This is a genomic window from Bradyrhizobium sp. CCBAU 11434 (genome assembly GCF_028128895.1).
In the GTDB taxonomy this organism is placed as follows: Bacteria; Pseudomonadota; Alphaproteobacteria; order Rhizobiales; family Xanthobacteraceae; genus Bradyrhizobium; species Bradyrhizobium zhengyangense.
This window is the reverse complement of sequence record NZ_LBJX01000011.1, coordinates 857376-1082926: the sequence shown is the minus strand read 5'-3', so window position 1 is coordinate 1082926 and position 225551 is coordinate 857376. Positions and strand designations below refer to the sequence as shown.

General features: G+C 64.1%; 234 protein-coding genes (2 of these 234 cut by a window edge). 133 read left to right on the top strand and 101 right to left on the bottom strand.

Annotation, left to right across the window (positions count from 1 at the left end):
* The 3 genes from XI06_RS12690 to XI06_RS12680 form a co-directional block, all read left to right on the top strand.
* A protein-coding gene (locus tag XI06_RS12690) for an amidase (protein ID WP_271605429.1) crosses the window boundary here: on the top strand, positions 1–934 show its 3' portion. The gene continues 563 nt to the left of window position 1, outside the view; the window shows 934 of its 1497 coding nt (coding positions 564–1497); the start codon falls outside the window, past its left edge; its stop codon occupies positions 932–934.
* Between the two features lie 61 nt (positions 935–995).
* On the top strand, positions 996–2210 hold the full coding sequence (locus XI06_RS12685; protein ID WP_271605428.1) for an MFS transporter: 1215 nt from the start codon (positions 996–998) through the stop codon (positions 2208–2210).
* A gap of 13 nt (positions 2211–2223) precedes the next feature.
* On the top strand, positions 2224–3456 hold the full coding sequence (locus XI06_RS12680) for an NAD(P)/FAD-dependent oxidoreductase (protein ID WP_271605427.1): 1233 nt from the start codon (positions 2224–2226) through the stop codon (positions 3454–3456).
* Here the strand turns inward: XI06_RS12680 and XI06_RS12675 are convergent.
* Positions 3453–4289: a helix-turn-helix transcriptional regulator gene (locus tag XI06_RS12675; RefSeq protein ID WP_271605426.1), complete on the bottom strand. Its 837-nt coding sequence runs from the start codon at positions 4287–4289 to the stop codon at positions 3453–3455. The two genes, XI06_RS12680 and XI06_RS12675, sit on opposite strands and share 4 nt — an antisense overlap.
* 89 nt (positions 4290–4378) lie before the next feature.
* On the opposite strand from XI06_RS12675, the gene XI06_RS12670 reads away from it, so the two are divergent.
* Positions 4379–5263, top strand: a complete 885-nt coding sequence (locus XI06_RS12670) for an SDR family oxidoreductase (RefSeq protein ID WP_271605425.1) — start codon at positions 4379–4381, stop codon at positions 5261–5263.
* A 23-nt stretch (positions 5264–5286) separates the two neighbouring features.
* Here the strand turns inward: XI06_RS12670 and XI06_RS12665 are convergent, their stop codons facing one another.
* The 3 genes from XI06_RS12665 to XI06_RS12655 all read right to left on the bottom strand — a co-directional run bounded on the left by XI06_RS12665 (position 5287) and on the right by XI06_RS12655 (position 8541).
* On the bottom strand, positions 5287–6621 hold the full coding sequence (locus tag XI06_RS12665) for a dicarboxylate/amino acid:cation symporter (protein WP_237858042.1): 1335 nt from the start codon (positions 6619–6621) through the stop codon (positions 5287–5289).
* Between the two features lie 84 nt (positions 6622–6705).
* Positions 6706–7263 (bottom strand): biotin transporter BioY, encoded by a 558-nt coding sequence (locus tag XI06_RS12660; protein WP_271605465.1) that lies wholly within the window; start codon positions 7261–7263, stop codon positions 6706–6708.
* A gap of 90 nt (positions 7264–7353) precedes the next feature.
* Positions 7354–8541, bottom strand: coding sequence for a pyridoxal phosphate-dependent aminotransferase (locus tag XI06_RS12655; protein ID WP_271605424.1), 1188 nt, complete (start codon positions 8539–8541; stop codon positions 7354–7356).
* A 173-nt stretch (positions 8542–8714) separates the two neighbouring features.
* On the opposite strand from XI06_RS12655, the gene XI06_RS12650 reads away from it, so the two are divergent.
* The 10 genes from XI06_RS12650 (at position 8715) to aat (ending at position 18567) form a co-directional block, all read left to right on the top strand.
* Complete coding sequence (locus XI06_RS12650; protein ID WP_271605423.1) at positions 8715–10118, top strand: M48 family metalloprotease; 1404 nt, start codon at positions 8715–8717, stop codon at positions 10116–10118.
* Between the two features lie 103 nt (positions 10119–10221).
* Entirely contained in the window at positions 10222–10989 is a 768-nt protein-coding gene (locus XI06_RS12645) for a DsbA family protein (RefSeq protein ID WP_237858052.1), read from the top strand.
* A gap of 235 nt (positions 10990–11224) precedes the next feature.
* Entirely contained in the window at positions 11225–12031 is an 807-nt protein-coding gene (locus XI06_RS12640) for a DUF1236 domain-containing protein (RefSeq protein WP_237869246.1), read from the top strand.
* Positions 12032–12288: 257 nt separating this feature from the next.
* Entirely contained in the window at positions 12289–12756 is a 468-nt protein-coding gene (gene aroQ / locus XI06_RS12635) for a type II 3-dehydroquinate dehydratase (RefSeq protein ID WP_237858053.1), read from the top strand.
* Between the two features lie 37 nt (positions 12757–12793).
* Positions 12794–13285: an acetyl-CoA carboxylase biotin carboxyl carrier protein gene (gene accB, locus XI06_RS12630; protein ID WP_237858055.1), complete on the top strand. Its 492-nt coding sequence runs from the start codon at positions 12794–12796 to the stop codon at positions 13283–13285.
* Positions 13286–13316: 31 nt separating this feature from the next.
* Positions 13317–14675 carry an acetyl-CoA carboxylase biotin carboxylase subunit gene (gene accC, locus XI06_RS12625; RefSeq protein WP_237858057.1) on the top strand — a complete coding sequence of 453 codons (1359 nt, stop codon included), beginning with the start codon at positions 13317–13319 and terminating at the stop codon, positions 14673–14675.
* 102 nt (positions 14676–14777) lie between these two features.
* The gene (locus tag XI06_RS12620) at positions 14778–16295 is read left to right on the top strand and encodes a sensor histidine kinase (protein ID WP_237858060.1); all 1518 of its coding nucleotides are present in this window, start codon (positions 14778–14780) and stop codon (positions 16293–16295) included.
* Positions 16292–16732 carry a response regulator gene (locus XI06_RS12615; protein ID WP_237858063.1) on the top strand — a complete coding sequence of 147 codons (441 nt, stop codon included), beginning with the start codon at positions 16292–16294 and terminating at the stop codon, positions 16730–16732. The genes XI06_RS12620 and XI06_RS12615 overlap by 4 nt, the downstream gene beginning before the upstream one ends.
* Positions 16729–17832 (top strand): sensor histidine kinase, encoded by a 1104-nt coding sequence (locus XI06_RS12610; RefSeq protein WP_271605422.1) that lies wholly within the window; start codon positions 16729–16731, stop codon positions 17830–17832. Before XI06_RS12615 ends, XI06_RS12610 begins: the two co-directional genes overlap by 4 nt.
* A 54-nt stretch (positions 17833–17886) precedes the next feature.
* Positions 17887–18567: a leucyl/phenylalanyl-tRNA--protein transferase gene (gene aat / locus XI06_RS12605; RefSeq protein WP_271605421.1), complete on the top strand. Its 681-nt coding sequence runs from the start codon at positions 17887–17889 to the stop codon at positions 18565–18567.
* A gap of 37 nt (positions 18568–18604) precedes the next feature.
* On the opposite strand, the gene XI06_RS12600 is transcribed toward aat, so the two are convergent.
* A complete protein-coding gene (locus XI06_RS12600; protein ID WP_237891835.1) occupies positions 18605–19645 on the bottom strand; it encodes a DUF2155 domain-containing protein in 1041 nt (346 codons plus the stop codon).
* A 201-nt stretch (positions 19646–19846) separates the two neighbouring features.
* Between XI06_RS12600 and XI06_RS12595 the strand changes: the two genes are divergently transcribed.
* Together XI06_RS12595 and XI06_RS12590 are read left to right on the top strand one after the other, a co-directional pair.
* The gene (locus XI06_RS12595; protein ID WP_271605420.1) at positions 19847–20794 is read left to right on the top strand and encodes an alpha/beta hydrolase; all 948 of its coding nucleotides are present in this window, start codon (positions 19847–19849) and stop codon (positions 20792–20794) included.
* 16 nt (positions 20795–20810) lie between these two features.
* Positions 20811–21818 carry a Na+-dependent transporter gene (locus XI06_RS12590; RefSeq protein ID WP_271605419.1) on the top strand — a complete coding sequence of 336 codons (1008 nt, stop codon included), beginning with the start codon at positions 20811–20813 and terminating at the stop codon, positions 21816–21818.
* Between the two features lie 36 nt (positions 21819–21854).
* On the opposite strand, the gene XI06_RS12585 is transcribed toward XI06_RS12590, so the two are convergent.
* Both XI06_RS12585 and XI06_RS12580 read right to left on the bottom strand, forming a co-directional pair.
* Positions 21855–22172 (bottom strand): barstar family protein, encoded by a 318-nt coding sequence (locus tag XI06_RS12585; protein ID WP_271605418.1) that lies wholly within the window; start codon positions 22170–22172, stop codon positions 21855–21857.
* 31 nt (positions 22173–22203) lie between these two features.
* Complete coding sequence (locus XI06_RS12580; protein WP_237858081.1) at positions 22204–23142, bottom strand: GlxA family transcriptional regulator; 939 nt, start codon at positions 23140–23142, stop codon at positions 22204–22206.
* Between the two features lie 91 nt (positions 23143–23233).
* On the opposite strand from XI06_RS12580, the gene XI06_RS12575 reads away from it, so the two are divergent.
* Complete coding sequence (locus tag XI06_RS12575) at positions 23234–23920, top strand: DJ-1/PfpI family protein (protein ID WP_271605417.1); 687 nt, start codon at positions 23234–23236, stop codon at positions 23918–23920.
* 484 nt (positions 23921–24404) lie between these two features.
* Here XI06_RS12575 and XI06_RS12570 read toward each other — a convergent pair whose 3' ends face one another.
* Positions 24405–24812, bottom strand: coding sequence for an NADH:ubiquinone oxidoreductase subunit NDUFA12 (locus XI06_RS12570; RefSeq protein WP_271605416.1), 408 nt, complete (start codon positions 24810–24812; stop codon positions 24405–24407).
* 247 nt (positions 24813–25059) lie between these two features.
* Between XI06_RS12570 and XI06_RS12565 the strand changes: the two genes are divergently transcribed.
* The 3 genes from XI06_RS12565 to XI06_RS12555 all read left to right on the top strand — a co-directional run bounded on the left by XI06_RS12565 (position 25060) and on the right by XI06_RS12555 (position 28646).
* Positions 25060–25644, top strand: a complete 585-nt coding sequence (locus tag XI06_RS12565; protein ID WP_271605415.1) for a BA14K family protein — start codon at positions 25060–25062, stop codon at positions 25642–25644.
* Positions 25645–25974: 330 nt separating this feature from the next.
* Entirely contained in the window at positions 25975–26388 is a 414-nt protein-coding gene (locus XI06_RS12560) for a response regulator (RefSeq protein ID WP_237858092.1), read from the top strand.
* Complete coding sequence (locus XI06_RS12555; protein ID WP_237858093.1) at positions 26385–28646, top strand: CHASE3 domain-containing protein; 2262 nt, start codon at positions 26385–26387, stop codon at positions 28644–28646. Before XI06_RS12560 ends, XI06_RS12555 begins: the two co-directional genes overlap by 4 nt.
* Here the strand turns inward: XI06_RS12555 and XI06_RS12550 are convergent.
* The gene (locus tag XI06_RS12550) at positions 28643–29539 is read right to left on the bottom strand and encodes a DMT family transporter (protein ID WP_237891836.1); all 897 of its coding nucleotides are present in this window, start codon (positions 29537–29539) and stop codon (positions 28643–28645) included. The genes XI06_RS12555 and XI06_RS12550 overlap by 4 nt on opposite strands.
* Before the next feature lie 771 nt (positions 29540–30310).
* On the opposite strand from XI06_RS12550, the gene XI06_RS12545 reads away from it, so the two are divergent.
* From XI06_RS12545 to XI06_RS12525, 5 genes are all read left to right on the top strand, one after another.
* Positions 30311–34084, top strand: coding sequence for a vitamin B12-dependent ribonucleotide reductase (locus tag XI06_RS12545; RefSeq protein ID WP_271605414.1), 3774 nt, complete (start codon positions 30311–30313; stop codon positions 34082–34084).
* A 31-nt stretch (positions 34085–34115) separates the two neighbouring features.
* Positions 34116–34361 carry a DUF4160 domain-containing protein gene (locus XI06_RS12540; RefSeq protein ID WP_237858097.1) on the top strand — a complete coding sequence of 82 codons (246 nt, stop codon included), beginning with the start codon at positions 34116–34118 and terminating at the stop codon, positions 34359–34361.
* Entirely contained in the window at positions 34342–34590 is a 249-nt protein-coding gene (locus XI06_RS12535) for a DUF2442 domain-containing protein (protein WP_237858099.1), read from the top strand. The genes XI06_RS12540 and XI06_RS12535 overlap by 20 nt, the downstream gene beginning before the upstream one ends.
* Positions 34591–35563: 973 nt before the next feature.
* Positions 35564–37813 (top strand): hybrid sensor histidine kinase/response regulator, encoded by a 2250-nt coding sequence (locus tag XI06_RS12530; RefSeq protein ID WP_271605413.1) that lies wholly within the window; start codon positions 35564–35566, stop codon positions 37811–37813.
* A gap of 107 nt (positions 37814–37920) precedes the next feature.
* Positions 37921–38436 carry a ParB N-terminal domain-containing protein gene (locus tag XI06_RS12525; protein ID WP_271605412.1) on the top strand — a complete coding sequence of 172 codons (516 nt, stop codon included), beginning with the start codon at positions 37921–37923 and terminating at the stop codon, positions 38434–38436.
* A 15-nt stretch (positions 38437–38451) separates the two neighbouring features.
* Here XI06_RS12525 and XI06_RS12520 read toward each other — a convergent pair whose 3' ends face one another.
* On the bottom strand, positions 38452–39423 hold the full coding sequence (locus XI06_RS12520) for an acyl-CoA desaturase (RefSeq protein ID WP_271605411.1): 972 nt from the start codon (positions 39421–39423) through the stop codon (positions 38452–38454).
* Between the two features lie 261 nt (positions 39424–39684).
* On the bottom strand, positions 39685–39900 hold the full coding sequence (locus tag XI06_RS12515; RefSeq protein ID WP_237891840.1) for a hypothetical protein: 216 nt from the start codon (positions 39898–39900) through the stop codon (positions 39685–39687).
* Positions 39901–40014: 114 nt separating this feature from the next.
* On the opposite strand from XI06_RS12515, the gene XI06_RS12510 reads away from it, so the two are divergent.
* Positions 40015–40290 (top strand): hypothetical protein, encoded by a 276-nt coding sequence (locus tag XI06_RS12510; RefSeq protein ID WP_237869257.1) that lies wholly within the window; start codon positions 40015–40017, stop codon positions 40288–40290.
* A gap of 108 nt (positions 40291–40398) precedes the next feature.
* Here XI06_RS12510 and XI06_RS12505 read toward each other — a convergent pair whose 3' ends face one another.
* Positions 40399–41223 (bottom strand): FkbM family methyltransferase, encoded by an 825-nt coding sequence (locus tag XI06_RS12505; protein ID WP_237869258.1) that lies wholly within the window; start codon positions 41221–41223, stop codon positions 40399–40401.
* Positions 41224–41591: 368 nt separating this feature from the next.
* On the opposite strand from XI06_RS12505, the gene XI06_RS12500 reads away from it, so the two are divergent.
* From XI06_RS12500 to XI06_RS12490, 3 genes are all read left to right on the top strand, one after another.
* Entirely contained in the window at positions 41592–42044 is a 453-nt protein-coding gene (locus XI06_RS12500) for a hypothetical protein (RefSeq protein WP_237869259.1), read from the top strand.
* Positions 42045–42103: 59 nt separating this feature from the next.
* The gene (locus XI06_RS12495) at positions 42104–42760 is read left to right on the top strand and encodes a hypothetical protein (RefSeq protein WP_271605410.1); all 657 of its coding nucleotides are present in this window, start codon (positions 42104–42106) and stop codon (positions 42758–42760) included.
* A 70-nt stretch (positions 42761–42830) separates the two neighbouring features.
* Positions 42831–43667, top strand: coding sequence for a PhzF family phenazine biosynthesis protein (locus XI06_RS12490; RefSeq protein WP_271605409.1), 837 nt, complete (start codon positions 42831–42833; stop codon positions 43665–43667).
* 178 nt (positions 43668–43845) lie between these two features.
* On the opposite strand, the gene XI06_RS12485 is transcribed toward XI06_RS12490, so the two are convergent.
* On the bottom strand, positions 43846–44205 hold the full coding sequence (locus XI06_RS12485) for a c-type cytochrome (protein ID WP_237858117.1): 360 nt from the start codon (positions 44203–44205) through the stop codon (positions 43846–43848).
* A 137-nt stretch (positions 44206–44342) separates the two neighbouring features.
* Between XI06_RS12485 and XI06_RS12480 the strand changes: the two genes are divergently transcribed.
* From XI06_RS12480 to XI06_RS12465, 4 genes are all read left to right on the top strand, one after another.
* Positions 44343–44516 carry a hypothetical protein gene (locus XI06_RS12480; RefSeq protein WP_018644642.1) on the top strand — a complete coding sequence of 58 codons (174 nt, stop codon included), beginning with the start codon at positions 44343–44345 and terminating at the stop codon, positions 44514–44516.
* Positions 44517–44560: 44 nt separating this feature from the next.
* The gene (locus XI06_RS12475) at positions 44561–44911 is read left to right on the top strand and encodes a zinc ribbon domain-containing protein YjdM (RefSeq protein WP_237858119.1); all 351 of its coding nucleotides are present in this window, start codon (positions 44561–44563) and stop codon (positions 44909–44911) included.
* Positions 44912–45001: 90 nt separating this feature from the next.
* A complete protein-coding gene (locus XI06_RS12470) occupies positions 45002–45271 on the top strand; it encodes a hypothetical protein (RefSeq protein WP_271605408.1) in 270 nt (89 codons plus the stop codon).
* Positions 45272–45370: 99 nt separating this feature from the next.
* Positions 45371–45655 (top strand): hypothetical protein, encoded by a 285-nt coding sequence (locus XI06_RS12465; protein WP_237858123.1) that lies wholly within the window; start codon positions 45371–45373, stop codon positions 45653–45655.
* Between the two features lie 12 nt (positions 45656–45667).
* Here XI06_RS12465 and XI06_RS12460 read toward each other — a convergent pair whose 3' ends face one another.
* Together XI06_RS12460 and XI06_RS12455 are read right to left on the bottom strand one after the other, a co-directional pair.
* Entirely contained in the window at positions 45668–46588 is a 921-nt protein-coding gene (locus XI06_RS12460; RefSeq protein ID WP_237858125.1) for a DMT family transporter, read from the bottom strand.
* A 71-nt stretch (positions 46589–46659) separates the two neighbouring features.
* A complete protein-coding gene (locus XI06_RS12455; protein ID WP_237869264.1) occupies positions 46660–47079 on the bottom strand; it encodes a nuclear transport factor 2 family protein in 420 nt (139 codons plus the stop codon).
* 130 nt (positions 47080–47209) lie between these two features.
* On the opposite strand from XI06_RS12455, the gene XI06_RS12450 reads away from it, so the two are divergent.
* On the top strand, positions 47210–47803 hold the full coding sequence (locus XI06_RS12450) for a bifunctional transcriptional activator/DNA repair enzyme AdaA (protein WP_271605407.1): 594 nt from the start codon (positions 47210–47212) through the stop codon (positions 47801–47803).
* Here the strand turns inward: XI06_RS12450 and XI06_RS12445 are convergent.
* From XI06_RS12445 to XI06_RS12430, 4 genes are all read right to left on the bottom strand, one after another.
* Entirely contained in the window at positions 47784–47930 is a 147-nt protein-coding gene (locus tag XI06_RS12445) for a hypothetical protein (RefSeq protein ID WP_237858130.1), read from the bottom strand. The two genes, XI06_RS12450 and XI06_RS12445, sit on opposite strands and share 20 nt — an antisense overlap.
* A gap of 320 nt (positions 47931–48250) precedes the next feature.
* On the bottom strand, positions 48251–48505 hold the full coding sequence (locus XI06_RS12440; RefSeq protein ID WP_237869267.1) for a hypothetical protein: 255 nt from the start codon (positions 48503–48505) through the stop codon (positions 48251–48253).
* Positions 48506–48623: 118 nt separating this feature from the next.
* Positions 48624–48788, bottom strand: a complete 165-nt coding sequence (locus XI06_RS12435; protein ID WP_212328575.1) for a Flp family type IVb pilin — start codon at positions 48786–48788, stop codon at positions 48624–48626.
* Entirely contained in the window at positions 48769–49026 is a 258-nt protein-coding gene (locus XI06_RS12430) for a hypothetical protein (protein WP_271605467.1), read from the bottom strand. The genes XI06_RS12435 and XI06_RS12430 overlap by 20 nt, the downstream gene beginning before the upstream one ends.
* Before the next feature lie 73 nt (positions 49027–49099).
* On the opposite strand from XI06_RS12430, the gene XI06_RS12425 reads away from it, so the two are divergent.
* Complete coding sequence (locus XI06_RS12425) at positions 49100–50461, top strand: hypothetical protein (protein ID WP_271605406.1); 1362 nt, start codon at positions 49100–49102, stop codon at positions 50459–50461.
* A gap of 8 nt (positions 50462–50469) precedes the next feature.
* On the opposite strand, the gene pdxY is transcribed toward XI06_RS12425, so the two are convergent.
* Both pdxY and XI06_RS12415 read right to left on the bottom strand, forming a co-directional pair.
* A complete protein-coding gene (gene pdxY / locus XI06_RS12420) occupies positions 50470–51282 on the bottom strand; it encodes a pyridoxal kinase (RefSeq protein WP_271605405.1) in 813 nt (270 codons plus the stop codon).
* A 128-nt stretch (positions 51283–51410) separates the two neighbouring features.
* Positions 51411–52055 (bottom strand): TetR family transcriptional regulator, encoded by a 645-nt coding sequence (locus tag XI06_RS12415; RefSeq protein ID WP_237858136.1) that lies wholly within the window; start codon positions 52053–52055, stop codon positions 51411–51413.
* Positions 52056–52152: 97 nt separating this feature from the next.
* Between XI06_RS12415 and XI06_RS12410 the strand changes: the two genes are divergently transcribed.
* The 3 genes from XI06_RS12410 (at position 52153) to XI06_RS12400 (ending at position 53936) form a co-directional block, all read left to right on the top strand.
* Positions 52153–52818, top strand: a complete 666-nt coding sequence (locus XI06_RS12410) for an O-methyltransferase (RefSeq protein ID WP_271605404.1) — start codon at positions 52153–52155, stop codon at positions 52816–52818.
* Positions 52819–53022: 204 nt separating this feature from the next.
* On the top strand, positions 53023–53367 hold the full coding sequence (locus XI06_RS12405) for a DMT family transporter (RefSeq protein WP_237869275.1): 345 nt from the start codon (positions 53023–53025) through the stop codon (positions 53365–53367).
* Positions 53367–53936, top strand: coding sequence for a TetR/AcrR family transcriptional regulator (locus XI06_RS12400; RefSeq protein WP_237858139.1), 570 nt, complete (start codon positions 53367–53369; stop codon positions 53934–53936). Before XI06_RS12405 ends, XI06_RS12400 begins: the two co-directional genes overlap by 1 nt.
* 8 nt (positions 53937–53944) lie before the next feature.
* Here the strand turns inward: XI06_RS12400 and XI06_RS12395 are convergent, their stop codons facing one another.
* The 5 genes from XI06_RS12395 to XI06_RS12375 form a co-directional block, all read right to left on the bottom strand.
* Positions 53945–54325, bottom strand: coding sequence for a hypothetical protein (locus tag XI06_RS12395; protein ID WP_271605403.1), 381 nt, complete (start codon positions 54323–54325; stop codon positions 53945–53947).
* Between the two features lie 25 nt (positions 54326–54350).
* A complete protein-coding gene (locus tag XI06_RS12390) occupies positions 54351–54557 on the bottom strand; it encodes a hypothetical protein (RefSeq protein WP_271605402.1) in 207 nt (68 codons plus the stop codon).
* 225 nt (positions 54558–54782) lie between these two features.
* Positions 54783–55061 (bottom strand): hypothetical protein, encoded by a 279-nt coding sequence (locus XI06_RS12385; RefSeq protein WP_164934154.1) that lies wholly within the window; start codon positions 55059–55061, stop codon positions 54783–54785.
* Between the two features lie 174 nt (positions 55062–55235).
* Positions 55236–56216, bottom strand: a complete 981-nt coding sequence (locus XI06_RS12380; RefSeq protein ID WP_237869279.1) for an SH3 domain-containing protein — start codon at positions 56214–56216, stop codon at positions 55236–55238.
* 140 nt (positions 56217–56356) lie between these two features.
* Positions 56357–58279 carry an FAD-binding monooxygenase gene (locus tag XI06_RS12375; protein ID WP_271605401.1) on the bottom strand — a complete coding sequence of 641 codons (1923 nt, stop codon included), beginning with the start codon at positions 58277–58279 and terminating at the stop codon, positions 56357–56359.
* 103 nt (positions 58280–58382) lie between these two features.
* Between XI06_RS12375 and XI06_RS12370 the strand changes: the two genes are divergently transcribed.
* On the top strand, positions 58383–58847 hold the full coding sequence (locus tag XI06_RS12370) for a MarR family winged helix-turn-helix transcriptional regulator (protein WP_271605400.1): 465 nt from the start codon (positions 58383–58385) through the stop codon (positions 58845–58847).
* 120 nt (positions 58848–58967) lie between these two features.
* Positions 58968–59402, top strand: a complete 435-nt coding sequence (locus XI06_RS12365; protein ID WP_237858147.1) for a COG4315 family predicted lipoprotein — start codon at positions 58968–58970, stop codon at positions 59400–59402.
* On the opposite strand, the gene XI06_RS12360 is transcribed toward XI06_RS12365, so the two are convergent.
* Together XI06_RS12360 and XI06_RS12355 are read right to left on the bottom strand one after the other, a co-directional pair.
* Positions 59399–59620: a hypothetical protein gene (locus tag XI06_RS12360; RefSeq protein ID WP_237858148.1), complete on the bottom strand. Its 222-nt coding sequence runs from the start codon at positions 59618–59620 to the stop codon at positions 59399–59401. The genes XI06_RS12365 and XI06_RS12360 overlap by 4 nt on opposite strands.
* Positions 59621–59767: 147 nt before the next feature.
* On the bottom strand, positions 59768–60364 hold the full coding sequence (locus tag XI06_RS12355; protein ID WP_271605399.1) for a L,D-transpeptidase: 597 nt from the start codon (positions 60362–60364) through the stop codon (positions 59768–59770).
* A 328-nt stretch (positions 60365–60692) separates the two neighbouring features.
* On the opposite strand from XI06_RS12355, the gene XI06_RS12350 reads away from it, so the two are divergent.
* The 5 genes from XI06_RS12350 (at position 60693) to XI06_RS12330 (ending at position 65407) form a co-directional block, all read left to right on the top strand.
* On the top strand, positions 60693–61721 hold the full coding sequence (locus XI06_RS12350; RefSeq protein WP_271605398.1) for a hypothetical protein: 1029 nt from the start codon (positions 60693–60695) through the stop codon (positions 61719–61721).
* 367 nt (positions 61722–62088) lie between these two features.
* The gene (locus tag XI06_RS12345; RefSeq protein ID WP_057757659.1) at positions 62089–62319 is read left to right on the top strand and encodes a DUF6894 family protein; all 231 of its coding nucleotides are present in this window, start codon (positions 62089–62091) and stop codon (positions 62317–62319) included.
* A gap of 99 nt (positions 62320–62418) precedes the next feature.
* The gene (locus XI06_RS12340) at positions 62419–62811 is read left to right on the top strand and encodes a hypothetical protein (RefSeq protein WP_237858151.1); all 393 of its coding nucleotides are present in this window, start codon (positions 62419–62421) and stop codon (positions 62809–62811) included.
* A gap of 103 nt (positions 62812–62914) precedes the next feature.
* Positions 62915–63163 carry a hypothetical protein gene (locus XI06_RS12335; protein ID WP_237858152.1) on the top strand — a complete coding sequence of 83 codons (249 nt, stop codon included), beginning with the start codon at positions 62915–62917 and terminating at the stop codon, positions 63161–63163.
* Between the two features lie 132 nt (positions 63164–63295).
* Positions 63296–65407, top strand: coding sequence for a PAS domain-containing protein (locus XI06_RS12330; protein WP_271605397.1), 2112 nt, complete (start codon positions 63296–63298; stop codon positions 65405–65407).
* Between the two features lie 6 nt (positions 65408–65413).
* On the opposite strand, the gene XI06_RS12325 is transcribed toward XI06_RS12330, so the two are convergent.
* The 5 genes from XI06_RS12325 to XI06_RS12305 all read right to left on the bottom strand — a co-directional run bounded on the left by XI06_RS12325 (position 65414) and on the right by XI06_RS12305 (position 68829).
* Entirely contained in the window at positions 65414–65599 is a 186-nt protein-coding gene (locus tag XI06_RS12325) for a hypothetical protein (RefSeq protein ID WP_094974415.1), read from the bottom strand.
* Between the two features lie 178 nt (positions 65600–65777).
* Positions 65778–66059 carry a cell division topological specificity factor MinE gene (gene minE, locus XI06_RS12320; RefSeq protein WP_128952114.1) on the bottom strand — a complete coding sequence of 94 codons (282 nt, stop codon included), beginning with the start codon at positions 66057–66059 and terminating at the stop codon, positions 65778–65780.
* Entirely contained in the window at positions 66056–66871 is an 816-nt protein-coding gene (gene minD, locus XI06_RS12315; protein ID WP_237858153.1) for a septum site-determining protein MinD, read from the bottom strand. The genes minE and minD overlap by 4 nt, the downstream gene beginning before the upstream one ends.
* Positions 66872–66890: 19 nt before the next feature.
* Positions 66891–67589 (bottom strand): septum site-determining protein MinC, encoded by a 699-nt coding sequence (gene minC / locus XI06_RS12310; RefSeq protein ID WP_237858154.1) that lies wholly within the window; start codon positions 67587–67589, stop codon positions 66891–66893.
* A 235-nt stretch (positions 67590–67824) separates the two neighbouring features.
* Entirely contained in the window at positions 67825–68829 is a 1005-nt protein-coding gene (locus XI06_RS12305; protein WP_237858156.1) for an ABC transporter substrate-binding protein, read from the bottom strand.
* Positions 68830–68928: 99 nt separating this feature from the next.
* Here XI06_RS12305 and XI06_RS12300 point away from each other — a divergent pair, with 99 nt between their 5' ends.
* The 6 genes from XI06_RS12300 (at position 68929) to XI06_RS12275 (ending at position 74134) form a co-directional block, all read left to right on the top strand.
* Entirely contained in the window at positions 68929–69576 is a 648-nt protein-coding gene (locus XI06_RS12300) for a TetR/AcrR family transcriptional regulator (protein WP_237858157.1), read from the top strand.
* Between the two features lie 81 nt (positions 69577–69657).
* Positions 69658–70428 carry an ABC transporter permease gene (locus tag XI06_RS12295; RefSeq protein WP_271605464.1) on the top strand — a complete coding sequence of 257 codons (771 nt, stop codon included), beginning with the start codon at positions 69658–69660 and terminating at the stop codon, positions 70426–70428.
* A gap of 28 nt (positions 70429–70456) precedes the next feature.
* Positions 70457–71494 (top strand): NAD-dependent epimerase/dehydratase family protein, encoded by a 1038-nt coding sequence (locus XI06_RS12290; RefSeq protein WP_271605396.1) that lies wholly within the window; start codon positions 70457–70459, stop codon positions 71492–71494.
* Entirely contained in the window at positions 71481–72302 is an 822-nt protein-coding gene (locus XI06_RS12285; protein WP_237869292.1) for a GNAT family N-acetyltransferase, read from the top strand. The genes XI06_RS12290 and XI06_RS12285 overlap by 14 nt, the downstream gene beginning before the upstream one ends.
* Positions 72303–72308: 6 nt before the next feature.
* Entirely contained in the window at positions 72309–73364 is a 1056-nt protein-coding gene (locus XI06_RS12280; protein ID WP_271605395.1) for a dihydrodipicolinate synthase family protein, read from the top strand.
* Positions 73352–74134, top strand: coding sequence for an ABC transporter ATP-binding protein (locus XI06_RS12275; RefSeq protein WP_271605394.1), 783 nt, complete (start codon positions 73352–73354; stop codon positions 74132–74134). Before XI06_RS12280 ends, XI06_RS12275 begins: the two co-directional genes overlap by 13 nt.
* Before the next feature lie 150 nt (positions 74135–74284).
* On the opposite strand, the gene XI06_RS12270 is transcribed toward XI06_RS12275, so the two are convergent.
* Both XI06_RS12270 and XI06_RS12265 read right to left on the bottom strand, forming a co-directional pair.
* Positions 74285–75376 (bottom strand): TRAP transporter substrate-binding protein, encoded by a 1092-nt coding sequence (locus XI06_RS12270; RefSeq protein WP_237869298.1) that lies wholly within the window; start codon positions 75374–75376, stop codon positions 74285–74287.
* 141 nt (positions 75377–75517) lie between these two features.
* Positions 75518–76009 carry a MarR family winged helix-turn-helix transcriptional regulator gene (locus tag XI06_RS12265; protein ID WP_237858169.1) on the bottom strand — a complete coding sequence of 164 codons (492 nt, stop codon included), beginning with the start codon at positions 76007–76009 and terminating at the stop codon, positions 75518–75520.
* A 536-nt stretch (positions 76010–76545) separates the two neighbouring features.
* Between XI06_RS12265 and XI06_RS12260 the strand changes: the two genes are divergently transcribed.
* Positions 76546–78402, top strand: coding sequence for a tannase/feruloyl esterase family alpha/beta hydrolase (locus XI06_RS12260; RefSeq protein ID WP_237858171.1), 1857 nt, complete (start codon positions 76546–76548; stop codon positions 78400–78402).
* Positions 78403–78578: 176 nt separating this feature from the next.
* Here the strand turns inward: XI06_RS12260 and XI06_RS12255 are convergent, their stop codons facing one another.
* From XI06_RS12255 to XI06_RS12245, 3 genes are all read right to left on the bottom strand, one after another.
* Positions 78579–79076 carry an SMI1/KNR4 family protein gene (locus tag XI06_RS12255; protein ID WP_237858173.1) on the bottom strand — a complete coding sequence of 166 codons (498 nt, stop codon included), beginning with the start codon at positions 79074–79076 and terminating at the stop codon, positions 78579–78581.
* An 81-nt stretch (positions 79077–79157) separates the two neighbouring features.
* The gene (locus tag XI06_RS12250) at positions 79158–79415 is read right to left on the bottom strand and encodes a hypothetical protein (RefSeq protein WP_237858175.1); all 258 of its coding nucleotides are present in this window, start codon (positions 79413–79415) and stop codon (positions 79158–79160) included.
* A 66-nt stretch (positions 79416–79481) separates the two neighbouring features.
* Positions 79482–80516 (bottom strand): DUF2778 domain-containing protein, encoded by a 1035-nt coding sequence (locus XI06_RS12245; protein ID WP_442869420.1) that lies wholly within the window; start codon positions 80514–80516, stop codon positions 79482–79484.
* A 122-nt stretch (positions 80517–80638) separates the two neighbouring features.
* On the opposite strand from XI06_RS12245, the gene XI06_RS12240 reads away from it, so the two are divergent.
* Together XI06_RS12240 and XI06_RS12235 are read left to right on the top strand one after the other, a co-directional pair.
* Positions 80639–81076, top strand: coding sequence for a DUF1810 domain-containing protein (locus tag XI06_RS12240; RefSeq protein WP_271605393.1), 438 nt, complete (start codon positions 80639–80641; stop codon positions 81074–81076).
* Between the two features lie 103 nt (positions 81077–81179).
* Positions 81180–83261 (top strand): methyl-accepting chemotaxis protein, encoded by a 2082-nt coding sequence (locus XI06_RS12235; protein WP_237891224.1) that lies wholly within the window; start codon positions 81180–81182, stop codon positions 83259–83261.
* Between the two features lie 23 nt (positions 83262–83284).
* Here the strand turns inward: XI06_RS12235 and XI06_RS12230 are convergent, their stop codons facing one another.
* Both XI06_RS12230 and XI06_RS12225 read right to left on the bottom strand, forming a co-directional pair.
* Complete coding sequence (locus tag XI06_RS12230) at positions 83285–83875, bottom strand: NADPH-dependent FMN reductase (RefSeq protein ID WP_271605392.1); 591 nt, start codon at positions 83873–83875, stop codon at positions 83285–83287.
* A gap of 50 nt (positions 83876–83925) precedes the next feature.
* Positions 83926–84873, bottom strand: a complete 948-nt coding sequence (locus tag XI06_RS12225; RefSeq protein ID WP_237859382.1) for an AraC family transcriptional regulator — start codon at positions 84871–84873, stop codon at positions 83926–83928.
* Between the two features lie 299 nt (positions 84874–85172).
* Between XI06_RS12225 and XI06_RS12220 the strand changes: the two genes are divergently transcribed.
* From XI06_RS12220 to XI06_RS12210, 3 genes are read left to right on the top strand one after another with little or no spacing between them, the layout of a single operon-like run.
* Entirely contained in the window at positions 85173–86261 is a 1089-nt protein-coding gene (locus tag XI06_RS12220) for a DUF2336 domain-containing protein (RefSeq protein ID WP_237891227.1), read from the top strand.
* Positions 86262–86264: 3 nt separating this feature from the next.
* Complete coding sequence (locus XI06_RS12215) at positions 86265–86585, top strand: PilZ domain-containing protein (RefSeq protein ID WP_237858185.1); 321 nt, start codon at positions 86265–86267, stop codon at positions 86583–86585.
* Positions 86586–86643: 58 nt separating this feature from the next.
* Complete coding sequence (locus XI06_RS12210) at positions 86644–87765, top strand: HD-GYP domain-containing protein (RefSeq protein ID WP_237858186.1); 1122 nt, start codon at positions 86644–86646, stop codon at positions 87763–87765.
* 47 nt (positions 87766–87812) lie between these two features.
* On the opposite strand, the gene XI06_RS12205 is transcribed toward XI06_RS12210, so the two are convergent.
* Both XI06_RS12205 and XI06_RS12200 read right to left on the bottom strand, forming a co-directional pair.
* The gene (locus XI06_RS12205; RefSeq protein WP_271605391.1) at positions 87813–88016 is read right to left on the bottom strand and encodes a hypothetical protein; all 204 of its coding nucleotides are present in this window, start codon (positions 88014–88016) and stop codon (positions 87813–87815) included.
* A 129-nt stretch (positions 88017–88145) separates the two neighbouring features.
* The gene (locus tag XI06_RS12200) at positions 88146–88469 is read right to left on the bottom strand and encodes a hypothetical protein (protein ID WP_271605390.1); all 324 of its coding nucleotides are present in this window, start codon (positions 88467–88469) and stop codon (positions 88146–88148) included.
* 22 nt (positions 88470–88491) lie between these two features.
* Here XI06_RS12200 and XI06_RS12195 point away from each other — a divergent pair, with 22 nt between their 5' ends.
* On the top strand, positions 88492–88740 hold the full coding sequence (locus XI06_RS12195; protein ID WP_237858188.1) for a hypothetical protein: 249 nt from the start codon (positions 88492–88494) through the stop codon (positions 88738–88740).
* 344 nt (positions 88741–89084) lie between these two features.
* On the top strand, positions 89085–90137 hold the full coding sequence (locus tag XI06_RS12190) for a type II asparaginase (RefSeq protein WP_237858189.1): 1053 nt from the start codon (positions 89085–89087) through the stop codon (positions 90135–90137).
* Positions 90138–90262: 125 nt separating this feature from the next.
* Here XI06_RS12190 and XI06_RS12185 read toward each other — a convergent pair whose 3' ends face one another.
* Entirely contained in the window at positions 90263–91138 is an 876-nt protein-coding gene (locus XI06_RS12185; protein ID WP_271605389.1) for an MBL fold metallo-hydrolase, read from the bottom strand.
* Between the two features lie 167 nt (positions 91139–91305).
* Between XI06_RS12185 and XI06_RS12180 the strand changes: the two genes are divergently transcribed.
* Positions 91306–91716 carry a hypothetical protein gene (locus tag XI06_RS12180; RefSeq protein ID WP_237891230.1) on the top strand — a complete coding sequence of 137 codons (411 nt, stop codon included), beginning with the start codon at positions 91306–91308 and terminating at the stop codon, positions 91714–91716.
* Between the two features lie 69 nt (positions 91717–91785).
* On the opposite strand, the gene XI06_RS12175 is transcribed toward XI06_RS12180, so the two are convergent.
* Positions 91786–93408, bottom strand: a complete 1623-nt coding sequence (locus XI06_RS12175; protein WP_271605388.1) for an ABC-F family ATP-binding cassette domain-containing protein — start codon at positions 93406–93408, stop codon at positions 91786–91788.
* A 336-nt stretch (positions 93409–93744) separates the two neighbouring features.
* Here XI06_RS12175 and XI06_RS12170 point away from each other — a divergent pair, with 336 nt between their 5' ends.
* The 5 genes from XI06_RS12170 to XI06_RS12150 all read left to right on the top strand — a co-directional run bounded on the left by XI06_RS12170 (position 93745) and on the right by XI06_RS12150 (position 98099).
* Positions 93745–94713, top strand: coding sequence for a phosphate acetyltransferase (locus XI06_RS12170; RefSeq protein WP_237858193.1), 969 nt, complete (start codon positions 93745–93747; stop codon positions 94711–94713).
* A gap of 190 nt (positions 94714–94903) precedes the next feature.
* Positions 94904–96184: a lipoprotein-releasing ABC transporter permease subunit gene (locus tag XI06_RS12165; RefSeq protein WP_271605387.1), complete on the top strand. Its 1281-nt coding sequence runs from the start codon at positions 94904–94906 to the stop codon at positions 96182–96184.
* Between the two features lie 350 nt (positions 96185–96534).
* Entirely contained in the window at positions 96535–97002 is a 468-nt protein-coding gene (locus tag XI06_RS12160; protein WP_237869317.1) for an SRPBCC family protein, read from the top strand.
* Between the two features lie 30 nt (positions 97003–97032).
* Positions 97033–97374: an ArsR/SmtB family transcription factor gene (locus XI06_RS12155; RefSeq protein WP_237858199.1), complete on the top strand. Its 342-nt coding sequence runs from the start codon at positions 97033–97035 to the stop codon at positions 97372–97374.
* Entirely contained in the window at positions 97371–98099 is a 729-nt protein-coding gene (locus XI06_RS12150; protein ID WP_271605386.1) for an alpha/beta fold hydrolase, read from the top strand. The genes XI06_RS12155 and XI06_RS12150 overlap by 4 nt, the downstream gene beginning before the upstream one ends.
* Before the next feature lie 290 nt (positions 98100–98389).
* Here the strand turns inward: XI06_RS12150 and XI06_RS12145 are convergent, their stop codons facing one another.
* The 6 genes from XI06_RS12145 to XI06_RS12120 form a co-directional block, all read right to left on the bottom strand.
* Complete coding sequence (locus XI06_RS12145) at positions 98390–98539, bottom strand: hypothetical protein (RefSeq protein ID WP_084292415.1); 150 nt, start codon at positions 98537–98539, stop codon at positions 98390–98392.
* A 58-nt stretch (positions 98540–98597) separates the two neighbouring features.
* Positions 98598–99065: a hypothetical protein gene (locus XI06_RS12140; RefSeq protein ID WP_271605385.1), complete on the bottom strand. Its 468-nt coding sequence runs from the start codon at positions 99063–99065 to the stop codon at positions 98598–98600.
* Positions 99066–99167: 102 nt separating this feature from the next.
* Positions 99168–99989 (bottom strand): tetratricopeptide repeat protein, encoded by an 822-nt coding sequence (locus XI06_RS12135; RefSeq protein WP_271605462.1) that lies wholly within the window; start codon positions 99987–99989, stop codon positions 99168–99170.
* 32 nt (positions 99990–100021) lie between these two features.
* Entirely contained in the window at positions 100022–100705 is a 684-nt protein-coding gene (locus XI06_RS12130; protein ID WP_271605384.1) for a substrate-binding domain-containing protein, read from the bottom strand.
* 18 nt (positions 100706–100723) lie between these two features.
* Positions 100724–101425, bottom strand: a complete 702-nt coding sequence (locus XI06_RS12125) for a GrlR family regulatory protein (protein WP_271605383.1) — start codon at positions 101423–101425, stop codon at positions 100724–100726.
* Between the two features lie 200 nt (positions 101426–101625).
* Entirely contained in the window at positions 101626–102660 is a 1035-nt protein-coding gene (locus tag XI06_RS12120; RefSeq protein ID WP_237858206.1) for a glutamine synthetase beta-grasp domain-containing protein, read from the bottom strand.
* Between the two features lie 534 nt (positions 102661–103194).
* Here XI06_RS12120 and XI06_RS12115 point away from each other — a divergent pair.
* Entirely contained in the window at positions 103195–103398 is a 204-nt protein-coding gene (locus tag XI06_RS12115; RefSeq protein WP_237858208.1) for a DUF2735 domain-containing protein, read from the top strand.
* Between the two features lie 111 nt (positions 103399–103509).
* Here the strand turns inward: XI06_RS12115 and XI06_RS12110 are convergent, their stop codons facing one another.
* Positions 103510–103836 carry an MliC family protein gene (locus XI06_RS12110; RefSeq protein WP_237858209.1) on the bottom strand — a complete coding sequence of 109 codons (327 nt, stop codon included), beginning with the start codon at positions 103834–103836 and terminating at the stop codon, positions 103510–103512.
* Between the two features lie 48 nt (positions 103837–103884).
* Between XI06_RS12110 and XI06_RS12105 the strand changes: the two genes are divergently transcribed.
* Positions 103885–104628, top strand: a complete 744-nt coding sequence (locus tag XI06_RS12105; protein ID WP_237869324.1) for a tyrosine-protein phosphatase — start codon at positions 103885–103887, stop codon at positions 104626–104628.
* A gap of 16 nt (positions 104629–104644) precedes the next feature.
* On the opposite strand, the gene XI06_RS12100 is transcribed toward XI06_RS12105, so the two are convergent.
* The gene (locus XI06_RS12100) at positions 104645–105364 is read right to left on the bottom strand and encodes an SGNH/GDSL hydrolase family protein (RefSeq protein ID WP_271605382.1); all 720 of its coding nucleotides are present in this window, start codon (positions 105362–105364) and stop codon (positions 104645–104647) included.
* A gap of 120 nt (positions 105365–105484) precedes the next feature.
* On the opposite strand from XI06_RS12100, the gene XI06_RS12095 reads away from it, so the two are divergent.
* The 3 genes from XI06_RS12095 to XI06_RS12085 are packed head-to-tail and all read left to right on the top strand — an operon-like array spanning position 105485 to position 106651.
* Positions 105485–106165 (top strand): SDR family oxidoreductase, encoded by a 681-nt coding sequence (locus XI06_RS12095; RefSeq protein ID WP_271605381.1) that lies wholly within the window; start codon positions 105485–105487, stop codon positions 106163–106165.
* A gap of 37 nt (positions 106166–106202) precedes the next feature.
* Positions 106203–106400: a hypothetical protein gene (locus tag XI06_RS12090; RefSeq protein ID WP_237858213.1), complete on the top strand. Its 198-nt coding sequence runs from the start codon at positions 106203–106205 to the stop codon at positions 106398–106400.
* Positions 106397–106651, top strand: a complete 255-nt coding sequence (locus XI06_RS12085; RefSeq protein WP_237858214.1) for a ParE family toxin-like protein — start codon at positions 106397–106399, stop codon at positions 106649–106651. The genes XI06_RS12090 and XI06_RS12085 overlap by 4 nt, the downstream gene beginning before the upstream one ends.
* 6 nt (positions 106652–106657) lie before the next feature.
* On the opposite strand, the gene XI06_RS12080 is transcribed toward XI06_RS12085, so the two are convergent.
* Complete coding sequence (locus tag XI06_RS12080) at positions 106658–107005, bottom strand: GrlR family regulatory protein (RefSeq protein WP_271605380.1); 348 nt, start codon at positions 107003–107005, stop codon at positions 106658–106660.
* 108 nt (positions 107006–107113) lie between these two features.
* Here XI06_RS12080 and XI06_RS12075 point away from each other — a divergent pair, with 108 nt between their 5' ends.
* Both XI06_RS12075 and XI06_RS12070 read left to right on the top strand, forming a co-directional pair.
* Positions 107114–107794, top strand: coding sequence for a DUF2161 domain-containing phosphodiesterase (locus XI06_RS12075; RefSeq protein WP_237858217.1), 681 nt, complete (start codon positions 107114–107116; stop codon positions 107792–107794).
* A 95-nt stretch (positions 107795–107889) separates the two neighbouring features.
* Entirely contained in the window at positions 107890–108195 is a 306-nt protein-coding gene (locus XI06_RS12070; protein WP_148779049.1) for a hypothetical protein, read from the top strand.
* A 76-nt stretch (positions 108196–108271) separates the two neighbouring features.
* On the opposite strand, the gene XI06_RS12065 is transcribed toward XI06_RS12070, so the two are convergent.
* From XI06_RS12065 to XI06_RS12035, 7 genes are all read right to left on the bottom strand, one after another.
* Positions 108272–108883 carry a GNAT family N-acetyltransferase gene (locus tag XI06_RS12065; RefSeq protein WP_237891239.1) on the bottom strand — a complete coding sequence of 204 codons (612 nt, stop codon included), beginning with the start codon at positions 108881–108883 and terminating at the stop codon, positions 108272–108274.
* 151 nt (positions 108884–109034) lie between these two features.
* Positions 109035–109433, bottom strand: coding sequence for a PaaI family thioesterase (locus XI06_RS12060; protein WP_271605379.1), 399 nt, complete (start codon positions 109431–109433; stop codon positions 109035–109037).
* Between the two features lie 118 nt (positions 109434–109551).
* Entirely contained in the window at positions 109552–110754 is a 1203-nt protein-coding gene (gene kynU / locus XI06_RS12055; protein WP_271605378.1) for a kynureninase, read from the bottom strand.
* Between the two features lie 8 nt (positions 110755–110762).
* Positions 110763–111602, bottom strand: coding sequence for a tryptophan 2,3-dioxygenase (kynA, locus tag XI06_RS12050; RefSeq protein WP_237869331.1), 840 nt, complete (start codon positions 111600–111602; stop codon positions 110763–110765).
* 32 nt (positions 111603–111634) lie between these two features.
* Positions 111635–112444: an alpha/beta hydrolase gene (locus tag XI06_RS12045; RefSeq protein ID WP_271605377.1), complete on the bottom strand. Its 810-nt coding sequence runs from the start codon at positions 112442–112444 to the stop codon at positions 111635–111637.
* A 225-nt stretch (positions 112445–112669) separates the two neighbouring features.
* On the bottom strand, positions 112670–113947 hold the full coding sequence (locus XI06_RS12040; RefSeq protein WP_271605376.1) for an ArgE/DapE family deacylase: 1278 nt from the start codon (positions 113945–113947) through the stop codon (positions 112670–112672).
* A gap of 51 nt (positions 113948–113998) precedes the next feature.
* Entirely contained in the window at positions 113999–114727 is a 729-nt protein-coding gene (locus XI06_RS12035; RefSeq protein ID WP_237859388.1) for a pyridoxamine 5'-phosphate oxidase family protein, read from the bottom strand.
* Between the two features lie 84 nt (positions 114728–114811).
* On the opposite strand from XI06_RS12035, the gene pdxR reads away from it, so the two are divergent.
* Together pdxR and XI06_RS12025 are read left to right on the top strand one after the other, a co-directional pair.
* The gene (gene pdxR / locus XI06_RS12030; protein WP_271605375.1) at positions 114812–116275 is read left to right on the top strand and encodes a MocR-like pyridoxine biosynthesis transcription factor PdxR; all 1464 of its coding nucleotides are present in this window, start codon (positions 114812–114814) and stop codon (positions 116273–116275) included.
* A 68-nt stretch (positions 116276–116343) separates the two neighbouring features.
* Entirely contained in the window at positions 116344–116601 is a 258-nt protein-coding gene (locus tag XI06_RS12025; RefSeq protein ID WP_237858229.1) for a DUF6719 family protein, read from the top strand.
* An 84-nt stretch (positions 116602–116685) separates the two neighbouring features.
* Here the strand turns inward: XI06_RS12025 and XI06_RS12020 are convergent, their stop codons facing one another.
* The gene (locus XI06_RS12020) at positions 116686–117051 is read right to left on the bottom strand and encodes a hypothetical protein (RefSeq protein ID WP_237858230.1); all 366 of its coding nucleotides are present in this window, start codon (positions 117049–117051) and stop codon (positions 116686–116688) included.
* 37 nt (positions 117052–117088) lie between these two features.
* Positions 117089–117253, bottom strand: a complete 165-nt coding sequence (locus XI06_RS12015) for a hypothetical protein (RefSeq protein ID WP_237869340.1) — start codon at positions 117251–117253, stop codon at positions 117089–117091.
* Here XI06_RS12015 and XI06_RS12010 point away from each other — a divergent pair.
* Entirely contained in the window at positions 117252–117443 is a 192-nt protein-coding gene (locus tag XI06_RS12010; protein WP_271605374.1) for a hypothetical protein, read from the top strand. The genes XI06_RS12015 and XI06_RS12010 overlap by 2 nt on opposite strands.
* A gap of 220 nt (positions 117444–117663) precedes the next feature.
* The gene (locus XI06_RS12005; protein WP_271605373.1) at positions 117664–117861 is read left to right on the top strand and encodes a hypothetical protein; all 198 of its coding nucleotides are present in this window, start codon (positions 117664–117666) and stop codon (positions 117859–117861) included.
* A gap of 11 nt (positions 117862–117872) precedes the next feature.
* Here XI06_RS12005 and XI06_RS12000 read toward each other — a convergent pair whose 3' ends face one another.
* Positions 117873–118421, bottom strand: a complete 549-nt coding sequence (locus tag XI06_RS12000) for a CreA family protein (protein WP_237858236.1) — start codon at positions 118419–118421, stop codon at positions 117873–117875.
* A 208-nt stretch (positions 118422–118629) separates the two neighbouring features.
* On the opposite strand from XI06_RS12000, the gene XI06_RS11995 reads away from it, so the two are divergent.
* From XI06_RS11995 to XI06_RS11980, 4 genes are all read left to right on the top strand, one after another.
* Positions 118630–120378: a L,D-transpeptidase gene (locus XI06_RS11995; RefSeq protein ID WP_271605372.1), complete on the top strand. Its 1749-nt coding sequence runs from the start codon at positions 118630–118632 to the stop codon at positions 120376–120378.
* Positions 120379–120465: 87 nt separating this feature from the next.
* Positions 120466–121035 (top strand): glutathione peroxidase, encoded by a 570-nt coding sequence (locus XI06_RS11990; RefSeq protein ID WP_271605371.1) that lies wholly within the window; start codon positions 120466–120468, stop codon positions 121033–121035.
* A 164-nt stretch (positions 121036–121199) separates the two neighbouring features.
* Positions 121200–122219: a polysaccharide deacetylase family protein gene (locus XI06_RS11985; RefSeq protein ID WP_237858240.1), complete on the top strand. Its 1020-nt coding sequence runs from the start codon at positions 121200–121202 to the stop codon at positions 122217–122219.
* Positions 122220–122226: 7 nt separating this feature from the next.
* A complete protein-coding gene (locus XI06_RS11980; protein WP_271605370.1) occupies positions 122227–122784 on the top strand; it encodes a dihydrofolate reductase in 558 nt (185 codons plus the stop codon).
* Between the two features lie 124 nt (positions 122785–122908).
* On the opposite strand, the gene XI06_RS11975 is transcribed toward XI06_RS11980, so the two are convergent.
* Both XI06_RS11975 and XI06_RS11970 read right to left on the bottom strand, forming a co-directional pair.
* Complete coding sequence (locus XI06_RS11975) at positions 122909–123361, bottom strand: DoxX family protein (protein WP_237858244.1); 453 nt, start codon at positions 123359–123361, stop codon at positions 122909–122911.
* Between the two features lie 305 nt (positions 123362–123666).
* A complete protein-coding gene (locus XI06_RS11970; RefSeq protein ID WP_237858246.1) occupies positions 123667–125979 on the bottom strand; it encodes an NADP-dependent malic enzyme in 2313 nt (770 codons plus the stop codon).
* Between the two features lie 246 nt (positions 125980–126225).
* Between XI06_RS11970 and XI06_RS11965 the strand changes: the two genes are divergently transcribed.
* Positions 126226–128202 (top strand): hypothetical protein, encoded by a 1977-nt coding sequence (locus XI06_RS11965; protein ID WP_271605369.1) that lies wholly within the window; start codon positions 126226–126228, stop codon positions 128200–128202.
* A 192-nt stretch (positions 128203–128394) separates the two neighbouring features.
* Here XI06_RS11965 and aspS read toward each other — a convergent pair whose 3' ends face one another.
* A complete protein-coding gene (gene aspS / locus XI06_RS11960) occupies positions 128395–130164 on the bottom strand; it encodes an aspartate--tRNA ligase (RefSeq protein ID WP_271605368.1) in 1770 nt (589 codons plus the stop codon).
* A 196-nt stretch (positions 130165–130360) separates the two neighbouring features.
* Between aspS and XI06_RS11955 the strand changes: the two genes are divergently transcribed.
* The 7 genes from XI06_RS11955 (at position 130361) to rnd (ending at position 137779) form a co-directional block, all read left to right on the top strand.
* Positions 130361–131833 (top strand): protein adenylyltransferase SelO, encoded by a 1473-nt coding sequence (locus XI06_RS11955; protein ID WP_271605367.1) that lies wholly within the window; start codon positions 130361–130363, stop codon positions 131831–131833.
* A 368-nt stretch (positions 131834–132201) separates the two neighbouring features.
* On the top strand, positions 132202–133053 hold the full coding sequence (locus XI06_RS11950) for a phosphodiesterase (protein WP_271605366.1): 852 nt from the start codon (positions 132202–132204) through the stop codon (positions 133051–133053).
* 1 nt (position 133054) lies between these two features.
* Complete coding sequence (locus tag XI06_RS11945; RefSeq protein WP_237891249.1) at positions 133055–134005, top strand: carbohydrate ABC transporter permease; 951 nt, start codon at positions 133055–133057, stop codon at positions 134003–134005.
* Positions 134002–134871, top strand: coding sequence for a carbohydrate ABC transporter permease (locus XI06_RS11940; protein WP_237858258.1), 870 nt, complete (start codon positions 134002–134004; stop codon positions 134869–134871). Before XI06_RS11945 ends, XI06_RS11940 begins: the two co-directional genes overlap by 4 nt.
* Positions 134872–134882: 11 nt before the next feature.
* Positions 134883–136217 carry an ABC transporter substrate-binding protein gene (locus XI06_RS11935; RefSeq protein ID WP_237869362.1) on the top strand — a complete coding sequence of 445 codons (1335 nt, stop codon included), beginning with the start codon at positions 134883–134885 and terminating at the stop codon, positions 136215–136217.
* 164 nt (positions 136218–136381) lie between these two features.
* Positions 136382–136513, top strand: a complete 132-nt coding sequence (locus XI06_RS11930; RefSeq protein ID WP_256439977.1) for a hypothetical protein — start codon at positions 136382–136384, stop codon at positions 136511–136513.
* 117 nt (positions 136514–136630) lie between these two features.
* Positions 136631–137779 (top strand): ribonuclease D, encoded by a 1149-nt coding sequence (gene rnd, locus XI06_RS11925; protein ID WP_237858262.1) that lies wholly within the window; start codon positions 136631–136633, stop codon positions 137777–137779.
* A gap of 133 nt (positions 137780–137912) precedes the next feature.
* On the opposite strand, the gene XI06_RS11920 is transcribed toward rnd, so the two are convergent.
* Both XI06_RS11920 and XI06_RS11915 read right to left on the bottom strand, forming a co-directional pair.
* A complete protein-coding gene (locus tag XI06_RS11920; RefSeq protein ID WP_237869364.1) occupies positions 137913–139295 on the bottom strand; it encodes an aspartate aminotransferase family protein in 1383 nt (460 codons plus the stop codon).
* A 201-nt stretch (positions 139296–139496) separates the two neighbouring features.
* Positions 139497–140828, bottom strand: a complete 1332-nt coding sequence (locus XI06_RS11915) for an MFS transporter (RefSeq protein WP_237869366.1) — start codon at positions 140826–140828, stop codon at positions 139497–139499.
* Between the two features lie 152 nt (positions 140829–140980).
* Here XI06_RS11915 and XI06_RS11910 point away from each other — a divergent pair, with 152 nt between their 5' ends.
* Positions 140981–141736: an IclR family transcriptional regulator gene (locus XI06_RS11910; RefSeq protein WP_237858266.1), complete on the top strand. Its 756-nt coding sequence runs from the start codon at positions 140981–140983 to the stop codon at positions 141734–141736.
* 95 nt (positions 141737–141831) lie between these two features.
* A complete protein-coding gene (locus XI06_RS11905; protein WP_271605365.1) occupies positions 141832–143427 on the top strand; it encodes an FAD-dependent monooxygenase in 1596 nt (531 codons plus the stop codon).
* 30 nt (positions 143428–143457) lie between these two features.
* On the opposite strand, the gene XI06_RS11900 is transcribed toward XI06_RS11905, so the two are convergent.
* From XI06_RS11900 to XI06_RS11885, 4 genes are read right to left on the bottom strand one after another with little or no spacing between them, the layout of a single operon-like run.
* The gene (locus tag XI06_RS11900) at positions 143458–143625 is read right to left on the bottom strand and encodes a hypothetical protein (protein ID WP_237858267.1); all 168 of its coding nucleotides are present in this window, start codon (positions 143623–143625) and stop codon (positions 143458–143460) included.
* 33 nt (positions 143626–143658) lie between these two features.
* Positions 143659–144219, bottom strand: a complete 561-nt coding sequence (locus XI06_RS11895; RefSeq protein WP_237869368.1) for an isochorismatase family protein — start codon at positions 144217–144219, stop codon at positions 143659–143661.
* Positions 144220–144244: 25 nt separating this feature from the next.
* On the bottom strand, positions 144245–144865 hold the full coding sequence (locus tag XI06_RS11890) for a GNAT family N-acetyltransferase (RefSeq protein ID WP_237858269.1): 621 nt from the start codon (positions 144863–144865) through the stop codon (positions 144245–144247).
* Positions 144852–145469, bottom strand: coding sequence for a hypothetical protein (locus XI06_RS11885; protein ID WP_237869370.1), 618 nt, complete (start codon positions 145467–145469; stop codon positions 144852–144854). Before XI06_RS11885 ends, XI06_RS11890 begins: the two co-directional genes overlap by 14 nt.
* A 71-nt stretch (positions 145470–145540) precedes the next feature.
* Here XI06_RS11885 and XI06_RS11880 point away from each other — a divergent pair, with 71 nt between their 5' ends.
* Positions 145541–146581 carry a LysR family transcriptional regulator gene (locus XI06_RS11880; protein ID WP_237869372.1) on the top strand — a complete coding sequence of 347 codons (1041 nt, stop codon included), beginning with the start codon at positions 145541–145543 and terminating at the stop codon, positions 146579–146581.
* 19 nt (positions 146582–146600) lie between these two features.
* Here the strand turns inward: XI06_RS11880 and XI06_RS11875 are convergent, their stop codons facing one another.
* Positions 146601–147785, bottom strand: a complete 1185-nt coding sequence (locus tag XI06_RS11875) for an autotransporter outer membrane beta-barrel domain-containing protein (RefSeq protein WP_237869374.1) — start codon at positions 147783–147785, stop codon at positions 146601–146603.
* Between the two features lie 374 nt (positions 147786–148159).
* On the opposite strand from XI06_RS11875, the gene XI06_RS11870 reads away from it, so the two are divergent.
* Positions 148160–148366, top strand: coding sequence for a cold-shock protein (locus XI06_RS11870; RefSeq protein ID WP_008551638.1), 207 nt, complete (start codon positions 148160–148162; stop codon positions 148364–148366).
* A 90-nt stretch (positions 148367–148456) separates the two neighbouring features.
* Here XI06_RS11870 and purN read toward each other — a convergent pair whose 3' ends face one another.
* Positions 148457–149110: a phosphoribosylglycinamide formyltransferase gene (gene purN, locus XI06_RS11865; protein WP_237858274.1), complete on the bottom strand. Its 654-nt coding sequence runs from the start codon at positions 149108–149110 to the stop codon at positions 148457–148459.
* A 14-nt stretch (positions 149111–149124) separates the two neighbouring features.
* Complete coding sequence (purM, locus tag XI06_RS11860) at positions 149125–150198, bottom strand: phosphoribosylformylglycinamidine cyclo-ligase (RefSeq protein WP_237858275.1); 1074 nt, start codon at positions 150196–150198, stop codon at positions 149125–149127.
* Between the two features lie 155 nt (positions 150199–150353).
* Here purM and XI06_RS11855 point away from each other — a divergent pair, with 155 nt between their 5' ends.
* The 7 genes from XI06_RS11855 (at position 150354) to XI06_RS11825 (ending at position 160144) form a co-directional block, all read left to right on the top strand.
* Positions 150354–150896, top strand: coding sequence for a CDP-alcohol phosphatidyltransferase family protein (locus XI06_RS11855; protein WP_237858276.1), 543 nt, complete (start codon positions 150354–150356; stop codon positions 150894–150896).
* A 93-nt stretch (positions 150897–150989) separates the two neighbouring features.
* Positions 150990–151679 (top strand): DnaA ATPase domain-containing protein, encoded by a 690-nt coding sequence (locus XI06_RS11850; protein ID WP_237891254.1) that lies wholly within the window; start codon positions 150990–150992, stop codon positions 151677–151679.
* Between the two features lie 135 nt (positions 151680–151814).
* Complete coding sequence (locus XI06_RS11845) at positions 151815–154004, top strand: RNA degradosome polyphosphate kinase (protein ID WP_237858279.1); 2190 nt, start codon at positions 151815–151817, stop codon at positions 154002–154004.
* A gap of 15 nt (positions 154005–154019) precedes the next feature.
* Positions 154020–155522 carry an exopolyphosphatase gene (ppx, locus tag XI06_RS11840; RefSeq protein WP_237858280.1) on the top strand — a complete coding sequence of 501 codons (1503 nt, stop codon included), beginning with the start codon at positions 154020–154022 and terminating at the stop codon, positions 155520–155522.
* 150 nt (positions 155523–155672) lie between these two features.
* Complete coding sequence (locus XI06_RS11835; RefSeq protein ID WP_271605364.1) at positions 155673–156761, top strand: efflux RND transporter periplasmic adaptor subunit; 1089 nt, start codon at positions 155673–155675, stop codon at positions 156759–156761.
* The gene (locus tag XI06_RS11830; protein WP_271605363.1) at positions 156762–159836 is read left to right on the top strand and encodes an efflux RND transporter permease subunit; all 3075 of its coding nucleotides are present in this window, start codon (positions 156762–156764) and stop codon (positions 159834–159836) included.
* On the top strand, positions 159833–160144 hold the full coding sequence (locus XI06_RS11825) for a DUF3240 family protein (RefSeq protein WP_237858285.1): 312 nt from the start codon (positions 159833–159835) through the stop codon (positions 160142–160144). The genes XI06_RS11830 and XI06_RS11825 overlap by 4 nt, the downstream gene beginning before the upstream one ends.
* Before the next feature lie 4 nt (positions 160145–160148).
* Here the strand turns inward: XI06_RS11825 and XI06_RS11820 are convergent, their stop codons facing one another.
* Both XI06_RS11820 and ndk read right to left on the bottom strand, forming a co-directional pair.
* Positions 160149–161009, bottom strand: a complete 861-nt coding sequence (locus XI06_RS11820; RefSeq protein WP_237858288.1) for a TerC family protein — start codon at positions 161007–161009, stop codon at positions 160149–160151.
* Positions 161010–161043: 34 nt separating this feature from the next.
* Positions 161044–161466, bottom strand: a complete 423-nt coding sequence (ndk, locus tag XI06_RS11815) for a nucleoside-diphosphate kinase (protein WP_018645406.1) — start codon at positions 161464–161466, stop codon at positions 161044–161046.
* Positions 161467–161788: 322 nt separating this feature from the next.
* Here ndk and XI06_RS11810 point away from each other — a divergent pair, with 322 nt between their 5' ends.
* The 3 genes from XI06_RS11810 to XI06_RS11800 all read left to right on the top strand — a co-directional run bounded on the left by XI06_RS11810 (position 161789) and on the right by XI06_RS11800 (position 164356).
* On the top strand, positions 161789–162046 hold the full coding sequence (locus tag XI06_RS11810; protein WP_237858290.1) for a sulfur globule protein precursor: 258 nt from the start codon (positions 161789–161791) through the stop codon (positions 162044–162046).
* 224 nt (positions 162047–162270) lie between these two features.
* Positions 162271–162444 carry a hypothetical protein gene (locus XI06_RS11805; protein ID WP_237858292.1) on the top strand — a complete coding sequence of 58 codons (174 nt, stop codon included), beginning with the start codon at positions 162271–162273 and terminating at the stop codon, positions 162442–162444.
* A 46-nt stretch (positions 162445–162490) separates the two neighbouring features.
* Positions 162491–164356 carry an ABC-F family ATP-binding cassette domain-containing protein gene (locus XI06_RS11800; RefSeq protein WP_237858294.1) on the top strand — a complete coding sequence of 622 codons (1866 nt, stop codon included), beginning with the start codon at positions 162491–162493 and terminating at the stop codon, positions 164354–164356.
* A 159-nt stretch (positions 164357–164515) separates the two neighbouring features.
* On the opposite strand, the gene XI06_RS11795 is transcribed toward XI06_RS11800, so the two are convergent.
* The 4 genes from XI06_RS11795 to XI06_RS11780 all read right to left on the bottom strand — a co-directional run bounded on the left by XI06_RS11795 (position 164516) and on the right by XI06_RS11780 (position 174851).
* On the bottom strand, positions 164516–167668 hold the full coding sequence (locus tag XI06_RS11795; RefSeq protein ID WP_271605362.1) for a hypothetical protein: 3153 nt from the start codon (positions 167666–167668) through the stop codon (positions 164516–164518).
* Between the two features lie 471 nt (positions 167669–168139).
* Complete coding sequence (locus tag XI06_RS11790) at positions 168140–169591, bottom strand: HlyD family type I secretion periplasmic adaptor subunit (protein ID WP_271605361.1); 1452 nt, start codon at positions 169589–169591, stop codon at positions 168140–168142.
* Complete coding sequence (locus XI06_RS11785; RefSeq protein ID WP_237891259.1) at positions 169578–171710, bottom strand: type I secretion system permease/ATPase; 2133 nt, start codon at positions 171708–171710, stop codon at positions 169578–169580. Before XI06_RS11785 ends, XI06_RS11790 begins: the two co-directional genes overlap by 14 nt.
* Before the next feature lie 291 nt (positions 171711–172001).
* Entirely contained in the window at positions 172002–174851 is a 2850-nt protein-coding gene (locus XI06_RS11780; protein ID WP_271605360.1) for a beta strand repeat-containing protein, read from the bottom strand.
* A 327-nt stretch (positions 174852–175178) separates the two neighbouring features.
* Here XI06_RS11780 and XI06_RS11775 point away from each other — a divergent pair, with 327 nt between their 5' ends.
* Both XI06_RS11775 and XI06_RS11770 read left to right on the top strand, forming a co-directional pair.
* The gene (locus XI06_RS11775; protein ID WP_271605359.1) at positions 175179–175967 is read left to right on the top strand and encodes a class I SAM-dependent methyltransferase; all 789 of its coding nucleotides are present in this window, start codon (positions 175179–175181) and stop codon (positions 175965–175967) included.
* A 3-nt stretch (positions 175968–175970) separates the two neighbouring features.
* Positions 175971–176981, top strand: a complete 1011-nt coding sequence (locus XI06_RS11770; RefSeq protein WP_271605358.1) for a hypothetical protein — start codon at positions 175971–175973, stop codon at positions 176979–176981.
* 16 nt (positions 176982–176997) lie between these two features.
* Here the strand turns inward: XI06_RS11770 and XI06_RS11765 are convergent, their stop codons facing one another.
* The 3 genes from XI06_RS11765 to XI06_RS11755 form a co-directional block, all read right to left on the bottom strand.
* Complete coding sequence (locus XI06_RS11765) at positions 176998–177498, bottom strand: hypothetical protein (protein ID WP_237859393.1); 501 nt, start codon at positions 177496–177498, stop codon at positions 176998–177000.
* A gap of 163 nt (positions 177499–177661) precedes the next feature.
* Positions 177662–178114 carry a DNA polymerase III subunit chi gene (locus XI06_RS11760; protein ID WP_237858308.1) on the bottom strand — a complete coding sequence of 151 codons (453 nt, stop codon included), beginning with the start codon at positions 178112–178114 and terminating at the stop codon, positions 177662–177664.
* The gene (locus tag XI06_RS11755; RefSeq protein ID WP_271605357.1) at positions 178111–179610 is read right to left on the bottom strand and encodes a leucyl aminopeptidase; all 1500 of its coding nucleotides are present in this window, start codon (positions 179608–179610) and stop codon (positions 178111–178113) included. The genes XI06_RS11760 and XI06_RS11755 overlap by 4 nt, the downstream gene beginning before the upstream one ends.
* Before the next feature lie 342 nt (positions 179611–179952).
* Between XI06_RS11755 and lptF the strand changes: the two genes are divergently transcribed.
* The 14 genes from lptF to XI06_RS11685 all read left to right on the top strand — a co-directional run bounded on the left by lptF (position 179953) and on the right by XI06_RS11685 (position 193424).
* Complete coding sequence (lptF, locus tag XI06_RS11750; RefSeq protein WP_237858311.1) at positions 179953–181122, top strand: LPS export ABC transporter permease LptF; 1170 nt, start codon at positions 179953–179955, stop codon at positions 181120–181122.
* The gene (lptG, locus tag XI06_RS11745) at positions 181119–182216 is read left to right on the top strand and encodes an LPS export ABC transporter permease LptG (RefSeq protein ID WP_271605356.1); all 1098 of its coding nucleotides are present in this window, start codon (positions 181119–181121) and stop codon (positions 182214–182216) included. The genes lptF and lptG overlap by 4 nt, the downstream gene beginning before the upstream one ends.
* Positions 182216–184699: an LPS-assembly protein LptD gene (locus XI06_RS11740; protein WP_237858315.1), complete on the top strand. Its 2484-nt coding sequence runs from the start codon at positions 182216–182218 to the stop codon at positions 184697–184699. The genes lptG and XI06_RS11740 overlap by 1 nt, the downstream gene beginning before the upstream one ends.
* A 69-nt stretch (positions 184700–184768) precedes the next feature.
* A complete protein-coding gene (locus tag XI06_RS11735) occupies positions 184769–185713 on the top strand; it encodes a SurA N-terminal domain-containing protein (RefSeq protein WP_237858317.1) in 945 nt (314 codons plus the stop codon).
* Positions 185713–186735, top strand: a complete 1023-nt coding sequence (gene pdxA, locus XI06_RS11730) for a 4-hydroxythreonine-4-phosphate dehydrogenase PdxA (RefSeq protein WP_271605355.1) — start codon at positions 185713–185715, stop codon at positions 186733–186735. The genes XI06_RS11735 and pdxA overlap by 1 nt, the downstream gene beginning before the upstream one ends.
* The gene (gene rsmA / locus XI06_RS11725) at positions 186735–187592 is read left to right on the top strand and encodes a 16S rRNA (adenine(1518)-N(6)/adenine(1519)-N(6))-dimethyltransferase RsmA (protein ID WP_237869391.1); all 858 of its coding nucleotides are present in this window, start codon (positions 186735–186737) and stop codon (positions 187590–187592) included. Before pdxA ends, rsmA begins: the two co-directional genes overlap by 1 nt.
* Positions 187593–187614: 22 nt before the next feature.
* Positions 187615–188673, top strand: a complete 1059-nt coding sequence (locus XI06_RS11720) for an alcohol dehydrogenase (RefSeq protein ID WP_271605354.1) — start codon at positions 187615–187617, stop codon at positions 188671–188673.
* A 74-nt stretch (positions 188674–188747) separates the two neighbouring features.
* Positions 188748–188975 carry a hypothetical protein gene (locus XI06_RS11715; protein ID WP_237858325.1) on the top strand — a complete coding sequence of 76 codons (228 nt, stop codon included), beginning with the start codon at positions 188748–188750 and terminating at the stop codon, positions 188973–188975.
* A gap of 280 nt (positions 188976–189255) precedes the next feature.
* Entirely contained in the window at positions 189256–189447 is a 192-nt protein-coding gene (locus XI06_RS11710) for a hypothetical protein (protein ID WP_237891264.1), read from the top strand.
* 40 nt (positions 189448–189487) lie between these two features.
* Positions 189488–189661 (top strand): hypothetical protein, encoded by a 174-nt coding sequence (locus XI06_RS11705; protein WP_237858329.1) that lies wholly within the window; start codon positions 189488–189490, stop codon positions 189659–189661.
* A gap of 61 nt (positions 189662–189722) precedes the next feature.
* Positions 189723–189956 carry a hypothetical protein gene (locus XI06_RS11700; RefSeq protein WP_237891265.1) on the top strand — a complete coding sequence of 78 codons (234 nt, stop codon included), beginning with the start codon at positions 189723–189725 and terminating at the stop codon, positions 189954–189956.
* A gap of 225 nt (positions 189957–190181) precedes the next feature.
* Complete coding sequence (locus XI06_RS11695) at positions 190182–191525, top strand: caspase family protein (RefSeq protein WP_271605353.1); 1344 nt, start codon at positions 190182–190184, stop codon at positions 191523–191525.
* 25 nt (positions 191526–191550) lie between these two features.
* Positions 191551–192057 carry a hypothetical protein gene (locus tag XI06_RS11690; protein WP_237858333.1) on the top strand — a complete coding sequence of 169 codons (507 nt, stop codon included), beginning with the start codon at positions 191551–191553 and terminating at the stop codon, positions 192055–192057.
* A 152-nt stretch (positions 192058–192209) separates the two neighbouring features.
* Positions 192210–193424: a hypothetical protein gene (locus XI06_RS11685; RefSeq protein WP_271605352.1), complete on the top strand. Its 1215-nt coding sequence runs from the start codon at positions 192210–192212 to the stop codon at positions 193422–193424.
* Here the strand turns inward: XI06_RS11685 and gmk are convergent.
* The 9 genes from gmk to XI06_RS11640 form a co-directional block, all read right to left on the bottom strand.
* Positions 193357–194013 (bottom strand): guanylate kinase, encoded by a 657-nt coding sequence (gmk, locus tag XI06_RS11680; RefSeq protein WP_237891267.1) that lies wholly within the window; start codon positions 194011–194013, stop codon positions 193357–193359. The two genes, XI06_RS11685 and gmk, sit on opposite strands and share 68 nt — an antisense overlap.
* A 3-nt stretch (positions 194014–194016) precedes the next feature.
* On the bottom strand, positions 194017–194904 hold the full coding sequence (locus tag XI06_RS11675) for a YicC/YloC family endoribonuclease (RefSeq protein WP_237858339.1): 888 nt from the start codon (positions 194902–194904) through the stop codon (positions 194017–194019).
* A 130-nt stretch (positions 194905–195034) separates the two neighbouring features.
* Positions 195035–196303: an endolytic transglycosylase MltG gene (mltG, locus tag XI06_RS11670; RefSeq protein ID WP_237858340.1), complete on the bottom strand. Its 1269-nt coding sequence runs from the start codon at positions 196301–196303 to the stop codon at positions 195035–195037.
* Between the two features lie 125 nt (positions 196304–196428).
* Positions 196429–197694, bottom strand: coding sequence for a beta-ketoacyl-ACP synthase II (gene fabF / locus XI06_RS11665; RefSeq protein ID WP_271605351.1), 1266 nt, complete (start codon positions 197692–197694; stop codon positions 196429–196431).
* A 108-nt stretch (positions 197695–197802) separates the two neighbouring features.
* Entirely contained in the window at positions 197803–198042 is a 240-nt protein-coding gene (locus XI06_RS11660; RefSeq protein WP_008130699.1) for an acyl carrier protein, read from the bottom strand.
* Positions 198043–198351: 309 nt separating this feature from the next.
* On the bottom strand, positions 198352–199089 hold the full coding sequence (gene fabG / locus XI06_RS11655) for a 3-oxoacyl-[acyl-carrier-protein] reductase (protein ID WP_271605350.1): 738 nt from the start codon (positions 199087–199089) through the stop codon (positions 198352–198354).
* A 64-nt stretch (positions 199090–199153) separates the two neighbouring features.
* Entirely contained in the window at positions 199154–200113 is a 960-nt protein-coding gene (fabD, locus tag XI06_RS11650; RefSeq protein WP_271605349.1) for an ACP S-malonyltransferase, read from the bottom strand.
* A gap of 176 nt (positions 200114–200289) precedes the next feature.
* The gene (locus XI06_RS11645; RefSeq protein WP_237891270.1) at positions 200290–201315 is read right to left on the bottom strand and encodes a fatty acid desaturase family protein; all 1026 of its coding nucleotides are present in this window, start codon (positions 201313–201315) and stop codon (positions 200290–200292) included.
* A 3-nt stretch (positions 201316–201318) separates the two neighbouring features.
* A complete protein-coding gene (locus tag XI06_RS11640; RefSeq protein WP_271605348.1) occupies positions 201319–202023 on the bottom strand; it encodes a TetR/AcrR family transcriptional regulator C-terminal domain-containing protein in 705 nt (234 codons plus the stop codon).
* A 344-nt stretch (positions 202024–202367) separates the two neighbouring features.
* On the opposite strand from XI06_RS11640, the gene rpsF reads away from it, so the two are divergent.
* From rpsF to rplI, 4 genes are all read left to right on the top strand, one after another.
* Positions 202368–202865 carry a 30S ribosomal protein S6 gene (rpsF, locus tag XI06_RS11635; RefSeq protein WP_128952215.1) on the top strand — a complete coding sequence of 166 codons (498 nt, stop codon included), beginning with the start codon at positions 202368–202370 and terminating at the stop codon, positions 202863–202865.
* Between the two features lie 5 nt (positions 202866–202870).
* Complete coding sequence (gene rpsR / locus XI06_RS11630; protein WP_007592020.1) at positions 202871–203110, top strand: 30S ribosomal protein S18; 240 nt, start codon at positions 202871–202873, stop codon at positions 203108–203110.
* Between the two features lie 216 nt (positions 203111–203326).
* A complete protein-coding gene (locus XI06_RS11625) occupies positions 203327–204304 on the top strand; it encodes a DUF2232 domain-containing protein (RefSeq protein WP_271605347.1) in 978 nt (325 codons plus the stop codon).
* Between the two features lie 46 nt (positions 204305–204350).
* A complete protein-coding gene (rplI, locus tag XI06_RS11620; RefSeq protein WP_237858357.1) occupies positions 204351–204950 on the top strand; it encodes a 50S ribosomal protein L9 in 600 nt (199 codons plus the stop codon).
* A gap of 160 nt (positions 204951–205110) precedes the next feature.
* Here rplI and XI06_RS11615 read toward each other — a convergent pair whose 3' ends face one another.
* Positions 205111–206133, bottom strand: coding sequence for a hypothetical protein (locus tag XI06_RS11615; protein ID WP_271605346.1), 1023 nt, complete (start codon positions 206131–206133; stop codon positions 205111–205113).
* Positions 206134–206414: 281 nt separating this feature from the next.
* Between XI06_RS11615 and XI06_RS11610 the strand changes: the two genes are divergently transcribed.
* A complete protein-coding gene (locus XI06_RS11610) occupies positions 206415–207665 on the top strand; it encodes an SAM-dependent methyltransferase (RefSeq protein WP_237858359.1) in 1251 nt (416 codons plus the stop codon).
* Positions 207666–207668: 3 nt separating this feature from the next.
* On the opposite strand, the gene XI06_RS11605 is transcribed toward XI06_RS11610, so the two are convergent.
* Positions 207669–207875: a transcriptional regulator gene (locus XI06_RS11605; RefSeq protein ID WP_271605345.1), complete on the bottom strand. Its 207-nt coding sequence runs from the start codon at positions 207873–207875 to the stop codon at positions 207669–207671.
* Positions 207876–208424: 549 nt separating this feature from the next.
* Here XI06_RS11605 and XI06_RS11600 point away from each other — a divergent pair.
* Positions 208425–209936: a replicative DNA helicase gene (locus XI06_RS11600; protein ID WP_237858363.1), complete on the top strand. Its 1512-nt coding sequence runs from the start codon at positions 208425–208427 to the stop codon at positions 209934–209936.
* 47 nt (positions 209937–209983) lie between these two features.
* Complete coding sequence (gene alr, locus XI06_RS11595) at positions 209984–211261, top strand: alanine racemase (RefSeq protein ID WP_237859396.1); 1278 nt, start codon at positions 209984–209986, stop codon at positions 211259–211261.
* Between the two features lie 12 nt (positions 211262–211273).
* Here alr and XI06_RS11590 read toward each other — a convergent pair whose 3' ends face one another.
* The gene (locus XI06_RS11590; RefSeq protein WP_237858365.1) at positions 211274–211492 is read right to left on the bottom strand and encodes a cysteine rich repeat-containing protein; all 219 of its coding nucleotides are present in this window, start codon (positions 211490–211492) and stop codon (positions 211274–211276) included.
* A gap of 41 nt (positions 211493–211533) precedes the next feature.
* Here XI06_RS11590 and XI06_RS11585 point away from each other — a divergent pair, with 41 nt between their 5' ends.
* On the top strand, positions 211534–212304 hold the full coding sequence (locus XI06_RS11585) for an exodeoxyribonuclease III (RefSeq protein ID WP_237858369.1): 771 nt from the start codon (positions 211534–211536) through the stop codon (positions 212302–212304).
* Between the two features lie 7 nt (positions 212305–212311).
* On the opposite strand, the gene XI06_RS11580 is transcribed toward XI06_RS11585, so the two are convergent.
* The gene (locus XI06_RS11580) at positions 212312–212680 is read right to left on the bottom strand and encodes a GFA family protein (RefSeq protein ID WP_237858372.1); all 369 of its coding nucleotides are present in this window, start codon (positions 212678–212680) and stop codon (positions 212312–212314) included.
* Positions 212681–212952: 272 nt separating this feature from the next.
* Between XI06_RS11580 and XI06_RS11575 the strand changes: the two genes are divergently transcribed.
* Positions 212953–213678 (top strand): sulfite exporter TauE/SafE family protein, encoded by a 726-nt coding sequence (locus XI06_RS11575; protein WP_237858373.1) that lies wholly within the window; start codon positions 212953–212955, stop codon positions 213676–213678.
* A 102-nt stretch (positions 213679–213780) separates the two neighbouring features.
* Here the strand turns inward: XI06_RS11575 and XI06_RS11570 are convergent, their stop codons facing one another.
* Complete coding sequence (locus XI06_RS11570; protein WP_271605344.1) at positions 213781–215817, bottom strand: putative bifunctional diguanylate cyclase/phosphodiesterase; 2037 nt, start codon at positions 215815–215817, stop codon at positions 213781–213783.
* 17 nt (positions 215818–215834) lie between these two features.
* Positions 215835–216992 (bottom strand): ABC transporter substrate-binding protein, encoded by a 1158-nt coding sequence (locus tag XI06_RS11565; protein WP_237890197.1) that lies wholly within the window; start codon positions 216990–216992, stop codon positions 215835–215837.
* 202 nt (positions 216993–217194) lie between these two features.
* On the opposite strand from XI06_RS11565, the gene radA reads away from it, so the two are divergent.
* From radA to XI06_RS11535, 6 genes are all read left to right on the top strand, one after another.
* Positions 217195–218643 (top strand): DNA repair protein RadA, encoded by a 1449-nt coding sequence (radA, locus tag XI06_RS11560; RefSeq protein WP_237858379.1) that lies wholly within the window; start codon positions 217195–217197, stop codon positions 218641–218643.
* A 168-nt stretch (positions 218644–218811) separates the two neighbouring features.
* Positions 218812–219441, top strand: coding sequence for a CvpA family protein (locus XI06_RS11555; protein ID WP_092234672.1), 630 nt, complete (start codon positions 218812–218814; stop codon positions 219439–219441).
* A 29-nt stretch (positions 219442–219470) separates the two neighbouring features.
* On the top strand, positions 219471–220982 hold the full coding sequence (gene purF / locus XI06_RS11550) for an amidophosphoribosyltransferase (RefSeq protein WP_237869410.1): 1512 nt from the start codon (positions 219471–219473) through the stop codon (positions 220980–220982).
* Between the two features lie 16 nt (positions 220983–220998).
* The gene (locus XI06_RS11545; protein WP_237858383.1) at positions 220999–221142 is read left to right on the top strand and encodes a hypothetical protein; all 144 of its coding nucleotides are present in this window, start codon (positions 220999–221001) and stop codon (positions 221140–221142) included.
* An 87-nt stretch (positions 221143–221229) separates the two neighbouring features.
* Positions 221230–221970: an SDR family NAD(P)-dependent oxidoreductase gene (locus XI06_RS11540; protein WP_237858385.1), complete on the top strand. Its 741-nt coding sequence runs from the start codon at positions 221230–221232 to the stop codon at positions 221968–221970.
* Positions 221971–222185: 215 nt separating this feature from the next.
* Positions 222186–223412 (top strand): ABC transporter substrate-binding protein, encoded by a 1227-nt coding sequence (locus tag XI06_RS11535; RefSeq protein ID WP_442869418.1) that lies wholly within the window; start codon positions 222186–222188, stop codon positions 223410–223412.
* Between the two features lie 167 nt (positions 223413–223579).
* On the opposite strand, the gene XI06_RS11530 is transcribed toward XI06_RS11535, so the two are convergent.
* A complete protein-coding gene (locus tag XI06_RS11530; protein ID WP_271605343.1) occupies positions 223580–224836 on the bottom strand; it encodes a TCR/Tet family MFS transporter in 1257 nt (418 codons plus the stop codon).
* Positions 224833–225551, bottom strand: partial view of a ribosome biogenesis GTPase Der gene (gene der / locus XI06_RS11525; protein ID WP_271605342.1) — the 3' portion only. It continues 664 nt past the right edge of the window; 719 of the gene's 1383 nt are visible here — the last part of the coding sequence; its start codon lies off the right edge, out of view; its stop codon occupies positions 224833–224835. Before der ends, XI06_RS11530 begins: the two co-directional genes overlap by 4 nt.

Genomic DNA, 225551 nt, shown 5'->3' with positions numbered 1-225551 from the left:
CATTGTCGGGATGCGCCCCTCCTACGGTCTCGTGGCAAGCGAGAAGCGCGCCTTCGGCTGGTCCAACCTGTCGACCGACGGACCGATGGCGCGCAATGTCGCCGATACCGCGCTGATGCTGTCGGTGATGGCGAGCGACGACGCACGTGATCCGCTCGCCTACACGCTGCCTGGCGAACGCGTGCGCGGACGCGCTGAGCGCTGGGCCGCGCCGCGCCCTGCAGAACTCGGCAAGCTGCGCCTCGCCTTCACCGAGGATTTCGGCTTTGCGCCGACCGAGCAAGCCATCCGCCGCGTTTTCCACGATCGCGTCAACAAGCTCGCGCCGTTGTTCGCCGGGAGCCGCGAGGCGACGCCCGACTGCACCGGCGCCGACGATGCCTTCGCGGTGCTGCGCGCCGGCCTGTTCCTGGCGATGCATGGCAAGAACTACAAAGAGCGGCCCGAGATGCTCGGCCCGAATGTCCGCGCCAATGTCGAGGAAGGCCTGGGCTACACGCTCGAGGACCACGGGCGCGCCGCGACGACCCAGACGCGGATCTATCGCGCCTATCAAAGCTTCTTCGAAACCTGCGACGTGCTGATCAGCCCGACCATCACCCTCAGTCCGCGGCCATGGTCGGAGCTCTATCCCGCCGAGATCGACGGCGTGGCGACGAAGTCCTACTTCCACTGGCTCGCGCTCGCCTACGCCGTCACACTCCCCGGCCACCCCGCGATCAGCGTTCCGCTCGGCCTTGATGAAGCCGGCCTGCCGTTCGGCCTCCAGATCGTCGGTCCGCGCGGCGGCGACGCCGTCGTGCTTTCGGTCGCCGCCAGCATCGAGGCTGCATTCGCGAACGATCCGCAAATGTGCCGGCCCCTGCCCAACCTCGCACGGCTCGCCGCAGCGCCGCCGCTATCGGCCGCGCCCGGCTTCCTCGCCTGGGAATAGCCCGGGAATAGATCAAACAAGCAGGCATCAACGCCGGCTCGCCGGCATCTCGGAGATCAGCATGGACGAATTGTCGAACCGCAAGACCGGCATCGTCGCCTTCGTCCTGCTCTATCTCGCTTATTGCATCTCCTACATCGACCGCGCCGCGATTTCGCTGGCGCTGGCGCAGATCGGCAAGGACTTCAATCTCCAGGCTGCCGATCTCGGTATTGTCATCAGCGCGTTCTTCTTGGGTTACGCGGCGATGCAGGTGCCCGGCGGATGGCTCTCCGACCGCTTCGGCTCGAAATACGTCGTCATTGTCACCATCGTCATGTGGTCGCTGTTCACGTCGTTCACGAGCCTTGCCTGGTCGCTGACCTCGCTGATCGCGATCCGCTTCATCTTCGGCATCGCCGAGGGCGGCTTTCCGCCGGCGAGCATCCGCGCCATCGCGGAGCTGTTCAAGAAGGACAGCCGGCCCAAAATGTCGGCGCTGCTGCTGTCGTCGAATTATGCCGGCAGCATGGTCGCACCGCTGATCATGGCGCCGCTGATCGTCTGGCTGGGCTGGCGTCACGCCTTCAATACGATCGGCATCGCCGGCATCGTCTTCGCGGTGATCTATTTCGTCTTCGTTCCGCACCTTGCGCGTATCGGCGTCGGACCGGTGACGGCAAAGCCCCGCGCACCGATGCGCGAGCTCATGGCGAATCCGCTGCTGTGGCAGCTCATGGTGGTGTGGTTCGGCCTGAGCTGCGTCAACAAGGGCCTGGATTCCTGGATGCCGCTCTATCTGCTCCAGCAGCGCGGGCTCGACCTCAAGACCGTCGGCGTCGTGGCGCCGATCCCGTTCGTGATGGCGACATTCGCGACCGCAATCGGCGGCTGGGTGATGACCACGTTCTTCGCCGAGCGCGAAAAATATCTCTTGATCGGCAGCTCCGCGTTAACAGGCATCTTCCTCTACGCCATGTACAAGGCGGAGACGATCACCGCCTTGATCGTCTATCAATCGGTGGTCTATTTCTTCAAATCCTTCGTCCTGGCCTCCGTGATTGCGCTTCCGACCAAGCTGCTGCGTGACGACCAGATCGGATCGGGCATCGGCATGGTCAATCTCGGCGGCCAGAGCGCGGGCTTCGTTGCCCCCGCCATCATGGGCTTCATCGTGACGGGCACCGGATCATTCGACGCGGCCTTCGGCTTCCTGGTCGCGATGACGGCGATGTCGGTCGTCGTCGCCGCGACCATCAACACGGCGCAGTCCAAATTCACGCCGAAGCCGGCCTGACAGGAGTTTGCCGATGCAAAGCGCAATCATTCTCGGCGGCGGCATGGTGGGGGTCGGTGCTGCCGTGCATCTGCGCCAGCGCGGCTGGACGGTTACGCTGGTTGACCGCAGGGAGCCCGGCCGCGAAACCAGCTACGGCAATGCTGGCATGATCCAGGCCGAAGCCGTGCGGCCCTATCCAATGCCGCGCGACCTCACGTCACTGCTGAACATCGCGACCGGCCGCACCAACGACGTGCGCTACAGCCTTTCCTCGCTGCATCGTCACGTCGAGCCGCTGCTTCGCTATTGGTGGCATTCGGCGCCGAAGCGGCATCGCGAAGCGATCGCGGCCTGGGCTCGCCTGATCGCCTATGCGACACCCGAGCACGATGTCCTCATCCGCGAGGCCCATGCCGATAATCTGATCCGCCGCGCCGGGTATCGCGCAGTGTTCCGCGATGCCGCGGCGCTCGACCACTCGATCAAGGAGGCGGAAGCAGACCACCGCGAGTTCGGTGTCAATTTTCGCGTGCTCTCGGGCAGCGAATTGACAAAAGCCGAGCCGATCCTGCGCAACGATCTTCCCGGCGCGATCCACTGGCTTGATACCTGGACCGTGTCCGATCCCGGCGCCCTGGTGACCGCCTATGCCGAGCTGTTCGAGCGCCTTGGCGGTCAGATCGTGCTCGGCGATGCGCAGTCGCTTCAGCAGACCGCGACCGGATGGTCCGTCAACACCGACGATGGCCGCATCGACGCCGCCAACGCCGTCGTCACGCTCGGGCCATGGTCGCCGGATCTCTTGCACAAGTTCGGCTACCGGATTCCGCTGGTGCGCAAGCGCGGCTATCACATGCACTACACCGGCGGCGCCACGCTCGATCTGCCGCTGGTCGACAAGGGCCAGGGCTACGCCATGGGACCGATGGCCAAGGGCATCCGCATCACCACAGGCGCGGAACTGACGGGCCCGGATGCGCAGGCAACGCCGGTGCAGCTTGCCAGTGCCGAAGCCTCCGCGCGCGAGCTGATCGATCTCGGCAAGCGCGCCGAACCGGAGCCGTGGTTCGGCACCCGCCCCTGCACGCCTGACATGGTGCCGGTGCTCGGGCGCGCCCCGCGACATCCCGGCCTCTGGATGAATTTTGGCCACGGCCACCAGGGCTTTACGCTGGGACCCGCCACCGGACGCCTGCTCGCGGAGATGATGAACGGCGAGACGCCGTCGATCGATCCGACGCCGTACCGGCCGGAGCGGTTCTAGCCGTCCGACCTCGCGGCCAAAACGGCCTTGATGCGCCGGGTGTCTTCCGGCGTCGCCGGGTTGTAGACCACCATGCCGAGATCGGGCCGGCCGTCGACCGCAAAAGCCGAATATTCGAACGCGATCGGGCCGAGCACGGGATGGCGCAGATGCTTAACGCCCTCGCCATGAGAGCGGACGTCATTGTCGGCCCATAGCTTTGCGAATTCGGGGCTCTCGCGGCACATCTCGTCGACGAATTCGGCGACATGTGAGACCGCGCCCGCGCGCGCCGCATCCGCGCGGAACGCAGCGACCACGAAGCGCGCGACCTTGTCCCAATCATATTGGGCAGCGCGCACCCGCGGCTCGCAGAAGATCAGGCGCAGGATGTTGCGCTGTTTGGGCAACAGCGAGGAATAGTCGGTCAGCACGATGGTCGCCGCGCGATTCCAGGCGACGACGTCCCAGATCATCGTCCTGATGATGGCGGGGCTCGTCTCCAGCGCATCGAGCACGCGCTGGAGACGTGGCGAGACGCCTTCGCTTGCCTGGTAGCGCACCTCTGGCGGGTGGCCGAGCCCGATCAGGGACAGGTGCTCGCGCTCGACGTCGGTCAGCATCAGCGCACGCGCGATCCGGTCGAGCACATCGGCTGACGGCGCGCCGCCCCGGCCCTGCTCCAGCCAGGTGTACCAGGTCGGGCTGATATTGGCCCGCAGCGCCACCTCCTCGCGCCGCAGCCCCGGGGTACGCCTTCGGCTGCCGCCAAAGCCGAAAGCGGCCGCGTCGAGCCTGATACGGCGGTCCTTCAGATAGGTCCCGAGCAGATTGTCGCTGGTGGTCTCGCTCATCCCGTTAGCTATTATACCCTGATAACATCACTACTTTACCCGGATAATCCTAACGCAGATGCTGGCTCCAACCAACTGGAGACCTGCTCATGCATGTATTCGTCACTGGCGCCACCGGCTTCGTCGGCTCCGCCGTCGCTGCCGACCTGATCGCGGCCGGTCACAGCGTCACTGGCCTCGCCCGCTCCGACGCGGGCGCCGCCGCCCTCACTGCAATGGGTGCCAAGGTCCGTCGCGGCTCGTTGGAGGACCTCGCGTCCTTGCGCAGCGGCGCGGCCGCCTCAGACGGCGTGCTGCACCTCGGCTTCAACCACGACTTCTCCAAATTCGCCGAGAATTGCGAGCTCGACCGCCGCGCCATTCTGGCGCTCGGCGAAGAGCTCAAGGGCTCCGAGCGCCCGCTCATCGTCACCTCAGGCGTTGCGCTGCTCGCACCCGGGCGGCTCGCGACCGAGGACGATGCAGCAGCTCGCCACTTTCCGCGCGTCTCGGAAGCAACTGCCGAGGACCTGATGAAGCAAGGCGTGCGCGCCGGCATCGTCCGGCTGCCGCCCACCACCCATGGCGAAGGCGACCACGGTTTCGTCCCTCGCTTGATTGCGATCGCGCGCGAGAAAGGCGTGGCCGCCTATATCGGCGAGGGCAACAACTGCTGGCCCGCCGCGCATCGCATCGATGCCGCGCGCGTCTACCGCCTAGCGCTCGAGCAAGGCGCAACCGCGCGTCGCTATCACGCCATCGCCGAGGAAGGCGTGCCCTTCAAGCTGATTGCCGAGGTGATCGGCAAGAGGCTCGGCGTGCCCATAGTCTCGAAATCCCCTGATGAAGCTGAGGCGCATTTCGGCTGGTTCGCACGCTTTGCGGCCGTCGACGTGCCGACGTCCAGCGCGAAGACGCGCGCGGCTCTCGGCTGGGAGCCGAAAGAAAAAGGGCTGATCGAGGATCTCGACCAGCCCTATTACTTCAAGGTTTAACGGCGCAGCGCCGTTAAATCCGGCTAGTCCGTCGTGACGGCGGTTTCCATGTCGGTCGGATCGATCTGCTGGGCCAGCCGCGCGTTGAGCTTGTCGCGATCGAGCTCGCCCTCCCACCAGGCGACGATCACGCAGGCGACGCCATTGCCGCAGAGATTGGTCAGCGCACGGCACTCGCTCATGAACTTGTCGATGCCGAGCACGATCGCCATGCCCGGCACGAGGCGCGGATCGACCACCGCCAGCGTCGCCGCCAGCGTGATGAAGCCCGCGCCGGTAATGCCGGACGCGCCCTTCGAGGTCAGCATCGCCACGACCAGGATCGTGAGCTGCTGGCTGAAGGTGAGGTCGTAGCCAAGCGCCTGCGCAATGAACAGCGTCGCCAGCGTCATGTAGATGTTGGTGCCGTCGAGATTGAACGAATAGCCCGTGGGTACCACGAGGCCGACCACCGACTTCGAGCAGCCGAGCCGCTCCAGCTTCTCCATCAAGGTCGGCAGCGCGCTTTCGGAGGACGAGGTACCGAGCACGACCAACAATTCGTCCTTGATGTAGGCCAGGAACTTGAAGATCGAGAAGCCCGCGATCCGCGCGATGATGCCGAGCACGACGAACACGAACAACGCGGCGGTCAGGTAGAACGTCGCGATCAGGCCCATCAGGTTGAGGATCGCACCGGTACCGAACTTGCCGATGGTGAAGGCCATCGCGCCGAAGGCACCGAGCGGCGCTGCGCGCATCACGATGGAGATGACGCCGAACACCGCGTGCGCGGCGTCGTCGATGAAGCTGCGGATCACGTGGCCGCGGTCACCGAGGCCCATGATGGCGAAGCCGAACAGCACCGAGAACAACAGCACTTGCAGGATCTCGCCTTGCGCGAAGGCGCCGACCACGGTGTCGGGAATGATATGGAGGATGAAGTCGACCGACTTCTGGGCTTCCGCCTGCTTGGCAAAGTTGGCAACGGCATTTGCATTGGCCGCCGCACTGCCGAAGCCCGCGCCCGGTTTGATAACGTTGCCAATGATGAGGCCGATGATCAGCGCGAATGTCGACACGACCTCGAAATAGACCAGTGCCTTGACACCGATGCGCCCGACCTTCTTGGCATCCTGAATGTGCGCGATACCGGAGACCACTGTGCAGAAGATGATCGGAGCGATCACCATCTTGATCAGCTTGATGAAGCCGTCGCCGAGCGCCTTGATCCAGTCATTGGTGGCGACGGACGGCCACAGCCAGCCGACGATGGCGCCGAGCACGATGGCGATCAGCACCTGGACATAGAGAACTTTATACCATGGCTTGGCGGCAACAGGTGCAGCCGGCGCGCCAGCCATCGTTGTCGTTGTCATTGTTTCACTCCCCCTCAAAAGCTCAGAGCCAGCCAAGATCAACTTGGCCGGCCCTGTCAATTGGAACATTCCGTGACGCGAAATCTAGCCGCGACGGTCGACGATCCGACGCGCCGCCGGCACCAGCGCAGCGCCGAGCGCGTTCTTGATGATTGAGGCCGCGATGAACGGCGCGACACCGACCACCCAGGCCTTGGTTCCGCCGAGGCCAATGCCATAGGCGAGCCAACCGAAGCCGGCGATGAAGATGACGACATGGCCGACCGCCATTGCCGCGAACAGCAGCACGACATTGCGATCCCAGCCGCGTTCGGCGAGCCAGCCCGTAATGAAGGCGGCAGCCACGAAGCCATAGAGATAGCCGGCGGTCGGGCCGACCAGCGGTGCAATTCCACCGACAGGGCCAGCGAACACCGGCAGCCCCATCGCGCCTTCAGCGAGGTAAGCGATCATGGTTGCGCTGCCAAGGCGCCAGCCATACGTCGCGCCGATTGTCAGCACGACCAGCGTCTGCAGCGTCATGGGCACATAAGGCAGCGGCAGGTTCACCTTGGCTGATAGCGCCATCAATGCGGAGCCGAGCGCAACAAGCACGAAAGCGCGCAAATGCCCGACGGCTTCGCCGGGCCGGGCGGGCCACATCACTGCGGCAAGAGGAGAACGCGACGTGGCGGCGGGCTGGACAGTTCGGTCAGACAAGATGCACTCCGGAAGGCTAGCAAAAACTGGCGGCTATTTAAGCCAGTGAGCGATCCGGTCAACTGCCTCCTGCATCTCCTGACGCGAGCGCGCATAAGAGAATCGGATGAACGAGCGGCCGTGAACGGGATCGAAATCGACGCCCGGTGTGGCCGCAACATGGGCCTTCTCCAGCATCTGCTTGGCGAAGTCGAAACTGTCGGAGGTGAAATCCGAGACATCGGCATAGAGGTAGAACGCGCCATCCGCCGGCAGGAACTTGGCGAGGCCCGCCTTGGGCAATCCCTCGATCAGGATGCGCCGGTTCTCCTGATAGCCATGCTTGATCTCCTCCATCTCGGCCGCGCCGTCGAAGGCGGCCTCTGCCGCGATCTGCGACAGCGAGGGCACCGAGATCGAAAGGTTCTGCTGCAGCCGCTCGATCGGGCGCACCAGAATGTCCGGCACGACCATCCAGCCGACGCGCCAGCCCGTCATGCAAAAATACTTCGAGAACGAGTTGATCACGAGCGCATGGTCGGACAGCGCCGCCGCCGTCACTGCAGGAAACGCGTAATCGAGCCCGTGATAGATCTCATCGGAGATGAAGCGAATGCCGGCATCTTCCGCGGCGGCGATCAGACCGGTCAGCGCCTCGCGGGACATCATCGTTCCCGTCGGATTGGCGGGGCTTCCGACCAGCACGCCCTTCAACGGCGCCTTGCGATGGGCGGCGAGCAGCGCCTCGCCGGTGAGCGCGTGGCGCGTCTCGTTGGTGGTCTCGATCAACACCGGCTCGCAGCCGAGCGCGGTGAGGATGTGCCGATACGGCGGATAGCCCGGCACCGTGACGGCGACGCGATCGCCGGGCTCGAACATCGACAGGAAAGCCAGAATGAAACCGCCGGAGGAGCCGGTGGTCACCACGATCCTGTCCGGGCTGATGGTACAGCCATAGGCGTCGCGATAATGACGCGCGATGCGCTCACGAAGACTGGGAATGCCGAGCGCCGAGGTGTAATCGATCCGCCCCGTCGCAAGCGCGGCCTGAGCGGCCGCAATCGCGGTCTTCGGCGCGCCGGTTGCGGGCTGGCCGACCTCCATGTGAATGACATGGCCGCCGGCAGCCTCCATGCGGGCCGCCGCGGCCATCACGTCCATCACCATGAACGGGGGAACATCGCTGCGGCGGGAGGGCTCGAGCCATTGCCCCACCCGGTTCCTTAATGTCGCATCGTGCATTGAATTCTGCTATTTCGCTGGCGAACCGGTCCGTTCGGGCCGGAAAACAGGGCGCTTGCGCCCCAGACTGGCCGCATTATACGGCTCATAAGGGCATATCGCGTATCCGGTCCGCCGCCAATCGCCAAAACCAATCACAAAACTGCATCCAAGTCCGCTTGCAAGCCCGTTTGATGTTGCTCCAGATCGCAATGCGCAAGAAGGCCTCCGCCCTCACCGCCCTCATTACGGCGACTGCAATCGCGTTGCTGCCGATCCCGGCGGCGCACGCGCAGGAAGGCCGCGGGCCGCCGACCCTGCGCGACTCGGAAACCGAGCAGCTGCTGCGCGAATATACGCGCCCGATCCTGCGCGTTGCCGGTCTGGAGAGGCAGAACATCCAGATGGTGATCATCAACGACAACTCGTTCAACGCGTTCGTCGCCGATGGCCGCCGCATCTTCGTCAATTACGGCGCCATCCTGCAGTCGGAGACGCCGAACCAGCTCATCGGCGTGCTTGCGCACGAAACCGGGCATCTGGCCGGCGGCCATCTGGCCAAGATGCGCGAGCAGCTCGCCAGCGCGCAGACGCAGATGATCATCGCCATGCTGCTCGGCGCAGGCGCCATGGCGGCGGGCGCCAGCCGCGGCGGCAACAACGGCAATAACGGCCTGGCCAATGCCGGCGCGGCTGCGGTTGCCGGACCGCAGGAGATGATCCGCCGCTCGCTACTGTCCTATCAGCGCCAGCAGGAAGAGAACGCCGACCGCGCCGGCGTGAAATTCCTGACCGCGACGCAGCAATCGCCGAAGGGCATGTACGAGACCTTCAAGCGCTTCACCAGCGAAAGCCTGTTCGCAGCGCGCGGCGCCGATCCCTATCTGCAGTCGCACCCGATGCCCGCAGAGCGCGTCGCATCGCTCCAGGAATTCGCCAGTACCAGTCCCTATTGGGACAAGAAGGACGATCCCGCGCTCCAGCTCCGCCATGATATGGTGCGCGCCAAGATCTCCGCCTTCATGGAGCGGCCGGAAGTGGTCTATCGCCGCTACCCCCTGACCAATGACAGCCTGCCAGCGCGCTATGCCCGCGCCATCAGCACCTATCTGCATGGCGACTTGCGCAGCGCCCTCGCCCAGATCGATGCCCTGATCGCGGTCCAGCCCAACAACCCGTATTTCTACGAGGTGCGCGGCCAGGCCCTTCTGGAGAGCGGCAAACCCGCCGATGCGATTGCGCCCCTGCGCAAGGCCGTCGCGCTTTCCAACAATTCGGCCCTCATCGAGATGTTACTTGGGCAGGCTCTGGTTGGAACCGATAATAAGGCCTACACGGACGACGCCATCAAGATTCTCCGTGCAGCGGTGGCGCGCGAGCCCGAGGCGCCGATTGGCTTCACCCAGCTCGCGATGGCCTATGGCCGGAAGGGAGACTATGCCGAGGCGGATCTCGCCTCCGCCCAGGCCGCTTATCTGCGCGGCGACAACAAGACCGCTCGCGAACTCGCCACGCGCGCGAAAACCCGTTTCGCCGTCGGCACGCCCGGATGGGTCAAGGCCGACGACATCGTGGCATCGAAGCCGCCACGGAACTAGAACGACGCCTGATCACGCGATTGACCGCTTTGACGTCACGACACCACCATTAAGTCCGCCGGGACGTTATTTCGAAACCTGCTCTGGATAAGAGGATTTGCCAATGCCTTCGCTGCGCCTGCTTGCTCCCGCACTGTTTGCGCTCGCCATCTTCGGCGCAACGGGACCGGCTTCGGCCGAGAGCTTCTCGGATGCCCAGCGCACCGACATAGAGGCGATCATCAAGAACTACCTCGTCACCCACCCCGAGGTGCTCGAGGAGGCCATGACCGAGCTCAGCAAGCGGCAGGCCGCGGCAGAGAGCGAGAAGCACGAAGCCAGCATCGCCCAGAACTCGGATGCGATCTTCAACTCGCCGCGCCAGGTCGTGCTCGGCAACAAGGACGGCGACGTCACCTTCGTCGAGTTCTTCGATTACAATTGCGGCTACTGCAAGCGCGCGATGAGCGACATGCTCGACCTGATGAAGTCCGATCCCAAGCTGAAGGTCGTGCTCAAGGAATTTCCGGTCCTGAGCCAGGGTTCGGTCGAAGCCGCGCAGGTCGCGGTTGCAGTGCGCATGCAGGATCCCTCCGGCAAGAAGTATCTCGATTTCCACCAGAAGCTGCTCGGCGGTCGCGGTGCGGCCGACAAGGCGCGCGCCATGCAGGCGGCCAAGGAAGCCGGCCTCGACACCGCGAGGATCGAGAAGGACATCCAAAGCCCCGAGGTGCGCGCCACCATCGAGGAGAACTTCAAGCTGGCCGAAGCGATGGGCATGAACGGCACGCCGAGCTACGTGATCGGCAAGCAGATCGTGGTCGGCGCCGTCGGCCTCGACGGCCTCAAGGAAAAGATCGGCGTCGCCCGCTGCGGCAAAGCGACTTGCTGAGAGGCGACCTGCTGATCACGTATTCTACAATTCACGCGCGCAACGAGGCCGGCTGAGAAGCCGGCCTTTTTCGTTGGCCAAGCTCAGCACGAATCCTGGCGTGAATCCGGCGCGAACGTTCATCCCGCATTTAGGAAACAAATGCCGGGGAACAGCAGATGTTCCGGAACAAGTGACACCTCCTCCCGTTGTCGGCGCGGGCAATGACGCAAAGAAACACGTGAGGAGAAATTCGATGTCGAACCGCTTTATGATCTCGGTTGCCGCACTCGCGCTGATCGCAGGCACGGGTCTGGCGAACGCACAAGGCACGATGAAGAACGACACCGGCGCCGGCGCGCAGCCGACGCAGCACTCGCAGCCATCGGGCGGCGCTGAGCACGGCACCATGGGCAAGGAATCCGCAAGCCCGCAGAAGGGCACGGTGGGTCAGGCCGGCGGCTCCATGAAGCAAGGCGAAGAGAAGTCGTCTGGTGCGATGGAGAAATCCGGCACCGCGGAGAAATCCGGCGGGATGGAAAAGTCCGGCGCAATGAACAAGAACGCGGCTGAAGAAAAGGCCGGCGCGGCGAAGGGTGAACACGCCCAGAGCGCACAGGACAAGTCGACGCAGGACAAGTCCAAGAGCATGAGCTCTGACTCGACCACCAAGTCCGACAGCAAGAACATGAAGGCTGAGGACAACAAGGCCGGCACTGCCGCCAAGAGCAACAATGCCGAGAACCGTCCGGCTACGACCGACAGCAAGTCGCAGACGACGACCGGCAACGCCGCCACCTCGGCGACCGCTGCGCCGCCGGCGGAGAAGCGCACCCAGATCGTCTCGGCGATCAAGTCCGAGAAGATTGAAGAGACGACGAACGTCAACTTCAATATTGCGGTCGGCACGACGATTCCGGCGTCCGTCCACTTCCACCCGCTCCCGCAGCGGATTGTCGAAATCTACCCGGAATGGCGCGGCTATGACGTGATCTTCGTGCACGGCCAGTACATTATTGTCCGTCCGCAGACGCGCGAGATCGTCTACATCATCGAAGGCTAACCAGCTTCGCCGATGCCCAAATGAGCCCCTGCCGAGCCATCGGCAGGGGCTTTTGGCCTATGGGGCATCCGTCCCCACCCGCCTGGGACCGCAGCCACGATTGGAACTGGTTAACAAGCAATTTCCGTAGTTTCCGCACAGATTTTTGCACGCTGGATGAGGTGCCTGAAGCCCTCGCCAAGGCCCTTCAAGGCTTCCCCTAGGTCACTTTGTTACCTATAACCCCCGCCACGCCGAAACACCTTTCCGGGATTGGAATGGCCGAACCAGCAACCGACACGATCCTCGTTCTCAACGGACCGAACCTCAACATGTTGGGGACACGGGAGCCGGAGAAGTATGGCCATGCCACGCTGGCCGACGTCGAGAAACTGTGCCGTGAGACCGCGGCGAGCTTCGGCCTCAAGGCCGACTGCCGGCAGTCCAACCGCGAAGGCGAGCTGATCGACTTCATCCACGAGGCACATGGGCGCAAGATGAAGGGCATCATCATCAACGCCGGCGGCTATTCGCACACCTCGATCGCGCTGCACGACGCGCTGCTCGCGGTACAGATCCCGACGGTCGAAGTGCACGTGACCAACATCCACGCCCGCGAGAGCTTCCGTCACCACTCCTACACCGCGCGCGCGGCCTTCGCCTCGCTCTGCGGCTTCGGCATCGAGGGCTACCGCCTCGCCATCCAGGGCCTTGCCGCCAAGCTCGGCATCAAGCCCAAAGCCTGACGCCCCCTCTTCACCCAGAACATTCGGATCAAAGAACATGGCGCGCCAGCCAGACGACAAAGCAGCCGCAAAGTTTTCCAGTGACGATTCCGCGCTCGTCCGCGAGCTCGCTTTGCTGCTCGACGAGACCAGCCTCACCGAGATCGAGATCGAGCGCGCCGGCCTGCGCCTGCGCGTTGCCCGCAACATCAGCGTCGCCGCGACCATGCCGATGCCGGTCGCAGCCGCTGCGCCCGCGATTGTCGCAGCACCGGCCGCTGCGCCTGCTCCTTCTGGCGCGGACATGTCGAAACATCCGGGCGCCGTGACTTCTCCGATGGTCGGGACTGCCTATTGGGCGCCGGAGCCAGGCGCCAAGCCGTTCGTCGAGGTCGGCTCCAAGGTCTCGGTCGGCCAGACCCTGCTGATCATCGAAGCGATGAAGACCATGAATCAGATCCCCTCGACCCGAGCCGGCACCGTGACGCAGATCCTGGTCGAAGACGGCCAGCCGGTCGAGTTCGGCGAGCCGCTGGTCATCATTGAATAAGCGAGTGGCGACTTTCGCCCGCTGAGGCACCATGTTCGACAAGATCCTCATAGCCAATCGCGGCGAGATCGCCCTTCGCATCCTGCGGGCCTGCAAGGAGCTCGGGATTGCAACCGTCGCCGTGCACTCCACCGCCGACGCCGACGCCATGCATGTGCGCCTGTCGGACGAGAGCGTCTGCATCGGGCCGCCGCCGTCAAAGGACAGCTATCTCAACGTTCCCGCGCTGCTTGCGGCCTGCGAGATAACAGGCGCGGACGCCGTGCATCCCGGCTACGGCTTCCTGTCGGAGAACGCGCGCTTCGCCGAGATTCTCGGCGAGCACAATCTGCAATTCATCGGCCCCAAGGCCGAGCACATTCGCCTGATGGGCGACAAGATCGAGGCCAAGAAGACCGCCAAGCGGCTTGGCATCCCCGTGGTGCCCGGCTCCGACGGTGCGGTCGGTCCCAACGACGACGCGATGGCGATCGCGAAGAAGATCGGCTTTCCCGTGCTGGTGAAGGCGGCCGCCGGCGGCGGTGGCCGCGGCATGAAGGTCGCACAGAGCGAGGCGGATCTGCAGATTGCGCTCTCGACGGCGGCCAACGAGGCGAAATCCGCCTTCGGCGACGCCTCCGTCTACCTGGAAAAGTACCTGCAGAAGCCGCGTCACATCGAGATTCAGATCCTCGGCGACGGCCGCGGCGGCGCGATCCATCTCGGCGAGCGCGACTGCTCGCTGCAGCGCCGTCACCAGAAGGTCTGGGAGGAAGGCCCCTCGCCCGTGCTGGCTGCGGCCGCGCGCGCCAAGATCGGCGAGACCTGCGCCAAGGCGATGCGTGAGATGAAATATCTCGGCGTCGGCACCATCGAGTTCCTCTACGAGGACGGGGAGTTCTATTTCATCGAGATGAACACGCGCATCCAGGTCGAGCATCCCGTCACCGAGAGCATCACCGACATCGACCTCGTGCTGGAGCAGATCCGCATCGCCGCAGGCGGCGAGCTGCCGGCCAGGCAGGACGAGATCCAGATCATCGGCCACGCCATCGAGTGCCGCATCAACGCCGAGAACCCGGAGACTTTCCGTCCCTCGCCGGGCCGCATCACGCAATATCACCCGCCCGGGGGGCTGGGCGTCCGCATCGATTCGGCGGTCTATCAGGGCTACACGATCCCGCCCTATTACGACTCGCTGGTCGGCAAGCTGATCGTCCACGGCAAGACCCGCGCCGAATGCCTGATGCGCCTGCGCCGGGCGCTGGACGAGATGGTGGTGGAAGGGATCGAGACCACGCTGCCGCTATTCCGCGACCTGGTCCGCCAGGACGACATCATCAACGGCGACTACCACATCCACTGGCTGGAACAGTACCTCGCCGGCAAGACGGAACCGGCCGGGAAATAATCGTTGGCCTTCAGGGAACCCCTTGGCCCCCATCGCGTTTTGGACGGTGGGCTAGTTCCAAGGGGGCGTTTTGATTTCCAGATATGATCGAGCGAGATTGTCGTGACCGCCGAGGGGCAGCGACGTCGCGCATTTTGGCAGATCCTGCTGTTCGCAGCCGGCCTCGTCGTGCTGACCGCGATCAGTGCAGGGTCGGTCTATCTCGTCAACAAGGCCCGCGGCGACAATAAATGGGTCGTTCATACCTTGGAGGTGGAGAACCAGCTGAACGCGCTGCTGCTCGAATTGCGGCGGGCCGAGAGCGGCGCGCGCGGCTATCTCCTGACTCAGGGCGAGAACTTCAAGGCCGACCACGAAAAGGCTGTCGCGGAAATCGTGCCCGCGCTGGACAGGATCACGCGCTTGACCGGAGACAATCCGGCTCAGCGCGAGAGCATCGAGAAGCTCAGCGCGGCAATCGAGACCCGGCTTGGTCAGTTCGCTCAGGAGATGGAGTTCGTCCGGCAGGGCCAGCTCGACAAAGCCGCCGCGCTGGTGCGCGAGGCCGCCGCTGCCAATACCACGAGCACGATCAGCCGCGAGGCAAACGCGATGATCCGCGAGGAGGAGCGCCTGTTCCGCCTCCGCTCGGTCAACGCCGACAACAGCCAGACGCTCGCTGCATCGCTCACCGGCATCGGCTCCGGCCTCGTCGTCGTCCTGGCATTGGTCTCGATCTGGCTGGTGCGGCGTTCGGCGCGCAGCCGCGACGAGGCCGAGGCACGGCTGCGCGATTCCAACGTCAACCTGGAAGCCACTGTCGACGAGCGCACCGCAGACCTGCGTGAAGCCAACGACGAGATCCAGCGCTTTGCCTATATCGTCAGCCATGACCTGCGCTCGCCGCTGGTCAACATCATGGGCTTCACCAGCGAGCTCGAGGAATTGGGCAAGGACATCTTCCGACGGATCGGAGGGCTCACGGGCGTGCCGGCAGGCGGCCCGCCGCTCGATGTTGCAGAGGTCCCCCTTGAGGACGCTGACAAGCAGATGTCGGCGGACTTTTCCGAAGCGCTCGGCTTCATCAAATCCTCGATCGCCCGGATGGATCGGCTGATCTCGGCGATCCTCAACCTCACCCGCGAGGGCCGGCGCGAGTTTCAGCCGGAACGCATCGACACGCGCGATTTCATCGAGGCCATCGTCTCCTCGCTGGCGCACCAGGCGGCCGAAGCCCAGGCCGAGATCCACATCGAGCCGCTGCCGAATATTGTCAGTGACCGCCTTGCGCTGGAACAGATCTTCTCCAATCTGATCGATAACGCGATCAAGTACCTCAAGAACGGGGTTCCCGGCGAGATCAGAATTCGCGGGCGGACCAAACTCGGCTACGCTATCTTCGAAATCAGCGATAACGGCCGCGGTATCGATCCTAGGGATCATCAGCGGATTTTCGACCTGTTCCGGCGGGCGGGAACCCAGGACAAGCCCGGTCAGGGCATCGGTCTTGCCCATGTACGTGCACTTGTGCGCCGCCTCGGCGGCACCATGTCGGTATCGTCGGAACTGAACGCGGGCAGCACGTTCACGATCACGCTGCCCATCAATTGGAATGCGAGCAACCGGAACGCGGATCGATGACATTGCCAGTCACCATCATCATGATCGAGGACGACGAGGGCCACGCCAGGCTGATCGAGCGCAATATCCGCCGCTCCGGCGTCAACAACGAGATCCTCTCCTTCACCAACGGCACCTCGGCGATGAAGCATCTGTTCGGCCCCGACGGCACCGGGCTCGCCCAGAAGGGCAACGCGCTCCTGATCCTGCTCGACCTCAACCTTCCCGACATGAGCGGCATCGATATCCTGAAGCAGATCAAGGAAAACAAATATCTCAAGGCCTCGCCCGTGGTGGTGCTCACCACCACCGACGACAGCCAGGAGATCAAGCGCTGCTACGAGCTCGGCTGCAACGTCTACATCACCAAACCCGTCAACTACGAGAATTTCGCCAACGCCATCCGGCAGCTCGGCCTGTTCTTCTCGGTCATCCAGGTCCCGCCCGCCGCCACATGACCCAGCGCACGCCAACCCTGCTTTACATCGACGACGACGACGCGCTGGCGCGCCTGGTCGACCGCGGCCTGACGCGGCGCGGCTACAAGGTCGTTCATGCCGCGAGCGGCGAGGAAGGCCTCGAGCGCATCCGCAACGCGGCAGTACAGGGCTGCATCGATGTCGTGGCGCTCGACCAGTACATGCCGGGTCTCGACGGGCTCGATACGCTCGAGCAGATCATGGCGATCCCGGACGCCCCGCCCGTGGTCTTCGTCACGGCCTCGCAGGATTCCAGCATCGCCGTCACCGCGCTGAAAGCGGGCGCGGCGGACTATCTGGTCAAGGACGTCAAGGGCGACTTCATTCCGCTGCTGCATGTCGCGGCCGAAGGCGCGCTGCGCCAGGCCGAGTTGCAACGCGCACGTGAGGAAGCCGAGGCCGAGATCCACGCCTCGCGCGACCGCTACGCCGCGCTTGCCGCCGAACGCGAGCTGCTCTTGCGCGAGGTCAATCACCGCGTCGGCAATTCGCTCCAGATCATCGCTTCGCTGCTGCACCTTCAGGCCAGCTCCGCCGCGCAGGACGAGGTCAAGGCCGCGCTCACCAACGCGATGGGCCGCGTCGCCGCCGTCGCCCAGGTGCACCGCCGCCTGTACACCTCGCAGGATCTGAAGAGCGTGATGCTCAACCAGTATCTGGACTCTCTGCTCGAGGACCTCCGCCGCTCCGCCGAAGGCAACCGGATGTCGCGCCTGACGGTGAAGGCCGAGCCGATCGAGATCGACCCCGACCGCGCCGTCGCCGTCGGCATCATCGTCAACGAGCTGGTGATGAACGCGGTGAAATACGCCTATCCCGATGGCGCAGGCCCCATCCATGTCGAGCTGACCTCGACGGGCGAGGATCTGGTGCTGTCGATCAGCGACGACGGCGTCGGCGATGCCGTCAAGGCCGATCCGCGCTCCACCGGCATGGGCCAGCGCATCGTCGCGGCCATGGCTTCCAAGCTCGATGCCACCGTCGAGCGCGATCCCAACCATTCCGGAACCCGCATCATCCTGCGGTTCCGCCGCACGCCCGAAGCTCCCGGCAAAGCGAACACCGCTGCGGCGGGGTGATGCGCCCGTTCGCGCCCGTCGCACCGGCGTTGCGATCCTGCTATTGTCGTGATCATGACTTCGCGCGACTCCGCCTCGTCTGAAATCACGCCGGCCGTGCTGCTGCGGGCCTATGCCTGCGGCATCTTTCCGATGGCCGAGAGCGCCGAGGATCCGACCCTGTTCTGGGTCGAGCCGGAAATGCGCGGCGTGATCCCGCTCGATGGGTTTCGCGTCGCCTCGCGCCTGGCGCGCACCGTGCGCTCGGATGTGTTCCGCGTCACCGTCAACACCGCGTTCAAGGCGACCATCGCCGGCTGCGCCGCGCCGCAAGCGGGCCGCGAGGACACCTGGATCAACAAGCGCATCCGCGACCTCTACGGCGGCCTCTACGAGCTCGGCCATTGCCACAGCGTCGAGGCCTGGCAGGGCGACGATCTCGTCGGCGGTCTCTACGGCGTGAGCCTGGGGCGCGCCTTCTTCGGCGAGAGCATGTTCCACACAGCGCGCGATGCCTCCAAGGTCGCGCTGGTGCATCTGGTCGCGCGGCTGATCCATGGCGGCTTCGAACTGCTCGACACGCAATATGTCACCGAGCATCTGAAGAGTTTTGGTGCGGCCGAGATCTCGCGGCGGCGCTACACCGCGCTGCTCGACAAGGCGCTCGCCGGCGAGCCTGGCGATTTCCTGAGACTGTCTGGCGGTGCTGCCATCCCGGGCGCACGCGCGCTCGAGATCATCGCCTCGCAGCAGTAAGCCAGATTTACCCGCTACCGAAGCCGGGGGATTTGGCCTAGCGGCCAAACCCGGGAATACCGAACAGGCCAGGCCGCTGCTCCGGCGGCGGAGGTGGCGGCGGGGCTGGCTGCGGCGGTGGCGGCAGAGGCTGCGGTGGACGCTGCTGCACGGCCTGCTTGGGCGCGGCCCTCTTCTGCGCGGCAGGCGGAGGCGGCGGCGCGGCCGGCTTGGTCGCGGGATCAGGCGCCGCGGTCGCAATGGTCTGCTGAGGCTCTTTGCAGTCGGTCAGCCAGATGTCGTAGATCGGGTGCTCGACGCCGTGCAGGCCGGGGCTCGCGGCATACATCCAACCGGAGAAAATTCGCTTCACCTCGCCCTGCAAGGTGATCTCGTCGACCTCGACGAACGCATCGGTGTTGGCGGCTTCGGTCGCGGGCCGTGTGTAGCAGGCATCCGTCTTCACCCGCAGCGCGCCGAACTGCACGGTCTCGCCGATATCCTCGTCGAAATTGATGATGCGCCCGGTGATCTTGTCGAGGCCGGAGAAGGTCGCCTTCTTGTTCACGATCTTCTGGGCCGGCGGCTCGGTGACGACCTCGTCGCCCGGCTGCAGGCTCGCCGGCGCCTGCGGCACGGCGCCCTGCTGGGTCGCGCCCTTCTGCTGCGGCTGGCGCTGGCCGGGAGCCGCGCCCGGCTGGGCAGGTCCACCCGGGGGAGCGACCGCCACGGCCGGCGGCTGGTTCTGGGGCGCAACGGTCGTGCCCGGCGGCGGCGCCAGCGGCTGGGTCTCGACTGGTCCGGGCATGGCATTGCCCTGGCGCGGCATCGGGCGCGACGGCAGCACGCGGCCCTGCGGCGGCAGCTCGGGCACCTCTTCGTCGTCGTCGGGGGTCGGCGCCGGTTGCGGCTGCCCGCCACGGGGAATGGTCCCCGGCGGCCGCAGCGGCGGCGGATCGGAGAAGATCGTGCCGATCTGCGCCTGCACCGGCGTTGCAACCGTCAGCGCGGTGGCAGCCAGCAGCGCCGCAAGGCCTGTCAGGGTAAAGGTTTTGAACATCTCGCGCGGCTTCAACAGCGAATCGGGCTTGTTGGACATTCTACAGGGGATACCGCCGCTCGCAGGCCAACCGGTTAACACGGCGAATACGGCGGGGAAAGGGCGGCATTCCTGCCCCGCCCGCCGCCGGCTGGCCATCCCGGTCCACCGATGGGATAGTTGGAGGCCTCTCCCCGGGGCCCAAGCGGGCATCGTCCTGAAAACGACGTCCAACGATAACCAGAAACCTCAGGTTCCCCCATGCCCGTCGTGCTCGATCCCGATGCTGCCGCCGTCTACAAAGCGTTCCAGGACGCCGGCCGCCCCGCCTACGAGACGCTGACCGCAGCAGAGGCGCGCGCCTATTACCTCCAGGCCCGCCTGGTCACCAATCCCGAGCCGCCCGAGCTGGCCCGCGTCGCGCCGCTGTCGATCCCGGCTCCCCATGGCACGATCCCCGCACGCATCTACGTCCCGAAGCAGCCGCGGCTCCAGAACGGCCTGGCGCCCGCGCTGGTTTTCTTCCATGGCGGCGGCTGGGTGATCGGCGACCTCGACAGCCACGACGTGGCCTGCCGGCAGCTTGCTGATGCAGGCGCCCTGATCGTAATCGCGATCGACTACCGCCTCGCGCCCGAGCACAAATTTCCGGCCGCCGCCGATGATGCGGTTGCCGCGACCAAATGGATCGCCGCGAATGCGCGCGAGCTCGACATCGACCCAGCACGGCTTTCGATCGGCGGCGACAGCGCCGGCGGCAATCTCGCAGCCGTCGTCGCGCTGGCCGCGCGCGACGGCAACGGCCCCAAGCTCGCGGGCCAGGTGCTGATCTATCCCGCCGTCGATTTCGCCATGACGCACGGCTCGCACAGCGAGCCCGAGACCAGCGTGCTGCTGACGCATTCGGTGATCCGCTGGTTCCGCGACCATTATCTCAACGGGGCCGCCGACATCCACGACTGGCGCGCCTCGCCTGCGCGCGCCGAAAACCTTGCCGGCCTGCCGCCGGCCTATGTGCTCACCGCCGGTGCCGATCCCCTGCGCGACGAAGGCGATGAATACGCCGCACGCCTGAAGCAGGCCGGCGTGCCCGTCACCTACAAACATTTCCCGGGCCAGTTCCATGGCTTCTTCACCATGGGCAAATTGCTGCAACAGGCCAATGTTGCCGTGAGCGAGATCGGCGCATGGTTGAAGACATTGGGCTGACAACGCCATCATCCTGATGTCTTCAGCGCTTCGATCCATCTTCACCCTTCCGCTGCGCGGCCTGAGCTGGCTCGGCAGTCAGGGTACGCGCGCCGTCGCTGCAATCGTGTTCATCGCCGCAGCCGTGCCGCCGCTCGGCGCGTTGCTGCGTCCCTACGTCACCGAGGCAATCCTCGTCCTGCTCTGCATTTCCTTCATGCGGGTCGATCTCACGGCGCTCTATGGCCATCTGCGCCGGCCGGCGCTGGTGGCGACGGCCACCGCCTGGACCACGATCGGCGTGCCTGTCATCGTTGGCCTCGTCGCACACGCAACCGGTCTCACCGACCGCGCGCCCGGCCTGTCGCTGGCGCTGATGCTGCAGAGCATGGCCTCGCCGATGATGGCCTCTCCGGCGCTCGCAGCCCTGATGGGCCTCGACGCGACGCTGGTGCTGGTCACGCTGGTGACCGCAACCGCGATCGTGCCGTTCACCGCCTCGCTGTTTGCAAGCCTGTTTCTCGGCGGCATGCTCAGCATCTCCCCGCTCACGCTCGGACTGAAATTACTCGGCATCCTCGCAGCATCGCTGCTGGCAGCGACGATCATCCGCCGGCTGTTCGGCGCGGAGGCGATCCAGCGTCACAAGCAGCCGATCGACGGCTTCAACATCATCATCCTCTTCGTCTTCGCGTCAGCGATCATGGGCGACGTCGTCGGCGATCTGATGGCACAACCGGTCTTCACCATCAGCCTCGCAGCCCTGTCCTTCGCGATCTATTTCACGCTGCTCGCCATCACGACCCTGCTGTTCCGCCGCATCGGCACTGAGCGCGCGTTGGCGCTCGGCCTGATGGTGTCACAGCGCAATCTCGGCCTGATGCTGGCCGCGACATCAGGCGCGCTGCCACCCACCACCTGGCTCTATTTCGCGATGACGCAGTTTCCGATCCACCTGTCGCCGTACATACTGACGCCGATCGCGCGGCGGCTGACGGCGCGGACGGATGCGACGAGCGCGGTGGCTGGCGGCTCGGCCTCATAGGCGGCCGGGACTGGGGAAGCTGAGAATGGCCTCACCTCACGTATGCCCACTCGCAATCTCAAGACGAACCGCCACGTCCTCGCCGGTTCTCGTACGTCTACGAGCTCGCGTCTCTTCAATCGCTTTCGAGAAGTCGTTGATCAAGTCTCTGATCTCGGGTGCAAGGTCGGCTGCATTCACGATCCGTATCAAATAGGGAGGCTTGAGCGCGTTCATCCGTCCTCCAAAAATGGAATCCAAGAAAGCACCTACGATGTCGCCGTGCCATGCCGGCGTCCCCAACGCAGCCTTGAGCGCTGAACGAAAATCGTGAGGACTTGCCCAATTGCGGGCATCAAGTTCGATCGTCTTCATACGCGTCCACCGAAGCTCGACCAGCCCGCTCCTACCCCGCCCGCGCCGCGCGCCGCAGCGCCTGCGGCGGCTGGCCGAAGGCGCGGATGAAGGCGCGGCGCATGCGCTCGGGATCGCCGAAGCCGGTCGTCTCCGCCACGCGCTCGATCGCCTCGCGCGAGGACTGCACGCGCTCGCGCGCGACCTCGATCCGCAACCGCTCGATCGCCTTGGACGGCGTCGTGCCGGTCTCCGCGGCAAAGGCGCGGGCGAAATGCCGCGCGCTCATGCCGGCGCGGTCGGCGAGGTTCTCCACCGTCAGCGGCGCATCGAGATTTTCGCGGGCCCAGGAGAGCAATGCGCCGAAACGGCCGTTCGGCGTCTTCAATTCCAGGAGCGATGAGAACTGCGACTGGCCGCCGCTGCGGCGATGATAGAGTACGAGCTGGCGCGCGGTCGCCTGCGCGATCTCCTCGCCATGATCCTCGGTGACCATCGCCAGCGCGAGATCGATGCCGGCGCTGATGCCCGCCGACGTCCAGACATTGCCGTCACGGGTGAAGATCTGGTCCGGCTCGAACTTCACCTTGGGATAGCGCGCGACGAATTCGCGGGTGCGGCCCCAATGCGTGGTGGCGCGGCGGCCGTCGAGCAGGCCGGCTTCCGCCAGCACATAGGCGCCCGAGCAGACGCTGGCGATCCGCACGCCGCGCCTCGCCAGCCGCTGCACGAAAGCGAGGGTCACAGGACATCGCGCCGGCGCCGACACGCCGGCGCCGCCGGCCACGACCAGCGTCGTGATCGCGTTCGCCGATTTGAAGTCGCGCGCCATCATCTCGACGCCGGAGGACGAGCGCACGGCGCCTGCGTTCAGCGCCAGCACCCGCAGCGCCAGCGGCTTGCCACTGGCGCGCGCCGCGATCTCGAACACCGAGATGGGACCTGCCGCATCGAGCAGCTGGAAATCCGGGAAGATCAGGATGCCGATCATGGTCATGTCCGAAAGTGAGGGAAATATGCCATTTTGGACAGGAGGGCAGCATGCCATCTTGCGCCCGTCAAGCTCTTCTTCGGAGGCTCTCATGTCGGTATCGCTCCAGATCGGTCTTCTGGTGTTTCCGCGCGTCACCCAGCTCGACTTCACCGGGCCGCTGCAGGTGTTTTCATCTGTCCCCGGCGCGACCGTGCACCTGATCTGGAAGACGCTGGATCCGGTGCCGAGCGATTCCGTGCTGATGCTGACGCCGACCATCACCTTCGCCGACTGCCCGCAACTGGATGTGATCTGCATCCCCGGCGGCTTCGGGACCGATGCTCTCCTCAACGACGAGGAAACTCTCGACTTCGTGCGCAGGCAGGCTTCCAGCGCCAAATTCGTCACCTCGGTGTGCACGGGATCGCTGGTGCTGGGTGCGGCCGGGCTTCTCAAAGGCTACAACGCCGCCACGCATTGGAGCGCGATGGAGATGCTGGCGCTGTTCGGCGCGACACCCACGAAGACGCGCGTCTGCGTCGATCGCAACCGCGTCACCGGCGGCGGCGTCACCGCGGGAATCGATTTCGCGCTCACGCTGGTGTCCCTGCTGGTCGACCGCACCACCGCCGAGGCCATCCAGCTCCGCCTCGAATACAATCCCGCTCCGCCCTTCAATGCCGGCTCGCCGGATACGGCCCCGGCCGAGGTCCTTGCGCTGATGAAGGAGCGCGTCGCGCCGTTCCAGGCGCGCCGCCTCGATGCCGCCAAGCGGGCGGCTGAGCGGTTGGTGTAAACGCGGCTCTCGTGTCACGGACGCGGTGCGGCGTGCAACGCTGCACCGCTGAAGAAGCGCTGCGCTGCGTCCGGGGCACGCGATTGGAGTTTCGGCGCACAGCTGCATCACGTCGGCAATGACGGAGCCTGCGGCTCTGCTCTTCTCCTCAAGCGCCCAACAGAAAAAGGCCGCCTGGTTTCCCAAGCGGCCTTTCCTGTCTCACGGCGGCGCACATTCTCATCGGGCGATGTCGGAGCTTCCAGACCGGGGGCCTATCTCCCGATCGAGTCCTTCCTCGGCGGCCGCTGCATTTCGGGACAGTCGCGAACTGTTGCCCGAACCGAACGCGATGGTCTCCCATCTCCGTAAGATGGGTTCATTGAGCCGCATCGCACCTGCGGACGCAACGGCCCGTCAGCCGGCATCCCCGCTGATCCCGTTGTCCACAGCGACGTCGTCAGGATGCGAGTGCATCCAATCCGCAAGATGGAGAAAGCGAGAGCTAGCCGGGCGTCCAGGGCTGGTAGTCGCCGGTCGCCTTGGGGCGCTTGCCGCTGGCGAGCGTCGAACCGGCCGGACGATAGGCGTTCGGCGTGCCGGTCGGATTCGGCTGGTGCGGCTTCTGCCATTCACGCGGCTGGTAATTCTCCTCAGTCGGCGGGGTGTCGACGACGTGATGCATCCAGCCATGCCAGCCTGTCGGGATCCGGCTCGCCTCGGCATAGCCGTTGTAGATCACCCAGCGCCGCTCGAAACCGAGTGTCGGGTCGATCTTGCCGCCGGCGGTGCGGTAGTAGCGATTGCCCTGCTCGTCCTGGCCGACCAACTCCCCGAACCTGGAAGTCCAGAGTTGGGTGCCAAAGGTCTGGCCGTTCCACCAGGTGAAGAGCTTCAGAAAGAATTGTTTCATGCGGCAAGGGCCCTGCTTCGTGGGGTCCTGATGCCATCCGGACGGCCAAATGTCCAGTTCGCCCAGTGCGGTCATGCTCTACGCCACGCGCGGTGCCCCCGGCGCGCACCGCCGCCGCAGAGCGAGCACAGTCGGTTCATGCCGGGTACAGCCGCCGCGTGACAATCTGGACATTACGCGCACAGCGGCGTGAACCCAGGAACAACGGCCCTTTCCGCGGGTTTGCTTGCTGGAAAAGGAGTTGAACATGAGAAGTCTGAGAGTTTTGAGCGCTGCCGCAGCACTGGCGCTGGTCCTTCCGATGGCGACACCGAGCTTCGCCCAAGGCCATGGTGGCCACGGTGGTGGAGGCGGTCATTTTGCCGGCGGCGGCGGTGGAGCACATTTCGGTGGCGGCGGTGCCCGCATGGGCGGCTTCTCCGGCGGCGCCCACTTCGGTGGGGGCGGCGGTGGCTTCGCAGCGGCCGCGCGCCCGAACGGCGGAGTCGCGTTCAACGGCGGTGGCCGCAACTTCGCGGCATCAGGCGGACATTGGAATGGCGGCGGCGGCAACTGGCATGGCAACGGCTGGCACCACCGTGGCGGCTTCTGGCCGGGCTTCGCGGCAGGCGCAGCGATCGGCGGCCTCGGCTCCTACGCCTATTATGGCGGCGGCCCCTATTACGGCGATAACTACTATGACGACGGCTATTATGACGACAGCGCGTCCGTCGCCGTGGTGCCCGATACAGGAGGCGATTCGTCGGCCTATTGCGCCCAGCGCTATCGGTCCTATGACCCGGCCTCGGGCACCTATCTCGGCTATGACGGCCTACGCCATCCCTGCCCGTAAGGCGACCTGACGCTCATCATTCAAGGGCGGCGCCGATCATCGGTGCCGCCCTTGATTTGCTGGGCAACAGGGCGACCACCATCGATCGCGTAGGCTGGGCGAATGACGATCTCACGGGACAGCCTTCGCCGATTGCGCGCATTTGCCTCAACCTGTCATTGAAATCCGACGGAATTCGCCTGCCTCACCGACCGCGGATAATCAGGAACTCGCAAAGGCGCTATGCATTGCTCCGTGCATATCCATTCCGGCCCAATCCAAAATTGACCCGGCACACGATTCGCCTATATCACCAATCGCTGTGGGGACTTCGATCTACTGGGAAAGGTCATGCCGCGTATTCTCGTGGTCGATGACGATCCGATGGTCGGCGCGACCATCGAGGTCCTCCTTCTGCGCCAGGGCTTCGACGTCACGCTGACTGACGGCGGCGAAACCGGGCTTGCTGCGCTGGAAGCGCAGCCGTTTGACGTAATGCTGGTCGATATCTTCATGCCGCACATGCGCGGCTTTGAATCGATCCGCATCTTTCACGAACGCGCGCCGGCGATTCCGCTGATCGCCATGTCGGGCTACGCCTTCGCCTCGTCCGCCTCGCCCTCCCCGGACTTCCTGCGCATGGCGCTGGAGCTCGGCGCGGCGCGCTGCCTGCGCAAGCCCTTCACGCCCGAAACGCTGCTGACCACGATCCGGGAATGCCTCGGCGAGAGCGCGCCGCCGAAGGACCAGAAAGAGGCCCCTTGATCCCCTCGCAGCGCGTCATTCTCGGTGCTGGACTTGCCGTTCTCCTGCTCATCACCGCGGCCTCGATCGGTCTCGACGTCAAGTCGCGGTCGGACACCGCCTGGGTCAGCCACACCGTCCAGGTGCTGAAGAAGATCTCGGATCTCCGCGCCCTGATCCGCCACGCCGAAAGCGCCGCGCGCGGGTACGAGATCTACCGCAGCTCGAGCTTCAATGACGAATTCCAGGCGGCGCACGCCCAGATCGCGCCCGCCCTCGCCGACCTCAAGCGCGGCTTGCGCGACAATCCCGATCAGATCGCGCTGCTCGATGCCACCGAGCCGCTGGTGCTGCGCCGGGTCGAAGTCGCCGCCGAAGCGATGCGCATGCGCGCGGCGAACGATGAGGCGGCCATTGCCGCGCTCAATGGCAAAGGCGAAGGCCGCAGCCTGATGGACACGGTGATAGGTAACCTCGACCGTCTGAGCTCGGGGGAAGAACGGTTGCTCAGCGCGCGATCGCAAGATTCCCGCCGCACCAGCATCGTGCTGCTCGGCATCGACGTCGCCGGCGCCCTGGTGATCCTGTTGCTGGTCGTGATGGTGATGCGCGAGAGCCAGCGTGCCACCGTGCAGCTTCAAAGCTCCCTCGAGCAGACGCAGGCGGCCAAGGTGGCGCTCGAGGCCGCCGTTGCCGAACGCACCGAGCACCTCGTCACCGCCCATGACGAACTGCGCCTGTCGGTCAACGTGCTGCAGAGCACGTTCCGCAGCATGGCGGAGGCCGTGCTGGTGATCGACAAGGAAGGCACCGTGCTGCTGTCCAATCCGGCGGCCGAGCGCATGCTGCTGCATCGGGCTGGCATGAGCCTTGGCAATCTGCGCGTGCTGTCCGACGTCTTCCACGGCGACGGCGTCACGCCGCTCAAATCCGACGAGCTGCCTTCCGCGCGCGTGCTGCGCGGCGACGAGTTCGAAGCGCTCGAGATGATCGTCCGCCCGCACAGCGGCAACGGCACGCGCCATCTGATGATCAGCGGCCGGCCGATGCGCGACGGGCAAGGCAACGTTTCCGGCGCGGTGCTGGTCTATCACGACGCGACCGCCTCGCGTGAAACCGAGCGGCAGCTGTATCAGTCGCAGAAGCTCGACTCGATCGGCAAGCTGACCGGCGGCGTCGCGCACGACTTCAACAACATGCTGACCGTGATCTCGGGCAATACCGAGACGCTGGTGGCGGGGCTGAAGGATCAGCCCGAGCTGCAGCGCACCGCGCGCCTGATCGACGATGCCGCCGCGCGCTGCGCCGACCTGATCCAGCACTTGCTGGCCTTCGCGCGCAAGCAGCCGCTGCAGCCGCGCGACGTCGAGATCAACGCCGCCATCGCCGACATCGCAAAACTGCTGCGCCCGACGCTCGGCGAGCAGATCCAGATCGAGACCGTGCTCGAAAAGGGACCGATGACCTCGCACATCGATCCGTCCCGCCTCACCAATGCCGTGCTGAACATGGCGATCAACGCCCGCGATGCCATGCCGAACGGCGGCAAGCTGCTGCTCGAGACCCATCACGTCGTGCTGGACGAGGCTTATGCGCAGGCCAATGCGGACGTCACGCCCGGCCCCTACGTCATGCTCGCCGTCAGCGACACCGGCACCGGCATGCCGCAGAGCGTGCAGGACAACGCGTTCGAGCCGTTCTTCACCACCAAGGAGGTCGGCAAAGGCTCCGGTCTCGGCCTCTCCATGGTCTACGGCTTCGTCAAGCAGTCAGGCGGCCACATCAAGATCTACAGTGAGGAAGGCCACGGCACCACGATCAAGCTCTATCTGCCGCCGGGCCAGGGCGTAGTGGAAGCAACAAGCCCGATTGGGCCGCAGGCCGAAGGCGGCGCCGAGACCATCTTTGTCGTCGAGGACGACAATCTGGTGCGCACCTTCGTCACCGCCCAGCTCCAGAGCCTCGGCTACAAGACCGTCGCCGCCGCCGACAGCAAGACGGCGCTGCAGTTGATCGACGCCGGCCAGGCCTTCGACCTGCTCTTCACCGACGTCGTCATTCCCGGCGGCATGAGCGGCCGCGAGCTCGCCGACGAAGTGGCAAAACGCCGGCCGGGTGTGCGGGTGCTCTACACCTCCGGCTACACCGATAACGCCATCGTCCATCACGGCAAGCTCGATGACGGCGTGATGCTGCTGACCAAGCCGTATCGTCGCAACCAGCTCGCCGAGATGATCCGGAAGGCGCTGGGCGGCGGCAGCGGGATGCCGGCGGGCTAGCGCGTCGCCAGCACCACGGCCGCCAGCGTGAAGATCAGCGAAGCGATCTGGCCCGGTCCGAGCGGCTCGTGCAGCGCGATCGCGGATGCGACGACGCCGATAACAGGCACCGCCATCGTCCCGATCGCCGCCACCGAAGCCGGCAGGCGGGCGAGTGCTGCGAACCAGCTGACATAGGCGATGCAGAACTGCACCACGGTCGAATAGATCAGCAGCCACCAGCCTGTCGGCGTCACCTTGTCCAGATGCGAGGTCTCGACCAGAAGGCCCACGATCGAGATCGGCAGGCAGCCGATGCCGATCTGCCAGGCGGCGGCCGTGACCGGCGGCAGGTGGATCGGGTATTTCTTCGAGAATACCGTGCCGACGGCAAAGCCGAGCGCGCCGCACAGCGCCATGATGATACCAGGGGCCTTCTCGGCGCTGGCGGCAATGCCGTTGCCGCCCATGATCGAGGCCAGGCCCGCAAAGGCCATCACCAGGCCCAGCGTGCGCAGCACGGTCGGCCGCTCGCCGAGCACGGGCCAGGCGATCAGCGAGGCCCAGACCGGCATGGTGTAGGCGATCAGCGCCGCCTCGCTGGCCGGCAGCCAGAGCAGCGCCAGCCCCATCAGCACCATCCAGCCGGTGACGTTGAGGACGGCGGCCGTCAGCAGCCGCGGCCAGATCGCGCTTGCGACCTTCAGGCTGTCGCCGCGCACCAGCGCGAGCAGCGCCAGCAGCACGGCGCCGAGCACGCCGGTGACGCCACGTAGCGTCAGCGGCGGCAGCTCTCCGATCAGGAATTTGGTGACCGGCCAATTGAATCCCCAGCCGATCGAGGTGATGGCGAGGAACATCAGGCCGGCCGGAGCGATGCGTGGCCGCATCACCGGGCGAGTCGAATCAAGCATGGGGGCAGTCCGGCAAAATCAGAGGTCAGCTTGGCGCGGATTCGTGCGGCCGACCACCACCTCGGGGGGCATGCCTGCCCTCAGCTTCCGTACCATTACGTGAGTCTGCCTGACGCAATCCCATCGGCCAAAAATATACCTGCCCTGTGAACAGCGGGATGAAGGGTCCGGATCATCACGGGATGCAAATTTTTTCGGTTGGGAATCCCTGAGGACTCACTGATACTTGGGTCCAGACAGGTGCGGGCATTGCCCCCTGTTATCCCCCGCAATCCACCATATTTAGTATTTGATTCAGGAACTCGCACTAGTTCTTGACGGACGCTTTGGAGAGTCCTAGCTTTCGGACCGTTCGGCGCGAGTGAGTTTGCGTCCCGCCGGCACTCCCCCAAAGGGTCCGCATAACTGCACTCCGCCAGGCCAGACGAAGGCAGCGGGATGAGGGCTTGTCTGCCCTCGGCAGGCGGATTTTTCGGGCGCCAGAACGGGCCGGCAACAGGCTCGGATGGCATCTAGTGGCGTTGTGACGTTGTGGGGCGTTTGAACGCATGTCGGGCTCATCCCCTTGGGGGCGGATGTGTCTGGACATGCCGGCGGATGATCGGTGCGCGCATCGATCAATCACGTCGGGAGAAACTGGGCCGGATCCACCGGCTGAACTGCGGTGCTCAAGGGCCTGACAAGGCCCTGAAGGAAACGCGAAACGAAATGTCGACCCGGACGCCTTCAACGAGGGGCGTATCCGGTCAAAGATAAGGACGGGGCAAGACCATGCGGATTGAGCGGCGCCACACCACTTCGGGACAGTCACCTTATGCGGGAATCGAATTCCGCCTGACCACGTCGGAGATCAGGAATCCCGACGGCTCGGTCGTGTTCAAAATGGACGGCGTCGAGGTCCCGGCCGAATGGTCGCAGGTCGCCTCCGACGTGCTCGCCCAGAAGTACTTTCGCAAGGCCGGCGTTGCCGCGCGCCTGAAGAAGGTCGAGGAGGAATCCGTCCCCTCCTTCCTGTGGCGCTCCGTGCCCGACACCGAGGCGCTGGCCGCTCTGCCTGAGAAGGAGCGCTATGTCAGCGAGCTCTCGTCAAAGCAGGTGTTCGACCGCCTTGCCGGCTGCTGGACCTATTGGGGCTGGAAGGGCAAGTATTTCTCCTCCGACGAGGACGCGCAGGCGTTCTATGACGAGCTCCGCTACATGCTCGCCATGCAGATGGTCGCGCCGAACTCGCCGCAATGGTTCAACACCGGTCTTCATTGGGCCTATGGCATCGACGGCCCCGGCCAGGGCCACTATTACGTCGACCCCTTCACCGGCAAGCTGACCAAGTCCAAGTCGGCCTATGAGCATCCGCAGCCGCACGCCTGCTTCATCCAGGGCGTCGGTGACGACCTCGTCAACGAGGGCGGCATCATGGATCTCTGGGTCCGCGAAGCCCGCCTGTTCAAATATGGCTCCGGCACCGGCTCCAATTTCTCCCGCCTGCGTGGCGAAGGCGAGAAGCTGTCCGGCGGCGGCCGCTCGTCCGGCCTGATGAGCTTCCTCAAGATCGGCGACCGCGCTGCCGGCGCGATCAAGTCGGGCGGCACCACGCGCCGCGCGGCCAAGATGGTCGTCGTCGACGTCGATCACCCCGATATCGAGACCTATATCGACTGGAAGGTGAAGGAGGAGCAGAAGGTCGCCGCCCTCGTCACCGGCTCCAAGATCAACCAGAAGCATCTGAAAGCGGTGCTGAAGGCCTGCGTGAACTGCGAAGGCTCGGGCGACGATTGCTTCGACCCCGAGAAGAACCCAGCGCTCCGCCGCGAGATCAAGCTCGCGCGCCGCAGCCTCGTGCCTGACAACTACATCAAGCGTGTGATCCAGTTTGCGAAGCAAGGCTACAAGGACATCCAGTTCGACACCTACGACACCGACTGGGACAGCGAAGCCTATCTCACGGTCTCCGGCCAGAACTCCAACAACTCGGTCTCGCTCCGGGACGACTTCCTCCGCGCTGTCGAGACCGACGGCGACTGGAATCTGAACGCCCGCACCTCCAAGAAGGTGACGAAGACGCTGAAGGCGCGCGACCTCTGGGAGAAGATCGGCTACGCCGCCTGGGCGTCGGCCGACCCGGGCCTGCACTTCAACACCACCATGAACGACTGGCACACCTGCAAGGCGTCCGGCGACATCCGCGCGTCGAACCCGTGCTCCGAGTACATGTTCCTGGATGACACCGCCTGCAACCTGGCCTCGGCCAACCTGCTGACCTTCTACAACACCGAGACCAAGCAGTTCGACGTTGGGGGTTACGAGCACCTCTGCCAGCTCTGGACCATCGTGCTCGAAATCTCCGTGATGATGGCGCAGTTCCCGTCGAAGGCGATCGCCGAGCTCTCCTACGAGTTCCGCACGCTCGGCCTCGGCTACGCCAATATCGGCGGCCTCTTGATGACCATGGGCCTGTCCTATGACAGCAAGGAAGGCCGTGCGCTCTGCGGCGCGCTGACCGCTGTGATGACCGGCATCACCTACAAGACCTCGGCCGAGATCGCGGCCGAGCTCGGCACCTTCCCCGGCTACAAGAAGAACGCCGCGCACATGCTGCGCGTCATCCGCAACCACCGCCGCGCCGCGCATGGTGAGTCCTCCGGCTACGAGGCGCTCAGCGTCAACCCTGTGCCGCTCGACCACGCCTCGTGCCCGCAACAAGACATCGTCGCCCATGCCAAGGCGGCCTGGGATGCGGCGCTCGAGCTTGGCGAAAAGCATGGCTATCGCAACGCCCAGACCACGGTCATCGCGCCCACGGGCACGATCGGCCTCGTCATGGATTGCGACACCACCGGCATCGAGCCTGATTTCGCGCTGGTGAAATTCAAGAAGCTCGCCGGCGGCGGCTACTTCAAGATCATCAACCGCGCGGTCCCCGCGGCGCTGCGCGCGCTCGGCTATCGCGAGAGCGAGATCGCGGAGATCGAAGCCTACGCCGTCGGCCACGGCTCGCTCTCCAACGCGCCCGGCATCAACGCCTCGACCCTCAAGGCCAAAGGCTTTACCGATGAAGCCATCGCCAAGGTCGAGAAGGCGCTGCCGACCGCCTTCGACATCAAGTTCGCCTTCAACAAGTGGACCTTTGGCGAAGATTTCATCCGCGACCAGCTCGGCATCGGCGCTGAAGCCATTGCGGCTCCGGGCTTCGACCTGCTCCAGGCCGTCGGCTTCACCAAGCGCGAGATCGAGGCGGCCAACGTCCACATCTGCGGCGCGATGACGGTGGAAGGTGCCCCCCACCTCAAGGCCGAGCACTATCCGGTGTTCGACTGCGCCAATCCCTGCGGCAAGATCGGCAAGCGTTACCTGTCGGTCGAGAGCCACATCCGCATGATGGCCGCTGCCCAGCCCTTCATCTCGGGTGCGATCTCCAAGACCATCAACATGCCGAACGACGCCACGGTGGAGGACTGCAAGTCCGCCTACATGCTGTCGTGGAAGCTCGCGCTGAAGGCCAACGCGCTCTATCGCGACGGCTCCAAGCTCAGCCAGCCGCTCAACTCGCAGCTCATCAGCGATGACGAGGACGAGGACGATGCAGTCGAGATGCTGCACGAGAAGCCGATGGCGGCGCGCACCGCGCAAGTTGCGGAGAAGGTCGTCGAGAAGCTGGTCGAGCGCATCATCGTGATGCGCGAGCGCGAGAAGATGCCGGATCGTCGCAAGGGCTACACCCAGAAGGCGGTCGTCGGCGGCCACAAGGTGTATTTGCGCACCGGCGAATATGACGACGGCCGTCTCGGCGAGATCTTCATTGACATGCACAAGGAAGGCGCAGCGCTCCGCTCCTTCATCAACAATTTTGCGATCGCGGTCTCCCTCGGTCTGCAATACGGCGTGCCGCTGGACGAATATGTCGACGCCTTCACCTTCACCCGCTTCGAGCCGGCGGGCCCCGTGCAGGGCAACGACAGCATCAAGTACGCGACCTCGATCCTCGACTACGTCTTCCGCGAACTGGCGGTGAGCTACATGTCGCGCTTCGATCTCGCCCATGTCGATCCGACCGAGTCGAATTTCGACGCGCTCGGCAAGGGCGTCGAGGAAGGCAAGGAGCCTGATGAGAACACGGGCCACCACGCCTCCAAGCTGGTGTCGCGCGGCCTCACCCGCTCCCGCACCGACAATCTTGTGGTGATGCGCGGCGGCTCGGCTGCGGTCGTCTCCGGCAGCGACAACGCTCCGTCAGGCGGCAGCAAGGTCACGGCGCTGGCCTCACACGGCGCGAGCGCGCGGGTCGGCGATGTCCTCGAAGGCGCAGTCGCGCTGAAGCAGGAAGTGGCCCACGACCTCTCGCCAACCGAGAAGCTCGAGGCGCTCCAGTGGAGCAAGGCCGGCAGCGCCGCAACGGTCGCGGCTCCCAGCAAGGCCGAGCGCCGCGCGGAAGCCAAGGCCAAGGGCTACGAGGGCGAGATGTGCTCAGAGTGCGGCAACTTCACGCTGGTGCGGAATGGCACCTGCATGAAGTGCGATACGTGCGGCAGCACGACGGGGTGCAGCTAAGACCAATAGCGCAAGCCGCCCGGAGGCCAAGATGCCAGTTGCATTGCGCCAGGGCGGCTTGCGCTACTACTTCTTCTCCAACGAAGGCCAGCCACCCGAGCCGCCGCATGTCCACGTCAAAGGCGGCGGCCGGGACGCCAAGATCTGGCTTGAGCCCGCCATATCAATCGCCGACAGTTATGGCTTCAATCCGCGGGAACTTTCGAATATCCTGCGCGTGGTAGAAGACAACCGCGATCTTCTTCTGAAGGCTTGGCATGACCATTTCGGCAACTAGCGTTCGCTTCGACGAGCACACGATGTGGGTCGAACTGTCCGACGGCCGGACACTCGGCATACCGCTCGCATGGTTTCCGCGTCTGCTGCATGCGACGCCCGCCGAACGCGAGCAGGTCGAACTCAGCCGCGTCGGTTTGCATTGGGAAGCGCTTGACGAGGACATATCCGTTGCAGGCCTCCTTGCCGGACGCGGCGACGTGACGCGATCCCCGGAACATGCAGCATAGGTGAACCTCTCTCGGGCAAAAGCCCGAAGGATGGCTTGAGCCATTGCGAAACCCATCACGCCACCCCGACTGTTGATGGGATTCGCTACGCCCAACTCACCCTACGCGCTCCATCCGGACCATCAGCCCCTCACCGCTCGTCATCCGCCACCGCATCTCGACGCGCCTGTCTCGCAGCCTGCCTCGCCGCCCTCCTCGCAACCCAGCGCGCGCGAAACTGCTTTGCGGCACGAAAGGTGCGCGGCGCCACGACCTGAAAGGCCATTGAGGCTATTCCGGCGACCATTCCTTTCACCACGTCGAAAGCGAAATCGGATCCAACATACTTCCACATGACCCTGCCTCCTTCTCGCGAAGGCGCCGCCGATCCGGAATGGGCAGATTGCGAACATGAAAAAGCCCCGTCCGTCACCGGCGGGGCCTCGGGAAACTCTCTGTGCGCTTGTTCAGCGCACGCGAAATCTCTCGGTACACCCGCTCATGGTGGACTCGATGAACCAGCTGCAAAGCATGGCTGTGCGATGAAAAACGCCCATAGCGATCACCCAACAGTTTCGAAATGCGATGGCGCCCGATGCGCAATGCCAAGCGCGCGCATGAGAGGCGTGATGGCGACAGAAAAGCAGACTGGATGGCCGCCGTCTGTGGCGTAATTCACATCTGCGGTCTGACTTTTGGGGGCGTGGGCGAGAGATGATGGGTTTCGCAAAGAGCTCAATCCACGCTGCGCGCTGCGATCTATCGCAATGGTTGTGTCGCGCACGGTTGATCCCCCGAGGATTGCCGCGCGCGGACGCTGGCGCTCGTAGCACTCTTTCCGACCGATCGGACATATCTTGCGCTGGATCAAGACCCAGTGAGTCGCTAACGGTCATGACAACTCTGTTTCGATCGTCAGTGACGGTCGAATCTCCCAAGTGGGACCACCGGCGCGCAACGACGTTGCATCGTTGCGAGCCAGCGCGAGAGCGTCATGTGGCATCAGAGGACCATTCGCTTCTGGCTGATCTGCCTGGTCATCGCCTGCGTTCTGCCAGTGACGCTGGCGGCGGGCTTCATGATCGTGCATTCCTACCGGCAAAATACCGCTTCTGTCGGTCAGAGCACGGTTGCCACCACCCGCGCGCTGATCCAGGCCGTCGATGCCGAGTTGTACGGGGTGCAATCCGCGCTGCAGGCGCTCGCAACATCGCCTCATCTCTCCTCCGGCAACCTCGAGGGCTTCTATGGCCAGGCGCGCGAGGCGCTGACCGTTCTGACCGGCACCAACATCGTCCTCACCGATCCCGCGGCGCAGCAGGTCCTCAATACGCTGCGGCCGTTTGGCGCTCCCCTGCCCCGGCATGGACAGCCCGACGTCGTGCGGCGGATCCTCGAAACCGGCGAACCCGTCGTTTCCGATCTTTTCCTCGGTCCCGTCGTCGACAATTGGGTGTTCGTGGTCGAGGTGCCGGTGCTCGCGAACGGCAAGATCATCTACACGCTGGCCATGGGCATCACCCCCGATCGCCTGAGCGGGATCCTGCGCAGGCAGAATATTCCGCCGAGCTGGGTCGCTGCGATTTTCGATGGCACCGGCATCATCGTCGCGCGCACGCATGCCCCGGACCAGTTCATCGGCAAGAAGGGCGCGGCTGAATTCGTCCGGCGCTTCACGGAAGTCGCCGAGGCCAGCATCGAAACCACGACGGTCGAAGGCATCCCGATTTTCAGCAGCTTCAGCCGCTCCCCCCGATCCGGCTGGACGGTCGGCATGGGCATTCCGCTCGCCGATCTGACTGCGGATGCCCGGCAATCGATCGCGTTCAACGCTGCAATTGCCGGCACCATGCTTGCGATGGGCTGCCTCGCGGCCGCGATCTTCGGTGCCCGCATCAGCCGTTCGATCAGGAGGCTCAGCGCCCCGGCCCTTGCACTGGGGTCACCGGGACTGCCGTCGATTCCGGTCACCGACATCATCGAGATCGACGAGGTCGGCCAGGCGCTGGTCAGAGCCTCGCACCTGATTGCGCTGCGCGAGCGCGAACGCCTCCAGAGAGAAGCGGAGACGCGCGAGGCAGTGGTCGCAAAGCAGGTGGCCGAACAAGCCAATCGCGCGAAATCGGAATTTCTGGCGTCGATGAGCCACGAGTTGCGAACGCCACTCGGCGCCATTTCCGGCTTCGCCCAATTGCTGCACGGGGCGGGAGATGCGCTCGCGCGCGATCGCCAGATTCGTTACACGGAGAACATCATGACGGCGAGCGAGCACCTCGAAAATGTCATCAATGATATATTGGACATGGCCCGCCTCGAGGCCGGACACGTCAAGCTCGACCTCGAGACGCTCGATTGCCTGGAAATCATGACCGAAGCGAGCCGCACGCTGGAGCTCCAGGCCCGCAAGCGCGGCATTGTCTTCACGGTGGACACCTCGGCAAACCTTCCGCTCGTCACCGCCGACCGGACCCGTCTGATCCAGGTCCTGCTCAATCTCGGAAGCAACGCCATCAAGTACAACATCCCGGGCGGCTGGGTTCAGCTGTCGGCGATCCCGGTCGGCAGCATGGTCCGCTTCATCGTCCGGGATACCGGACCGGGCATCCGTCCGGCGCTTCGCGACCAGATTTTCCAGCCGTTCAATCGCCTCGGCGCCGAACTCACCCAGGTCGAGGGGACCGGCATCGGTCTTGCCCTCACTCGCCGGCTGGTGCTGGCAATGAACGGTCGCATCGACTTCGAAAGCACCGAAGGAGAAGGCAGCAAATTCTGGGTCGACCTGCCGGCCGCCGATGAGGGCGCCCCGACGTCAGCGAAGGTTGCGACGCCATTGCCTGCGGCCACCCCACTTGCGCGGAATACGGTTCTCTATATCGAGGACAAGATCCCGAATCTCGAATTGATGCGTGGCGTCGTCGAAAATGCGGGAGGCATCCGCTTGCTCGACGCGCAGACCGTCAAGGACGGGATCGCCATTGCGCGATCGGTGAAGCCCGATCTCGTCATCACTGACATTCACCTGTCCGACGGCAAGGGATTCGACGTTCTGCAGAGCCTGCGCGAAGATCCTTCCACCGCGCACATTCCTGTCGTCGCGCTGACTGCGGATGCTATGCAAGCCAACATGAACAACATGAAGCGCGTCGGATTCGACTACATCCTGACCAAACCATTCAAGATCGCCGAACTGGTGAACTTGCTGCGCAGCCGGCTCCCAAGTCAGCCAGGTCCGCTCGATCCTTAGTCCCCCAGCCACGCCGCCCGAAATACCTTTGCGACCGCGCCTTTCACCCCTACACTTCCCACCCCACCGGGTTTGCAACGGAACCGGTTAGACGCGGAGGACAAGCGATGTCCAAGCCGGAAAGCTTCCCGATCGAGAAAATCTTCGTTCCCACGAAAAGGAAGAAGGACATCAAGCCCGAGATCGTCGGAGAGATCGCGGAAAGCATGTTGGACATCGGGCAACAGGCCCCCATCTCCGTCCGGACCGAGGGAGACCGCCTCGTCCTGGTCGAGGGATTGCAGCGGCTCGAAGCCTGCAAGGCGCTCGGCGAGACCACCATCATCGGTGTCGTGGTTCCGGCCGAGCTTGCGCAGCACAGAAAGTTCCTGTCCGAGGGGCCCGAGGTCGAGGCAGAGCGCATCAAGATGGCGCGATTGAAACAGTTGCGCCTCGAGAAGGAAGCCGCAGAGGCATCGACGGCTGCCTTGAGGGGCGTCAACGCAACGGAAGTGTTGCGTACCCGTCCGACGAAAGGCGTCCGCGACAATCCGAAGGCATCACCGGGCCGGCCTGCGAAATCGTCCCCGAAAACATTGTCGGACTGGATCACGCAGCAAAAAGGCAGCGGCGGCCGCTACTGATTGCCGGCCACCCGCTCAGTCCCGCCGCCGCTCGTTCTCCGGGTGAATGAAAATATCGGTCACCAGCCCGAGCTTCCCCAATCCCAAAATAATCAGGCCGTTGATGTCGATCTCGTACCAGGCGTGCGAGAGATAGGCATCGCGCGGAAAGCGGTGATGGTTGTTGTGCAGGCCCTCGCCGAAGGTGATGAGGGTGGTGACCAGCTCGTTGGTGGTGCCGTCGTCGAGCTGGTAGCGGCGGTAGCCCCAGCGGCCGTCGCTGTGGCACACCGAGTTCACCAGCGAGGTCGCCATCGTCATCATGTAGCTGCGGAACAGGCCGGAGAACAGCACGCAGCCGATCATCGTGTGCACGCCGCCGGCCGCATAGCCGATGCCGCCGGGAATGATCAGCGCCGACAGCGCGTACCAGTACCAGCGCGTCCTGGTGAAGAACATCGCGATAGGATCGGCCAGGATATCCCTTGCGTAGTATTCGGCATCGGTGGTTGCCTGGTCCCACACCCAGCCGCCCTGCGCATGCCCCATCCCCTTGGCGAAGCCTTCGATGCGGTGGCCGAAGCCGTCATAGTAAGGGCTGTGCACGTCGCCGGGCTTGTCGGAGTGAAGATGATGCCGCCGGTGGTTGCTCACCCATTTCAGGATCGAGCCCTGCACCGCCATGGTGGCAATCGCAGCCAGGATCGTCCGCATCACAGGACCGCAGCGATAGCTGCGGTGGACGAAGTAGCGATGCATGAAGCCGATTCCCATCGTCGTCAGCATGAACATGCCGAGGAAGACCGAGATCTCCACGCGTCCAAGGCCGTAGGTGAAGGCCCAGATCAGCGCCCCGATCGAGCCCGCGATCATCAGGGCGAACGAGATGTAGGAATCGCGAAACTTGGCGTCGACGACAGGGCCTTCGACCAGCACGCCGGGCGGCATTTTCGGCGCCTTGTTCCGGCCGGATCCCTCCTCTGCAACCACGCCCTCAACGACGGTCATTTCAGCCAATCCATGGATGCAACATCAGCTCATCTGCAACGAGAAGGTACAGAGGCCCGATATCCAGGGCAACCCGTGGAAGCGCGGTGATGGCAACAGCTGTCGCGGGGGTTAACGCGAAAACGGCGATCTCGGTGTCGTAGGGCGGGCAAAGCGGCCGCCGTAGCTCGCAGAGCGAAGGCGGAAGCATGCCCACGCATTGCTTGTACCCGAGAGAGATCGTGGGCAAGGCGCAAGGGCGCCTTTGCCCACCCTACGGCACTATTTCTGCACCGTGACCTGTGCGCCTGACGAGGACGGGGCTGTCTCCCAGGGAGCCGCAAGGATAACGCGGATCGGATGGGCCGGACCGGCATGGTCGGCCGCGCTCGTGGCCGGCTTTGCAGGCTGATCCTGCGGACCCTCGGCCGCCGCCACCGCGATGGACGCCAGAATGAAACTTGCCGCGATCGCCATGGCCCGCAAATCAAACATCATTGTATTCGTTCTCCATTGACACAGAGAACGGCCGGCGGCCCAAAAGGTTCAGCGGAGGAATTAGCTTGCCTTGCCGGGCGTCCTTTTGCACTCTTCCAGCAAGGAGGCCAACACATGCAGATCAAAACAATCGCCTGCGCTCTCGGAACGGCCCTGGTGTTGCTTGGCACGTCCGCTGCCGAGGCACGTCCGCGGAAGGCCGTCGTCGTGCGCGCGCCCCAGGAGCGGCTCATCGTGACGGCACCCGTGCTCAGGCCGACGCCGTGGGACTACAACGTCGTGCCACGCTATCGCTATCGGCCCGAAGACGACCGCGTCGACCCCTATGGCCCGCCGTTCGTGCCGTCCTATATTCGCTATGAGGGATGGCGCTGGCCGTATTGGTGGTAGGCCGCCGCGCGAACAGTCTCGCCTTGTTTGTGACCGAGAGAGATCGTGGGCACGGCGCTTTGCGCCTTTGCCCACTCTACGGCAGTTCACCCAGACCTCCGCCCTCCCTTAAGCCGCGTGTGGCTGCCGGCCGGCACCTTGCGCTGCATTGATCTCCTTCAGGCACGCATCGCTCTGGTGAATGGCGAGAATGTTGATGCCGAGCGTCATCAACCGGTAGCCGTTGTCATCAAGCCATTGCTCGAGCTGGCGCAGATCCGTCTTGATCTTCTCGATCAGCAGGATCGGGCGATGCGCCCTGACCGTCTCGCGCGCCCCGGTGAGCGCCTCCATCTCCATGCCCTCGATGTCGATCTTGATGAAATCGACGCGCGGCAGATTGAGCTCGTCCAGCGTCATCTTGCGCACGAGCACCGTGTTGTTGGTGTAGTCGATCTCTTGGCCGATGAATTCGTTGCTGGGGCGCGGGCGCAGCTCCAGGCTGCCGAAGCTCGACGGAGTAAAGTAGTTCGGGTTCGGCACCTGCATCGTGCCCGGTTCCGACGACACGGCCGCGTGCACGGCGAGCGCATTGAAGCAGTTGTTGATGGCGATGTTGCCGGCCAGCGCATAATAGATCCGCTCCTGCGCCTCGACCGCGATCACCGAGCCCCAGCCGGTCATGGCCGACGCCCATTCGATCGTGTGCACGCCGATATTGGCGCCGCAATCGATGGCGATGATACCGTCGCCATGGTGCTTGCGCCGCAAGGCCAGCAATTCCAGCGCGATCTTGACCTCGCCGGGATCGAAAGCCGCCGCTTCCAGGATCTGATAGCCGACACCGTAGCCGCGGTCAGGGCCGACCATGCGATAGTCGAAGCGGTTGACGATCATGGTGCCATGGTTGGACGAGGCCATGACAAAGGCCAGCTTTTGCCCCGCGATCGGCATTGCAGAATCTCCTCGAGATTAAAGTGGATGCCGTTATCGCAAGGGGCGCTTATGCGAGGCTTGCTCCCGGTAACGGTTGCGGGGGTAGCGCGTAACCTCAACGAGCAGCAGAATTGCGCAGCGCAATAAGCCTGTACCGGACATCCTCTTCGGATAATCGCGCAACCGTGAAGACCAATTCGAACGGCGTTATGAACCGATCGTCCCCGTCACACGCCAAAGATGCAGGTGGACATATTGCTTCTCCGGGGCGTTTTGCCCCGCGGATTGCAGAAGCAACATTACAAGCATGGTAGCCCTGCAGCGGGCGTCCATCCGAGCTGGCGAATAATTTGCAGTCAAAGTCATTTGCTCATGGAGGGACCGCCATGCGTGCGAAAATACTTGCTGCTTCTGCAATTCTCATTGTTTGTGCACCCGGCACCGGGGCCTATGCGGGGAAACTTCCTCCCCCTGCGGAAATCGCCGAAATGACCGGATTGCTTGTCCAAGCGGGCAAGGCGTCGACAAGGGCGATGCAGAACTTCTGGAAGCTGGAGACCAGCCCGGTGGTTCGGCCGATCGAGCACCCCTACATCTATGAGAGGATAATCCCGACGCCGGCTCCAAGGCTGCAGGATGAATGGCCATCCCACCTCTTTGACGCCGACAGACCTCCCCAAATGCCCAATCGGCTGATGCCGATCGAGAATTCTGGATTGTCCAGCCCAGACGACCAAACCAGCAACTGGAAAGGAACCGCGGGTGCGCTGGGCAGTGGCGCCCTTACGATCGGCGGGACGACCTGCATGGGTTTGGGCTACTGTGCGGGACGGCGCTAAGCACAAGGTCGGCGATCGAACGTATCTCATGACGATCTCTTGCTGCCGGAGATGTTGAAATGGCGGATTGGGGCGGCTGGGGCCTGGTCTCCGTCATCGCTGCAGCCATCGCCGCGCTATGCACAGCGAGCCGCCTGAGAAAGCGGCACGCCCGCGAACTCTATTTGATCTGGTACATCAACTCGCTTTTCTTCCTGCTTTTCGTTGCCTTGGAAATCGTTGCAGCCCCAAACCACGATCGTCTCACAAAGGTTTGCAGCGACTACGAGAGCATATGCACCTCGATTTACGGCTATCTCACCGGCACCAGGGAGGAGCTCCTTCTCATCGGCGCAATCGTGGGCGTCTGTGTGGGCCCCCAACTGCTGACCTACCTGCTTGCCGGCATATTCGGCGCCGCCATTGCACCAAAATACGTCTGGCATATCGAGCAGTTCGTGGTCTGGAGCCTGATCAAGTTCATTGCAGCCCTGGCCGGCATTCAAAGCGCAACGCCGTTTGCGAAGCTGCTGACCCACCAGCCGGTCACAACTGCCGAGTTTTTTTACGGCCTCTTTTCCATCGCGATTGCATTTGGCTGGGCGGGTCTTCATTTCGACCTGCATGCGCTGCGCGAAGCGGTCACTCGCCAGCTCGTCGGGGCAAAGCCGAACTGGCCTGTTCGGCAAGCCGTCAGAATTCACGCCTACTTTACGCGCAACGCCCGCGAACAGTAGCCTTGAACAGTAGCCTTGCCTTCGTAGCCCAAATCGCCGAAGGCTGCCGCCCCGCCAACAGGATCATCTCATGACCAACGTCCTCCGCATCTCCGCCTTCTCCGACGGCATCAGGGGCGGCAATCCCGCCGGGGTCTGGATCGGCGATGCCCTGCCCGATGCCGCTGAGATGCAGGCGATCGCGACTGAGGTCGGCTTCTCCGAGACCGCCTTTGTCGCGCCCGAAGGCGAAGCCTGGCGTGTCCGCTATTTCTCGCCAACGATGGAGGTGCCGTTCTGCGGCCATGCCACCATCGCGCTTGGCGCCGCGCTCGCGCATCGCTTTGGCGAGCGGACTTTCGAGCTGCATCTGAACGATGCCACGATCTCCGTGTCGGGCCGGCGTGACGGCGGCACCATCGCGGCCGCATTGCAGTCGCCGCCGACGCACAGCGCACCGCTCGATGCCTCGCTGCGGGACGAATTGCTGAGCCTGTTCGGCTATGCCAGCAGCGATCTCGACCCAAAACTTCCGCCGGCAAAAATTCACGGCGGGGCCGATCATGTCCTGCTGGCCTTGCGATCGCGCGAGGCGCTGGCGCGCATGGCCTATAATTTCGAACGCGGCCGCGCGCTGATGGCGCGCGAAGGCCTCATCACCATCGCGCTGGTGAGCGTGGAGACGCCGCGCCTGTTCCATGTGCGCAATGCCTTTGCCGCCGGCGGCGTCGTCGAGGATCCCGCCACCGGCGCGGCCGCCGCCGCGTTCGCCGGCCATCTGCGCGACATCGGCTGGCCGCATGGCGGCGCCATCGACATCGTCCAGGGCGAAGACATGGGCGCACGCTCGCTGATCCGCGCCGAGATCGGTCCGGCCAAAGGCAGCTCGATCCGGGTATCAGGCACGGCGCGGTTCATGGAGCCCTGAGCAGCAATTTGTAGCCCGGATGGAGCAGCACCATCGCACTGGCCCACCCTGCCATCATGCGCCTGTTTTGCCCGACGGGTCAAGGATTATTCGGGATCGCCGAAATCCGAAAAGCGCAGGCATTTCTACTGTGCATGGGGTTGTTTTCGCGAAGATCGATCTGCATCGATCACCGCCGTCAATTGCCTCTCAAGCTCAGGATATACTCCGACAATGCATCGGCCTGATCGGGGGCGATCACGAGGTTCGGCATGTCGTGGTGGCTAGTCCGCCAGAACACCTTGAGCGAGAGCGCGGTGGTGCCCTTGCGGTCGGCGACGGCCTGGAAGCTCGGGGCCAGGTCGAAGAACCCGGCCATGTCAGGCTCGACGGCATGACACGATTGACACCAGGCCTGCGCGAGGCGATGTCCTTCAGCGACCTTGCGCGGGGAAAGCCCGGATGCGCCGGCCGCGGTGTGGACGACGCCCAGGAGAAACAGCACCGACAATGCGATCAGGACGGCAAGGCCGACATAAATTCGAACGCTGCGCGACATCGCTCCGACCTCGCCCTTCGCTGCGGTGACTTGATAAGCCTAAGTCGGCGCGCGCGGCGGCCAATTGATCTGCGTCAAGGGGCGGCTGCAATGCGCATAGGAAGAGATGGCAGCGCAATCTTGCGGGAAAGACCAGCATGAACGGCAATCGCTATTACGGCGTCCGCGTCGAGGGCGCGAAATACGGTGTGGGCTTCGGCTCGGCGCTCGCCATCGCGATCTCCTACACCAACAATCACTCGATCCTGTGGGCGATCATCCACGGGATCCTGGGCTGGCTCTACGTGATCTTCGTCGCGTTGTTTCGCTGACGGCCCGCCACCTTCCACTCCCAAGCTCCGAGACCGAGACCATCATGACCGACGCCACCCAATGCCCGCACTGCCGCTCCGAACACGCCTATCAGGATCGCGACCTCTGGATCTGCCCGGAGTGCGGCCATGAGTGGAGCGCGGTCGCCGGCGCGACCTTGGATGCGCCTGTCGAGGCCGGCGTGCGCGATGCGCACGGCAACGTTCTGGCCGATGGCGACAGCGTCATCGTGATGAAGGACCTCAAGGTCAAGGGCTCGTCCTCGGTCGTCAAGGGCGGCACCAAGGTCCGCAACATCCGTCTCCAGGACGCCACGGACGGGCACAACATCGCCTGCAAGATCGACGGCATCGGCGCCATGAACCTGAAGTCGGAGTTCGTGAAGAAGGCCTGAGGCGGCGCTCGCATGCAGGCGGGCCGCGGGTGCCGTTCTCGGCCGGCGGATTTGGTGCTATGCTCCGCGCGGCTGGCGGAGGAGCGCATCATGAAGTTCTTTCCACGAATCCTGCTGACGTTTGCGACACCGGTACTGCTGCTTGGCGCGGTCACCGCGGCCAACGCCGACGGCCTCTGCGGTCCCGGTTGCCACACCAGCATTTTCGGCGCTTGCGTCGTCGATGGCTGGGAATCCGGCGCGCGGGTCTGGAATGAATGTCCGGTCACGACGCGCCCCCGCCCGCCCTGCGGCGGACCGGACTATGTCTGGAACCCGCGCAAGAAGGCCTGCTCTCCAAGGGTGAAGGACTGGCTCTGACGCGCGGCGTCGCGCGCGCGGCCTTGTGAGGCGCTTCACAGGCGCGGAACGTTCCCTGTGGTAACTTGCCGCGTACTTTACAATCATAGGGAGGCCGTCATGCAATTCCGTCAGTTCGTCCTGGCCGCGTCGCTCGTCGTCGCACCCATCGCATTCATCGGAAGCACACCGGTGAACGCGGCGCAGACCTGTCGCTGCACCGACATTCTCTTCCCGAGCGGCTCCTGCTCCCGCTATGGCAACTGCACCACGCTTGAAATGGTCGTCCCCGGCGGCTCCCCCAAACCGATCAGCAGCCTGAAGGCCTGTCCGGCGAAGAAGCAGCTCCTCGTCTGTGATTTCAACAGCTGCACCGTCACCTGCAGCCCCCCGAAGAGCGGTTAGTCGCCGCCCGCGCTACCTCTGCCTCTGCGCGAGGTAGAATCCGCACAGCACAATCACGAGACCTGCGGCCTGCAGCATCGTCGGCGGCTCGCCGAGCAGCAGCCATCCCGTGAGCAGCGTGAGCGCCGGCACACAGGCCGGAAACACGGCCGCGCGGGCGACGCCGAGGCGCTGGACCGAGACGGCAAAGAGATAAAGCGCCGCAGGGCCCGCAAGCACGCCCTGCGCCAGCGCCTGGATCGCGTTCTCGGTGAGGCCGATCGCGGCAATATGGGCAGGACCGACCGTCGCGATGTAGATCGGCAGCAGCAGCAACGACAGCACGTTGATGACGAGCGCGGCCGACACCGCCGAAACGCGCCAGTGCCGCAGCAGCGCCCCGAAGCCGGCGAACATCAAGCCGGTCAGCACGAAGATCAGATCGCCCTGCACGCCGTCGATGCCGATATGGCCGATCGATTCCGCGCCGATCACGCCGAGGCCGCCAACGATGACGATCGCACCTGTCAGGCGTGAGACGGAGATCCGTTCTTTGAGGAACAGCGCAGCCAGCAACAGGCCGCCGAGGGTCGCGCAGGACGGCTGGATCACGCTGCCATGGCCGAGCGGCACGAACAGGAACCCGGTGTAGGAGATCAGCGACATCACGGGGCCGCCGAGCACCATCAGCGCAAGTCCCCTGCCCCAGCCGATGCCGCAGAGGTCCGAGATGCCTGCGCGCAAGACCAGCGGCAGGAAGGCGATGCCGGACCAGACGTAGCGATGCACCAGGAGATCGACCGGCGTGAATCCGACCTTCAGACCATGCCGCGTGCCGGCAAAGCCGAGCGCCCAGAACAGCGCGGCCGACAGCCCGCAGACAACGCCAAGCAGCGCCGGCGTCCGATCGTTCGTCTGAGTGAGAGCGTCAGCGCCGCTCGTCCGCTGATCCATGGGGCAGCCTTATGTCAGTGCGCGCATCGGCTCAACCCACGCGACTGCAGGGCTGGCACGCGATGGCCCGATCATCGCGGCTCCTCGCCAAACACCATGCGCCATCCCTTGCGCGTGTCCATGTATTCCCGCACCTCGCGGATGCGGTCGCCGGCCAGGGTGAACACAAAACAATATTCGTTCTCGTACGGCTTGCCGTCTGCAAGCGTCGCGCGCATCCGCTCCTCCACGATCACGACATCGCCATCGGCGTACACGCCGCGAAAGGCGATATCGATTGCGGAGAACATCCTGTGCATCTCCCCCGCAATGAAGCGCGCGATCTGCCTGGCGCCGACCATGTGGTCGGTGTGGTCGAGCGCAACCGCCGTGGCATTGCCTTTCGGCGCGATCCACTCGGCATCCTCGGTGAACAGCGCCACAATGCGATCCGCATCGCGTGAAGAAAAGGTTTTCCAGGCGTTGAGAACGATGTCCTTCGGGCTGGTCACGATGCGCTTCCTCGCTTGTGTTGGCGTGAGGGGCGCGTTCTAGGCCGGGACCTGGGCCGCGGCTCGCCACAATCGGACTCGGTCATCCCGCGGCGCTTTCGTCTGTGCCGGCATGCGTTATCATGCGCTCATGCTGAGTTTCGAGACCTGCAACGCCGCGCGGCTGCGCCGCGATCCCAAATATGACGGCCGTTTCTTCACCGCGGTGAAGACAACGGGAATCTATTGCCGTCCGGTCTGTCCGGCCAAGCACCCGCTGACGCGCAACGTCGCATATTATCCGACAGCGGCGGCGGCCGAGGCTGCCGGCTACCGCCCCTGCCTGCGCTGCCGCCCCGAGACCGCGCCGTTCTGCCCGGCCTGGAACGGCACCCGCGCGACGGTCGCGCGCGCGGTCAAGCTCATCAATGAGGGGGCGCTCGACGAGGATAACGTGGTGACGCTCGCGACACGGCTCGGCATCTCATCGCGCCATCTCGCACGGCTGTTCGAGCGCCATATCGGCGCAACACCGCAGCAGCTTGCCAAAACGCTCCGCGTCCAGCGCGCCAAGCGCCTGCTCGACAGCGGCGATCACACCATGACGGACATTGCGTTTCAGTCGGGCTTCGGTAGCCTGCGCCGCTTCAACGCCGCTTTCGCCGAGCTCTATGGCCGTTCGCCGTCGAGCCTGCGCGCAACGCGCAAGCGGAGCGTGGAGCCGTTCAGAAGAAGCCGGGGCTGAGATCGAGCCCATAGGTCAGGCTGAGCACGAATACGAACAGCGCGGCGGCTGCGAACATCGCGAGATGGCGAACAATGAACTCACGCGGCGAAGTGGCGGTAACAACGGCTTTCTGTGCAACGGGCATGACGGCTCCATTATCAAAAACGATTCTTGGCCGCCAATATGCGGCGCCCGCATCAAGCGCCGCGACCAGCAAAACAACTATTAAGCAGATCACACTCGTTTTGAACCGCGGTACACAAGTCGCGCGATGCGAGACAATTTTTTACTGAAGAATTCTCAGTCAGCGCATCGATAGGCAAACTGAGCCGGATCGCGCGCAGTGTGATTGATCACGCTGTCGACGACGGAGAAGAGACGACGCAAAAAAATGGCCGGGACAAGCCCGGCCATTGACGTCGTGAACGCTTTGCCACCGAGCTTTTAGCCCAGCGTAATGTCAGCTTACCGGGCGGAACCCGTGGTCACATTCGCAGTCTTCTGCTTGCGCGGCGTCAGCACACTGGCCTGGAGCGCCGTCATGCTGGTGGCAGGCGCCGTCACCTGCTGCTCGACATGGGTGGCACCGAGCACGCGGACCTGCACGGGGGACGCTGGAATGCCGTTAGCCTCGTAAGACGGCAACTCGGCAGCGAAGGTGGCAGTCGAGCCCGCAAGAGCGAGGACAGCAACTGCGATCGACATCGTTTTCTTGTTCATGGTGATGCTCCAAAGAGAAGTTCGGAGCCCATGTAAGCCACATTTGCTGCATTGCGACATGTTTTACCGCAACGCAACATCACCAGCTTTGCATACCGGTATGCTTAACGCGAACGGTCTATTTCAATGCCGTCGCCAGGGATTGCAACTTCGCGACGAGATTGGTGCCGAGCGCATAAATCACCTCGATGATCGCAAGCGCGATGCCCGCTGCAATCAGGCCGTATTCGATCGCGGTGGCGCCGGATTCATCGGCCGCAAATTCAATCAACAGGCATTTCAATTTCACAAGCATGTCCTTCCCAGATCAACCGGACGTTGCCGGCACGGGAGGAATGCATCATCACAATCCAAGATTGAGTAAATCCGCACCATCCAATTTGATAGGCAAATGAAGCCGAATTTTCTGGTTTTTCCGCCCCCGGCGCGATGGGAACCTCCGGGAACCCGAGTTGCATTTGCGCAACACCGGCTTGAAAAGCCTGATTTGGGAGATTTGCGCCATTGCGCCGCCACATCATCCCTCAAACAATTGACGTGCCGCGTGCTTGGCTATGCAATCTGGTTCGTTCGCGAACCTTGGAGGCAGGGATCATGAATGATCGGCGGTCTCTTCTTGTTGCTGTTGCGTGCCCCTCGGCCGTGATGGTCGGCTGGCTGGCTCTGTCCCTTTCTGCTTATGCCCCGGCCTTGATCGAGAACAGCGGCGCTAATGCAGCCGCAGTTTCCCACGCGAAAGATCTCACCCGCCTCGAACTTGCCGACATCCCGCGTGCCGCAACGATCGACGATGGTATCGCGCTGACCGCCGACATCGCCGCCGCCGCGGCCGCGACACCGAGCGTAGCGCTGGTCGAAGCGCCGCCGCCCGAAGCCCCCGCTCCCGCCGTCCAACTCGCCTCGGCCGATCCGACCGAAGTGCTGCCTGTAGCGTCGCCCGCGCCTCAGGTCACGCCCGAACCGGCTCCCGCCGCGAGCGAAGCTGCGGCCGTCACCAACGAAGCCGCGCCTGCCGTGAGTGAGGCTGTGCCCGCAGCGGAGCCCACAATCAAGCTCGCCTCCGCCGATCCCGGCGACGTCGTCCCACAGGACGCGCTGTCGCCCGCCGCGATCGCGAGCGGGCCCGTGGCCGAGAGCAAGGCCTCGCCGCCGGCCGACACGGTGGCCGTGCTCGATGAATGCTTCTCGATGGATGCCTGCGTCGATCGCTATCTCTGGGCGCTCTATCAGCGCACACCGAAGGAAGACTCGATCAAGGTCCAGGACCGCCGTGCCGTCACCATCAAGCGCAAGGGCAAGATGGTCACGGTGATGCGCAGCTTCACAAAACTCGTCGACGAGGATTTTGCCTGGAAAGACCCGAAGGCTGCCGAGCACGTTAACATGCCGCTGATGGATTACGTCATCGGCGGCATGGACAAGAGCTTCAAGCAGAAGCTGTTCCGCATGCTGCTCGCGGCGGAAGCCGCCGGACTCTCGCCCGGAATCACAAGCGCGTTCCGTGACGACTATCGCCAGGAGATTGCGAGCGGCCTGAAGGCGGCGTCCAACCGCTCCTATCACGGCGGCAGCCTGCGCGGCGGCTACGGCCACGGCCTCGCGGCTGACATCGTCAGCACCCAGGGCAACAACCGTGCCCAGCGCTGGGCCTCGACGGAAGTGCTGTGGAAATGGGTCGACACCAACGGCAAGGCGCTCGGCATCGGCCGGCCCTATCTCGACCACGATCCGCCGCATGTCGGCCCGATCGATGGTCCGGAATATATTTCGAAGCGCGGCATCTCGACCGACCGCAAGGAAGCCGCCAACACCAAATCTAAAAAGGCGCGCGTTGTGGCCAGCGCCAAGTCATCAGTCAAGTCATCGGCCAAGCCATCGAAGGCGCAGGTTGCACGCGAGAAGAGCTCCGCAAAATCGCAAAAGTCGGCGCAATCGTCCGCGAAGCGGACGACCTGATCCCGATCTTAAGTGCCTGACGTAGGCAGCGGCACGAGATGCATCTCGGCTGATCCTGCTGCTTGCGTACGAACGAGCACGGCGAAAATAGTCCGGACAGCAAGCCGCACCGCCGCCTCGATCGCCGTGCCCTTGGCAAGATGCGCCGCGATCAGGCCGGTCAGGAGATCGCCGGTGCCATAGGGACGGATCGGCAAGCGCGGCGTTGCGAAGCGCGACAATTCGCCGTCAGCACACAGGATCGTCTCCACCTGCCCCGCCAACGTGTCCGCGAGCGTGCAGCCGGTGACGACGACATCTATCCGGCGTTGCCCGGCAAGCGCGGCCGCCGCGGCGCGCAGGCCCTCGGTATCAGCAGATTTGACGCCGGCGAGCAGCTCGAGCTCGAACTGGTTCGGCGTAATCACGTGCGCCGCCGGCACCAGCCGGCGCCGGACCACATCCAGAATTCCGTCGGCGACATAGACGCGACCGTCGTCGCCGATCACGGGATCGCAGAGATAGAGGAGCTTGGAATTGCGCGACAGCGCCCGCTCGACGAAATCGGCGACGACAACGGCATTGTCGGATGAGCCAAGATAGCCGGTGACGAGCACAGCGGCCTCATCGACGAGGCATCGTTCCTCGACGCCTCTCAGCAGATCGGCGATCAGTTCGGCGTCGAGCACCCGCCCGCGCAAGGTCGGATAGCGCGGATGGTTCGAGAGCAGCGTCGTCGGCACGGCGGCCACGTTGACGCCCTCCGCCTGCATGGCGTGAACCGCCGCGCTGTTGCCAACATGGCCGTGGACGACCTGGCTTTGAATCGAAATGACGAGCATGCGAGGGGTCCGTAGGATCAAAAACCTGTCGTGGCAAGCCTGGCGCGGACTCGATCTGAAAGGACGGTGCGCGAGGCTATCCCAACATCCCCGCGATCTCGAACGATATTGGCCCGCAAACGCAGATGTCAGGGATGACTTCCGCGGTACGCCAGCTCACCGAGATAGGCACAGAACATGTCGGCCAGCGCATCAGCGCGACGAGTGATCTCCGCCTCGCCGCGCGGTGTTTCCGAAAACCGTTTGCCAACCTCAGCCAACGTCGTCTTGATCAGCTCCCCGGCGAGTTCGCGCGTAGCCTCCGAGGCCTTTGGCAGCGCTTCGCGCATGAAAGCCGCGATAATGCCCTCGCCCGCCGCGCGCGCCTCCTGCGCCTCGGGCGCATCGCGATAAAGCGGCGCGGCATCGCTGAGGGCGCCGCGGATCGCGGCCTCCTCGCATTCCGAACGAATGAAGGCATGCACCAGCGCGCGCAGCCGCGCCGGCGGCGGCTGCGTCCTGTCAGCCAAAATGCCGCGCAGAAGCTCGCTCGTGCTGCGCCATTCGTCGCTTTGCAGACGGAACAGGATCGCCGCCTTGTTCGGAAAATATTGATAGAGCGAGCCGACGCTCACCCCGGCCCGCTCAGCCACCCGCGCGGTGGTGAAGCGTTGTGCGCCCTCCTTCGTCAGAACCTGAACCGCGGCGTCGAGAATGGCCGCAACGAGCTCGTTGGAGCGCGCCTGTTGCGGCTGTTTTCGTGAAGAAACTGAACGACTTCGACGACCAGCCATGGAGCGCCCGGGGAATGCGAATAGGAAATGCGATGAATTAGTCGTATTTCAATTCGCACGCAAGCACGCGCTCAGCCGTGAACCTCGGAGAGACCAAATGACCACCCCAACAATCACATCGCTTGCACCGCTGCTGGATCGTCTGTTCGACCAGGACGAAGCAGCTCGCGGCGACCTGCAAGCCGCCTTCGCCGATGTGACCGACGCCGACCACGTCAGGATGATGCGAAGCAAGACCGGTTACCGCGACCTCTACGCACGCCTAAAGGACGCGCCGCTCGCCGTCTCGCGCGAGACCGGCAGCCTGCTGTACATGCTGGCGCGCAGTTCGCGCGCCCAGGCGATCGTCGAGTTCGGCACCTCGTTCGGCATCTCGGCCCTGCATCTGGCTGCAGCCTTGCGCGACAATGGTGGCGGGCGCCTCGTCACCAGCGAATTCGAACCATCCAAGGCCGCGCGGGCCCGCGAGAACCTCAGGGACGGCGGGCTGATTGATCTCGTCGAAATCCGCGAAGGCGATGCGCTGAAGACGCTGAGCGTCGATCTACCAGATCAGATCGACCTCGTGCTGCTCGACGGCGCCAAGGCGCTCTATCCTGATATCCTCGATCTGGTCGAAGACCGTTTGAGGCCGGGCGCAATCATCGTGGCCGACAACGCCGACGACAGCCCCGACTATTTGGCGCGCGTTCGCGCGCCCGGCAGCGGCTACATGTCCACACCCTTCGCAGAGGATGTCGAGCTGTCCGTGCGGATCCGTTAGGGCCGGATCGAACATATCGCGCATCCCGAAGCCGCCGGACGATCCGTCGTGCGGCGGTTTTGTGCCGTCGACCGCGCAAATCCCTCAGGTTTTGCCTTGTCGCAGGCCCGTCACTCACACGTGATATTTGCTCCCGACAAAAGCCACGTTGCGCATGCTGAACATACCTACCGCGCGGTATCGTTCCGCATGCTCGAGATCGCCATGACGTCTGCTTTCACCTCCTATGCCGCGCTAGCTCTCGCCATCGTGTTCGAGGTGACGGCATCGGCCTTTTTGCAGCAGTCCGCGCAGTTCACGCGGCCCTGGCCGACGCTGGCGATGGTGCTGTTCTATGTCGCCTCGTTCTATGCGCTGTCGGTCGCGATCCGGGTGATCCCCTTGAGCATCGCCTATGCGATCTGGGGCGGGGTCGGCATCATCCTGACCGCCACCGTCTCCTTCGTGCTGTTCCGCCAGATGCTGGACGCCGCAGCCTTCGCCGGCATCGCCCTGATCGTGTCGGGCGTCGTCGTCATCAACCTGTTCTCGCAGACCACGGCGCATTGATGCCTGCAAGCGCCTACACCCGCACCAAGCAGCCCGAGCAGGTGCGGCGCGCTTTGCTCGACTGCGCGGCTGATATCGCCACGGACCACGGCGTCTCCGGCATCACGGTCCAGGCGGTGGCGGCCGCTGCCGGCGTCACCAAGGGCGGGCTGTTTCACCATTTTGGCAGTAAGCAGGCGCTGATCGAAGGCCTGTTCGCCGATCTGCTCGGCCGCGTCGATGCCGAGATCGACGCCGCCATCGAGGCGGATCCGAATCCGCGTGGCAGTTTTACGCGCGCCTATGTGAATGCCGTCTTCACCGGAAAGGCCTTTGGCTTCACAACGCCCTGGGCGACGCTGAGCATGGTGGCCGTCACCGATCCGTCTTTGCGCCGGCTCTGGAACGAGTGGATGAAAGCGCGCCTGAAACGGCATCGCGCCACGGACGCAACACTGGGGCTCCAGATCGTCCGTCTCGCCGCCGATGGCGCCTGGCTGTCCTTCGTCACGACGGGACAGACCCGCATGAACGCCGACCTGCGCGCCGTGCATGACCGCCTGATCGCGCAGAGCTATCGGCGCCAGTAGTCGGGCGACTATTGGCCCTGCACAGCAGGCTTGGGCGGACGCGGTTTGGATTTCGCTGACTTGGGTCCGGGCTTCGCCGCAGGGCCCGGAGGCGGGGTGTCGACCGATACCAGATAGGCCGCGAGCGCCTTCGCCGTCTCCGGGCCGGCCGAGTAATGATCCTGGAGGAACCAGGACAGCGTCAGAGTATAGCGCCCCTTGGCAAGCCCGCGCGGGCTGCGATGGCAGGCCGAGCAGCCGTCGGCGAAGAGCTTCTCGGGCGGTTTGCCCGCGTCGAGATTTTGCGCGGAGACGAACGGCGTCGTCAGCACTGCGGCAGCCGCAGCAACGGTCCCAAGAAACATCAGAGGCGCGATGACCTCGCGCCCCGATCGAAATAACGATCTCAATGTCGTCCCCTAGCCCGTCCTGCGCTCAAGCCGCCAGCAACTGATCGAACTCCGGCGGCGCGTAGGCCTTGCCATCCTGATCGGTGATGACGACCCGCCACCCCTCGCTTGCCCAAACCTTCGCCTTCGCCACGATGAGCAATTGGCTCTCGCGGGCAAAACTGTACTTCTCATTGTCGCGTTCTGCGATCATTTTGTAGGCCAATGCGCATCCCCTTGCGTTGCCCTGCACCCGATCTCGTCGTGGCAGCGGCCTTTGGCGGCAATTCGCCGGGAGCGTGGCAATTTGGTGCCGTCCGCGGCAGCATTGTGAGCCGGCACCCGCCCCTTCGGAGCGGTTGCGCCTCGTCGTGCGCCGTATCTTGAATGTGATTTTGCTTGCCGGGAGCTGGTTCGAGGGCCAGCCAGGCTCCGGCCTATCGCCGCCGCGACAGAACCGATAGCGCCCGGGATCCGCTTAGTGGACGCGGATGACATGTGGCCGGCCGAGATCTATCAGACCCTGCACCGCCGACAAACGGTCGTCCAGGGCAGCAATGGTGAGCAACAAATTGTTGCGGCGCTCGTCGAGCATTCCCATCTCGGCTCCGGAGAGTTTTGTGCTCGCCCGCTCCTTGTGGATGCCGTCGAGGGATTTGCGCAAGCCGGCAATCAGGCCGGCCAGTTGCTTGGCCTCTCTCGTCATCGACCGCTTCGCGACACTTTGACGGCGCGACTCCGCCTGGTTCTGTCTCATCGTCATCATCCTCCCGTAGCCCCGCTGCCCCGAGTGGATGCTTACATCTTTGGATACACATCTTACGTTCGATGAAATCTGCCCGCGAAGAACCGTCTTAAATTGTACGCGCACGGAACTCGCGCCAACCCAAACAAGAAGCCCGGCGCGAGCGCCGGGCTTTCGTTGGCGAGCTTAGTGCTTTTCATGGCCGCCGGGCGCCCCACCACCATGCGGAGCGGCGTTGACGTGCGGAGCGCCGCCGCCGCCCGGATGCGGCATCGCGGCTGCCGGCGCAGGCGCAGCCGGACGCGGCGCCGGCATCTGCGCATGGGCATTCATCGGCGCGCCGTGGCTCACATTGGGCTGAGCCATATGCGGCATTGCGGGACGCGCAGCGGGTGCGGCCGACATGCGCGGTGCTTCATGGACACGCGCCGTGGGTTGCGCGCGTAGCGCGGCACGGCTTGCCGCCTGTTGGTGCATCATGCGCGCCTGCGCATCGCGGGGATTGCGCGCCTGCACGGCGGTGCGCTCATTGACAAAGCGCTGGCTTCGTTCGGCGCGATTCCGATCGATGCCAACCGCAGCATCGCGCTTGGCGATGGCCGCATCATGCCGCGCCGTCACGGCGTCGCGCCCGGAGACCGCGACATTGCCCTTGATGTTGTCTTTGGCGTGCGCATCGCGGCCCAACGCGACCGCAGCGTCGCGCGTCGCCGCACGGCCGATACGGGCGGCGTGCGGATCGATCGTCATCCGCGTCGCGAAGCGCTCATGCGAAGTCCAGTAGCTATTCCAGTAGGCATGGCGACGATACCAGGGACGTCCCTCGTAATAGCTCGACCAGTACGAGCTCAGCACGAAGGGAACGACCGGCACGTCGACCTCGTCGACATAGTCGGGGAGATAGACGTAGTGATTGCGGTAGAGATATTCGAGATATTGCGACGATACCCAGCCACGGTCGTCGGAGAAGCTCACGTCACACCAGGCGTTGCCGCGCAGGCAACCATGGATGTTGACGCGGGCGCCTTCGGGGACGCGATCAACCAGCGGAAAGCCCGCACCCGGGCCGGCGCGCAAGCCGGTCGAGACGGTGACGATCCCAGGCGCAGCCAGTGCGGCCGTCGGTGCAAGCAGCAATGCGGCAACTAAAGCGGTTCTCAGTCTCATGGCGAAGTCCTCCTCTGAGAGGCGGAACGCGCGAGCGGAAGAAAGCGTTCCGCTCGCAAGCGTCGCATCCACCAAAAGAGTGAGATGCGCACCTTGCACTGAGTTCGATATTCATCCGCCGTTCATCGGCGGAGCATGCGTCAGGTCTTCTGCAACATGAAGCCGTCGAAATATGCTGACAGCGCAGCAAAATCATCGAGCGGCAGCACCTGCGCAACGTATTGATCCGGGCGCACCACGATCATGCAGCCGGCCTTCCGGTCGATGCCGCGCATGGCGAAGACGTCGTGGCCGCTTTTGAGATCGGGACAGAACATCTTTTCGTAGTCGAGCAGACCGTAGCGCCCCTTGCGTGGCAGCAACAGCGCGGGCATCGCTTGGATCGCAAGCTCGCGATGGTCCTGCTGAAACACCGCCCGCAGATCGATCACGGCATCGATGTCGGCGCCGGCAGGCGTGTATCGCTTCACCGGCGATTGCCTGGCTTCGGCAAGGAAACTGCAAAGCGCGCGAATGGCGGAACCGGCCGCGCTCGGATCTTCCGCGCCCGAGAACGCATAGATGCGGAAGCGTCCGTCCGCCTGCCCTGCGTGGCCAAGATGCACCGGCTTGGCATCGCCAAGCCGGATGACAGGCGCGGAATGGAAGCGCTTGCCGATGACGAAGCCTTTCGCGAGATGCTGATGCGAGGGCGCGGCAGTGAGGATCGACGGCGCGTAATGCGTCGCCGTGCCCGCCGTGTAGCGGCCATGCCTGACGAAATAATCCTGTGTCTTCGCTGCATTGGCGCCGCCGGCCTTCGCCGCCGAGGCCAAGATCCCGGCCCATTCACGATCGAAGTCGATCAGCTCCTTCGCCACTGCTTGCCGCTCGGCCGAATAGGAATGCAGCAGGCTTGGGGCGCTCTGCTTCCGCAGCACCGCCGCAAGCTTCCAGCCGAGATTGAAGGCGTCCTGCATCGAAACGTTCATGCCCTGCCCGGCCTTCGGGCTATGGGTGTGGCAGGCGTCCCCCGCAATGAAGATGCGCGGCTGCCGCGTCGCGATCTCGGCCTCAGGCACGTCGTCGAACTTGTCGGTCAGGCGCTGGCCGATCTCGTAGACCGACCACCAGGCGATCTCCTTCACCTCGAGCGTATGCGGCTTCAGGATCCGCTGCGCCTTCGCAATCACGTCTTCAGCCGTGATGTTGCGATTGGCGACGCGCTCGCCGACATCGAGTTTTGCCAGCTCGACATAGATGCGAACCATATAACCGCCCTCGCGCGGAATGATGAGAAGGCTGCCATCCGTCGCCGACTGGATCAGGGTCTTGAAGCGGATATCGGGGAAATCGGTGACCGCCAGCACATCCATCACGCCCCAGGCGTGGTTGGCGGAATCGCCATACAGCTCGCGGCCGATCGATTTGCGCACCGTGCTGCGCGCGCCGTCGCAGCCGACGACGTAGCGCGCCTTGATGGTCTCGACCTTGCCTTCATTCGCCGCGTCGCTACGTTCAAGGCGCACGGTCACCGCGTGATCGTCGGGACCTGCGGCCGGATCGACCTGGAGGTCGAGCAGACGCCTGTCGTAATAGGGTTCGAGCTTGGCCGGTGATTTGCGCATGACGTCGAGAAAGCCGTCATGAATGCGCGCCTGGTTGAGAATGACGTGCGGGAATTCCGACAGCCCGTCCTCGACGTCCTGCACACGACCGCTGCGGACGATCTTCTCCGCTGCCTGCTCGTCCGGCTTCCAGAACGTCGTCTCGTTGACCCAATAGGCTTCCTTCAGCACGCGCTCGCTGAAGCCGAAGGCGTGGAACATCTCCATGGTGCGGCAGGCGATGCCGTCGGCCTGGCCGACCGCGAGCCGGCCCGGCTTCTGCTCGACGATGCAGGTTTTGATGTCGCCGAATTGGGCGAGCTGCGCCGCGAGCGTCAGGCCCGCAGGGCCACAGCCGACGATGAGGACATCGACCTCGCCAGGCACGGCGCCTGCGGCCCCTGGGACCTGCACGCGCTCAGCGGGATCGGCGATTTCAGGGTCGCCCGGCTGGAATCCGTTGAGATGGAATTGCATGCGCACCTCTCCCGTTGACGAGTTATTCGATATTGATCAGTATACTGACTATCAGTATACTCGTCAATGATCCGCCGCCGTCCCTGCCCTCACGGAGAATTCGGTGAAAGACAACAACGACATGCCCGGCCATCTGGCGCGGCGATTTCAACAGATCGCGGTGGCGGTATTTTTGGCCGAGGTCGGCGAAGCCGGCTTCGACCTCACCCCGGTGCAGTACGCGGCGCTCGCGACCATCAAGGCCAATCCGGGGCTCGACCAGGTCACGCTCGCCGGCCTGATCGCCTATGACCGTACCACCATCACCGGCGTGGTCGATCGGCTGGTGCAGAAGGGACTTGCCGAGCGCCGCGCCAGTCCCCGCGACCGTCGCGCCCGCGAGCTCGCGATCACCGACGAGGGCCGTCGCACGCTGCGCAAGATCACGCCGGCGGTTGAATCCGCCCAAGCGATCATGCTCCGCGGCCTCAGCGCGAGGGAAGGCGAGGAACTGATGAGGCTGCTGCGCAAGGCCATCGCCGCCGGCAATGACCTCAGCCGCGCCCCGTTGCGCGATATCAAGGCATGACCGGTTCCTGGATACGTAGATGTCGCAGGCCGGTGAAACCAGGAACTAACCTTCGGCTGCTACCGTCGCTGCCAATTCGGCGCTTAACGCGCGATTAACTTTGCCGGGTTGGAGTTTCGGATGTTCAGGTTCGTCCTTGCGATCGCAGTCATCGCGCTGTCCGCCGGCCATGCGCTCGCGAACGGGCACGGCGGCGGCGAAGCCCCTCCTCCGCCGAAGCCCGACGCGACGACCGCGCCCGCGAGGGTGATCCTGACCAAGCAGGGCCCCAAGCTCGTCGATCTCAAGGGCATGACCCTCTACACTTACGAGCGCGACACCACCGGCAAGACGTCGAACTGCAACGGCAAGTGCACCGAAAACTGGGTGCCACTCGCAGCAACCGCCGAAGCCAAGCCCATCGGCGACTTTACCGTGATCAACCGTGAGGACGGCAGCAAGATGTGGGCGTACCGCTATCGCCCGCTCTACACCTCACCGGCCGACAAGGCGCCGGGCGATGCCAACGGTAACGCCACGACGCTGCAATGGCGTATCGCCCGTCCCGACAATTAGGGCGCGAACGGCGTGGGTCCGCCGCCACTCGACGCGCCCGCAAGCTTGGCGTGGGCCACCGAATCGACCGAGGCGTAATTCACCTCGGGCGTCCAGTGCAGCGCTGCGTAGACGACCAGTCCGGCCAGGATCGATCCATAGAAACCGAGCGTGGCCAAACGCCACCGGCGCACGATGCGGCGATCGTTCTCATCAAATTGTTCAATGAAATTTTGCATGATGCCTCCAATGGCAACGAGCCATGGAGGCATAGCGCAACTGCAGCAAAACGCCTGTGAAGCAATTCACCTTTGCGGCGATCCCGTCGCCGGCCGCGCCATCAAGCTTCGGTGAAGCGACCGACGTGACAGGTCAGATCGGTTGCCTTATCCGCGCCAGCTCGACCTCGACTCGATCTGCGCGTTTTGTCCTGGCGGCAGCACCACGACAGCCGCGTTGAGCTTCACCCGGTCGAACAGATCGATCACATCCTCGTTGCGCATCCGGATGCAGCCCGACGAGATCGCCTGCCCGATATATTCCGGCTGGTTGGTTCCGTGGATGCGGTAGAGCGTGTCCTTGTTGCCGACATAGAGATAGATGCCACGCGCACCCAGCGGATTGGCGGGGCCGCCGGGCACGCGCGCCGGATAGGGCCCCAATCGCGCCTGGATCTCGGGGGTCGGCACCCAGTCCGGCCATTCCGCCAGCCGGCCAACGCGCGCCACACCCGAGAAGGCCATCGCCTCCTCGCCGACCGCGACGCCATAGCGGATCGCCTTGCCGTCGGGCAGCACGTAATAGAGGTAGCGTGCATCGGTATCGACCAGGATGGTGCCCGGCTGCTCCTTGCGCGGATAATCGACGATGTGACGGAGATATTGCTCGGGCACATTCGCCTGGGCGTAAGGCGTGTGCGCGAGCAGCTGACGGTCGCGCGCCGTCATGCTCGCATCCGTCGATGGCGAGAGAGTCGTCTGCATGCAGCCGCCGAGCGGCAGCAACGCAGCAACGAACAAAACGAAGAGAGATCTTGGCACCACCGGCCCCCCGATAGCGGATAGCAGCACCCCCAGCAGGCGCAGATGCTGCCCAAATCGTGCTGAAAACAAGGCAATGCGGAACACATGCCTGTGTTCCGCACATCAGGTTCCATCACCACATCTGGCAGAAGACGGTCGCGATGTCTCCACCGCCTCGCCTTGCTTTGGTCAAATCCGGCTGGACTCGTGGGGCAAAGAGTTCGGATGGGCTCAAGCAACAGATCGGCTCGCGCCAATGCGGACGACCATGGGGTCATAAGGAGCTGCAATGCTCGCGACGTTGAACAGCCGCCAGATCGTCGATGAGATCGTGAAGGACACGGTCAAGGACAACGATCCGCATGACGCGGTACAGATTTCGCCTGACGTGATCAAAGCGTCGCGCGTGGGCAGCGAGGCGCCGACGCTGGCACCGGAGTTCACGGCGCGTCCCGAGCCAAAATTCGCGCTGGAGCGGAAATTCACGATCGAGCCGAAGTTCAGTCCCGTATCGGAGCCGCAAGCAGCCGCGCCCCAAGCAGTTGCACCTTCGGTCGACACCGCCGTCCGCGTCACCGCAAGCGACGATCGCATCGAGCCGAAGCGATCGGCCGCAGGCAAATGGCTCCGCGGCGCCTTCCTCACGTTCCTGTTTGCGGGCGGCAGTGCCGCCGCGACGATCGCCTGGGAGAAGCACGGCGACACTGCGACGCAGATGCTCGCCGAATGGACGCCGACCCTGGCGTCGCTGCTACCTTCGACGTCGCAGACAGCACCGGTTGCAGCCGCGCAGGCGGCACCGCCCGTCGCGCAGGATCAGACCGCTGATCAAACGGTGCCACCGCCCGCCCCGCCAGTTGCCACGGCCGCTGCCGCGCCCGCCGCGCCTGCAGCTACACAAACCGATGCTGCGCCTGCAGTGGAATCGATGACGCGCGACATCGCCGCGATGGCGCAGCAGATCGAGCAGCTCAAGGCCAACATCGCCGAGTTGAAGGCTGGTCAGGAACAGATGGTGCGCGAGATGGCGAAGTCGCCAGCGCCCAAGCCGATCGCCGAGGCGAAATCACCGGTCAATCCGCCCGCACGCGTGTCGGCGCTGCCGCCGCGCGCTCCGGCGCCGATGCCTGTTCGCAAACCGAAGCCCGTGGTGTCGCACACCTACGCGCCGGCTTATGCGCCCGCGCCCTTAGCACCTCCGCCGCCTTCGCAGGCTGCCGCGGTGCCGCCGCCACCGGTCGCGCCGCCGGTCGCGACGACACAAGCTGTTGCTGATGATGACGGACCCGTCGTGCGTCCGCCGATGCCGCTGCGCTAGAGCCGCATCCATCGACGACGCAAGCTGTCCGACTCGACGTGACGATGTGAGTCCGTGCGACTACGGTGATGCGCGAACGTGCGCAAAGAGAAAAGGCCGTCGGGATTTATGCCGCCGGCCTTCTCTTGCAGCTGCCGGTTCCCGGAGCCCGGTTCTGCTGCAATTCCATGCCTTATGATCAGGCTGTTATATTTAATAAAATCTTAAAGCACCCGAACGTTGCACATCATTTCTGCGCCATACGCACAGAGATTGCGCGCTCCGTTCATCGGTTGGAGATCGACTCAGTGCTACGATCCAGCATGTGTCGAAGACTACCGTTGAAGCCTTCCTGTGAAGATCTGGGTCGTCACACCGGGGAATTCGGATGCCTTACTATTCCTTCGATCTCGTTGACGGTGAAGAGTTCAAGAACCAGGGCGGAATCATCCTCGAGGACATCGAGGTCGCCTCTGATCGTGCCGTTCAACTCGCAAGCGAGCTGTCGCAGGTGAAGCCTGAGCTGCAGCGGAAAGGTTGCTCGGTGCGCGTCACCGATCGCGATCATAAAGAGGTCTATCGCACGCCGCTCGATCCCGTGCCGGCCTGGCGGCGCTAAGCGCCTGCACCGCACGAACAGGCAACAATCGCGCCCCGCCACCATTGCGGAGCGGCCCTCAGGACGCTAGCCTCCTCAAAAAACGAGGAGGACCTAGGGATGCGCGCCCCTTTTCTGATGGCAGGCCTGTTGCTGATCGCAGCTCCAGCCCAGGCGGCTGACGACCACACCCGCTCGAACTATGTGACGATGGTCTTGCAGGCCTTCGCCGCCAAGGTCGAGTGCCCTGGTACGGACGTGGTCTATCAGGATCTGGTGCAGAAGGCTCAGCAGATGCAACTGCCCGACGGCACCACCGAGCAGGTGCGCAAGGCCATTGCCTGGATGCACACCGGCGGCAAGATGGGCGAGAAGCAGGCCGACGACATCATGGCGGAGGTCGCGGTCGCAACCCAGACGACCGACCTCGACCAGCGCCGGCTCGGCATGAGCAATTGGTGCGAAAAGCAGAAGACCAGCCTCGCCGGTCTGATCCGCAGCAAGGGCGGCTAGGCCTAGCTTGGCCGTTAAGCACGCCGCGGCGGAACCGACGCTCCGGCCCATAATCGTCACATTCCTGGCCAGCATGCGGGTCGTATTCAACTCGGAGAACCCCATGCGGATACCTCATCTTGTCTTCGCCGGTGCGCTCGCGGTGAGCGCCGTGCTGGCAGCGCCAGCGCTGGCGAGAAATGCCGACGCCCAGAAGGGCGAGGACAAGGCGGCCTCTTCGTCCTGCAGCGCCTATCAGCAGGGGCCGGATGGATCCTGGGAGCAGCTTCCCTGCAAGGAGACCGGCGAGCGGGCGCAGCCGCAGACCCAGCACAAGCCGTTGCCGCAAGGCGCCGAGCAGGGCGAGCGCTGAGCTGCCGATCCTAGGGGAACCCGGCCGGTTCCGGTCGGGTTAAGGTGGACGGCTTGCCGCGGGGCCCCCGCCCAATAGAATGCGTGGACAGGCTGGAGAGCTGTCCTGGAAACGCCAACCCCGCGAGCGCTTGTGGATTCGATCGAGTTTGAGGACCTGCAACGCCGCCTGAAGGCGCTTGAGGAGGAAAACACACGCCTCAAGGCCCAGCGGATCGCCGTGGTCAGCGAGCGCCAGAAGGTCGAATCCGCCCTCGCCGAAAGCGAGGAGCGCTATCGAACGCTGTTCAACTCGATCGACGAAGGCTTTTGCATCATCGAGTTCTTCGACGGTCCTCATGGTCCGCTCAGCGATTACGTCCATGTCGAGGCCAATCCCGCCTACACCCAGCATGCGGGCATTCCCAACGTGGTCGGCCAGAAGGTCCGCGAGATGGTCCCGGATGAAGCCGACGGCTGGGTCGAGCTTTACGGCGGCGTCCTGCGTACCGGCCTCCCGATCCGCTTCGAGCGCGAGCTGGTCGCGACCGGCCGCCACCTCGAGCTCGCCGCCTTCCGGGTTGAACCAGCCAGCCGCAAGCAGGTCGCCGTGCTTTTCCAGGACATCACCAAGCGCAAGCGCGCCGAAGAGGCGCTGCAGCAGCTCAACGAAACGCTGGAGGCGCGGGTGGTCGCGGCGCTGGCCGAACGCAAGCTCATGGCCGACATCGTCGAGGGCACCAACGCCTTCGTGCAGGTCGTCGACCCCAACTTCCGCTGGCTTGCGATCAACAGCGCCTCTGCCCACGAATTTCACCGTATTTTCGGTACCATGCCGAAGGTCGGTGACAACATGCTTGAACTGCTTGAGGATCAACCGGAGCACTGCAAAGCTATCAAGGCCGTCTGGTCCAGGGCCCTTGCGGGCGAGGAATTCGTCGAAATCGGCGAGTTCGGCGACCCGGGCCGCGCCCGCAGATCCTACGAGATGCGTTTCAATTGCCTGCGCGATGGCGACGGTCAGCTGATCGGTGCCTACCAGTTTGTCTATGACGTCACCGAACGCCTGCGGGAGCAGGAGCGATTGCGTCAGGCCGAGGAGGCGTTGCGCCAGTCGCAGAAGATGGAAGCTGTCGGCCAGCTCACCGGCGGCATCGCCCACGACTTCAACAATCTGCTCACCGGCATCACCGGCTCGCTCGAACTGCTTCAGACACGGATCGGCCAGGGCCGCATTAAGGAGATCGACCGCTATGTGAACGCAGCGCAAGGCGCCGCCAAGCGCGCGGCCGCGCTGACCCACCGCCTGCTCGCCTTTTCGCGTCGGCAGACGCTCGATCCCAGGCCGACGGACCTGAACCGGCTCGTGATGGGTATGGAGGAATTGATCCGCCGCACCGTCGGTCCCGAGATCGCCTTGGAGGTCGTCACATCAGGCGGATTGTGGGCCACGTTGATCGATGCCTCGCAGCTCGAGAACGCGCTCCTGAATCTCTGTATCAATGCCCGTGATGCCATGCCGGGTGGCGGCCGCATCACCATCGAGACCGCCAATCGCTGGCTCGACGAACATGGCGCGGGCGAGCGCGATCTCGAGCCCGGGCAATATGTCTCGCTCTGCGTCACCGACACCGGCATCGGCATGCCCGCCGAGGTGATCGAGCGCGCTTTCGATCCGTTCTTCACCACCAAGCCGATCGGCCAGGGCACCGGCCTCGGCCTCTCCATGGTCTACGGCTTCGTGCGCCAGTCCGGCGGACAGGTGCGGATCTATTCCGAGGTCGGCCAGGGCACGACCATGTGCCTCTATCTGCCACGGCATTACGGCAAGGACGATGACAAACCGTCTCTGCTCGCCAGCAAGACCTCAGAGCGCCCGCAGGCGAGCCACACCATCCTGATCGTCGACGACGAGCCGTCGATCCGGATGCTGCTGACGGACGCGCTGGAAGAGATCGGTTTCAGCGTGATCGAGGCCCATGACGGCCCGACCGGACTAAGGATGCTGCAATCGGATGCGACGATCGACCTGCTCGTCACCGATGTCGGCCTTCCCGGCGGCATGAACGGCCGCCAGCTCGCGGATGCGGCGCGTCTCACGCGTCCGGAGCTGAAAGTTCTGTTCATCACCGGCTATGCGGAGAACGCCATCATCGGCAACGGACAGCTCGCGCCCGGCATGCAGGTGCTGACAAAGCCATTCGTGGTCGAGGCGCTGGCGAGCCGCGTCCTCGACATGATCAACGACGGAACCGGAAAGACCTGACGGCGCTCAGCTGTGGGCCGGGCCCCGCATGATCTTCATGGCATCGGCGATGTGACGCCATTCCTTGGCCTCGTCAGCCTCCCCACGCCCCTCGCAGGCCTGCGCCTGTTCGGCAGCCTTGGCAATCGCCGCGAAACCATGCTGTTCCAGCATCTGCCGGGCGACGGTGTGAACCTGGACCTCGGACATCATGGGCGTTCTCCCGTTATGAGGACACCGCAGCGCCCGGCTCGGCGCTCCGCGGTTTGGTGACAACGACCGAATAGCGCGTCTCGTTCCGCTCATCTGCAAACGACGAAGGCGGCCCGCTGTGCCCAGCGGACCGCCTTCTCACCCACCCCAAATCGGGAGCGGCGTCGGCCGGGCACCCCTACCCGACCGCCACTTTCTTGCGCTCGAAATCGTTGGGCACCTCAATGTCGACCTCGAGGGTCGAGACCTCGTCGCCGCGCTCGAGCCGTACGATCACTTTGGTCGGATCCAGCATCACGTGCTTGGAGACGACGGCCAAAATTTCCTCACGCAGCACACCGAGCAGATCGGGTTGGCCGCGCATTCCGCGTTCATGGGCAAGCAGAATCTGCAACCGTTCGCGAGCGACGGGTGCGGATGCCTTGTTGCCGCGGAGAAGCCGGAGCAGACCCATGCTCATGCAGCCCTCCGTCGCAGCAATCGATCCATGAAGCCCTTGCGCTCAACAGGCACCTGCATGGCGATGGTCTCGCCGCACAGCCTGCGCGCCGCGTCGATATAGGCTCGCGCGGGTGCGCCTTCGGCGTTCGACAGCGTCACTGGCGTGCCGACATTGGAGGCGCGCAGCACGTCCTGGCTCTCCGGGATGATGCCGAGCAAGGGCGTTGCGAGGATTTCCAGGATGTCGTCGATAGTCAGCATCTCGCCGCGCGCCGCGCGCGAGGGATCGTAGCGGGTGATGAGAATGTGCTTCTCGACCCGTTCGCCCTTCTCGGCCCGCACGGTCTTGGAATCCAGCATGCCGATGATGCGATCGGAATCGCGCACCGAGGACACTTCCGGATTGGTGACGATCACGGCCTCATCGGCAAAGCGCATCGCCATGGAGGCGCCGCGCTCGATGCCGGCCGGGCTGTCGCAGATTACCCAGTCGAAGCGGCTGCGCAAATCGGCGATGACCTTGCCGACCCCCTCTTCCGTGAGCGCATCCTTGTCGCGGGTTTGCGAGGCCGGCAGCAGCCAGAGATTCTCCAGCCGCTTGTCCTTGATCAGCGCCTGCGGCAGCTTTGCCACGCCCTGCACCACGTTGATGAGGTCGAACACCACGCGGCGTTCGGCGCCCATCACGAGGTCGAGGTTGCGCAAGCCGACGTCGAAATCGACGACGACGACCTTGTCGCCGCGTTGCGCCAGCGCAGCTCCCAACGCGGCGGTCGTGGTCGTCTTGCCGACGCCGCCCTTGCCTGATGTCACGACCAGTACCTTGGCCATTTCAAATATCTCCTTCTGGTCAGTTCAGCGCAGTAATTCGCATGGTGTTGCCTTGCAGCCAGGCCTGGGCCGGCTTGCCGCGCAAGGCGCTGTCGATGTCGTCCGCAGTTTGATAAAATCCATCAATTGCAAGCAGTTCGGCCTCGATCTTCTGGCAATAGATGCGCGCGCTCGTGTGTCCGTTAACGCCCGCCATGGCGCGGCCGCGCAGCGCGCCGTAGATATGGATGGATCCGCCGGCGACGACCTCGGCGCCGGAGCCGACCGAGCCCAGAATGGTGACGTCGCCTTCCGGAAAGATCACGGTCTGGCCGGAGCGCACGGGGCTCTCAAGCAGCAGCGAGGTCGGCCTGCTCTCGGCCTTGGCCTCCGGCTTCTTCGGGGCCGTCGGTTCGATCACGCAGCTGCGCCCGCCCGACAGCAGCGGCGGCATCGACGGGGTCAGCCTGCCCTCGTCCACGCCCTCGATGCCGAGCACGCGGATGTTGCGGTCCTGCAGGCTGGTGAGCAGATGGCCGATGCCGGCTTGGCTGAGATCGACCGAGGACAGGTCGATCACCACAGGCCGTCCGGCGAAGAAGCCCGGCGAGCGCGCGATGGTGGTGTCGATCTCCTGGAGCCAGTCCTGGATCGGAACCGTCGGCACGAACACGAAGGCCACGTAGGAGCGACCGCGCAGGCGCACCATTTGGCGTTGGACTTTTGCTGCAGCCTCCATAGCGGCCGACTCGTTCCCTGTTATTGAATGGTTAACGATGCCGTCGATATGGTTAATGGCCGGTTAATTTCTCCGTGGGGTTACGTGGTACACCCGAACTGTCATCGCCCGCGAAGGCGGCGATCCAGTACTCCGAGACGGTTTTGGGTCAATCGATAGGCCGCGGCGTACTGGATGCCCCGCCTGCGCGGGGCATGACTCTGGATTATGAGGCAAGCGCTTTCGTCGACAGCCCCTACTTCTTCACCTTGCTCGCATCCATCTTGATGGCGGGGTCCAGCATCTTGGTCGTGAACGCCGTCGTCACGTCGAACGGCTTCTCCATGCCGAGATAGGTCTGGACCAGCTCGTAATCCTTCTTCATCCGCTCGCCGTCGATCCAGCCCAGGCCCTTGGTCGTGGTGAACTCGTCCGTCATCAGAAACTTGATGCGCTCCCACTGGCGTTCCTGGTTCTCCTTGTCGAGACCGGAGACCTGGTCGAGCAGCGCCTTCAGGCATGGCGTGACGTCGGCAACGCAGGCGGCAAAGGCCTTCTGCGAGATGCGCACGAAATCCTCGACGAGCTTCGGGTTCTTCTGCAAATACGCGCCGTTGACGATCAGCGAATTGCCGTAAGGGTTGAGGCCGATGTCCTTCCAGTTGACGTAGCCGAGGTCCGGCCCGAACTCGATCACCTTCAGATCGTGCTCGTTGTAGAAGTCGCTGATGATGTCGACCGTGTGGCTCTTCAACGCTGCGATCTTGGCGGTCGGACCGATATTGACGAAGCTGACGGAGTCAGGCGCGAGACCCGCCGCCTTCGCGAACGCAGGCCACATCACGCGCGAGGCATCGCCGGGCGGATTGCCGATCTTGTGGCCGGCAAAGTCCTTCGCGCCGTTCACGCCATAGCTCTTCAGCCAGTAGAAGGTCTGGCCGGTATTTGCGTAAATGCTCATCAGGGCGACATCGTCGGCGCCCTTGCTCTTGGCGACCAGCATGGTGGCGAGATCGGCGATGCCGAACGGTGAGCCGCCGGAGCCGACCTTGGCGGCGGAGACGCCGGAGCCCTTGCCGACCTCGATGGTGAGGTCGATGCCAGCCTTCTCGTACCAGCCTTGCGCCTTGGCATAGTAGAACGGCGAATGATCGGCGGTCGGCGTCCAGTTCAGGATCAGGTTGACCGCCTCGCCCGCACCTGCCGGGGCCACCGGCAATCCGAGCATCAGGGTTACGATCGCAGCCTGCAAACGCTTCATCGTACTCTCCTCATTCCCGCGACCCGGCTTGTCGCTCCCGCCATGTCCGGTTACCAATGCAACAAGCCCGTCCTCAACTTGTCAACTGTTTGGTTGGAAATGCCCGCAAAACGCTCAGGCGACACCGTGCCGCAGCGCCGCGACCCCGTCGCTACCCGCAAGAAACTGCTCACCGCGGCACGCCAGGAGTTCGCCCGGCACGGTTTTGCGGGCGCCCGCGTCGACGAGATCGCCGAGCGCGCCGGCGTCAACAAGCAGCTGGTCTACCATTACTTTGGCGACAAGGACGCGCTCTACCTCGCCGTACTCGAATGGGTCTATGAGGACATCCGCGAACAGGAGCGCAGGCTCAATCTCGAAGGCCTGCCGCCGGACAAGGCGATCCGCCGGCTGATCGAGGCCTCGTTCGACCATCTGGCCGCCAACCCTGATTTCATCGTACTTTTGAACGATGAGAACCGCGGCGGCGCCCGCCATGTCCGCGGTTCGACGCGGCTGGAGGCGATGCATTCGCCGCTGGTCAAGAGCGTCTCGCACATCCTCCATGAGGGCGTGCGCTCAGGGATGTTCCGCAAGGGGATCGACCCCATCCAGCTCTACATCTCCATTGCGGGCCTCTCCTATTTCTTCTTCTCCAATACGCCGACGCTGTCGGCGATCTTCGGCAAGGACCTGTCGAGCCGTACGGCCCGGCGCGCGCGCCGCCGGCATGTCGCCGATCTGGTGCTGCAATCGCTCCGGCCGTAATCAACCAGCTGGTTGAAACTTGCCCCGCGGACGGTTAGGTTCGGCTTGCGGCAGCGAGGCCGAAGCAATAGGGAGCGGATGGTGGCAGGTGGCGGAGCAAGGCCGGCGCGCAGCTTTGCGATCGTCCTGATCGTGCACCTCGCCGTGCTCGTGCTCTGGCAGGTCGCGGTCGACGCCTTCCACGTGCCGAAATTCATCCTTCCCTCGCCGCTTGCGACGGTGCAGACGCTGGGAACCGCCAGCTACGCCTGGGGCGCCAATACGCTGGTGACGGCGATCGAGATCCTCGGCGGCTTCGCGCTCGGCGCCGTCGTCGGCGTCGCGCTCGCCGTGATCTTCAGCTGGGCGCCGCTGGTGAGCCTGGTGCTGCTTCCGCTGTTCGTGACGCTGAACATGATCCCGAAGGTCGCGCTGGGACCGCTCTTCATCGTCTGGTTTTCGTACGGCATCCTGCCGAACATCCTGATCGCCTTCAGCATCTGCTTCTTCCCGATCCTGCTCACCACCGCGCGGGGCCTGCGCGAGGTCGAGCCCGACCTGCTCGATCTCGTCAAATCGCTGCGCGGGTCGCGCTGGACGCTGTTCCGCAAGATCCAGCTGCCGGGCTCCCTGCCTTACGTGTTCTCCGGCATGAAGGTCGGCGCCATCCTCGCGGTCGCCGGCGCGATCGTCGGCGAGTTCATCGCCTCCGAGCGCGGGCTCGGCTACCTCATGATCCAGGTGCAGTCCTCGCTCGACACGCCCGCGATGGTCATGGCCGTCGTGCTGCTGACGCTGCTCGGCGTGGCCCTCTACGGCCTGGTGCTCGCCCTCGAACACATGTTCGTCGTCGGCGACGCAAGACAAATCTGAGACGGCAAGCCTAACGAAGGACCGATCGATGCTGCTCACCCGCCAGACGCTGCCGAAGACCATTCCTGACATCGCAGCCCTCGACGATCTGCTGTGCCGGCCGACGCAGGCGCTGATCGATGACCTCAAGAAGGTCGAGGGCGACATCATGGTCCTCGGCGTCGCCGGCAAGATGGGCCCGACGCTGGCGGGGCTGGCGAAGGCTGCGGCGCCGGATCGCCGCGTCATCGGTGTGGCGCGCTTCAGCGAGGCCGGCATCAAGGACTGGCTGCACGCGCGCGGCGTCGAGACCATCAATTGCGACCTCCTGGACGAGACCGCGATCAAGGCGCTGCCGAAGGCGCCCAACATCGTCTTCATGGCCGGCCGCAAGTTCGGCGCCGAGGGCGATCTGTCGCTGACCTGGGCAATGAATGCGCATGTCCCGGCGCTGGTGGCGCAGGCCTTCCCGTCATCGCGGATCGTGGCGTTCTCGACCGGCTGCGTCTATCCGTTCGTGCCGGTCGACGGCAAAGGCTCCACCGAAGAGATGGCGCCGAACCCGCCCGGCGAATACGCCCAATCCTGCGTCGGGCGCGAACGCATGTTCGAGTATTTCTCGCACAAGTTCGGCACGCCCGGACGGCTGTTCCGGCTCAATTACGCGATCGACATGCGCTACGGCGTGCTGCACGACATTGCCACGAAGGTGCTCACGGGCTCGCCGATCGATGTCAGCCTTGGTCATGTCAATTTCATCTGGCAGGGCGATGCCTCCGCGCAGGCGCTGCGGTGTCTGGCCCATTGCACGGCGCCGACCTCGCCGATCAATGTCAGCGGGCACGAGATCCTTGCTGTGCGCGACCTCGCCACGAAGTTCGGTGCAAGGTTCGGCCGTGCGCCAGCGCTGATGGGCAAGGAAGAGCCGACCGCCTGGCTCACCGACACGTCGAAAGCGGTCGAGCTGTTCGGCCTGCCCGTCGTCGACACCGAGCAGATGATCGCCTGGACGGCCGACTGGGTCTCCCGCGCCATGCCGAGCCTCGGCAAGCCGACCAAATACGAGGTGCGCGATGGCCGTTACTGACGGGCTGCCCGTCATCAAGCTCGGCGTCGAGGATGCGATCGCCGGGCTCGTGCTGTCGACGGAAGCGAAGTGGAACCAGACCGAAGAGGATTGGCGCGTCTTCCTGCACGAGGGCGTCGTGTTCGGCATCCGCAACGGCCCACTGCTTGTCGCTACCGCTGCGCTGCTGCCCTACTCCGGCAACAACGCCTGGATCAGCATGGTGCTGGTGACATCGAGCCATCGCCGGCGCGGCCTCGCAACGCGCCTGGTCGACGCCTGCCTTGAAACCGCACGCAAGAACGGATTGACCAGCTGGCTCGATGCGACGCCCGAGGGCGCTGCCGTCTACGGGCCGCTCGGCTTTACCCCGACGCTGCAACTGCGGCGATTGAAATTGGTCATGCCGCCGCGCCTCCCCACGCCACCGCCACCGGCCGCATCGCTCGATACGCTGCGCACACGGGACCTGCGCGCCACCGGTTTCGACCGCAGCGCCCTCCTCACCGCCTTTGCGCAGCGCTCCGGCTCGCGCATCGTCGCCTCGCACGGCGCGATCGCGCTGATCCGCGACGGCAGGACCGCGCGCCATATCGGCCCCCTGTTTGCGGACAATGCCGCCGACGCGCTGGCGCTGGTTCACGCGATCGCGCGATCCGAGAACGCACCGCTGCTGATCGACGCGGTCGCCCCGCAGGCCGCGTTCCTGGAAGGATTGATCGCCTCGGGCTGGACCATCGAACGACCGTTCCAGCGCATGCGGCTCGGCCCCGCCACATCAGCGGGCGATGAAATGCCGTTCGCCGTTGCCGGCCCTGAATTCGGATAGGACATCATGCACCACAGCCAGATCAACAGCGACATCCGCAAGCTGATTGCCGAAGGCACCGTGCTGCCGGCGCATCCGCTCGCCCTCACCGCCGAGCGCCAGCTCGACAAGAGACATCAGCGCGCGCTGACGCGCTACTACATCGACGCCGGCTCCGGCGGTCTCGCGGTCGGCGTCCACACCACGCAGTTCGCGATCCGCGATGTCGGCCTCTACCGACCCGTGCTGGAGCTTGCCGCCGAGACGGCAGCAAACTGGACCAGGCGGCCGCTGGCGATGGTCGCGGGCCTTGCTGGTCCAACAAAGCAGGCCGTCACTGAGGCCCGCACCGCACGCGACATCGGCTATCACGCCGGCCTGCTCAGCCTCGCCGCAATGAAGGGCGCTTCCGAGGACGAGATCATCGCGCATTGCACGGCGGTCGCCGTCGAAATCCCGCTGGTCGGCTTCTACCTCCAGCCGGCCGTCGGCGGCGTCATCCTGTCGAGCCGGTTCTGGCAGCGCTTTGCCTCGATCGACAATGTCATCGCCATCAAGATCGCGCCGTTCAACCGCTATCGCACCCTCGACGTGCTGCGCGGCGTCGCCGCCGCCGGCGCGCTCGACCGCGTCGCGCTCTACACCGGCAACGACGACCACATCCTGCTCGATCTGATGCTGCCATTCGACCTGCGCGACAAGGGCGTCACCACGCGCACCTATTTCAAGGGCGGTCTTCTCGGCCATTGGTCGGTGTGGACGGCGAGCGCCATCAAGCAGTTCGAGCGCTGCAGACAGGCGCGACACAAGGACAGCGTGCCGGCCGATCTGCTCGCGCTCGATGCCCGCGTCACCGACTGCAACGGCGCCTTCTTCGACGTCGTCAACAATTTCCACGGCTGCATCGCCGGCTGTCACGAGGTGCTGCGGCGTCAGGGCCTGATGCGGGGCCTATGGTGCCTCGATCCGAACGAGGGCCTCAGCCCCGGCCAGAAAGAGGAGATCGACCGGGTCACGTGCGAGCATGCCGACCTCAGCGACGATTCCTTCGTCGCTGCCAATTTGAGCAAATGGCTGGCATGAGCCCAAAGCCCTTCATCAGCCTGCAAGGCGTTCGGAAGATCTACCGCAGCGGCGGTGGCGAATTCCTGGCGGTGTCCGACGTCACGATGGACGTGCAGGAAGGTGAACTGGTCTCGCTGGTCGGCCCGTCCGGCTGCGGCAAGACCACGGTGATGAAGATTCTGGCGGGCTTGCACAAGGCCGATGGCGGCACGGTCACGATCGGCAATGCCGACAGCCCGTTCGATCCGAGCCGCGACATCGGCATGGTGTTTCAGCAAGCGTTGCTGCTGAAATGGCGCACCGTCCTGGACAATGTGCTGCTGCCCGCCGAGATCGTGGGACTGCCGATCAAGGCCGCACGCGAGCGGGCGCGCGACCTGCTCAAGCTGGTCGGACTTGCCGGCTATGAAGAGAAATATCCGCGCGAGCTTTCCGGCGGCATGCAGCAGCGCACCGCCATTGCGCGTGCCTTCATCCACGATCCAAAGCTGATCCTGATGGACGAGCCGTTCGGCGCGCTGGACGCACTGACGCGCGAGCAGATGAATCTGGAGATGCTGCGGATCTGGCGCGAGAGCGGCAAGACCATCGTCTTCGTCACGCATTCGATTCAGGAAGCCGTGTTCCTGTCCTCGCACTGCGCCGTCCTGACCGCGGGCCCTGCGACGATGGCCGATTACTTCCCGATCGACCTGCCCTTCCCGCGCGATCTTCCGCTGAAGACGACGGATGCGTTCGGCGCGTATGCGCGGCGCATTTACGCGAAGCTGGGGCTGGGCGCGGCGTAGACCACACGACAGGTCTCGTAGGGTGGGCAAAGCGAAAGCGTGCCCACCAATTCCATCGATTCATCGTAGAGATCGTGGGCACGGCGCAAGAGCGCCTTTGCCCTCCCTACGAGAGCCGGGCGCGACGTGAAAACCGCACCCTCCTCACGCTCAAGTCTTGCTGCGCATCTTGCCGAGCAGATAATTGTCGTAATAATTCTCCGCGATCTGCGTGTAGAACAGCAGCTCCTTCATATACGCATCGTGGCTGTCCTTGGTGCGCTTGAACAGGTCGCTCTTGGCGGCGAGCTCGTTCAGATGATCCTGGGTCGCGCTGTAGCAGGCTTCCATCACTGGCTGCGGAAACGCTTTCAGTTCCGCGCCGTTGGCGATCAGGCGCTTCAGCGCGGCCGGATTGACGCTGTCATACTTCTCCAGCATCCAGGCTCCGGCAGCCGAGGCCGCCTGGTTGACGATGGCCTGGTACTGCTTCGGCAGGCTCGCCCATTTCTCGTCATTGACGATCATGTGCAGCATCGCGCCGCCCTCCCACCAACCGGGGAAGTAGTAATATTTGGCGACCTTCTGGAAGCCGAGCTTCTCGTCATCGTAGGGACCGACGAATTCAGCGGCATCGATCGAGCCCTTCTCCAGCGCCGCATAGACGTCGCCGCCGGCAAGCTGCTGCGGCACGATGCCGAGCCGCGCCAGCACGTGGCCACCCATGCCGGCGATGCGGAATTTGAGGCCCTTGAGATCGTCGACGGTCTTGATCTCCTTGCGGAACCAGCCGCCCATCTGGGTGCCGGAATTGCCGCAGAGGATGGCGTGGGCCTTGAAGGGCTTGAGAGCCTCGTCGGCGAGCTCAGCGCCACCACCAAAGTACCACCACGATTCCTGATGGCGGTGATTCATGCCGAACGGCACGCCGGTGGCGTAGGCCAGCGCCGGCTCCTTGCCGATGTAGAAATAGAGCGGCGTCTGCGCCATCTCGACCGAGGCGACGCTGACGGCATCGAGCGCCTGCAGGCCCGGAACGAGCTCGCCGGCGGCAAAGGTCTGGATCTGGAATTTGTTGTCGGTGGCCTCGGCAACATATTTCGCAAAGGTCTGCGCCGTGCCGTAGATGGTGTCGAGCGACTTCGGGAAGCTCGAGGTCAGGCGCCATTTGATCTCGGGCGCGCCTTGCGCGATCGCGGGGGCAGCCACCAGCGTCGTCGCGCCGGCGACCGCACCTCCCTTAAGGAATGTACGGCGTTTCATGTTGGGCTCTCTCCCTCTGAGTCAGGCTTGAAATGGATGGCGTAATCCACCGTCTTCGCGGACCGTTTGCCCGTTCCTGCCATGCAGTTCAAGCCATGTTAAAGGAGGGGCGACTTGCCAAATCGCCGCGTTGCGGATCGCTCAGGCGTCCTCGACAAAGATCGACAGGGCCTGGCGCAATTCCTTGTAGGCGCGCGGTCCGATCTTGGCCGCCAGCGCCTTGTCGCTCTCGGCAGCCGCGGGCCTGAGCCGGGCAAGCAACGCGATACCGGCCTCGGTCAGATAGAGCACGTAGTAGCGGCGGTTGACCGCCGACGCGGTACGCCGCACCAGGCCGCGGCTCTCCAGATGATCGACCAGCCTGCCAAGCCCTGCCCGCTCGATCGACAGCAGCTGCGCGACCGCGAGCTGGTTGACGCCGGGATTGGCATCGATCACGCAGAGCACGGAAAACTGCGCGGGGCTGATCTCGAAGGCCGCCAATTGCCGGCTGAACTCCTTGAAGATCCAGAGCTGCGCCCTGCGGATGCTGTAGCCCAGCAATTGCGTGAGGTCGCCAAGCGCAAGCGGCTTCGCCTTGGCCGGCTTGGTGCCGGACACGGCGCGGGGCGCCGATCGCGACGGCTTTGTCACGCGTGCTGGCCGCTGCGGTCGTGCGATCCGTTTCCTCACCCGTGCCTTGCCTGGCTGCATCGACCCGCATCTTTCGCAGAGCCGGTGCAGGCGCATCCGGCGGATTCGGACAGCTAACCTAACGCAACGTGGCCCGATCGAGAAGCCGGGCGGGTTCCGTCCTCGCATCTACAGCTTCTACGACAGGTTGCACAGCAATATCGCGCGATGCGTCATGTTGACACGGCAACATCGCTCCCTTAAGCATCGTGAAAGCCCGCCGTCATGCGAGCGGGTTCAAGGGGAGCGAAATTCGGTGCCGTCATCGGGGGTGGACGCCGATCCGCATGCCATCGTGCATGCGCGGCGGAACGACTTTGCGCGCGGCCGATGCCGCGCTGGCGCCGACCATGGGCGCGCGAGCTTCTCTTCCAACAACACTATCGCAGATCACGCCGCCAAGCCTTGCCATCAAGCCTTGCCGTCAAGCCTTGCCGGCTTGCGGCGCGCCGGCCGCGTTCGTTCACGCAGCAATCATGAAACTGGGAGGACATGACATGAAACGACTTTTCCTGGCATCGACGATCATCGCCACTTGGGCGTCTCTTGGTCCCCAGGCCACGGCGCACGGATTGCCGCCCAGCGGCGTGGCGCCACGCGCGTCCTGCACCGCCCTCACCGGCCTCACGCTGCCGAATACGCAGATCCTGAGCGCGACGCAAAAGTCGGGCTATTGCAACGTGGTCGGCATCATCAACAAGCGCGTCTCGACGCAGGATCCAGATCACTTCACCTACGGCATCGGCTTTGCGCTCAACCTTCCCAACACCTGGCACGGCCGCTTCGAAATGATGGGCGGGGGCGGCACCGACGGCGGCCTCAATGCCGACCCGCAAGGCGCAGCCGGCGTCGAGGTCGGCCAGGGCTGGGCGGTCGCAGCCGATGACGGCGGCCACGAGGACAATCCGGCCAATGCCGTCGGCGGTTATCAGGACGACGACGCCAATGCCGGCGGCTCCGCGCATTTCGCCATCGATGCGCAAGCGCGCCGCGACTACGGCTACAACGGGATCGAGAAGACCGCGACCACCGCCAAGCAGATCATCTCCTATTTCTACGGCCTCGACACCGTCTATTCCTACATCATGGGCTGCTCGAATGGCGGCCGCGACGCGATGGTGGCGTCGCAGCGCTCGCCCTGGCTGTTCGACGGCGTGATCTCGCAAAACCCCGGCTTCAACCTGCCGCAGGCGGCGCTCGCCGAGGCCTGGAACGAGCAAGTGCTCGGCACGCTCTCCACCAGCAAGGACGTCAACGGCCAGCCGTTCATCCCCGACACCTTCCCGCAGCAGGACCTTCAGGTGGCATCGGCCGCGATCCTGAGCGCCTGCGATGCGCTCGACGGCCTCGTCGACGGCATCATCGACAATTACCACGCCTGCACGGCCAAGAAGGTCTATCCGGCGCTCGCAAGCTACACCTGCGCCACCGGCTCGCACGGCAGCACGCCGCATGGCGGCACCTGCCTCACCAGCGGCCAGGTCGATGCGCTGAAGAAGATCTACGCCGGCCCGGTCAACTCCAGGGGCGAGCGGCTCTATTCGAACTGGTTCTGGGACGCCGGCATCTGGACGCCGCCCTCGGCGCCCGGCGCAGGCTGGCAACTCTGGAACGTCGTCACTGCGCCGGTGCCTGGTGTCAATACCGCGATCAATCTGACGCTCGGCGCCGGTGCGATCCCGATGATCTTCCAGACCCCGCCCGTGGTCACGCCGGTCAACGGGCCCACCGGCCAGGAAGCCTTCGTGTTCAAGTTCAACTTCGACACCGATGCGCCAAAAATCTTCACGAAGACCGCGGCCTATCCGGAGAGCTCGATGGACTTCATGGCGGCGGTCGCAACGGACTTGCGTCCGTTCCGGGCGCGCGGCGGCAAGCTGATCATCTCATCCTCGGTCAATGACGGCATCTTCTCGGGCGCTTCAATCGCCCGCTGGTATCGCCACATGAACCAGCGCATGGACAAGCACGCGACCGATTTCGCGCGGCTGTTCATGGTGCCCAACATGGCACATTGCGGCGGCGGCGCGGCGACCAACAACTTCGCCACCAACGAGCTCAAGGCCATCACCGACTGGGTCGAGAACGGCATTGCGCCGGAGCGCATCGTCGCGGCCAACACCAACACCGCCTCGCCCTACCCGGCCGGCGGCCTGTTCGACCCGCGTGTTGCCCAGAACTTCCCGACCGGAGGGACGCGGCCGCTCTGCGTCTATCCCAGGATCGCAGCATACAAGGGCAGCGGCCTGACCAGCGATGCCGCCAACTTTGCCTGCGTCGATCCCGGCTTTGGCCGCGGCGGCGACCACGACTTCGACGACGATGACGATGGCCACAGCGGCGACCGGCACTGATCGTTCGTAACTCCGTGTCGTGTCCCGGACGCCCAGCGTCCGGGGCACGGGTTGTTTAAACCCAAGCTCTATCCCCGTCATTGCGAGCGCAGCGAAGCAATTCAGACTGTCTCCGCGGGGAGACTCTGGATTGCTTCGCTGCGCTCGCAATGACGGAGTGTGGGCACCAGCTCGGCCTAAGCCACCTCCTCGTACAGGCCCGCAATAAACTCGCTGAACGTCGGGGCGAGCGGCAGGACGTAACCCCACCGGTCGGACATCGCCTCAGCAAGCGTCCACGGCTTGTCGTATTCGGCGACCTCGTGATCGATGAACCAGATCTTGCCGAAATGCGCCTTGTCGATCGTCATGCAGATCGGGTTGCCGCCGTGATCGCTCATGATCCACAGGAGCTCATCCACGGTTGGCCATTGCGGCGTCTGTCGCGTCTGCACCAGCGAGCATTCGTCGCTCCGTAATCCCAACACCTCCTGGATCGCACCGGCCCAATGCCCTTGCGGCCAGTTGAACTCGGCGGAGCCCTGGAAATAGCCGCCCGCGCAGCCCAGCAGAAACCGGCGATAATCATCCGGCAGACGACACCCGAGCACCTTCTCGAACGATGCAAGCGCGGCCTCGGTCGGCGCTTCGCCGGTGGCGCTGTCGACTCCCGCGATGAATTTGGCAATGTCCATGTAGTCTCTCCTCGGCGCATCTGCGCGCACGACTTCGTCGCGGGCGCAGAGAAGCCGGTTCGAGGAGGAGAGATTGTTTGCCTAAAGCAGCTTCGCGCTCACGAACAAGGCGCGCACGGCATTCGTCGCCTGGACCGCGAGCATGGCGTTGCCGGCAGCGCCTTCCAGCGCCGCGACGGCCTCCTCATGCAGCGAGCGGAATTCCATCCACTCGACCGATTTGAAGTTGGTGAGGAATTGATAGGCCTGGCCGACGGTCGCGATCGCCAGCGTGTCACCGTTCAGCTTGATCTTGAACGTCGTGCGCAGCGGGGTCTCGGAGCTTGCTGGATCACTCATGGGCTGCTTCTGGACGACAACGGCTTAACGAAGGGAAAACGGCAGCCCCGCCGGACCTGGTAAAGATCAGGAATCGGTGCTGGCGCGCTGCGAGGCGGTCGTCGCACCGCTCAGGCTCGGCACCACGACCAGGCGGTTGAACTCGCCATTGTCGTAGGCCTTGAGGAAGCGATCATAGTCCTTGATCGAGACGCAGCCGTTGGAATCGCCGCGCGGGCCGAGCATGTAGGTGTGGGTGAGCAGACCGACGCGTCCGAGCGCACTGGTGCCGTCGGTCGGCGTCATGCGCAGCGCCCGCACGCCGTGGAACAGTTTTTCGCGCGGCTTGAGGTCGTAGGTCGCAGGCGGGGTTGCACCGACCATGCGCTGGTCGACATGATCAGGATCGTCCATCAGCGCGCCCATGCCCGAATGGGCTTCGATCGCGACACCGCTCGGCAAATAGAGCGCCTTGGCCTTGATGTCATAGACCGCCGTCTTCGAATCGTAACCGAGCGCGGCGAGATCCGGCGCCCTGCCCAACAGGCCGTCGCCGGGGGTCAGCGAGGCCAGCCTGATCTTGTCGGTGAATTTCTCGAAGAAGTTGCGGTTGTCGACGCGGGGATTGGCGTCGGCAAAGGCTTGGCTCGAGGCGATCTGCGCGGAGAAGTCGGCCTGGACCGGCCGCGAGCGCGGCATCGGCACGGCGTCGGCGCGTTGCGAGGGCTTTGCAGTCTCTTCGGTTGCGGGCTGATCGTTATCGATCAAGGTCGAACGCCAGTCGTCGCCCTGGAGCTTTTGGGCGAGCATCGCCTTGGCGTCGCGTAGCTTGAGCTGAACCGCGTTCAGGGCGGAGCGCTCCATGGTCCGCAGACCGAGCTCGCGCGGGTTGCTGCCGGACAGCGAGGCGAAACGATCATTGAACGAAGGAGAATTGCCGGGCGGAAGCGCGGCGGTTACGAGCGAGCTCGAATCGCCTGAATTCGACACGCCAATATCCGCGACCCACGCGGCGGCACCCAGCGCCAGCGCGATCGCGGCCATGGACAGTAATATCGTCTCGGCTCGCCCAATACGGCGGCGCGACAACAGCCTGTCGGCGCGTACGCGGTCGGAAACCATCAGATCCCCAAATCGACACCCCCGGGGGACCCAACCCCCACCCGGAGACTCTATACCAGCTACCACATTGGGAGCCAAAAGTTAGGCATAATCGCGGCCGGCAAGCCCTCCGGAGGTACCCAATGACCGATCCTTTCGATCTAGCGCGCTTCCTGGAGGCCCAAGACCCGGTTTTTCGCGCCGTTTTGACGGAGCTGGGCCAGGGCCGGAAGCAAAGCCACTGGATGTGGTTCGTGTTTCCGCAAATCGCCGGCCTCGGCTTCAGCGCCATGTCACAGCGTTATGCGATCGGCTCGCGGGCAGAGGCCAAAGCCTATCTCGCCCACCCCGTGCTCGGCCCACGCCTGACCCAATGCACCCGCCTAGTCCTCGCTGTGCAGGGGCGAACCATCAATGCGATCCTCGGCGCGCCCGACGATGCCAAATTCCGCTCGTCGATGACGCTGTTCGGCGCCGTGTCCGGCGATCCCGTCTTCGACGAAGCGCTCGCCAGATATTTCGCCGGCAAGCGCGATGATGCGACGCTGGAAATCCTGGCAGCTCTCGATCGAAAGACCTAGCCGGCACACCTGCGGCGCGAGCAGCGTAAACCCGCGGTTAACAGGCTGCCCCTATTTTCTTGGAGAAAATCATTCTCCACCCGCGCCAATTGCCGGACGAATCATGAAAATCGGTACGCTGCTGACCACCGCCATCGTCTCGCTCTCGACCGTCGGCGGCGGCCTCGCCGTCTATGTCGCCGTGACGAAATACCAGACGATCGAGCGGATCACGGAGGCACAGGGCCGGCTCGCGATCGTCCGCGCCGTCAGCGACATCCCGCGCTATCTCAACCCCGAGCGCGGCTTTGCCACCAACATCCTGTATGGGCCCGCGACCGTCGACCCGGCGCAGCTCGCCGAGCATGACAAGCTGCGCAAGCAGACCGACGGTGCCCGCGACCGGATGAACGCGGTGCGCAAGGAGTTGCCAGGCCCGTTTGACGACGGCACCACCATCGGCAGCAACATCGACAGCCTCAATGCGAAGTTCACCGCGCTCCGCGAAGCCGTCGACAAGGCGATCTCGGGACCCGCGGAAGCGCGCAAGGACGCGGCCAGAAAGATCGTCGCCGACAATGCCGTGCTCAATGCCGGCGTCACCGCGCTGCTCAACGAGCAGGTCCGCCGCATGGCGATTCTCAACGGCGATGCCTACCGCCAGGCGAGCTATGCCAATATCGCGATGACGCTGCGTGACATCGGCGGCCTCAACGCCAGCCTGCACAAGAACCTCCTTGGCTCGAAGAAGATCGCGACCGACGCCGAGAAAGTCGATGTCGCCCGCACGCAGGGCCGCAACGACCAGCTCGTAATGTCGCTTCAGGAGCTGCGCGGCAACCCGACCACGCCGGCCAATGTCGCAGCTGCACTGGAGACGATGAACACCGTCTATGTCGAGGGCTTTGGCCGCGAGCAGAAACTCGTCAAGGACGGCGCAGTCACCGGCAAATACGAGCACGACGTCGACACCTACTACGCCGCATCGCAAGTCGGTCTCGGCGCGATCATCGGCGTCCGCGATGCCTTCTACGACAATGCCGAGCAGATCCTCGCCGGCGCGTCTGCCGCCGCGCGCACCAGCTTTACGATCGCACTGGTCGGCCTGCTCGCCGTGCTGATCGCCAGCGCCGGCCTCATCGTAATGGTTCGCCGCCGCGTCTGCGCCCCGATCGTCGGCCTGACGACCCGGATGTCGCGGCTTGCAGACGGCGAGCTTGCGGAGGATATCCCCGGCGCCGACCGCTCCGACGAGATCGGTGCGATGGCCGCCGCCGTCCAGGTCTTCAAGGACAACATGATCCGCGCCGACAGGCTCGCGGCGGAGAAGCAGGCCGAGAACGACGGCAAGATGCGCCGCGCCCAGGCGCTCGACGAGTTGACCCGCGCCTTCGAGGCCAAGGTCACCGAGCTGGTCGGCGGCCTGTCACAGGCCTCCTCCACCATGGAGAGCACCGCGCAGTCGATGACGACGACGGCGGCCCAGACCAACAGCCAGGCCGCGGTCGTCGCCGCCGCATCCGAGCAGACCTCGACCAACGTGCAGACGGTCGCAAGCGCGACCGAAGAGCTCACCTCCTCGATCGCCGAGATCGGCCGCCAAGTCGCACAATCGACCGAGATCGCGGCCCGCGCTGTCGACAACGCCCGTCGCACCGGCGACACCGCGCGTGCGCTTGCCGAGGGCGCGCAGAAGATCGGCGACGTCGTCACGCTGATCCAGAGCATCGCGGAACAGACCAATTTGCTGGCACTCAACGCGACGATCGAGGCCGCCCGTGCCGGCGACGCAGGTCGCGGCTTTGCCGTGGTCGCATCCGAAGTGAAATCGCTGGCCGGCCAGACCGCCAAGGCCACCACGGAGATCTCCGAGCAGATCACGGCGATCCAGACCGCAAGCGACGAGACCGTCACCGCGATCCGCAACGTCGCCGACGTCATCGCCGAGATCGACCAGATCGGCACTGCGATTGCGGCCGCGATCGAGGAACAGGGCTCGGCCACCAAGGAGATCGCCCGCAGCGTCCAGGAAGCTGCACGCGGCACCCTGGAGGTCAACTCCAACATATCGGGCGTGCAGCGCGCCGCCGACGACACAGGTAGCGCCGCAAAGGAAGTTCTCGGCGCCGCCGAACAGCTCTCGACGCAGTCGCGTGACCTCGCCGGCCAGTTCGATCGCTTCCTCGGCGAAGTCAGGGCTGCGTAGGCGTAGCTTGGCAGCCCTCTAGCTCAGTACGGCGGCGCCTTGCGCGCCCGCTGAGCCTTGGCCGCCTCGATCCACCACAGCAAATCATCGGCAAAGCGCGGGAAGGAGCGCTCCAGCGCCTTGCCGCCCTCGCCGATTGGCTCGCTTTCGGCCGACAAGGTCTGCGCGATCGGTCCGACGCCGATGGTGCTCGAGACCACCACCATGCCCATTTCCGACAGAGTGCCATGCCAGGCGGTCGAGGCGCGCGCGCCCGACAGGCGCCCGGCGGAGTAGCTCACGATCGCAGCCGGTCGCCAGAACCACTCTTCCAGGAAGTGGTCGGTGAGGTTCTTCAAGCCGGGCTGGATGCCCCAATTATATTCGCCGGTGACGAAGACAAAGCCGTCGGCACCGCGGATCTGGCCGGCGAGCTTCTCCAGCGCCTCGGGCGCCGTGCCTTTGGCGTATTCCTTGTACATGCGATCGAGCATCGGCAGGCCGATGGCCTTGGCGTCGATGAACTCGACCTGCTCGCCGCGACTGCGCAGGCGATCGATCACGAAATTCGCCAGGCGGATGCCCATGCGGTCGGAACGGTAGGATCCGTAGAGGACGAGAATGCGGTTGCTCATGCCGGCATGCTAGCACGAAACCGGAGCCCGGCCCCAGTCGCTTTATCGCGCTATCGCCGGCGTCTGCGGCCCAGCGTTTCCGAGGGTGTCTCGCCGAACTGGTCGCGATAGCTGCGAGAAAAATCGGACAGATGCCAGAAACCGAAAGCCAGCGCGACAGCCTTCACGCTCTCGGCGCCGGCGAGGAGCTGCCGGCGGACCAGCCACAGGCGGTGGACCCGCAAGTAGCGATGCAGGCTCATGCCGCGATAGCGGCGGACCACATCATGCATCGTGCGGACGGAGAAACCGAGCTTGCGTGCGATCTCCTCGCTATAGATTGGCTGCGACAAATCGTCGGACAGAAGTGCGCGGATGTCCTGGAAGATCTTGAAATTGCGCTCGTCGTTCGCGCGCAAGGTCCATCGTGCGGGAACCAGGCTTTCGAATGCCTGGTCAACGGCGCCGAGCAGAGATTCCTTCATGGCCGCCGCCTTCAATGGCATCGCCGCGGCCTCAACCGGCTCGGCCGCAACGGCCAGAACCTCCCGAACCACGTCACGCAGCCGGTTCAGACCGGCCGCGGTCGTCTCGTAGATCTTGAAGATTGAAGTCGCCGCCGGCCACCCCCGATCCGTCACCTCCGGCCTGAATACGACCGAGGCGATCTGCCGCTGCACCTCCTCGATCGTGGTGTAGGCAGCGCCGCTGCTGCCAATGACGATGACTGGACGGGCACGCTGCGAACCGTTGAAGCGAACGGGCACGTTGAGGTCGTCCATCATGAAGCCGATCGCCGTGCAGTTTTCGACGAGTTGTGCATCGACAACGCGGGGAAACGCACGCGTCACGTTCACGTCACATCCGGGCAATGACAGGATTGTCTGCTCAGACGAAATGCTCCTGACGAAAGGCGTGAACTGGAAATTCAGGCCCCGTATGGCATACCGAAATTCATCGACGTCGGAGAAGCGAAATGTCTTGAGCGCCAACCCGGGCGCATCATCAATACTGTTCATGGCAATTTGAAACGTCGCATCCAAACCGATGCGCGTCCGGCAGCGACGCCGGTTCGATCCCCCTTTTGAGCTGTCCCGTTAGGCCGAAAAAACCATCCGATCTATGCGGACAGTTGGCGAGCGTCCGATCGAAAGAACAAGCCGCCCCATCAAAGCTCGCCAAATTTCGATATCGTTTCCGACGCCGGGGCGGTGCGCCAATACCCACAAGATCAAATTGTATAATCTAAATTAACACCTCTAAGACGCAATGAACCTGTTCGATATTCTAGGTCATTTTTGAATTCAGGCTCCCTGCCATGATGGCAAATTCGCCTGCCGATATTCTTGTTGAGTTGGAAGAAGCGGTCGCAGTCTGCCCGCCGGACCGTTGCGCGCGTATCCTTTCAGGGATTGTTCGCCTGCTCGCGTCCGGTCGCGACAGGCCTCAGGAACTGCTGGTCAACGTCGTCGACAGCGTCTTGCTTCGGCTGGCCGGACGCGTCGCGCCTGCTGCGCTGGCGGAGCTGAGTGAGGCACTTGCCGGGCTGGACATTGCTCCGCAGGCCACATTGCGACATCTGGCATCCCACGATGATCCAGCCATCGCATGCCCGCTCCTGCTGAGATCGCAGGCCCTCACGACCGCCGACCTCACGGCGATCGCGACATCGTGCCGTGAAGCCCACCAACTCGCGATCTCGGCCCGCGACGGGATCGAGGCGGCCGTGACCGAAGTGCTCGCCGCTCGCGGCACGCGCGCGGTTCGCCTGGCCCTGATCAAGAACCCTGGGGCCAGATTTTCCGATGCGGTCTACGCCCTGCTCATCGAGACCGGTGTTGCAGACGACGAGATCACGAAGCTTCTGGCGCTCCGGCCAGGCACGCCGGACCTGGTCTTGCGCAAGCTGCTGTCGGCTTCGCCCGGACCGAAAGCCGCGGCCAGGCCCAATGCCTCCGCCGGGCCACCGGTACAGCATCCCGCACCTGCCGCGCTGAAGCTGCCCTCCTCGGCCGACTATGCGAATGCAAGGCCCGAGATCGTTGCCCTCAACCGTGTCGGGAAGCTCAACGATTCAACGGTGAACCGTTTTGCAATCCGCGGCGAGACCGCCAATCTGTTCACAGCCCTATCGGTGCTGTCAGGCGCTCCGATCGAGATCGTTGAGCACGTCATGGCCGACGAGGATTGCGAGGGCCTGGTGATGGCCTGTCGGGCCTCGCGCCTGAACTGGGCGACCACGCTCGCAATCCTGAGCAACCGCAGCGGCACGCGGCTATCATTCGCCCAGCGCGAGCGCGCCCAACTCCTCTTCGAGACGCTTCTTCTGTCGACCAGCCAGTGGACGGTGCGCTGGGGAGAAATCGCAGCCAGCGCAGACACACGCGGCGCGGCAATGGGGAAATAGCCGATGAAATTCGATGGCCGCAAGGACCCTCGCGTGAAAATGGATCACCGGCAGCCCGTCAATTTGATGGGCTCGGACGGCACCTGGCGGCGCAGTTGCGTGCTGCTCGACGTGTCGCAAACAGGTGCCAAGCTCGAGGTCGAGGGCACGCTCGACGTGCTGCAGGCCAAGGAATTCTTCCTGGTGCTGTCGTCGACGGGGCTGGCCTATCGGCGCTGCGAGCTGGTCTGGATCGACGGCACCACCGCCGGCGTTCACTTCGTCACGGCGGACGGCAAGAAGAAACCGGCGAGCACGAAGGCCGCCGCCGCGCAAAGCCCCTAGTCAGTAAGGTTCAAGACATCATCAGCTTCGTTCAACTCAACGACAGTCCAGGTCTTCCGTGCAGAACGCGCGAACCATAACCGGCTCCGTCAAAGGCGACGGCAGCATGCGATCAGCACCCTCGGCGCGTCCTTTCGTGCATGTGCTGGCCGATTCCTCGGACAAACTGTCCGGCATCTGCTCGGTGCTCGAGCAGCAGTTCACCGTTGCCGGCGAACGGCTCGACGCGGAAGCCAAGCTGTCGCAAGTCCCATTTGCGGTCGTGATCCGCGCGGAGCTGCGTGACGTCGACAACATCGCGGCGATCAAGAAGCGATCCGCCAGGCTGGCAAAGGCCACCAAGCGCATCTTCCTCGTCGAGCACTCCTCGCACGTCAGCATCTCGCAAGCCTACGCGCTCGGCGCGACGCTCGTCCTCCCCGGACCGCTCAACAAGATCAAGCTGCTGGCCGCGCTCGCTGATCCAGACGGGTCGGCAGCGGATTCAGCTGGCGGCTCGACATATCAGGACAACGCCGTGGAGACCGCGGCCACCGCCATCTCGTCGATGTTCACGGCCGTCACCATGGGCGAGCCGCTCGACGTTGACGGCACCAAGGACGCCGGCCGCAAGATTGCCGAACGTATCACCGAGCATGGCTTGTCCGAATGGCTCACGACCGTGCGTCGCCACCACGAGGGAACCTACCAGCACTGCCTGCTGGTCACGGGCGTGGCCATCGACTTCGGCCTCAGTCTCGGCGTCGGACGAGCCGATATGGAGCGGCTGTATTCGGCCGCAATGTTCCATGACATCGGCAAGGCGCGGATCCCGCTTGCGATCCTGGACAAGCCCGGCCGGCTCGACGACACCGAGCGCGCCATGATCGAGACGCATCCGGCAGCGGGCTACGACTTTCTCAAGGACCACGAGAAGATCTCGCCGGAAATTCTCGATGCGGTGCGCCACCACCATGAATATCTCGACGGCAGCGGATACCCCGACGCGCTGGCGGGCGGCAGCATCAACGATATCGTGCGCATTCTCACGATCTCGGACATCTTCGCCGCATTGATCGAGCACCGGCATTACAAGCCGACGATGCCGCGGAACGAAGCCTACAACATTCTCTGCGGGATGACGGGAAAGCTGGAGAAAGCGCTGGTCACCTCCTTCAGGGACGTCGCACTCTCGAGGTAACCCGTGCAGGATCGTCGGCCCGGAATGACGTCGCGGATTATCGCGTTCTAGTGCGTCGCCCGGAATTTGATGCGACGCGGGATCGAGCGACAGGCCAGTCCCTCGGCGAGTATCTTCATGTCCTCGCGCTTGCCGCTGCGGATCAGCCTGCCGAACTCTTCAGGGGTGAAAGGAAGACTGGGATCATCATCGATCGGGTGCCGCATCCGCGGACCGAAGAACCATCGAACCAGGCTAGCCAGCCGCCGCATGTCAATTCCCTCGCGCCAGCAACAAACCTACCAGTCCGCATATTGTTCCTCCTGCGCGACGGAGATTGCAAGGGCCGTTATGAGTCCGCACGAAAAAAATCGTCAGGGAATAATCTCCCCCTCTCCTGTTCACTCGGCGAATCCGACGTAACGTACGAACGACTCATTGCCTTCGCGATCCGAACGCACGGCGTTCGCGGCGAAGCTATCGTCGGATAGCCCATCGCGACGCAGGTCATGATGACCTCGTCCTCCGGAAACCTTGCGACCTCGCGCCTTCACTGCCGCGAGCACCATCTTCAACCGCGTCACGGGAATTTTTCGGCGATGGACGACGCTCTGGTCAAGGCCATTGCGATCGTCAACGGCTGGAAAAAATGACGCGAGAGCCAAGGCTGCGCCGCGATCCTGCTTGATTGCGCCACGATTCCGGGCTCCAATCCGCGACGCCATTTCTGGTTTAGGGAGACACGCAATGAAGAAACGGATTTTCCTGGCTGCGCTCGTCGCCACCTTTGCGGCGGGCTCGGCCCTTGCGGACGACACCTGCGAGAGCAAGGCGGTCGGCAAGGACGGCAAGGCGCTCGCCGGCGCGGCCAAGACCTCGTTCATGAAGAAGTGCAAGGAAGACGCCTGCACGCCCAAGGCCGTCGGCTCCGACGGCAAGCCGCTCGCCGGTGCTGCCAAGAACAGCTTCATGAAGAAGTGCGAGATGGGCGCATAAGACGCTCGGCGTTCGCGCCATTCTTGAATTTGGTGCTGCTTTCGTAAGCAACCGTTCCACGACTCATCATGCCCGGGCCTGTCCCGCCTCCGAGGCCCAAGCCTCGGAGGCGAGACGAAGGTCCGGGCATTGACGTTCCCGTTTCCAAGAGATGGGACGACCAAACTTTCGCGGTCTACCCGCACGCGCCGAACGCGCAAACCAAAATCATCTCCACCCTGGACAGAAAGGTTCGGCTGACCGATCATGCGGTGCTGAGTGAAGCGGGGCGCATCGAGAAGACTTCTGGAAAAAGGGTGGTCGAGATGTGGCAGTTTCGAGTGCGGAATCACATGATGGGGACGATGAGCGTGCTCTTTGCACTGCTCGTCAGTCTTGACGCGGCGAACGCGAGGGGCCCTGGTTTGCCCAACGTCATGGTGCTGGCGACCGGCGGCACCATCGCCGGCACCGGCTCGAGCAGCACCACCGTGGTCGGTTACACCGCAGCTACGGTCGGCATCGACACCCTGCTCAACGCCGTTCCCGAGTTGAAGACGGTGGCGAACGTCAAGGGCGAACAGGTTTTCCAGATCGCCAGCGAGAACATGAACAATGACTACTGGCTCAAGCTCGCAAAGCGCGTCAACACGCTGCTCGCGCAGGACGACGTCGACGGCATCGTGATCACGCACGGCACCGACACGATCGAGGAAACCAGCTATTTCCTCGACCTCGTGGTCAAGAGCAAAAAGCCTGTCGTCATTGTCGGTGCGATGCGGCCGTCGACGGCGATCAGCGCGGATGGGCCGATCAACCTGTTCAATGCGGTGATCCTGGCAGGCAGCGAAGAGGCCGTCGGCAAGGGCGTGCTCGTCGCCCTCAACGACCAGATCAACGCGGCACGCGAGGTCACCAAGAACAACACCTCGACCGCGGACACCTTCCGTACGCCCGAGCTCGGCTTTCTCGGCTACATGCAGGGCAACAAGCCCTACTTCTATCGTCAATCGACCCGCCGGCACACGGCGGATTCCGAATTCGACGTCTCCAACCTCGATACGCTGCCGCAGGTCGATATCGTCTACGGCTATGCCAACATGAACCGGGTCGCGGTCGACGCGTTTGTTGCCGCCGGCGCCAAGGGCATCGTGCATGCCGGCGTCGGTGACGGCAGCCTGGCCCGGCCCGCGGTCGAGCCGGCGCTCGACGAGGCCCGCAAGAAGGGTGTCGTGATTGTCCGGAGCAGCCGCGTCGGCAACGGCATCGTCGCGCGCAACGGCGAAGCCAAGGACGACGAGCACGACTTCGTCGTCTCCGATACGCTCAATCCGCAGAAGGCGCGGATCCTGCTGATGCTGGCGCTGACCAAGACATCAGACACCAAGGAAATCCAGCGGATGTTCTATACCTACTAGAGCATGATCCGGAAAAGTGTAAAGCGGTTTTCCGAAAAGATCATGCTCAAACAAAGAGCTTAAGCGCGATGACGATTCAACCAAATCTCATCGCGCTTTAGAGCATCCGAGGGCACGGACGCGCCCTACTCCCGCTTGAAGCGATAATCAAACGCGGCGCCGAACGGTTTGATCAATCCAACCGTCGGCGCCGGGAAATGGATCGGCAGGATCAACGTGTCGGTGTCCGCGACGGAGGCGAAAAACTTTCGCCGCGACACCGCCGACTGCTTGGCATCCCAATCCGGCTTCGACGACCACTCCGGCTCGCGGCACTGGATCTGATGATGCATGAGATCGCCGGCGACCACTGCGCGCCGGCCCTTCGAGAAGATGTTCACGCAGCAATGGCACGGCGAATGCCCCGGCGTCGGCGTCAGCGTGACGGTGTCGTCGAGCGCAAAGTCGTCGTCGACCAGCAGCGCCTGCCCGGCCTCGACGATCGGCAGGCAATTGTCCCGGAAGACCGTGCCGGGCGGGTTGTTGCCCTTGGCGTTCTCGGCCTCCCAGGCCGCGTACTCGCCCTTGTGGAAGACGTATTTCGCGTTCGGGAACGTCGGCACCCAGCGGCCGTCGCGCAACGTGGTGTTCCAGCCGGTGTGATCGATATGCAGATGGGTGCAGAAGACGTAGTCGATCTGCTCGAAGCCGATGCCGAGCGCGAACAATTCGTTGCGCCAGCGTTCCTTGCCCGGAAAGTCGAACGGCGGCGGATGGCCCTTGTCTTCGCCGGTGCAGGTATCGACCAGGATTGTGTAGCGCGGCGTCCGCACCACAAACGTCTGATAGGTGATGACCATCATGCCGCGCGCGGCGTCGAACACCTCGGGCTCCATCGTCGGCAGATGATGCCTGAACACGCTGTCGTCATATCCAGGGAAAAAATCTTGCGGCCGCCGCCACGGCCCTTCCCGCTCGATCACCGCATCGATGGTGATGTCGCCGATCCTCAGCTGCTTCATGGATGTTCGCTCCCATTTTTAGGGGAGCGTAGCGAGGGGCGTTGACGCGTCAAGGCGTGTATCGGAATGCTAGTCTAGCTCAGCTTTCGACGTATCGAACGGCGTAGCACTTCTTGGCAAACTCCGCGCCAATGCTAGCATGATACGGCACCTGTCGGAGACATACCGTGACTGTCACAGTTGAATTGCTGGCTCGGACCATCGGCTTGCTTCCGGCAAGTGACGACACCGAAGCAGCTCTTGACTTCCTGAAGCAGTCGGACCTGATCAAAATCGTTCCATCAGGACTGGAATCCAGCCTTGGGCCGGCAGAGGAGTCCTTGCGCATTTGCAGGATAAGGCAAACGACCACGTCAGAAGCCGGCACTGTCACATACGGCTTTCCTTCATTGCTGTCTGCCCTGGAGAAATTGCGTCCGACAGAGCTCCTGACCAGCACGGTATTTGCTACAGCCGGATGGTATGGGACATTTTTGTCCGACCAAGCCAATCGACTTGTGGGGTACATGCTCGTCAAGCGGCGATCACCTGAGGAGGAAGCAGAGCGGTTGGATTGGTTTTGGCAAAACCTGACATAGAACGCAACCCTGCGTTGGCGGCGCTCTATCTCGAATTGCCCTCCGCTCGATCCGGGCTACAGGCAGTGACTAAGATCGCAACCCCGGCGCCTCCTGCCCGGTGCGCGCGACGTATTCCGTATAGCCGCCGCCATATTGGTGGATGCCCTCGGGCGTCAGCTCGAGCACACGGTTCGACAGCGTCGCCAAAAAATGCCGGTCATGCGAGACGAACAGCATGGTGCCTTCGAAATCGGCCAGCGCATTGATCAGCATTTCCTTGGTGGCGAGGTCGAGATGGTTGGTCGGCTCGTCCAGCACCAGGAAGTTCGGCGGATCGAACAGCATCTTCGCCATCACGAGGCGCGCCTTCTCGCCGCCTGAGAGCACGCGGCAGCGCTTCTCGACGTCGTCGCCGGAGAAGCCGAAGCAGCCGGCGAGCGCGCGCAGGCTGCCCTGCCCCGCGGTCGGAAACTGGTCTTCCAGCGACTGGAACACGGTGCGCTCGCCGTCGAGCAGATCCATCGCGTGCTGGGCGAAATAGCCCATCTTGACGCTGCCACCCAAGGCCACCGTGCCCTCGTCCGGCTCGCTCGCGCCGGCAATGAGCTTGAGCAGCGTCGACTTTCCGGCGCCGTTGACGCCCATCACGCACCAGCGCTCCCTGCGGCGGATCATGAAGTCCAGTCCGTCATAGATGCGCTTGTTGCCATAGCCCTTGTAGACATTCTTCAACGCGACGACGTCCTCGCCCGAGCGCGGCGCCGGCGGAAAGTCGAAGGCCACGGTCTGGCGGCGACGCGGCGGCTCGACTCGCTCGATCTTGTCGAGCTTCTTCACCCGGCTCTGCACCTGGGCGGCGTGCGAGGCGCGCGCCTTGAAGCGCTCGATGAACTTGATCTCCTTGGCAAGCATTGCCTGCTGGCGTTCGAACTGCGCCTGCTGCTGCTTCTCGTTCAGCGCGCGCTGCTGCTCGTAGAATTCGTAATTGCCGGTGTAGGTCGTCAGCGAGCCGGAATCGATCTCGACCACCTTGGAGATCACCCGGTTGATGAACTCGCGGTCATGCGAGGTCATCAAGAGCGTGCCTTCGTAATCGTGCAAAAACTTCTCGAGCCAGATCAGGCTTTCGAGATCGAGGTGGTTGCTCGGCTCGTCGAGCAGCATCACGTCAGGCCGCATCAGGAGAATTCGCGCCAGCGCCACGCGCATCTTCCAGCCGCCGGAGAGCTTGCCAACGTCGCCGTCCATCATCTCCTGGCTGAAGCCGAGGCCGGACAGCGCTTCGCGCGCCCGGCCATCGAGCGCGTAGCCGTCGAGCTCCTCGAAGGCGTGCTGCACCTCGCCATAGCGGGCGATGATCTCGTCCATCTGGTCGGCCTTGTCGGGGTCGGCCATATCGGCCTCGAGCTGGCGCAGCTCGGCCGCGACCTCGCTGACGGGACCCGCGCCATTCATCACCTCGGCGACCGCGCTATGACCGGCCATCTCGCCGACGTCCTGGTTGAAATAGCCGATGGTGATGCCGCGATCGGTCGAAACCTGCCCCTCGTCGGGCAGCTCCTCGCCCGCGATCATCCGGAACAAAGTGGTCTTGCCGGCGCCGTTTGGGCCGACGAGGCCGATCTTCTCGCCCTTGTTGAGGGCCGCGGAGGCTTCAATGAACAGGATCTGGTGGCCGGCTTGCTTGCTGACGTTGTCGAGGCGGATCATGGGGTCTTTTCGGGGGAATTTTGCGTTGCAGCGTAATAGGCCATGCAGGGCCCCAGGGGAAGCCCGGCGGGGTACGGATTTCCCTGGGAGGAGTGCTTCTCGGCTGGGGCCTGAAAGACGGCTTCGGGCGCTCACCCGTTCGGGGTGCACGCAGGCGCAGGCCGGCGCGCGCTGGTGAAACGGACTTGCTAACTATTGGGTGCGTTACGTTAGATCGGGTTCCCAGTCGATTTTTGCGCGACATCAAAGTGAACGCTTTGTTCGATCGTATGAATATTGAGTTCTGCACTGATCGCAGTGGCGCCATCGCGTCGCGAGCGAGAGAGAGGATGAGCCATGAGCGCGGTCCAAGTCGAATCCAACACTGCGCCCCACGCGAAATATGAGCGCCTGATCGCGGCTGCCCGACACGTTTCTCCCGCAACGACCGTCGTCGTCCATCCTTGCGACGAAACATCATTAACGGGCGTCTGCGAAGCCGCCGAAATTGGCATCATCAAACCGATCCTCGTAGGACCGAGTAACAAGATCAGGGCCACGGCGGCCAGACACGATCTGGACGTCGAAAAGTTCGAGATTGTGGATGCGCCGCACAGCGACGCGGCTGCCGCCAGAGGCGTTGAACTCGTCCATGAAGGCAAAGGCGAAGTGCTGATGAAGGGCAGCCTGCACACCGATGAGTTGATGCGGTACGTGACGGCGACCACCAACGGTCTGCGCACGAACCGGCGGATCAGTCACGTCTTTGTAATGGATGTGCCGAATTATGCCGAAACGCTCTTCATCACGGACGCGGCGATCAATATCTTTCCCGACCTCGATGCCAAGCGTGACATTGTGCAGAATGCTATTGATTTGTTTGTCCAGATCGGGCTGGGGTCTCACCCGCGCGTCGCACTGCTATCGGCCGTGGAGACGGTAACAACCAAGATTCCCTCGACGATCGATGCGGCCGCGCTCTGCAAAATGGCGGATCGCGGCCAGATCAACGGCGGCATCCTGGACGGCCCGCTCGCCTTCGACAATGCGGTCGATCCGAAAGCGGCAGAGATCAAGGGCATCAAATCTCCGGTCGCAGGCAAGGCTCAGATTCTTGTCGTGCCTGATCTCGAGGCCGGCAATATGCTGGCGAAGAACCTTACTTTCCTGGCCAAGGCCGATGCCGCAGGCATCGCGCTGGGCGCTCGCGTGCCGATTGTGTTGACCTCGCGCGCCGACACCGTGCGAGCACGTCTGGCCTCTTGTGCCATGGCCGTACTCTCTGCCGACGCGCGACGACGACTCCACCCCGTTCCCGCCGCCTGATGGGCGAGCGCTTGCCGGCAAGTGCCATACCTTCGAGGTCCCGGAAAAGCCGATCCCGACCTCGTAACGGCCGAAGACGAGATTGTCGCCCTTGCCCGCGCTCTCCCATTTCGACAGCGACATCACGACAAGGACGCGTACCCGCTATGGCCAATCCGGGTACAACAGGAGAGAATGACGATCGGATGGCATGGACGAGACGGTGATGGATGCACGGCAGGCAGGCGCCTTTGCTCCGTTCGAATGGATGCTTTCGGCGCGCTATTTGCGGGCTCGTCGCAAGGAAGGGTTCGTCTCGGTCATCGCGGGATTTTCATTCCTGGGCATCATGCTCGGGGTCGCCACGCTGATCATCGTCATGGCGGTGATGAACGGCTTCCGCGCCGAGCTTCTCGGCAAGATCCTCGGCTTCAACGGGCATCTCGTGGCGCAACCGCTGGAGACTCCCCTGACCGACTGGAAGGATGTCGCCGAGCGCATCAGTCAGGTCGAGGGCGTCAGGTTGGCGGTACCGGTCGTCGACGGTCCGGCACTGGCATCCTCATCGAACGCCTCGGGCGTCCTGCTGCGCGGTATCAGGGCTGAAGATCTCAATAGGCTTCCCTCGATCGCGGGCGACATCAAGCACGGGTCACTCGACCGTTTTGACGAGGGCCAGGGCGTCGCCATCGGCCAGGGCCTTGCCGATCAACTCTCTGTTCAGGCCGGTGACGGCATCACGCTCGTGGCACAACGCGGCGCAGTCACGCCGATGGGCGTGATGCCGCGGGTCAAGAAATATCGAGTCACGGCTGTGTTCGAGATCGGGATGTCCGAATACGATTCCGGCGTCATCTTCATGCCGATCGCAGAAGCGCAGGCCTTCTTCAATCGCAATCAGGATGTAACCGCGATCGAGGTGTTCACGGCCAATCCCGATCGCATCGATCTGTTTCGGAGGTCGGTGGCGGACGCGGCCGGTCGACCGATCTTCCTGGTCGACTGGCGGCAGCGCAACGCGACCTTCTTTGGCGCACTCGAGGTCGAGCGCAACGTGATGTTTCTGATCCTGAGCCTGATCGTTCTGGTGGCCGCGCTGAACATCGTGTCCGGCCTGATCATGCTGGTGAAGGACAAGGGCAGCGATATCGCCATCCTCAGAACCATGGGCGCCTCGCAAGGCGCAATCATGCGAACGTTCATGATCACAGGCGCATCGATCGGCGTGGCCGGAACGCTGGTCGGCTTCGTTGTCGGGCTTCTTGTCTGCACCAATATCGAATCGATCCGGCAGTTCATGTCCTGGTTGACCCGCACCGACCTGTTCCCGCCAAAACTCTATTTTCTGTCCAAGCTGCCGGCCGAACTCGATCTCGTCGAGACCGCAGCGGTCGTGATCATGGCGCTGACCCTCTCGTTCCTCGCGACGCTCTACCCATCGTGGCGCGCCGCACGGCTCGATCCTGTCGAGGCTCTGCGGCAAGGAGGCTAGTGGCGAGTTGTGGCTTGGATCACGATCCAGTTTGGCAGGACGCCCGTATTAATGCACCGCGGCAGCGAGCTTCGCTACCACAGGAGGTTGACCGCGACCGCCCTCCTCCGAAACGCTTCAAATGACCAAGCGTCTTTGGGATGAGAAGTGAGAACATCGCTGCGGCCCTGCTTGCTCGTGCCGGCGGTCTTTCGCAAGGCAGCCAATCCAGCGAATGGATGTGTTGGTGTCCAACCGAATCGCACGATCATGCTGCGCGTCGGGCCATCAGCAATACTGAAGTTTTCACTTGACTATTTGGCCGCCCCTTAATACTGAAGTGTACGCTTCACTAATGAGCAGGATCGCAAATGGCCGACCAATCGATCGTCCACGACACGTTCGTCATCGAGCGCACCTATCCCAAGGTGGCGGCCAAGGTATTTGCTGCCTTTTCCGAGACGTCCAGGAAGCGGCGCTGGTTTGCCGAAAGCCCTGACCATGACGTCGAGCACTACAGCATGGACTTCGAGGTCGGAGGGCAAGAGAGCGCCCTGTACCGCTTCAAGAAGGGCACTCCCTTTGCCTCGATTGCACTCGCCTATGACGGGCGCTTTCTGGATATCGTCGCGGATCACCGCATCGTTACGGCTTCCACGATGACGTTGGGAGACAGGCGCATATCCGCATCCCTCGTGACTGCGGAGTTGCGCCCAAAGAATTCGAGAACGCTTCTGGTTCTGACCCACCAAGCCGTCTTCTTCGAGGGCGCGGATGGCCCCAAACTCCGCGAAGCCGGATGGCGCGCACTCCTCGATCGACTTGAGCCGGTCGTCTAGACACCTGCAACAAGAACGGGAGCACGTCGAATGGCCACGTCCATGGCCTTGCGCGTCGGCAAGGTTGATCGAATCCTGGATGCCCTCGGTGATTCCACGCGGCGCCGGATCATTCGCCTTTTGAGCACGCGCCCGATGTCCGTATCGGACCTCGCCAAGCCGCTCGGTATCACCGTGACGGCTGTGACGCAGCATCTGCGCATCCTTCAGTCCTGTGCCTTGCTCACGTCTCGCAAGAACGGGCGCGTGCGCATGTGCAGCCTGGATGCGTCGGGGTTCGAGACGCTGGAACACTGGGTCAGCGAATGCCGGACCTCGTGGGAGCGTCGTCTTGATCGACTCGGCGGCATCCTGGACGAGGATGACACGTGAAGAAGGTGCTGATCGCGATCGGCATTGGCGTCGGACTCTCGACCTTTCTCGGATGTGGCTTCGTCTCATGGGCTTTGGATACCTACAAGGCAGAGCCCATTACGCAGATCAGCGCCCTGAACGATCCCGGCGTTGTGATCAGCGAACGCGATGGTTTCCTTGTCATTCGCCCCTCCGCTGCCCCCTCGGCGACCGGTGTCTTGTTTTATCCGGGCCTCCGGATCGAGCCGAAGGCATATCTCTCCAAGCTTGCCGCGCTATCGAGCAAAGCCGGAGTGAACGTTGTCATTGGACGACCGCGCCTCAACATCGCGGCCTTGTCGATTGGGCAAGCCGACGAGATGCGCAAGCAATTGACCGGGATCAGGCGATGGTATGTGGCCGGGCATTCACTTGGGGGCGCAGTTGCCTGTTACTATGCAAGCAACCACCTCGACGATCTTCAGGGAGTGGTGTTGCTTGGGACCTATTGTGGCTCCGATATTTCGATGTCGCGGCTCCGGGTGCTCACCATCGTGGCGGGCAGCGATGGCGTCATTGCACCCGAGACGATTGGGCAACACGCGGGGGAACTGCCGGCTGATGCGCAAATTGTTCGAATTCCAGGCATGGTCCATAGCCAGTTCGGAAACTATGGACCTCAGTCCGGCGACGGCCGACCTTCGATCGACGACAGTCAGGCACGCGAGGCAATCTCGGAAGCAGCCCGGGCTTTCTTCCGCTAGCGACCGAGACACGATCGCCTCGCGCCTTCAGCTTCGATGAAACGCGGGCGGCATGGCGATGCCAGATCAGAACCATCCCGGCTTGTCCCCGCGGCGGCGCTCGCGGAGCCCAACGTGCCATGATGCCATCATGCCCCTGTTTTGCCCGACAGGTCAACCAAAATTCGTAAAATCAGCAAAATACGCTTTCGCGACCCGACTGCTTTGAACTTCAACCACTTGCCTACTGTGCATGGGGTTGTTTTCGAATTTTGCGTTGACCCTGCCTCGTGGAGAGCATTCGGCAGCCGTCAGTGACGTTTGAAATATTGCACGTCGCGCTCGTGCTTCTCGGCGGCGGCGCGGCTCTTGAAGGTGCCGAGATTGCGCCGCTTGCCGGTCTTGGGATTCACCTTGCGCGAATAGAGCCGGTATTCGCCGGATGCGAGCTTGCGGATCATGGTTGCGCCTCCTGTCGCGGCCTTGTGCGTCAACCCGCTTTGCACGCGGTCCGTTCCGTCAAGGCTTTGCCTGTGGCGGAAACAGTTGATTGGCAAACGGCTGCGGATCGGAGGGAACCTTCATGACGACGAAACTGCGCCCCATCGAGCGGTGACAGGCGTTGCAGCCCTCGGTGAGATCGCCCAGGGCCTTTGCGAATTTGCGGCCGTCTTTTGCCGCAATCGCGTCGGACGTCGCCTGCAGCGACGGCTCCAGTGTTGTAACATTGCTGACGGGGATGCCGGAATAGAGCAAGGCGGCCTCGACCAGGCTCGCCTTGAGCTGGCGCAGCTCGAAAGCCGCAAGCTCCCAATTCTGCGCCTTGCCGGCGAGCCAGAGCTTCTGATGGCGCGTCTGTGCGGCACTCATGATGTCGCCGAGCCGCGGCACGTACTGGTCCGCCGACGGCGATCTGACATCCTGCGCCGCCACGGCCGTCGCCGCTCCCATCAAGGCCAACGCCAGCACCCAAATTCGAGGCATCATCGCAAGTCTCCAGTCTTTTTGTAGACCCCGTCTACGACGCGCTGATCCGAAGGGCCTTGCGCTTGATCAAGGGTCGCGCGCCAAAGCGTTGTCGAGCGAGCTCTAGAAGCACAGCGTGGTGACGAGCTTGCCCTGCTTGTCCTTGATCGCATAGGGGCAACGCAGCCGCTCCAGCGCCTTCTTGGCGTCCTCGTCGCCGAGCGCTGCGGCACGCTCGTAATAGGCCTTTGCAGCGTCCTTGTCCTTGGGCCCGCCGCGGCCCTCCTGCGCGAAGGCGCCCATCCGCTCCAGCGCGCCGGGATGGTTTTGCGCCGCCGCCTTCTCGAACAGCGCGCGCGCCGCGACGTCATCCTTCTCGCCGCCATTGCCATTCGCGAGCATCAGGCCGAGCTGGTACTGCGCCTCCGCATTGGTCTCGGCCGCCTTGCCGAGCAGGGTGCGCGCCTGCGCCGGATCGGCCGGCGCCCCGCCACCGGCGCTGCCGAGCGCTGCGAGGTTGGAGACGCCGCGCGGATTGCCTGATTGCGCCGCCTTCTCGAACAGCTTTCGCGCTTGCGCCTCGTCCTTGGCGACACCGGAGCCGGTGCCATAGGCGACACCGAGCTCGACCATCGCAGCGCTGGAGCCCTTGTCGGCCGCCTTGCGCCAGGCGGCGAGCGCTTCCGCCGTCTGCCGGTTGGCGGCATAGGCGCGGCCGAGCGCAAACATCGCGCGGCGCGACGTGCTTGCTGCCTGCTTGCAGAATTTGATGGCGGTCGTGATGTCGGCGGCAGCGATCTCAGGCACGCCCTTCACGTCGGCCGGCTTGTCCGGGTCGCTGGGATCGGCGGCAACACGGTCGCACAGCACGAGATCGGCCGATTGCGCATGCGCGGCGACCGGCACGGCAAGAGCGAAGAGGATGGCCAAGAGATAAGTCCGCATGGCCATCACGTTGCGTCCGCGTGCCGGCAAATTCAAGGCTCGAGCCCCGACTGACGCAGCACAGGCACGACCTCGGGCGATGCCAGATAGCGCAGCAGCCGGTCCGCGGCTTCGGCCTGCTTCGCATTCGTCATGCGACCGGCAGAGAACACCGCCGGAATCTGAAGATCGTGGGGGACCGGGCCGATCACCTTGATGCCATCGACCTGCTTCAACTCGCTGATCTGCTGCACGGCGAGGTCAGCCTCGCCGCTGACGAGCCGCTCCGCCGTAAAACCCTGCTCGACGATGGTGGCCCTGGCGTTAATCTCGGCCGCGATGCCCATCCGCACGATCAGCTGTGCGAAGTACACGCCGCTCGCACCGAGACGCGAATAGGCGACGGATCGCGCCGCGAGCAGCGCCTTGCGCAGCGTGGCTTCGCTCGAGATATCGGGGTGCGGCTGCCCGGCCCGCACGGCGAGACCGACATAGGAGCGCGCGAGATCGGCTGCGCTGTCCGCGATCACCCGGCCCTCGCCGATCATTTCGTCGAGGCCTTCGCGTGTGAGAATGACGAGATCGGCCGCCTCGCCGGCGCGCAGGCGCTTGAGCAGCGCCAGGGTCGGGGCGAAGTCGGCATCGACGTGAATGCCCGTTGCCGTCTCGAACGCGGCGGACAGGCTGCGCATCGCGCCCATCAGGCCGAGCGTCGCGAGCATGCGAACATTTTCCATGTGACTTCCCGGGTGCGATCAGGCGCGATGCATCAGCCTGAGCGTGGCAGTCAGGCGCAGGCTGCGCTTGCCGGCCAGTGCAGTCGCTTCCAGCATCGCCTGATCGCCATCATACGTGCCGGCAAAGCCGATGCCGACCTCGTGGCCGCCAAAGATCGGATCGTGCTTGGCCGGGGTGTGCTCCTGGTTGAGGATCTGCCCCTTCCAGCGGCCGTTCGCGGCGGTGTAGCTGCCGAGGTAATAGAACGAGGCATCGCCGCCGAGGATGCGGCCCCGGTTGAGCAGCATCACGCCGGTGAGCCCGCCGTCGACGCCGTCGAGCATGCGCAGGTGAACAGAGTAGAGGCCATCGGTGATGCTGGCCTCGCCAACCCCGCCGGCGATCGGCACCTCCTCCTCCGTGATCGGTGTCATCACCGACTGGAAGGGCACGCCGGGCAGCTCTTTCAACTCGCCCTTGAAGCGGTAGAGATCGCCGTCCGCAAATCCTTTCGCGATCAGCGTCGCATCATCGGTGCCGGCCATGGCGCGGTAGTTCGGATCGGGGTTGTGGCGGACGGTGTTGATAACGATGTCGACGCCGCCTTCGGTCTTCTCGTAGGTGCCGATATGGGCAAACGCCGAATTGCCGCCGAGCATCTTGCCATTGCCGGCATGCATCACGCTCCGGCCGACGGTGTCGCCGAGCTGAAATCGTACCTTGTAGAAGCCTTCAAACACCAGCCGTGTCCCCGGCTCCGCGCGCATCCTGACGACTAGTCTAGCCCGGTTTCGGCTGACATGGACAGGCTTCACCCCGGCATGGATGCGAGACCCACAACAAGCGCTGTACTCGGAACGCAAAAATCCGCCGGAGCCTTGCAGCTCCGGCGGATCGAAAGACAACCCGGGCCAGCCCCCTGCCCCGGGCCGGGACGATCTTAGGCGACGGCCTTCTTGTCGACCGGCACGGACGAGATCGTCTTCAGGATCTGCGAAGCGATCTGGTATGGGTCGCCCTGCGAGTTCGGGCGGCGGTCTTCCAGATAGCCCTTGTAGCCGTTATTGACGAAGGAGTGGGGAACGCGGATCGAGGCACCACGATCAGCCACGCCGTAGCTGAACTTGTTCCACGGCGCGGTCTCGTGCTTGCCGGTCAGACGCTTGTCGTTGTCCGGGCCGTAGACGGCGATGTGGTCCATCAAGTTCTTGTCGAAGGCGGCCATCAGCGCCTCGAAGTACTCCTTGCCGCCGACCGTACGCATGTACTCGGTGGAGAAGTTGGCGTGCATGCCCGAGCCGTTCCAGTCGGTGTCGCCGAGCGGCTTGCAGTGGAACTCGATGTCGATGCCGTACTTCTCGGTCAGGCGCAACATCAGGTAGCGGGCCATCCACATTTCGTCGGCGGCCTTTTTGGAGCCCTTGCCGAAAATCTGGAATTCCCACTGGCCCTTCGCGACTTCCGCGTTGATGCCTTCATGGTTGATGCCCGCCGCCAGGCAGAGGTCGAGATGCTCCTCGACGATCTTGCGAGCGACGTCGCCGACGAACTTGTAGCCGACGCCCGTGTAGTACGGACCCTGCGGCGCCGGATAGCCGTATTCCGGGAAGCCCAGCGGACGGCCGTCCTTGTAGAAGAAGTATTCCTGCTCGAAGCCGAACCAGGCGCCGGCGTCGTCAAGAATGGTGGCGCGCTTGTTGGACGGATGCGGGGTCTTGCCGTCTGGCATCATGACTTCGCACATCACCAGCACACCGTTGGTGCGCGCACCGTCCGGGAAGACGGCGACCGGCTTCAGCACGCAATCGGAGCTGTGGCCTTCAGCTTGCTGGGTCGAGGAGCCGTCGAAGCCCCACAGCGGAAGCTGCTCGAGGGTCGGGAACGACGAAAATTCCTTGATCTGGGTTTTGCCGCGCAAGTTCGGAGTCGGCGTATATCCGTCGAGCCAGATGTACTCGAGCTTATACTTGGTCATTGAGCCTCTCTGTAGATGATGCGAAAGGTGGGGTTGAGAGCCCCGCACGTTTGTACCCGGCCATCATCGGCCGGCCCCTTACAAGCATTTTGCGTGCCAAAAGGCCGCAGTTCGGCAGGTTTTCCACCGCCGCCGCAACTGGCCGCCCGACCTAAACGGTCCACACCGGCGTGCGTCATAGAAGCGCACCTTCTCGTGAAGCTGCACTGCAAAAATCCCGCGGAAAACGCCCGATTCTGGAGCAGGCAGGTCCCTGCCTGAGGTTGCCGATCAAACGCGCATCAACGTCCGGCAACTTTCGAAAAGCGGCCTGCGCCTGCCTAGCAACCTTTGGAATGGCCCAGACGTTAGTCATCGACCCGATGCCTTAGGGGGTGCAGATGGCCACCTGCCCAAGAATTAGGCGGAAACTGATTTCGTTTTCAGCACTTTGCTTTTGGGAGTGCGAGGCCGATATGGGGATTCCAGTAACCACATCAGAACGAGTCGAGCGCACCATGGAGGCCAAGGCGCTTCGACCAAGGAGCAATCGCAATGATGAACAATGGTCTAAGTCACGGATCAGCGAAGATCTACCAATTCCCTGTCGGGGGCCGCGCGGCTCTCGCGGGGCACCGCTATGGCGAGACCCGCCTTCCTGCCGATCACGCGTCCCTTCCCACGAACGCCTCGATCTGCAGCGATAGCTGGTACCATCAGGACGCGGTCGACGAAGCAAAGCCCAAATGGGAACGCTAATGCCAGTGCCTGGATTGAGACCGCCGCGCTCTTTCGAGTGCCCGACGGGAGTTTGAAAAAGGGTCGAAACAACGACGTTTCGACCCTTTTTGATTCTGGCCGGACGTTCGTTTAGAGGGCGGGCTTTTCAATCACCGCGCAGGCCGTGACCGGCCTTTTCAAATGCTTGACCGTGGTGACCCCGGTCTTGTCGATCTTCAACGTGATACCCGCCCCCGAATAGCGCGCGCCAGAAACGGCCAATCGCTTGCCAAGCGTCACTGGCTCGCCGTCGATCTGGAGGAAGGCGCGATTGTCGCCGTCATAAAACGCCACGATGAACTGCGTACCATCGGCGCAGCGATAGGTCCGGAACGTCTGCGCGTCGGCCTGCCGCGCGCCGGAAATTCCAGCGGCCAGCATGATGGTCCCCCAAACAACAGCCTTGTGCCGGCTCATGATCGCCCCCTCTAATGATCCGTCGACAACATAACAAAAGCAGCTCCGATGTCAGACTCCCCTGCCCGCCACCTCGCCTTGCAGGGCGCCAGTAATTTTCGCGATCTCGGCGGCTACGCCACATTGGACGGCCGCACCACGCGCTGGCGCCACATCTTCCGCTCCAATCATCTTGGCCAGCTCACCGCGGCAGACATCGAGATCGTCCGTGCGCTCGGCGTCAAGAGCGCCTTCGACTTCCGCGGCGTCGAGGAGCGCGCAGCCGGCGCGTGCGTCATCAACGAGATCGCCGTGCATTCGCTGCCGATCGAGCCGACGGTGGTAGCTTCGTTGCGCGCCGAGCTCGCCAGGGGGGCGCTGACCGGACCGGTCGCGCTCGAACTCATGCGCGAGTCCTATCGCAACTATGTCCGCCACAACACGAATAGCTTCCGAATGCTGTTCGGCCATCTGCTGGAGGACCGCGCCCCGCTCGTGATCCACTGCACCGCCGGCAAGGACCGCACCGGCTTTGCCAGCGCCCTGATCCTGCATGCGCTGGGCGTGCCCGACGACGTCATTGCCGAGGATTATCTGCTGACCAACCGCCACTACAGGCGTGACACATCGAGCGTCTCCGATCTGCCCGACGACGTCCTCGACGCGATCGGCTCGGTCAACGCCTCTTATCTCGCGGCCGCGTTCGATGCCGTCAGCCGCGACTATGGCGATGTCGAAACCTACTTGCGCGACGGCCTCAAGCTTGGCGCGGCCGAGCGCACCGCGCTGAAGGAGCGTTATCTGCAAGCGTGATCCGGCAGCGCCCCTCTCACGCCGTCAGCCCCGCAGCTTTGACGATGACGTCCTTGAGAGCGAGTGAGACCTGCATGGTGCTCCAGTCGCTCTGGTGCAGCTTGTCGGGATCGGTCACGTCGATCAATTGCTCAAACGACACGTTGTTCTGCACGTGCCAATGCCGCATCAGGGCCCAGCGCTGAAACAGACTAACGCCGGCGTCATTGGCAGCTTCGCGGATCAACCGGACCATTCTGTCCGACAGGTCGGCGCGATCATCCCACAGCATCTTCGTCGTATATTGCGGGTCCATCACCACGACCTCGAAACCGCGGGCACGCAATTGCGCGAGCCCCTTCCTGATGTTCCCGGCAACGACGTCAACGTCGTATTGGTCGTTGTGAAAGACCGCGTTCGTCCCCACCTGCCAGATCACCAGCTCGGGATCATCGGGGAAAATATCTGTCTCGAACCGCCCGAGCTCCTCATTTGCCTCTTGTCCGCCAATACCGCGGTTGAGCACGTCAATCCGGATATCGGTCCGATGGAGGACGTCCTTGACGTATTGCCGCAGATACATCTCGAGGCGATAGGGATAAGGCACGACATCGGTTCGTCCGGCCGTCGACGACGACCCGATGGCCACGATCCGCACCACGCCCTTTCCGTCGAAGGCTTGCCGGAGCCGCATCAGGGGATATTTCAGGTCGACGATCTCGGAGGGAAATTCGATGGGCGGAAAAGGATCGGGCATGAAACAATCTCCTCAAACGATCTAAAGTTGCATTTATAGCCCAGCCCTGATGCGGGCGCCATTGCAACTCCAACCGGCCTCGCGCAATAGTCGGCGCGATCTGAGACGAGGGAGAGGACCGTGCAGGGAAAAATCGTCGTCGTGACCGGCGCGCTCGGCGCGCTTGGCAAGGTGGTCGCCGATATCGCGCTGTCGCGCGGTGCGCGGGTCGCCGGCATCGATTATGCGCCCTCTCAGATGCCGGCAACGACCGAGCGCATCGAGATCGGCGGCGTCGACCTCTCTGACGCAGCGCAGGCGAAGACAGCGGTCGAGGCTGCCGCGAAGCATTTCGGCAGACTGGACGCATTGATCAACATCGCCGGCGGGTTTGCCTTCGAGAAGGTCGGCGACGGCGACATCAAGACGTGGCAGCGCATGCATGCGCTGAATCTGCTGACGGCCCTCAACACTTCGCATGCGGCGCTGCCGCACCTCGCCGCCTCGAAGGCCGGCCGCATCGTCAATATCGGCGCCATGGGTGCGCTCCAGGCCGGCTCCGGCATGGGGCCTTACGCGGCATCGAAGGCGGGCGTGCACCGCCTCACCGAGGCGCTGGCCAACGAATGGAAGGGCAAGGTCACGGTGAATGCCGTGCTGCCGTCGACCATCGACACCAAGGCCAACCGCGCCGATATGCCGAAAGCGGACTTCGCCAAATGGGTGACGCCGCAGGAGCTTGCCGAGGTGATCCTGTTCCTCGTCAGCGACGCCGCGAGCGGCGTCACCGGTGCGCTCATTCCGGTGAGCGGACGTGTGTAGCCTTTTCGTCGGCCCCTAATATTGCTATCTTGGAACCATGACGACCGAGGATATCGAGCGGGCGATTGAGCAACTGACGCCAAGAGAATTGGCGCAGTTCCGCGCATGGTTTGAGCAGTTCGATGCGCACCGCTTTGATCAGGCCCTGGAGCAAGACGCCAAAGCGGGCAAGCTAGATGCTTTTGCCGAGGAAGCGTTGAGCGCGTATCGCGCCGGCCAAACCCGCGACTTGTGAAACACGCGGCATCGCCGAGATTCTGGAAGTCTTACGAGGCTTTGCCAGCCAACGTTCAACGGCTGGCTGACGCCAATTTCAGGCTATTGAAGAGCGATCCCAATCACCCCTCGCTCCAATTCAAGCGCGTCGGACGATATTGGTCTGCCCGAGTCGGATTGCGCTATCGCGCCCTGGCCGTCGAAGCCAATGGGGATTACGTCTGGTTCTGGATCGGCTCGCATGCCGACTATGACCGTCTTGTACAATGAGAGAACTCAATCCGGCACCAGCAGCCGCAGATTGCCCTTGAAGCGGATGCTCTGCTTGCCCGCGAGCGCAATACCCTCGCCATAGGCAGTCTCGTCGGTATAGGTGCCGCTGAAGCCGATGGTCACGACCTTGCGGCCCCACACTGGACGCTCATCGAATGTGGGCGAATGCTCCTCATTGGTCAGCTCGCCCTTCCACTTGCCGTCGGCGCAGGTGTAGCTGCCATAGGCGAAGAAAAACGAGTCGCCGCCGCGCATGGTGCCGTCGCGCAGCACCATGACACCCTGATTGCCGCCCTGGACACTATCCAGGAACTCGATCCGGATGTGATAAAGCCCGTTCCTGATCGTCATATGCAAGCGCCCTGTTCCCCGCGCGGGGATATAGCTGGCTTGGCCGGGTCAGTGCGAGTCCGATCCGGGCTAAACTGCCGGTAACTGATTCTCCGATCGGACACCGCCTTGGAAACCGCGCTCTACCTCCCCGTCAAACGATTCCTCGAAGGCCTCGGCTTCGACGTGAAGGGCGAGATCCGTGGCTGCGACCTCGTGGGCCTGAGCGCCGGCGATCCGCCTGTGGTGGTGATCGGCGAGCTCAAGCTCGCCTTCAATCTCGAACTGATCCTGCAAGCGGTCGATCGCGCACCGGCGGGCGACGAGATCTGGATCGCGGCCAAAATATCGGCGCGCGGCAAGGGCCGCGAGAGCGATGCGCGCTATCGCAATCTGTGTCGCCGTCTCGGCTTCGGTATGCTCGGGGTAACCGACAAGGGCCAGGTCGAGGTGCTGGTGAAGCCGCCTACGGCCGCACCGCGCCGCGAGCCGAAGACGCGCTCGCGGTTGGTTGCCGAACATCAGCGCCGCCAGGGCGATCCGGTGCTCGGGGGCAGCACCCGCGCGCCGATCATGACGGCCTACCGGCAGCAGGCGCTGGCCTGCGCATCCGAGCTCGCGGCGGGCCCGCGGCGGATACGCGAGCTGCGGGAGCGCTGTCCCGATGCCGGCAAGATCTTGCTTAACAATGTGTATGGCTGGTTCGAGCGCGCCGACCGGGGAATCTACGGACTGACGCAGGCAGGACATGCGGCGCTGAAGCGCTGGCCGCAGCAACGCCCCGAGATCGGTGCCCCGTCACCGTCATGACACCCGACCGGTGCATAGCTGAGATGCCACACGGATTTCATATTGCAATGCAACATTCCCGGCACTAGGTATCCCGGCATCAAAACGAGGCCGTTATGAGCGCAGACTGGAATACCAAATATGGCACGCGGCGCGTGCGCCACGATCCGCCCACCCTGGACGAGGCGATCTTCGCCGCTGTCGGCATTACCGACGACCAGGAGCAGCAGGCCGAGATCGCTGCCTCGCTGATGGGCATGCCGCTCGACGTGGTTCAGGCTGAGGTGAAGAAGCAGGCCCGCACCAACAGCCGCATCACCGCGACACGCGTGATCGCTGGCGAACAGGGCGCACAGCGCTCGGTTGTGGTTGAACGCCGCGTCGTTCGTCGCTTCGGCAACGACAAGCGCACCGGCACCTGAGCCCTCATTTCCTCGCTTCAATCAAAAAGCGGACCGGCCTTAGCCGATCCGCTTTTTTGATTCAGGCCTTTTGATTTCAGGCCGCGCGATTGGGGTACATGCTCGAGATCAGCTTCCAGCAAGTCGAGTTGAAGCTGAGTAGCGCGCGGCCGGCCTTGAACGGCGCCGAGGCGAGATCGGCAAGCTCGTCCTCTGGCGTCTTGGTCAGGTCGATCGTGCCGGTGGATTCGCCATGGCGGAATTGCAGGTTCGCGCCGAACTTCCTGGCGAGCGCACGCATGGCGTGATTCTCCGCGCCCGTGGTGATGCGCAGGCTCTTGTAACCCTTCCATCGCGCTTCCGCGATCAGGCGGCTGAACAGCACGGTGCCGACGTTCTGGCGGCGGGCGGAGGCCTCCACGCTGAAAGCGACTTCGGGCAGCGAATCGCCCTCCGGCGGATGCAGCTCGGCCGCGCCACGGACCACGCCGTCGACGATGTAGGCAACGATCACGGTGCCGTCATCCGCGCAGCGCGCCGCGTAGCGCTCGATAAAACTGTCGTCGAGAAAACCGTTGAAGCGGTCGTGCCGGCTTTCGGCATCAAGCCTGAGCAAGTGGTCGCGCAACAGCGGCAACTCTTCCTGCTGGCTCAGGGTTCGCACATAGCCCGGAACGGACGTCGCGCGAACAGTCTCATCAAGTGTCACGTCAAAACTCCTCTTGGTGTCCCTCGAGGAGGCGTTCGAATCCCTAGGCCCCCAATATTGTGCGTCGCAGCAAAATTTTCAAGACGGGAACCTGCTCAAGTTTCCGGCATTGGAGCGACCAATTCGTTAATAAAATCAAGGCCCCGTAGTCTTACAGGACCAGCTGCGTCTGGGTCACCACAGCGACCAGCTTGCCGTCCTCGGTCTCCAGCCGAGTGGTCCAGACCTGGGTCCGGCGCCCCCGGTGAACCGGGGTCGCGGTCGCGATCACGGTGGCCCCCTCCCTGGCGCCGCCAATGAAGTTGGTCTTGCTCTCCAGCGTCGTCGTGCCCTTGGCATCCTCTGGCAGGTTGATCACGGTCGCGGCAGCACCGACGGAATCGGCGAGCGCCATCACGGCGCCGCCATGGATAGTGTGATTCAGGGTGCAGAGATCGGGCCTCACCGTCATCCGGGCGACGACGCGATCCTTCCCCGCTTCGACGAATTCGACGCCCTTGAACTCGGCGAACGGCATTTTCATCGCTTTAAGTTTTTCGAGCGGCGTCATCAGAACTCCTCCCAATTCCTTGTTGTCTCAACGTGAATTGGTTCGCGCGGCAAAGCAATGACGTCCGGGGTAATGGCCGCCGTGACGCCGGCGCTCCACCGTGGAGACCGCCCCGTTCTCAGGTCACTGCGTTGACGACCTGATATTCCGGCCGCCGCCACACTTCCCCCGCGATCACCTCCTCGATAATTTCGGCCGCCCGCATGATCTCGCTCTCGCCGATGTACAGCGGCGTCATTCCGAACCTCATGATGTCGGGCGCACGGAAATCGCCGATAAGGCCGCGAGCGATCACAGCCTGCATCGCGGCATAGCCGCCCTCGAAGGCGAACGAGACTTGCGAACCACGACGCTCGTGAACGCGCGGGGTCACGAGCCTCAGAGATGGACAACGGCGCTCGACTTCCGCGATCAGGAGATCGCCAAGCGCCAGCGAGCGGGCGCGGACCTCCTTGAGGTCGACCCGATCCCAGATATCGAGCGAAGCCTCCAGCGCCGCCATCGCCAGCACCGGCGGTGTCCCGACACGCATGCGCTCGACGCCGCCGGCGGCCGCATAGCCAAGCTCAAACGCAAACGGCTTTGCGTGGCCCATCCATCCGGAGAGAGCCGCACGGGCGCCGTCGGCATGACGCGGCGCGACATAGAGAAACGCCGGCGCGCCGGGGCCAGCATTGATGTATTTGTAGGTACACCCGGCGGCGAAATCGACACCACAGCCGGCGAGATCGACCGGCAGCGCGCCGGCCGAATGCGCGAGATCCCATACTGTAACGATGCCCTGCGCATGCGCCTTCGTGGTCAGCTTCGCCATGTCGTGACGACGGCCGGTGCGGTAGTCGACCTCGGTGATATAGAGGACGGCGACGTCTTCCGACAGCGAAGCCTCGATCTCCTCCGGAGCAACCAGGCGCAGCTGATGACCCCGCCCGAGCGTCGCGATCAAGCCTTCAGCCATGTAGAGATCGGTCGGAAAATTGCCGGTGTCCGACAGGACCACCTTGCGCGATGCGTTCATGTCGAGCGCGGCGGCGAGCGCCTGGTAGACCTTGAGCGAAAGCGTATCGCCAACCATCACCGATCCCGCCTCCGCGCCGATCAGCCGGGCGATGCGATCGCCGACATGGCGCGGCTGGGCATACCAGCCTGCGGTGTTCCAGGCGCGGATCAGCTCATTGCCCCACTCGGCGGCGATGACACGGTTGACGCGCTCGGCGACGCCAAGCGGCAGCGCGCCGAGCGAATTGCCGTCGAGATAGATCACGCCCTCAGGCAGATGAAACAGCGCTTTGGTGTCGTCGTAGACGCGAAGCCTGGACATGGTCATCTCTACAGAATCGTGCGCACGCGCCAGAGCTCAGGGAACAGCTCGACCTCCAGCATACGCTTGAGGTAGCTGACGCCGCCGGTGCCGCCGGTGCCGCGCTTGAAGCCGATGACGCGCTCGACTGTCGTGACATGGTTGAAGCGCCAGCGCCGGAAATAATCCTCGAAATCGACCAGCTTCTCGGCGAGCTCGTACAGCATCCAGTGCGTCTCCGGCGCCTGGTAGACCTCGCGCCAGGCGTGAAGCACGCCCTCGCTGAAGCTGTGGGTCTCACGGACATCGCGCGCCAGCACAGCGGCCGGCATCTTGAGCCCGTTGCGGTTCGCAAGCCGCAGCACCTCGTCATAGAGGCTCGGCGTCGCAAGCTCGGCCTCGAGCAGTTTTGTCGTTTCCACGTCGTGCGCGTGCGGCTTCAGCATGGCGTGGTTGCGATTCCCGAGCAGATATTCGATCAGCCGGTACTGCCGCGACTGGAAGCCCGAGGACTGGCCGAGCTGGGAGCGGAAGCGGGTGTATTCGCTCGGGGTCATCGTCCGCAGCACGTCCCAGGCATTGTTGAGCTGCTCGAAGATGCGCGACATCCGCGCCAGCATCTTCATGGCAGGAGCCACATCATCTTTGGCGATGGCACGACGCGCGGCGCTGAGCTCGTGGATTGCGAGCCGCATCCACAGCTCGGTGGTCTGATGCTGGATGATGAACAGCATCTCGTCATGCGCCTCCGAGAGTGGGTGCTGCGCGCCGAGGATCGCATCCAGCGACAGATAGTCGCCGTAGGACATGCGCCGGGCGAAATCCGTCTCGGCGCCTTCGCTTGAGGGATCATAATCGCTGGACGTCATGAGAGGTCCTTTCGGTCGATCATCCCTGCCCGCTAGTCGAGCCCGATCAGGCGCGCGGTGATCTGCGAGGACGGGTCCTTCAGCGCGTCGATCACGGTGAAATGGTTGAGCCCGGGATCGACGACAAGGCGTGTCGGTACGTCAAAGCCGGTCCAGACGTTGGCCAGCAAATCGGACTGGCGGATGAATTCCGGCCGCTCGCTGCCACCGACCCAGGCGGTAACGGGCGAATGGCCCCGCGGCAGATGCAGCGCCGCGCTCTCCAGCGCCGCCTCCTCCATGGTCATGCGCAGCGTCTCGTTCATCTTCGTCTTCAAAAGCGGCCGCAGATCGTGCAGCCCGCTGATCGAAAGCGTGCCGGCGATGCGGTTGAAGACTGAAGGCTCGAGCCGGCTGTCGTCGCACAGCATGCGCGTGACGAGATGACCGCCCGCCGAATGCCCGGCGAGCCGAATCGGCCCCGCGACGAGTGAGGCCGCTTTCGCAATCGCGGCGGTGATCTCTGCAGTGATGTCGGAAATGCGGGCAGTCGGTGTCAGCGTGTAACTCGGCAAGCAAACCGTCCAGCCGTGATGCCGCGCGCCTTCGGCGAGGTCCGTCCAGGCCGATTTGTCAAAGCGCATCCAGTAGCCGCCGTGCACGAACACGACGAGACCCTTGCTGTCGCCATCGGGCAGGATCAGATCAAAGCTCTGACGCTCACCGGAGCCATAGGCGACGTCGGCGCGAAAATGCTTCAGCCCCGCCCGGTAGGCCGCCGCCCGCTCCGCCCATTGCGCCGGTATCTTGTCCGAGCCCGGGATATGGGCCGAGTTGGCATAAGCATCATCCCAATCGCGCATCGTGACTCCCGAGGACTCGTTCAGCGAACCCCAGTCTGCCACCGGTCAGGGCGGCATCCTAGTCTTTATTTTAAGCTTAAAGGAATTGGCGAGGCCGTTGTTTCGGGCAATTGGCGCCACAAAGCGAAAGCGTGCCGACCATGGCTTCGTTGAAACCGAGAAAGCTCGTGGGCACGGCGCAAGTGCGCCCTTGCCCTCCCTACGGCACCGTCGTTGGACCGACCGCTACGCCTTCTCCACCCCACACCATTCCGCGATGAACAGCGCCATCGCCTTGGTCGCCTTCTTCAACGACTCCAGATCGACAAATTCGTTGAAGCCGTGCATCTCGCCGCCGCTGGCGCCGAAGCACAGGCTGGGGATGCCGTGGTTGAGGCCGTAGAAGCGGGTGTCAGTGAGTGCGGTGAAGACGAGGTCCTCGACCGCGCCGCCATAGACCTTGTTGAAGGCCTTGCCGAAGGCCGCTTCCGGCGCGGCGGAATCGGTCAGCTCATAGCCTTCCGACAGGAAGCCGGACCATTCCACATCAGGCGGATTGTTGGCGAGGAAGCGGTGGTTGCGCGAGGCCGCGGCGATGCACGCCAGAATTTCCTTCTGGTGATCGGCGATCGACCAGCCCGGCAGGACAGCGATGCGGCAATCGACGTCGCACCAGGCCGGGACGCTGGAAGCCCAGTCGCCGCCCTTGATGATGCCGGGGTTGAAATTGATGGGATGGTTGAGCGTCTTGAAGTGACGGTCGGCCTTGGCACGCTCGTTCCATTCGATCTCGAGCTTCTGCACCGCCTGGATCAGGTGATACGCCGCCATGATCGCGTTGGCGCCCGAGCCCGCATGCGCGACGTGGACGGGATGGCCCTTCACGCGCAGGCGAAACCAGATCACGCCAACCTGCGAGCGCACCATTTTGCCACTGGTCGGCTCGGGGATGAAGCAGGCGTCGGCGCGATAGCCGCGCTGAAGCGTCGAGAGTGCGCCGACGCCAGTGCTCTCCTCCTCGATCACTGACTGGAAATGAATGCGCGCGGTCGGCTTCAGACCGGCCGCCTTGATCGCATCGAGCGCATAGAGTGCGCCGATCGTGCCCGACTTCATGTCGCAGGCGCCGCGGCCGAACAACTTGCCGTCCTTGATGACGGGCGAGAACGGCGGCGTGTCCCACAGTTCCAGAGGGCCCGCAGGCACCACGTCGCAGTGACCCTGGAGGATCAGCGATTTGCCCGCTTCCGTCGCCGGCCGATAGGTACCGACCACCGTGCGCGCCCTCGAGAAATCGTGCTCGATCGGCCCGAAGCCACGGAGGTCTTTCAAGTCATCGACATTGATGTGCCAGTCGTCGACCTCGTAGCCGCGCGCCCGCAGGAGGTCGCCGATCATGTCCTGGCACGGCCCCTCCGCCCCGCGGGTCGAAGGGATCGCGACGAAATCGCTAGTGGTCGCAAGCTGGGTTTCGAAGCCGGCGTCGACGGCGTCAAGAATCCTCTGTTGCGTTTCGGCGTTCATAAGGCAACTCCGGGCATCCATTGATCGAGGGTGCGCGCAAGCTAGCCGATTTCAGCCGTTCGGGTACTCCACAAAATATGCATCCCGCAATGCATCTTCGAGCAGGCGGCCCTCGGAATAGACATTCAGCGTCGCGGGCCGGCTGACGCCATCGAGCAGCCGCGGGCATGGTTCCGGCGCCCCAAGAACGGTGCGGACCGGAATGCGCTCGGCATAGATCGGCAATTCATAGTCCTCATCGTCGTCGGCGACACCCTTGGCGCGGACTTTTGCAGAGGCCTCCTCGATCTCCATCGCGATGAAGGAGGTCGCCTTGATCTCCTGGACATTGCTGGCGCGCAGGCTCGCGGTGCGATCCGGGAAGAAGCGGTCGACCATCGCGACCACCGCGCGCTCCTTCTCCACGGGATCGGTGACGAGATAGGCGGTGCCAAACGCCATCACTGCGCGGTAATCGGCGGAGTGATTGAAGCCGCAGCGCGCCAGCACAAGGCTGTCGAGATGGGCGACCGTCAGGCACACGCGCTCACCTTTGGCCTGGTTGCGCAACATGCGGCTGGCACTCGAGCCGTGCCAGTAGAGCTTGGTCCCCTCGCGCCAGAAGAAGGTCGGCGTGCAATAGGGCTGGCCGTCGATCACGTAGGAGACGTGGCACATCATCGAGGAATCCAGAATGCGGTGAACGGTGGCGTGATCGTAGAAGCCGCGGTCGTGCCGGCGCTTCACCTGGTTGCGCGCTGACGTCGGATAGGACGCTTGATAGGACTTTTGGCTTTCGATCTGGCTCACGGCCGCTCCTGTCGCATCGGGAACACTTCCAAGCTAGTTGTAGCGTCGCATTTGGTCTGCGATAGTGCCAATTCCATGCGAAAAATTCCGACCAATTCTCCCGGGAAAGCCGAGCTGCCGCTCGATCTCACCGGCCCGCACATCACAGCCGGCGCGTCCTCGGCACACCGGCTGTACCAGGCCCTGTGCGAGATGATCGTCTCTGGTCTCGTCAAACCTGGCGAGCCGCTGCCGCCCTCGCGGAGGCTGGCGAAGCAGACCGGCTTTCGACGCAACGCGGTGGTCACGGCTTACGAGCGCCTGATCGCCGACGGATTCGCACAAGCAACCGTCGGCTCCGGCACGTTCGTGGCGACACGCATCCCGGCACGCGCCGCCGCGACCAGGAAGCCGAAGGTGACTGTCGAAACGCCGAAACAAGGCGCACTTTCGCTCGGCTGCACCCATATCGACGAGCGCGCGGTGCAACGTTTTCGGGCCTTCGTCGGCCGACGGATGCGCGCCTTTGGCAGCGAACACCTGCATTACGGCGACCCGCGCGGCAGCCGCGAATTGCGCGTCGCGATCGCCGATCATCTGCTATCGGCGCGTGGGCTGCGCTGCGACCCCGACCAGATCATGCTCACCTCTGGCACGCTGCATACGCTGCGCATCGTGCTGGGCGCTCTCTTGAAACCGAACGATCAAGTCTGGTGCGAGGACCCGGGCTATCCCACCGCGCGCAAGACCATCGCGCAGTGCGGTTACCGCACCGTGCCCGTTCCCGTTGACGCGCACGGAATGCAAGTCGCAAGGGGCAGCACCACCGCGCCACACGCACGCGCGGCCTATGTGACGCCGTCGCATCAGTTTCCTCTGGGCGTGCAGATGTCGATGCCGCGGCGGCTTGAGCTGCTGGACTGGGCGAAGCAGGCCGGCGCCTTTGTTTTCGAGGACGATTACGACAGCGAGTTCCGTTACGACGGCGCGCCGCTGATGTCGCTTGCCGGCATCGATCATCTGCAGCGCGTGATCTACATGGGCACCTTCGCCAAGACGCTGTTTCCGGGCCTGCGCATCGGCTATTGCGCTCTGCCCGAGCGCCTGATTGCAGACGTCACGACCGCGCGCGCCGCGCTCGATCGCTTTCCTGCCACACTGATGGAGGGCGCAGTCGCCGACATGCTTAACTCAGGCGCATTCGCCGCGAATCTGAGGCGCGTGCGAAAGCTTTATCGTGAGGCACGCGATGCGCTGGCCGAGACGCTCGAAGCCGCGTCAGATGGTGTGCTGTCGGTCCCGGTGCCGTCGCAGGGCCTTCATCTCGTGGCGCGGTTCGATCCATCGGTTGCCCCCGCGGTCGCAGCTGAGGCGAAGCAGGCCGCAGGCGCGGAAGGTTGGCTGCTCGCCGACACCTATGCGCGGGCGCGGCCCCTGCCCGGTTTCGTGCTGGGATTTTCAGGGCATGCGGTTCCACAACTCGTCGCCGCCGCCGAACGCCTCGCGAAGGAAGCGCGGGCCAGATTACGCACCAAGGGCCATCAGGCCCGGCGGGCCTGACAAAGGTTCACTATCAAAATCAGAGCCTGCTGCTAAACATCGCGGAATCGATTCCGGGATCTCTCATCATGTCACTTGTCGTCTCACTCGGCCGCGCAGCCTGCGTCGCGCTCCTGATCTCCTCCGCGCTTGCCCCTGCGGCCTACGCGACCACGGTTGGACGTGAACAGGATATCGTCGATCTCAAGCTCGGCCAGCGCGTGCAGGTGGATGACGGGACCTGCCCAGCCGGACAGGTCAAGGAAGTGCGCGGCTCGAAGATGACGGACAAGGGCGTCGCGCGGACAGCATCCTGCGTGCCGCGGTTCGGTCCGAAGTCGAGGTGACGAGCATGATCCGGACCCGAAGGGCCGCGTTAGCGCAAAGTGTGAAGCGGTTTTCCGACGAGATCATGCTCAAACAATAGACCCTTAGGACTTCGCCGGGTCGAACATGCACTGCAAGGTCGGCTTGGCGATCTTGGTGAAGGTCGCGCCGATCTCGCCTTGCTTTGCCGCCGGCACCCAATCGGTCTCGATCGTGGGAACGCCTGTCTCGCTGATGCCGCGCAGCAGCGCCTCGCGCAGGTCGCGATCCTCAACGACGGCAGCCGCATGATCATGCAGGCAGCCGCAGACCTCTTCCGGATGTTCCCAGCGCCCGAGCATGCGCGGCGCACATTGCCTCACGAACTCCGTGCGCGGATCCGGCAACCGGCTCGGTGAGCGCACCTGAGCCTGAGCGGAGCTGATGGTCAGAAGGGACAAAAACACCGCGGCGCAGAAACGAAGGTACATGATGGCGCCTTTGCGGGCTGATTTTCTCGTTGGGGGATCAGAGGCGCGTCGCAAGGACGATCGGCTGCGGCGCCGTGGTGGTGATCGGCGAGCCGCTGTACTGGAAAGTCCCGATGCCGGGCAGATTGCCGTCCGGTGCTCCGGCGAGCGAGGAACCGGCGAGCACGAAACCGAAAGCGAGGATGAAGCTGAGCGCGCGCATGGATTTGTCTCCGAATTGCGTGGCCGGCGGTGCTGCCGTCGTCGTTGTCACCCTGATAACCATCAGCGGTTTCTCCCGTGATGCGCCCAAAGCCCAAAATGGTTTCGTTCCCGATCAGAATTGTTTCGTCGCCCGCGGCGCGACGAAACAATCTGCCGAAAACATCAATCATTTCAGATGGGGCGCTTGAGGGTTTGAACCTCGATGAGAACGACCATCCACACCACTCGAGGCGAAGCGGTCATCTCGGCGACGTCAGCGCTTCACATGCATTTTACGGTTTTCTGCTGAAGAGGTCGGCAAACGAGGGCCGGTCCCGCCGATGAACCCAGAATCGATCGGACGCGACCGAAGCCTTCGAAACCGAACGGCCCGTCATTATCAGGGCACATAGTTGAGGGATGGCCATCATGATCGCGCAAGATCGCGCAACGGTGCGCGACGCGGCGCAGCCTACGGACCGCGCCGATCGGCTGACCGGCGACCGCCCCGGCGCGATGGCGCTGCAATCAGGACGCGGCTACGAGGCCGCGCCCCAGGCGTTCGTGCGGCTGAGCGGCTCGCACCTCGTCAAACCGCGGTTGAAGCGCGATCACAATACTGAGTGAACGCAAGTGCGTCACTGAGTGAAGAAGTCGCCACACTTCTGGACGTTTGCGTCAGCCGGTCCCCACGGCATGATCGGCACCGTCGAGGTCGAGTTCTTCGGCGATCCCTCGATCAGCTTGTCCGAATAGACCATGTAGACCAGCACATTGCGCTTGGCGTCGCAGCCGCGCACGATCTGCATCTTCTTGAAGAAGAGCGATCGGCGCCTGCGGAACATGTCGTCGCCCTGCTCCATCTTGTCCTTGAACTTGATCGGGCCGACCTGGCGGCAGGCGAGCGAGATGTCCGAGACCTCCTCGGCAAGTCCCAGCCAGCCCTTGAAGCCCCCCTTCTCCGGCACCGTGAAATGACAGGCCACGCCCTCGACCTCGGGGTCGTCGAGGCCATAGGTCGCGAGCCTGTCATTCGGGCTCATCCATTTGAACACGGTGGAGCGGCGGAAGATCAGATCGGGCTCGTCGGCGGCCGATGCGGAAGCCAGAGGGATGACCAGAGCCAGGAGCAATAAAGCAAGGCCTTTCAAGCGGATGCCGGAAAGACCGGGGAAACGAGATGACATGAAGTTCTCCGGTAACAAGTCCCAGCAATGTAGGCACGGAAGGTCCCGTCAGGAAGATGACGGCAGGCGGGCACGGCCGCCGTTTACCGCTCTGTGAGGCTTTTTTGTTACGTCTTGAACAAAAGTAGCGGACGGCAGAACCGCCATGCTGGTGAACGCGTATCCCCTCTGCGACACTAACATCTGATTTGGATTGTGGATTCGAGGAATGAATAGCGTGAACGGGTCCCCCTTTTCGGCCGCGCCGGTAAGGCTGTGGCAGGTCGCGATTTTGGCGGCGGCGGGTGCGATCGGAACAGCGAGCCAGGCGGAAGCAGCGTTCTATTATTATCCGGACTACTCGGGCGCGTCCTACTACGCCCCGCAACAGCGGTATCCGGCGGAGCTGCGACAGAAGCCGCAGAAGCGCGGCTCGGCGGCCAAGAAAAAGGACGAGGCGCTCGTCGAGAAAGAGACCGGCGCCAAGCCGCAAGGCCCGCTCGTCATCGTCGTCTCGATCGAGCGGCAGAAGGTGACGATCTACGATTCCAACGGCGTGTTCGCGGAGTCGCCGGTGTCGACCGGCATGAAGGGCCACTCGACGCCGATGGGTGTGTTCAGCGTCATCCAGAAGCACAAATTCCACCACTCCAACATCTACAGCGGCGCGCCGATGCCGTACATGCAGCGGATCACCTGGTCCGGCGTCGCCATGCATGCCGGCGTGCTGCCGGGCTATCCGGCCTCGCACGGCTGCATCCGCATGCCGATGGCGTTCGCGGTGAAGATGTGGAACTGGACCAAGATGGGCGCGCGCGTGATCGTCTCGCCCGGCCAGATGACGCCGCAAAGCTTCTCGCACCCGATGCTCGCTTCGCTGCGCGTCCCGCCGCAGCCCGCAGCAAGCCTCGAGCCGACGACGAGCGTCGGCGACAAGGCGGACAAGGCGGACAAGGGCGCGCCTGACACCAGGGTCACGGATGCGAAGCCTGTCGAGACCATATCTTTCGAGAAGACCGCCAGCGCCGACGGCGTGCTCGAGCTGCGCTCGACGGTCGGCCACACCGTGATGTCGGATGTGACTACCGGAAATGCACCGGTTCGCGAGGAAGCGGCCAAGACCGACCCCAAGTCTGACGAGGCCTCCGAGCCGGCCAAGCAGCCTGAGACGGTTTCGAAGACGGACGACGCCGCCAAGCCCGCCGATGCGGCGAGCACCGAAGCAAAGCCCACTGACGTTGCGGACGCTCCCAAGACGACGTCGGACGAGAAACCGGCCGACAAGGTCGAGGCGGCAAAGTCCGAACAGTCCGAGCCTGCGAAGGTCGAGGCGCCGAAGGCGGAAGCGGTTGTGGACCCCGTCAAGTCCGAGCCGGTCAAGGCCGATACGGCAGAGACCGAGAAGAAGCCCGACGCGCCTGTGACCGCAACGGCACCAGCGCAAGCTGCTTCGCCGGATGCGAAGAAAGACCAGACCCGTGTCGCCGATCCCGCGCCTTCCGTGAAGCCGGACCTGCCGAAGCGGACCGGTCAGATCGCGGTGTTCATCAGCCGCAAGGACTCCAAGCTCTATGTGCGGCAGAACTTTGCGCCGCTGTTCGATGTGCCCGTCACGATCGCGGCAAGCGATCGGCCGCTCGGGACCCATGTCTTCACGGCCGAGGTCGACAAGTCCGACTCGAATGCGCTGCATTGGTCGGTGGTGTCGCTGCCCGTCGCCGTCCGCGCCGCCGCGCGCGACGAGGATGGTCACGTGGTGCGCCGGCAGCGTGGCGCTGCCGTGATCCCCGTTGCCGCAAAGCCTGTCATCACGCCTGATAGCCCGGCCGAGGCACTGGATCGCATCACGATCCCGGCCGACGCCATGGCGAAGATCAACGAGATGCTCACCACCGGCGGCTCGGTGATCGTGTCCGACCAGGGCATCAACCAGGGCGAGACCGGCGAAGGCACCGACTTCATCGTCCGCCTGTACTGAGCCTGTGTCGCGATAACGCGGTGTTGAGCAGGCCAGTCGCAACGGCGGGGTAAGCTCCGCCCCGGATCACATCCGTGGGACACCGCCATGTTGAACCGCAGAACCGTCATCACCACTGCGCTGCTCGCAGCAGCCACATCGGCAACGCGCGTGCGGGCCGATGGCGGCATGAGCCGGATCCCGGCTTACGCCTTTTCATTCCCCGCTTTGTCCGGTGACGACATCAGGCTCGCCGCCTTCACCGGTAAACCGCTGCTGGTCGTCAACACGGCCTCGCTGTGCGGTTACACGCCACAATATGCCGGGCTGCAGGAGCTTTGGACCGAGTTTCACGCGCGCGGCCTTACCGTGATCGGCGTGCCCTCCAATGATTTCGGCGGCCAGGAGCCTGGCGGCACCAGCGAGATCTCGGAGACCGCGCACCACCAATACGGAGTTACCTTCCCGATTGCGGCTAAGGCGGTCGTGACAGGGGCGAAGGCCCATCCCTTCTACAAATGGGCGGCCGAGGCGCGGCCGAAGGAGGTTCCGAAGTGGAACTTCCACAAATACCTGATCGGCCGCGACGGTTATATCGCCGAGGTGTTTCCTTCAGCCGTGGAGCCGGCCGACACGCGCGTCAAAACCGCGATAGCCCGGGCATTGGCCGATAGTTGATGGGCCGGCGGCAACGCGGTTGGGCACAATTGCGGCGAAGCGCCAAACAGCCGTTGCAATGGCGATGGAGCACCATCTAGGCTAAGATGGTGAGGGGCAGGAAGGGTTCGGCCGGAGGCGAAAAGCCACGGCGGACCAACGGGATCAATCTCGAGGACAACACCATGCGTGTGGCGGCAAAACTGATTTTGGCAAGCGCGATGTCTGTTGCGCTGACAGGCGCGGCATGGTCGCAGACCCCTGCCGCAAAACCCGCAGCCGCCACCCAGGCCGCGCCCGCAGCAGCACCGGCCGCAGCCGCAGCTCCAGCAGCCGCTGCCCCCGCGGCAGCTGCTGCGCAACCGAGCGCAGCCTTCCCGCCCCCGCCGCAACAGGCGCCGCAGCCGGCGCGCGCCGCCTGCAACAATCCGAACGCGCTGGGCGTCGCCCGCACCGTGGAGATCGACACGACAGGCGGCCCCGGCTTCGGCTTCGAGCATTTCAAGGAGCTCGACTTCCTGCGCGACAAGGAGGTCGTCCTGACCTTCGACGACGGTCCCTGGCCGCGCAACACGCCTGCCGTGCTGAAGGCGCTCGCCGACCAATGCACCACCGGCATTTTCTTCTCGATCGGCAAGCACGCCACCTACGAGCCGGAGATCCTGAAGCAGGTCTACGCGGCCGGTCACGTCATCGGCACCCACACCTGGTCGCACGCCAACCTCAACGACAAGAAGCTGAACGAAGCGCAGCGCAAGGACGAGATCGAGAAGGGCATCAGCGCCGTGAAATGGGCGCTCGGCGGCATCTCGCCGGCCGCGTTCTTCCGCTTCCCGGCGCTGCAACATCCGCCGGAGATGGTCACCTATCTCGGCAACCGCAATGTTGCGATCTTCTCCTGCGACATCGACTCCTTCGACTTCAAGGCCTCGAAGCCCGAGAAGGTGATCGAGACCGTGATGAAGAAGCTCGAGAACAAGGGCAAGGGCATCATCCTGATGCACGACTTCCAGAAGCACACGGCGGAAGCGCTGCCCGAGCTTCTGAACCGCCTCAAGGCCGGCGGCTACAAGATCGTGGCGATGCGCGCCAAGGCGCCGGTCGCTTCGCTCCCCGAATACGACCAAGAGCTGATGAAGGACGTCAAGCTGCCGACGGTCAGCACGCGCCCGGTCAATTCCGTGGTGACGACCGTTTCCGAATAGTCGTCATTTGTCGTTCCATTTCGAAGGCTACGTCATCGTCTCGGCGGACGGCATGCTTGCCGACGCCAGCCATGTCATGCCCAACAGTCTGAAGTTCGAAGGCGACAAGCTGTTCTTCGAGCAGGCGCTCGATGGCGCCGCGCTGATCGTGCACGGCCGCAACTCGCACGAGGGGCAGCCGAACTCGCCCAAGCGCAAGCGGCTGATCCTGACCCGCAAGATCAAGGCCCTCACCGTCGATCCCGAGATGCCAAACGCGACGCTGTGGAATCCGGACTATTCGAGCTTCGCGGAGGCCTGCGCGTTTGCCGATGTCGCCTCGGGGCGGGTCGCGATCATTGGCGGCCCCGTGGTGTTCGACATGTTCATGGACCGCTACGACACCTTCTGGCTGTCGGAAGCCCCCCATGTGCAGTTGCCCGGCGGAGAGGGCTGCTTCGTCGATGTGCCCAGACGGACGCCGCACGAGGTGCTGACGTCACACGGGATGACCCCAGGCACGCCTTACATGCTCGACGCAACGCATGACGTCACGGTCACGCCGTGGCGGCGGCCTAGAGCGTGATCCGGAAAAGTGTGAAGCGGTTTTCCCTCGCGACAAACGCGGAACGCGTTTGCGCGGAGATCATGCTCAAACAAAGAGCTAAAGCGCGATGAGGATTCAACCCAATCTCATCGCGCTTTAGCGCTCAAACGTCCCCGTAAGCCGTCTCGGCCGAGCGCGTCGCGCGGCCATAGCCCATGATCATGAACAGCGCGCCGATGATCGAAAGATTCTTCAGCGCGTCGATCACCACCGCGGCGTTCTCAGGCGCAGTCTGGTTCCAGAAATCGGAGAACAGGACGGTCGACACCGCGATGTAGATCACCATCAGCATTGCGAAGAAACGCGCGCCGAAATTCAGTGCGATCATCAGGCCTGCGACGATCTCGAGCCCGCCGATCGCAATCGCCAGGAGCTGCGGCGTGGTCATCGCGGTCGCCGTCTCGACCTGCTTGGCGTAGGGCGCGATCACATCGGGCACCACGATCTTGCCGGCAATGAAATCGGCCGTCGCCTGGATGGCGATGAGCTTGGTCGCGCCCGTGTAGATGAACAGCACGGCGAACAGGATCCGCCCGAAAGTCACGAACGCTGGCATGGTCGGCCCCTTGGCAAATGCTGAGCACGGAACGCGCTTCTAGGATTATGAAGAGTCCGTTTGCGGTTTTCAAACGGGGAAATGGGAAACTGAAAGTTATTCAAGAATGGTGGGGTGGCTGCTCCCTCTCCCCGTTGTTACGGGGCCACGACGGGCTTCGCTCGCGCTGCGAGGGTTGGGGTGAGGGGCTGCCTCAGCAATCACGATGAGAGTGGACTCGCGGAGACTCCCCCACACCCGGACTTTGCTTCCGCAAATTCCGGCCTCTCCCCGCGCGCGGGGAGAGGCGAAGGAGGCCACCACCCTTACGTAAACAACGTCGGCTGCTGCCGCGCTGCACGCTCCTGCGCCTCCACAACCGCGACCGCCGTCATGTTGAGGATGCCGCGCGCGGTCACCGAGGGCGTGAGGATGTGGGCGGTCCGCGCCGGGCCGATCAGGATCGGGCCGACGGGCAGCGCGTCCGCCAGCGACTTGATCATCTGATAGGCGACGTTGGCGGTGTCCAGGTTCGGCATGATCATGATGTTGGCCTCGCCCTCCAGCTTGGAGTGCGGCAGAACCATGCGCCGCGCTGCGGCCGAGAGCGCGGTATCGCCCTGCATTTCGCCATCGGCCTCGATCTCCGGGTGCTTCTCCTTCAGGAGCTGGGTCGCCCGGCGCATCTTGCGCGAGGAGTCGGTGTCGTAGCTGCCGAAATCGGAGTGCGAGACGAAGGCGATCTTCGGCTTGATGGTGAAGCGCTGGACGTGGACCGCCGCGAGCGAGGCGATCTCGGCGAGCTCTTCGGCGCTCGGATTGGGCCTCACTTGGGTATCGGCGATGAAGAACGCGCCCTTGCTGGTGATCAGCAGCGCAAGCGCCGCGTAATCGCTGATGCCGGGCGAGAAGCCGACGATCTCGCGGACATGACGCAGATGGCTCATATAGCGGCCTTCGACGCCGCAGAGCATCGCGTCCGCCTCCCCGCGCGTCACGGCGAGCGCGGCGATGACAGTGTTGTTGGTGCGAACCACCGTGCGCGCCGCATCAGGCGTCACGCCGCGGCGGCCGGCGACCTCGACATAAGACTGGACATAGGAGCGATAGCGCGGATCGTCCTCGGGATTGACGAGATCGAAATCCTTGCCCGCCTTGATCGAGAGGCCGAAGCGCTTGATGCGCGCCTCCACCACCGAGGGGCGGCCGACCAGGATCGGCGTCGCCAGCTTCTCCTCCAGCACCACTTGCGTGGCGCGCAGCACGCGCTCGTCCTCGCCTTCGGCGTAGATCACGCGCACCGGCTGGGTCTTGGCCTTGGCGAACATCGGCTTCATGACGAGGCCGGAGCGGAAGGCGAAGCGCTCGAGCAGCGCGCGATATTCGTCGAAATTGGTGATCGGGCGCGTCGCGACGCCTGATTCCATCGCCGCCTTCGCCACCGCCGGCGCGATCCGCAGGATCAGCCGCGGATCAAAGGGGCTGGGGATCAGCGAGCCCGGGCCGAAGCCGCCCGTCTCGCCGGTGTCGAGGCTGCTCTGGGAGACTGCATCCGACGGCGCCTCGCGCGCGAGCTGCGCAATGGCCTCGACCGCGGCGTGCTTCATCTCCTCGTTGATGGCGCTGGCGCCGACATCGAGCGCGCCGCGGAAGATGAAGGGAAAGCACAGGACGTTGTTGACCTGGTTCGGATAGTCCGAGCGTCCGGTGCAGATCATGGCGTCGGGACGCACTTTTCGCGCTTCTTCCGGCATGATCTCAGGCGTCGGATTGGCCAGCGCCATGATCAGGGGCTTCTCGCCCATGGCCTTGGCCATCTCGGGCTTGAGCACGCCGGGTGCCGACAGGCCGATGAAGATGTCGGCGCCGCCGATGACGTCGCCGAGCGTGCGCTTGTCGGTCTTCTGCGCATAGACCGCCTTCCAGCGGTCCATCGAGGTGTTGCGGCCCTCATGCACGAGGCCGTCGATGTCGCAGACCCAGATGTTCTTGCGCTGTGCGCCCATCGACACGAGAAGGTTGAGCGTGGCGATCGCGGCGGCCCCTGCCCCCGACGCCACGATCTTGACGTCCGACAGCTTCTTGCCGTTCAGCCTGAGCCCATTGGTGATGGCAGCGGCAACGATGATCGCGGTGCCGTGCTGGTCGTCATGGAAGACCGGGATCTTCATGCGCTCCTTCAGCTGCGCCTCGATCTCGAAGCACTCCGGTCCTCGGATGTCTTCCAGATTGATGCCGCCGAAAGTCGGCTCGAGCGCAGCGACCGTCTCGACCACGCGGTCGATGGTGTCGGCGGCGATCTCGATGTCGAACACGTCGATGCCGGCGAATTTCTTGAACAGGACGGCCTTGCCCTCCATGACAGGCTTGGAGGCCAGCGGGCCGATATTGCCGAGGCCGAGCACGGCGGTGCCGTTGGAGACAACGGCGACCAGATTGGCGCGGGTGGTCAGGGTCGCGGCTTCCGCCGGGTTCTTGGCGATCTCGGTACAGGCGGCCGCAACGCCCGGAGAATAGGCAAGCGCGAGGTCGCGCTGGTTGGCCAGCGGCTTGCTCGCCTGGATCTCGAGCTTTCCGGGGCGCGGCAGACGGTGATAGGCCAGCGCCGCCTGGTGGAGATCATCAGAATAGGACGACATGCGGTCTCTTGCCTCGCGTTACCGGCCTCAAAATGCATCATCCGGAGCGGTCGTCCAAGCGGACGCTATTTCCGGGTCGTGGAAACGGGATGAAGCACGGCCGAAGGCCCGGTGGCAACATCCGATTGTGTCCCCATCAACAGGGCCATCCGTCAAATATCTGAAAGCGCTAGCTTTCCCTAGACCTTGCGACGTTTCCCAAATATGGCAGGTTGCGCAGCACACTACGAGCAACTGGAGCTGGGAATGAAGCGGATCCTGATCGGCCTGATCGTTGTAGCCGTGCTCGCCGTGGGCGGGTGGTTCGGCTTCAACGCCTATGCCAAGCACCGCGCCACCGCCGAGGTCGAGGCGGCGTTCGAGCAGATCCGCAAGCAAGGCGGCAAGGCGAGCCACGGCAAGGTCGAGTTCGATTTGCGGACGCGCACCTTGGCTATCGAAGACATCGTCATCGATCCCGGCAAGCAGCCGCAGGCGCAGGTCAGGATCGCCGGCATCAAAGGCATTGGCGTTCGCCAGGTCGACGAACTCAGGGTTTCAGCCGACAGCATCGACATCACCGACTTTGAGGTCGCGCTGGACCAGATTGGTCCGGCCAAGCTGAAGGTGTCCTACAAGCTCCCGCAGCTCACGATTCGCGACTATGCCGGTCCCGTCCACAGCAGCTGGACTGCACTGCCGGACAACTCCCTGATCGAGATGTACCGCTATGCGCTCGACCAGTATGTCGGGATCAGGGCGTCATCGCTCACGGCCCCGACCCTGACAATGACCTTCGATTCCGGCGGCTCGGCCGGCGGCAGCGGTGAGGTCACCTACTCAGGGCTGGCGATCCAGAACATCGTGCACGGCAAGGTCGACGCGATGAAAGCGGATCGCGCGACCATTTCGATCGACGTGAAGCAGCCGGGCAAGCCGGACAGGCTGACGGGCGAACTATCGAACATCGCCGTCGACGATTTCGATGCGACCGTGATCCGCGCCGCGCTCGATCCGCAGACGACGGCTGACGACAACTACCGTCGTGTCTACCGGCAGGTCTCCGCTGGCCCCTATGTGCTCAAATCGGCACAAGGGGTGCGCGTCGATATCGACAGCTTCAGCATGAGCGACATCGCCGTTCAGCCGTCGAAATTCCGCCTGGCCGACCTGTTTGCAGCGCTGCCGCAGGACAAATCAGCCCCGCCGACGCCGGCGCAAACGCGCGAGATCATGGAGAAGCTTGCCAGCTTCTACGAAGGCCTTCGCATCGGCAAGATCGAGATGGGCAAGACGTCGATGGCAACGCCGCAAGGCACGGGCAGCATCAATCTTGTCAGGTACCAGGATGGCGAATTCGCGATCGAAGGCGTCGACACGGCGTCTCCGCAGGGTCAATTCAAGATGGAGCGCTTCGCGCTGAAGTCCTTCAGCGTCGGGAACCTGATGCGCTGGGCCGCAGACCTCACGAAGAGTGCCGGGCGGCCGCCCTCGCCGGATCAAATGCTAGGGCTATTCGGCGTGCTGGCGGGTGCCGAGATCAAGGGCGTGGTTGCGCCCTTCAAGACCACCAAGAAGCTGGTCACGATCGACACGGTGAGCCTCGACTGGGGGCAGCTGGTCGGCTCGATCCCGAGCAAGGCGCACGTGGTTGCGAAATTTGTCACGCCGACCGATCCGTCCGACCCGAAGCAACTCCCGTTGATCGGCGCCGGGATCGACAAGCTCGCAATCGACCTCGATCTTGGCGCGGCGTGGACAGAACAGTCGAACAGCTTCGCCCTGGCGCCGGCGACGCTCGACATCGGAGGGATCGCAAAAGCGCAATTGGGCATCACGCTCGGCAATGTGTCGCGCGAGGTGTTTTCGACCGATCCCGCGCAGCTCATGGGCCAGGCAGCAAGGATCGAGGCCGGCGCGCTCGCGTTCGCGCTGCGTGACAATGGCGGCGTCGAAGCCGCAGCGACGCAGTACGCTCGCAGTCAGAATGTGAGCCGCGACGCCGCACGCCAGGCGCTCGCCGACAGCGTCAGGGTGCATCGGGAGGAGATCGCCTCCGCCAATCCGGATGCTGGTGCGGCGGTGGACGCCATCGCCAGCTTCATCGAGACGCCGGGCCAGACGCTCGTCATCAAGCTGACACCCCGCGCCAAGGCACCGCTGATGCAGATCATGCAACTGCTGCAGACCGATCCACAGAGCGCATTGGCGCAATTCCGGATCGAGGCGTCGACGGGGCTGTAGGGGAAAGGCGCCGCTCTCTCCCCGTCATTGCGAGGAGCCCTTGCGACGAAGCAATCCAGGATCCTTCCGCGGAAAGACTCTGGATTGCTTCGCTGCGCTCGCAATGACGATGTGGGTGCAGCGCGGCCTCTCTCCGCATCCGCCTTCGCTGAAGCTTCGGCGAGACAAGCGCGGGGAGAGGCGGAAGCAACCTCACTTCTGCGGCAGGTTCACCCGCACATGCAGCTCGCGGAGCTGTTTGGTCGTGGCTTCCGACGGCGCACCCATCAAGAGGTCGGCATATTGCTGGTTCATCGGGAACAGCGATATCTCGCGCAGATTGTTGGTGCCGCACAGGAGCATGACGATGCGCTCGAGGCCGGCGGCCATGCCGCCATGCGGCGGCGCACCGTACTGGAACGCGCGGTACATGCCGCCGAACCGCTCGACGACCTCCTGCTCGCCATAGCCGGCGATCTCGAATGCCTTCACCATCGCCTCGGGCACATGGTTGCGGATGCCGCCCGACGCCATCTCGTAGCCGTTGCAGGCGATGTCGTACTGGAACGCCTTGATGGTCAGCGGATCCTGCGACTTCAGCGCGTCGAGTCCGCCCTGCGGCATCGAGAACGGGTTGTGCGAGAAGTCGACCTTCTTGTTCTCCTCGTCATACTCGTACATCGGGAAGTCGACGATCCAGGCGAACGCGAACTGATCCTTGTCGATCAGGTTCAATTCCTCGCCGACCTTGGTGCGCGCCATGCCGGCGAACTTCCAGAACTTCTCCGGGTCTCCGGCCACGAAGAACGCGGCATCACCCTCCTTGAGATGGAGCTGTTCGCGGATCGCGGCCGTGCGGTCCGGGCCGACATTGTTGGCAAGCGGCCCCGCGCCCTCGCCGCCCTCGCGCCACATGATGTAGCCGAGGCCGGGCTGACCTTCGCCCTGCGCCCACGAGTTCATACGGTCGCAGAAGGCGCGGCTGCCGCCACCCTTGCCCGGGATTGCCCAGACCTGGTTCTTCGGGTCTTCGAGCATGCGCGCGAACACCTTGAACCCGGAGCCGCGGAAGTGCTCCGACACGTCCTGCATCTCGATCGGGTTGCGCAGGTCTGGCTTGTCGGTGCCGTATTTGCGCAGCGCCTCAGCAAACGGAATCCGCGGCCAGTTTCTGGTGACACGCTTGCCGTTGGCGAACTCCTCGAACACGCCGGTGATGACCGGCTCCATCGCGGCGAACACATCGTCCTGGGTGACGAAGCTCATCTCGACGTCGAGCTGGTAGAACTCCGGCAGACGGTCGGCGCGCGGGTCCTCGTCGCGGAAGCAGGGCGCGATCTGGAAGTAGCGGTCGAAGCCCGACATCATCAACAGCTGCTTGTACTGCTGCGGCGCCTGCGGCAGCGCGTAGAACTTGCCGGGATGGATGCGCGACGGCACCACGAAGTCACGCGCGCCCTCCGGCGACGAGGCCGTCAGGATCGGCGTCTGGAATTCGAAGAAGCCCTGCTCCTTCATCCGCTTGCGCAGGGAGTCGACCACCGCGCCGCGCGTCATGATGTTCTGGTGCAGCTTCTCGCGACGCAAATCGAGGAAGCGGTATTTCAGGCGGATATCCTCGGGGTATTCCTGGTCGCCGAACACAGGCAGCGGCAGGTCGCCTGCCGGCCCGAGCACCTCGATCTCGCTGACGTAAACCTCGACCCTGCCGGTCGGCAGTTCGTCATTGTCGGTGCCTTCGGGGCGGCGGCGGACCTTGCCGTCCATCTTGACCACGAATTCCGAGCGCAGCTTTTCGGCCAGCGAGAACGCCGGCGAGTCCGGGTCGACCACGCACTGGGTCAGGCCGTAATGGTCGCGCAAATCGATGAACAGCACGCCGCCATGGTCGCGAACGCGATGGACCCAGCCCGAGAGGCGGATGGTCTCGCCGATGTTGCTCTCGCGGAGCGCGCCGCATGTATGTGACCGGTAGCGATGCATGGTCGTCCCAAAATCAATGTCGGAGGAAGCGAATCGGACGGCCTGAAACGACCGGTCCGAAGTTGCGGCAGGGTTTACCTCGGGAGGACCAAGGCGGCAACCAAGGGAACGCCCTGTTTTGGGCCCCGACGGTCCCTTTTTGGACCATTTGGGCCCAAGCCTTTGCCATCGGGCATTCCAGCCCTATCTTGAGGTCATGACGGTCCATTTTCCCTTCCAGAATTCCTATTCGGCGCTGCCGGACAGCTTCTTTGCCCGCGTCGCGCCGACCCCCGTATCCGCGCCCCGGCTGATCAAGCTGAACCGGCCGCTGGCGGTCCAGCTCGGGCTCGATCCTGATGTGCTGGAGACCCCGGAAGGCGCCGAAATCCTGGCCGGCAAGACGGTTCCCGCAGGCGCTGATCCTATCGCCATGGCCTATGCCGGCCATCAGTTCGGGCATTTCGTGCCACAGCTCGGCGACGGCCGTGCCATCCTGCTCGGCGAGGTCATCGACCGCGACGGCGTCCGGCGCGACATCCAGCTCAAGGGCTCGGGTCCCACCCCGTTCTCCCGCCGCGGCGATGGCCGCGCCGCGCTTGGGCCGGTGCTGCGCGAGTATATCGTCAGCGAAGCCATGTTCGCGCTCGGCATTCCCACCACGCGCTCACTCGCCGCCGTTATCACCGGCGAGCCCGTCATCCGCGAGACCGTGCTGCCCGGCGCGGTGCTGACGCGCGTCGCTTCGAGCCACATCCGCGTCGGCACCTTCCAGTTCTTCGCCGTCCGCCGCGACACCGATGCGATCCGCCGGCTCGCCGATCATGTGATCGTCAGGCACTATCCGGACCTGCTTCACGCCGAGCGGCCCTATCACGCCCTGCTCGCCGGCGTCGTCGCGCGCCAGGCCGAGCTCATCGCGCGCTGGCTGCTGGTCGGCTTCATCCATGGTGTGATGAACACCGACAACAGCTCCATCTCCGGTGAGACCATCGATTACGGCCCCTGCGCCTTCATGGATGCCTACAATCCCGCCCAGGTGTTTTCGTCGATCGACGAGATGGGACGCTACGCCTACGCCAACCAGCCGCGCATCGCCCTGTGGAATCTGACGCGCCTTGCCGAATGCCTGCTGCCCCTGTTCTCCGACGACCAGGAAAAGGCGGTCGCGGAAGCGCAGGACATTCTCGGCGCTTTCTCCGAGACGTTCAGCGCCGCCTATCAGGCCGGCCTGCGCAGGAAGGTCGGCCTGTTCACCGAGCGTGACGGCGACGAGGCGATGATCCAGGACCTGCTCGACGCCATGGCGAAGAACCAGGCCGACTTCACCCTCACCTTCCGCAAGCTCGGTGATGCCGCAGGCGACGACAGCACCGACGTCCGCGCGCAATTCATGGAGCCGGCGGCCTTCGACGAGTGGGCCGGCCGCTGGCGCGCGCGCATCGCGCTGGAGCCACAGAGCGCGACTGAGCGGAAGGCCGCGATGCACACCGTCAACCCGATCTTCATCCCGCGCAACCACCGCGTCGAGGCCGTGATCCAGGCGGCAGTGAACGATGACAATTACGCACCGTTCGAGGAGCTGGTGAAGGTGCTGGCCAAACCGCTCGAGGAGCAGCCGGAGTACACAGCCTACGCCGATCCGCCGCTGCCGGATCAGCGGGTGCTGCAGACGTTCTGCGGGACGTGAGGTAGGCGGGCCCTCGCACCTCGCCCGTCCGGTCAGCCTCGCAAGGCGCGCGCCCGGCGACGCTCTGCGGATTTTCCGATAACGCCATAATGCCGGTGTTTTGCCCGACGTGTCAACGGATGTCGAACGCGTCTTTGCCGTTCGTCCGGCAACCACCGGCTACTGTGCATGGGGTTGTTTTCAATCTTTTAGCGCGATCGGGCGACTACCGCACCGCGAGATGAGCGGATTGACCACCGCTGCCGTTCTGCCCAACAATTTGGCGCATAGGCAACCACTGTCATCAAACTGAAACACTCTCACTCTAACCGGCTGGCGGGCCGTCTTGCCGGAGGCGCCCGTCCTCCAAGAGTCCTGACAAGCGCGCCATGCCCTTCAAGTTCATCCACATCACCGACACGCATCTCGCCAACCCCGGGCTGAAGCTTTATGGCCTCGACCCGCGCGCGCGGCTTGATGCGGCGATCGCCGACATCAACAAGCACCAATCGGATGCCGCCTTCGCGGTCGTGACCGGCGACCTCACCCATTGGGGCGAGCCCGAGTCCTACGCCAATTTCGCAGAGGCGATGGCCGCGCTGAAAATGCCGTACATCGCCATGGTCGGCAATCACGACAAGCGCGTGACCTGTCTCGACAGCCTGAAAGCCGCGCCGCGCGATCCCAATGGTTTCGTGCAGGGCACCCGCACCACAGACCACGGCCTGTTCGTGTTCCTGGACACGCTGGACGAGAACAGCCATGCCGGCGAGATGTGCGCAAAGCGTTTCGAGTGGCTTTCGAAGACGCTGTCCGCCGCGCCAGCCGACCAGCAATTCGTCGTGTTCATGCATCACCCGCCCTTCCCGGTCGGCGTCCACGCGATGGACGAGATCGCGCTGAAGCAGAGCGCCGAATTCGCCGAGGTGATCGCCCCCTATCGCGCGCGCATCCGTCACCTCTTCTTCGGTCATGTGCACCGGCCGATCTTCGGCAGCTACGGCAAGATCCCGTTCTCGACGTTGCGCGGCACCAACCACCAGGTCTGGTTCGAGCTCGATGCCAACGCCGCCGACCATCTGGCAAGCCACGAGCCGCCGGCCTATGGCGTGGTGCTGATCGACGACGAGAACCTCGTCGTGCACAGCCACGACTTCCTCGACACCAGTCTGCGCTTCCCCTTCGACCCGCCCGCGGGCGTCGACGGCCGCGACTATGCGCTCAATTTCCCGGCACGGTGACATGAGCCTCGCAGAACCCGCGGCTCTCCCGGTCGCGGCATCGGCGCCGCCGCGCCTGCATATCGTGACGCGGTTCGCCGCGCGCCTCAAAGCTTCACTCCCAGCCTATCTACTGCTGCTGCCCTCGGTGGTTTTCCTCGCGCTGTTCACTTACGGTGCGATGGGACGCGTGGTCATCGATGCGCTCTACCAGCGCGCCACACCGAAGGCGCCGCTGCGGTTTGTCGGCCTCGACAATATCGCTGCGGTGCTGGCGGACCCGGCCTTCACCGGCGCTGTCGTCAACAACGCGATCTACGCCATCGGCACCGCGATCCCCAGCATCGGCCTCGCGCTCTTGTTCGCGCTGGCGCTCGCGCGCACCAATGCGGTGACAAGCGCACTGCGGGCTGCGCTGTTCCTGCCGGTGCTGATCCCGATGGTCGCGGCATCCGCGCTATTCCTGTTCATATTCCTGCCCAATGTCGGCCTGCTCGACTACTATCTCGGCCGGCTGCTGCCGGTGCTGCCGAACTGGCTCGGCGACCCCGACATCGCGCTCTACGCGATCATGGTCATCACCATCTGGAAGAACGCGGGCTATTACATGCTGTTCTTCCTCGCCGGCCTCCAGGCTGTGCCGGAGGATGTGATGGAGGCGGCGCATCTCGATGGCGCCGGTCCCTTCATGCGGCTGCGCTACATCATCCTGCCGGAGCTCAAGCCGACCTTCCTGTTCGTCACAGTCATTGCCACGCTCAACGCTGTGACGCAGGTCGACCACGTCTTCGTCATGACCAAGGGCGGCCCGTCGAACGCCACCAATCTCGTGCTGTTCTACATCTACCAGCAGGCCGTCGAACATTACGACATCGGCATGGCTTCGGCCGCAACGCTACTGACCCTCGCCGCCCTGATGGCGCTCACTGCGCTGTCGTTCCGCACCATGGCGAAGCGCGAGGGCGGGCCATGAAGCTGATCGACAAGCTGTACAAGGACGCCCCGCTCGCCACCCGTAACGAGATCACGCCAAAACTCGGCTTCCTACTGACGGTGCTGCTCGCGCTCGCTTGGTTGATCCCGTTCCTGTGGATGGGGGTTGCGAGCCTGCGCCCGGCCTCCGACGGCATCAACCTGATGGCCGAGCTGATCCCGAGCCTCAAACCGACGCTCGACAATATCAGGGACGCCTGGGAGATCGGCGACTTCCCGCGCTACTTCCTCAACACCACCATCATCTGCACCGGCATCCTCCTGGTGCAGTTCTTCACGATCACGCTGGCGGGCTTCGCGTTCGCGCGGCTCGATTTCGCCGGCAAGACGCTGATCTTCTATCTGTTCCTGATGCAGCTGATGCTAGTGCCGGTGTTGCTGATCGTGCCGAACCTGCGCATCATCGCGCAGTTTGGCCTCTACGACACGCTCGCCGGCGTGATGATGCCGTTCTTCGCCTCCGCCTTCGGCACCTTTCTGATGCGCCAGGCGTTCGAGGCCATCCCGACCGAGCTGGAAGACGCGGCGCTGATCGATGGCGCCAGTCTGATCCAGCGCATCCGCCACATCTATGTGCCGCTGTCGATCCCGAGCTTCTCCGCCTTCGCCATCATCTCCGTCACCAGCCACTGGAACGACTTCCTGTGGCCGCTGATGGTGATCAACTCGCCGGACAAGCGGCCGCTCACGGTTGGCCTGTCGGTCTTCACCGCGACCGCCGAAGGCACGCAGGCCTGGGGCACCATCGCCGCCGGCACGCTGATGGTGATCGCACCGCTGCTCATCACCTTCCTGATCTTCCAGAAGCGTTTCATCAGTTCTTTCGTCACCTCAGGCATCAAATAGGAGATTTTCCGATGCTGTTCTCCCGCCGGCTCACGCTCGGCCTCGCCCTGGCAGGCTCTTTGGCAAGTGCGCTCGCCTTTCCGGCCCTCGCCGGTGAAGGTCCGACTGAGATCGACCTGTTCTTCCCCGTGCCCGTCGACGGCAAGCTCGCCCGCGACATGGGCACCTTGATCAAGGAGTTCAACGACGGTCACCCCGACATCAAGGCGACCGCCGTCTACACCGGCTCCTATGACGACACGCTGATCAAGACGCGCGCCTCGATCAAGGCCGGCAAGCCGCCGTCCGCCGTGATCATGTCGGCCAACTTCCTGCTCGACATGCAGATCGAGAGCGAGCTGACCAATCTCGACAGTCTGATTGCCGCCGACGGCAGCACCAAGGAGCAATTCCTCGGCCAGTTTTTCCCGGCGCTCAGCGGCAATGCGGTGATCAATCGCTCGGTCTATGGCGTCCCCTTCCAGAATTCGACGCCGCTGCTCTACATCAACGCCGACAAGGCCAAGGAAGCCGGCCTCGATCCGAGCAAGCCGCCGCAGACCTGGGCCGAGCTTACCGACTGGGCCAAGAAGCTCACCAAGCGCGAGGGCGACAAGGTCACGCAATGGGGCATCGCGATCCCCTGCGCCTATGACTATTGCGGCTGGATGATGGAAACGCTCACCATGACCAACGGCGGGCGCTACTACAACGAGGAGTTCGGCGGCGAAGTCTATTACGACACACCTTCGATGCTCGGCGCGCTGACCTGGTGGAGCGACCTCGTGAGCAAGCACAAGGTTCACCCGCCCGGCGCCACGCCTGGCCCTGCGGTCAGCACCTCCTTCATCTCCGGCAACGCCGCGATGATGATGCTGTCGACGGGCTCGCTGACCTATGTGCGCGAGAACGCCAAGTTCAACTACAAGGTCGCCTTCATCCCGCGCAATGTCCGCAACGCCGTGCCGATCGGCGGCGCCTCGCTGATCATTCCGGCCGGCGTCGAAGCCGACAAGCAAAAGGCCGCCTGGACGCTGATCAAGTGGATGACCTCGCCCGAGAAGAGCGCCTGGTGGAGCCGCGCCACGGGTTACTTCGCGCCCAACATGGCCGCCTACAAGACGCCTGACATGGTCGACTTCCTCAACAAGAACCCGGACGCCAAGACCGCTGTCGAGCAGCTCGACGTCGCCAAGCCCTGGTTCGCGACCTACAAGACCGTGCCGGTTCGCAAGAACCTCGAGGACGAGGTGATGCTGGTCCTCAACGGCAAGAAGCAGCCGAAGGAAGCCCTCGTCGCCGCTCAGAAAGCCGCGGATGAGACGCTCAAGCCGTACAATGCGGAAACGTCGCTGAAGCTGCCGTAAGGCTGCCCGCACCGGCAAACGAACATCGGCGCTCCGTCACGCGGGGCGCCGAATTTCTTTTGGTCGGGTACCCCCGTTAACCCCCCATCCACCATCCGACCGCCCGCGGCGCCGGTAACCACGAGAATTAACAGACCCTCAACGCACCCCCGACAAATCTAACGATGTTTCTGGAGATTTCCGCCGTGGATTTGCTGGTTTTCGAGTTCCTGGGATTGGCGCTGGTTGGCATGTGCCTGGTGGTGGTGGCGCTGCCCTGCGCCCGCAAATCCTCGCACCGGATCCGTTACGAATAGGAATTTTGCCCGCTTCAGGCGATTCTGGCCCCAATGCAAGGCTCGAATTCGCTTAGAGCCCCTTGACATCACAGCGCTTTCGGCAGAACGGCTGGTATCAAGTGTCATGGGCCGTTCATGGATTTGATTACCACCACCGCTGACCTCGCGGCTGCCTGCAGCCGGCTGGCCAAGCACCCCGTCATTACTGTCGATACCGAGTTCCTACGCGAGACCACCTATTACCCGCTGTTGTGCGTGGTGCAGATGGCCAGCCCCGAGGAAGCGATCGTCATCGACACCCTGGCCGAGGGTATCGACCTCAAGCCGTTCTTCGAGCTGATGGCCAACGAGGGCGTGCTGAAGGTCTTTCACGCCGCCCGCCAGGACATCGAGATCATCTGGCACCAGGCCAATATCATCCCGCATCCGGTGTTCGACACCCAGGTCGCGGCGATGGTGCTCGGCTATGGCGACAGCATCGCCTATGACGCTCTGGTCGAGAAGGTCACCGGCCACCGCCCGGACAAGACCCACCGCTTCACCGACTGGTCGCGCCGGCCGCTGACCAAGGAGCAGATGCACTATGCGGTGTCCGACGTCACGCATTTGCGCGATGTCTTCGCCGCGCTCGACGCCGATCTGAAGAAGCGCCGCCGCAGCGAATGGGTCTCCATCGAGATGGAAATCCTGACCTCGCCCAAGACCTACGACTTCCATCCCGAGCGCGCCTGGGAACGGCTGAAGACGCGGGTGCGCAAGCCAAAGGACCTCGCGGTCCTGATGGAAGTCGCTGCCTGGCGCGAGCAGGAGGCGCAGAGCCGCGACGTGCCGCGCGGCCGCGTGCTGCGCGACGAAGCTATCAGCGACATCGCCACTCACGCGCCGAACACGTTGGAGAAGCTCGCGCATCTGCGCTCGGTGCCAAAGGGCTTTGAGAAGTCCAAATGGGGCGCTGACATCGTCGCTGCCGTCGAGCGCGGGCTGGCGCGGGATCATTCCACGCTGCCGAAGCTGGAGAAGCCGCGCAACAATTCCAATGGCGCGGCCACCGTCGAGCTGTTGAAGGTGCTGCTGCGCATGACCGCCGAGCGTCACGCCGTGGCGAGCAAGGTGATCGCCACCGTCGATGATCTCGAAGAGATCGCGGCCGATGACGACGCCGACGTGCCGGCCCTGCGCGGCTGGCGCCGCGAGCTGTTCGGCGATGCCGCACTGAAGCTCAAGCGCGGCGAGCTGGCACTGGCGATCGAAAAGGGCCGCGTGATCGGAGTTCAGCGGGCGTAGTGGCGTTGCGTAGCAGGCGCGATTGCCAGCCACATCGTCATTGCGAGCGCAGCGAAGCAATCCAGAACTGTTTCCGCGGAAGGACTCTGGATTGCTTCGTCGCAAGGACTCCTCGCAATGACGAGGAGAGACCTCACGCCTGCGGCAGCTTCGCGACTTCGGGCTTCATATCATCCAGCACCCCCGTAATCGCCGCGACCAGCTCGTCGATCTGGGCCTTGGTGGTAATCAGCGGCGGGCAGATGGCGATGGCATCGAGCATGTTGCGCGCGATCACGCCGCGCTCCTGCAACATGCGGCTCGCCATGCCGCCGACGGCACCCGGCGTCGCGGCAGCAGTCTTGCGGCCCTTGTCGAGCACGAGTTCGAGCGCTGCGATCATGCCGACGCCGCGAACCTCGCCGACCAGCGGATGGCTGGTGAGCTCGCGAAGCTTGCTTTGCATGTAGCCGCCGAGCTCGGCGGCATGCGCGACCAGGCCACGCTCCTCGATGATCTTGAGGTTTTCCAGCGCAACCGCCGAGCCGACCGGATGCCCGCCCGCGGTGAAGCCGTGGCCGAGTACGCCGATCTTGTTGCTCTCGTCCGCGATCGGCTCGAACATGCGGTCGTTCATGATGATCGCCGAGAGCGGGAAATAGCTGGAGGTGATCTGCTTGGAGACCACGATCGCGTCGGGCTTGATGCCGTAGGTCTCGCAGCCGAACATCTTGCCGGTGCGGCCGAAGCCGCAGATTACCTCGTCGGCAACCAGCAGGATGTCGTACTTCTTCAGCACCGCCTGGATCTTATCCCAATAGGTCGCCGGCGGCACGATAACGCCGCCTGCTCCCATCACCGGCTCGCCGAAGAAAGCGGCGATTGTGTCAGGGCCTTCCTTCTGGATCAGTGCGTCGAGCTCCTCGGCCCGGCGCGTTGCGAACGCCTCCTCGCTCTCGCCGGGCGCGCCGTCCTTGTAGAAATGCGGCGAGCCCGTGTGCAGGATATTCGGCAGCGGCAGGTCGAACGAGCGGTGGTTGTTGGGCAGGCCCGTGAGGCTTGCGGACGCAATGGTGACGCCGTGATAGGCGCGCATCCGGCTGATGATCTTCTTTTTCTGCGGCTGACCGAGCGAATTCGAACGATAGGCGATCAGCTTGAGGACGGTGTCGTTCGCCTCCGAGCCGGAATTGGTGAAGAACACCTTGCTCATCGGCACAGGCGCGAGCGCAACCAGCTTCTCGGCGAGGTCGATCGAGGGCCCGTGCGATTTGGCCGAGAACGTGTGATAAAACGGCAGTGCCTGCATCTGCTTGTGCGCGGCTTCCACCAGCCGCTTCTCGTTGAAGCCCAGCCCGACGCTCCACAGGCCCGCCATGGCCTCGAAATAGCGTTTGCCCGACGCGTCGAACACGTAGGGCCCCTCGCCGCGCTCAATCACCAGGGGACCTGCCTGCTGATGGGCGCGCGCGTTGGTATAGGCGTGGAGCTGGTAGGCCACATCGCGGGCTTCTTGCGAATTGGGCAGCATCGTCATCGCGGGGATTCCCTAACTGGTGCGTCATCCGACGTCATGACGCAGCCTCCATCCGAAGATGAGGCTTGTCCAAACAAAACGTCGATACCTTGGCTATTGCGCTGCGCCGCAACTTGCAACGTCATTTCGTTGACAGCGCGTGCACATGAGCGTTGCAGGAAAGCAGCGCTGGCGTTTTGACATCCGGCCGCGTCGCCGCGGTTAATTCCGCCGGGCCAGCACGAAGGCCGCGACCGCGGCCACCAGCGCCGGGACCGCCGCCGCGGCAAACAGCGACTGCGCCCCCATGTCGCGGGCCAGCATCGCTCCGCCGACGAGCGGTCCCACGATCGAGCCGATGCGGCCGATGCCGAGCGCCCATCCCACGCCGGTCGATCTGATCGCCGTCGGGTAGAATGTCGCCGTCAACGCGTTCGAGGCGATCTGCCCCCCGACAATGCAGAATCCGGACGCAAAGATCGCGATCGTGACCAGGACGATCGACTGGCTGGCCAGGCCGATGGCCACGACCGCCCCCGCGGCGACGAGATAGGTCAGCGACAGCGCACGAAACGAGAAGCGATCGATGAAATGGCCGAGCGTGAAGGTGCCGACGACACCGCCGACCTGCAGCATGGCGCCGATCGCGGCGGCCGCCGACACCGAGACGCCGAGATCATTCAACACGGTGGGGAGCCAGTTCGAGAGCAGATAAAGGTCGAGCAGGCTCATGAAGAACACGATCCAGAGCAAAAGAGTCACCCATCCGCGCCCCTCCGCAAACAGATGTGCGACAGGCAGGCCCTCCAATTTCGGCTCCTGCACAACGAATTTCGCCTCGCTGGCAAAAGGCGTATTCGGGGCGATCTGCTTCAGAAGCTTCGCCACCTCGTGGTCGCGGCCGCCGACCATCGCGAGGAACCGGATCGATTCCGGCAGTGCCTTGAGCAGGAACGGCAGCAGCAGGAGCGGCACGACGCCGCCGACCAGAAACACCGAGCGCCAGCCAAAGGCGGGAATCAGCGCAGCGGCGAGCAGCCCGCCCAGGGCCGCACCGATCGAAAAGCCCGCGAACATGATCATCACAAGCGTGGCGCGACGGCGATGCGGACTGAATTCGGAGGTGAGCGCGACGGCGTTCGGCATAGCACCACCCAGCCCTAGCCCGGTCAGCACACGTAACGCGATCAACCAATTTGCGTCCGGCGCGAACACGCTGAGCAAAGTCCCGATGCCAAACACCAGCGTGCTCGCGAGGATGATGCGACGACGGCCGATCCTGTCGGCCATCGGACCGAAGATCAGCGCGCCGATCATGAGCCCGAGAAGTCCGGCGCTGAACACCGGCCCGAGGCTGCTGCGCACGAGCTTCCATTCCTGCGCCACGGCTGGCGCGACATAGCCGATAGCCTGGGTGTCGAAGCCGTCGATGAACAGCACGGCGGCACACACCAGCAGCACCCGCATCTGAAAGGCACCGACCGGCTGCCGGTCGACAAAGGCGGGAACGTCGACCGTATCGGCTGCGGCCTCGCTCATTGCTGTGACGGCCATGCGCGCCCTCCCCGGTCACCCTGCATTATTTTTCCTTCACTAATCTCTTATAGTGAGATTATTGTCAGCGCAAGCTGCGAGGATTTCGTTGTTTTACGGCCTCTCCAAACGCGCCTCATACGGTCAAACGCAAAGCTGGAAACGAACCGAAATTGGTCAAGGCAAACAGTCAGGATCGGGTCCTTGCCCTGCTCGATCTCTTCACCGAGGCACGTCCGCAATGGTCGCCCGAGGAACTCATGAAGGAACTCGGCTACACCAGGCCGACGCTGTATCGCTATCTGAAGAGCCTGAAGGACAGCGGCTTCGTCATGCCGACGCGCGGCGGGCGGTTCGCGCTTGGGCCCCGCGTGGTCGAGATGGATTATCTCAGCCGCCGCTCCGATCCGCTGATCGCAACTGCCACGCCGCACCTCGAACGCCTCGCCGCGGCGTATCCCTGCACGGCACTCATCGTGCGCTGGTACGGCGACAAGATGCTGTGTGTAGCCTCGATCGCATCGGCCGTTGCGCCGGCGAGCAGCTATCCGCGCGGCAGACCGATGGCGATGGGACGCGGCGCGATTGCGCGCTCGATCATGGCCTTCCTGCCCAAGCAGCGCGTCATGCCGCTGGTCTCGCGCTACGCCGATGATCTGCGCAACGTCGGCGTCGGCGACACGCCCGACGACGTCCTGGCGGCGCTGAAGCGCGTGCGGCGCGCGGGCGTTGCCGTTGCCTTCGGCGAAGTGACGGCCGGCGCGGTCGGGATTGCCGCACCGATCCTCGATACTGGATATCCGATCGCGAGCCTCTGCATCACGATCGGCGGGCAGCATGCCAATGGCGAATTGATCGACCGCATTAGTTCGGAGGTCCGCGAAGCGGCACGGCAGATCTCGGCCGCAGCCGACGATGATGCAAAATAATCTCATCATTTGAGATTCAACTTGACGAAATGTCAGTGACGACCCATCAGAACAAGCGGTCGCGCCAGGCGCGGCAACAGGTACGGGGAAGCGACGTGACACAGGCTCAGGCGAACAACGGGGCGCCCGTCGTGATCGTCGGCGGCGGACCGGTTGGAATGGGTCTGGCGATCGGACTTGGCCAGCGCGGCATCAAGACCATCGTGGTCGAGCGCTATGAGCAACCGCTGCCGATCCCCAAGGGACAGAACCTCACGCAGCGGACGATGGAACATTTCGATTTCTGGGGCGCGGAGGCGGCGCTGCGGGCAGCCCGCACCATTCCACCCGATTACGGCATCGGCGGAATGACCAGCTACGGCACGCTGCTCAGCGGCACCAATTACAATTGGCTCCAGCGCGAACTGGTTCGGCCGTTTTATTTCACCGACAATGAGCGCCTGCCGCAATACGCAACCGAAGCCGTGCTGCGGCAGCGGGCAGCGCAGCTTCCCGATATCGATCTGCGCTATGGCTGGACTTGTCAGGACGTGCGGTCTGATGCCGATGGCGTCGTCGTCGAAATCGTCAACGGCGAAGGGACGAAGCAGAGCTTGCGCGCCGATTATGTTGTCGGCTGCGACGGCAGCCGATCAATCGTGCGCGAGCACGCGGGTATCACCCAGACCCGCTCCGACCACGATCGCCTGATGGTTCTCCTGGTGTTCCGTTCAACCGAATTGCATCGCTTGCTCAGCAAATATCCGGGCAAGTCCTTCTACAACGTGCTGCATCCGGACCTCGAGGGCTACTGGAAGTTCTTCGGCCGCGTCGATCTCGGCACCACCTGGTTCTTCCACGCCCCAGTGCCCAATGACACCACGCGCGACAATTTCGATTTCCGGCGCCTGCTTCACGAGGCCGCGGGCGCAGAATTCGACGTCGAATTTGAGCACATCGGATTTTGGGATCTGCGTTTCACGCTCGCAGACAGCTACCGCGCAGGCCGCATCTTCGTCGCCGGAGACGCCGCGCACAGCCACCCGCCCTACGGCGGCTATGGCATCAACAGCGGCTTCGAGGACGCCGTTAATCTGGCGTGGAAGCTCGCTGCAACCCTGCATGGCTGGGCACCCGCCGCTCTGCTCGACAGCTACGATGCCGAGCGCCGCCCGGTCTTTGCGTCCACTGCGCGCGACTTCATCGAGGCATCGATCTTCCGCGATCGGGATTTTCTGCGGCAACACGATCCGGCGCGGGACCCGGCGGATTTCGATGCTGCCTGGCACGCACGTCATTCCGGCGCGCGCGCGGAGGTCAACGCCTTCGAGCCGAATTACGAGGGATCGCCGATCGTATTCGGCCCGACCGGCGGCGTCAGCAGCGCGATCGGCTCGCACGCCTATGCGGCGCGCGCCGGCCATCATCTGGCGCCGCAGCCTCTGTCGTCGGGCAAGAATGTCTTCGAGGAAATAGGCGACGGCTTCACGTTGATCGATTTGACTGAAAACACCGCGGGAGCCGCCTTCGAGCGAGCCGCCGCAGGGCTTGGCATCCCGCTGAAGGTGATCCGGGATACCGCCTCAGACGGCCGTGAGAGATATGAGGCGCGGCTGATCCTGGTGAGGCCCGATCAGTTTGTTGCTTACGCGGGCAACAACGACGGCGCCGACGCATCTCAGATCCTGGGGCGCGCCGTCGGTCGATCCTGACGAGATCGCTCGGCCGCTGGCACGCAAACATCAGGCCGTACCGTCGTCGTCATCGCAGACAGCGTTGATAGCTTCCTTCACCTCGACCAGCGCCATCGACAGCAAATAGACGGTCGTGGGCAGACCGATCCGGCGCGCTGCCTCGAGGGCACGCGATAGGTCGCTCGCCAGTTCCTTGAGCTCGTTTCCCCGTGACAATGTCCCGCCTGTCCATCCGCCGATCGCGTCCGCCTAGACCGCGACGGCGCCGCTGCTTCTGATCAATTCAGCGCTGGACTGGACAGTAGCAAAATTGCCGATGACATTCATCAGCGACTGCTTGTAGTCGGCCGCTTCGCCCGTGGCCGGCTGTCGGCAGGCCACGGCATCGCCGACCACCCGGCAACGGTGGCTCCGATGAAACCCTTCGACCACAGTGGCAAGGATCGTCTCGTCGAGGGAAAAGCCCGTCATCACGCAGCGCACGTTACGGAGGCTGGACATGTGGTCGGCGAAACGGGAGGAGCTGTAAGCCGAAGGCAACGCGTGCTCGAACGTCATCTCGCCGGGCCGGGGCTTGGCTTCGGCGATCCAATCGGTCAGCCTGGATGACGGATCGAACCACGCTGCCTCCGCAACCCGTTTCAGATGCATCACTGGCCAGAGGTTGCTCCGCCACAACGCCAGCAGCTCCAGGCAGCGCAGGATTGCGGCGTCGCCGTCGAGAATGACATGGCGACGCCCCGGGATCAGATATTCCATCTGGAGGTCCGCGCAGATCAGGACCAGCGGATCGTCGTGGGAGACCGGCATTGTCTTGCGCAGAGTTGCACCTATTTCAGCGGTCGGCGAGTGCGAGGTCCCGCAACGGCGAGGTTACCGTCCGCCCCGCCGAAGCGTCCAGCACACCCGGACGATCCCAGTCGCCCTCGGGACGGATAATGACGTAGGGATCGCTGTCCAGCGTGATGGCATCCGGCCCCGGCTCTATCTCCAGCAGCATCTCTGTGTAGGAGAAATCCGAAAACGTGATCTTTCTGTTGTGGCCGAGCGGCTTGGCGCCGAAATGGGCCCAGAAGTCGACCAGCCGGTCCTGCGCCTGGCCGTAAATCTTGCGGAACCCCTTGCGCTTCACGAAGTCGATGCTGGCCTGCACCAGCTTGAACGAGAGGCGCGAGCGCCGATATTGATGACGCACCGCAAGCCGCTCCACCTTGGCGAAGTCGCCGAAGAAACGCACCCGCAAACAGCCCGCCGGCTCGTTGCCGATGTAGCCGATGAAATGGGCGGCAACCATGTCGTTGCCATCGAACTCCTCATCGAAAGGGCAATCCTGCTCGGCAAGATAGACCGCTGAGCGAATGGCCGTGACCAGCATGAGGTCGCTTGGATCGCGCGCGAGGCGGATGGTGATGGCGCGGGAGTCAGGCTTGGCGAGAGGAATCCTAGTGCCGTGCATCTGAAAAACTCCTTGCTTGGATGATCGCGCCAGGCATACGCATCGGCTGTCGATGCCACGGTCGCTCGTAACACCAGAGGTCAGGCTGAAAGCTGGCGATCGGCTCGAAGCCCGTCGCCTTCATGATTTCGCGCCCGGCCACGGTTGACGGCTGCGCATAGCAGTCCGCGCCGCGAAACCTTATTTGGCGAAGATGAGCCGCAGCCTTGCCAAGACCGGCGATGCCGCGGCCGGTCGCGGCGATCGCCCAGATGTAGATCGCGGAAACCTCCTCATTCGCCGCGGCGAGATGGCGCGTGTCGGGCGCCGTCAGGCAGATCTCGTCGAGCAACAACGCGTCATGCCCGCGGTCATTGAGAAACAGAAACGCCATGCCGCCGAGCAGCGTACCGTTCCGGGTGAAGGTCAGGATGCTCTGGCGATCGAAAGCGAAATATCTTGCAAGCTCGATCGCCTCGATCTGCACGCCCGGCACCAGCCGATGCGCCATATCCGAAAGCGCGCCGATTTCCCCGAATTGCGCGCAATGGACATCCACCTCGGGGCTCAGCGGCAAGGCATCGAAATCATGCCTTGCGGCAAACGAGCCCCTTTCCATCCTCATGTCGTCCCTCTATCGTTCAGGGGTCTTGTACGCCGCAACCAGCAGAAGCTTAGCGGCTGGAGATCAGGAGTATGCAGCAAGTATCGCACCGGGGTGCTGCATTGATGCAGCACCATGAAGAAGCGCTAAATGCGTCCTGGGACGATTTGAAGCTGTTTTTAGCTTGCGCAAAGTTTAAAAGTTTCCGCAACGCCGCCGAAGAGCTCGGGCTCACCTCCACCACATTGATGCGGAGGATCGACCGGCTCGAAGAGAGCATCGCTTGCAAGCTTTTCCTGCGCGACCAGAGCGGGCTCACGCTGAGCGACGAAGGCACCGCGATGATTGCCGACGTCGCGCATATGGAGCGTCACGCCTTCAATGTCTTCCGCCGCGCCTCACGCTCATCGAACGATACGTCGGGCACCGTGCGCGTCGCGGTGACGGAAGGTCCCGGGAATTTCTGGATCCTGCCGCGGCTGATCGATTTCCAGAAGACCTATCGCAAGATCACCGTCGATCTGCGCTGCGCGATGGAGCAGGCTGACGTCGCGCGACTGGAGTCGGACATCGCGATCCAGCTCGAGCCACCGACCAATCCCGATCTCATCGTGGCCAAGCTCGGCCGGCTGCACATCTACCCCTTCGTCTCCAGGGAATATGCGAACCTCTACGGCCTGCCCACGACGCTTGCCGAACTGCCGAACCATCGTATCGTCAAGCAGAACGCGCCACAGGTCGACGACAGTGCCTATGCGCGCATCCTAGGGCTCAAATCGCTCGAAGGCATCGTCGGGATCAAGACCAACTCGTCCGTCGGCGTGCTCTACGCGGTCGAGCGCGGCGCCGGCATCGGCTTCCTGCCGACGGTGTCGATTGCGCTCGGAGCCCCGCTCGTTGCTGTCGACCTCGGCGTCAGCCACCACGCTGACCTCTGGCTCACCTATCACAAGGAGTTCCGCACCTCCGAGCGGCACAAGATCGTGGTCGACTGGCTGAAGAAGATCTTCGATCCCAAAACCCATCCCTGCTTCCGCGACGATTTCATCCATCCGAACGCTTTGGTGCCGATGATGACAGCGGCGCGCGAAGGCTTTGGATTGTCCGGATACATTGCGGCGACGCCGACGTGAGTGGGACGGAGCAGTCCCTTCACCACCGATATTCGAAGCCGACGGTGCCTTGATGCGATGTCAGCTCGTTGCGGAACTTGCCGTCGTAATTGACATATAGGCGCGCGGTGTTGGTCAGGCTGAGCGACGCCGACGCGCCGGCGTCCATGCCGTAACGGCTCTCGCCGATGCCGGGGACGATGATGTTCTGGGTCCCGAGGCTGACCTGCACCGAGCCGAGGTCTTGATAAAAATTGTCGACGAACTTGCCGTAAGCCGAGAGATCCAGGATTTTCCGGTCGAAGATGAAGTAGCGCCCGACCTCGGCGCCGATCATGACGCGTGCGCGCGAGATCGCGCTCGAGCCGACATTGAGGGGATCAAGTCCCCCGGCCTCCTGAAATGCCGCGCTGGTGGCGCGCACATATTCGAGCGCGCCCTTGGGCACGATGCGCATCTGATCCTTGGTCCAGTAATAGTTGATCTCGGTGAGCGCGCCGTCGACTGTGGCGTGATACCCCGCGACGGCAAGGCCGAAGCCGGTATCGCGGCTGGAATGCACCTTGCCGAACCCGTGCACCAGAGCGAAGGCCCAGGTCCAAGGCCCCTTGTCGACGGAACCGTTGAAACCGATCTGCGTCAGGTCGAGCGTCGCCGACTGAAGCGCGAGCGGCACGTCGATGTCGGTGTGGCTCTGGTCAACGGAGAAGCCGAGATTGACGCCTGGCGCGCCCCGTGCACCGAAGCCGGCGACACCGCCGAATGTCGTACGCTTGTCTCCAACGAAATCACCCTGCGGATCAGTGCGGACCGAAATGCCGTACCCCTCGTACCAGGTGCGGTAGCGCGGATCCTCTGCACTCTCCGACGCGCCACCGCCGCCGGGATTGGTGCGCGAGGCCCGGTTGAAGCCGCTCGAGGCCTGGCCGCCCAGCCGCTCCAGAAAATTCGAACCCAGATTAAGCGTGCTGTTGCCGGCTGACTGATTGGCATTGGTCGACGTCGCCCCCGGGGTCGGTGATGGCGAAGGCGACGGTGTCGGGCTGGGCGTCGGCGTTGGCGTGGGTGTCGGAGACGAAGTCGGCGTCGGGGTCTGCGCGAAGGCGGCTGTCGCCGGGATCAACGTGACGGCCGCAAGCGTCATGGCGATCGCCATCACGATCCGGCGGACACGGTCCAGCCCGATCGTCTGCAGTATCCCTTGGGGCCGCCGAGTGCAGCACATGACGACTATTCCCGAAGCAAAATGGCGGCCCGCAAAAATGCAACACGAAGGGCGAGCAGGTGCGACGATTTGTGCTGAACTGCCACAAGGGGTCAACCGGTCCGCGTGCTTTCGCCGGGTGATTCCTCCAATTGTGGTTCCGCTGCCACAGGTCGCAAATTGCAGCGGGATGTCTCCAGTGCGGTCTTGAAGTTTGCACGCAGCTTGCTAGCGCGCGGTTTTCGTGTTGGAATATCGTACACAATCGGAATTGGCCGCTCGGCTGTGCGTTTCGCGACAGGCTCAAGACTCGAACAGACTTCCGGAAGCCCGTTTGTGACGTGGCACGCGAAAAGCGGCCGCGTCTTTTTAGTATCTAGCGGAGGAGACTGAGGATGCCACAAAAGGGCACCGTCAAATGGTTCAACCCAACCAAGGGCTACGGGTTTATCAAGCCGAACGGCGGCGACAAGGACGTGTTCGTCCACATCTCGGCCGTCGAGCGTGCCGGACTTTCCACCCTCAATGAAAACCAGGTGGTTGAATACGACCTCGTGGAGAACCGCGGCAAGTCGTCCGCGGAGAACCTCAAGGTCTCCTGATCTCTCTCAAAGCTATCAGCGAGAGCTCACGACGATGCCCCCGGCTCCGCCGGGGGATTTTGTTTTGGAGCAACGAAACACGAGTGTGCTTCAGTTCGCCACCGGCGCAATCAGAAAATTCTCTGATGCCCCACTCCCCGCCGTCTTGCAGACGTCGCCCTCGATCCTGACCTTGCCGGTCGCAAGCAGGCTCAGCGCCGCGGGATAGATGCGGTGCTCGACTTCGAGGATGCGCTCGGACAGCGTCTCGGCCGTGTCGTGGTCGCTGACGGGGACAGCGCCCTGCATGACGATCGGGCCGGCGTCCGTCTCGGGGATCACGAAGTGCACCGTCGCGCCAGACAGTTTCACGCCGGCGCGCAAGGCCTGGCCGTGCGGGTCGAGGCCGGGAAATGATGGCAACAGCGACGGATGGATGTTGAGCATCCGCCCGTACCACGCCCTGGCGAATTCGGCAGTGAACAGGCGCATGAAGCCGCCGAGGCAGATCAGCTCGATGCCGTGCTCATCGAGCACGGCCTGCAGCACTTTCTCGAACCCGGCGCGATCCTTGCCGAACGGCTTGCTCTCGATCACCTGCGTCTTGACGCCGGCCGCCTTGGCTCGCTCGAGCCCGGGCGCGTCGGCCTTGTTCGAGATGACGAGCGAGATCTCTGCCGGAAAATCGGCCGCGCTGGCTGCCTTGATTAGCGCGGACATGTTGGAGCCGCGGCCGGAGATCAGGATGGCGACGGGCCGTTTCACCGCAGCGCCAGTCATCACAGTGCCAGGTCGAGGTGGCCGTTATAGACGACGCGGTGCTCGCCCTCGGCCGGGATCACGGTGCCAAGCTGGGCGACGGTCTCACCGGCATCGGTGAAGACCCGCACCACCTCATCAACCTTTTCGGCCTCGATGATCGCGATCATACCGATGCCGCAGTTGAAGGTGCGCAGCATTTCGAGCTCGGCGATGCCGGCTTGCGCGGCCAGCCATTTGAACACCGGCAGCACCGGCAGGCGTGCGAGATCGATGCCGACGCCAAGATGCGAGGGCAGCACACGCGGAATGTTGTCGGTGAAACCGCCGCCGGTGATATGAGCGAGGCCCTTGACCGCACCGGTCTCGCGGATCGCCCGCAGGCAGGATTTGACGTAGAGCTTCGTCGGCGTCAGCAGCGCGCCGCCGAGCGTCATGACCGGGGCAAACGGTGCCTGCGCCTCGAAGCCAAGGCCGGACTGTTCCACGATCTTGCGCACCAGCGAGAAGCCGTTGGAATGCACGCCCGACGAGGCCAGGCCGATCACGGCGTCGCCCGCAGCGATGTCCTTGCGCGGCAGCAGCGTGCCGCGCTCGGCGGCACCGACGGCAAAGCCGCCGAGATCGTAATCGCCGTCCTTGTAGAGGCCGGGCATTTCCGCGGTCTCGCCGCCGATCAGGGCACAGCCGGATTCGCGGCAACCCTCGGCGACGCCGGCGACGATCGCGGCCGTGGCCTCCGGGTCGAGCTTGCCGCAGGCGAAATAGTCGAGGAAGAACAGCGGCTCGGCACCCTGCACCACGAGGTCGTTGACGCTCATGGCGACGAGGTCGATGCCGATCCCGCCATGCAGGCCGGTCTCGATCGCGATCTTGACCTTCGTGCCGACGCCGTCGGTGGCCGCGACCAGGACGGGGTCCTTGAAGCCGGCCGCCTTGAGGTCGAACAGGCCGCCGAATCCGCCGATCTCGGCATCGGCGCCCGGCCGTGCGGTGGCGCGCACCATCGGCTTGATCAGGTCGACCAAGCGGTTGCCCGCGTCGATATCGACGCCTGAATCGGCGTAAGTGAGGCCGTTTTTGCGGTCGGTCATGCCCGATTTCCAGTGGGTTTGCGGCTGGTTACGTCGAATTCCGGGGACGCGCAATGGCAAGCGTGGCGCGCCGCCCTATACTATGTAGAGATATCAACCGGTTCAGCCTCTTAGAGGTCGGATTCAAGGTCAGGTCGGGTGCCGGGAAGCGCCGTGTGAGTATTCCGAACATCATTACCCTGGGCCGCATCATGCTGGTCCCGATCATCGTCTGGGCCATCGTGTCGAGCCAAATGGAGGTGGCGTTCGCCGTCTTCCTGATCGCAGGCATCAGCGACGCCGTCGACGGCTTTCTGGCCAAGCGTTTCAATATGACCAGCGAGCTCGGCGCCCTGCTCGATCCGCTGGCCGACAAGGCGCTGCTGGTGTCGATTTACCTGTCGCTCGGCATCTGGGGCGACATCCCACGCTGGATCGTGATCCTGGTCGTGTCCCGCGACATCATGATCGTCACTGCGGTGATCGTGTCCTGGCTGTTTGACAAGCCCGTCGAGATGAGGCCGTCGAAAGTATCCAAGCTAAACACAGCGGCACAGGTTGCGTACGCGGCGCTGGTGCTGGCCGCGCTCGCCTTCGGCTTCAAGCCGTCGCCGTATGATATAGTCCTGATGGGCCTCGTCACGGTGTTCACCCTGTCCTCGGTGTCGCTCTATCTCGTGGAGTGGCTGCGTCACATGAGCACGATCGAAGCCAAATGAGAGGGGATGCGGCCCCGCAAAAGGCCAACTCCCGATCGAATAAGTCCATCATCGTCAGACAAGGCCGGCGCGCCGGCTCGGAGCAAAGCAAGCGTGGCAGGCCGCGTTCATCCCCGACAATTGGCGTTTTCGCTTCCGCATGCGGAGAGCCTCAGCCGGGACAATTTCCTCGAGGGCCCTGCCAATGCCGCCGGTCTCGCCTTGGTCGACAGCTGGCCGGAATGGCCGAACCGGATCATGTGGCTCGCCGGCCCCGAAGGCTCGGGCAAGAGCCATCTCGCCGCGATCTGGGCCGAGGTATCAGGCGCTCGCTCGACCACGGCCAACGCGCTGAGTGCCCCAACCGTCCCCGGCGCGCTCGCGACCGGCGCGCTGGTGGTCGAGGATCTCAAGGCCGGTGATTTTGACGAGCGTGCTCTCTTCCATCTGATGAACCTCGCCCGCGAGGACGGCGCCTTTGTGCTGTTCACCGGACGCGAGGCACCTGCGGCGGTAGAGGTCGAGCTCCGCGACCTGCGCTCCCGGCTCCGGACCATCCCTGTGATTTCACTCGCGCCACCAGATGACCAGCTGTTCCGCGGCCTGATCGTCAAGTTCTGCGCCGACCGCCAGCTCGCCGTGGACGAAGCTGTTGTGAGCTACCTCGCGACCCGGCTGGAGCGCTCCTCGGCCGCCGCCCGGCATGCCGTGGAACTGCTCGACAGCGAGGCGCTGCGGCTCGGCCGCCCCGTCACCCGGGCGCTCGCCGCCGAACTGCTTCGCGACGTTTCGACCTCCCCTTAACCTCCCCTTGGGCCCGCTTGACGCGGCGCGGCGGCGGAACATCAATGTCATCGAAACGTCATCGCATTAACACATGCTCCGGCCGGTTTTGCGCATAAGTCGCAAATTGGGGCAAACTGGATGGACCGACTTCTCATGGACTCCGCGCAAGCTGTTGAAACGAAAGAAAAAGCCACGGAGACCGAGGGCCCGCCGGCGATCGCCTCGAGCCCCGAGCGATTCATCAATCGCGAGCTGTCATGGCTACATTTCAACCGTCGCGTCCTGGAGGAATCGGTCAACCCCAGCCACCCCATGCTGGAGCGGGTGCGATTTCTGTCGATTTCGGCCAATAACCTCGACGAGTTCTTCATGGTCCGCGTCGCCGGCATCAAGGCGCAGGTCCGCGAGGGCATTGCCGAGCGTGCCCCTGACGGCCTGACCCCGTCGGAGCAACTGGCGTTGATCAACCGCACCGTTTCCCAGCTCGCCTCCGACCAACAGGCAATCTGGCGCGACCTGCGCGGCACGCTGGCCGAGGTCGGCATCGTGCTGGTGGACGGCAAGGAGGTCACCAAGACAGAGCGGATCTGGCTCGAGGACTATTTTCTCAACAACGTGTTTCCGCTGCTGACGCCGCTGGCGATCGATCCCGCCCACCCCTTCCCGTTCATCCCGAGCCTCGGCTTCACCATCGCGCTCCAGCTGACGCGGGAGGCCGACGGCAAGCCGATGAACGCGCTGATCCGCATGCCCGGGAAGATCGACCGCTTCATCCGCCTGCCGGCTGAGGGCAAGGTCCGCCTGATCTCGCTGGAGCAGCTGACCGGACTTTTCATCAACCGCCTGTTCCCCGGCTACAGTCTCCACGGCCAGGGTGCGTTCCGCATCATCCGCGACTCCGAGCTCGAGATCGAGGAAGAAGCTGAAGACCTCGTCCGCCTGTTCGAGACCGCGCTGAAGCGACGCCGCCGCGGATCGGTGATCCGCCTGGAGATCGACGCCAAGATGCCGGAGCAGCTGCGCAGCTTCGTGCAGCACGCGCTGTCGGCGGCCGACGACGAGGTATTCCTGGTCGACGGCGTGCTCGCCATGAACGAGCTGTCGCAGCTCACCCGGCTCGACCGGCCCGACCTCGAATTCACCCCTTACGTGCCGCGCCATCCCGAGCGCGTGCGCGAGCATGGCGGCGACATCTTCGCGGCCATCAGGCAGAAGGACCTGATCGTCCACCACCCTTACGAATCCTTCGACGTCGTGGTGCAGTTTCTGCAACAGGCCGCACGCGATCCCGACGTCGTCGCGATCAAGCAGACGCTCTATCGCACCTCCAACAACTCGCCGATCGTGCGCACGCTTGCCGAAGCGGCCGAGGCGGGCAAATCCGTCACCGCGCTGATCGAGCTGAAGGCGCGCTTCGACGAAGAAGCCAACATCCGCTGGGCGCGCGACCTGGAGCGCGCCGGCGTGCAGGTCGTCTACGGCTTCCTCGAACTGAAGACGCACGCAAAGCTCTCGATGGTGGTGCGCCGCGAGGGCGGCAGCCTTACCACTTACGTTCATACCGGCACCGGCAATTATCACCCGGTCACCGCGCGTATCTATACGGACCTGTCCTACTTCACCTCGGAACCGACCATCGGCCGCGACGCCGCGCGCGTGTTCAACTTCATCACGGGCTATGCCGCGCCGAGCGACCTGGAAAAGATGGCGGTGTCGCCGCTGACCCTGCGCAAGCGCATCATCGAGCACATCCAGGGCGAGACCGAGCACGCCCGTCACGGCAAGCCCGGCGCGGTCTGGATGAAGATGAATGCGCTTGTCGACCCCGACATCATCGACGCGCTCTACGAGGCCTCACAGGCCGGCGTGCAGGTCGAGCTGGTGGTCCGCGGTATCTGCTGCCTGCGCCCCGGCATTCCCGGCCTGTCGGAGAACATCCGCGTCAAGTCGATCATCGGACGATTCCTGGAACATGGCCGAATCTACTGCTTCGGCATGGGCCAGGGCCTGCCGAGCGCGAAAGCGGCTGTGTATATCTCGTCGGCCGATATGATGCCGCGCAACCTCGACCGCCGTGTCGAGGTGCTGTGTCCGCTGCAAAATCCGACGGTGCATCAGCAGGTTCTCGAACAGATCATGGTCGCGAATCTCAAGGACAATGAGCAGAGCTGGCAATTGTTGCCGGACGGGTCCTCAACGCGTATGAAGGCCGCGAAGGGCGATGAACCTTTCAACGTGCACAATTACTTCATGACAAATCCGAGTCTGTCTGGCCGTGGAAAGTCGCTCAAGGAATCCTCGCCGCGCCGTCTCACGCGCCGGAACGAACGCCATCAGTCCTGACCGGAGATCTTTGCCGTGAAACGGCCGCGCAAGCGTGGCGCTAGCGTCGCGGTCATCGACATCGGCTCCAACTCGGTTCGTCTCGTCGTCTACGAGGCGCTGGCGCGGAGCCTGATTCCGATCTTCAATGAGAAGACGCTGTGCGGTCTCGGACGCGAGGTGCAGAGCACGGGCCTGCTCGCGCCTGACGCCGTCGACAAGGCGCTGACGTCGCTGAAGCGCTTTCGCGCGCTGTGCCGCGTGATGCAGGTCGGCCGCGTGTTCGCGATCGCGACCGCCGCCTGCCGCGATGCCTCCAACGGCCCCGACTTCATCGCAAAAGCCGAGCGCATCTGCGCCGTGAACATCGAGATCCTGTCGGGACCGCGCGAAGCCAAGCTGTCGGCGCTCGGCGTTATCTCGGGCATCCACTATCCCGACGGCATCGTCGGCGATCTTGGCGGCGGCTCGCTCGAGCTGATCGACGTACGCAGGAACGCCGTGCGCAGCGGCGTGACGCTGCCGCTCGGCGGCCTCGCGCTGCAGGACCTCGCGCACAAATCGCTCAAGCGCGCCGACCGTATCGTGCGCGAGGCGATCGACGAGGTCGACCTGCTCACCGCCGGCCGCGGCCGCACTTTCTATGCCGTCGGCGGCACCTGGCGCGCGCTTGCGCGCATCCACATCATCCAAAGCGGCTATCCGCTCCAGGTGATGCACGGCTATTCCATACAAGCGGCCGAGGCGCTCGATTTTGCGCGCCGCTTGCGGCGCCTCGCTGCCGCCAACATGCTCGCCGATATCGAGGTCGTCGCCGATGCGCGGCGCCCTCTCCTCACCTACGCAGCGCTCGTGCTTGAGCACGTCATCCGCGTCGCAAAGCCGAAAACTATCGTGTTCTCGACCTTCGGCGTGCGCGAAGGCCTGCTGCATGAGAAGCTGCCGGAGACCGAGCGCAACAAGGACGGGCTGATCTGCGCCGCCGAAGAGCTGAATCAGCTGCTGTCACGCTCGGCCAAGCATGCCCGCGAGCTGATCGCCTGGACCGATCGTCTCGCGCGCGTGGTGAAGCTGCGCGAGACCGAAGAGGACCGCCGTTTGCGCCACACCGCTTGTCTCTTGTCCGACATCGGCTGGCGCGTCCATCCCGATCATCGCGGCGAGCAGACGCTGAGCCTCGTGGTCAACGCCAATTTCGGCGCAATCGACCACCGCGAGCGCGCCTTCGTCGGACTGTCCGTGTTCTATCGTTATGCGGGCCTCAGCGAAGAGAATCAGCCGCCACTAACCATGCAGGAGTTGCTGACGCCGGCGCAGCTCGAGCGCGCCCGTTTGCTTGGCGCGGCGTTTCGCGTCGCGCATCTGATCTCGGCCGCGCGCCCGGGCGTATTGCCCGCCACGCATTTCCGCAGCCGGGGCCGCAATTTGATGCTGGTGTTCGAGCACCGGCTTGGCGATCTCGTCGCCGACCGCGTTGGTAGCCGCTTCAAGCAGCTCGCCCGCTTGATCGGGCGCAGCGGTTCGATCGTCAGACGCTGAGCAGCGCTGCATTCTGTCGCAGAACCGGCGCCGGTTGATGCAAATCAACTCGACCGAACCATGCCGGATTAACGTGTCGCCGCGTTGTTTCGGACCACTTCTGCCATGCAGCTGCAACCTGGGCTTTGCCTCTCGATCCGCGGTCGGAAAATGGCTGCTTGTGTCCTGTTCGCACTTGCCCTTGGCCTTTCACCCTCGGCGCTAGGAGCGCAGGACGAACTCAAGCTGAGTGAACCGCAGGCGAGAAATCTTGGCGTGCGCGTCGTTCATCCGATCGCAAGCAAGACCGACCTGACGCTGCCATACCCCGTCCAGATCGTGATTCCCACGCCGCAATTGTGGGTCGTCAGCGCCCCCGTGGCCGGCATGGTCGCCAATCTATCGGTCGGCCGCGGCGATCGCATTTCGGTTGGCCAGCCACTGGTCACCCTGGAAAGTCCAAGCTTCGTCTCTCAACAGCGCGACTACCTGCACGCGATCGCGCAGGAGCTGCTCGCAAACCAGCAGCTCAAGCGCAACATGGATCTGTTCGAGGGCAAAGCCGTGCCGCAACGCGTGCTGGAGGCGAGCCAGGCCGAGGCGCGCCAGGCGACGCTCGTCGCCGCCGAACGCCGACAGATGCTGCGTCTGACCGGCATGTCCGACGAGGCAATTTCGCGCCTCGGTCAGGACGCCTCGATCAGCGCCACGCTGACCGTCAACGCGCCGCAGAGCGGATCCGTGGTCGACGTGGTTATATCGCCGGGGCAGCGGCTCGAACAATCCGCGCCGCTAATCAAGCTGGCGCGGCTGTCGCCGCTATGGGCCGAAATCGCGGTTCCCGCTACCAAGATTCCCGCGATCCGCGCTGGCGCGAAAGTCGAAATCGAAGGCTATTCCACGCCCGGTAAGGTCGTACTGGTTTCCGAGACAACAGATCCCGCGACCCAGACCATCCTGGTCCGCGCGGAGGTCCCCAACGACGGCGAGCTGCATCCCGGCCAGACGGCCGCAGCACGCATCGGTTTCCTCTCCGCCGGCGAGAGCGCTTGGGAGATTCCCTATGCGGGGCTGATCAGGCGGGGCGAGCAGACGTCGGTGTTCGTCGCTTTCGACGGCGGTTTCCGACTCGTTCCGGTCACGCTCCTGGCCGAAGACCAGGACCATGTCGTGATATCCGGCCCGATCACCGACCGCGACGAGATCGCGATCGGCGGCATCTCGGCGCTTCGCGGCATTCTCTCGGGGCTTGGGCAATAAATGCTCCGGCACCTGGTCGCATTCGCGCTTTCGCAGCGGCTATTCGTCGTGCTGAGCGTGTTGCTCTTGATCGGTGCTGGTGCCGTCCTCCTGCCAAGCCTGCCGATCGACGCATTTCCCGACGTCTCGCCGGTTCAGGTGAAGATCATCATGAAGGCGCCGGGCCTGACGCCCGAAGAGGTCGAGCAGCGCATCACGGTGCCCGTCGAACTCGAACTGCTCGGACTGCCGAACAAGAAGATCCTGCGTTCGACCACGAAATACGCACTGGCCGACATCACCGTCGACTTCGAAGACGGCACCGACATCTACTGGGCGCGAAACCAGGTTTCCGAACGACTATCGAACATTTCACGTGATTTCCCCGACGGGGTGACCGGCGGTCTTGCGCCGATTACGAGCCCCCTCGGCGAAATGTTCATGTTCACGATCGACAGCGACGAGCTTTCGCTCGCCGAGCGCCGCACCCTGCTCGATTGGATAATCCGTCCGGCCCTGCGTACAGTGCCGGGCGTTGCCGACGTCAACGCGCTCGGCGGTTACGTGCGCGCCTTCGAGATCGTTCCGCGCAATGATGCACTTGCCGCCCGTGGTATTTCCTACGACCTGTTTCGCCGGGCGATCGAGGCCAACAGCCGCAACGATGGCGCCGGACGGGTGAACCAGGGCGAGGACAGCGCCCTGGTCCGGATCGAAGGCAGCATCCGTTCGATCGAGGACATCAAGGCCATCGTGGTGGAGGTGCGCGAGGGGGTGCCTATCCTCGTCAACGACGTGGCGAGCGTCAAAGTCGGGACACTGACGCGCTATGGTGCGGTCACGTCGAATGGGCGCGGCGAAACCGTCGAGGGGCTCGTGCTCGGCCTGCGCGGCGCCAACGCGGGACAGCTCGTCCGCGACGTGCGTGCACGCCTTGCGGAGCTGCAGTCCTCGCTGCCGAAAAGCGTTTCCATCAACGTGTTCTATGACCGCAGTCGTCTGGTCGATCGTGCCGTGGGGACCGTCGTGCGAGCTCTCGGCGAGGCCACCGCCCTTGTCATCGTTCTGCTGCTGCTCTTCCTCGGCAACTGGCGAGCCTCGCTGGTGATCGCCCTCAGCCTGCCGCTGGCCATCGTCATTGCACTGATCGTCATGCGGGTCGTGGGAATGTCGGCCAACCTGATGAGTCTCGGCGGACTTGCGATCGCGATCGGCATGCTGATCGACGCGCTGGTCGTCGTAGTCGAGAACATCGTCGGGAACCTCGGTCAGCACGCCCCCGGCAAAGGGCCTCCCCTGATCCATCTGGTGTACCGCTCGGTCTGCGAAGTCCTGGAGCCGGTGGCCTCGGGCGTCCTCATCATCATCATCGTGTTTGTACCCCTGCTAACGCTCCAGGGACTTGAGGGGAAGCTGTTCATTCCTGTCGCGCTGGCGATCATCTTTGCGCTCGCCGGCTCACTGCTGCTTGCTCTCACCGTGATTCCGGTCGCGACGTCCTTCCTGCTCAAATCTGCCTCACATCGCGACCCCCTGGTGGTTCGCGCGGCCCAGCGCGTTTACGCACCGGCCTTGAACTGGGCCTTGAGCAACGAGCGCAAGGTGATGGCCGCGGCGCTGATCGGCCTCGTCGCCGCGGGCTTTGCCTATTCGAAACTCGGCAAGACGTTCATGCCGACGATGGACGAAGACGACGTCATTGTCAGCGTGGAGACGCTTCCCTCCGTCAATCTCGACGAATCGCTTGCCATGAATCGGGGGCTGCAGACCGCACTCCTCGCGGTGCCGGATATCGCCGGCATCGTCGCAAGGACCGGATCCGACGAGCTCGGCCTCGACCCCATGGGGCCCAACCAGACCGACACGTTCCTGGTGCTGAAGCCGGCGGCCGAGCGGCAGACCGAGGACCGCGAAGCCCTGCTCCAAAAGCTGCGCGATGTTCTTGCCGGCTTTCCCGGCATCTCGCTCAGCTTCACCCAACCCATCGACATGCGCGTGCAGGAGATGATCAGCGGCGTGCGAGGCGACGTCGCAGTCAAGATATTCGGTCCTGACATCGCAAAGCTGAATGAAACGGCAGCAAAGCTGTCGGCCATCCTCTCCGGCATTGATGGTGCAGAGGACGTCTACACCACGCTCAACGAAGGCGCTCAATATTACACGGTTTCCGTCAATCGAATGGAGGCCGGACGTCTCGGCCTGACGGTTGACGCCATCGCCAACTCGCTCCGCACCCAGATCGAGGGCCGAACGATCGGAACCGCGCTGGAAGAGGGACGCCGCACTCCCATTCTCGTCCGCGGCAGCGAAACGACCCGGGAGGCGCCGACGCTGCTCGCGAGCCTTCCGTTGACGCTCGCATCGGGGCAGCACGTCGCGCTGTCGCAAGTCGCGCGAATTCAACGCGTCGACGGCCCGGTCAAGATCGACCGCGAGGATGGCACCCGTATGAGCGTCGTTAGAGCCAACATCAGGGGCCGCGACATGGTCGGCTTCGTCGAAGCGGCCCGCCAGAAGGTCGGCGCGGAACTCCAGCTCCCAGATGGCTACCGGCTGACGTGGGGCGGACAGTTCGAGAACCAGCAACGCGCTTCGGCACGCTTATCCGTGGTCGTCCCCGTGGCAATCGGTCTGATTTTCGTGCTGCTCTTCACCACGTTCGGCGCCATCCGCCAAGCCTTGCTTGTGCTCGTGAACATTCCCTTCGCCCTGATCGGCGGCGTGTTCGCGCTAGTCGCCACGGGTGAGTACCTGTCGGTACCCGCCTCGGTCGGATTCATCGCTCTGCTCGGGATTGCCGTCCTCAACGGTGTCGTTCTGGTCTCCCACTTCAATCAACTGCGTGCCCACGGCCTGAGCGAGCATCGTATCGTTGTCGAAGGCGCCATGCGCAGGCTTCGGCCGGTGCTGATGACCGCGAGCATCACGGCGCTCGGCTTGGTTCCGCTGCTGTTTGCCTCGGGTCCGGGATCCGAAGTCCAGCGACCGCTTGCGGTCGTCGTCATCGGAGGGTTGTTGTCCTCCACGGTACTGACCTTGATCCTTCTGCCGATCCTGTATCGCCGCTACGGCGGCACCTCGAAGGTGGCCAAATGACCGACCAGCCGGTCTGCCTCACGCTGATCGTGCCGCGTCAGCTTCGTGAAGAGGTGTTCGACTATCTCGCCGAACAGAGCGACCTTGTCTCGGGCTTCACCGCCTCCCACGCGGCCGGGCACGGCGGCGAAGTCCGACTGCACACCGCCGCTGAACGCGTCCAGGGCCATGCCGATCAAGCCATGGTGAAGGTCGTACTGGCGCGGGACGACGCCACCCGCCTGATCGAGCGGCTCAGAGTTTCGTTTGCCGGCACCAAACTCGTCTACTGGGCGACGCCCGTAACGGAATTCGGCATCATCGACTGAACAATCAGCCTTCGGCAGACGCCTTGGCGTGTGCCTCGGAGGCTTCGAGCGCGGCGGCATGCAGGCTGCGCCGGCGCCAGATCGCGCCGACCAGCAGCACGACGACGACACCAAGCGCGCCGCAAAGATATTCGGCGCCCTCGCCGCCATGGGCGAATTGCGGCGGGATATGCAGAGTGCCGAGCATCCGGTCCAGCGAAACGCCGAACGGACCTTCCGAGAGCGAATGCAGCTTCGGCGCGATGCCGGGATCGGTCGCGATCACCTCGCCAGCGATCCAGCCGAGCAGCGCCGCACCGGCCCAGACCAGAATCGGCAGTTTCGACAACAGCGCCATGATCAGCGCCGCACCGGCTACGATCAGCGGCACGCTGATGGCAAGGCCGAGGACCAGGAGCGGCACGCTGCCATTGGCGGCGGCGGCGACCGCGATGACATTGTCCAGACTCATGACGATGTCGGCGACGACGACGATCTGCACCGCCTGCCACAGATGTGAGGCGGACTCGACGTCCTCCTCCTCGTTCTCCGGCACCACCAGCTTTGCCGCGATCACGATCAGCGCCAGGCCGCCGACCAGCTTCAGGTACGGCAGCGCCATCAGGCTTGCGACGACGCCGGTGAAGATGATCCGCAGCAGGACGGCCGCGCCGGCGCCGAGCGCCATGCCCCACAGCCGATGCCGCGGCTTGAGGCCGCGGCAGGCAAGCGCGATCACCAGCGCGTTGTCGCCTGAGAGCAGGATGTTGATCCAGATGATCTTGCCGACCGCGATCCAGAAGGTCGGCTCAGCCATCTCATTGCGGAACTGGGTGAAGAATGCCCCGATCGTGGCGGGATCGAAGATCTGCCCGAGCCAGTTCACAATGAGTCCCCTGTCGACTTAACCGATCGGCTGGTTAGCCGACGATCTCGTTGCCCGAGAAAAACTGCGCGATCTCGATCGCAGCGGTCTCCGGAGCATCCGAGCCGTGAGCCGAGTTCTCGCCGATCGACTTGGCGTAGAGCTTGCGGATGGTGCCCTCGGCCGCCTTCGACGGATCGGTCGCGCCCATGGCGTCTCGGTACTTGGCGATGGCGTTCTCGGCTTCCAGCACCTGAACCACGACCGGGCCCGAGGTCATGAACTCGACCAGTTCGCCGAAGAACGGACGGGCCTTGTGGACGGCGTAGAAGGTTTCGGCCTGTTCCTTGGTCATGCGGATGCGCTTCTGTGCAACGATGCGCAGGCCCGCCTTCTCGATCACGGCGTTCACGGCGCCGGTCAGGTTACGCGCGGTGGCGTCGGGCTTGATGATCGAGAAAGTGCGTTCGATGGCCATGATCTTGTCCTTGAAGAGAAAAAGGGTCGTTCGGAGTTGCGGGGCTTATATCGGCGCCTTTGCGATCCGGCAAGCGAGTGCCGGAACGCCCCGAAGGGCGCTTCGCCGCGGGCGAAGACCTGAAATCCCGGCCGGATTCCAACATGGATTACAACGATTTCACCCAGATGAACCCAATCTGAAGGCCCTGTCAGGGTTTGGTTCAGCCTCGCTGGCGTATCGTCAGCTCCATCGAAACCGAAGCCTTCTGACGAGGCGGACCGTTTCGGCGGCCTTTCCATCGACGCGATTGCCCCGCGCCGGCAGTTTTGAGGAGATCACGATGTTGAGGAAACTTTCGCTCGCTGCAGTCGCCGCGGTCGCCCTGGGGGCCGCACTCGCCCCCACCTCCGCCTCCGCTCACTGGCATGGCGGCTGGGGCTGGCATGGCGGCGGCTGGTATCACGGCGGTGGCTGGGGCTGGGGCGGACCGCGCGTCTACGCTGCGCCCGTCTCCTACGGTTACGGCGGCTGCTATGTGCGCCGGCTGGTCCCGACCCCCTGGGGACCCCGCTGGCGGCTGATCAACCGGTGCTACTGAGCCCGAACAACTCATTCCCTGACAACCCGAGGTACTGTTCCCCCCGCAGTACCTTCCAAGAGAGGCCCCGGTGATCCCCCCCACCGGGGCCTTATCTTTGGGCAGATACAGCGAATTCATACAATTTTTACTAGAATCCCAGCCATCCCCAACGCTTGGCGAAACCATTTTGGGGGCCAATGACTTGGTACCGTGTCGTTACTTTGAACACTGGGAACCCTGAGATGGCTGGCCTTTTTGCCGATGACAGCGAACAGATCGACCGGCGCACCAGCCGCTCCATCTGCGATGCCGTGGGCGAGCGGCTTCAGCAGAGCATGCGCCCCGAACCCCGGCTCCCGACGCATCTCGAGCAGCTCTTGAACGAGCTGAGGAAGCGTGACCTCGATCCGCACTGACAAAAAATCGGGTTGCGTTTGATCCCGCCTGCGGTGACAAGGCCGCATGCTCACCATCACCGACCTCTCCGTCCGTCTCGCCGGACGCCTTCTGATCGACGACAGCTCTGTGCAGATCACGCCGGGCGCACGCGTCGGCATGGTCGGGCGCAACGGCACCGGCAAATCGACGCTATTCAAGGTGATCCGCGGCGAGCTTTCGGCCGAGCACGGCTCGGTGACCCTGCCGCCCCGCTGGCGTATCGGCAGTCTGGCGCAGGAAGCCCCGAACGGGCCCGAAAGCCTGATCTCGGTCGTGCTCAAGGCCGACCTCGAACGCGAAGCGCTGCTCACTGAGGCCGAGACCGCCACCGATCCGCACCGGATCGCCGAGATCCAGACGCGCCTCGTCGACATCGACGCCCATTCAGCGCCGAGCCGCGCCGCCGCAATTCTCTCGGGCCTCGGCTTTTCCGCCGCGGACCAGTTGCGTCCCTGCGCCGAATTTTCCGGCGGCTGGCGTATGCGCGTCGCGCTCGCCGCGACGTTGTTCGCGGCCCCCGACCTTCTACTGCTCGACGAGCCCACCAACTATCTCGATCTCGAAGGCACGCTGTGGCTGGAAGATCATCTCGCGCACTACCCGCGCACGGTGATCGTGATCAGCCACGACCGCGACCTGCTTGAAAGCTCGGTCGACCAGATCCTACATCTGGAGCGCGGCAAGCTCACGCTCTACAAGGGCGGCTACTCCTCCTTCGAGGAGCAGCGCGCCGCACGCGAGCTGCTCGATGCCAAGGCCGTCAAGCGGCAGGAGGCCGAACGCGCCCGCCTGCAGGCCTTCGTCGACCGTTTCAAGGCCAAGGCGTCCAAGGCGCGCCAGGCACAGTCTCGCGTGAAAATGCTGGAGCGGCTCAAGCCGATCACGGCGCTGGTGACCGAGGACGTCCGCGAGATCACCTTTCCGGCACCTGAGAAATTGCTATCGCCGCCAATCATCGCCGTCGACAACGTGTCCGTCGGCTACGATCCGGCAACGCCGGTGCTGAATCGCGTCACGCTGCGCATCGACAATGACGATCGCATCGCGCTGTTAGGTGCCAACGGCAACGGCAAGTCGACGCTGGTCAAGCTGCTCGCCGCGCGTCTTGCGCCCTTCTCCGGCAAGGTGACGCGCGCCGACAAGCTGTCGATCGCCTATTTCGCGCAGCACCAGCTCGACGAGCTGAACGAGGACGCCTCGACCTACGACCACGTCCGCAAGCTGATGGGGAGCGATGCACCCGAAGCCAAGGTCCGCGCACGCGCCGGCGCGATCGGCTTTTCCGGCAAGGCCGCCGACACCAAGGCGGGAAAGCTCTCGGGCGGCGAGAAAGCGCGGTTGCTGCTGGGGCTTGCCACCTTCTTCGGCCCCAACATGATCATCCTGGACGAGCCGACCAACCATCTCGACATCGACAGCCGCGCCGCGCTGGCCGAGGCCATCAACGAGTTTCCCGGCGCGATCATCATGGTCTCGCACGACCGCTATCTGATCGAGGCCTGCGCCGACCAGCTCTGGATCGTCGCCGACCGCACCGTGACCAATTACGACGGCGACCTCGACGAGTATCGGCGCCTGGTGCTGTCCGCGCGCAATGCGGAACCCGCTCAGCGCGAGCGCAGCGCTCAAATCGAAAAGCCTCAGCGTGTGAAATCAGACAATCGCGGCTCGCTGAAGAAACGCATCGCCGAAGCCGAGAGCGAGATCGCCCGCGTCACCGAGATCATCTCCAAGATCGACACCGCGCTCGCCCTTCCCGATATTTTCACGCGCGACCCCAAGCAGGCCGCGCAACTGTCGAAGGCGCGCGCCAACGCCGCCGACGCGCTGGCGCGGGCGGAGGAGCAGTGGCTGGAGGCGAGCGCACAGTTCGACGAGGCGGCCAGCTAGCTTTGGCGACCGGCCGATTAGGCGTCCCGTTAAAATCTGAAAACAACCCCATGCACAGTAGCCGAGGGATTTGCCAGACGAGGCCTGCACCTCGCGGCAAACTCTGATCGTGCAAAGAGGGCCAACCGGCCCTCTTTGCTTGCTTAATGCTGATTCTGCTCAGCGAACCTTCTCCGGCTCCTTGCGGGGGGCGAAGGTGCCGCCCCGGGGCGGCGGGGTGACCCCGATATGCGGCGGGGGCGTCACGATGATGCGCGGCGGCGGCTTCACGCCGATATTCGGCGGTGGCGGGGTCACCCTAATACGCGGCGGCGGAGTGATGCCGACGTGCGGAGGCGGCACGATGACGCCCTTGGGCGGAGGCACCACGACCGGCGGTGCCCTGATGATGGGCGGCGCGACGTGCGGCAAGGGTGCAGTCCCGACGCAGGCGCGACGGTTGGCGTCGGGATGCTGGCCCGGCGGACAGCAGACGCCGTCAAGCGTCGCCTGGCTCGCGAGACAGCAGCCGCCGCCAGGCAGTTGCGTGTAGCCGGGGAAGCAGCCGGTTGCAGCCTGGCTGCCGCCGACACACTTCTGGCCGTCGAAGGTCTGTCCGGTCGGGCAGAAGCAGGCCGGCGCGGCTCCAGCGGCGACGATACCCGGCGACGACGGACAGCACTGCCCGTTCGCCTTCTGCACGGTATTGCTTGGACAGGGCTGCTGCTGCATGCAGGCACCTGTCAGCGGGCTGGCGACCGTGCCGGCCGGACAGCCCTGACAGCTCCCATCGGCCTGCGGCGTGGTGCCCGACGGACAGCAGATGCCGGTGTTGCTGATCTGCTGCTGCGGACAGGACGGCAACCAGGCGTGCTGGCCGCAGCTCCCGTCAGCTTGCGGCGTCTCTCCCGCCGGACAGCACACGCCCGTTGAGGTCAGCTGGCCGACCGGGCAGACCTGCTGCTGGCCGCCGCAGCTGCCGTTGGCTTGCGGGAATTGGCCCTGCGGGCAGCATTGGCCCGAAATGGTCAGCTGCTGCGGCGGACATTGCTGCTGCTCGCAGCTGCCGTCCGGCTGCGGCGTCTGGCCCTGCGGGCAGCACTGGCCGGTCGAGGTCAATTGCTGCGGCGGACAGAAGTTCAGCGTTATGACGCACTCGCCGTTGGGCAACGGTTTCTGACCTTGCGGGCAGCACTTGCCCGTCGAGGTCAGCTGCTGCGGCGGGCAGCCTCCCTGCTGCGGGCCGCAGACACCGAACGCGTTCGGCACCATGCCGGCCGGGCAACATTGTGTGGTCGGGAATGCCAGCGAATCGCCCGAGCACAGCTCGTGACACTGGCCGTCGAGCCCGATCTGTTGGAGATGACCATTCGGTCCAGGCTGCGCACACATGTTCTCCTGTGGAGTCGACTCGCAGGTGTAGTCCGTCCACATGTCGCCGCCGTCGTGCTTGGCGGGGACCAGCGTGAAGCCGGCCATACACACCGCACCGGGTGGCTTGGGACAAAGACCGCCGGTCTGTGCATTGATTTGCGTGCCGTCGAAACAGGTGATGTCGGTGTAATCGATATTGTTCGGATCCGGCGGCGGCATGGCGCCGAAGAAGCACATCGCGCTCGAAGCCGCATCGTTAGCGCCGTTCGCACACAACGACGTGCACTGGCCGCCGGGCCCCGGTGTTTGGAAGCTGGGGCAGCATTGCAAGCCGGGCTGCTGGCTGCTGCCAGGCGGGCAGATGCAGGGCTGACCCGGCAGGCAGGTGCAGCCATGCGATCCTGGCCACGGGCAGAACGGTCCGGCCGGCGGCAGCGGCAGTCCGATGCCGAAACCAAAGCCGGGATACCAGGGGCGCAGGATCGGCGGCAGGCGCAGCGTCACGCGCGCGCAGCCAAGCGGAATCGCGATGTCGCCGATCTGGCCGCGCGCGGCCGGATCGTCGAAGCGATCGTCCTTATCGATGAAATAGCTCGACCACGGCGGCACGTTGGCGGGTGCAACCATTTCGACGCCATTGCCCTGCATGCCGTTGACATTGGCGGGGCCGCCGAGTGAAAGCCTCAGCGTGGTCGCGGTGTCGTTGGCGACACGCAAGCGCTCGCCGGTCGACCACAGGAAGCCGCCGCAACTCGTGCGGTCGATGGCACCATCGGCCGCGTATCGATATCCGATCGCGATGCCGCCATTGCCGTTGGTCATCTGCGCCGGGAAACCGATCGCGTACTGATCGGGCTGGGCCTGCCAGCGCGGTCCCGACGGATTGCCGGTTGAGACCGGCGTGTAACGCAGCACGCGCGAAACGCCCTCCTGGGCAAGCGCGACCATGGCGTAGTCACCGGTCGGCGCGGCGCGCTCGGCGAGCAGCATGTTGCCGCGCGCATCGAACAGGATCTTGGAAATCTCGGTCGGCGCCAGGCTCGGCGGCACCGTAACCTCGATCCGCGGATCCTTGCCGAAGCTGCCACCGGCGATCGAGACCGACCACACCTGCAGGCCTTCCGTCACCGCGTAGTAAAGACGGCCGTCATGCACCGCGAGGCCGAACACCAGCCGCGCCGCCGGCGCGTAGCGCCAGGTCGCCGGATTTTCGGTCGAGAACGCGGGCGCAGTAATATCAAGCCGCATCGCAGGATTGTACGGAACCGGCTGCGCGCCGGCCGCCGGGCGGCCCTGCACGCCATGATCAAAGCGGCCACGCTCGCTACCGTCGAGTCCGAATTGATGGATCATGCCGGTCGCGCGATCGGCGACGAAGATCGACTGCGAAGCGCCATCGAAGGCGAGCCCGCCGAGCGCGGGACCGGGATTGGCGGCGCCGTTGAGCGTGACATTGGCAAACAACTGCACCGCGCCGCTTGTGCCGTCGATGCGCCAGATCGAACCGGGACCGCCCGGCGACGGACCGAACAGGCCGCTCATGAAGCTGGCATTCGCGGCGCCCTGCTGCACACGATCGGCCAAGCCATCGCCGTCCTTGTCAGGCACCACGATCGGCAGGCCGTAGGCGGATGTCGCCGCGACATAGATGTTTGGCGGGCTGGCATTGTCGAGCGTGATGCCGAACACCTGGCCGACCTGTGCGGCCGTGGCCGCGAACGGCTTCGGAGCAGTCACAACTTGCGCCTGCGGCGGCCCGCCCATGCTCTGCAAATCGACGACGCGCACCGATACGCCGTTGGGATCGATATAGGTCTTGTCGAGCGGATTGACGCCAGGCGCCACCACCACCGGCGGCGTCACGCCGGAGAAACCGGTAAGCGCGGCATTGCCGTCGGCGACCACTTGCGCCAGCGCTGGCGCCGCGGCGGCAAGCGAGACCAGCAACGCAAGGAACACCGATCTGATCGTCCGCTTGAACCCGCGCGCCGGACGCTGACTGGCCGGATGAACCGCGCCCGTAACGGGACGAGCCCTGCTCCCGCTCATTGACTTCTTGAACATTGAATGATGTTCGGACGCCATGCGCATGCCAGCCTCCACAGTACGAGCACGTGACGATAACGGAGGTGTTGAGAGCCCGAATTGATCCAGCGCAACGCAAGCGCCCCGATCAATCGGTCCGCAATTGAGCATCACTCGAAAGCTAAACGACTAAATCGCGGGAGATTTGCTGATGTGGTTTCGCCGATGGCTCTTTCATCCGGCGCCACGCATAAATCATCTCAATTGGGAACAGACATCACCAATTGCTGTCGCAATGCTCACAATCGCAATCATCGGCACTCGCCGAGACCCGCCTCTCGGGCCGCTGCGGCAGCGCCCTCGAGCCGCGACACAACCTATTGAAATAGCTATAGCTTGGCGAAGCTAGCGTTCCCGCATGATTTCGTGCCGGTAGCGCTGGAGCGGCGACAGCAGGTAGCTCAGGATGGTGCGTGAGCCGGTCCTGATCTCGGCGGTCACCGCCATACCCGGGGTCAGGTTGACGAGCCGGTCGTCCACTTGCATCTGTGTGCGATCGAGCGCGATGGTCGCGCTGTAGCTGAGTTCCTGCCCGTTCGGCTCGCTGCTGTCGTGTTGCGCGCCCGGCGCACGGTCGCCGCGCTCCGGCGGACGGTCGCGGATGATCGCGTCCTGCGAGACGCTGACGACGCGGCCTTGCAGCAGGCCGTAGCGAGTGAAGTTGAAGGTGTCGATCTTGATCGCGGCGCCCTGCCCGGCCTCGACGAAGCCGATGTCGCGGTTGGAGATCATCGCCTCGATCTCGAGGTGCGTGTCTGACGGCACGATCACGAGCAGCGACTGCGCCGGCGTGACCACGCCGCCGACAGTATGGACCGCAAGCTGCTGGACGACGCCGTCGACCGGTGATGTCAGCTGCTGGAGGTTGGTCCGCTGCTGCGCCTTGATCAGGTCGCGCGCGAGGCCATTTGCCTTCTGCTCGCTCTTGGCGAGCTCGTCGGACAGGCTTTTGCGATATTCGGCCACCGCCTGGATGCGGGTCTCCCGGATCGCGGCGACGGCCGACTCGGCTTCCTTCAAACGGCTGCGCTGGACACCAAGCTCCTCCTGCTGCTCGATCTGGAGCTGAAGCGTCTCGTAATAGGTCAGCTTCGAGCCGATCTCCTTCTCCATCAGCGTCCTGCGGATATCGACGCGCTGCTCGGTCACGGGGAGCAGTGCATCCAGCTTGTGGATCGTCGCTGCGATGGTCTGATGCTCGGCCTCCTTCTGCGCTTCCTGACGCTCGAGCGAGGCGAGCTTGGCACGGTGCTCGCCGACCTGGCTGGCGAGAAGCTGCCGCTGCGTCGCGACCAGCAACGGATCGGCATCATCAGGCGGAACGAGATCAGCGGCGCCATCTTCGCCGGCGCTCAAGGCGGCGCGGAGGCGCGCGCTGTTGAGCCGTTCGGCCATGAGATCGTCGTGCAGATGGTCGCGCTCGGCTGCATTCACGGTCGGATCGAGCTCGATCAGCACGTCGCCCGATTTGACTACCTGCCCGTCCTGCACGTGGATGGCGCGCACAACGCCCGTCTCAAACGGCTGCACCACCTTGCTTCGCCCGCTCGACACGACCTTGCCGGTCGCTGACGCCACGATGTCGATCGTGCCCCAGGCGGACCATGCGAGCGCCACGCAGACCAGGGCCATCAACGTAAACGCGATTCCTCGGCCGAGCGGTGACGGCGGGGTCTCGGTGATCTCCAGCGCTGCGGGCAGGAAGGCGGTTTCCTCGGCTCGCCGGCTCTTCCCGCTCCTGAAGGGAACGACTGACGGTTCCGGCTTCGAGGCCGGCACTGATCTAGCCGACCTCATAAATCCCTCCCTGAAGCCGGTGCAGGGTGGCGTAGCGGCCGCCGTTCCTAATGAGCGCGTCATGCGTGCCGTCCTCGACCAGACGGCCGTGCTCCAGCGTGAAGATGCGATCGGCGCCGCGGACGGTGGAGAGACGATGCGCGATGATCAGGACCGTGCGCCCCTTCGCGATCTCCTTCATGTTGTCATGGATGATCCGCTCGCTCTCATAGTCGAGCGCGCTGGTCGCTTCGTCGAAAATCAGGATGCGCGGATTGGTCACCAGCGCGCGGGCGATCGCGATGCGCTGGCGCTGCCCGCCCGAGAGTGTAGAGCCCCGCTCGCCGACCACAGTGTCGTAGCCCTCGGGCAGCTCCAGAATGAAATCATGCGCGCCCGCAAGCCTTGCCGCCTCCATGATGCGGTCCATCGGCAGGGTCGGATCGGCCAGCGCAATGTTGTCGCGCACCGAGCGGTTGAACAGCATGTTCTCTTGGAGCACGATACCGATCTGCCGCCGCAACCAGGCTGGATCAGTCATCACCAGATCCATGCCGTCGATCAGCACGCGCCCGCTCTGCGGCACGTAGAGCCGCTGCACCAGTTTTGCGAAGGTGCTCTTGCCCGAGCCCGAGGAGCCGACGATGCCGACGGTCTGGCCGGCCGGAATTTCGAACGAGACGTCGTGCAAGATTTCCGGCCCTTCGAGCCGGTAGCGAAACGCGACGCGCTCGAAGCGGATGTTGCCCCGGAGCGGTGGCAGCCCGGCGCGGCCAGCGGAATAGGCTGGCTCCGCCGCGCTGTTGAGGATGTCGCCAAGACGCGCGATCGAGAGCCGCGCCTGGTGAAAATCCTGCCACACCTGCGCCAGCCGCAGCACCGGCGCCGAGACGCGCCCCGCGAAGATGTTGAAGGCCACAAGTTCGCCGACGGTCAGGGCGTCGCCGATCACCAGCCGCGCTCCGGCATAGAGGATCGCCGCGGTGACGACCTTGCTGACGAGCTGCACGAGCTGGCTTGCGGTGTTGCCGAGACTGGTGACGCCAAAGCTCGCGGAGACGTAGCCTGCAAGCTGCTCCTCCCAGCGGCGCTGCATCTGCGGCTCGACCGCCATTGCCTTCAGCGTCTCGATGCCGCTGACGCTTTCGACCAGGAACGCCTGGTTCTCGGCACCGCGGCGGAATTTCTCCTCCAGCCGGCGGCGAAACAGCGGCGTCGCCACCGCCGAGATCGCGATGTAGAACGGGAATGAGGCCAGCACGATGCAGGTCATCACGGGCGAATAGGCGAACATCACCGCCAGGAACACCGAGGTGAAGACCAGGTCGATCAGCAGCGTCAGCGACGACGAGGTGATGAAATTTCTGATGTTCTCGAGCTCGCGGACCCGCGCCACGGAATCGCCGACGCGCCTCGCCTGAAACCAGGCCATCGGCAGGGCCAGCAAATGATGGAACAGGCGTGCGCCCAGCTCGACGTCGATGCGGTTGGTCGTATGCGAGAACAGATAGTTGCGCAGAATGCCGAGCGCGGTGTCGAACAGCGAGACGACGACGAGACCGATGACGAGCACATCGAGCGTAGACAGCGAGCGATGTACCAGCACCTTGTCGATCACGACCTGAAAGAACAAAGGCGAGACCAGCGCGAAGAGCTGGAGGAAGAACGAGGCCGCCACCACCTCGCCGAACAGCCTTCTATATTTGCCGATCGCGGCGATGAACCAGGTGATGTCGAAACGCCGTCCGAGGTCGGATAACCCGGCCCGCCGGGTCATCAGGATCAAGCCGCCGTCCCAGATGGCAGACAGCTCGTCGCGCTCCATCAATACCGGCCGCTGCGCATGCGGCGACTGCACCAGCACCTTGTCGGCGGAGGCTTTGGCGATGACCATGAAGCTGCCGTCACGCAGGACCGCGATCGCCGGCAGCGGGCTGTCCGCCAGCCGGCTCCACCGCGTGCGATAGGTCCGGGCTTTCAGTCCAAGAGATCTGGCGCAGCGGATGATGTCCGCTGCGCCGAAGCTTGCCGCACCTTGCCGGTGCCTGAGCTGATCGCGGTCGGCGGCCACGCCTTGCAGATGAAGCAAGGTCAGGAGAGCGTCGAGACCGGTATCGGTAGACACCGCATTCACTGCCATGGGCGTTCTCTGGAGTGGAGCGGCTTGAGCGAGACGGGTCTACATTGAATCGAGTTTGGCCCACGGCAGCACTCTCTCCGTTCCCTCCCCCCTTGTGGGGTCCGAGGCGAGCGAAGCTCGCTCTCGAGGTCAGGGAGGGGGGTGCCATACGGGGACTCTTTCCGTCGCTTTCGCGCTTGCTGCGTCATCAACAACCTGCACCTTTTTCTGGGCTACCCCTCTCCCTAGCCCTCCCCCACAAGGGGGGAGGGATCGGCGCGCTGGACGGGCTCATTCCGGCCGGCCTTGCCGTCAGGCGTGCTGTGGCGGAGCGAGCGTCTGGGTCTGCGCCGTGTGCGGATCGGCCAGGGGCATTGCGCCATGGCCATCGCCTGCGGGAACGAAGCTCCCCGCCATGGCCTGGTTGAGCAGCATCGCGGCCGCCATCGCCGCGCCATCCTGGATGAGGACGTTGTTGCCGGTGCCGCCATCGAGGACGTCCTGGCCGGGGCCACCGATCAGAACATCGTCCCCTGCCCCACCCAGCAGCGTATCGTTGCCGGAGCCACCGATCAGGACGTCGTCGCCATTGCCGCCGTTGGCAACCAGCTGGATGCCACCCTGCAGGCCTGAGGCTGTGATGACGTCATCGCCGTCGAGGCCGTTGATGACGAGCCGGTCGCCGGCCCCCGCATCGGTGATGTTGATGTCCTGGCCGAGGCCCGACACCGTGATGATGCCGTCGTGCTCGGTCACCGTGATGACGTCGCTGCCGGCGGTTCCGTTGACGGTCACAGTATCGGCGGCGCCGTCGTTAGCGCCGAGGTCGAGATTGACCTGGTTGACGCTGGTGCCGGAGAGATCGTTGACGGTGATGTTGTCGGCGCCGCCGAGCGCGTTGAAGTCGATGTGTTCGACCCCGTGCAGGTCCATCGCGATGCTGGCGACGTCGCGGGTGAATAGCACCCGATCGCCATTGGCCGAGATGCCGATGTTCTCGTTGATGTTGGCCCCGTTGAACAGCAGCGTGTCGGTGCCCTTGCCGCCTTCGACGGTGTCGCTGCCGTCGCCGGGATTCCAGACGAAGGTATCGTCGCCGGCGCCGAGATTGGCGACATCGTTGCCGCGTCCGCCATTTACAATGTCATTGCCGGCGCTCCCGGTAATGATGTCGTTGCCGTCGCCGCCGTTGATGTTGAGGCTGGCGAGCTGGCCGGCCTTGATCGCGGAAGCATCGATGACGTCGTTGCCACCTCCGCCGTTGACGGCGAGCACATCACCGGCATCGGCGTGCGCGACCGTCACCTGGGCGGCCAGACCGTTGACCACGATCGATCCGCCTGAGGTCACAACCTTGATGGTGTCATCGCCGGCGGTGCCATTGACCGTCACGCGGTCCGCAGCACCGTCGCCGCTCTGGCTGCCCGGGCCGGCGCTGAGGTCGATGGCGACCTGCGTGACGTCGGTGCCGGAGAGGTCGTTGACCGTGATGTTGTCGGCACCGCCGGCCGCGGCGATCTGCACGTGCTCGACGCCGTTGAGATCCATGGTCACAGCGCCGACGTCACGGGCGAGAAGCGCACGGCTTCCGTTCGCCGAGATCGACATGTTCTCGGCTACATTAGAGCCGTTGAACACGAGCGTATCCGTTCCCGCCCCTCCCTCGACGGTATCGCTGCCGTCACCGGGATTCCAGGTGAAGAGATCGTCACCCGCACCGAGGAGCGCCACGTCATTGCCGCGGCCGCCGGTGACCTTGTCGTTGCCATCGCCGCCGATCAGGAGGTCGGCACCTTGACTGCCGGTGATGGTGTCGTTGCCTGCGCCGCCGTCGATGGTGAGGCCGATCACCGCTGCGAGCGTGGATGCGTCGACGACGTCGTTGCCGCCGAGCGCCTGGATAACCAGCCGGTCGTTGGCGGCCTCCGCATTCGCGATGGTCACGACTTCAGGCAAACCGGTGACCGTGACCGTAGTGCCGACGGCCGTGACCTGGATATGTTGATTGCCGTTGGTCCCGTTGACGGTCACCGTATCGGCCGCGCCGTCGCCTTGCGTGCCGCCGGGAACGGCACCGAGATCGACCAGCACCTGCTTAACGCCGGTCCCGGTAAGGTCGCCAACGTTGACGTTGTCGGCGCCACCGCGCGCATCGAACTCGATCGCTTCGATGCTGTTGAGGTTCATTGTGATGTTGGCGACATCGCGGGTGAAGCGTACCCGGCCGCCATTGGCCGAGATGTCGATGTTTTCGTTGATATTGGCGCCATTGAACACGAGCTTGTCGTTGCCGGATCCGCCCTCTACCGTGTCGCTGCCGTCGCCGGGATTCCAGATGAAGGTGTCATCGCCTGAGCCGAGTTGGGCGACGTCGTTGCCGCGTCCGCCGCTGACGATGTCGTTGCCGGAGCCGCCGATCAAGAGGTCACTGCCGTCACCGCCGGTGATCGTATCATTGCCGGCGCCGCCATCGAGCGTGAGCGAGATCAGGCTGCCGAGACCGTTGCCGGCCGTGATGACATCGTCGCCGCCGCCGGCGTGCAACACGAGATTTTCCGTCGTGCCGATGTCGAGCGAAAATGGCGCCGGGCTCGTCTCGTCGAACCGCACGCGCGTCCCGTTTGCCGTGATGGTGAAGGTCTCCGAGGCATTGCTGCCGTTGATCTGCGCGGTGTCGTTGCCGTCGCCGCCCTCGAACACGTTGCTGCCGCCGCCGGGATTCCAGATCATGAGGTCGTTACCGGCCTCGCCGAAAAGCTGGTTATTGCCGCTGCCGCCGTCGAGCGTGTCGTTGCCCGCGCCGCCGAACAGCAGATCGTTGCCGCCGCCGCCCTTGATCACATCGTCGCCGGCCTGACCGAACAGAAGATCGTTGCCCGAGCCGCCCGTGATCCTGTCGTCGCCGTCGCCTCCGAAAATCTGAACCGCCGGCATCGGTCCGTGGCTTTCGTCGACGGTGATCGTATCGTCGCCGCCTTGCCCGAAAATCTCGATCGCGTTGGTGTTGGCAACAGTGGGATCGCCACCGACCGTTTTCACAGAACCGTTATTGACCAGGATGCGACCGGACTTGTCGCGACCGATCACGAGGCCGTTATTCGCACTGTCGCCGAAGATGGTGAGTTGCCCCGTAACCGGGGAAAAAACCGAGGTAATAGACATCCAAATTATCCTTCGATCGATCTAGCCCCTCCTTCGAGGCGTAGCAGCCGCGAACACGACATTCTTGAATGGCTGCTTGAGACGGGCGTGTTTATTTCTGGAGATTTCCTCCAGATTTCCTGCGCGCCGATCTTGGACCGCGGCGGACGTGATGGCGCGCGCACGTTGCGATGCGCTCGGTTCGCATTGCGAAACTATGTCGACACGCTCGGTAGAGATGCCTTTGCGGAATCTGCTGCGGCAGGTCGCGCACCGTGCTACGGAGCAGGCAGTAACCTTTTCGGCCAAGGAACATTTTTGAATAGGCAATTTTGAGGGAGATCGCAGATGTCGTCACCTGAACCGATCAGATTCACCGACGGCGCGGCTTACGAACGTTTCATGGCGCCTTGGAGCCGATCGGCCGGCAATCTGTTCCTCGACTGGCTGGCAACGCGTCCGGGACTGGCCTGGGCGGATATAGGCGCCGGCAACGGTGCGTTCACCGAGCTTCTTCTTGCGAAGGCCGCTCCTTCGTCGGTTTGCGCGATCGATCCCTCCGACGCACAGATTGCGACGGCGCGGCAAAAGTTCACGGCAAAGCCAGTCGAGCTGTCGATCGGCGATGCGATGGCCCTTCCCTACGACGCCAATCGCTTCGACGTCGCGGTGATGGCGCTGGTCCTGTTCTTCGTTCCCGACCCGCGCAAGGGTGCATCGGAAATGGTCCGCGTCACCAGGCCCGGCGGCACGGTCGCGTCGTATACCTGGGACATTGTGCGGGGCGGCACGCCCACGCAACCGCTGTGGGAAGAATTGGATGCCCTGGGCATACCCGCGGCGCGCCCGCCGAGTGCGGATATCTCTCGCTTTGAGGCGCTGAAGGCGCTCTGGGCGGAGCTCGGTCTGCGCGAGGTCGAGACCCGCGAGCTGGTCGTCGAGCGGACATTTGCCGATTTCGACGACTATTGGCTGTCGATGGTGGTGAGCAGCCCGAGCGGCATCGTGGGAAAGCTCTCGGACGCGGAGAGCGCGGAGCTTAGGCGCCGACTACAGTCGCGACTGCCGTCAAGCGCGTCTGGTGCGATCACGGTGCATGCATCGGCCACCGCGATCAAGGGACGCAAGGCCGCCTGATGATTGGTGGTACTGTCCCCTCGCATCCTGGCGGTCGGCGCCAAGGATGAGCGCCTGGAGATGCGAGTCCAGCAAGTGATGCGCCTGCTTGCCGGCGCCGTTTTCGCGTCGTTCGCGGCGACGCTTGCAGTCATCCCGCATTTTCTGCAGGTCGAGGACGCGATCACCATCGTTCTTGTGACGCAAGGTCTGAACGCGGCCATGATGATGTTCACGGCCGCAATTGCGCACGCCCTGCTGTTTGGTCTTCCACTCTTTCTGCTGGTCCGCCGCAAACGGTCGCGCGTCGGGATTGTTGCCTGCGCGCTCGGAGGCTTCCTCGTCGGCGCAACGCCATTTGGCATCCTGGCATTGCTGTCCATGATCAGTGGCGGCAAGCCGACATTCAGCAATGACTTGCCGACTGAGTTTGGCTGGACTGATTACGTCCGAAGCGTGGGACTCGCGGGGTTGTCGGGCCTTGTCGGCGGCGTCGCCTTTTGGGCAACCACGCGGCCCTCCGAGTCCAATGCGAAATCGTGGAGCATCGTGTCTGCCGCCGCTGCGCTGACCTGCGGCATATTCATACTCCCCATCGTCGTGAGGGATAGAAGCTGCCACGTCATCTTCACGTCGGCCCGAACAGAAATCTTCGCAAATCTGAAAGTGCCGGCCGACGCCTGGCAAAAGCTCGAGCAAAAATTTGCTGACTTTGGTCAAGCGCATGAGCTGTCGCTTCTGCGCGATGAACACACGCAAGAAGGACGCCTGATGTGGCGCAGCCTGAACCTGTGCAACGATGCCGGAGTTAACATCGACGTTTACGACGCGCCATGGCTCGCGTACTCGCGTTCTCCTCTTGCGGACGAAGGCATGACGCTGAGCATTTACTCGCAAAAGAGGGATGCGGATTGGAAACCGCTCGCACGCCAGCTGCTCAGCGAGATCGGAACCACTTGGTCCGAAACAATCACGTTCCGGGGACGGAGCGGCCACCCCCTGTCGTTCGAAGATGCAATGAACGGGCGATCATAGCCGCCCCGGCGACCTGTCAGGTCGCCGCCTTCTTCTTCGCCTTCGGCTTCACCGGCCTGGCGACGACCGGCGGCTCCGGCGTGCCTTCGATCGCGGTGAGGCGCCCCGAGGTGAAGGTGTAGATGCCTGCGCGCGGACCCGTCGTCCACGTGACCACCGCGACGCGACGGCCAGCGGCATCGCTGGAGAGATTGACGGTCGAGGGCGCGCCGATGCCGCGCACCACGTCGCATTCGGTGTGGCCGAGCGCGACTGTGCCGCCAACTGGCGCCGGTGCAGTGGTCGACGCATTGGCGTCGGCGGGACCGGGCGGCGGCGCCATGCCGGGGCAAGCGCCGTCGGCGCTGACGAGATCCTCAGCGCCAACAGGCTTGTCGGGGGTCAGCGGCGGCGATTCGATCGAGATGTTCTTGATGAACAGGCGGCTCGGCTTGTTGAACCATTCAGCGTCTTTGGCGGACGTCAGCATGTCGGATGCGCCCGCGCAGCCCGCCATCAGCGGTGCGACGGCGACCAATACCAGGAGCGACTTTGGAAGCTTTTGATGTCGCACGATAACCTAAATTCCCCGCGTGAAGGAGCTGCCCTAAGCGATTGTCCCAACATCACTTTGCGGCATGAAGGTGGCCGAAACCAATCTGCCCTTGAAAGCCCAAATTATCATTAACCTGGAACGGCCGCTAATTTCGCCGCTGCCACCTTCCCCGTTCGTCGGCCTGCCAATAGGTGACCTCAAATCCGCGCGTCTTGCAATCCGTCCAAGTGCTGCGCGCCGCCGCAAGCGCGTCCGGATCGTCGCCGTTGAACAGCAGCACCATGCGCTCATAGGCTTCCGCATCCTCGGGCAAGGCGGCGTTGTCGACCAGGAAACGGACATTGGCGCCATTCGGATTGTCTGCCTCGATCGCCAGCACGATCGGCTGCTCGGCAACATCGTTCACCCGCCATGTCGCGTGCGGCAGGAAGGAATCGTCGCGATAGGTCCATAGATGCGCATCCAGCGCATCGGCGCGCTCGGGTGACGTTGACTGCACCACGACCCGCCAGCCGCGCTCGAGCGATTTCTCGAGAAGCGGCGGCAAGACGTTCTCAACCGTCATGTTTTGCAGATGATAGAAAAGAACTTCTGTCATTTGCGCTCGTAATGATCGGCCACCAGACGATCAAGCAACCGGACGCCGTAGCCCGAGCCCCAGCTCTGGTTGATGTCGGTCTTCGGCGCGCCCATCGCGGTGCCGGCAATGTCGAGATGCGCCCAGGGCGTACCATCGACGAAACGTTGCAGGAACTGCGCGGCGGTGATCGAGCCGCCGTGGCGGCCGCCGGTGTTCTTCATGTCGGCGAACTGGGAATCGATCAGCTTGTCGTATTCGGGGCCGAGCGGCAGGCGCCAGACCTTCTCACCGCTCTCGATGCCGGCCGCGAGCAGGCGCTCGGCCAGCTCGTCATTGTTGGAGAACATGCCGGCATGATCGGTGCCGAGCGCGACCACGATCGCGCCGGTCAGCGTCGCCAGGTCCACCATGAATTTCGGTTTGCTCTTCTTGGCGACGTACCAGAGCACGTCGGCCAGCACGAGGCGCCCTTCGGCGTCGGTGTTGATGATCTCGATGGTCTGGCCTGACATCGAGGTGACGATGTCGCCCGGGCGCTGCGCATTGCCGTCGGGCATGTTCTCGACGAGGCCGATGGCGCCGACCACGTTGACCTTGGCTTTGCGAGCCGCGAGCGCATGCATCAGGCCGACGACGCAGGCCGCCCCGCCCATGTCGCCCTTCATGTCCTCCATGCTGCCGGCCGGCTTGATCGAGATGCCGCCGGTGTCGAAGCAGACACCCTTGCCGACGAAGGCGACCGGTGCCTCGCCCTTCTTGCCGCCGTCCCAGCGCATGATCACGGTGCGGCTCGGTCGGGCCGAACCCTGGCCGACGCCGAGCAGCGCGCCCATGCCGAGCTTCTGCATCGACTTGACGTCGAGCACCTCGATTTTCACGCCGAGCTTCCTCAGCTGGCCGGCGCGACGCGCGAACTCTTCGGGATACAACACGTTCGGCGGCTCGTTGACGAGATCGCGCGCGATGATGACACCGTCGACGACCGCGCCGGCCGAGGCAAAGGCCTTCTTCGCAGCAGTCGCATCGCCGACCGCCAGCGAGACGTCGGCGCGCAAGGCGCCCTCTTCGCCGTCCTTCTTCCTGGTCTTGTAGCGATCGAACTTGTAGGCGCGTAGGCGCAGGCCAGAGGCGATCGCGACCGCCTGCTCGGTGTTCATGGCGCCATCAGGCAGTTCCGCCATGATGGTCATGGACGCGGAACCAGCCTTGAGCTTGCTGGCGGCCATGCCGCCGAATTTGAGGAAGTCGTTGCCCTTGAGGCTCGAGGTCTTCCCGGTCCCGATCACGATCAACCGTTCGGCCTTCAGGCCTTCGGGGGCGAGGATGTCCAGCGCGGCGCCGCTTTTGCCCTTGAATGAGCCGGCCGCCGCCGCCCGCTTCACAAGTTCGCTGGCACCGCCCAGCGCCTTGGCGGTTGCCAGGCCAACCTTCAGAGCATCGTCACAAAATACGACCAGAATGCCACGGGCGGCGGAAGCGAGCGGGACGAAGCCGACCTTGATGGCATCGGACATGGGTAACTCCTCGAAAACATGGGGCTTTTTGCCGATCGATCGATACGGTCGAAAGCCGGACCTGAACGGCGATTCACTCTGCTTTCCACACTATGGGCGAGATCGGCGGTCGATGCCAAGCACCGCCCGTGGCGTGGAGGTCACATCAAGGGAAATATTAACCATATATTGACGGTGCCACGGGTCAGCCATTTTGTTGACGGATCAAAGGGATGGTAGTGAGAAAGTAAGCTGCCGGAAGAGCCGGTTGGGCGACCTCGGGGATCCCCGTCAGGGGATTGGTCGAACAGCCGGAATTCCGGTGCGCGCGTTGGGGCTTTGGTGGGATTCGTGCGGTAGCGCATGGGGTCGATTGACAGGTATATTTTCCGCACGACGCTGGCGTCGTTTGCGCTGGTCCTGGTCAGCCTCACCGGCGTGATCTGGATTACGCAGGCGTTGCGCGGCATCGACCTGATGACGAGCCAGGGTCAGACCATCATGACCTTCCTCGGCATCACCAGCCTCGTGATCCCGGCGCTGGTGCTGATCATCTCGCCGATCGCGCTGATGATCGCGATCTCGCACACGTTGAACAAGCTCGCGACCGATTCCGAGATCATCGTGATGAATGCCGCCGGCTTCTCGCCGTTCCGGCTGTTCTATCCGTTCTTCTACGCCACCTGCGTGGTGGCGCTGCTGGTGGCCTTCATCGCGGCCTACCTCGCCCCCGACGGCATGCGGCGGATCAAGCAATGGGACGCCGAGATCACCGCCGACGTGCTCACCAACATCCTGCAGCCCGGCCGCTTCGCCCAGCTGGACAAGAACCTCACGATCCGCATCCGCGAGCGGCTGCCCGGCGGGATCCTAGCCGGCATCTTCATCGACGACCGCCGCGATCCCAACGAGCGCGTCTCGATCGTCGCCGAGCATGGCGAGGTCGTGAAGAACGAGAACGGATCGTTCCTGGTGCTCAAGGACGGCAATCTCCAGCGCTTCGAGGCCGGCAAGCGCGACCCCGCGCTGGTGGCATTCGGCCGCTACGGCTTCGACATGTCGAAGTTCGGCAATCAGGGCCACGACGTCACCCTCGGCATTCGCGAGCGCTATCTTTGGGAGCTGTTCACGCCGTCCCAGGACGATCCCGTCTACAAGGCGGTCCCCGGCCAGTTCTGGTCGGAGCTGCATGATCGCCTGATGGCGCCGCTCTACCCGTTCGCCTTTGCGGCGCTGACCTTCGCCTTCCTCGGCGCGCCGCGCACGACGCGGCAGAGCCGCAACTTCTCGATCGGCGGTTCGGTGCTCGCGGTGTTTGGGCTGCGCATGGCCGGCTTTGCCTGCTCCGTGATGGCCGTGAAGACGCCATTCGTCGCCGGCGTGCAATATGCAATGCTGGTGGTCGCGATCGGCACCGGCATGTGGATGATCGTCGGCGGCATCGTGGTCGAGCCGCCGCCCGGCCTGCTGGAGGCCATCAACAGGTCGAACGCGCGGATCGCGCGGCTGTTCGGACGGCCGGCCGCCGCATGAGCATGCTCACCAACACGCTCGGGCGCTATTTCGCCGGCCGCTTCGTGGTCGCCGCACTCGGCGTGTTCGCGAGCATTTTCCTGCTGCTGGTGCTGGTCGATTACATCGAGATGGTGCGCAAGACTTCAGGGCTCGCCTCCGCCTCCGCGATCATGGTGGCCGAGACCTCGTTGTTCCGGGTGCCGCAATTGCTGGAGAAGCTGACGCCGTTCTGCATGCTGATCGGCGCCATGACCTGCTATCTCGCCCTCTCCCGCCGGCTCGAGCTCGTGGTGGCGCGCGCGGCCGGCATCTCGGCCTGGCAGTTCATCTCGCCGGCGCTCGGCAGCGCGCTGCTGATCGGCGTGCTCGCCACGGTCGCCTACAATCCGATGTCGGCCAATTTGCGCGAACTGTCCAAGCGCATGGAAGCCGAGCTGCTCGGCTCGGCGCCCGGCGGCGGCATCCAGGACGCCTCGGGCTTCTGGCTCAACCAGGTGACCAACGACGGCCAGACCATCATCAACGCCGCACGCAGCGAGCAGCAGGGCATCCGGCTCACGGGCCTTACGCTGTTCCGGTTTGACACAGATCAGCACTTCAAGGAGCGGATCGAGGCGCGCGAGGCGACGCTCGAGTCCGGCCATTGGCTGTTCAAGGGCGTGCGCCGCTTCACGCTCGACGCCCCGCCGGTCGACCAGGCTAGCCTGGAGATTCCGACGACGCTGACCGAGGCGCAGGTCCGCAACAGCTTTTCCACACCCGAGACTGTGTCCTTTTGGCAACTACCGAGCTACATCCGCTCGTCCGAGAGCTCGGGCTTCGCGACAGCCGGCTATCGACTCCAGTATCACAAATTGCTGGCACAGCCGTTTTTGCTCGCCGCCATGGTGATGCTCGCGGCCTCTGTGTCGTTGCGCTTCTTCCGGATGGGTGGCGTACAGAAGATGGTTTTGAGTGGCGTGGGCGCAGGCTTTCTGCTCTACGTTCTGTCGAAAGTGACTGAAGACTTGAGCAAGGCTGAGTTGATGCATCCGATCGCTGCGGCGTGGTTGCCCGTAGTGGTGGGCGGCCTCACCGGCTTTTTGGCCTTGCTGTATCAGGAGGACGGATAGTGACGGCCGTCCGCCGAGGACATCCGGCTGGCTGGGCGCAGCGCAACGTGGTGCGCGCGAACGGAGGCGGCTTGTCAATCCGCAAGCTCGTGCTCGCCGCTATTGCCGTCGCCTCGCTCGCCGGGATGATGGATGCCGCGGTGACGCCTGCGGCCGCGCAGAGCTTCACCTATAATCCGCTGCCGCCGCGTCCGAAGCCGCCGCGGGCCGCCAATGACGGCCAGATGCTCGTGCAGGCGACCGAGGTCGACTACGACTACAACAATTCGCGCGTCTCGGCGGTCGGCAACGTCCAGCTGTTCTACAATGGCACCAGCGTCGAGGCCGACAGGGTCATCTACGACCAGAAGACCAAGCGGCTGCATGCCGAGGGCAACATCCGCATGACGGATGCCGACGGCAAGATCACCTATGCCGAGATGATGGACCTGTCCGACGACTACCGCGACGGTTTCGTCGATTCGCTACGCGTGGACACCGAAGATCAGACCCGCATGGCCGCAACCCGCGCCGACCGCTCCTCGGGCAATTACACCGTGTTCGAGAACGGCGTTTACACGGCCTGCGCGCCGTGCCGGGACGATCCGAAGAAGCCGCCGCTCTGGCAGGTCAAGGGTGCCCGCATCATCCACGACCAGCAGGAGAAGATGCTGTATTTCGAGACGGCGCAGCTCGAATTCTTCGGCGTGCCGCTCGCCTACATGCCCTACTTCTCAACGCCAGACCCGACCGTGAAGCGCAAGACCGGTTTCCTGATGCCGGGCTTCACCTCCTACACGGCGTTTGGCTACGGGGTCGAAGTCCCGTTCTATTGGGCGATCGCGCCCGATATGGACGCAACCTTCAACCCGCGCATCACCTCCAGGCAGGGCGTGCTGTTCCAGGCCGAGTTCCGCCAGCGCCTGCAGGACGGCGCCTACCAGGTTCGCGTCTACGGCATCGACCAGCTCGATCCGGGCCATTTCGTCGGCCAGCCCGGCGACCGCCAGTTCCGTGGCGGCGTCGAGACCAAGGGCCAGTTCGCTCTGAACGACAAATGGGTCTGGGGCTGGGACGGCGTCCTATTGTCCGATTACTATTTCATGTCGGACTACCGCCTGTCGGCCTATCGCGATCCGCTCGGATCGTTCCTGAATCTGCCGACGGAAGCGATTTCGCAGCTCTATCTGACCGGCGTCGGCAATCGCAGCTTCTTCGATGCCCGCACGATGTACTTCCTGAGCTTCTCGGGCAACCAGCAGCAGGTCCCGGTCGTCTATCCCGTGATCGACTACTCGAACGTGCTCAATTATCCGATCTTCGGAGGCGAGGTCTCCTACAAGACGAATTTCGTCAATCTGACGCGTAACGACGCGACGTTCGATCCGATCACGACGTTGGCCAATACCAACAGCCTGTGCACGATGCTCTCGGCCGATCCGCTCGCGCGCACGCCGGCGCAGTGCCTGCTGCGCGGCTTCCCCGGCACCTACACCCGCCTGTCGGCGGAGGCGCAATGGCGCAAGTCCTACACCGATCCCTTCGGCGAGATCTGGACGCCGTTCGCGATCCTGCGCGCCGACGCGATCAACTCCGAGGTTTCGAACCAGCCGGGCGTGGCGAACTACCTGCCCGTCGGCGACACCCAGGCATTCCGCCTGATGCCGACCGTCGGCCTCGAATACCGCTATCCCTTCATCAACGTTCAGCCCTGGGGCTCGACCACCATCGAGCCGATCGCCCAGGTCATTATCCGTCCAAACGAGACCTATGCCGGCAAGCTTCCGAACGAGGACGCGCAGAGCATGGTGTTCGACGCCTCGAACCTGTTCAGTGTCGACAAGTTCTCCGGCTATGACCGCGTCGAGGGCGGCGGCCGCGCCAATGTCGGCGTGCAGTCGACCACGCAGTTCGACAGGGGTGGCGCGATCAAGGTGCTGTTCGGCCAGTCCTACCAGCTGTTCGGCATGAACTCCTTCGCGGTGCAGGACTCCATCAACACCGGAATCAATTCCGGCCTGGACAAGCCGCGCTCGGATTACGTGGCCAGCGCCAGCTATTCGCCGAACAGCACCTATACGTTCAGCGTCCGCTCCCGCATGGACGAGCAGACCTGGAACTTCCAGCGCTTCGAGGCGGAAGGCCGCGCCAATTTCAATCGCTGGTCGGTCAGCATGCTGTACGGCAATTACGCCGCCCAGCCTGAGCTCGGCTACCTGACCCGGCGCGAGGGCATCCTGACGACGGGCTCGATTAAGGTCGCGACCAACTGGGTGGTGACGGGCTCGGCGCGCTGGGATCTCCAGGCCAACAAGATCAACCAATATGTGCTCGGCGCCGGCTATGTCGACGATTGCTTCGTGCTGGCGGCGAACTATGTAACTTCGTATGCCTACTCCGCGGGCACCACGCCGCCCGTGCTGAGCCACGCGTTCATGTTCCAGATCGGCTTGCGCACGCTGGCGACCTCGACGGGGGCCAGCAGTTCCGCCGGCATCCAGTGAACCCGTCCAAAATGCCGGCCGCGCGATCCCTATCGCAGGATCATTTCGGCTGACATGCGAGCGACAACCATGACGACCTCCTTGCCTGTGTTCCGCCTCCTCCCTCCTGCTCTCGGCGCCTTGCTGGTCGCCATGCTCGTGCTCGCCGGCGCGCCGGCCCGGGCGCAAAACATCGTGGTAATGGTCAACGGTGATCCCATCACCGATTTCGACATCGAGCAGCGCTCCAAGCTCGACACGCTGACAACGCAGAAGACGCCGAGCCGGCAGGACGTCATCAACACGCTGATCGACGACAAGATCAAGATCAAGGAAGGCAAGAAATACGGCGTCGATCCCACCGCCGCCGACGTCAACCAGTCCTACGAGGGTATGGCGCAGCGCATGCGCATCTCGCCCGATCAGCTCACGAAGTCGCTCGAGGTCAAGGGCATACGTCCCGACGTCCTCAAGAGCCGCATGAAGTCCGAGATGGTCTGGACCAGCCTCGTGCGCGGCCGGTTCAAGGAGAAGCTGATCGTCGGCGAGAAGGACGTCGCCGACAAGGTGCGCGAAGGCGGCACCGAGAAGCTCCAGATCGAGGGCACCGAATACAAGATGCAGCCGATCGTGCTGATCGTGCCGCGCGGCTCGTCTGCGGGCTTGCAGGAGTCGCGGATGAAGGAAGCCGAGACCTATCGCGCGCGCATCGGGAGCTGCGAGGAAGCCAATTCGCTGTTCCGCGCGACGCCGAACGCCACCATCCGCGAGAGCGTCACCAAGACCACGGCAGATCTGCCGGAGGCGCTGCGCAAGGTGCTCGACGACACCCCGATCGGTCATCTGACCGCGCCCGAGGTGACCAAGGCAGGTATCGAAATGGTGGTGCTGTGCGACCGCAAGCCGACCACCATCGATACGCCGAAGAAGCGTGAGATCCGCGACAAGATGTACGTGGAGAAATACGAGAAGACCCAGAAGGCCTATCTCGACGAACTCCGCAAAGCGGCGATGATCGAATATCGCAACCGCTGATGGCCGCTCCTACAAAGCCCCTCGCGCTCACGCTGGGAGAACCCGCCGGCATCGGCCCCGACATCACCATCGCCGCCTGGCTGAGGCGCCGCGAGCTCGGCCTGCCCGCCTTTTACTTGCGCGGCGACGAGGCGTTCATCGCCCGGCGCGCCAAGACACTGGGCAAGGGGCTCGGCACCGACATCGCGATCGCCTCGGTGAGCCCAGGCGAGACCGAGGCCGCCTTTGCCGACGCCCTGCCCGTTGTTGCGACCGGAGAGCACGCGACCGCAGAGCCCGGCAAGCCCGACGCCTCGAGCGCACCGGCCGCGCTCGCCTCGATCCGCGAAGCGGTCGCCGACGTGCGGGCGGGCCACGCCAGCGCCGTCGTCACCAATCCCATTGCCAAGAGCGTGCTCTACCGAGCCGGCTTCCGCCATCCCGGTCACACCGAATTCCTCGCAGAGCTCGCCGAAGCGGACGGACGCGTGCCGCAGCCGGTGATGATGCTGTGGTCGCCGCGACTCGCCGTGGTGCCGGTGACGATCCACGTGTCATTGCGCGATGCCCTCACCCAGCTCACGAGCGATCTCATTGTCTCGACCGTGCGCATCGTTGCGACCGAGCTGAAATCCCGTTTCGGCATTGCCCGACCGCGCATTGCGATCTCCGGACTCAATCCGCATGCCGGCGAGGACGGCTCGCTCGGCCACGAGGAGCAGACCGTGATCGCGCCGGCGCTCAAGGTGCTGCGCAACGACGGTATCGACGCCAGGGGGCCGCTGCCCGCCGACACCATGTTCCATGAAGCCGCGCGCACCAGCTATGACTGCGCCGTCTGCATGTATCACGACCAGGCGCTGATCCCGATCAAGACCGTGGCGTTCGACGACGCGGTCAACGTCACGCTCGGCCTGCCCTTCATCCGTACCTCGCCGGATCACGGCACCGCCTTCGACATCGCCGGCACCGGCAAGGCCAACCCGGCGAGCCTGATCGCCGCGCTGAAGCTTGCCAGCCGCATGGCGGCTGCAAACAGCTGATGAGCGCGATCGACGACCTCCCGCCGCTGCGCGAGGTCATTCGCCAGCACGCGCTGTCGGCCCGCAAATCGCTGGGTCAGAATTTTCTGCTCGATCTCAACCTTACCGCGCGCATCGCCCGCGCGGCTGCGCCGCTTGAAGAGAGCACCATTGTCGAGATCGGCCCCGGCCCCGGTGGACTGACCCGCGCGCTGCTCGCGCTCGGCGCCAAGCGCGTCATTGCCATCGAGCATGACGAGCGCGCCATTCCTGCCTTGCAGGATATTTCCGCGCGCTACCCTGACAGGCTCGAGATCGTGCATGGCGATGCCATGACCTTCGACCCGCGACCGCTGCTCGGCGGCGAGCGCGCCAAGATCGTCGCCAATCTCCCCTACAACATCGCGACCCAGCTTCTGATCAACTGGCTCACCATCGAACCCTGGCCGCCCTGGTACGACATGATGGTGCTGATGTTTCAGCGCGAGGTCGGCGAGCGCATCGTCGCGCGCGAGGACGAGGACGCCTACGGCCGGCTCGGCGTGCTCGCCAACTGGCGCTGCGAAACAAAGATCCTGTTCGACATTGCGCCGTCCGCCTTCGTGCCGCCGCCGAAAGTCACCTCCTCCGTCGTGCGGCTGGTGCCGCGCCACGAGCCTCTGCCGTGCGATCGCAAGTTGCTCGAGCAGGTCGCAGCCGCGGCCTTCGGACAGCGCCGGAAAATGCTGCGGCAGAGCCTGAAATCGCTTCAAGCGGATCCTGCGCGGCTTGCTGCTGCCGCCGGTGTCGATGCGACGCGGCGCGCCGAGACGATCCCCATCTCCGGCTTTGTTGCCATGGCGCGTGAATTGGCGGATATACGCAGCGAAGCTGGGTAACAAGAATTCCGGAGGAAGAAAAATGGCGTTGATGCGTCGGCAGTCGCTGGTCAAGTTCGATGCGCCCCTGTGCGAGACCATCGTCGATACGCCCAAGCCCAAAGCTGCCGAGGTGCTGGTGCGCATCGAGCGCTGCGGCCTCTGCCATTCCGACCTGCACATCCAGGACGGCTATGCCGATCTCGGCGGCGGCAAGAAGCTCGACACCACGCGCGGCATGACGCTGCCCTTCACCCTCGGCCATGAGATCGCCGGCGTCGTCGACGAAGTCGGCCCTGATGTGCCCGCAAGCCTCGTCGGTTCGAAGAAGGCGGTGTTTCCCTGGATCGGCTGCGGCCAGTGCCGCGACTGCAAGAACGGCGACGAGAATCTTTGCGCCAAGCAGCGCTTCCTCGGCGTCTCCATCGACGGCGGCTTCGCCACCCACGTGCTGGTGCCCGACGCAAAATATCTGCTCGACTACGATCCCTTGCCGGTCAACCAGGCTGCGACCTTGATGTGCTCCGGCGTCACCGCCTACGGCGCGCTCAAGCGCCTGGTCGATCGTCCGCGCCAACGCAATCTGCTGCTGATCGGTCTTGGCGGCGTCGGCATGATGGGCCTGTCGTTCGCGCAGGCGATGTTCAAGCAGCCGATCACGGTTGCCGATCTGTCGCCAGCCGCGCGCGAGACCGCGCTGAAGAACGGGGCTGCGGTCGCCTATGACCCGTCCGAGCCCGACGTGATCAAGCGTATCCTGAAGGAGACCGACGGCGGCTTCGACGAGGTGGTCGACTTCGCCGGCAACGAAAAATCGATGGCGTTTGCGGTCGCGGTCGCCGCGCGCGGCGGCAAGGTCGTGATCTCAGGCCTGATGGGCGGCCAGTTCACGCTGCCGATGGTGCAATGGGTCTACAAGCGCCTCACGGTCGAGGGTTTCATGGTCGGCACGCTTGCCGAGGCGCATGAGCTGATGGCGCTCGCCCGCGCCGGCAAGATCAAGCCGACGCCGATGCGCGAAGAGCCGATGGGCGACGTCCAGAAGTGGATCGACGAATTGCGCGCTGGCAAGGTGGTCGGCCGTATCGTGCTGAAGAACTGAGTATCGGTCGGCGGCGGGATGCACGTCTCGCCGCCGCGCCCGGAACGGCTTTGGTTGCACCGCGTTGGCAGCGCATGTCCATTCGCTGTACGGTCGAGAGCGCATTCTTCATCGCCTGGAGCTTCCTTGAGAAGACCGGCGAGCTCGGGCCGCCTGATGCGTCCGCGGACATCATTCTCGATGCGATCGAGGCGCAACTCAGGACCGGCGAGCGCCGGCCGCTGATGCTCGCCAACCGGGCGATCGAGGCCTACCGGCGCGCGAACCGCCAGTCGGCGGCGCGCGAGGCCCGCCTGGGGTAGCGGGTCACCTGCGCATACGCTGTGTTCACTGTTGCACAGAGCGGGTGTTCCGTTTTCGAAATATCCGGTGTTCTCCGGTCAAGAACAGAGTTCGAAGCGTGGCGGACAGGCAACAATGCTTGCGCGGCGGCGCCCGACATCAATCTCTTTCAATTTCCCGTAAGACCAGTGCGCCAGTTGATCTGCGTTCGCGTTGCGATCACTTCAGACCCGAGCTTGGAACGCCGTGTGCGTCCAGCGCGTTCACCACTCGTCAAGGCAATAACGGAGTCCGATTTGCATGACGAAGCCGCTGACAAAAACCGTGCAACCTGTTCCCAACGAGAACCAGAGCCACAAGGGCGCCGGCAGCGCGCCGACAGTTCCTGTCGACACGACCAAAGGCCATCGCGACGACGAGAAACAGAACATCCGTGAGCAGGCTGCCCACGGCAACCTCACCCAGAACACCAGCAACCGGCGCATGGGCTAGGCGCAGAAACCAGGGGGATTAAAGAGGAGATACGAACTTGATGACCCCCGGCAAATGGTACGATCCGATCTCCGAACGCTGGATCGCGCCGCGCGAATTCCACGTCGTAGCTCCCTCCCCCCACGCCAGCGAGAACCACGTACTCGAGATGCAGAGGTCCATCGAGATCCAGCGCATCTGGCGCCTGCTGGTCGATTGCTGCGCAAGCAAGTGATGCTCTTGCCCGTGCGTGACGGCGAAGCAGCGCGCCGTCCGCCACATGTTAGTCTTTCTGCATGACCGATCCCGCATCCTCCGCCAGGCCTGTCGCTAAGCCCGTTGCAATCGCGATCCGCTATCTCGCGATCATCGCCGGCTGCGCCTGCCTCCTTGTCACCGCGATCTGCTTTGCGATCGCGTGCCAGGTCTTCATTCAAACCGGCGTGTTCGCGCAATCCTACGTGATGGTGGGATTGATTGGCGGCGTGCTCGGCATGTTGGCGCTGAAGCTGGCGAGTGTGTGGAGATAGACCCCCTTCGGCCCTGCCGGTGCGACGGGGGCAAAAGTGTATCGCTTTGGCCTCCATCGGGCGAAGTCACAAAGCAAGCCTCGGGCAAAAGCCGCCGCGAGATGGATGTGTCCTGCCCTTCCCGGCCGCGAGGCCTGGAAGGCTCGCTGCCGCACGGAATGTCGCACACCGCTTTTCGCGAGCGCGCCCGGCTGGTAGATTGTCGGCATTGATTTGGGGGCTTTCATGCACGCGAGGATTTTCAATCGCGTCCTGACGCTGGCGGCGCTCATCGCAGCCACGCTTGTTGCCGCGCAGCCGGCATCGGCCGAGAAGCGCATCGCGCTGGTCGTCGGCAACTCCGCCTACAAGAACATCACGCCGCTCGACAATCCGTCCAAGGACGCGACGCTGATGGCCGACACGCTTGGCTCGCTCGGCTTCGCGCTGGTCGGCGGCCACGCCCAGCTCGATCTCGACAAGGCCGCGATGGACATCGCTGTGCAGAGCTTTGGGAAGCAGGTGCAGGGCGCTGACGTTGCGCTGTTCTATTATGCCGGCCACGGCGTACAGGTAGCCGGCTCCAACTACCTCGTCCCGGTCGGCGCCAATCCGACACGCGAGGCCGACGTCGATTTCCAGATGACCGACGTCAACCTCGTGCTGCGGCAGATGCAGGGCTCCGGCACGCGGCTCAACCTTGTCATTCTCGATGCCTGCCGCAACAATCCCTTCGGCTCGCGCGGCCTACGTTCCTCCGAAGGGGGCCTTGCGCAGATGCGCGCGCCCGAGGGCACGCTGATCTCCTACGCGACACAGCCCGGCAATGTCGCCCAGGACGGCAGCGACGGTCACAGCCCCTACACCAAGGCACTCGCCGCGACCGTCCGCACCGCAGGCCTCGACGTATTCCAGACCTTCAACCAGGTCGGGCTTGCCGTGAAGCGCGCCACCGCAGGCGCGCAGCAACCCTGGGTCTCGTCCTCGCCAATCGACGGCACGTTCTACTTCGTGCCACCGACGCAAACCGCGCCACCACAGGTCGCGGCGATGCAGCCCGATCCACTGTCGTCGGAGCGCCTCCGTGCCGACCCCGACCGCGTTCCGTTGCGCGATGCCGCGTTGCTCAGCGAGTTGAACGAGCGGCTCTACGAGCTCAATTTCGATCCTGACACGCCCGACGGATTGACGCGCGCCATCACGAAACTTCAACAGCGCATTGCCATGGCACCAACAGGCGAAGCGACCGAGGGCCTGCTGCTGCGGATGCGCAAGATGGAGGATCTCAAGCCGTGGGGCTCGATCGTCTACGGGCCCGACAGCAACAAATGGGGCATCTCGTGGAATCACGCCTCGCGGCGCGCGGCGGTGGCGGATGCGCGCGGCAATTGCGCCGGTGCCAAATGTGCGATCGAGCTCTCCTTCTACGGCAAGAGCTGTGGCGCGTTCGCAATCTCGGACAAATCCTGGTCGCTGGTCCAGCGCGACAGCGTCCAGCGCGCGAAGGACGCAGCGCTTGACGATTGCGGAAAGGCTGGCAAAGCTTGCCGCATTATTGGGGCCGTCTGCGCCGACGGCTCCGGTCGTTGATTTTCATAATGTGGATTGGTTGCTCATGACGAACTTCGCCCGCGCCTTTGCGCTCACCTCGCTCATCGTCACCCTCGCCTCGACAGCCACATTCGCGCAATCCGGCAGCGCCGGCGGCTCGATTGGCAATGACGAGAAGTCCCTGTCCGGCTCGCGCCAGGACAGTGCGCCCGGCCGCTCCGCCGAACCCGCGCCGTCGGCACGCCGGAGCAAACCGGCCGCAGACGAACCCCGCTCGTCGTCACGGCGCGGTGGTGGAGGCGGTGGCGGAGGCAGCTTCGACGGCGCCTGGTCCGTCACCAGCGTCGGCTGTGGCGGCACGGTCAGCGGCGCGACCGTCGTGACCTCGGGCCGTGTGATCGCCGAAGGCGTCAGCGGGACCGTCAGCCCGAACGGCGCGGTGCACACGTTCGGGCATGGTGAAGGCGGCATCACCTATACCGGCGCCGGCCGCCTGTCCGGGCGCAGCGGTTCCGGCACGTTCCGCCGCTCCGACGGCTGCTCGGGAACCTGGACCGCGAGCAAGCAATAGCGCCGGCAAAAAGCCTGAATTCGCGGTGGAACGAACGCCGCGCAGGCCCGATTCAAGCCACATCCTCTCCGGATTTGCGGCTCATTGCCACCTAACTCTTTGTTGAGAAAGGGAAGGTAACGAGTTGCGTCATGCGTAATCGGGAGACCAGGATGGGCAACCGCACCGCAAAGTTTCTATCCGCGCTGGTCGGCAGCATTATTGCCGGCGCACCATTGGCCGCTGTCTCACAGAATGCGCCAAGCGCCCCTGCCGCTGCAAGCACGGCGAATGCCGCGAGCGACTGTCTCGGCTCGCCGAAGGGCACAGCGCCGCAGGGACAGCACTGGCACTATCGCGTGGAACGCGGGACCAAGCGGCAGTGTTGGTATCTGCGTGCCGAGGGCGCTAAGGCCACAACCACCGCGCAGACCGCTGAAGGTTCGGCGCAACCGGATTCATCGCCACCGCAATCGGTGCAGAATGCGCGCGCCGAATATATCGTGCCGCAGGGAACGCCCGCGCAAGCAGCGCCCGCGACCGCGCCGAAGGCAACTCAGCCCGCGCCCACCAGCAGCGGCGAAACGCAGCAGCCGGCCGTCGCCACGCGTTGGCCTGATACCATGACGGCAGCCGCCGCGCCGGAGCTGGCAGCGGCACCCGCGCCAGCAATCGACCAGCCGAGCGCGCAGCCGCCGGCATCCCCTGCCCCGGTGGCGCCCGCCTCGGCCGACAATGCTGACAAGCCGACGGGGTCGCTCCCGACATTGCTGCTCGTGATCGTCGGAGCGCTCGCGCTCGCCGGCCTCATCGCCAGCGTAATCTATCGCTTCGCCGGTGGCCGAGCGCGCGTGCAGACGGCCGATCGCCGCGTGAATTGGGACAGGCAGGATGATGGCAACAGCCGCGCGCCCTGGCACGCGGCGCCGCGCGCAGAGCGGCCGCTTCCGGTGGACTTCGACGCTGTGCGTCCGGAGCCGCCGCAGATCGCCGCATTCACCGACGAAATCCGCCGGATCGCAGCGCAAAGCCGTCCCCTTGCGCTCGCGGCCGCGGAGCCCGAGAAGACCGAGATCGACTATTTCGACGGCGAGTTCGAGATCGAGGCGACAGCGTCTCTCGCGGCCGACGGCCAAGACGACGGCCATGGCGAAGAAACGACCGATCACGATGTGAACGCGCATCAGGAGCACGTCCACGACGCGGACGCGCACGAGGACCATGCGCGCGACGACAATGCCGTCGACGTCGACGTCATCACGGCGATGCTGGAACGGCTGGCGAACGAGGGGCCGCGGCTGACGCAGCCGAGAATCGAGCCTAGCCTTGAAGCTGACCTTGCAGCCCTCGCACGAAGCTCACGAGGCCGGTCCGCCGCTCGCGCTTGAGGCGCTCGGCCTTCAGGATCGACTGCACCTCGGCGAAGGCGTCATCGACGTTGTGATTGATGACGATGTAGTCGTACTCGGCCCAGTGGCTCATCTCATGGCTGGCGCGGCTCATGCGCTTGCGGATGACCTCGTCGGAATCCTGCGCGCGCGAATGCAGCCGCTTCTCGAGGTCGCCGGCCGACGGCGGCAGGATGAAGACGCTGACGACGTCGGCGCGCGCTTTTTCGCGCAATTGCTGGGTTCCTTGCCAATCGATGTCGAACAGCACGTCCTGCCCCGCCGACAGCGCGGTCTCGACGGGCGCGCGCGGCGTGCCGTAGCTGTTGTCGAACACGTTGGCCCATTCCAGGAGCTCGTCGCCCTTCACCATGGCGTCGAACTTGGCCTTGTCGACGAACAGATAATCTCGGCCGTCGACCTCGCCGGGCCGCATCGCGCGTGTGGTCGCGGACACCGACATGCGAAGGCCCGGCATACGGTCGATCAGCATGCGCGACAGCGTCGTCTTGCCCGCCCCCGATGGCGAAGACAGCACGAACATCAATCCGCGCCGCTCGACCCCGTCAGTGCCGTGCCCCGTCGTCATCGATCACTCCAGATTCTGGACCTGTTCGCGGAATTGCTCGACCACGTTCTTCATGGCGAGCCCGGTATTAGTCAGCTCGATGTCGTTCGACTTCGAGCAGCAGGTGTTGACCTCGCGGTGAAACTCCTGCGCCAGGAAATCGAGCTTGCGGCCGATCGGGCCGCCCTTGCCGATCAGCTCGCGCGCCTGCGCGATGTGGGATGCGATGCGGTCGAGCTCCTCGCGGATGTCGGCCTTTGTGGCGATAAGGATCGCTTCCTGCATCAGGCGGTCCGAATCGAAACGGTCTGATGTGTCGAGCAGCGTGGCAATCTGCTCGGCGAGCTTCGCCTTGATCGCCTCCGGCTTGCGGCCGGGCGCGCTTTCCGCCTTCTTCGCGAGTTGCTCGACCTCGTCGACCCGCTGGGTCAGGATCTGGCCGAGCGAGGTGCCCTCGCGCTTGCGCATCGCCACGAGCTCGTCGAGCGCCTTGTCGAAAGCGTCGGCGGCGGCAGCGCGCGCGGCCTTGTCTTCCTCCTCATCGCCCTCGGGCTCGGCGACCTCGACGACACCCTTGATGGCCAGAAGGCCGTCGATGCTCGGCGCGACGGCGTCGATCTTGCCGGAGATGACGGCGGCCGCCTTCAGCACCGCGTTGAGCACGTCCTCATTGACGCGGACGGTGGCGGCCGCATTGGCGCGCTTGACGTTGAGATTGGCATAGACGGTGCCGCGCGAGAGCAGCTCGCCGGCGCGCTTCTTGGCGTGGGCCTCGAGCTCGTCGAATCCCTGCGGCAGCCGGACCCTGAGGTCAAAGCCCTTGGCGTTGACCGACTTCAACTCCCATTCGAACGTATACGGCCCGCTTGCGCCGTGGCTTCGGGCAAAGCCGGTCATGGACGACAGCGCCATCAGGTCAAATTCTCCAGATACATGGGATTCGCAAGGCCATCAGGCCACGCGAATCTTAAGACTATTTTGCAGGAAAGTGGAATCCGCAAAGTCCGCAGGCAGGTCTGCAGGGACGCCGATGGGAGCAGGCCTAGCGCTGGACCACCGGCGGTGACGGCTGCACCGCGCCCTGGCGGGCCGGCGCTCCCGGCCGCGCCGGCGGCTTCTTCTGCTGGGTCGGCTTGGGCGGCGTGGTCGCGGTGGGTGCCGTATCCGCGGCCGCCGGCGCAGCGGTGGCCGGCGCGGGAGCATCGTCGGCCGGCTCGACCGTGTCGTTCTGGATCTGCTTCTCCATCGCGCGGAGTTTCGCGACGTTCCTCTGGTGCGCGTCGTAGGTCTCTGTGAAGGCGTGGCCTCCCGATCCGTCGGCGACGAAATAGAGGTCGCGGGTGCGGGCCGGGTTGGCGGCGGCCTCGAGCGAGGCGCGACCGGGATTGGAGATCGGGCCCGGCGGCAGGCCCTCGATCACGTAGGTGTTGTAGGGCGAGGGCTGCGTGATCTCGCTGCGCTTGATCGGACGTCCCAGCGTGCCCTTGCCGCCGACGAGGCCGTAGATGATGGTCGGGTCGGACTGCAGCTTGATCTTCTGCTTGAGGCGATTGACGAACACGGCTGCCACACGGCTGCGCTCGTCCGGCTTGCCGGTCTCTTTCTCGACGATCGAGGCCAGCGTCACCAGCTGCTCTGGAGTCTTGACCGGCAGGTCCTGGCTGCGGCGCTCCCAGATCTCGGCGAGCACGCGCTTGTGCGCCTGTTGCATGCGCTGGATCACCTGGTCACGCGGGGTCCCGCGCGGGAACTTGTAGGTCTCGGGCAGCAGCGTGCCTTCGCGCGGCAACTCATGCACGCTGCCGGTGAAGATATCGTTGTCGGTGAGCCGCGCCACGATCTGCTCGGAGGTCAGGCCTTCGGGAATCGTGACGGCGTGCTGGACCACCTTGCCCTCGACGATCGTGCCAATGACGTCGCGCAAGCTCGCGTTCTTCTGGAACGAATATTCACCGGGCTTCAGGTCCGAGCTCGCCTTCAGCGCAGCCACGGCGCCGATGAACACCCATGGGTTGACGTCGGTGACGCCCTCCTTGTTCAGGGTCTCGGCGATGTCGCGCTTGCCCGCACGCTGCGGGATGTTCACGACCTTGTCTTCTTTCAGCGGTCCCGGCGACTCCAGCACCTGCCGGCCGTAATAATAGGCCGCGCCGGCGCCGATCATGCCGATCAGAAGCAAGGTAATGATGGCGTTGCCGACCACGACGAACGGATTGCGCGCCCGCTCCGAACGCTTCGGCGGCGGCGGGACCTGCTCCGGCTCGAGCGCTGCCCGCGGACTCCGGGGCGAAATGGGCGGCCTTTCACTCATCGAAGCAACCTGAATCCTGCCGGTTCAATCGCAGCCAGACAATCGCTTGCCGAGCCAAATGCACGCGCCCACAGATATGACTATCGCCGAATACGGCAAAACGGTGGATTCGTCTCAAACGCAAACTATTGGGCCAGACGCCGGACGATCACCGACGCATTGGTACCGCCGAAACCGAAAGAGTTCGACAACGCAACGTTCACCTCGCGCTGCTTCGCCTTGTGCGGCACGAGATCGATCGCGGTCTCCACCGACGGGTTGTCCAGGTTAATGGTCGGCGGCACGACATTATCGCGAATCGCGAGGATCGCGAAGATCGCCTCGATCGCGCCGGCCGCGCCGAGCAGATGGCCGGTCGACGATTTGGTCGAGGACATCGCCACCTTGGAGGCGGCATTGCCGAGCAAACGCTCCACCGCACCGAGCTCGATCTCGTCGCCTAGCGGCGTCGAGGTGCCGTGAGCGTTGATGTAGTCGAGATCTGCCGCGGTCAGGCCGGCGCGCTTGAGCGCGGCCGACATGCTTCGGAAACCGCCATCACCATCGGGTGACGGCGACGTAATGTGATAGGCGTCACCCGACAGGCCGTAGCCGATCACCTCGGCATAGATCCTCGCGCCGCGGCGCCGGGCATGCTCGAGCTCCTCCAGGACGAGGACGCCAGCGCCCTCGCCCATCACGAAACCGTCGCGATCCTTGTCGTAGGGACGCGAGGCCTTCTCGGGCGTCTCGTTGAAGCCGGTCGACAACGCGCGCGCGGCATTGAAGCCGGCGATGCCGATGCGGCTGATCGGCGACTCGGCGCCACCGGCGACCATCACGTCGGCATCGCCGAGCGCGATCAGACGGGCGGCATCGCCAACGGCGTGGGCGCCGGTGGAGCAGGCCGTGACCACCGAATGGTTCGGGCCCTTCAGCCCATGCTTGATCGACACATAGCCGGAGGCGAGATTGATCAGGCGGCCGGGTATGAAGAACGGCGATACCTTACGAGGGCCCCGCTCCTTGAGGAGGATCGCGGTGTCGGCGATACCGTTGAGGCCGCCGATGCCCGAGCCGATCATGGTGCCGGTCGCGCATTTGTCCTCTTCGGTCTCGGGATGCCAGTTGGCATCGTCGAGCGCCTGGCCTGCCGCGGCCATGCCGAAGATGATGAAGTCGTCGACCTTGCGCTGGTCCTTCGGCTCCATCCACTTGTCGGGATTGAAGCTGTCGTTGCCGCCGTCGCCGCGCACGACGGTGCAGGCGTATTTGGTCTGCAGATCGGAGACATCGAAGCTCTCGATCCTGCGCGCACCGCTTTCGCCGTTGAGAATGCGTTTCCAGGTGGCATCGACGCCGCAGCCGAGTGGCGACACCATGCCGAGACCAGTGACGACAACCCGCCTCATATCCGAAAACTCCGCATCGAAAGATTCACGGCCAATAACAAGAAACCGGCTGGCCGCTGGGAAGCGGCCCGTCCGGTTTCAATGTTGTCCCCGCGAAAATGAAGAGCGTTAGCTCTTCGCGTTCTTCTCGAGAAACTTCGTGGCGTCGCCGACGGTGAGAATCGTCTCAGCGGCGTCGTCCGGAATCTCACAACCGAATTCTTCTTCGAACGCCATCACCAGCTCGACGGTGTCCAGACTGTCGGCGCCGAGGTCATCGATGAAGCTCGCTGCGTCGACAACCTTCTCGGGTTCAACACCAAGGTGTTCGACCACGATCTTCTTAACCCGTTCGCCAATGTCACTCATTGCATAACCTCGTGTTGTTCCCTGTAGACCCGACCCCCCGGGACGATACGAGCCGTCGTGGTCGTTGACTGCCTTCGCTTACGAACTTTGATTTGACCCCATCTTAACCGATAGAGGCCCGGCGAACGACGGCCAAGGCTCCGCATCGCCAATATACAGGGTTTCAAAAACCTGCAATGGCGTTCTTTGCCCATCCGTTGAAGGTCCGGTTATCATACTTCAACTGCCTTGACTACACGCCTCAATTCACTCTGGAAACGGCCGTTTGCCGCATCCGCACTGTCCATGTGGGCAGTGCGGAACGCCGCGTCAGATCATGGCCATGCCACCGTTAACGTGGATGGTCTGGCCGGTGACGTAAGCAGCCTCGTTCGAACTCAGGTAGACCGCGGCGGCCGCGATATCCTCGGGCGTGCCCAAACGGGCAGCCGGAACCTTGGCCAGGATGGTCTCGCGCTGCTTGTCGTTGAGCGCATCCGTCATCGGCGTCTTGATGAAGCCGGGCGCGATGCAATTGGCGGTGACACCGCGCTTGGCGTATTCGGCGCCCAGCGTCTTGATCATGCCGATCAGGCCGGCCTTCGACGCGGTGTAGTTGCCCTGCCCCGGATTGCCGGTGACGCCGACAATCGACGTGATGGCAATGATGCGGCCGAAGCGCTTGCGCATCATCAATTTGGTGGCGGCGCGCGCCAGGCGGAAGGTCGCGGTCAGGTTGACGTTGATGACCTCATCCCAATCCTCGTCACGCAGCTGAACGAACAGATTGTCGCGCGTGATACCGGCGTTGGCGATGAGAATGTCCACCTGCCCCATCGCGGCTTCCGCAGCCGGCACCAGCGCTTCGACTTCGTCGGCCTTGGAGAGATTGCAGGGCAGCACATGATTGCGCTCGCCGAGCTTGCCGGCAAGCTCATCCAGCACTTCCTTGCGCGTCCCTGAGATCGCGACGGTCGCGCCCTGCGCATGCAGCGCCTGCGCGATCGCGCCGCCGATGCCGCCGGTCGCGCCGGTGACGAGCGCCTTTCGGCCAGTCAGATCGAACATTGAGAGACTCCTTCGAAGCACGATCCGGAAAAGTGTGCAGCGGTTTTCCGGATCGTGCGTAAACTTAAGCCTGCTTCGCGGCGGCCAATGCATCCCTGGCGGCGGCAATGTCGTTCGGACCACCGACCGCAACGCCGACGGCACCGTCGGCAATGCGCTTGACGAGCCCCGTCAGCACCTTGCCCGCACCGATCTCGAAGAAACGGGTGACGCCCTGCCCCGCCATATAGGCGACCGACTCGCGCCAGCGCACCGTGCCCGTGACCTGCTCGACCAGCCGGCGGCGAATCTCGTCGGGATCGATGATTGCGCGGGCCAGCACATTCGAGACCAGCGGCGCAGCCGGCGCCTTGATCGTGACCTTGGACAGCGCTTCGGCCATCGCGTCGGCCGCGGGCTGCATCAGCTTGCAATGGAACGGTGCGGACACCGGCAGCAGCATCGCGCGCTTGGCGCCCTTGGTCTTGGCGATCTCGACGGCGCGATCGACCGCAGCCTTGTCGCCGGAGACGACCACCTGGCCCCCACCATTGTCATTGGCAGCCTGACAGACCTGGCCCTGCGCCGCCTCCTTGGCGACCTCCATGGCCGCGTCATAATCGAGGCCGAGCAGCGCGGCCATGGCACCGGCGCCGACTGGCACGGCCTTTTGCATTGCGAGACCGCGGGTGCGAAGCAGCCGCGCGGTATCAGAGATTGTCAGGCTGCCGGCCGCAGCCAGCGCCGAATATTCGCCGAGCGAGTGACCAGCGACGAAGGCAGCATCCCGTCCCACGGAAAATCCGGCTTCAGCCTCTAGCACGCGCAGGGTCGCTACAGACACCGCCATCAGGGCCGGCTGCGCGTTCTCGGTGAGCTGAAGGGTCTCGGCCGGGCCGTCCCAGATGGTCGCTGTCAGCTTCTCTCCAAGCGCGGCGTCGACCTCGTCGAACACGGCGCGCGCCGCCGGAAAAGCGTCGGCAAGGGCCTTGCCCATGCCAACCGCCTGGGAACCCTGCCCCGGAAATGTGAATGCTGCCGTCATCGGCGCGCTCCCTGGATCGCTCAACCCGTGTGCCACGAGAACCCGGCAGCCGATGACGTCCGGCCCGAGCCTTGGCTCCCGACCATGCTCCGAAAGGGGCCGTAGACACTGTCCGGGGCCGGAATGTCAAGCCAAGATAGGAACTTCGGCTTGCATTCACCTGGGGGATGCGGCCCCTAAAATCCACCGTTGGTCTGGTTGGAATCGACCGTCGCCCCCGCCCGCGCGCGGCGCGCACTGCTCACCAGCTGGCCTGGACGGTCATCCCGATCGGGCTTGGCGGTGGCAAGCCGCAGCACTGCGGCGTAGTTCGGCTGCACTTCCATCCGACCGGCGTGGCGACTCTCGCTGAGCACGCGGTGGACCTTCGGCAGGTTGTAACAGGGCACGTAGAACAAGAGATGATGCTCGAGGTGGTAGTTCACGTAGTACGGTGCGATGAACAGACGCTCGAGGAAATTGGCGTGCGTGGTACGCGTGTTGCGCAACGGATCGCTGCTGTCAGGCACGACGGCGTGTTCGGCGATGTTGCGGATGCGGGTGATCACCATCATCCAGGTGAGCAGCGGCACCAGCCATAGCAGCGGATAGGCCCACCACACGCCGGCCGCCGCGAGACCTGCGAACATCGCGGCGTTGACGAGGCATTGCGGACCGAGCTTGTCCCAGAAATGTGCGGCGCGCTGCCGCAACGGCCAGTCCTTCGGCCCGAGCGCGTTGAGCAATTGCGCCTTGCGCTGCTGGTAGCCGGTCTGTCCGGTGACGTCGCGGATGAATTTGCGCCGATAACTCAGTTTCGTGATCGGAAACGGCGCCGACAGCACCAGATCAGGATCATCCTCCTGCTGCGTGCGCGCATGATGCTGCAGATGATAGCGCCGATAGCTGCGAGTTTCGGCAAACAGAGGATAGGCGCAAAACCATTGGCTCAGCGCCAGATTGGTTTTCTCGTCCGCGGACAGACAACCATGCGCACCATCATGCATGAGGATCGCGAGCCCAAGCTGGCGCGAGCCGATGATGGCGACAGCGAGAACATAGGTGATCGGATTGGGCCACCACGCGACCAGCGCGATCGCGGCAATGATGAGCGCCCAGGCGTGGACGATCATCGCGACGCCCTTCCAGGTCACGCGCTGGCGCACGTCGGCGAGCTGATCGTCGGTCAGGAAATCGCGGGCACGCATGCGAAGCGCAGTCATCGCCTACCCCTTCTCATTCGAATTGCTCGGTGTGTCGTGCTCGTCGACGAGACGCAGGCGCGCAGTATCACCGGCCGGTTTCGCCTGCTCGCCGAGCACGCGCAGCATCTCGGCGCAGAGCGCTTCGGGCGAGCGGCCCATCGCGTAACCCTCCAGGATGACGCCGATGGCGACGGCCCAGAACCGCCGCGAGCTTTCATCGGGCGCACGCAGCGAGCGCCAGCCGTGGCGCACCACCTGGCCCGCATAGGCGCGTGCGCCTTCAGAATGCAGGCGCTCGATGGTCCGCTCGACCAGCGGCGCCAGATCCTGGCGCCGCCGCGTCAGCGTCAGTGCCTCGGCAAAGAACGCGACCGAATCGCTCGCGGTCACGGTCTCGGCCAATGCCTGCGTGTAGTCCCGCGGCGTGCGCGCCTTCAGCGCCGCCTGCTCGGTCGCGCGGGCCAGATACAGAAGATCGCGACAGGCGCATTCGACGAACAGCGCCTCCTTGGTGCGGAAGTAATAGGTGATCTGGCTCGGGAATGCGTCGGCGGCGGCAGCAATGTCGGTGATCGCGGTGCCTGACAGCCCCCGCTCGCGAAACAGCGGGCTCGCCGCATCCAGCAGCAGAGAACGCATCTTGCGGCCGGCCGAGCGCGTCGCCCGCGCGGCGTGCTTGGGATCGCCAGCCGCCTCAAGCGGCTCGTGCGCCGGCTTTTCCACCATGGATCCTCCCCCTGATTTATTTGTATGACATACAAACAAATAGATCAAGCCGGGATGTGGTATGGGAGGACCGATCTCACGACCCGTTCCGGAACCATCTGGGCCGAAAACCCGAGCCTCAAACCTTGCAAAGCCGGCCAAAATCCGTATAAGCGCGCCATCCGCAGACCCCGGCCGGGAGCTGAACGGACGGTCTCAGCAAATCCTCAGTGATTTTGGTGTGGCAGGGCCAGTCGGCCCGTCGTCCCGTGTTTCCGCCTTCTGAGCTTAATCCCAGAGTCCTTTCCGAAGGTCTCTTAAGGGCTTGACGCCGGGCAATGCGCCAACACGAGGAAAGGACGACAATGGCTCTCTATGAGCATGTTTTTCTCGCGCGCCAGGACGCGAGCACGCAGCAGGTCGAAGAGCTGACTGCGCAGATGACCGGCATCGTCGAAGGTCTCGGCGGCAAGGTCACCAAGACCGAGAATTGGGGCGTTCGCTCCCTCACCTACCGCATGAACAAGAACCGCAAGGCGCACTTCGTGCTGCTCAACATCGACGCGCCCTCCGCGGCGATCGCCGAGATCGAGCGCCAGGAGCGCATCAGCGAGGACGTGATCCGCTATCTCAGCGTCCGCGTCGAAGAGCTCGAGGAAGGTCCGTCTGCAATGATGCGCAAGGCTGACCGCGATCGCGAGCGTGACGATCGTGGCGGCGGCTTCCGCGGCGAGCGTGAAGGCGGCTTCCGTGGCGACCGCGAAGGCGGTTTCCGTGGTGGCGATCGTGATGGTGGTGGCTTCCGCGGCGATCGCGGCCCGCGCCGCCCGCGCGACGAAGCTGAAACGACGGATGGGGAGTAAGAACAATGGCTGAAGCTGGTGCACGTCGCCCGTTCTTCCGTCGCCGCAAGAGCTGCCCGTTCACGGGGGCCAATGCGCCGAAGATCGACTACAAGGACTCCAAGCTGTTGATGCGTTACGTCTCCGAGCGCGGCAAGATCGTGCCGAGCCGCATCACCGCGGTGTCCGCAAAGAAGCAGCGTGAGCTCGCCCGCGCCATCAAGCGCGCGCGCTTCCTGGGCCTGCTGCCCTACGTCATTCGCTAAGACGGATTCGGCCGGCGGCGATCAAGCCGCCGGCCGCACTCCAAAACGCGATGATTCATCATCGCGTTTTGGATTTGTCGTTTGAGCATGATCTTTTCGGAAAACCGCTGCACACTTTTCCGGATCATGCTTGATTTTCATAAGGCTTCCGGGTCGTCCGGTCGCCGATGGTTGGGGCAAGGCGCCTCTAACCGCTCGAAGGGAGCGGGACAGCTGATGATGATGTTTGGACTGATAGCCCTGATCGCCGGCGCAGCGTCGGCCCTGATGTTCGCCTCGATCGTGTCGGGCGCGCTGATCTCGCTCGTCCTGTTCTATCTCGCACCGCTGCCGCTGATGGTCGCCGCGATCGGCTGGGGGCCGCTCTATGCGAGTCTCGGCGGAATCGCCGCCGCGGTCGGCCTCGGCGCCATCTTTGGCCTGCCCTATTGTGTCGCCTTTGCCGTCACTGTCGCGTTGCCGGCCTGGTGGCTGGGCCATCTTGTCTTGCTCGGTCGGCACGTTTCGAGCGCGACGCCTGCCGCAGCCATCGCTGCGCCAGCCGAACCCGAAATCGAATGGTATCCGGTCGGCCAGATCCTGTTGTGGATCGCGGGCTTCGCGATGCTGACCACGATCGCCGCCCTGCTCACGCTCGGCACCGATGCCGACACCATCACCGGTACGCTGCACCGTGGCTTGACGCGCATCCTCCATGCGACCGATCCCCAGGCCACCGGTGAGGCCGACCAGTTTATCGACGCGCTGGTGCGCATTGCGCCGGCTGCCGCCGCCATCGTCTCGATGATGACGCTCACCCTCAATCTTTGGCTCAGCGCCAAGGTGACGGCGACATCGGGCCGGCTGCGCCGCCCCTGGCCGGATATGAAGACGGCCCAATTGCCGGCGATGACACTCGCGGTGCTCTGCATCGCGCTCGCCTTCTGCTTCACCGGCGGCCTGCTCGCGATCGTCGCGCAGATCGCCACGGCGGCATTGATGATGGCTTACGCGCTGACCGGCTTCGCCGTGCTGCACACGCTGACGCTCGCGCTGAAGAGCCGCACCTTCTGGCTCGGTTCGACCTATGCCGTCGTCGTCCTGTTCGGCTGGCCTGTCATCGCGATGGTGGCCCTCGGCCTCGCGGATGCCGTGTTCGGCTTCCGCGAGCGCTTCCTGCGCAACCGGCAGCCGCCGCCATTGCCGACCTCTTGAGTTCAACCCGAAACTGAAAACCAGAGCACTTCAAAGGAGAACGAATATGGAAGTCATTTTGCTGGAACGCGTGAGCAAGCTCGGCCAGATGGGCGAAGTCGTGAAGGTTCGCGACGGTTATGCCCGCAATTTCCTGCTCAAGCGCGGCAAGGCGCTGCGTGCCACCGCCGACAACCGCGCCAAGTACGACGGCATGAAGGCCGACCTCGAGGCTCGCAACCTCGCCTCGAAGGGCGAGGCATCCAAGGTCGCCGAGAAGATCGCGGGCAAGAACATCATTGTGATCCGTCAGGCGTCCGAAGCCGGCCAGCTGTTCGGCTCGGTCACGGTGCGTGATGTGGTTGTCGCCTTCGAGGCTGACGGTGTCTCGCTCGCCCGTCCGCAGGTGCAGCTCGATGCGCCGATCAAGACCATCGGCAAGCACTCGATCACCGTCGCCGTTCACCCCGAGGTCGAGGTCGAAGTCACCGTCACCGTTGCGCGCAGCCAGGACGAGGCCGAGCGCATCAACCGCGGCGAGGACATCTCCACCCGCAACGAGGACCGCGATGCGGCCGCCGAAGCGATCGCCGCCGCCGGCGAGTTCTTCGATCCGGAAGCCCAGCACGACGACGTCGAGCCGGCCCCGGCTGCGGAAGAGAAGTAAGCTTCCTCTTTACGCAAGTCTGCGAAGCCCGGCTGCCTCAGGCGGCCGGGCTTTTTGCTTTTGCACTGACATCCTCGCTCAGCATCGCGATCGAAGCGAGCGCTGAAGACGACGAAGGCCGCGCTGGGCGCGGCCTTCGGAGATCGAGGGGATGTGCTGCTTAACGCGAGATCGGCGGAGCCGGCGGGCCGGACGACTCGGCGGGCGCGGGCGACGGAGCCGCGGCGGGTGCAGCAGGCGCCGGCTCTGCCGCCTTAGCTGCCGGCTCGGCGCTGGGCTCTGCCGGTTTGGAAACGGCCGCTTCCGCGGGCTTGGGCGCAGCCGGTTCAGCCGGCTTGGCGGCGGCCGGCGGTGCCGGCGTCACCTGCGGCACCGGATCGGGACGCAAAGCCGGCGTCTCGCTGGTGCTCGGCTCGACCTTGGCGCTCTCCGGCTTGGCTTCTGCGGGCTTCTCCGCCGGCTTCGCGCTGTCGGGCTTGGACTCGGAATCGACCTTCGCGCTCTCGCTCTTCGGTTCGATCTTGGGCTCGGTCTTGGGCTCGGTCTTGGGTTCAATCTTGGAATCGACCTTGGGCTCAACCTTCGGCGCGCCGGCGTCTTCGGTTGCCGGCTTGGCGCGCTTGCTCAGCCGCTTGCCCTTGCGGCCCTCGGGCGGCTGTTCAGTGGTGGCCTCAGGCTTTGCGCTCTCCTTTGCACCTTCCTTGGCACCTTCCTCGCTCGGCCGCGCCGCGCGCTTCTGGCGGCCCTCAGGCGCCTGAGTAGCCGCGCCCTCGCCCTCCGGCTTGGCGGCTTCCTGACGCTGCCGGCGGCCCTGATGCTCGGGCGACTGTCCCGGAGTCGTGTTGGCATCCTTCTCCTTGGCGCCGTCCTTCTTGTCCTTGCCGCCGTCCTTGGACTGATAGCGGGCGTCGGTGGCACCGTTGGAGACGAGATAGGAGGCCAGCACACCGGCCATGTCGGGGCTGGTGGTGTAGTGCTGACGCAGGAAGCCCGGCAGCGAGCCCGGCGACACCGTCTTCAACAGCCCCCGCGGGCTCTTGTGGCAGGCATTGCAAGTCTGCGCGAAGATCTGGGATGGGGCCTTGCCGGCCTCGAGGTTCGTCGCCTGCGCCAGAACGGCATCGGAGGCGCCGAAGCCGATCAGAAACAGCACCGTGGCGAGGCTGAGCGCTCGGCTCGACATTCCCATCATCTCCATTGAAATCCGACAGATACGGCCGGCATTCGGCGCGGCGGCGGTCACCTTTTATCCGATTGCGCTGCGAATGGAAGCAGGCTCCAGGCGCAAGGATGTGATTAAGCGCCTTGGGAATATCTGCCGTGAACACAACGCAATAGCGGCACCCGAAAGCCCTCCCCAGATTTAGATGCAAACGCATAGGAACCCGAGCGGGACCCTGAGCGTCAGAGCGAAAAGGCCGGGTTAGTCGCATCTCTTCGGGTTCGCTCAAGAGGAAGGTGTGGATGGACCGATTGTTACGTAGCTTCCTGTCTCAATTCATTCGCCGCGGGTCGATGACAGTGACAACGGCAACGGGATCGCAATTCACTGTCGGCGATGGCTCGGGCGAGCCGATCGCCGTGCGCTTCGCCACATCAGACGCAGAGCGAAAGATCCTCATCAATCCCGAGCTCGGGCTTGGCGAGGCCTATATGAACGGCGAGTTCGTCGTCGAGCGTGGCAACATAGCTGATGTCCTCGCGATCCTGCTCGACCAGGCCGAGCTGCTGCCGCGCTGGGCAAAGCCCTGGTGGCACCTGCGCTATCTCGTCCGGCATCTGAGACAGTTCAATCCGCGGACACGCTCGCGCAGCAACGTCGCGCATCATTACGATCTCGACGCGCGGCTCTATTCGCTCTTCCTCGACGCCGACAAGCAATATAGCTGCGCCTATTTCGAGACGCCCGACGCCACGCTCGACGACGCGCAGCTCGCCAAGAAGCGGCACGTCACCGCAAAGCTGCGGGCCAAGCCCGGCCAGCGCGTGCTCGACATCGGCTCGGGCTGGGGCGGGCTCGGTCTCTATCTCGCCGAGATCGCGGGCGCCGACGTGACCGGCGTGACGCTGTCAACGGAGCAGTTGCAGCTTGCGAATGCGCGCGCCGCCGAGAAGGGTCTGACGCATCAGGTACGCTTCCTGCTCCAGGACTATCGCGACATCGCGGGGCCATTCGACCGTATCGTGTCGGTTGGCATGTTCGAGCATGTCGGAGCCAGATTCTATGACAGTTATTTCCAGCGCTGCGCCGAGCTGCTCAGCGACGACGGCGTCATGTTGCTGCACTCGATCGGCCGCTCGCAGGGACCGGATTCGACCAATCCCTGGATCGCCAAATACATCTTCCCCGGCGGCTACATCCCGTCACTCTCGGAGGTGTTGCCCGCAATTGAGAACGCCGGTCTATTGGTCTGCGACATCGAGATTCTGCGGCTGCACTACGCCGAGACGTTGAAAGCCTGGCGCGAGCGCTTCATTGCGCGGCGCGAGGAAGCCGTGCAGCTTTACGACGAGCGCTTTGCGTTGATGTGGGAATTTTATCTCGCCGCCTGCGAGATGACGTTCCGCAAGCAGGGCATGATGAACTTCCAGATCCAGCTGACCAAGCGCCAGGGCGTGGTGCCGATGACCCGCGATTATATCGTCCACGAGGAAGCCCGGCTGCGCGCCCTCGAGGGCGGCGCCAAACCGAAGCTGAAGCTTGCTGGTGAATAAGTCCTAGTGACGAAGGGCCGAAATCGACGAAACCCGGAAAGACGCCGTTAGTGCCAATTGCGCCCTGAGCGCCACGATGACCTCTGGAGCGACCGGCTGACGCCGGATCTCGGGCCGCTCGGCGTGATGCATGGCGGCGATCAGCCCGGACAACCAGAGCCGGCTGCCTGCCTCGCTTCGCCAGATCTGCTGCTGCCGTTCTGGCCGCATCGCTTGCCTCGTTCCCTGTTGGCGGGGCGTTGGAGACAATCCCCTGCCCGTCTGCCTGTTCCTTGTCCTACCCCCGAAAGAATCCGGGTAGATGTGATCTGGTTCACATTCCTCTCGACGGCGCTGCCTTAGACCGTCGCCATGAGCAAAGAGACCCGAACCTCCTTCGACGTGCAGGACGACCTCCGCACCGATTACGCCCTGATCGCCACCGGCGTCGGCGCTGCGCTGGTTGCGCTGGTCTACCTCCTGCTGGTCTGAATCCGTCCCGGAAGCGCCAGCGCGCCGTTTTCGCGCGCCTTTAAATACGTCTGCATTCAAATCATTAGGTTCATCGTTTCCGGATTTTTCCGTGGCGCGATCGCGGCCGATTCCGGTTCGGGCTTGAGTTCCGTGAAATTCCGTCAAGCGCGGCGAATGCCGCGGCCGCCAATCATCCACCGCTTTTAAGATCGGTTGATAGTGACGAAGTTTTAGCTTCCGCTTTGGCCTGGAGCGGCGCTTTATCCCGGCCCCGCATCCGCCGCAGAAAATTGCTATCGGTCGACCATGGCCCTGACTGATTCGAACGTCCTGAAACTCGCGCCCGAGCCCGGAACGCCCGCTTATCGGAGCGCGCCGCACAATATCGAGGCGGAACAGAGCCTTCTGGGCGCGATTCTGGTCAACAACGACGCCTTCTACCGGGTCTCCGACTTCCTGGAGGCGAAGCATTTCTTCGAGCCGCTGCACCAGACCATTTTCGAGACCGCCGGCAGCCTGATCCGGATGGGCAAGATCGCCACGCCCGTCACGTTGAAGACGTTCCTGCCCGCCGACACCGACGTCGGTGGCATGACCATCGGCCAATATCTGGCGCGGCTCGCGGCCGAAGCGACCACCATCATCAACGCCCAAGACTATGGGCGCACGGTCTACGACCTATCCTTGCGCCGTGACCTGATCGGCATCGGCGAGGACATGGTCAATGTCGCTTATGACGCGCCGGTCGACTTCCAGCCGCGGGCGCAGATCGAGGACGCCGAGCGAAAGCTCTACGAACTTGCCGAGTCCGGCCGCTACGACGGCGGCTTCCAGAAATTCTCGCAGGCGCTGGCGGTCGCAGTCGATCTCGCGGCCAAGGCCTTCCAGCGCGACGGAAAACTGTCCGGCATTTCGACGGGCATGCGCGACCTCGACACCAAGATGGGCGGCCTGCAGCACTCCGACCTCATTATCGTCGCCGGCCGTCCCGGCATGGGCAAGACCTCACTTGCGACCAACATCGCCTACAACGTCGCACGAGCCTACGTTCCGGAACTCCAGGCCGACGGCACCACCAAGGCCGCCAATGGCGGCGTGATCGGATTCTTCTCCTGCGAAATGTCGGCCGACCAGCTCGCCACGCGTATCGTGGCCGAGCGCACCGGCGTTCCCTCCTCCCACATCCGCCGCGGCGGCATCTCGGAAGCCGATTTCGAGAAGATCCGGGAGGTCTCGATCGAGCTGCAATCGCTGCCGTTCTATGTCGACGCGACGGGTGGCCTGTCGATCGCGCAATTGATGGCGCGCGCACGCCGGCTCAAGCGACAGAAGGGCCTCGACCTTCTCGTGATCGACTACATCCAGCTGCTCTCCGGCTCAAGCAAGCGCGCCAGCGACAGCCGCGTGCAGGAAATCACGGAGATCACGACCAGCCTGAAGGCACTCGCCAAGGAACTCAATGTTCCCGTCATCGCGTTGTCGCAGCTCTCACGTCAGGTCGAGTCCCGCGACGACAAACGGCCGCAGCTCTCCGACTTGCGTGAATCCGGATCAATCGAGCAGGACGCCGACGTCGTCCTGTTCGTGTACCGCGAGGAATATTATCTCGCGATGAAGGAGCCTCGCCCGGGAACGCCCGAACACGAGAAGTGGCAGCTCGACATGAGCCTTGCGCACGGAAAAGCCGAGGTCATCATCGGCAAGCAGCGCCACGGTCCGACCGGCACCGTCGATTTGGCGTTCGAAGCCTCGGTCACAAGGTTCGGCGACCTCGCGCCAGACGCTCAGCTGCCGGCTCGCGCCGGCGATGACTACTGAGTTCCTTGAACCGGCCCTGCCTCTTCGCGTAAAACGGCGCCATGACAATGGCGTCCGACCCGAACATGATCCCGCAATCCGGCCTTCTTTCCGCGGAGGCCAACCAGGCTGCCGCGCTCGCCGCCTTTGGCGGCGTGCTCACCGTCGATCTCGACGCCATCATCGCCAACTGGCGCAAGCTCGAGAAGACCGCCGTGCCGGCCGAGTGCTCGGCGGTGATCAAGGCCGACGCCTATGGCTGCGGCACCGCGCAGGTCGCGCAGGCGCTCAACAAGGCCGGCTGCAAGACCTTCTTCGTCGCCACTATCGAGGAGGCCCGCACGGCGCGCGCGGCGGTCCCTGACGCCACGATCTACGTGCTCGGCGGCTATTTCCAGAACACCGGCGAGCACTACGCCAAGATCAACTGCCGTCCGGTGATCGGCGATCTCAACGAGCTCGCCGAATGGGACGTGTTCTGCCGCCGCACCGGCTGGTCCGGCGGCGCTGCCATCCATATCGACACCGGCATGAACCGGCTCGGGCTGACGCTCTCGGAGGCGCAGGCCATCATCCCCCGCATCAATGCCGGCGATCACGGCATCACGCTGGTGATGAGCCACCTGGTCTCGGCCGAGCAGCTCAACAGCCCCATCAACGCAAAGCAACTCGCGGCCTTCCGCGGCATCGCCAGCGAATTCTCAGGTGTGCCGGCGGCGCTCGCCAATTCATCCGGCATCTTCCTCGGCGCGCCGTTCCAGTTCGACCTGGTCCGGCCGGGCGCCGCGCTCTACGGCGTCAATCCGACGCCGGAGGCCGACAATCCGATGCAGCAGGTGGTCGACCTCAAGGCGCGTATCGTGCAGATCCGCTCGATCGAGCGCGGTGAGACCGTCGGCTATGGCGGCACCTGGTCCGCACGGCGGCCGACCAAGCTTGCGATCATCGCGGTCGGCTATGCCGACGGCTATTTCCGTGCCGCCAGTTCCAATGACGGCACGCGCGGTGCCGAGGTGATCGTCGCCGGCAAGCGCTGCCCGGTCGCGGGGCGCATCTCGATGGACCTGATTGCGATCGACATCACCGATCTGCCGCCGAACGCGGCGCGCCGCGGCCACATGGTGACGCTGCTCGGCGAGGGCATCACCGTCGACGAGCTCGCGCATCATTTCGGCACGATCGGCTATGAGGTGCTGACCAGCCTCGGCCACCGCTACGCCCGCGTCTACAAGGGCGGCAACGTGGTCGAGCCGCTGGTGAAGCCGGAACCCGCGAAGGCCGCGGAACAGCCACCCTCCCCGCCACCGCTCGAGCAGCCTTCGGCTCCGCCGCCACTGCCGAGCTGAGCGTCTCGCCGCTTACTTCTTCCGGCTGTCCAATGCCGCCTTGCAGGTCGCGCTGAGCTGGTCGCGCTTGGCGTTGAGGCAGGCGATGATCTTGCCGCCGCCCGGCGCAATGCCGGCGCAGAACTTGTCGTAATCCACCTTGCACGCGCCGCGCGGATCGGGCGATTGTGCCGAAGCTGTCCCGGAGATCGCAGCAACGACGATGAAGGCGGCAAAGGTCAATTTGGACATTGTATCTCCGGTGTGGGGACGTACGAGGCGATCAGCTCTACATGAAGATTGCGACATTCAACATCAACAACATCAACCGCCGCCTGCCCAATCTGCTCGCATGGTTGCGCGCGGCAAAGCCTGATGTCGTCGCGCTTCAGGAATTGAAGGCAAGTGATGGCGAATTTCCGGCAGAAGCGATCGAAAGAGCCGGCTACGGCGCAGTCTGGCGTGGACAGAAGACCTGGAACGGCGTCGCCATCCTCGCCCGCAATGCCGAGCCCGTGCTGACGCGCGACCGCCTGCCGGGACGGCCCGACGATCACGAGGCGCGCTACATCGAGGCTGCCGTGCGCGGCGTCATCGTCACCAGCATTTATCTGCCGAACGGCAACCCGCAGCCGGGGCCAAAATTCGACTACAAGCTCGACTGGTTCGCGCGGCTGAAGCGCCACGCCAAGACCTTTCTCAAGCAGGATCTGCCCGTCGTGCTCGCAGGCGACTACAACGTTGCGCCCACAGAGATCGACATTTATCCGACGCGCTCATGGGACAAGGATGCGCTGATCCAGCCGAAGAGCCGCGCGGCCTTCGCCTCGCTTGTCGAGCAAGGCTGGTGCGATGCGATCCGCGAACTGCACGGAGACAAGCGCATCTACACCTTCTGGGACTACAAGCGGAACCGGTGGCCGCGCGATGCGGGCCTGCGGCTTGATCATCTGCTGCTGAGCCCCGCCCTGGTCTCGCGACTGACAAAGGCTGGCGTCGACAAGAAGGTGCGGGGCGAAGAAGGTGCGAGCGATCATGCACCGGCGTGGGTGGTGCTCAAATAAGCGATCGTCACCACAGATTCTTGCCGTCGATCATATTGACCGGCACCGCCTCCAGGTCGAAATCGTCGAACAGGCGTGCGTTCACCGCGACCTTGGGATTGTCGAAATCGGGCTTGCCGGTCGACCAGTCCGGCGACTCCGAATAGGTGCCGCAGCCGCAATTCGCGCAGTAATGATGCTTGACGGTGCGGCTCCCCCACAGATAGGTCGCGACATTGTCGGGGGGCGACAGCAGGCGAAATTGCGCCGGCGTGTAATAGGCCCACAGCGCACCGCGCTTGGCGCAGAGCGAGCAGGTGCAACGCGTCACGCTCGCAGGCGCCTCTGTCACCTCGAACACCGTCTCACCGCAATGACAGCTTGCCTCGACCGGCATGATCCGCTCCCCGCTTTGTCAGGAGGTGGTCATAGCCCGCCCCTGCTGCCAACATGCTGTCAGCAGTACTTGCACCCAAACAGATCATGAAGAACAACCCCATGCACAGTAGACGACTCCCGCCAGACAAGCTTATGCGGTTATTCCGAAATTCAATTTGACTCGTCGGGCAAAACACTGGCAGGATGTCACCATAGACGGCTCCCTGTGCACCGCGAGCAGCAAGCACTGATCGGGAACTGTCATTCCCCGAGCCCCGGAGCGTGCCTCCCTTGGCCTTCCTCTTCGTCCTCAGCGTCGGCCTGATCGCAGGCACCATTTCCGGCATCGTCGGCACGGGCTCGTCGATCATGCTGATGCCGGTGCTGGTCTACGCGTATGGGCCGAAAGAGGCCGTGCCGATCATGGCCATTGCTTCCGTGATGGCAAATTTTTCGCGGATTCTGGCGTGGTGGCGCGAGGTCGACTGGCGGGCGTGCCTGGCCTATTCGGTCACAGGCATCCCGGCCGCAGCGCTGGGCGCACGGACGCTGCTCGCCCTGCCCTCACATACGGTCGACCTCGCCATCGGCATCTTCCTGATCGCGATGGTGCCGGTGCGGCACTGGCTGGCGCGGCACGACCTCAAGGCCAATCTCTGGCACCTCTGCGTCGGTGGCGCGATCATCGGCTATCTCACCGGCATCGTGGTCTCGACCGGTCCGCTCAGCGTGCCGCTGTTTTTGTTCTACGGCCTCTCCAGAGGCGCGTTTCTCGCGACCGAGGCTGCCGCCTCGCTCGGCCTCTACTTCGCCAAATCGGTGACGTTCGAGCGCTTCGGCGCGCTGACGCAGGAGGTCTTCATCAAGGGCCTGATCGCGGGCTCCTCGCTGATGGCAGGCGCCTTCGTCGCCAAGCGCTTCGTGCTGCACCTGAAACCGGAGATGTTTCGCCTGGTGATGGACGCGATCATGATCGCAGCCGGGCTTTCGATGCTCTGGAATGCGACGCAGCCGTAAAGCGCGATGAGATTGAGTTGAGTCGTCATCGCGCTTTAGCTCTTTGTTTGGCATGATCTTTTCGGAAAACCGTTTCACACTTTCCGGATCATGCTCTAGCGCTCAAGCGGCGAATTCGGGCGCGATCGACGGGCTGTCGACCAGCCCGCGGTCTTCGCCGCCGCCAATTTCCGCAAGCTGGCGCAGGACCGCATCGAGCGGCTGCGGCTTGTGATACAGAAAGCCCTGGCCGAGCCTCACACCCATCTCGCGCATCGCCTGCGCCTGCTCGGCCCGTTCGATGCCTTCCGCAACCAGCGTGAGCCCCAGCGTGCCCGCGAGCGAGGCGATCACGCCGACGATCGCCTTGTCCTCGGCGCTTTCAGGAATTTCGCGGATGAAGGCCTTGTCGATCTTGACCTTGTCGAGCGGAAACCGCCTGAGATGCGCAAGCGAGCTGTAGCCGGTGCCGAAATCGTCGAGCGCAATGGTCGCCCCCAGGCGCCGCAGCCGGCGCAGCGTGTCCGATGCGCTGGCCATGTTGTTGATCAGCGATCCTTCGGTGATCTCGAGCTCGAGCAACGAGGGCGCAACATCGAACCGCTCGCACGTCTCGCGCAAGCAGGCGGCGAGCGAATGGTCGGCAAGCTCCGAGGGCGGCAAATTGATCGCGATCCTGATGTGCGGCCTGCCAGCCTCGGCCAGCTGTTGCAGCGCGCGGCAGGCGTCGGTCAGCACGTAGCGCGTCAGGCGCGCATTGTTGCCGCTGCGCTCGATCAGCGGCAGGAATTCACCAGGGCCGATCACGCCATGCTCCGGATGACGCCAGCGGATGAGTGCCTCCAGGCTGATGATGTCCTGGGTCACGAGGTCGACCTGGCTCTGATACCAGACCTCGAACTGCCCCTCGGAGAAGCCTGTCGGAATGGCAAGCTCCAGATCCCTGCGGCGGCGATAATCGTGTTGAAGCGCTTCATCCAGCACCGCGACGGTGCCGGGTGCCTTGCTCTTGGCGTGGTAGAGCGCGATGTCGGCGAGCGCCGGCAAGTGCGACAATTCAGGATCGCCGGCACGGCGCACGGCAAGGCCGATGCTGGCGCGCGGCACGACCTGCTTGTCATGCAGCATGATCGGCTCGGAGATCGCCTCCAGCAATTGCCGCGCGAAAGCCTGCGCGACCGCTTCATTGCTGACCTCGGGGCGAATGACAACGAACTCGTCGCCGCCGAGCCGCGCGACCCAATCTTCCGCCTCGACCGTGCCGCGAAGCCGCTCCGAGATATGGACCAGGAATTTGTCGCCGGCGTCGTGGCCAAAGGTGTCGTTGATGCCCTTGAAATCATCGAGATCGATGAAGCAGAACGCGATCAGCGCGTCCTGAGAGCCGGCATCCCGGCTCAACGTCGCCAGGCGCTCGGACAGGGTGCGGCGGTTGGGCAGCCCCGTGAGCGGATCGTGCGAGGCCATGTGGCCGAGCCGGTCGAGCGCGCCCGAGGTCGTATGCTGCATCGCGTTGAAGGCGATCGCGAGCTGGCCGAATTCGTTGGACGATTTGACATCGGCTGGATAAGCGCGGCTGTCCTGCTTGCTGCGCTGGATCGCCGACATCATCGCAGCCAGCGGCTTGCCGATGAAGATGTTGGCGGAGATCCGCATCGCGATCACGGTCGCAAGCGTTGCGAGCAGACCGACGACGAGAAGCAGCCCCAGCCTGCTGCCCGCGTCCATATAGAGGCTCGCGTAGGAATAGGCGATCGCGATGCGACCGGCCTGAACGGCCATGTTGCCGTTGCTGTAGTTGATCGGGCGCGAGACTTCCGTGAGCGCCTGTACCTCGGGCCGCGCCACCACGCGGGCGACCACGACGCCGGTGTCGTCGTAGACGGCGGCCGCCGCGATGGTTTCGTCGTGCATGATCTCGTTGAGCACGCCTGTGACCCGGTCATAGCGCATCTTCCAGAGCGGCTCGGCGATCAGCTCGGCGCGGCTCTCGGCGACGCGGGCAATGCGTGCATCGAGCTGCCTGATCTGCGCCCAGAAGTTCGAGACCTCGACGCCGGCCGAAGCGAGCAGCTGCACCAGCAGCAGCACGGGCACGGTCGCCCAGATCATCGCGCGAACGACCGAGCGCGATGGTGCCGGCTTGCTCGAACCGTTCATCCCCTCAGCGTCCCGCATCATTCACCGGCGCCGCCTGGAGGCGATATTGAGGAGATCAGAGCCTCCACAGAGAAGTCGTATTGGCCACAATGTCCTGCCTTGGCCCTGAACTGCGCAAAATCGATCTGGTCGAAGGCATGAGTGGCGATCAGCGTAGCGACGGAGGCGAGATTGTCGCGCGTGATCGCCGACGTCTTGACCTCGACATGCGGCGAGGTGGCCGCGAAATCGCAACCGTCGGCAAAGTCGCGGAGCAGCACGATCGACCAGCCGCCAAGCAGGAAGTGGCCGCCATCGGTCAGCAGCAGGCGGCCGGCCTTGATTTCGCGCAGCGCGTCCTCCGACCAGTTGAGGCCGACCACCTGGATCGCCTCACCCGGTGTGATGCCGGCGGCCGCGACAGCCTTGAGCGCGCCCAGCGCCATCGGGTCGTTGCCGGCCCAGATCCCCGCGGGACGAATGCCCTTGCGCTGCGCCCAGCCGAGATAATTGGCCGCGACCTGCTCCGCTTCGGACTGCGTCCAGTTCGCGAACAGCATCCGATCCAGCACCACGTCAGGCGCGGCTGCGACCGCGAGTTGGAGGCCGGCATTGCGGGCGATCGAAGCTGGCGTGATCTCGTCGCCGCCGATCGCGAGAAGATGGATCTTGCCGTCGGGGCTTTGCCATTTTTCGTTGCGGGCCGCGCCGATAAGTGCATTCGCCATCCGCGCGCCTGCGGTCGCCAGATCGGTCGTGATGTCCCCGAGCCAATTCTTGAGAATGTGGCGCGGCGGTCCAAGACGTTTCGCATCCTCGCCGATCAACGAATTCGACAGCAACAGCGTCTTGATGCCCGCGGCCTCTGCGGCCTCCAGGATCGGAACGGCGGCGGACTCTTCGTTCGAGAGAATGAGGAAGTCGGGCTTATCGGCGCGTGCGACCACACCGAGACCGAGCTCCTGCATGGTCCGGTAGTTGCGCTCGCTGGTCAGCACCTCGACCTTGGCGTTAAGCTTGCGGCCGGCGGCCTGCATGGTCTGGGCGACCATGTCCCAATAGACCTCGCCGGTCTTGCCCGGGCTCACGAAGACGATGTTGAGCGGTTTTGCATCGGCCGCAACAGCGGAGCCGGCTGGCGCAAGAATGCCGCAGGCGATGCTCACTGCGAGCCATATGCGCAAGATTATCGTCATTTGTTTCGTCACCCCGTCTTGGTTCCGAAACTGGACCCGCGTCCGCTAACATTTGGCAAAGTCCGGTATGATGCGGCGGCGTAGTGCTAACAAAGGGTGTATCGGCTGCGCGGAATGGGCTCATGGAAGGGCTTACGGACACCCGCGCCGCCCACCGTTCCGTGCTATCAGCGCATTTTGTAACCTCCGACTCACCATACTCATGGCCAAGAACACGCTTTCCTTCGTCTGCCAGAACTGCGGCGCGGCCTACAACCGCTGGCAGGGCAAATGCGAGTCCTGCGGCGAGTGGAATACGCTCGCCGAGGAAGACACCAGCGGCAGCGTGCCGGTCTCGATCCGCTCCAAGCGCAAGGGCCGAACCTTTGCGCTTGAGAGCCTGGCCGGCAAAAGCCCGGATGCGCCTCGCATGTCCTCGGGCATGACCGAACTCGACCGCGTCACCGGCGGCGGTTTTGTGCGCGGATCCGTACTGCTCGTCGGCGGCGATCCCGGCATCGGCAAGTCGACGCTGCTGACGCAGGCGACCAGCATGATGGCGCGCGCCGGCCACCGCATCGTCTACATCTCCGGCGAAGAAGCCATCGCCCAGGTGCGCTTACGCGCCGAGCGGCTTGGTCTGTCGGACGCGCCGGTGCAGCTCGCGGCCGAGACGTCGGTGGAAGATATCATCTCGACCCTGTCCGAAGGCGCGGTGCCGCGGCTGATCGTGATCGACTCGATCCAGACCATGTGGACCGACACAGTGGAATCCGCCCCCGGCACGGTCACGCAGGTGCGTGCGTCGGCGCAGGCGCTCATTCGTTTCGCCAAGAAGTCGGGCGCTGCCATCATTCTGGTCGGTCACGTCACCAAGGACGGCCAGATCGCCGGCCCCCGCGTCGTCGAGCACATGGTCGATGCCGTGATGTCCTTCGAGGGCGAAGGCTCGCAGCAGTTTCGCATCCTGCGCGCCGTCAAGAACCGCTTCGGCCCGACCGACGAGATCGGCGTGTTCGAGATGACGGGGCTCGGCTTGCGCGAGGTCACCAATCCCTCCGAGCTGTTCCTGTCCGAGCGCGATCTCGGCACGCCCGGCACCGCAGTCTTTGCGGGCATCGAGGGCACGCGGCCCGTTCTGGTCGAATTGCAGGCGCTAGTGGCGCCGACCTCGCTCGGCACCCCGCGACGGGCCGTGGTCGGCTGGGATCAGAGCCGGCTCTCGATGGTGCTGGCGGTGCTGGAAGCCCATTGCGGGGTCAAGCTGTCCGGCCACGATGTCTATCTGAATGTCGCGGGTGGTCTGCGCATCCACGAACCGGCAGCTGATATGGCCGCGGCCGCCGCGCTGGTGTCGTCCCTGGTTAATGCGCAGTTACCCACCGATGCCGTTTATTTCGGCGAGATTTCGCTCTCCGGCGTCATCCGCCCGGTGGCGCAGACCCCGGCCAGGCTCAAGGAAGCAGCCAAGCTGGGCTTCAAGCGCGCCGTGCTGCCCGAATCGGCCCGCGGCGGCGATGCCGGCGGTGATGCGGGACTGACCCTGAACGCGGTGAACAGCCTGACGACACTGGTTGCAGAGATCGCCGCCAAGGGCTCCCGCCGCGGCGACCCACCCCCGCCGGCGGAGAAAAATGCCACACCGGCAAGATTCCGCCGTGGAGAGGGGTAGCTGGAGGTGACGCCAAGCGCCCCCACCGCTATACAGCCGTCACAAAAGCAGCATGGGATTGCGTGGTTGCGGCCTTGCCGGGAACGTCGTCTGGCCTTCAGTTAGGGCGGCGGCCAAACACCGATTCGCTGAGCACCCTTTGAGCGTACGAGCGGACCAGACCAGCCGATGCCAGTTACACTCCTCGACCTGATCCTGCTCGGTGTGATGCTGATCTCGGGCCTGCTCGCCATGGTCCGCGGCTTCATGCGCGAGATCCTCTCGATCGCAGCCTGGGGCACGGCGGCGATCGTGACGCTGTACTCGTTTTCCAAGCTGCTGCCGACCGCCAAGACCTATTTCAACAACGACACCGTCGCGAGCGTGGTGGTGGTCGCCGGCGTGTTCGTCGGTACCCTGGTCGTGGTCTCCGTGATCACGGTCCGGATCTCCGACATGATCCTGGATTCGCGCATCGGCGCGCTGGACCGCACCCTCGGCTTCCTGTTTGGCCTGGCTCGCGGGCTCTTGATCGTCGTGGTCGCCTTCCTGTTCTTCACCTGGCTGGTGCCGGACAAGCAGCGCCCGGACTGGGTCTCAGGGGCCAAATCCCGCGTGGTGCTCCAGGGAACCGGGGATTGGCTGATGTCCCTCTTGCCGGACGACCCCGAGAACACCATCTTGAAGAGATTCAAGAAAAACAAACCAGATGATGATCAAGCTGATACCGAGCAGCAGCCTTCGGGCAGTGGCGACGGCTACAGCAAACCGGCTCGTGACAGCCTGAAGAAGCTGATCGAGAAACCTGCGGCGCGTTGATTTTAGCCCTAAAGAGAGGCGCGGACGAGATGCGACACCCTGACCAGGACGCCCACACTGAACTCGATCCCGGCTCCGCCGCGCTAGAGCTTCAGGACGACCTGGACGGAGATACGGTCCGCGAGGAATGCGGCGTATTCGGCATCTACGGACATCCTGAAGCCGCCGCCATCACGGCGCTTGGTCTCCACGCCCTTCAGCATCGCGGCCAGGAAGCAGCCGGCATCGTCTCCTACGACGGCAGCCGCTTCCACAGTGAACGCCGCCTCGGCCTCGTCGGTGACACCTTCTCCCGCCGCGAGGTGATCGATCGCCTCCCCGGCACCATGGCGGTCGGTCACGTCCGCTACGCCACGACCGGCGCCACCATCCTGCGCAACGTCCAGCCGCTGTTCGCCGAGCTCAATGCCGGCGGCCTCGCGGTCGCTCACAACGGCAACCTCTCCAACGGACTGACGCTGCGCCGCGAACTCGTCAGAAGCGGCGCTATGATGCAGTCGACCTCCGACACCGAGGTGATCCTGCACTTGGTGGCGCGCTCGAGGCGCAGCCGCTTCATCGAGCGCTATATCGACGCGCTGCGTGAGATCGAAGGCGCCTATGCGCTGGTCTCGCTCACCAACAAGAAGCTGGTCGGCGCGCGCGATCCGCGTGGCATCCGCCCGCTAGTGCTGGGCGATCTCGACGGCTGCCCGATCCTGACGTCGGAGACCTGCGCGCTCGACATCATCGGCGCGCGCTTCGTGCGCGACATCGAGCCCGGCGAAGTCATCGTGTTCGACGAGAACGGCCAGGACATCCACAAGCCGTTCCCGCCGATGGCGCCGCGCCCCTGCATCTTCGAATACATCTACTTCTCGCGTCCGGATTCCATCGTCCACGGCCGCTCGGTCTACGAAGTGCGCAAGGCCTTCGGCGCGCAGCTCGCGCGCGAGAGCCATGTGCCTGTCGACGTCGTGGTGCCGGTGCCGGATTCCGGCGTGCCCGCGGCGGTCGGCTACAGCCAGCATTCGGGCGTGCCGTTCGAGCTCGGCATCATCCGCAACCACTATGTCGGCCGCACCTTCATCCAGCCGACGCAGGCGATCCGCGAATCCGGCGTGCGCATGAAGCACTCGGCCAACCGCGCCGCGATCGAAGGCAAGCGCATCATCCTGATCGACGACTCCCTGGTGCGCGGCACCACGTCGAAGAAGATCGTGCGCATGATGCGCGATGCCGGCGCCAAGGAGGTGCACTTCCGCCTCGCCTCGCCGCCGATCCTCTATCCCGACTATTACGGCATCGACCTGCCCGACCGCGGCGGTCTCCTGGCCGCGACGCATTCGCTGGAGGAGATGCGCGAGCTGATCGGCGCGGACTCACTCGCCTTCCTGTCGATCGACGGCATGTACCGCGCGATGGGCGAGCCCGGCCGCGACCCCGCCAATCCGAAGTTTGCGGATCACTGCTTCACCGGTGTCTATCCGACCCACCTCACCGACCAGACCCAGATCGAGCCGCAGCCGCGGCAGCTGTCGCTGCTGGCGGAGGCGAGCTGACGACGAAGCGGCGCCGATGCAGACGATCATCGCCATTCTTTGCGGGGTGCTTTTGGTCGGCTTCATCGTCTTCGCGTTCGTCCAGGGCATGAAGGTCACGCCCAAAAACTCGGAAAGCGGCTCGAACGACGATAATAAGCAATTGACCCGCGACCGCTAAGGCGCGGAGGCAATAATTGCGTCATACCGGGCTTGTCTCGGTGACCCATGTCTGTAAAACCCGTCGCGAAGACGTGGATACACGGACATGACAAAACCCCTCGCCAGTCGCATCGCTCTCGTCACCGGCGCCTCGCGCGGCATCGGCTTCGCCACGGCGCTCGTGCTCGCCAAGGCCGGCGCGCATATCGTTGCCACCGCGCGCACGCAAGGCGGCCTCGAGGAGCTCGACGACGAGATCCGGAAAGTAGGCGGCAGCGCCACGCTGGTACCACTCAACCTCACAGATACCGACGGCATCGCGCGGCTCGGCGCGGGCCTGCACGAGCGCTACGGCAAGCTCGACATCCTCGTCGGCAATGCCGGCGTGCTCGGCCCCTCCTCACCGATCGGCCATATCGAGCTGAAGACGTTCAACGACGTGATGGCCGTCAACGTCTCCGCGAACTTCCAGCTGATCCGCTGCATGGAGCCGCTGCTGAAGCAATCCGATGCCGGCCGCGCCGTGTTCATCACCTCGGGCGCCGCCAACAAGGCGACGGCCTATGTCAGCCCCTATGCCGCCTCCAAGGCCGCGCTGGAGACGCTGGCGCGCGCCTGGGCGCAGGAGACCGCGAATACGGCCATCCGCGTCAATTTATTCAACCCGGGCCCGGTCCGCACCCGCATGCGCGCCACCCTGATGCCGGGCGAAGATCCCGCGACGCTCGACACGCCCGAGCAAGTCGCCGAATTCATCGTTCCGATGTGCGCGCCCGACTGGACCGAGACCGGCAAGTTCTACGACTACAAGACGCGCAGCCTGATGAGCTTCCGCGCGCCGGCCTGATTGGCTGCCGCGCCTCGCCGGGATCCAGACTGCCCGAGCGCTGAAATAGCGTCTCAACGCATCTTGCCCAAAAGTTAACCGACGGATGACGCTACGACGCAGCATGATCCGGCTTAAGGTGCATTGCCGCCGTCCCTGGGACAGGCTACGGAATTTGCCGGACCGAGGCTCCGCAAGAGAGCCGTCCGCATATTTGACAATGGAGGAAACCTTTTATGACGATGTTCGCGCGCCGCTCTGCGGCCCTTCTGGCCTGTGCCGCCGCTTTCGGATTTGCATCACCCGCTTCCGCTCAAGACAAGACCGTCACGATCGGCGTGCTCAACGACATGTCCAGCCTCTACGCCGATATCGGCGGTCCCGGCTCCGTGGTGGCGGTCAAGATGGCGGTCGAGGATTCCGGTCTGGCTGCCAAGGGTTGGAAAATCGAGGTCGTCAGCGGCGACCACCAGAACAAGCCTGATGTCGGCGTCAACATCGCGCGGCAGTGGATCGACACCCAGAAGGTCGACATGATCACGGACACGCCGAACTCGGGCGTGGCGCTGGCGGTCAGCAACGTCGCCAAGGAAAAGAACGTCGTCCTGCTCAACAATGGCGGCGCCAGCGCCGACCTCACCGGCAAGGCCTGCAACGCCAACACCATCTCCTATACTTACGACACCTACATGCTCGCCACCGGCACCGGCAAGGCGCTGACCAAGGCCGGTGGTGACAGCTGGTTCTTCCTGACCGCCGACTACGCCTTCGGTGCGGCGCTCGAGCGCGACACCAGCGCGGTCGTGACCGCGAATGGCGGCAAGGTGCTCGGCGGCGTCAAGCATCCGCTCAACACCTCCGACTTCTCATCCTTCCTGCTCCAGGCGCAGAACTCGAAGGCAAAGATCGTCGGGCTTGCCAACGCCGGCGGCGACACCACCAACTCGATCAAGCAGGCGGCGGAATTCGGCATCGTCGAGGGCGGCCAGAAGCTCGCAGCGCTGCTGCTGTTCATCAACGACGTCCACTCGCTCGGCCTCAAGACCGCGCACGGCCTGACCTTCACGGAATCCTTCTACTGGGACCTCAACGATGCCACGCGCGCCTGGTCGAAGCGTTTCCAGGAAAAGACGGCCAACAAGGCAATGCCGTCGATGACCCAGGCCGGCAACTATGCCGGCGTGATTCATTACCTCAAGGCGCTCGAGGCGCTCGGCGGCAATCCGCATGACGGCGCCAAGGTCGTCGCCAAGATGAAAGAAATCCCGACCGACGACCCGCTGTTCGGCAAGGGCCCGCTTCGCGAGGACGGCCGCCGCATCATCCCGGCCTATCTGTTCGAGGTGAAGAAGCCTGAAGAGTCGAAGGGCCCTTGGGACTATTACAAGCTGATCTCGACCATTTCTGCGGAAGACGCCGCAAGGCCGCTCAAGGACAGCGAATGTCCGCTGGTGAAGAAGTAAGCGCGGAAGGGTCTCTAACTCCACGACGTCATGCCCGGGCTAGTCCCGGGCATTCTCGTTCCTAGCCCGGAACGAGACTGCCGTAGGTCGGCAAAGCGAAGCGTGCCCACGCATTTTACCTGATCGAGAGAGATCGTGGGCACGGCGCAAGGGCGCCTTTGCCCACTCTACGGGACCGTCTTTGCGGTCGCGAGGGTCCGCACAGCGATCGCCACGCACACCACCATCAAGGCTGCGGCAAGCAAGAACGGTGCGCCGGGCAGATGCAGCGGCGCGCCGGCGCCGATGAAATAGGAAAACGTCAGCGTGAACAGGAACGGGCCGACGAGCTGTGACACGCTCTGCACGCTCGAAGTCGCGCCCTGCAACTGGCCCTGCTGATCGGGCGCCACCAGCCGCGTCATCAACGCTTGAGACGCGGCTCCCGAGATGCCCCACAGCGCCAGAATCGGAATACCGATCCAGGAGAGCGGCCCGGTCGGCGCGGTGCCAAGAACGATAAAGCCGAGCGCACCACAGCACAGGCCAAGCAGCAACGCGTTGCGTTCGCCGAGCACGCGTACGATCGGGCCGATCGCGAGCCCCTGCACCACCATGGCGCAGACGCCGACCATCGCCAGCGTCAGTCCCACCGTCTTGGAATCCCAGCCGTAGCGATAGGTCGCATAGAGCACGAAGGTCGAGGGCAGTACGACATGCGCGACCTGCGCGATGAAGTTGACGACCGATAACGCCGCCAGCGCCGCGCTGGAGCGCAGCAGATGAAGCGCACCGATCGGATTGGCGCTGGTCCAGCGGAACGGCGCGCGTTTGTCGGGGGCCAGCGATTCCGGCAGGACGAACACCCCATAGAGCGCATTGGCAAGGCTGAGAGCGGCCGATGCCCAGAACGGCAGTCGCGGATCGATATCGCCGAGCAGACCGCCCAGCGCCGGGCCGAGAATGAAGCCGGCGCCGAATGCCGCACCGATCTTGCCAAAGACCGCAGCGCGCCGCTCCGGCGGCGTGATGTCGGCGATATAGGCAAAGGCGGTCGAGATGCTGGCCGAGGTGATGCCTGAGATCACGCGACCGACGAACAGCCAGTTCAACGACGGCGCCAGCGCCATCAACACGTAGTCGGCGGCAAGCCCGAAATTCGACAGCAGCACCACCGGCCGGCGGCCGAAACGATCCGACAGCGCGCCGAGCAGGGGCGAGAACACGAATTGCATCAGCGCCCATGCGGTGCCGAACAGGCCGAAGATGCGGGCCGCATGCGCGGTGTCGTTGCCGACAAAACTCCCGATCAGCTTGGGCAAGATCGGCATGATCACCCCGAGCGCGAGCATGTCGAGCAGGATGGTGACGAAGATGAAGGCGGCGGCCCCGCGCCGGATCGGCGCAGCGCCTTGCGCTATCGCCTCGCCGGCATCGCCGCTCACGACGGCCGCTTGCGCTTGTGGGCGAACGGATTGGCCTTCTCGCGCAGGGTAATGCGCACCGGCGTGCCCGGCAGATCGAAGGCCTCACGCATCGAGTTGATGAGGTAGCGCAAATAAGACTGCGGCACCGCGTCCGCGCGCGAGCAGAACAAGACAAAGCTCGGCGGGCGCGCCTTGGTCTGGGTGATGTAGTTCAGCTTCAGCCGGCGTCCTGAGACGGCCGGCGGCGGATTGGCCTGGACCGCCTGCTCGAACCAGCGATTGAGCGCTGACGTCGGCACGCGCCGGTTCCAGAGCGCGTAGGCGTCCTGGATCGCCTGCATCAGGCGATCAATGCCCTCGCCCATCAGGCCGGAGACGGCGACGATCGGCACGCCCTTGAGCTGCGGCAGCAAATGGTCGGCATCGCGGCGCAGCCCCGAAATCGCGCCGCCGCCCTTGGTTTCCATCAGGTCCCATTTGTTGACGGCAAGCACGACCGCGCGGCCCTCGCGCTCGATCAGATCGGCGATGCGCAGATCCTGCTCCTCGAAGCGATTCTGCGAATCCATCATCATCACGACGACTTCGGCGAAGCGCACCGCACGCAGTGCATCGGCGACCGAGAGCTTCTCCAGCTTCTCCTCGATGCGCGAGCGCCGGCGAAGGCCTGCGGTGTCGAACACCCGAAACTCGCGGCCCTTCCAGTTGACCTCGACTGCGATGGAATCGCGCG

Coding starts and splice junctions, on each gene's coding strand:
- XI06_RS12685 (WP_271605428.1), top strand. CDS start 996: ATGGACGAATTGTCGAACCGCAAGACCGGCATCGTCGCCTTCGTCCTG.
- XI06_RS12680 (WP_271605427.1), top strand. CDS start 2,224: ATGCAAAGCGCAATCATTCTCGGCGGCGGCATGGTGGGGGTCGGTGCT.
- XI06_RS12675 (WP_271605426.1), bottom strand. CDS start 4,289: ATGAGCGAGACCACCAGCGACAATCTGCTCGGGACCTATCTGAAGGAC.
- XI06_RS12670 (WP_271605425.1), top strand. CDS start 4,379: ATGCATGTATTCGTCACTGGCGCCACCGGCTTCGTCGGCTCCGCCGTC.
- XI06_RS12665 (WP_237858042.1), bottom strand. CDS start 6,621: ATGACAACGACAACGATGGCTGGCGCGCCGGCTGCACCTGTTGCCGCC.
- XI06_RS12660 (WP_271605465.1), bottom strand. CDS start 7,263: ATGTGGCCCGCCCGGCCCGGCGAAGCCGTCGGGCATTTGCGCGCTTTC.
- XI06_RS12655 (WP_271605424.1), bottom strand. CDS start 8,541: ATGCACGATGCGACATTAAGGAACCGGGTGGGGCAATGGCTCGAGCCC.
- XI06_RS12650 (WP_271605423.1), top strand. CDS start 8,715: ATGTTGCTCCAGATCGCAATGCGCAAGAAGGCCTCCGCCCTCACCGCC.
- XI06_RS12645 (WP_237858052.1), top strand. CDS start 10,222: ATGCCTTCGCTGCGCCTGCTTGCTCCCGCACTGTTTGCGCTCGCCATC.
- XI06_RS12640 (WP_237869246.1), top strand. CDS start 11,225: ATGTCGAACCGCTTTATGATCTCGGTTGCCGCACTCGCGCTGATCGCA.
- aroQ (WP_237858053.1), top strand. CDS start 12,289: ATGGCCGAACCAGCAACCGACACGATCCTCGTTCTCAACGGACCGAAC.
- accB (WP_237858055.1), top strand. CDS start 12,794: ATGGCGCGCCAGCCAGACGACAAAGCAGCCGCAAAGTTTTCCAGTGAC.
- accC (WP_237858057.1), top strand. CDS start 13,317: ATGTTCGACAAGATCCTCATAGCCAATCGCGGCGAGATCGCCCTTCGC.
- XI06_RS12615 (WP_237858063.1), top strand. CDS start 16,292: ATGACATTGCCAGTCACCATCATCATGATCGAGGACGACGAGGGCCAC.
- XI06_RS12610 (WP_271605422.1), top strand. CDS start 16,729: ATGACCCAGCGCACGCCAACCCTGCTTTACATCGACGACGACGACGCG.
- aat (WP_271605421.1), top strand. CDS start 17,887: ATGACTTCGCGCGACTCCGCCTCGTCTGAAATCACGCCGGCCGTGCTG.
- XI06_RS12600 (WP_237891835.1), bottom strand. CDS start 19,645: ATGTCCAACAAGCCCGATTCGCTGTTGAAGCCGCGCGAGATGTTCAAA.
- XI06_RS12595 (WP_271605420.1), top strand. CDS start 19,847: ATGCCCGTCGTGCTCGATCCCGATGCTGCCGCCGTCTACAAAGCGTTC.
- XI06_RS12590 (WP_271605419.1), top strand. CDS start 20,811: ATGTCTTCAGCGCTTCGATCCATCTTCACCCTTCCGCTGCGCGGCCTG.
- XI06_RS12585 (WP_271605418.1), bottom strand. CDS start 22,172: ATGAAGACGATCGAACTTGATGCCCGCAATTGGGCAAGTCCTCACGAT.
- XI06_RS12580 (WP_237858081.1), bottom strand. CDS start 23,142: ATGATCGGCATCCTGATCTTCCCGGATTTCCAGCTGCTCGATGCGGCA.
- XI06_RS12575 (WP_271605417.1), top strand. CDS start 23,234: ATGTCGGTATCGCTCCAGATCGGTCTTCTGGTGTTTCCGCGCGTCACC.
- XI06_RS12570 (WP_271605416.1), bottom strand. CDS start 24,812: ATGAAACAATTCTTTCTGAAGCTCTTCACCTGGTGGAACGGCCAGACC.
- XI06_RS12565 (WP_271605415.1), top strand. CDS start 25,060: ATGAGAAGTCTGAGAGTTTTGAGCGCTGCCGCAGCACTGGCGCTGGTC.
- XI06_RS12560 (WP_237858092.1), top strand. CDS start 25,975: ATGCCGCGTATTCTCGTGGTCGATGACGATCCGATGGTCGGCGCGACC.
- XI06_RS12550 (WP_237891836.1), bottom strand. CDS start 29,539: ATGCTTGATTCGACTCGCCCGGTGATGCGGCCACGCATCGCTCCGGCC.
- XI06_RS12545 (WP_271605414.1), top strand. CDS start 30,311: ATGCGGATTGAGCGGCGCCACACCACTTCGGGACAGTCACCTTATGCG.
- XI06_RS12540 (WP_237858097.1), top strand. CDS start 34,116: ATGCCAGTTGCATTGCGCCAGGGCGGCTTGCGCTACTACTTCTTCTCC.
- XI06_RS12535 (WP_237858099.1), top strand. CDS start 34,342: ATGACCATTTCGGCAACTAGCGTTCGCTTCGACGAGCACACGATGTGG.
- XI06_RS12530 (WP_271605413.1), top strand. CDS start 35,564: ATGTGGCATCAGAGGACCATTCGCTTCTGGCTGATCTGCCTGGTCATC.
- XI06_RS12525 (WP_271605412.1), top strand. CDS start 37,921: ATGTCCAAGCCGGAAAGCTTCCCGATCGAGAAAATCTTCGTTCCCACG.
- XI06_RS12520 (WP_271605411.1), bottom strand. CDS start 39,423: ATGACCGTCGTTGAGGGCGTGGTTGCAGAGGAGGGATCCGGCCGGAAC.
- XI06_RS12515 (WP_237891840.1), bottom strand. CDS start 39,900: ATGATGTTTGATTTGCGGGCCATGGCGATCGCGGCAAGTTTCATTCTG.
- XI06_RS12510 (WP_237869257.1), top strand. CDS start 40,015: ATGCAGATCAAAACAATCGCCTGCGCTCTCGGAACGGCCCTGGTGTTG.
- XI06_RS12505 (WP_237869258.1), bottom strand. CDS start 41,223: ATGCCGATCGCGGGGCAAAAGCTGGCCTTTGTCATGGCCTCGTCCAAC.
- XI06_RS12500 (WP_237869259.1), top strand. CDS start 41,592: ATGCGTGCGAAAATACTTGCTGCTTCTGCAATTCTCATTGTTTGTGCA.
- XI06_RS12495 (WP_271605410.1), top strand. CDS start 42,104: ATGGCGGATTGGGGCGGCTGGGGCCTGGTCTCCGTCATCGCTGCAGCC.
- XI06_RS12490 (WP_271605409.1), top strand. CDS start 42,831: ATGACCAACGTCCTCCGCATCTCCGCCTTCTCCGACGGCATCAGGGGC.
- XI06_RS12485 (WP_237858117.1), bottom strand. CDS start 44,205: ATGTCGCGCAGCGTTCGAATTTATGTCGGCCTTGCCGTCCTGATCGCA.
- XI06_RS12480 (WP_018644642.1), top strand. CDS start 44,343: ATGAACGGCAATCGCTATTACGGCGTCCGCGTCGAGGGCGCGAAATAC.
- XI06_RS12475 (WP_237858119.1), top strand. CDS start 44,561: ATGACCGACGCCACCCAATGCCCGCACTGCCGCTCCGAACACGCCTAT.
- XI06_RS12470 (WP_271605408.1), top strand. CDS start 45,002: ATGAAGTTCTTTCCACGAATCCTGCTGACGTTTGCGACACCGGTACTG.
- XI06_RS12465 (WP_237858123.1), top strand. CDS start 45,371: ATGCAATTCCGTCAGTTCGTCCTGGCCGCGTCGCTCGTCGTCGCACCC.
- XI06_RS12460 (WP_237858125.1), bottom strand. CDS start 46,588: ATGGATCAGCGGACGAGCGGCGCTGACGCTCTCACTCAGACGAACGAT.
- XI06_RS12450 (WP_271605407.1), top strand. CDS start 47,210: ATGCTGAGTTTCGAGACCTGCAACGCCGCGCGGCTGCGCCGCGATCCC.
- XI06_RS12445 (WP_237858130.1), bottom strand. CDS start 47,930: ATGCCCGTTGCACAGAAAGCCGTTGTTACCGCCACTTCGCCGCGTGAG.
- XI06_RS12440 (WP_237869267.1), bottom strand. CDS start 48,505: ATGAACAAGAAAACGATGTCGATCGCAGTTGCTGTCCTCGCTCTTGCG.
- XI06_RS12430 (WP_271605467.1), bottom strand. CDS start 49,026: ATGATGTGGCGGCGCAATGGCGCAAATCTCCCAAATCAGGCTTTTCAA.
- XI06_RS12425 (WP_271605406.1), top strand. CDS start 49,100: ATGAATGATCGGCGGTCTCTTCTTGTTGCTGTTGCGTGCCCCTCGGCC.
- pdxY (WP_271605405.1), bottom strand. CDS start 51,282: ATGCTCGTCATTTCGATTCAAAGCCAGGTCGTCCACGGCCATGTTGGC.
- XI06_RS12415 (WP_237858136.1), bottom strand. CDS start 52,055: ATGGCTGGTCGTCGAAGTCGTTCAGTTTCTTCACGAAAACAGCCGCAA.
- XI06_RS12410 (WP_271605404.1), top strand. CDS start 52,153: ATGACCACCCCAACAATCACATCGCTTGCACCGCTGCTGGATCGTCTG.
- XI06_RS12405 (WP_237869275.1), top strand. CDS start 53,023: ATGACGTCTGCTTTCACCTCCTATGCCGCGCTAGCTCTCGCCATCGTG.
- XI06_RS12400 (WP_237858139.1), top strand. CDS start 53,367: ATGCCTGCAAGCGCCTACACCCGCACCAAGCAGCCCGAGCAGGTGCGG.
- XI06_RS12385 (WP_164934154.1), bottom strand. CDS start 55,061: ATGAGACAGAACCAGGCGGAGTCGCGCCGTCAAAGTGTCGCGAAGCGG.
- XI06_RS12380 (WP_237869279.1), bottom strand. CDS start 56,216: ATGAGACTGAGAACCGCTTTAGTTGCCGCATTGCTGCTTGCACCGACG.
- XI06_RS12375 (WP_271605401.1), bottom strand. CDS start 58,279: ATGCAATTCCATCTCAACGGATTCCAGCCGGGCGACCCTGAAATCGCC.
- XI06_RS12365 (WP_237858147.1), top strand. CDS start 58,968: ATGTTCAGGTTCGTCCTTGCGATCGCAGTCATCGCGCTGTCCGCCGGC.
- XI06_RS12360 (WP_237858148.1), bottom strand. CDS start 59,620: ATGCAAAATTTCATTGAACAATTTGATGAGAACGATCGCCGCATCGTG.
- XI06_RS12355 (WP_271605399.1), bottom strand. CDS start 60,364: ATGCAGACGACTCTCTCGCCATCGACGGATGCGAGCATGACGGCGCGC.
- XI06_RS12350 (WP_271605398.1), top strand. CDS start 60,693: ATGCTCGCGACGTTGAACAGCCGCCAGATCGTCGATGAGATCGTGAAG.
- XI06_RS12345 (WP_057757659.1), top strand. CDS start 62,089: ATGCCTTACTATTCCTTCGATCTCGTTGACGGTGAAGAGTTCAAGAAC.
- XI06_RS12340 (WP_237858151.1), top strand. CDS start 62,419: ATGCGCGCCCCTTTTCTGATGGCAGGCCTGTTGCTGATCGCAGCTCCA.
- XI06_RS12335 (WP_237858152.1), top strand. CDS start 62,915: ATGCGGATACCTCATCTTGTCTTCGCCGGTGCGCTCGCGGTGAGCGCC.
- XI06_RS12325 (WP_094974415.1), bottom strand. CDS start 65,599: ATGATGTCCGAGGTCCAGGTTCACACCGTCGCCCGGCAGATGCTGGAA.
- minE (WP_128952114.1), bottom strand. CDS start 66,059: ATGAGCATGGGTCTGCTCCGGCTTCTCCGCGGCAACAAGGCATCCGCA.
- minD (WP_237858153.1), bottom strand. CDS start 66,871: ATGGCCAAGGTACTGGTCGTGACATCAGGCAAGGGCGGCGTCGGCAAG.
- minC (WP_237858154.1), bottom strand. CDS start 67,589: ATGGAGGCTGCAGCAAAAGTCCAACGCCAAATGGTGCGCCTGCGCGGT.
- XI06_RS12305 (WP_237858156.1), bottom strand. CDS start 68,829: ATGAAGCGTTTGCAGGCTGCGATCGTAACCCTGATGCTCGGATTGCCG.
- XI06_RS12300 (WP_237858157.1), top strand. CDS start 68,929: ATGCCCGCAAAACGCTCAGGCGACACCGTGCCGCAGCGCCGCGACCCC.
- XI06_RS12290 (WP_271605396.1), top strand. CDS start 70,457: ATGCTGCTCACCCGCCAGACGCTGCCGAAGACCATTCCTGACATCGCA.
- XI06_RS12285 (WP_237869292.1), top strand. CDS start 71,481: ATGGCCGTTACTGACGGGCTGCCCGTCATCAAGCTCGGCGTCGAGGAT.
- XI06_RS12280 (WP_271605395.1), top strand. CDS start 72,309: ATGCACCACAGCCAGATCAACAGCGACATCCGCAAGCTGATTGCCGAA.
- XI06_RS12275 (WP_271605394.1), top strand. CDS start 73,352: ATGGCTGGCATGAGCCCAAAGCCCTTCATCAGCCTGCAAGGCGTTCGG.
- XI06_RS12270 (WP_237869298.1), bottom strand. CDS start 75,376: ATGAAACGCCGTACATTCCTTAAGGGAGGTGCGGTCGCCGGCGCGACG.
- XI06_RS12260 (WP_237858171.1), top strand. CDS start 76,546: ATGAAACGACTTTTCCTGGCATCGACGATCATCGCCACTTGGGCGTCT.
- XI06_RS12255 (WP_237858173.1), bottom strand. CDS start 79,076: ATGGACATTGCCAAATTCATCGCGGGAGTCGACAGCGCCACCGGCGAA.
- XI06_RS12250 (WP_237858175.1), bottom strand. CDS start 79,415: ATGAGTGATCCAGCAAGCTCCGAGACCCCGCTGCGCACGACGTTCAAG.
- XI06_RS12245 (WP_442869420.1), bottom strand. CDS start 80,516: ATGGTTTCCGACCGCGTACGCGCCGACAGGCTGTTGTCGCGCCGCCGT.
- XI06_RS12240 (WP_271605393.1), top strand. CDS start 80,639: ATGACCGATCCTTTCGATCTAGCGCGCTTCCTGGAGGCCCAAGACCCG.
- XI06_RS12235 (WP_237891224.1), top strand. CDS start 81,180: ATGAAAATCGGTACGCTGCTGACCACCGCCATCGTCTCGCTCTCGACC.
- XI06_RS12230 (WP_271605392.1), bottom strand. CDS start 83,875: ATGAGCAACCGCATTCTCGTCCTCTACGGATCCTACCGTTCCGACCGC.
- XI06_RS12225 (WP_237859382.1), bottom strand. CDS start 84,873: ATGAACAGTATTGATGATGCGCCCGGGTTGGCGCTCAAGACATTTCGC.
- XI06_RS12220 (WP_237891227.1), top strand. CDS start 85,173: ATGATGGCAAATTCGCCTGCCGATATTCTTGTTGAGTTGGAAGAAGCG.
- XI06_RS12215 (WP_237858185.1), top strand. CDS start 86,265: ATGAAATTCGATGGCCGCAAGGACCCTCGCGTGAAAATGGATCACCGG.
- XI06_RS12205 (WP_271605391.1), bottom strand. CDS start 88,016: ATGCGGCGGCTGGCTAGCCTGGTTCGATGGTTCTTCGGTCCGCGGATG.
- XI06_RS12200 (WP_271605390.1), bottom strand. CDS start 88,469: ATGGCGTCGCGGATTGGAGCCCGGAATCGTGGCGCAATCAAGCAGGAT.
- XI06_RS12195 (WP_237858188.1), top strand. CDS start 88,492: ATGAAGAAACGGATTTTCCTGGCTGCGCTCGTCGCCACCTTTGCGGCG.
- XI06_RS12190 (WP_237858189.1), top strand. CDS start 89,085: ATGAGCGTGCTCTTTGCACTGCTCGTCAGTCTTGACGCGGCGAACGCG.
- XI06_RS12185 (WP_271605389.1), bottom strand. CDS start 91,138: ATGAAGCAGCTGAGGATCGGCGACATCACCATCGATGCGGTGATCGAG.
- XI06_RS12175 (WP_271605388.1), bottom strand. CDS start 93,408: ATGATCCGCCTCGACAACGTCAGCAAGCAAGCCGGCCACCAGATCCTG.
- XI06_RS12170 (WP_237858193.1), top strand. CDS start 93,745: ATGAGCGCGGTCCAAGTCGAATCCAACACTGCGCCCCACGCGAAATAT.
- XI06_RS12165 (WP_271605387.1), top strand. CDS start 94,904: ATGGACGAGACGGTGATGGATGCACGGCAGGCAGGCGCCTTTGCTCCG.
- XI06_RS12160 (WP_237869317.1), top strand. CDS start 96,535: ATGGCCGACCAATCGATCGTCCACGACACGTTCGTCATCGAGCGCACC.
- XI06_RS12155 (WP_237858199.1), top strand. CDS start 97,033: ATGGCCACGTCCATGGCCTTGCGCGTCGGCAAGGTTGATCGAATCCTG.
- XI06_RS12145 (WP_084292415.1), bottom strand. CDS start 98,539: ATGATCCGCAAGCTCGCATCCGGCGAATACCGGCTCTATTCGCGCAAG.
- XI06_RS12140 (WP_271605385.1), bottom strand. CDS start 99,065: ATGATGCCTCGAATTTGGGTGCTGGCGTTGGCCTTGATGGGAGCGGCG.
- XI06_RS12135 (WP_271605462.1), bottom strand. CDS start 99,989: ATGCGGACTTATCTCTTGGCCATCCTCTTCGCTCTTGCCGTGCCGGTC.
- XI06_RS12130 (WP_271605384.1), bottom strand. CDS start 100,705: ATGGAAAATGTTCGCATGCTCGCGACGCTCGGCCTGATGGGCGCGATG.
- XI06_RS12120 (WP_237858206.1), bottom strand. CDS start 102,660: ATGACCAAGTATAAGCTCGAGTACATCTGGCTCGACGGATATACGCCG.
- XI06_RS12115 (WP_237858208.1), top strand. CDS start 103,195: ATGATGAACAATGGTCTAAGTCACGGATCAGCGAAGATCTACCAATTC.
- XI06_RS12110 (WP_237858209.1), bottom strand. CDS start 103,836: ATGAGCCGGCACAAGGCTGTTGTTTGGGGGACCATCATGCTGGCCGCT.
- XI06_RS12105 (WP_237869324.1), top strand. CDS start 103,885: ATGTCAGACTCCCCTGCCCGCCACCTCGCCTTGCAGGGCGCCAGTAAT.
- XI06_RS12100 (WP_271605382.1), bottom strand. CDS start 105,364: ATGCCCGATCCTTTTCCGCCCATCGAATTTCCCTCCGAGATCGTCGAC.
- XI06_RS12090 (WP_237858213.1), top strand. CDS start 106,203: ATGACGACCGAGGATATCGAGCGGGCGATTGAGCAACTGACGCCAAGA.
- XI06_RS12080 (WP_271605380.1), bottom strand. CDS start 107,005: ATGACGATCAGGAACGGGCTTTATCACATCCGGATCGAGTTCCTGGAT.
- XI06_RS12070 (WP_148779049.1), top strand. CDS start 107,890: ATGAGCGCAGACTGGAATACCAAATATGGCACGCGGCGCGTGCGCCAC.
- XI06_RS12060 (WP_271605379.1), bottom strand. CDS start 109,433: ATGACGCCGCTCGAAAAACTTAAAGCGATGAAAATGCCGTTCGCCGAG.
- kynU (WP_271605378.1), bottom strand. CDS start 110,754: ATGTCCAGGCTTCGCGTCTACGACGACACCAAAGCGCTGTTTCATCTG.
- kynA (WP_237869331.1), bottom strand. CDS start 111,602: ATGACGTCCAGCGATTATGATCCCTCAAGCGAAGGCGCCGAGACGGAT.
- XI06_RS12045 (WP_271605377.1), bottom strand. CDS start 112,444: ATGCGCGATTGGGATGATGCTTATGCCAACTCGGCCCATATCCCGGGC.
- XI06_RS12040 (WP_271605376.1), bottom strand. CDS start 113,947: ATGAACGCCGAAACGCAACAGAGGATTCTTGACGCCGTCGACGCCGGC.
- pdxR (WP_271605375.1), top strand. CDS start 114,812: ATGCGAAAAATTCCGACCAATTCTCCCGGGAAAGCCGAGCTGCCGCTC.
- XI06_RS12025 (WP_237858229.1), top strand. CDS start 116,344: ATGTCACTTGTCGTCTCACTCGGCCGCGCAGCCTGCGTCGCGCTCCTG.
- XI06_RS12020 (WP_237858230.1), bottom strand. CDS start 117,051: ATGTACCTTCGTTTCTGCGCCGCGGTGTTTTTGTCCCTTCTGACCATC.
- XI06_RS12010 (WP_271605374.1), top strand. CDS start 117,252: ATGGATTTGTCTCCGAATTGCGTGGCCGGCGGTGCTGCCGTCGTCGTT.
- XI06_RS12015 (WP_237869340.1), bottom strand. CDS start 117,253: ATGCGCGCGCTCAGCTTCATCCTCGCTTTCGGTTTCGTGCTCGCCGGT.
- XI06_RS12005 (WP_271605373.1), top strand. CDS start 117,664: ATGATCGCGCAAGATCGCGCAACGGTGCGCGACGCGGCGCAGCCTACG.
- XI06_RS12000 (WP_237858236.1), bottom strand. CDS start 118,421: ATGTCATCTCGTTTCCCCGGTCTTTCCGGCATCCGCTTGAAAGGCCTT.
- XI06_RS11995 (WP_271605372.1), top strand. CDS start 118,630: ATGAATAGCGTGAACGGGTCCCCCTTTTCGGCCGCGCCGGTAAGGCTG.
- XI06_RS11990 (WP_271605371.1), top strand. CDS start 120,466: ATGTTGAACCGCAGAACCGTCATCACCACTGCGCTGCTCGCAGCAGCC.
- XI06_RS11985 (WP_237858240.1), top strand. CDS start 121,200: ATGCGTGTGGCGGCAAAACTGATTTTGGCAAGCGCGATGTCTGTTGCG.
- XI06_RS11975 (WP_237858244.1), bottom strand. CDS start 123,361: ATGCCAGCGTTCGTGACTTTCGGGCGGATCCTGTTCGCCGTGCTGTTC.
- XI06_RS11970 (WP_237858246.1), bottom strand. CDS start 125,979: ATGTCGTCCTATTCTGATGATCTCCACCAGGCGGCGCTGGCCTATCAC.
- XI06_RS11965 (WP_271605369.1), top strand. CDS start 126,226: ATGAAGCGGATCCTGATCGGCCTGATCGTTGTAGCCGTGCTCGCCGTG.
- aspS (WP_271605368.1), bottom strand. CDS start 130,164: ATGCATCGCTACCGGTCACATACATGCGGCGCGCTCCGCGAGAGCAAC.
- XI06_RS11955 (WP_271605367.1), top strand. CDS start 130,361: ATGACGGTCCATTTTCCCTTCCAGAATTCCTATTCGGCGCTGCCGGAC.
- XI06_RS11950 (WP_271605366.1), top strand. CDS start 132,202: ATGCCCTTCAAGTTCATCCACATCACCGACACGCATCTCGCCAACCCC.
- XI06_RS11945 (WP_237891249.1), top strand. CDS start 133,055: ATGAGCCTCGCAGAACCCGCGGCTCTCCCGGTCGCGGCATCGGCGCCG.
- XI06_RS11940 (WP_237858258.1), top strand. CDS start 134,002: ATGAAGCTGATCGACAAGCTGTACAAGGACGCCCCGCTCGCCACCCGT.
- XI06_RS11935 (WP_237869362.1), top strand. CDS start 134,883: ATGCTGTTCTCCCGCCGGCTCACGCTCGGCCTCGCCCTGGCAGGCTCT.
- XI06_RS11930 (WP_256439977.1), top strand. CDS start 136,382: ATGTTTCTGGAGATTTCCGCCGTGGATTTGCTGGTTTTCGAGTTCCTG.
- rnd (WP_237858262.1), top strand. CDS start 136,631: ATGGATTTGATTACCACCACCGCTGACCTCGCGGCTGCCTGCAGCCGG.
- XI06_RS11920 (WP_237869364.1), bottom strand. CDS start 139,295: ATGACGATGCTGCCCAATTCGCAAGAAGCCCGCGATGTGGCCTACCAG.
- XI06_RS11915 (WP_237869366.1), bottom strand. CDS start 140,828: ATGGCCGTCACAGCAATGAGCGAGGCCGCAGCCGATACGGTCGACGTT.
- XI06_RS11895 (WP_237869368.1), bottom strand. CDS start 144,219: ATGCCGGTCTCCCACGACGATCCGCTGGTCCTGATCTGCGCGGACCTC.
- XI06_RS11890 (WP_237858269.1), bottom strand. CDS start 144,865: ATGCACGGCACTAGGATTCCTCTCGCCAAGCCTGACTCCCGCGCCATC.
- XI06_RS11885 (WP_237869370.1), bottom strand. CDS start 145,469: ATGAGGATGGAAAGGGGCTCGTTTGCCGCAAGGCATGATTTCGATGCC.
- XI06_RS11880 (WP_237869372.1), top strand. CDS start 145,541: ATGCAGCAAGTATCGCACCGGGGTGCTGCATTGATGCAGCACCATGAA.
- XI06_RS11875 (WP_237869374.1), bottom strand. CDS start 147,785: ATGTGCTGCACTCGGCGGCCCCAAGGGATACTGCAGACGATCGGGCTG.
- XI06_RS11870 (WP_008551638.1), top strand. CDS start 148,160: ATGCCACAAAAGGGCACCGTCAAATGGTTCAACCCAACCAAGGGCTAC.
- purM (WP_237858275.1), bottom strand. CDS start 150,198: ATGACCGACCGCAAAAACGGCCTCACTTACGCCGATTCAGGCGTCGAT.
- XI06_RS11845 (WP_237858279.1), top strand. CDS start 151,815: ATGGACTCCGCGCAAGCTGTTGAAACGAAAGAAAAAGCCACGGAGACC.
- XI06_RS11835 (WP_271605364.1), top strand. CDS start 155,673: ATGGCTGCTTGTGTCCTGTTCGCACTTGCCCTTGGCCTTTCACCCTCG.
- XI06_RS11830 (WP_271605363.1), top strand. CDS start 156,762: ATGCTCCGGCACCTGGTCGCATTCGCGCTTTCGCAGCGGCTATTCGTC.
- XI06_RS11825 (WP_237858285.1), top strand. CDS start 159,833: ATGACCGACCAGCCGGTCTGCCTCACGCTGATCGTGCCGCGTCAGCTT.
- ndk (WP_018645406.1), bottom strand. CDS start 161,466: ATGGCCATCGAACGCACTTTCTCGATCATCAAGCCCGACGCCACCGCG.
- XI06_RS11810 (WP_237858290.1), top strand. CDS start 161,789: ATGTTGAGGAAACTTTCGCTCGCTGCAGTCGCCGCGGTCGCCCTGGGG.
- XI06_RS11805 (WP_237858292.1), top strand. CDS start 162,271: ATGGCTGGCCTTTTTGCCGATGACAGCGAACAGATCGACCGGCGCACC.
- XI06_RS11800 (WP_237858294.1), top strand. CDS start 162,491: ATGCTCACCATCACCGACCTCTCCGTCCGTCTCGCCGGACGCCTTCTG.
- XI06_RS11790 (WP_271605361.1), bottom strand. CDS start 169,591: ATGAGGTCGGCTAGATCAGTGCCGGCCTCGAAGCCGGAACCGTCAGTC.
- XI06_RS11785 (WP_237891259.1), bottom strand. CDS start 171,710: ATGGCAGTGAATGCGGTGTCTACCGATACCGGTCTCGACGCTCTCCTG.
- XI06_RS11780 (WP_271605360.1), bottom strand. CDS start 174,851: ATGTCTATTACCTCGGTTTTTTCCCCGGTTACGGGGCAACTCACCATC.
- XI06_RS11775 (WP_271605359.1), top strand. CDS start 175,179: ATGTCGTCACCTGAACCGATCAGATTCACCGACGGCGCGGCTTACGAA.
- XI06_RS11760 (WP_237858308.1), bottom strand. CDS start 178,114: ATGACAGAAGTTCTTTTCTATCATCTGCAAAACATGACGGTTGAGAAC.
- XI06_RS11755 (WP_271605357.1), bottom strand. CDS start 179,610: ATGTCCGATGCCATCAAGGTCGGCTTCGTCCCGCTCGCTTCCGCCGCC.
- lptF (WP_237858311.1), top strand. CDS start 179,953: ATGGGGTCGATTGACAGGTATATTTTCCGCACGACGCTGGCGTCGTTT.
- lptG (WP_271605356.1), top strand. CDS start 181,119: ATGAGCATGCTCACCAACACGCTCGGGCGCTATTTCGCCGGCCGCTTC.
- XI06_RS11735 (WP_237858317.1), top strand. CDS start 184,769: ATGACGACCTCCTTGCCTGTGTTCCGCCTCCTCCCTCCTGCTCTCGGC.
- pdxA (WP_271605355.1), top strand. CDS start 185,713: ATGGCCGCTCCTACAAAGCCCCTCGCGCTCACGCTGGGAGAACCCGCC.
- rsmA (WP_237869391.1), top strand. CDS start 186,735: ATGAGCGCGATCGACGACCTCCCGCCGCTGCGCGAGGTCATTCGCCAG.
- XI06_RS11720 (WP_271605354.1), top strand. CDS start 187,615: ATGGCGTTGATGCGTCGGCAGTCGCTGGTCAAGTTCGATGCGCCCCTG.
- XI06_RS11715 (WP_237858325.1), top strand. CDS start 188,748: ATGTCCATTCGCTGTACGGTCGAGAGCGCATTCTTCATCGCCTGGAGC.
- XI06_RS11710 (WP_237891264.1), top strand. CDS start 189,256: ATGACGAAGCCGCTGACAAAAACCGTGCAACCTGTTCCCAACGAGAAC.
- XI06_RS11705 (WP_237858329.1), top strand. CDS start 189,488: ATGACCCCCGGCAAATGGTACGATCCGATCTCCGAACGCTGGATCGCG.
- XI06_RS11700 (WP_237891265.1), top strand. CDS start 189,723: ATGACCGATCCCGCATCCTCCGCCAGGCCTGTCGCTAAGCCCGTTGCA.
- XI06_RS11695 (WP_271605353.1), top strand. CDS start 190,182: ATGCACGCGAGGATTTTCAATCGCGTCCTGACGCTGGCGGCGCTCATC.
- XI06_RS11690 (WP_237858333.1), top strand. CDS start 191,551: ATGACGAACTTCGCCCGCGCCTTTGCGCTCACCTCGCTCATCGTCACC.
- XI06_RS11685 (WP_271605352.1), top strand. CDS start 192,210: ATGGGCAACCGCACCGCAAAGTTTCTATCCGCGCTGGTCGGCAGCATT.
- gmk (WP_237891267.1), bottom strand. CDS start 194,013: ATGACGACGGGGCACGGCACTGACGGGGTCGAGCGGCGCGGATTGATG.
- XI06_RS11675 (WP_237858339.1), bottom strand. CDS start 194,904: ATGGCGCTGTCGTCCATGACCGGCTTTGCCCGAAGCCACGGCGCAAGC.
- mltG (WP_237858340.1), bottom strand. CDS start 196,303: ATGAGTGAAAGGCCGCCCATTTCGCCCCGGAGTCCGCGGGCAGCGCTC.
- fabF (WP_271605351.1), bottom strand. CDS start 197,694: ATGAGGCGGGTTGTCGTCACTGGTCTCGGCATGGTGTCGCCACTCGGC.
- XI06_RS11660 (WP_008130699.1), bottom strand. CDS start 198,042: ATGAGTGACATTGGCGAACGGGTTAAGAAGATCGTGGTCGAACACCTT.
- fabG (WP_271605350.1), bottom strand. CDS start 199,089: ATGTTCGATCTGACTGGCCGAAAGGCGCTCGTCACCGGCGCGACCGGC.
- fabD (WP_271605349.1), bottom strand. CDS start 200,113: ATGACGGCAGCATTCACATTTCCGGGGCAGGGTTCCCAGGCGGTTGGC.
- XI06_RS11645 (WP_237891270.1), bottom strand. CDS start 201,315: ATGACTGCGCTTCGCATGCGTGCCCGCGATTTCCTGACCGACGATCAG.
- XI06_RS11640 (WP_271605348.1), bottom strand. CDS start 202,023: ATGGTGGAAAAGCCGGCGCACGAGCCGCTTGAGGCGGCTGGCGATCCC.
- rpsF (WP_128952215.1), top strand. CDS start 202,368: ATGGCTCTCTATGAGCATGTTTTTCTCGCGCGCCAGGACGCGAGCACG.
- rpsR (WP_007592020.1), top strand. CDS start 202,871: ATGGCTGAAGCTGGTGCACGTCGCCCGTTCTTCCGTCGCCGCAAGAGC.
- XI06_RS11625 (WP_271605347.1), top strand. CDS start 203,327: ATGATGATGTTTGGACTGATAGCCCTGATCGCCGGCGCAGCGTCGGCC.
- rplI (WP_237858357.1), top strand. CDS start 204,351: ATGGAAGTCATTTTGCTGGAACGCGTGAGCAAGCTCGGCCAGATGGGC.
- XI06_RS11615 (WP_271605346.1), bottom strand. CDS start 206,133: ATGTCGAGCCGAGCGCTCAGCCTCGCCACGGTGCTGTTTCTGATCGGC.
- XI06_RS11610 (WP_237858359.1), top strand. CDS start 206,415: ATGGACCGATTGTTACGTAGCTTCCTGTCTCAATTCATTCGCCGCGGG.
- XI06_RS11605 (WP_271605345.1), bottom strand. CDS start 207,875: ATGCGGCCAGAACGGCAGCAGCAGATCTGGCGAAGCGAGGCAGGCAGC.
- XI06_RS11600 (WP_237858363.1), top strand. CDS start 208,425: ATGGCCCTGACTGATTCGAACGTCCTGAAACTCGCGCCCGAGCCCGGA.
- alr (WP_237859396.1), top strand. CDS start 209,984: ATGGCGTCCGACCCGAACATGATCCCGCAATCCGGCCTTCTTTCCGCG.
- XI06_RS11590 (WP_237858365.1), bottom strand. CDS start 211,492: ATGTCCAAATTGACCTTTGCCGCCTTCATCGTCGTTGCTGCGATCTCC.
- XI06_RS11585 (WP_237858369.1), top strand. CDS start 211,534: ATGAAGATTGCGACATTCAACATCAACAACATCAACCGCCGCCTGCCC.
- XI06_RS11580 (WP_237858372.1), bottom strand. CDS start 212,680: ATGCCGGTCGAGGCAAGCTGTCATTGCGGTGAGACGGTGTTCGAGGTG.
- XI06_RS11570 (WP_271605344.1), bottom strand. CDS start 215,817: ATGAACGGTTCGAGCAAGCCGGCACCATCGCGCTCGGTCGTTCGCGCG.
- XI06_RS11565 (WP_237890197.1), bottom strand. CDS start 216,992: ATGACGATAATCTTGCGCATATGGCTCGCAGTGAGCATCGCCTGCGGC.
- radA (WP_237858379.1), top strand. CDS start 217,195: ATGGCCAAGAACACGCTTTCCTTCGTCTGCCAGAACTGCGGCGCGGCC.
- XI06_RS11555 (WP_092234672.1), top strand. CDS start 218,812: ATGCCAGTTACACTCCTCGACCTGATCCTGCTCGGTGTGATGCTGATC.
- purF (WP_237869410.1), top strand. CDS start 219,471: ATGCGACACCCTGACCAGGACGCCCACACTGAACTCGATCCCGGCTCC.
- XI06_RS11545 (WP_237858383.1), top strand. CDS start 220,999: ATGCAGACGATCATCGCCATTCTTTGCGGGGTGCTTTTGGTCGGCTTC.
- XI06_RS11540 (WP_237858385.1), top strand. CDS start 221,230: ATGACAAAACCCCTCGCCAGTCGCATCGCTCTCGTCACCGGCGCCTCG.
- XI06_RS11535 (WP_442869418.1), top strand. CDS start 222,186: ATGACGATGTTCGCGCGCCGCTCTGCGGCCCTTCTGGCCTGTGCCGCC.